Annotated in this window: 173 protein-coding genes, 12 tRNA genes and 5 riboswitches (1 of these 190 running past the window's edge); of the genes, 161 read left to right on the top strand and 24 right to left on the bottom strand. The window is 32.9% G+C overall.

The window, feature by feature from the left end:
* The first annotated feature begins 9 nt into the window (after nucleotides 1-9).
* From BLV68_RS04205 to BLV68_RS04150, 12 genes are all read left to right on the top strand, one after another.
* Nucleotides 10-95 (top strand) — tRNA-Tyr (locus BLV68_RS04205).
* Nucleotides 96-200: 105 nt separating this feature from the next.
* A tRNA-Gly gene (locus tag BLV68_RS04200) sits at nucleotides 201-274 on the top strand.
* Nucleotides 275-334: 60 nt separating this feature from the next.
* A tRNA-Arg gene (locus BLV68_RS04195) sits at nucleotides 335-411 on the top strand.
* A gap of 5 nt (nucleotides 412-416) precedes the next feature.
* Nucleotides 417-492, top strand: a tRNA-Gln gene (locus BLV68_RS04190).
* Between the two features lie 4 nt (nucleotides 493-496).
* Nucleotides 497-572 (top strand) — tRNA-Lys (locus BLV68_RS04185).
* A gap of 28 nt (nucleotides 573-600) precedes the next feature.
* Nucleotides 601-691 (top strand) — tRNA-Ser (locus tag BLV68_RS04180).
* Between the two features lie 10 nt (nucleotides 692-701).
* Nucleotides 702-793 (top strand) — tRNA-Ser (locus BLV68_RS04175).
* 11 nt (nucleotides 794-804) lie between these two features.
* Nucleotides 805-881: transfer RNA gene (locus BLV68_RS04170), tRNA-Ile, on the top strand.
* Nucleotide 882: 1 nt separating this feature from the next.
* Nucleotides 883-958, top strand: a tRNA-Phe gene (locus tag BLV68_RS04165).
* Nucleotides 959-1069: 111 nt separating this feature from the next.
* Nucleotides 1070-1145, top strand: a tRNA-Trp gene (locus BLV68_RS04160).
* A gap of 126 nt (nucleotides 1146-1271) precedes the next feature.
* Nucleotides 1272-1348: transfer RNA gene (locus tag BLV68_RS04155), tRNA-Ile, on the top strand.
* Between the two features lie 12 nt (nucleotides 1349-1360).
* Nucleotides 1361-1437, top strand: a tRNA-Ile gene (locus tag BLV68_RS04150).
* A gap of 59 nt (nucleotides 1438-1496) precedes the next feature.
* Here BLV68_RS04150 and BLV68_RS04145 read toward each other — a convergent pair.
* Nucleotides 1497-2480, bottom strand: a complete 984-nt coding sequence (locus BLV68_RS04145; protein WP_093751189.1) for a ribonuclease H-like domain-containing protein — start codon at nucleotides 2478-2480, stop codon at nucleotides 1497-1499.
* Nucleotides 2481-2573: 93 nt separating this feature from the next.
* On the opposite strand from BLV68_RS04145, the gene BLV68_RS04140 reads away from it, so the two are divergent.
* The 5 genes from BLV68_RS04140 (at nucleotide 2574) to BLV68_RS04120 (ending at nucleotide 9355) form a co-directional block, all read left to right on the top strand.
* Complete coding sequence (locus BLV68_RS04140) at nucleotides 2574-4049, top strand: hypothetical protein (RefSeq protein WP_093751187.1); 1476 nt, start codon at nucleotides 2574-2576, stop codon at nucleotides 4047-4049.
* Between the two features lie 123 nt (nucleotides 4050-4172).
* Complete coding sequence (locus BLV68_RS04135; protein WP_093751185.1) at nucleotides 4173-5174, top strand: acyl-CoA dehydratase activase-related protein; 1002 nt, start codon at nucleotides 4173-4175, stop codon at nucleotides 5172-5174.
* Complete coding sequence (locus tag BLV68_RS04130) at nucleotides 5146-6237, top strand: acyl-CoA dehydratase activase-related protein (protein ID WP_093751183.1); 1092 nt, start codon at nucleotides 5146-5148, stop codon at nucleotides 6235-6237. Before BLV68_RS04135 ends, BLV68_RS04130 begins: the two co-directional genes overlap by 29 nt.
* The gene (locus BLV68_RS04125) at nucleotides 6230-7210 is read left to right on the top strand and encodes an acyl-CoA dehydratase activase (RefSeq protein ID WP_093751181.1); all 981 of its coding nucleotides are present in this window, start codon (nucleotides 6230-6232) and stop codon (nucleotides 7208-7210) included. The genes BLV68_RS04130 and BLV68_RS04125 overlap by 8 nt, the downstream gene beginning before the upstream one ends.
* Nucleotides 7211-7618: 408 nt before the next feature.
* Nucleotides 7619-9355, top strand: a complete 1737-nt coding sequence (locus BLV68_RS04120) for a methyl-accepting chemotaxis protein (RefSeq protein WP_093751179.1) — start codon at nucleotides 7619-7621, stop codon at nucleotides 9353-9355.
* 163 nt (nucleotides 9356-9518) lie between these two features.
* Here BLV68_RS04120 and BLV68_RS04115 read toward each other — a convergent pair whose 3' ends face one another.
* Entirely contained in the window at nucleotides 9519-10526 is a 1008-nt protein-coding gene (locus BLV68_RS04115; RefSeq protein ID WP_093751177.1) for a hypothetical protein, read from the bottom strand.
* Between the two features lie 149 nt (nucleotides 10527-10675).
* On the opposite strand from BLV68_RS04115, the gene BLV68_RS04110 reads away from it, so the two are divergent.
* Nucleotides 10676-11749 carry a hypothetical protein gene (locus tag BLV68_RS04110; RefSeq protein WP_093751175.1) on the top strand — a complete coding sequence of 358 codons (1074 nt, stop codon included), beginning with the start codon at nucleotides 10676-10678 and terminating at the stop codon, nucleotides 11747-11749.
* Nucleotides 11750-11775: 26 nt separating this feature from the next.
* Nucleotides 11776-11943: a hypothetical protein gene (locus BLV68_RS15380; protein WP_159428607.1), complete on the top strand. Its 168-nt coding sequence runs from the start codon at nucleotides 11776-11778 to the stop codon at nucleotides 11941-11943.
* A 16-nt stretch (nucleotides 11944-11959) separates the two neighbouring features.
* On the opposite strand, the gene BLV68_RS04105 is transcribed toward BLV68_RS15380, so the two are convergent.
* The gene (locus BLV68_RS04105; RefSeq protein WP_093751173.1) at nucleotides 11960-12943 is read right to left on the bottom strand and encodes an asparaginase; all 984 of its coding nucleotides are present in this window, start codon (nucleotides 12941-12943) and stop codon (nucleotides 11960-11962) included.
* A 405-nt stretch (nucleotides 12944-13348) separates the two neighbouring features.
* On the opposite strand from BLV68_RS04105, the gene BLV68_RS04100 reads away from it, so the two are divergent.
* From BLV68_RS04100 to BLV68_RS04020, 18 genes are all read left to right on the top strand, one after another.
* The gene (locus BLV68_RS04100; protein ID WP_093751171.1) at nucleotides 13349-13954 is read left to right on the top strand and encodes a lactate utilization protein; all 606 of its coding nucleotides are present in this window, start codon (nucleotides 13349-13351) and stop codon (nucleotides 13952-13954) included.
* A gap of 17 nt (nucleotides 13955-13971) precedes the next feature.
* Nucleotides 13972-15129: a cysteine desulfurase family protein gene (locus BLV68_RS04095; RefSeq protein WP_093751169.1), complete on the top strand. Its 1158-nt coding sequence runs from the start codon at nucleotides 13972-13974 to the stop codon at nucleotides 15127-15129.
* A 4-nt stretch (nucleotides 15130-15133) separates the two neighbouring features.
* On the top strand, nucleotides 15134-16297 hold the full coding sequence (thiI, locus tag BLV68_RS04090) for a tRNA uracil 4-sulfurtransferase ThiI (protein ID WP_093751167.1): 1164 nt from the start codon (nucleotides 15134-15136) through the stop codon (nucleotides 16295-16297).
* 114 nt (nucleotides 16298-16411) lie between these two features.
* Entirely contained in the window at nucleotides 16412-16999 is a 588-nt protein-coding gene (locus BLV68_RS04085; RefSeq protein WP_093751165.1) for a TetR/AcrR family transcriptional regulator, read from the top strand.
* Between the two features lie 15 nt (nucleotides 17000-17014).
* Entirely contained in the window at nucleotides 17015-18385 is a 1371-nt protein-coding gene (locus BLV68_RS04080; protein ID WP_093751163.1) for a radical SAM protein, read from the top strand.
* Between the two features lie 108 nt (nucleotides 18386-18493).
* The gene (locus BLV68_RS04075) at nucleotides 18494-19048 is read left to right on the top strand and encodes a LemA family protein (RefSeq protein WP_093751161.1); all 555 of its coding nucleotides are present in this window, start codon (nucleotides 18494-18496) and stop codon (nucleotides 19046-19048) included.
* 9 nt (nucleotides 19049-19057) lie between these two features.
* The gene (locus BLV68_RS04070; protein WP_093751159.1) at nucleotides 19058-19834 is read left to right on the top strand and encodes a TPM domain-containing protein; all 777 of its coding nucleotides are present in this window, start codon (nucleotides 19058-19060) and stop codon (nucleotides 19832-19834) included.
* A 15-nt stretch (nucleotides 19835-19849) separates the two neighbouring features.
* The gene (locus tag BLV68_RS04065; RefSeq protein WP_234949821.1) at nucleotides 19850-20740 is read left to right on the top strand and encodes a metal ABC transporter substrate-binding protein; all 891 of its coding nucleotides are present in this window, start codon (nucleotides 19850-19852) and stop codon (nucleotides 20738-20740) included.
* Between the two features lies 1 nt (nucleotide 20741).
* Complete coding sequence (locus tag BLV68_RS04060; RefSeq protein ID WP_093751155.1) at nucleotides 20742-21491, top strand: metal ABC transporter ATP-binding protein; 750 nt, start codon at nucleotides 20742-20744, stop codon at nucleotides 21489-21491.
* 10 nt (nucleotides 21492-21501) lie between these two features.
* Nucleotides 21502-22308, top strand: a complete 807-nt coding sequence (locus BLV68_RS04055) for a metal ABC transporter permease (RefSeq protein ID WP_093751153.1) — start codon at nucleotides 21502-21504, stop codon at nucleotides 22306-22308.
* Nucleotides 22309-22576: 268 nt separating this feature from the next.
* Nucleotides 22577-23074, top strand: coding sequence for an alpha/beta fold hydrolase (locus tag BLV68_RS15680; protein ID WP_200773628.1), 498 nt, complete (start codon nucleotides 22577-22579; stop codon nucleotides 23072-23074).
* Between the two features lie 2 nt (nucleotides 23075-23076).
* Complete coding sequence (locus BLV68_RS15675; protein WP_200773627.1) at nucleotides 23077-23394, top strand: hypothetical protein; 318 nt, start codon at nucleotides 23077-23079, stop codon at nucleotides 23392-23394.
* Nucleotides 23395-23755: 361 nt separating this feature from the next.
* Entirely contained in the window at nucleotides 23756-24295 is a 540-nt protein-coding gene (locus tag BLV68_RS04045; protein ID WP_093751151.1) for a helix-turn-helix domain-containing protein, read from the top strand.
* A gap of 23 nt (nucleotides 24296-24318) precedes the next feature.
* The gene (potA, locus tag BLV68_RS04040; RefSeq protein WP_093751149.1) at nucleotides 24319-25368 is read left to right on the top strand and encodes a spermidine/putrescine ABC transporter ATP-binding protein; all 1050 of its coding nucleotides are present in this window, start codon (nucleotides 24319-24321) and stop codon (nucleotides 25366-25368) included.
* Nucleotides 25365-26201, top strand: a complete 837-nt coding sequence (locus BLV68_RS04035) for an ABC transporter permease (RefSeq protein ID WP_093751147.1) — start codon at nucleotides 25365-25367, stop codon at nucleotides 26199-26201. The genes potA and BLV68_RS04035 overlap by 4 nt, the downstream gene beginning before the upstream one ends.
* Nucleotides 26195-26986: an ABC transporter permease gene (locus tag BLV68_RS04030; RefSeq protein ID WP_093751145.1), complete on the top strand. Its 792-nt coding sequence runs from the start codon at nucleotides 26195-26197 to the stop codon at nucleotides 26984-26986. The genes BLV68_RS04035 and BLV68_RS04030 overlap by 7 nt, the downstream gene beginning before the upstream one ends.
* Complete coding sequence (locus BLV68_RS04025; protein ID WP_093751143.1) at nucleotides 26983-28029, top strand: ABC transporter substrate-binding protein; 1047 nt, start codon at nucleotides 26983-26985, stop codon at nucleotides 28027-28029. The genes BLV68_RS04030 and BLV68_RS04025 overlap by 4 nt, the downstream gene beginning before the upstream one ends.
* Nucleotides 28030-28427: 398 nt before the next feature.
* Nucleotides 28428-29600, top strand: a complete 1173-nt coding sequence (locus BLV68_RS04020) for an NAD(P)/FAD-dependent oxidoreductase (protein ID WP_093751141.1) — start codon at nucleotides 28428-28430, stop codon at nucleotides 29598-29600.
* Nucleotides 29601-29705: 105 nt separating this feature from the next.
* Here the strand turns inward: BLV68_RS04020 and BLV68_RS16085 are convergent, their stop codons facing one another.
* Both BLV68_RS16085 and BLV68_RS04015 read right to left on the bottom strand, forming a co-directional pair.
* Entirely contained in the window at nucleotides 29706-29840 is a 135-nt protein-coding gene (locus tag BLV68_RS16085) for a hypothetical protein (protein ID WP_268807605.1), read from the bottom strand.
* Nucleotides 29840-31156, bottom strand: coding sequence for a helix-turn-helix domain-containing protein (locus BLV68_RS04015; protein WP_093751139.1), 1317 nt, complete (start codon nucleotides 31154-31156; stop codon nucleotides 29840-29842). Before BLV68_RS04015 ends, BLV68_RS16085 begins: the two co-directional genes overlap by 1 nt.
* Nucleotides 31157-31544: 388 nt before the next feature.
* Here BLV68_RS04015 and BLV68_RS04010 point away from each other — a divergent pair, with 388 nt between their 5' ends.
* The 5 genes from BLV68_RS04010 to BLV68_RS03990 all read left to right on the top strand — a co-directional run bounded on the left by BLV68_RS04010 (nucleotide 31545) and on the right by BLV68_RS03990 (nucleotide 35966).
* Complete coding sequence (locus tag BLV68_RS04010; protein WP_093751137.1) at nucleotides 31545-32129, top strand: HDIG domain-containing metalloprotein; 585 nt, start codon at nucleotides 31545-31547, stop codon at nucleotides 32127-32129.
* Nucleotides 32130-32447: 318 nt separating this feature from the next.
* Nucleotides 32448-33938, top strand: coding sequence for a carbon starvation CstA family protein (locus BLV68_RS04005; protein WP_093751135.1), 1491 nt, complete (start codon nucleotides 32448-32450; stop codon nucleotides 33936-33938).
* 141 nt (nucleotides 33939-34079) lie between these two features.
* Nucleotides 34080-35057 carry a D-cysteine desulfhydrase family protein gene (locus BLV68_RS04000; RefSeq protein WP_093751133.1) on the top strand — a complete coding sequence of 326 codons (978 nt, stop codon included), beginning with the start codon at nucleotides 34080-34082 and terminating at the stop codon, nucleotides 35055-35057.
* A gap of 42 nt (nucleotides 35058-35099) precedes the next feature.
* Nucleotides 35100-35453, top strand: coding sequence for a DUF3221 domain-containing protein (locus BLV68_RS03995; RefSeq protein ID WP_093751131.1), 354 nt, complete (start codon nucleotides 35100-35102; stop codon nucleotides 35451-35453).
* A gap of 15 nt (nucleotides 35454-35468) precedes the next feature.
* The gene (locus BLV68_RS03990; RefSeq protein WP_093751129.1) at nucleotides 35469-35966 is read left to right on the top strand and encodes a GAF domain-containing protein; all 498 of its coding nucleotides are present in this window, start codon (nucleotides 35469-35471) and stop codon (nucleotides 35964-35966) included.
* Between the two features lie 307 nt (nucleotides 35967-36273).
* On the opposite strand, the gene BLV68_RS03985 is transcribed toward BLV68_RS03990, so the two are convergent.
* A complete protein-coding gene (locus BLV68_RS03985) occupies nucleotides 36274-37623 on the bottom strand; it encodes a transglutaminase-like domain-containing protein (RefSeq protein ID WP_093751127.1) in 1350 nt (449 codons plus the stop codon).
* 209 nt (nucleotides 37624-37832) lie between these two features.
* On the opposite strand from BLV68_RS03985, the gene BLV68_RS03980 reads away from it, so the two are divergent.
* The 3 genes from BLV68_RS03980 (at nucleotide 37833) to BLV68_RS03970 (ending at nucleotide 42214) form a co-directional block, all read left to right on the top strand.
* Nucleotides 37833-39965 (top strand): adenosylcobalamin-dependent ribonucleoside-diphosphate reductase, encoded by a 2133-nt coding sequence (locus BLV68_RS03980; RefSeq protein ID WP_093751125.1) that lies wholly within the window; start codon nucleotides 37833-37835, stop codon nucleotides 39963-39965.
* Nucleotides 39966-40094: 129 nt separating this feature from the next.
* On the top strand, nucleotides 40095-41495 hold the full coding sequence (locus BLV68_RS03975; protein WP_159428606.1) for a DNA methyltransferase: 1401 nt from the start codon (nucleotides 40095-40097) through the stop codon (nucleotides 41493-41495).
* Between the two features lie 38 nt (nucleotides 41496-41533).
* Nucleotides 41534-42214, top strand: a complete 681-nt coding sequence (locus BLV68_RS03970) for a hypothetical protein (protein WP_093751121.1) — start codon at nucleotides 41534-41536, stop codon at nucleotides 42212-42214.
* Between the two features lie 384 nt (nucleotides 42215-42598).
* Here BLV68_RS03970 and BLV68_RS03965 read toward each other — a convergent pair whose 3' ends face one another.
* On the bottom strand, nucleotides 42599-42712 hold the full coding sequence (locus BLV68_RS03965) for a hypothetical protein (RefSeq protein WP_456154805.1): 114 nt from the start codon (nucleotides 42710-42712) through the stop codon (nucleotides 42599-42601).
* Between the two features lie 297 nt (nucleotides 42713-43009).
* On the opposite strand from BLV68_RS03965, the gene BLV68_RS03960 reads away from it, so the two are divergent.
* The 5 genes from BLV68_RS03960 to BLV68_RS03945 all read left to right on the top strand — a co-directional run bounded on the left by BLV68_RS03960 (nucleotide 43010) and on the right by BLV68_RS03945 (nucleotide 47299).
* Complete coding sequence (locus BLV68_RS03960) at nucleotides 43010-44473, top strand: aminoacyl-histidine dipeptidase (protein WP_093751119.1); 1464 nt, start codon at nucleotides 43010-43012, stop codon at nucleotides 44471-44473.
* Between the two features lie 80 nt (nucleotides 44474-44553).
* Nucleotides 44554-44913, top strand: coding sequence for a DUF1292 domain-containing protein (locus BLV68_RS03955; protein WP_093751117.1), 360 nt, complete (start codon nucleotides 44554-44556; stop codon nucleotides 44911-44913).
* Nucleotides 44914-45000: 87 nt separating this feature from the next.
* Nucleotides 45001-45834 (top strand): Cof-type HAD-IIB family hydrolase, encoded by an 834-nt coding sequence (locus tag BLV68_RS15670; protein WP_200773626.1) that lies wholly within the window; start codon nucleotides 45001-45003, stop codon nucleotides 45832-45834.
* A gap of 9 nt (nucleotides 45835-45843) precedes the next feature.
* A complete protein-coding gene (locus BLV68_RS15665; protein WP_200773625.1) occupies nucleotides 45844-46299 on the top strand; it encodes a peroxiredoxin in 456 nt (151 codons plus the stop codon).
* Nucleotides 46300-46339: 40 nt separating this feature from the next.
* Entirely contained in the window at nucleotides 46340-47299 is a 960-nt protein-coding gene (locus tag BLV68_RS03945; protein ID WP_093751115.1) for a TIGR01212 family radical SAM protein, read from the top strand.
* 28 nt (nucleotides 47300-47327) lie between these two features.
* On the opposite strand, the gene BLV68_RS03940 is transcribed toward BLV68_RS03945, so the two are convergent.
* Nucleotides 47328-47522 carry a DUF1540 domain-containing protein gene (locus BLV68_RS03940; RefSeq protein WP_093751113.1) on the bottom strand — a complete coding sequence of 65 codons (195 nt, stop codon included), beginning with the start codon at nucleotides 47520-47522 and terminating at the stop codon, nucleotides 47328-47330.
* 103 nt (nucleotides 47523-47625) lie between these two features.
* Between BLV68_RS03940 and BLV68_RS03935 the strand changes: the two genes are divergently transcribed.
* From BLV68_RS03935 to BLV68_RS03920, 4 genes are all read left to right on the top strand, one after another.
* Nucleotides 47626-48351, top strand: coding sequence for a pseudouridine synthase (locus BLV68_RS03935; RefSeq protein WP_093751111.1), 726 nt, complete (start codon nucleotides 47626-47628; stop codon nucleotides 48349-48351).
* Between the two features lie 49 nt (nucleotides 48352-48400).
* Nucleotides 48401-48952 (top strand): DUF6648 family protein, encoded by a 552-nt coding sequence (locus tag BLV68_RS03930; protein WP_093751109.1) that lies wholly within the window; start codon nucleotides 48401-48403, stop codon nucleotides 48950-48952.
* 96 nt (nucleotides 48953-49048) lie between these two features.
* Nucleotides 49049-49882: a diaminopimelate epimerase gene (gene dapF / locus BLV68_RS03925; protein WP_093751107.1), complete on the top strand. Its 834-nt coding sequence runs from the start codon at nucleotides 49049-49051 to the stop codon at nucleotides 49880-49882.
* Nucleotides 49883-50001: 119 nt separating this feature from the next.
* Entirely contained in the window at nucleotides 50002-51255 is a 1254-nt protein-coding gene (locus BLV68_RS03920) for a dicarboxylate/amino acid:cation symporter (protein ID WP_093751105.1), read from the top strand.
* A 29-nt stretch (nucleotides 51256-51284) separates the two neighbouring features.
* Here BLV68_RS03920 and BLV68_RS03915 read toward each other — a convergent pair whose 3' ends face one another.
* The gene (locus BLV68_RS03915) at nucleotides 51285-51785 is read right to left on the bottom strand and encodes an endolytic transglycosylase MltG (protein ID WP_093751103.1); all 501 of its coding nucleotides are present in this window, start codon (nucleotides 51783-51785) and stop codon (nucleotides 51285-51287) included.
* 103 nt (nucleotides 51786-51888) lie between these two features.
* Here BLV68_RS03915 and BLV68_RS03910 point away from each other — a divergent pair, with 103 nt between their 5' ends.
* The 32 genes from BLV68_RS03910 to BLV68_RS03750 all read left to right on the top strand — a co-directional run bounded on the left by BLV68_RS03910 (nucleotide 51889) and on the right by BLV68_RS03750 (nucleotide 93349).
* Complete coding sequence (locus BLV68_RS03910; protein WP_093751101.1) at nucleotides 51889-52860, top strand: RluA family pseudouridine synthase; 972 nt, start codon at nucleotides 51889-51891, stop codon at nucleotides 52858-52860.
* 21 nt (nucleotides 52861-52881) lie between these two features.
* On the top strand, nucleotides 52882-54546 hold the full coding sequence (locus BLV68_RS03905) for a nucleoside kinase (protein ID WP_093751099.1): 1665 nt from the start codon (nucleotides 52882-52884) through the stop codon (nucleotides 54544-54546).
* 16 nt (nucleotides 54547-54562) lie between these two features.
* Nucleotides 54563-55477: a glutaminase A gene (glsA, locus tag BLV68_RS03900; RefSeq protein WP_093751097.1), complete on the top strand. Its 915-nt coding sequence runs from the start codon at nucleotides 54563-54565 to the stop codon at nucleotides 55475-55477.
* A 31-nt stretch (nucleotides 55478-55508) separates the two neighbouring features.
* The gene (locus BLV68_RS03895; protein WP_093751095.1) at nucleotides 55509-56861 is read left to right on the top strand and encodes an SH3 domain-containing protein; all 1353 of its coding nucleotides are present in this window, start codon (nucleotides 55509-55511) and stop codon (nucleotides 56859-56861) included.
* A 145-nt stretch (nucleotides 56862-57006) separates the two neighbouring features.
* A complete protein-coding gene (locus BLV68_RS03890) occupies nucleotides 57007-58095 on the top strand; it encodes a dipeptide epimerase (RefSeq protein ID WP_093751093.1) in 1089 nt (362 codons plus the stop codon).
* 11 nt (nucleotides 58096-58106) lie between these two features.
* Complete coding sequence (locus tag BLV68_RS03885) at nucleotides 58107-59960, top strand: sigma-54 interaction domain-containing protein (RefSeq protein ID WP_093751091.1); 1854 nt, start codon at nucleotides 58107-58109, stop codon at nucleotides 59958-59960.
* 298 nt (nucleotides 59961-60258) lie between these two features.
* Complete coding sequence (locus tag BLV68_RS03880; protein ID WP_093751089.1) at nucleotides 60259-62106, top strand: peptide ABC transporter substrate-binding protein; 1848 nt, start codon at nucleotides 60259-60261, stop codon at nucleotides 62104-62106.
* 55 nt (nucleotides 62107-62161) lie between these two features.
* Nucleotides 62162-63106, top strand: a complete 945-nt coding sequence (locus tag BLV68_RS03875; protein ID WP_093751087.1) for an ABC transporter permease — start codon at nucleotides 62162-62164, stop codon at nucleotides 63104-63106.
* Nucleotides 63106-64104 (top strand): ABC transporter permease, encoded by a 999-nt coding sequence (locus BLV68_RS03870; RefSeq protein WP_234949820.1) that lies wholly within the window; start codon nucleotides 63106-63108, stop codon nucleotides 64102-64104. The genes BLV68_RS03875 and BLV68_RS03870 overlap by 1 nt, the downstream gene beginning before the upstream one ends.
* Before the next feature lie 12 nt (nucleotides 64105-64116).
* The gene (locus BLV68_RS03865) at nucleotides 64117-65166 is read left to right on the top strand and encodes an ABC transporter ATP-binding protein (RefSeq protein ID WP_093751085.1); all 1050 of its coding nucleotides are present in this window, start codon (nucleotides 64117-64119) and stop codon (nucleotides 65164-65166) included.
* Complete coding sequence (locus BLV68_RS03860) at nucleotides 65159-66118, top strand: ATP-binding cassette domain-containing protein (protein WP_093751083.1); 960 nt, start codon at nucleotides 65159-65161, stop codon at nucleotides 66116-66118. The genes BLV68_RS03865 and BLV68_RS03860 overlap by 8 nt, the downstream gene beginning before the upstream one ends.
* A gap of 1 nt (nucleotide 66119) precedes the next feature.
* On the top strand, nucleotides 66120-66932 hold the full coding sequence (locus tag BLV68_RS03855) for a C40 family peptidase (RefSeq protein ID WP_093751081.1): 813 nt from the start codon (nucleotides 66120-66122) through the stop codon (nucleotides 66930-66932).
* 93 nt (nucleotides 66933-67025) lie between these two features.
* Entirely contained in the window at nucleotides 67026-68279 is a 1254-nt protein-coding gene (gene nagZ, locus BLV68_RS03850; RefSeq protein WP_093751079.1) for a beta-N-acetylhexosaminidase, read from the top strand.
* A gap of 22 nt (nucleotides 68280-68301) precedes the next feature.
* Nucleotides 68302-71388 (top strand): PD-(D/E)XK nuclease family protein, encoded by a 3087-nt coding sequence (locus BLV68_RS03845; protein ID WP_093751077.1) that lies wholly within the window; start codon nucleotides 68302-68304, stop codon nucleotides 71386-71388.
* Between the two features lie 140 nt (nucleotides 71389-71528).
* The gene (locus BLV68_RS03840; protein WP_093751076.1) at nucleotides 71529-72269 is read left to right on the top strand and encodes a MurR/RpiR family transcriptional regulator; all 741 of its coding nucleotides are present in this window, start codon (nucleotides 71529-71531) and stop codon (nucleotides 72267-72269) included.
* 172 nt (nucleotides 72270-72441) lie between these two features.
* The gene (gene pfkB / locus BLV68_RS03835; RefSeq protein WP_093751074.1) at nucleotides 72442-73359 is read left to right on the top strand and encodes a 1-phosphofructokinase; all 918 of its coding nucleotides are present in this window, start codon (nucleotides 72442-72444) and stop codon (nucleotides 73357-73359) included.
* A complete protein-coding gene (locus BLV68_RS03830) occupies nucleotides 73360-74748 on the top strand; it encodes a PTS fructose transporter subunit IIC (RefSeq protein WP_093751072.1) in 1389 nt (462 codons plus the stop codon).
* Entirely contained in the window at nucleotides 74748-75593 is an 846-nt protein-coding gene (gene fba / locus BLV68_RS03825; RefSeq protein ID WP_093751070.1) for a class II fructose-1,6-bisphosphate aldolase, read from the top strand. Before BLV68_RS03830 ends, fba begins: the two co-directional genes overlap by 1 nt.
* A gap of 104 nt (nucleotides 75594-75697) precedes the next feature.
* The gene (locus BLV68_RS03820) at nucleotides 75698-76153 is read left to right on the top strand and encodes a PTS sugar transporter subunit IIA (RefSeq protein WP_093751068.1); all 456 of its coding nucleotides are present in this window, start codon (nucleotides 75698-75700) and stop codon (nucleotides 76151-76153) included.
* A gap of 276 nt (nucleotides 76154-76429) precedes the next feature.
* A complete protein-coding gene (locus BLV68_RS03815; protein ID WP_093751066.1) occupies nucleotides 76430-79699 on the top strand; it encodes a UvrD-helicase domain-containing protein in 3270 nt (1089 codons plus the stop codon).
* Nucleotides 79700-79711: 12 nt separating this feature from the next.
* Nucleotides 79712-80536: an alpha/beta hydrolase gene (locus BLV68_RS03810; RefSeq protein ID WP_093751064.1), complete on the top strand. Its 825-nt coding sequence runs from the start codon at nucleotides 79712-79714 to the stop codon at nucleotides 80534-80536.
* 31 nt (nucleotides 80537-80567) lie between these two features.
* Nucleotides 80568-81302 (top strand): helix-turn-helix transcriptional regulator, encoded by a 735-nt coding sequence (locus BLV68_RS03805; RefSeq protein WP_093751062.1) that lies wholly within the window; start codon nucleotides 80568-80570, stop codon nucleotides 81300-81302.
* 231 nt (nucleotides 81303-81533) lie between these two features.
* Nucleotides 81534-83426, top strand: a complete 1893-nt coding sequence (locus BLV68_RS03795; RefSeq protein WP_093751058.1) for a hypothetical protein — start codon at nucleotides 81534-81536, stop codon at nucleotides 83424-83426.
* A gap of 103 nt (nucleotides 83427-83529) precedes the next feature.
* A complete protein-coding gene (locus tag BLV68_RS03790; protein ID WP_093751056.1) occupies nucleotides 83530-83970 on the top strand; it encodes a MarR family winged helix-turn-helix transcriptional regulator in 441 nt (146 codons plus the stop codon).
* Between the two features lies 1 nt (nucleotide 83971).
* Entirely contained in the window at nucleotides 83972-85699 is a 1728-nt protein-coding gene (locus BLV68_RS03785; RefSeq protein ID WP_093751054.1) for an ABC transporter ATP-binding protein, read from the top strand.
* Between the two features lie 62 nt (nucleotides 85700-85761).
* On the top strand, nucleotides 85762-86085 hold the full coding sequence (locus tag BLV68_RS03780) for a hypothetical protein (protein ID WP_093751052.1): 324 nt from the start codon (nucleotides 85762-85764) through the stop codon (nucleotides 86083-86085).
* A gap of 155 nt (nucleotides 86086-86240) precedes the next feature.
* Entirely contained in the window at nucleotides 86241-87128 is an 888-nt protein-coding gene (locus BLV68_RS03775; RefSeq protein WP_093751050.1) for a polysaccharide deacetylase family protein, read from the top strand.
* A gap of 45 nt (nucleotides 87129-87173) precedes the next feature.
* Nucleotides 87174-87872 (top strand): response regulator transcription factor, encoded by a 699-nt coding sequence (locus BLV68_RS03770; protein ID WP_093751048.1) that lies wholly within the window; start codon nucleotides 87174-87176, stop codon nucleotides 87870-87872.
* Between the two features lie 16 nt (nucleotides 87873-87888).
* Nucleotides 87889-89292, top strand: coding sequence for a sensor histidine kinase (locus BLV68_RS03765; RefSeq protein WP_093751046.1), 1404 nt, complete (start codon nucleotides 87889-87891; stop codon nucleotides 89290-89292).
* Nucleotides 89292-90785: a hypothetical protein gene (locus tag BLV68_RS03760; RefSeq protein ID WP_093751044.1), complete on the top strand. Its 1494-nt coding sequence runs from the start codon at nucleotides 89292-89294 to the stop codon at nucleotides 90783-90785. The genes BLV68_RS03765 and BLV68_RS03760 overlap by 1 nt, the downstream gene beginning before the upstream one ends.
* Nucleotides 90786-90893: 108 nt before the next feature.
* The gene (locus BLV68_RS03755) at nucleotides 90894-92585 is read left to right on the top strand and encodes a sensor histidine kinase (protein WP_093751042.1); all 1692 of its coding nucleotides are present in this window, start codon (nucleotides 90894-90896) and stop codon (nucleotides 92583-92585) included.
* Nucleotides 92582-93349: a LytR/AlgR family response regulator transcription factor gene (locus BLV68_RS03750; RefSeq protein ID WP_093751040.1), complete on the top strand. Its 768-nt coding sequence runs from the start codon at nucleotides 92582-92584 to the stop codon at nucleotides 93347-93349. Before BLV68_RS03755 ends, BLV68_RS03750 begins: the two co-directional genes overlap by 4 nt.
* Before the next feature lie 43 nt (nucleotides 93350-93392).
* On the opposite strand, the gene BLV68_RS03745 is transcribed toward BLV68_RS03750, so the two are convergent.
* Nucleotides 93393-93956 carry a glycerol-3-phosphate responsive antiterminator gene (locus BLV68_RS03745; protein WP_093751038.1) on the bottom strand — a complete coding sequence of 188 codons (564 nt, stop codon included), beginning with the start codon at nucleotides 93954-93956 and terminating at the stop codon, nucleotides 93393-93395.
* 149 nt (nucleotides 93957-94105) lie between these two features.
* Here BLV68_RS03745 and BLV68_RS03740 point away from each other — a divergent pair, with 149 nt between their 5' ends.
* Nucleotides 94106-95029 carry a VanW family protein gene (locus tag BLV68_RS03740; protein ID WP_093751036.1) on the top strand — a complete coding sequence of 308 codons (924 nt, stop codon included), beginning with the start codon at nucleotides 94106-94108 and terminating at the stop codon, nucleotides 95027-95029.
* Nucleotides 95030-95057: 28 nt separating this feature from the next.
* On the opposite strand, the gene BLV68_RS03735 is transcribed toward BLV68_RS03740, so the two are convergent.
* The 4 genes from BLV68_RS03735 to BLV68_RS03720 form a co-directional block, all read right to left on the bottom strand.
* On the bottom strand, nucleotides 95058-96077 hold the full coding sequence (locus BLV68_RS03735) for a D-alanine--D-alanine ligase family protein (RefSeq protein ID WP_093751034.1): 1020 nt from the start codon (nucleotides 96075-96077) through the stop codon (nucleotides 95058-95060).
* A gap of 210 nt (nucleotides 96078-96287) precedes the next feature.
* Complete coding sequence (locus tag BLV68_RS03730; RefSeq protein ID WP_093751032.1) at nucleotides 96288-97271, bottom strand: alpha/beta hydrolase; 984 nt, start codon at nucleotides 97269-97271, stop codon at nucleotides 96288-96290.
* A 13-nt stretch (nucleotides 97272-97284) separates the two neighbouring features.
* Complete coding sequence (locus BLV68_RS03725) at nucleotides 97285-98292, bottom strand: alpha/beta hydrolase (RefSeq protein WP_093751030.1); 1008 nt, start codon at nucleotides 98290-98292, stop codon at nucleotides 97285-97287.
* Between the two features lie 79 nt (nucleotides 98293-98371).
* Nucleotides 98372-99046, bottom strand: a complete 675-nt coding sequence (locus BLV68_RS03720; protein WP_093751028.1) for a TraX family protein — start codon at nucleotides 99044-99046, stop codon at nucleotides 98372-98374.
* A gap of 320 nt (nucleotides 99047-99366) precedes the next feature.
* Between BLV68_RS03720 and BLV68_RS03715 the strand changes: the two genes are divergently transcribed.
* The 4 genes from BLV68_RS03715 to BLV68_RS03700 all read left to right on the top strand — a co-directional run bounded on the left by BLV68_RS03715 (nucleotide 99367) and on the right by BLV68_RS03700 (nucleotide 104823).
* Nucleotides 99367-100119, top strand: a complete 753-nt coding sequence (locus BLV68_RS03715; RefSeq protein ID WP_093751026.1) for a sugar phosphate isomerase/epimerase family protein — start codon at nucleotides 99367-99369, stop codon at nucleotides 100117-100119.
* Between the two features lie 119 nt (nucleotides 100120-100238).
* A complete protein-coding gene (locus BLV68_RS03710; protein ID WP_093751024.1) occupies nucleotides 100239-101711 on the top strand; it encodes an MATE family efflux transporter in 1473 nt (490 codons plus the stop codon).
* Nucleotides 101712-102064: 353 nt separating this feature from the next.
* A complete protein-coding gene (locus BLV68_RS03705; RefSeq protein WP_093751022.1) occupies nucleotides 102065-103630 on the top strand; it encodes an alkaline phosphatase in 1566 nt (521 codons plus the stop codon).
* Between the two features lie 59 nt (nucleotides 103631-103689).
* Complete coding sequence (locus tag BLV68_RS03700; protein WP_234949819.1) at nucleotides 103690-104823, top strand: YibE/F family protein; 1134 nt, start codon at nucleotides 103690-103692, stop codon at nucleotides 104821-104823.
* 117 nt (nucleotides 104824-104940) lie between these two features.
* Here BLV68_RS03700 and BLV68_RS03695 read toward each other — a convergent pair whose 3' ends face one another.
* From BLV68_RS03695 to yedE, 3 genes are read right to left on the bottom strand one after another with little or no spacing between them, the layout of a single operon-like run.
* Nucleotides 104941-105177, bottom strand: coding sequence for a DUF3343 domain-containing protein (locus tag BLV68_RS03695; RefSeq protein ID WP_093751020.1), 237 nt, complete (start codon nucleotides 105175-105177; stop codon nucleotides 104941-104943).
* A 1-nt stretch (nucleotide 105178) separates the two neighbouring features.
* Nucleotides 105179-105394 carry a sulfurtransferase TusA family protein gene (locus BLV68_RS03690; protein WP_234949818.1) on the bottom strand — a complete coding sequence of 72 codons (216 nt, stop codon included), beginning with the start codon at nucleotides 105392-105394 and terminating at the stop codon, nucleotides 105179-105181.
* Nucleotides 105395-105404: 10 nt separating this feature from the next.
* Entirely contained in the window at nucleotides 105405-106487 is a 1083-nt protein-coding gene (gene yedE, locus BLV68_RS03685) for a YedE family putative selenium transporter (RefSeq protein ID WP_093751016.1), read from the bottom strand.
* 191 nt (nucleotides 106488-106678) lie between these two features.
* Here yedE and BLV68_RS03680 point away from each other — a divergent pair, with 191 nt between their 5' ends.
* From BLV68_RS03680 to BLV68_RS15375, 7 genes are all read left to right on the top strand, one after another.
* The gene (locus tag BLV68_RS03680) at nucleotides 106679-107830 is read left to right on the top strand and encodes an aminotransferase class V-fold PLP-dependent enzyme (protein WP_093751014.1); all 1152 of its coding nucleotides are present in this window, start codon (nucleotides 106679-106681) and stop codon (nucleotides 107828-107830) included.
* Between the two features lie 164 nt (nucleotides 107831-107994).
* Nucleotides 107995-108903 carry an ABC transporter ATP-binding protein gene (locus tag BLV68_RS03675; RefSeq protein ID WP_093751012.1) on the top strand — a complete coding sequence of 303 codons (909 nt, stop codon included), beginning with the start codon at nucleotides 107995-107997 and terminating at the stop codon, nucleotides 108901-108903.
* A complete protein-coding gene (locus BLV68_RS03670; protein ID WP_234949826.1) occupies nucleotides 108903-109643 on the top strand; it encodes an ABC transporter permease in 741 nt (246 codons plus the stop codon). The genes BLV68_RS03675 and BLV68_RS03670 overlap by 1 nt, the downstream gene beginning before the upstream one ends.
* An 11-nt stretch (nucleotides 109644-109654) precedes the next feature.
* On the top strand, nucleotides 109655-110389 hold the full coding sequence (locus BLV68_RS03665; RefSeq protein WP_093751008.1) for an ABC transporter permease: 735 nt from the start codon (nucleotides 109655-109657) through the stop codon (nucleotides 110387-110389).
* A 77-nt stretch (nucleotides 110390-110466) separates the two neighbouring features.
* A complete protein-coding gene (locus BLV68_RS03660; protein WP_234949817.1) occupies nucleotides 110467-111201 on the top strand; it encodes a response regulator transcription factor in 735 nt (244 codons plus the stop codon).
* Nucleotide 111202: 1 nt separating this feature from the next.
* On the top strand, nucleotides 111203-112597 hold the full coding sequence (locus BLV68_RS03655) for a sensor histidine kinase (RefSeq protein WP_093751006.1): 1395 nt from the start codon (nucleotides 111203-111205) through the stop codon (nucleotides 112595-112597).
* 89 nt (nucleotides 112598-112686) lie between these two features.
* The gene (locus BLV68_RS15375) at nucleotides 112687-112857 is read left to right on the top strand and encodes a hypothetical protein (RefSeq protein WP_159428605.1); all 171 of its coding nucleotides are present in this window, start codon (nucleotides 112687-112689) and stop codon (nucleotides 112855-112857) included.
* Nucleotides 112858-112878: 21 nt separating this feature from the next.
* Here the strand turns inward: BLV68_RS15375 and BLV68_RS03650 are convergent, their stop codons facing one another.
* Genes BLV68_RS03650 through BLV68_RS03630 form a run of 5 tightly spaced genes read right to left on the bottom strand, consistent with a single transcriptional unit; the run spans nucleotide 112879 to nucleotide 116854 of the window.
* Nucleotides 112879-113610 carry an AIR synthase related protein gene (locus BLV68_RS03650; RefSeq protein WP_093751004.1) on the bottom strand — a complete coding sequence of 244 codons (732 nt, stop codon included), beginning with the start codon at nucleotides 113608-113610 and terminating at the stop codon, nucleotides 112879-112881.
* A gap of 12 nt (nucleotides 113611-113622) precedes the next feature.
* Entirely contained in the window at nucleotides 113623-114096 is a 474-nt protein-coding gene (locus tag BLV68_RS03645; protein WP_093751002.1) for an ECF transporter S component, read from the bottom strand.
* A 20-nt stretch (nucleotides 114097-114116) separates the two neighbouring features.
* On the bottom strand, nucleotides 114117-114917 hold the full coding sequence (locus tag BLV68_RS03640; protein ID WP_093751000.1) for an ABC transporter ATP-binding protein: 801 nt from the start codon (nucleotides 114915-114917) through the stop codon (nucleotides 114117-114119).
* A gap of 4 nt (nucleotides 114918-114921) precedes the next feature.
* Nucleotides 114922-115908, bottom strand: coding sequence for a FecCD family ABC transporter permease (locus BLV68_RS03635; protein ID WP_200773623.1), 987 nt, complete (start codon nucleotides 115906-115908; stop codon nucleotides 114922-114924).
* 1 nt (nucleotide 115909) lies between these two features.
* On the bottom strand, nucleotides 115910-116854 hold the full coding sequence (locus BLV68_RS03630) for an ABC transporter substrate-binding protein (RefSeq protein ID WP_093750999.1): 945 nt from the start codon (nucleotides 116852-116854) through the stop codon (nucleotides 115910-115912).
* Nucleotides 116855-116960: 106 nt separating this feature from the next.
* Nucleotides 116961-117136: riboswitch (cobalamin riboswitch) on the bottom strand.
* Between the two features lie 110 nt (nucleotides 117137-117246).
* Here BLV68_RS03630 and cobU point away from each other — a divergent pair.
* The 8 genes from cobU (at nucleotide 117247) to BLV68_RS03590 (ending at nucleotide 124328) form a co-directional block, all read left to right on the top strand.
* Nucleotides 117247-117783: a bifunctional adenosylcobinamide kinase/adenosylcobinamide-phosphate guanylyltransferase gene (gene cobU / locus BLV68_RS03625; protein ID WP_093750997.1), complete on the top strand. Its 537-nt coding sequence runs from the start codon at nucleotides 117247-117249 to the stop codon at nucleotides 117781-117783.
* Nucleotides 117753-118517: an adenosylcobinamide-GDP ribazoletransferase gene (gene cobS, locus BLV68_RS03620; RefSeq protein WP_093750995.1), complete on the top strand. Its 765-nt coding sequence runs from the start codon at nucleotides 117753-117755 to the stop codon at nucleotides 118515-118517. The genes cobU and cobS overlap by 31 nt, the downstream gene beginning before the upstream one ends.
* The gene (locus BLV68_RS03615) at nucleotides 118508-119083 is read left to right on the top strand and encodes a histidine phosphatase family protein (RefSeq protein WP_159428604.1); all 576 of its coding nucleotides are present in this window, start codon (nucleotides 118508-118510) and stop codon (nucleotides 119081-119083) included. Before cobS ends, BLV68_RS03615 begins: the two co-directional genes overlap by 10 nt.
* Before the next feature lie 219 nt (nucleotides 119084-119302).
* Nucleotides 119303-119419, top strand: a riboswitch (FMN riboswitch).
* A 98-nt stretch (nucleotides 119420-119517) separates the two neighbouring features.
* Nucleotides 119518-120609 carry a bifunctional diaminohydroxyphosphoribosylaminopyrimidine deaminase/5-amino-6-(5-phosphoribosylamino)uracil reductase RibD gene (gene ribD / locus BLV68_RS03610; protein WP_093750991.1) on the top strand — a complete coding sequence of 364 codons (1092 nt, stop codon included), beginning with the start codon at nucleotides 119518-119520 and terminating at the stop codon, nucleotides 120607-120609.
* Nucleotides 120610-120622: 13 nt separating this feature from the next.
* Nucleotides 120623-121276 (top strand): riboflavin synthase, encoded by a 654-nt coding sequence (gene ribE, locus BLV68_RS03605; RefSeq protein ID WP_093750989.1) that lies wholly within the window; start codon nucleotides 120623-120625, stop codon nucleotides 121274-121276.
* A gap of 4 nt (nucleotides 121277-121280) precedes the next feature.
* Nucleotides 121281-122483 carry a bifunctional 3,4-dihydroxy-2-butanone-4-phosphate synthase/GTP cyclohydrolase II gene (locus tag BLV68_RS03600; protein ID WP_093750987.1) on the top strand — a complete coding sequence of 401 codons (1203 nt, stop codon included), beginning with the start codon at nucleotides 121281-121283 and terminating at the stop codon, nucleotides 122481-122483.
* 14 nt (nucleotides 122484-122497) lie between these two features.
* Nucleotides 122498-122962, top strand: a complete 465-nt coding sequence (ribH, locus tag BLV68_RS03595; RefSeq protein ID WP_093750985.1) for a 6,7-dimethyl-8-ribityllumazine synthase — start codon at nucleotides 122498-122500, stop codon at nucleotides 122960-122962.
* A gap of 87 nt (nucleotides 122963-123049) precedes the next feature.
* A riboswitch (cobalamin riboswitch) is annotated at nucleotides 123050-123225 on the top strand.
* A 128-nt stretch (nucleotides 123226-123353) separates the two neighbouring features.
* A complete protein-coding gene (locus BLV68_RS03590) occupies nucleotides 123354-124328 on the top strand; it encodes a FecCD family ABC transporter permease (RefSeq protein ID WP_093750983.1) in 975 nt (324 codons plus the stop codon).
* Nucleotides 124329-124456: 128 nt separating this feature from the next.
* On the opposite strand, the gene pdxS is transcribed toward BLV68_RS03590, so the two are convergent.
* Nucleotides 124457-125317, bottom strand: coding sequence for a pyridoxal 5'-phosphate synthase lyase subunit PdxS (pdxS, locus tag BLV68_RS03585; protein WP_093750981.1), 861 nt, complete (start codon nucleotides 125315-125317; stop codon nucleotides 124457-124459).
* Between the two features lie 286 nt (nucleotides 125318-125603).
* Nucleotides 125604-125779, top strand: a riboswitch (cobalamin riboswitch).
* A gap of 239 nt (nucleotides 125780-126018) precedes the next feature.
* On the opposite strand from pdxS, the gene BLV68_RS03580 reads away from it, so the two are divergent.
* The 24 genes from BLV68_RS03580 to BLV68_RS03465 all read left to right on the top strand — a co-directional run bounded on the left by BLV68_RS03580 (nucleotide 126019) and on the right by BLV68_RS03465 (nucleotide 146422).
* Nucleotides 126019-126750: an energy-coupling factor ABC transporter permease gene (locus tag BLV68_RS03580; protein WP_093750979.1), complete on the top strand. Its 732-nt coding sequence runs from the start codon at nucleotides 126019-126021 to the stop codon at nucleotides 126748-126750.
* A complete protein-coding gene (locus BLV68_RS03575) occupies nucleotides 126734-127027 on the top strand; it encodes an energy-coupling factor ABC transporter substrate-binding protein (RefSeq protein ID WP_200773622.1) in 294 nt (97 codons plus the stop codon). The genes BLV68_RS03580 and BLV68_RS03575 overlap by 17 nt, the downstream gene beginning before the upstream one ends.
* Nucleotides 127011-127694, top strand: a complete 684-nt coding sequence (gene cbiQ / locus BLV68_RS03570; protein ID WP_093750975.1) for a cobalt ECF transporter T component CbiQ — start codon at nucleotides 127011-127013, stop codon at nucleotides 127692-127694. Before BLV68_RS03575 ends, cbiQ begins: the two co-directional genes overlap by 17 nt.
* Nucleotides 127695-128516: an energy-coupling factor ABC transporter ATP-binding protein gene (locus BLV68_RS03565; protein WP_093750973.1), complete on the top strand. Its 822-nt coding sequence runs from the start codon at nucleotides 127695-127697 to the stop codon at nucleotides 128514-128516.
* Entirely contained in the window at nucleotides 128491-129267 is a 777-nt protein-coding gene (locus BLV68_RS03560; protein ID WP_093750971.1) for a sirohydrochlorin cobaltochelatase, read from the top strand. The genes BLV68_RS03565 and BLV68_RS03560 overlap by 26 nt, the downstream gene beginning before the upstream one ends.
* 12 nt (nucleotides 129268-129279) lie before the next feature.
* Nucleotides 129280-130296, top strand: a complete 1017-nt coding sequence (locus BLV68_RS03555) for an ABC transporter substrate-binding protein (protein ID WP_093750969.1) — start codon at nucleotides 129280-129282, stop codon at nucleotides 130294-130296.
* Nucleotides 130297-130324: 28 nt separating this feature from the next.
* On the top strand, nucleotides 130325-131104 hold the full coding sequence (locus BLV68_RS03550) for an ABC transporter ATP-binding protein (protein WP_093750967.1): 780 nt from the start codon (nucleotides 130325-130327) through the stop codon (nucleotides 131102-131104).
* A gap of 102 nt (nucleotides 131105-131206) precedes the next feature.
* A complete protein-coding gene (gene cobI, locus BLV68_RS03545; RefSeq protein WP_093750965.1) occupies nucleotides 131207-131869 on the top strand; it encodes a precorrin-2 C(20)-methyltransferase in 663 nt (220 codons plus the stop codon).
* A gap of 100 nt (nucleotides 131870-131969) precedes the next feature.
* Entirely contained in the window at nucleotides 131970-132692 is a 723-nt protein-coding gene (gene cobJ, locus BLV68_RS03540) for a precorrin-3B C(17)-methyltransferase (protein ID WP_093750963.1), read from the top strand.
* Nucleotides 132693-132914: 222 nt separating this feature from the next.
* A riboswitch (cobalamin riboswitch) is annotated at nucleotides 132915-133091 on the top strand.
* Nucleotides 133092-133210: 119 nt separating this feature from the next.
* Nucleotides 133211-134407, top strand: a complete 1197-nt coding sequence (locus BLV68_RS03535) for an ABC transporter substrate-binding protein (RefSeq protein ID WP_093750961.1) — start codon at nucleotides 133211-133213, stop codon at nucleotides 134405-134407.
* A 32-nt stretch (nucleotides 134408-134439) separates the two neighbouring features.
* Entirely contained in the window at nucleotides 134440-135456 is a 1017-nt protein-coding gene (locus tag BLV68_RS03530; protein ID WP_093750959.1) for a FecCD family ABC transporter permease, read from the top strand.
* Nucleotides 135453-136628 carry an ABC transporter ATP-binding protein gene (locus BLV68_RS03525; RefSeq protein WP_093750957.1) on the top strand — a complete coding sequence of 392 codons (1176 nt, stop codon included), beginning with the start codon at nucleotides 135453-135455 and terminating at the stop codon, nucleotides 136626-136628. The genes BLV68_RS03530 and BLV68_RS03525 overlap by 4 nt, the downstream gene beginning before the upstream one ends.
* Nucleotides 136629-136644: 16 nt before the next feature.
* Nucleotides 136645-137487 carry a cobyric acid synthase gene (locus BLV68_RS03520; protein WP_093750955.1) on the top strand — a complete coding sequence of 281 codons (843 nt, stop codon included), beginning with the start codon at nucleotides 136645-136647 and terminating at the stop codon, nucleotides 137485-137487.
* 8 nt (nucleotides 137488-137495) lie between these two features.
* Complete coding sequence (gene cbiB, locus BLV68_RS03515; RefSeq protein ID WP_234949816.1) at nucleotides 137496-138431, top strand: adenosylcobinamide-phosphate synthase CbiB; 936 nt, start codon at nucleotides 137496-137498, stop codon at nucleotides 138429-138431.
* Between the two features lie 4 nt (nucleotides 138432-138435).
* Nucleotides 138436-139488, top strand: coding sequence for a pyridoxal phosphate-dependent aminotransferase (locus tag BLV68_RS03510; protein WP_093750951.1), 1053 nt, complete (start codon nucleotides 138436-138438; stop codon nucleotides 139486-139488).
* Nucleotides 139485-140792 carry a cobyrinate a,c-diamide synthase gene (locus BLV68_RS03505; RefSeq protein ID WP_093750949.1) on the top strand — a complete coding sequence of 436 codons (1308 nt, stop codon included), beginning with the start codon at nucleotides 139485-139487 and terminating at the stop codon, nucleotides 140790-140792. The genes BLV68_RS03510 and BLV68_RS03505 overlap by 4 nt, the downstream gene beginning before the upstream one ends.
* Nucleotides 140793-140803: 11 nt before the next feature.
* Nucleotides 140804-141424 carry a precorrin-8X methylmutase gene (locus tag BLV68_RS03500; protein ID WP_093750947.1) on the top strand — a complete coding sequence of 207 codons (621 nt, stop codon included), beginning with the start codon at nucleotides 140804-140806 and terminating at the stop codon, nucleotides 141422-141424.
* On the top strand, nucleotides 141421-142497 hold the full coding sequence (gene cbiD / locus BLV68_RS03495; protein WP_093750945.1) for a cobalt-precorrin-5B (C(1))-methyltransferase CbiD: 1077 nt from the start codon (nucleotides 141421-141423) through the stop codon (nucleotides 142495-142497). The genes BLV68_RS03500 and cbiD overlap by 4 nt, the downstream gene beginning before the upstream one ends.
* 11 nt (nucleotides 142498-142508) lie before the next feature.
* The gene (gene cbiE, locus BLV68_RS03490) at nucleotides 142509-143087 is read left to right on the top strand and encodes a precorrin-6y C5,15-methyltransferase (decarboxylating) subunit CbiE (RefSeq protein WP_093750943.1); all 579 of its coding nucleotides are present in this window, start codon (nucleotides 142509-142511) and stop codon (nucleotides 143085-143087) included.
* Nucleotides 143074-143622, top strand: coding sequence for a precorrin-6Y C5,15-methyltransferase (decarboxylating) subunit CbiT (gene cbiT / locus BLV68_RS03485; protein ID WP_093750941.1), 549 nt, complete (start codon nucleotides 143074-143076; stop codon nucleotides 143620-143622). Before cbiE ends, cbiT begins: the two co-directional genes overlap by 14 nt.
* Nucleotides 143623-143660: 38 nt before the next feature.
* Entirely contained in the window at nucleotides 143661-144416 is a 756-nt protein-coding gene (cobM, locus tag BLV68_RS03480; protein WP_093750939.1) for a precorrin-4 C(11)-methyltransferase, read from the top strand.
* The gene (cbiG, locus tag BLV68_RS03475; RefSeq protein ID WP_093750937.1) at nucleotides 144413-145435 is read left to right on the top strand and encodes a cobalt-precorrin 5A hydrolase; all 1023 of its coding nucleotides are present in this window, start codon (nucleotides 144413-144415) and stop codon (nucleotides 145433-145435) included. The genes cobM and cbiG overlap by 4 nt, the downstream gene beginning before the upstream one ends.
* A 5-nt stretch (nucleotides 145436-145440) precedes the next feature.
* Entirely contained in the window at nucleotides 145441-146178 is a 738-nt protein-coding gene (gene cobK, locus BLV68_RS03470) for a precorrin-6A reductase (protein ID WP_327192038.1), read from the top strand.
* Nucleotides 146162-146422: a cysteine-rich small domain-containing protein gene (locus tag BLV68_RS03465; RefSeq protein ID WP_093750935.1), complete on the top strand. Its 261-nt coding sequence runs from the start codon at nucleotides 146162-146164 to the stop codon at nucleotides 146420-146422. Before cobK ends, BLV68_RS03465 begins: the two co-directional genes overlap by 17 nt.
* Before the next feature lie 20 nt (nucleotides 146423-146442).
* Here the strand turns inward: BLV68_RS03465 and BLV68_RS03460 are convergent, their stop codons facing one another.
* Nucleotides 146443-147330, bottom strand: coding sequence for a VIT1/CCC1 transporter family protein (locus BLV68_RS03460; RefSeq protein WP_093750933.1), 888 nt, complete (start codon nucleotides 147328-147330; stop codon nucleotides 146443-146445).
* 254 nt (nucleotides 147331-147584) lie between these two features.
* On the opposite strand from BLV68_RS03460, the gene BLV68_RS03455 reads away from it, so the two are divergent.
* The 31 genes from BLV68_RS03455 to BLV68_RS03320 all read left to right on the top strand — a co-directional run.
* The gene (locus tag BLV68_RS03455) at nucleotides 147585-148778 is read left to right on the top strand and encodes a CD0519/CD1768 family membrane protein (RefSeq protein WP_093751209.1); all 1194 of its coding nucleotides are present in this window, start codon (nucleotides 147585-147587) and stop codon (nucleotides 148776-148778) included.
* Nucleotides 148779-148826: 48 nt separating this feature from the next.
* Nucleotides 148827-149813 (top strand): sodium ion-translocating decarboxylase subunit beta, encoded by a 987-nt coding sequence (locus tag BLV68_RS03450; protein ID WP_093750931.1) that lies wholly within the window; start codon nucleotides 148827-148829, stop codon nucleotides 149811-149813.
* A 27-nt stretch (nucleotides 149814-149840) separates the two neighbouring features.
* The gene (locus tag BLV68_RS16080; protein ID WP_268807604.1) at nucleotides 149841-149963 is read left to right on the top strand and encodes a hypothetical protein; all 123 of its coding nucleotides are present in this window, start codon (nucleotides 149841-149843) and stop codon (nucleotides 149961-149963) included.
* A 204-nt stretch (nucleotides 149964-150167) separates the two neighbouring features.
* Nucleotides 150168-150650 (top strand): DUF6530 family protein, encoded by a 483-nt coding sequence (locus tag BLV68_RS03445; RefSeq protein WP_093750929.1) that lies wholly within the window; start codon nucleotides 150168-150170, stop codon nucleotides 150648-150650.
* Nucleotides 150651-150652: 2 nt separating this feature from the next.
* Nucleotides 150653-150997: a GIY-YIG nuclease family protein gene (locus BLV68_RS03440; RefSeq protein ID WP_093750927.1), complete on the top strand. Its 345-nt coding sequence runs from the start codon at nucleotides 150653-150655 to the stop codon at nucleotides 150995-150997.
* A 169-nt stretch (nucleotides 150998-151166) separates the two neighbouring features.
* Complete coding sequence (locus tag BLV68_RS03435; protein ID WP_093750925.1) at nucleotides 151167-152300, top strand: aldo/keto reductase; 1134 nt, start codon at nucleotides 151167-151169, stop codon at nucleotides 152298-152300.
* A 169-nt stretch (nucleotides 152301-152469) separates the two neighbouring features.
* Nucleotides 152470-153534 carry a helix-turn-helix domain-containing protein gene (locus BLV68_RS03430; RefSeq protein ID WP_093750923.1) on the top strand — a complete coding sequence of 355 codons (1065 nt, stop codon included), beginning with the start codon at nucleotides 152470-152472 and terminating at the stop codon, nucleotides 153532-153534.
* Complete coding sequence (locus BLV68_RS03425) at nucleotides 153527-154780, top strand: FAD-dependent oxidoreductase (protein WP_093750921.1); 1254 nt, start codon at nucleotides 153527-153529, stop codon at nucleotides 154778-154780. Before BLV68_RS03430 ends, BLV68_RS03425 begins: the two co-directional genes overlap by 8 nt.
* Before the next feature lie 412 nt (nucleotides 154781-155192).
* Nucleotides 155193-156200, top strand: a complete 1008-nt coding sequence (locus BLV68_RS03420; RefSeq protein WP_093750919.1) for a DUF5692 family protein — start codon at nucleotides 155193-155195, stop codon at nucleotides 156198-156200.
* Between the two features lie 309 nt (nucleotides 156201-156509).
* Entirely contained in the window at nucleotides 156510-157034 is a 525-nt protein-coding gene (locus BLV68_RS03415; protein WP_093750917.1) for an FmdE family protein, read from the top strand.
* A 3-nt stretch (nucleotides 157035-157037) separates the two neighbouring features.
* The gene (locus BLV68_RS03410; protein ID WP_093750915.1) at nucleotides 157038-158123 is read left to right on the top strand and encodes a FecCD family ABC transporter permease; all 1086 of its coding nucleotides are present in this window, start codon (nucleotides 157038-157040) and stop codon (nucleotides 158121-158123) included.
* Nucleotides 158120-158872: an ABC transporter ATP-binding protein gene (locus BLV68_RS03405; RefSeq protein WP_093750913.1), complete on the top strand. Its 753-nt coding sequence runs from the start codon at nucleotides 158120-158122 to the stop codon at nucleotides 158870-158872. Before BLV68_RS03410 ends, BLV68_RS03405 begins: the two co-directional genes overlap by 4 nt.
* A 22-nt stretch (nucleotides 158873-158894) precedes the next feature.
* Nucleotides 158895-160010 (top strand): iron ABC transporter substrate-binding protein, encoded by a 1116-nt coding sequence (locus tag BLV68_RS03400; RefSeq protein WP_093750911.1) that lies wholly within the window; start codon nucleotides 158895-158897, stop codon nucleotides 160008-160010.
* 31 nt (nucleotides 160011-160041) lie between these two features.
* Complete coding sequence (hypB, locus tag BLV68_RS03395; RefSeq protein WP_093751207.1) at nucleotides 160042-160710, top strand: hydrogenase nickel incorporation protein HypB; 669 nt, start codon at nucleotides 160042-160044, stop codon at nucleotides 160708-160710.
* A gap of 26 nt (nucleotides 160711-160736) precedes the next feature.
* Nucleotides 160737-163433 (top strand): FAD-dependent oxidoreductase, encoded by a 2697-nt coding sequence (locus tag BLV68_RS03390; protein WP_093750909.1) that lies wholly within the window; start codon nucleotides 160737-160739, stop codon nucleotides 163431-163433.
* A gap of 46 nt (nucleotides 163434-163479) precedes the next feature.
* The gene (locus tag BLV68_RS03385; RefSeq protein ID WP_093750907.1) at nucleotides 163480-163821 is read left to right on the top strand and encodes a hydrogenase maturation nickel metallochaperone HypA/HybF; all 342 of its coding nucleotides are present in this window, start codon (nucleotides 163480-163482) and stop codon (nucleotides 163819-163821) included.
* Between the two features lie 299 nt (nucleotides 163822-164120).
* Nucleotides 164121-164921 (top strand): ABC transporter permease, encoded by an 801-nt coding sequence (locus tag BLV68_RS03380; protein WP_093750905.1) that lies wholly within the window; start codon nucleotides 164121-164123, stop codon nucleotides 164919-164921.
* A 29-nt stretch (nucleotides 164922-164950) separates the two neighbouring features.
* Nucleotides 164951-165997, top strand: coding sequence for an ABC transporter substrate-binding protein (locus BLV68_RS03375; RefSeq protein WP_093750903.1), 1047 nt, complete (start codon nucleotides 164951-164953; stop codon nucleotides 165995-165997).
* A 37-nt stretch (nucleotides 165998-166034) separates the two neighbouring features.
* Nucleotides 166035-167048 (top strand): ABC transporter ATP-binding protein, encoded by a 1014-nt coding sequence (locus BLV68_RS03370; RefSeq protein ID WP_093750901.1) that lies wholly within the window; start codon nucleotides 166035-166037, stop codon nucleotides 167046-167048.
* Nucleotides 167049-167074: 26 nt separating this feature from the next.
* On the top strand, nucleotides 167075-167629 hold the full coding sequence (locus BLV68_RS03365) for a CD3072 family TudS-related putative desulfidase (protein ID WP_093750899.1): 555 nt from the start codon (nucleotides 167075-167077) through the stop codon (nucleotides 167627-167629).
* Between the two features lie 120 nt (nucleotides 167630-167749).
* Complete coding sequence (locus tag BLV68_RS03360; RefSeq protein ID WP_093750897.1) at nucleotides 167750-167953, top strand: hypothetical protein; 204 nt, start codon at nucleotides 167750-167752, stop codon at nucleotides 167951-167953.
* Nucleotides 167954-168560: 607 nt separating this feature from the next.
* Nucleotides 168561-168887: a nucleotide pyrophosphohydrolase gene (locus tag BLV68_RS03355; RefSeq protein WP_093750895.1), complete on the top strand. Its 327-nt coding sequence runs from the start codon at nucleotides 168561-168563 to the stop codon at nucleotides 168885-168887.
* A gap of 135 nt (nucleotides 168888-169022) precedes the next feature.
* On the top strand, nucleotides 169023-169565 hold the full coding sequence (locus BLV68_RS03350; RefSeq protein WP_093750893.1) for a DUF6512 family protein: 543 nt from the start codon (nucleotides 169023-169025) through the stop codon (nucleotides 169563-169565).
* A gap of 88 nt (nucleotides 169566-169653) precedes the next feature.
* Nucleotides 169654-170328 carry a class I SAM-dependent methyltransferase gene (locus tag BLV68_RS03345; RefSeq protein ID WP_093750891.1) on the top strand — a complete coding sequence of 225 codons (675 nt, stop codon included), beginning with the start codon at nucleotides 169654-169656 and terminating at the stop codon, nucleotides 170326-170328.
* Nucleotides 170307-170567: a YkoF family thiamine/hydroxymethylpyrimidine-binding protein gene (locus BLV68_RS03340; protein WP_093750889.1), complete on the top strand. Its 261-nt coding sequence runs from the start codon at nucleotides 170307-170309 to the stop codon at nucleotides 170565-170567. Before BLV68_RS03345 ends, BLV68_RS03340 begins: the two co-directional genes overlap by 22 nt.
* 60 nt (nucleotides 170568-170627) lie before the next feature.
* Nucleotides 170628-170804 carry a hypothetical protein gene (locus tag BLV68_RS15370; RefSeq protein ID WP_159428603.1) on the top strand — a complete coding sequence of 59 codons (177 nt, stop codon included), beginning with the start codon at nucleotides 170628-170630 and terminating at the stop codon, nucleotides 170802-170804.
* Nucleotides 170805-170955: 151 nt separating this feature from the next.
* On the top strand, nucleotides 170956-171306 hold the full coding sequence (locus tag BLV68_RS03335) for a hypothetical protein (RefSeq protein WP_093750887.1): 351 nt from the start codon (nucleotides 170956-170958) through the stop codon (nucleotides 171304-171306).
* 7 nt (nucleotides 171307-171313) lie between these two features.
* Nucleotides 171314-171490, top strand: a complete 177-nt coding sequence (locus BLV68_RS15365) for a hypothetical protein (protein WP_159428602.1) — start codon at nucleotides 171314-171316, stop codon at nucleotides 171488-171490.
* Nucleotides 171491-171606: 116 nt separating this feature from the next.
* Complete coding sequence (locus BLV68_RS03330; RefSeq protein ID WP_159428601.1) at nucleotides 171607-172689, top strand: ArsR/SmtB family transcription factor; 1083 nt, start codon at nucleotides 171607-171609, stop codon at nucleotides 172687-172689.
* Between the two features lie 20 nt (nucleotides 172690-172709).
* A complete protein-coding gene (locus BLV68_RS03325; protein WP_093750883.1) occupies nucleotides 172710-174533 on the top strand; it encodes an ABC transporter ATP-binding protein in 1824 nt (607 codons plus the stop codon).
* A protein-coding gene (locus tag BLV68_RS03320; RefSeq protein WP_093750881.1) for an ABC transporter ATP-binding protein crosses the window boundary here: on the top strand, nucleotides 174511-175527 show its 5' portion. It continues 768 nt past the right edge of the window; 1017 of the gene's 1785 nt are visible here — the first part of the coding sequence; it begins with the start codon at nucleotides 174511-174513; its stop codon lies off the right edge, out of view. The genes BLV68_RS03325 and BLV68_RS03320 overlap by 23 nt, the downstream gene beginning before the upstream one ends.

Genomic DNA, 175527 nt, shown 5'->3' with positions numbered 1-175527 from the left:
CTCCATAATGGAGGAGTTCCCGAGTTGGCCAAAGGGGACGGACTGTAAATCCGTTGGCTCAGCCTTCACTGGTTCGAATCCAGTCTCCTCCACCACAATTATCTGATGATAGCTTATGATTAGTAGCGAATTAGCTCTTGACATTATTGTTAAAACAGTTTATAATAAAGTACCGTAAACTATTTAGTCTAATTATCCATGCGGGTGTAGCTCAGTGGTAGAGCCCCAGCCTTCCAAGCTGGTTGCGAGGGTTCGATTCCCTTCACCCGCTCCAGTAAAAGCTATTTAAACTTAATGTAATAACATTCAGGTGCATGGATAGATTATTTAATTGGCACCTATAGCTCAGTTGGATAGAGCAACGGACTTCTAATCCGTGTGCCGGGGGTTCGAATCCTCCTAGGTGCACCAAATATTGGGGCGTAGCCAAGTCGGTAAGGCACTAGACTTTGACTCTAGCATTCACAGGTTCGAGTCCTGTCGCCCCAGCCAACATGACCCATTAGCTCAGGCGGTAGAGCACCTGACTTTTAATCAGGGTGTCCGGCGTTCGAGTCGCCGATGGGTCACCAATTTATTATAAGCAGTTCATGTGGTTCTGGAGAGGTACCGAAGAGGTCATAACGGGGCGGTCTTGAAAACCGTTAGGGTCTTGCGGCCCACGTGGGTTCGAATCCCACCCTCTCCGCCATCTGATTAATGGAGAAGTACTCAAGAGGCTGAAGAGGCTCCCCTGCTAAGGGAGTAGGTCCCTAATTGGGGCGCGAGGGTTCAAATCCCTCCTTCTCCGCCAAATAAAGTTTTGGGCCTTTAGCTCAGTCGGTTAGAGCGCCCGGCTCATAACCGGTAGGTCCGGGGTTCGAGTCCCTGAAGGCCCACCATGCCCAGATAGCTCAGTCGGTAGAGCAGAGGACTGAAAATCCTCGTGTCGGTGGTTCGATTCCGCCTCTGGGCACCAAGTAACCACCTAAAGGTGGTAAATTTTAAAATTGCAAGTAGGACAATGTTTAAAATATCTAACTAAAATAAATAGATTGTAATTGACGTTATATATTTTTATAAGAAGTCAAGGGGTGTAGTTCAGTTGGTAGAACGTCGGTCTCCAAAACCGAATGTCGTGGGTTCGAGTCCTGCCACCCCTGCCAGAAAGCAATGTATAATCGCCAAAGAACAATTAGAGCTCTTACTCTGAGTGAAAACGAAGAATGCTAGCCTAGCATATAGAGGATATGACCTGAATAATTGTCAATCGTAAGCTGTTAATTGAATTGGGGCTTGTAGCTCAGGCGGTTAGAGCGCACGCCTGATAAGCGTGAGGTCGGTGGTTCGAGTCCACCCAGGCCCACCAGCAAGACAATGAGGGCCTTTAGCTCAGTCGGTTAGAGCGCCCGGCTCATAACCGGTAGGTCCGGGGTTCGAGTCCCTGAAGGCCCACCAATAATATGAAAATTTTTAATTATAAAAACAACAGACTTTGAAGCTAAGGTCTGTTGTTTTTATATTACATAAAAAATCAATTCCTTTATTAAATTCTTTATGTTTTCTATGATGTATTTATTCCCTACCTTTATCAATATTATATTATTAGGAACCATATAATCTGATAAGTCTTTTAGTCCATTAATTTTTGAAGGGAAATTCTTCTTATCAATAAACAAAGCTTTTCTTGTGGGAGTTACTAATCCTTCTCTTGCTTCTAAATCAATGACGATGGAATCAGATTTCCAATCTAGATTAAATCCATTATCATAGTATATTATATTGACATTTTTATCTGCATTAGAAATATGACAAAATACCTTAATTATGTCACCATTTATTACTATATCTTTAATACAAACCTTCTTATCTTTACTATTAATTGAAATTGTAAAGCTTTTGATGTTATTTAAATGATCAAAAATTCTAATTATATCTCCTAAATAGTAGAGGTCATCGAAATTGTGTTTTAAGATTCTATCCTTTAGTATTTTATTTCCATTTTTTATATATTGGTAATAAAAACTAATACAATCTTTTCCTGAGTATTCATCTTTCCTATGAATTCCCAAGAATTGTTCAATACTTTTTAATTTATAATTATTTAAATTCAAAAAAGAGCTTTCTTCTTTAATCTTTTTATATAAGTCTAAACTTTCAAGTCTAGCAATATTGTTATTAATGTTATATTTTTTCATCCTATAATTGATGAAAGGAATATCAAAATTATCCCCGTTATAGGTGATTATTAAATTAAATTTTTTAATGAATAAATTAAACCCTTTTAATAATTCTTCTTCTTCTTTAATGTGGTTTGCAAAATATTGCCTAAGACACCAAGTTTTTTTATCTTCGTTAAAGTATAATAATCCTATCAAATATATGCTACTATACTGTCTATTTAATCCAGTTGTTTCTATATCCAAAAAGCAAATTTTTTTACTATTGAAAGCAGTAGGAATAATTTTTTTTGAGTCCAATAAATAGTCGTAAACATTCATAATGGAATCCCCTTTTCCTGTTATGTGGTATAATAAATCTATATTTTGATTTTATCATACTAAAAATAAATAATCTATGGAAGGGGTATTAAGATGGTTAAAATAAGTGAACCTAATGAAGAACTAGATGCATCAAAATTGTCAGATGAAGAACTAAAACTGAGAATATTGAAATTAAACAATGACCAATTAATAAACATAAAATATTTATCCTATTATTATCTTATAAGTAATACTTCAGAGCTCATTAAATTAGTAGAAAATGAGAATATTCTAAAAAAAATAGATCATCCATTAGAAAAAGATACTCTACAAAAAGCCTTTCAAATAATTGTAAATTCTTTTGAGAATATCAATAATAATATGATGGAAGGAGAGAGGGATGGAAAGTTAAACATATTATTTGATATTAGAGAAAGATTATATAGTTTGAAAGCAGCTTTGAATTTATATGAAATTGAAATTTCGTATATAAAAGAACTAGTCGATCATTATATGATGAAAAGTGTAGTTAAAACAGAGTATGGGAATATGGATTTAAATGGATTTGAAGTAGATCTGTTGATAAGTAAAATTAAGACAGCATTAGAAAATACAAGAGATTACAATGTCTTTGTTGCTATAGTTTCTAATCTAATTAGCATAATGCCATTTAGAATGAGTAAACAGAAATTTTTTGAGGTGGTTAAAAATACTTTGCTAAGGAATTTAAGCGGCCTTCCAAAACAAATAGTTGTGCCTCAAATAGAGGAGTACAAAACTCTATTTGATAGCCGATTAGGCGGAGATTATGGGATCCTATACGACAATTATTTTGTTTGTATTGAAAGGCTAAAAAACATTGAGTTAGAATCGAAATCTAAAGATGAATTGGAGATGATTTCTAAGGATGTAATTGAATTAATTGAAGATATCGATAGATGGAATGTATTTATTAATAATTTGGGAATAATATTGAACAGGCTATTTATCGTATATTTAGTTAAAGACGATGATGTGCAAAAAATTAACGTAAAAGAAATATTCCAAAAATGGATTGAATATCGTGACAAAGGCGATGAGAACTTATTAGACCATATTAAGGAAATATGTTTTAAAGAAATGGAAAGACTAGAAAAGGAAATGTTAGGAAGAGCTCAAGAATTAGAACTACTTAATAGAGAGTTAATAAAGAGAGGGAAATTATTAGAAGATCAAGATTTTAATAATAAAATGATCTTCACAACTAAGATACTAAATTATTACAATGATCTGAAATTTACAAAGTTAGACTTATTAATGCCTGATAATTATGAAATAACCAATATTAATTATTTAATGCAACTTATAGATAATTTGATTCAATATATGAATAGAAGCGTTATTACCATGCAAAATTTGGAAAGAAAGATTAGAATGAGGAGGTTTTTATCCCTTCTTCAACTTCCTTTCAACAATATAGAGGAATTTTTACATTATATAAATTACTCTTTAGATAGGAAAGTTACAAACAAGGAAGAAGTTTTATTTTCCATAGACATGGCAAATTTCATATTGGAGAAGTTTTCATTTAAAGCAGATAATAATTAATCGTAAAGTTTATAATTACAAACAATAAATAACAGATTTCCTTAAGATTTAAAAGGAAATCTTTTTTTATTATATTTTCTATGTTTCTGGTAATAATAGATTAATGTGGATTGGAGGGATAATGTGCAATTAAAGATTGGAATACCCAGAGGCATGTTTTATTATGATTATTTCCTATTGTGGAAAGAATTTTTTAATAATTTAGGTGCTGAGGTGATTATATCTCCTAGGACTAATAAGGCCATACTTAATAGAGGGATTCATGCTTGTGTTGATGAAGCTTGTCTGCCAGTGAAAATATTCCATGGCCATGTAGATTATTTAAAAGGGAAGGTAGATTATATTTTTATACCTAAAATAATTAGTCTCTATAAGAGGGAATACTGTTGTCCAAAGCATTTAGGATTACCAGATATGGTAAGGTATAGCCTTGATGGACTTCCTGAAATTATCGATACAGAGGTAAATTTAATAAAATCTAATGGGAGTCTAAAAAAGTCCGTATTAAAGACTGGAAGATATTTTACCAATAATTCTAGAAAGATTTTAAAGGCCTTCGATAAAGCTTATAACCAATTTGAAGAATATAGAAAATTGATGAGGCAAGGTATTATACCGATTAATTCAGTTGGATTCTTAGATACTTTTCATTTTAATATCACAGAAAAAAAGGAGTTTTATAAAAGGAAAATATTAATACTAGGACATTCCTATAATGTATACGATGAATATACCAATATGAATCTAGTAAGAAAATTAAATATGAGAAATATTAAAGTAATTACAACGGAGATGATAGACGATGAAATAGCCAGACATTACGCATCTAAATTACCTAAACGGATGTTTTGGACTCATGGACAAAGGATTGTAGGAGGAGCTTTTCATCTAATTGATACAAAAAGCATAGATGGGATTGTATATGTTTCAGCTTTTGGATGCGGACTAGATTCAGTACTGATGGATTTGGTGGAGAGGAAGGCGAGGGAAAACCATGTACCCTATACGCTTTTAACTATAGATGAACATACAGGAGAAGCAGGTATGAATACAAGAATTGAGGCCTTTATAGACATGCTTGAGTGGAGGGATAAGAATGAAACTAACTTTTCCACACATGGGTAATGTTTATATTGCAGGCAAAGCATTCTTTGAAGAATTAGGTCAGGAAGTGATACCTCCTCCGAGGTGTAGTAGAAAAACTCTAGAAATGGGAACTAAATATTCTCAAGAGACTATATGCTTGCCTCTAAAGATAATGATAGGCAATTTTATAGAGAGCATTGAAAGAGGTGCAGATACCATATTATTAACTGGAAGTTGTGGACCCTGCAGATTCGGTTATTATTCCATACTGGAGGGAAACGTTCTTAAAGATTTAGGATATGATGTAGATTTTATAGTATTAGATCCATTAAGGGAAGGTTGGAAGCCTTTAAAGGAGAACGTCTATAAGATTTTTAAAGCTAAAAATATAAAGGACGTATTGTTAGCGGGGAAAACAGGTTGGGAATTGATTAAAAAAGCAGACTATATAATCCAGTTATCAAACATTCAAAGAGCCTATGCTATTGATAGCTACGAAGTAGATTCAATTATCGATGATTATTATAGAAAGGTTGAAGAAACCTTTGGAGAAAAGTCTATGATGAAGTTAATGGATCAAACTATAGAAAAGTTAAGTAAAATAAAGATCAAAGAAAACTATATCCCTATAAAGATAGGTTTAATTGGGGAAATATATACGGTTATAGAGCCTTTTGTAAATTTGGAAATAGAGAGGAAATTAGGCCATATGGGGGTTTTAGTTGAGAAATCTTTAACTCCTACTATATGGCTGGAACATCATATAAAGAGCTATCCTTTTGGTTCTAAAACTGAAAGGCTAAAATATAAATTAGCAAAACCTTATTTAAAAACTTTAGTTGGAGGTCATGGAAGAGAAACGGTTGGCTCAGCTATATATTATAGAAATTTAGGTTTTGATGGTGCAATACAGCTTTTGCCATTAAACTGCATGCCAGAAATTGTGGCAAAGAGCATATTAAGTACTGTAAGCAGAGATTTAGATTTTCCAATAATGACCCTCATATTGGATGAGATGACTGGAGAAGCTGGATATTTAACAAGACTAGAAGCCTTTGTTGACTTACTTAAAAGAAGAAAGGAGAATTCAAAATATGCATAAATATTATATGGGTATAGACGTAGGAAGTGTTAGTACTAATATAGTATTAATAGATGATAAGGATAATGTGTATTATAAAAGGTATTTACGTACTCAGGGAAAACCCATTGAAATTCTAAAGGAAGGCATAGGGGAAATTGAGAGAGAATTTGGTAATATAGAGATATTAGGGGTAGGAGTAACGGGTAGTGGAAGATATTTAGCTAATATTATAGTAGGAGCAGATATAGTAAAAAATGAAATAACTGCTCATGCAGTAGCAGGATTGACTGTCATTCCCGAAGTAAGGACTATAATTGAAATTGGAGGTCAAGACTCAAAGATAATACTAATAAGGGATAGGATTGTGACGGATTTTGCCATGAACACAGTTTGTGCTGCAGGAACTGGTTCCTTTTTAGATAGGCAGGCAATAAGGTTAGGAATAGACATTAATGATTTTGGGAAATTGGCTTTACAATCTAAGAATTCAGTTAGAATAGCAGGAAGATGTGCAGTATTTGCTGAATCAGACATGATCCATAAGCAACAACTTGGACATAATCAATCAGATATTGCGAAGGGATTGTGTGACGCATTAGTCAGAAACTATTTAAATAATGTAGGTAAAGGAAAGGAAATATTGCCTCCTGTATTGTTCCAAGGGGGAGTAGCAGCTAATATTGGAATAAGAGAAGCCTTCAAAGAAGCTTTAAATATGGAAATACATGTACCAAAACATTACGATGTAATGGGAGCCATTGGTGCTTCAATTCTTGCCAAAGAAGAGGTTAAAAAGAAGGGAAAAACTAATTTTAAAGGAATATCCCTTTACAAAATAGATTATCAAGTTAATGGATTTGAATGTGATGGTTGTTCTAATGTCTGTGAAGTAGTAGAAATAAAAGAAGAGGGAAGGATATTGGCTAGATATGGTGATAAATGTGGGAAGTGGTCAAATATTATTGATAATAGAGATTTTAAATTGGCTTAACATTAAAGTAGAATATTGCAAAAAAGGTTAGAAGTAGCCTCCTATATTAGGATGGAAATGAACCATCAACTACTATACATATAGGAGGCTATTTTTATTGAATACAATTATACACGAAGATTTGGAAAAATAATTATTTTTTTGTCAAGATTAGATAATTTGTAAAATTAAACATTGTAAAACAATAGAAAATGATTTATAATATGAGGGTATGTATAACCAAATATATCCAAAGAGTAAATTAGACGAAGAGTAGGAACGCAAATCCGATGCTCTAATGAAAACTGATTAATAATCTGTTGTTTTAATACTCCATGAGGCTAGTGTATGGAGATTTTTTTGTTAGATAGTTTTAGTTAACAAAAGAAAAGACAAGACTTTAAAAAATTACGATAAGGAGATGAAAATATGGGATTATTTAAAAATCTTAAAACAGGAACTAAACTTTTAATGTCATTTGCTATAATCTTAATCATCACGATCATAGTAGGGGCAGATGGGTTGAAAACTGCAAATGATCTTCAGAGCAATTTTGAGGATTTTTATGTTGATAGTTTTCTTTCCAACATGATAATAGGTAAGATTCAGGTGAATCAAGAAAAGACACGAACTGAAATGCAGCGAATTCTCTATAAAACCGAAGCTATGCAAGACTTAAATTTTCTTGATGAATCAGTCGAGGCTTTAAATGAAATAATCGCTGAAAATGAGCAATTATTACAAGAATATGAGTCAAGCAACCTTTTGCCTGAAGAAAAAGAACTCTTGGAGGCTCTAAAAACTGCTAATTCTAAATATCGTGCTGCAAGAGAGGAGATAATAGATGCAGTAAAAAATAGTAATTTTGATTTAGCTGTCCAGATTAACGAAGAGAAAGCAAGAGGTTTACGTGATGAAACTATTAATATCTTGGCTCAGATGAAAGAATTGAATGACCAGATTGCTAATAATTTGATAAATGATAATACAATAGAATTTAATAAGATGAGAAACACTGCTGTCTTATTGTTAATAATTGCTTTTTTGATAGGTTTAGTCTTTACTGCACTATTAACAAGGATGATTGCTAGACCTATTAGATCGCTGGTAAAGCACGCCCACTCTATGGCTGAAGGCGATTTTACAGATGATATTCCAGAGAATTTGAAGAATCGTAAAGATGAAATAGGAGCATTAGCAAATGCTTTTGCTGAAATGAATAATAATATTCGTTATATGCTTAAGGAAGTTGTCAGCTCGGTAGAGGAAACCTCAGCATCAAGCGAGGAACTTTCTGCTATTGTTGAAGAAGTCAATGCTCAAGGGGAAAGTATTTCTGATTCTGTTCAGCAAATTGCTGCAGGAATGGAAGAAATCAATGCTTCAGTCGAAGAAGTGGCAACATCTAGTTTAGATATTAGCGATAGGGCAAGGAAGATGGAAGAAGGAGCTATCGATAGCCAGATAAAAGTAGATGAAATTAGAAAGAAAGCAGAAGAGATGAAGGATTTAGCTCGTCTATCAAAAGAAACAGCTACTAACATCTACAATCAAAAACATGTGGAAATTAAACTAGCCATTGAGGAAGTACAGGTTGTAGAGGAAATAACCAGAATGGCTGATGTTATTTCTCAAATAGCTGCACAAACCAACCTTTTAGCTTTGAATGCAGCTATCGAAGCAGCTCGAGCTGGAGAACATGGCCTAGGTTTTGCAGTGGTTGCTAACGAAATCCGTAAGTTAGCTGAACATTCAGCTAGTACTGCTGGGGACATTCAGCAGGTAATCCAACAGGTTTACAGTGCTGTTGGGAAGCTTACAGCTCATGCTAAGGAGATACTGCAATTCATAGATGAAAAGGTCACACCGGATTATGACATACTAGAGGAAACTGGAAATAAGTATGCTGAAGATGCCCATTTCGTAAAAAACTTAACTAATGAATTTGCTATTGCTGCTTCCAAGATTGCTACTTCTATAGAAGAAATTACAAAATCAATCGAAGAGGTAGTGGCTACAGTAGAAGAAGCTACTGCATATTCACAGGAAATCAGTAACAGCTCATTGGAATCAACCAAAGCTTTGGAAGAAGTAGCAAGGACAGCTCAATCTCAAGCGGAGCAAGCTGAGAAATTAAATGCTATGGTGGCGAGATTTAGGACATAATAACATTTGCTGATAAATTATAAGAGAATGGATATTATGGCCTTGCTCTAGATTTTCTATGATTTTTAATCTAGTTAGAATTGATTATTTGCCTTTGAAAGGTTTGCTCAATCTTAAATTAAATTTGGATGATAAATAGCAGGTGTTTTAACACCTGCTATTATTATTTTTCTTCATAATCCTGCTCATAACTATGCTCATATTCGTCTTCATAATCAAATACGTCTGTTTCTTCGTCTGCTTCTAAAGAGAATCGAGGTCTTGGTTTTGGTCGTGGGTTATCGTCAATACTATTTTCATCTATTTGCCTTGGGAATAAGCTTGGGAAGGTAGTACAAACTGGGGATATCTCTGGCGATAGTTCTGGGAACCCTGTAGATAGTACACATAATTGTACTGGAACTATTATCTTTTTCTCACAAGCTATGCAAATAGCTATTAATAGGTCGATTCTTACTTCTCCTGTTTCAGGGTCTATGCTTATGTCTCTAGATATACTATTAGTTGCTAATCTAGTTTCGCAAAGGATATTGCAAAATTCTGCAAACCTTGGGAAAAAGGCTGATTCAAATACTGATGGAATACATAATTCGAAGAAATTAGTTAATTCTACTGGTGTAATGGAAACGTTGGCAGTTAGGGTTACATTCCTTCTTCTACTTCCAGAAGTTTGAACAACTGCATCTATTTCTACTATGACATTTCCTCTAATTCTAACTCTTTGAGTTCCAAAAACTGGAGTACCCTTGCCTTCCTCATCACATTCCGTTGTATCAGCAAATATAATCTTTTCCGACATGAATCCATCAGGACCTACTACCTCTACTGGTTTTCCTTTACCATCTTTTACAAATTGACCACCAGAAAGAATTGTATCCGGGTCTACAACAAGATTACGTGGGTCATTTATATTTCCAGGATTAAAGAATCTTCTACATCTAATATCTAATATCCTTACTATTCTCGCATTTCTTCCCAAATCAGGTGTAAATCTGACATTATTAACGGTGCTTAGAGCTTGTAAATTTACTAAAGTAGCATCGTATACTTTTTGTGTAAAGATGGGCTCAGCTTTTACTTTTTTTAAATTTCCATCAAATTCACATCCCGTATTTCCTTTGCAACATCTATCGGTTATACCTAAACTGATGGAATCAGGTTTGAATTTCACATTCGTTTCCCCCTTTCAACTAATATTAAGTCCCTTGTCTCACTCATATTATATTCTTTTGACTGAAGTGTTGTTACATATTATAATGTGAATATTTTTTTCTATAGAATAATATTATTTTAGAAGAAGCATATCTAGGTGGTGTTAATATGGCTTATTATAAGGATAGATTATCGTTGATATTGGATTCTTATGAAAATATCGACTTATTTAGATTATCGAAGGGCAATATAATTAGATATCATTTTGACAGAAAAATTAAAGGTTCCAAAGAAGAGCATATTATAAAGGAAGTTTTTGAAGAATATGATGTCACTATAGATGAACAGGACACACTATATATAGTACACCAAGATAGAGATTTTCACCTTATTTTAACTCTTATTGAAAAAAATAAACGACCAGAAAGCATTAAGCTAACAAAGGATCCAATATTGGGAATACACTATTTAAACCTATTTTTAATAGAAAATATGCCTCATATAATCTATGCAATACCAATACCAAAGGGTGAAAAAAGATATAGAATCTATCACAATTACTTTCATAATGGGGAATGGTTAACCAGTATTATAGACCGTATAGAATCTAAAGAGCTTTTAAAACCAGTAGAGATATTTAATCATTCTAACAAGATCTTCTTAGCTTACTATGATAAAATGGAAGAGGAGGAAATATACATAAGGGAATGGGATAAAAAAGGAAATAAATGGCAGGGAAAAATAAAATTAACGGATAATAAAGAGGATAAGCTATTTCTGGACCTTGTTGTCATAGAATCAAAAATTCATTTAACTTACTGCCAATATCAAGAAGGTAATTTAGTAGTAAAATACGAAAGGTTTAATTACCAATACGGTTTAGCAATAAGAGAAGTTGAAAAGATTTTATCCAATCCAGAAAATCCTCAGGATCCAATATTGATATATTATCATGGTAAACTTTGGGTAATTTGGGTTGAACAAGATAGAGTGCATAGCAGATACAGTGAGGATTTGGGAAATAATTGGAGTCCGATTTATCTTTGGAATGATTCTATAGGAAAGACTATTGTAAGGTATAAGTATTTCAAATTGAATGAAGCTGATAAAATTTTGAACTATTCTTTTGGGAAAATAGAACCTGAAATAGAATTCATAGGTTTTGGAACATTAGAAAACATAACCGAGGTGCCATTAAAAAAAAAGGGTTACCCAGTTTTCAAGATCAATCCCAAAATATAGAATTCTATGAGGAAATAAAACTACAATTGGAAAAAATTTATACGTTAATGGGAAAACTGGAAGATCGATTATATGAATTAGAAAACAATCATAAAACTAACGAGTTAGATACTTTGGTTAAGACAGTAAAATATATTGAGGAATTTTTGGATTATAGTACTAGAGGTTTTTATGGAAGAAGCAAGTCTAGATAGACTAGGTCTATCTAGACTAATTCTCAAATAGGTCTTGTATAGTTTTAAGGTTATTAGTAACTGATAGTGCTAACATCAATTTTATTCTAGCTTTTTGACCAGGTAGGTTGTTACCGAATATAACTCCCAAACTCCTTAAATGTTTTCCTCCACCCTCATAACCATATGTGTCTAGAACTCTACCTGTAGGACACCTAGACACCATTACTATGGGAATCCCTTTACTAATAGCTTTTTTAACCCCAGGTACCATAGCAGGCGGTATGTTTCCCCTTCCTAAAGCCTCTATTACAATACCTTTGTAGCCCTTTTCTATGTAAAAATCGAATATATCAGACTCCATTCCAGGCCCGCACTTTATTAGACCTACTTTAGGTTCAATTTTTTCAGTATCAATATATTTTTTTGATATAATATCTCTATAAAAAATTACTTCATCATTATCAACAATACCAAGTGGTCCAAATTCGGGAGATTTAAATGTATCCAATGAAAGAGTATTAGTTTTAGTGACTTCGCTTGCAGCATTTACCTCATTATTCATTACGACTAATACTCCCTTACCCTTTGCATTTCTGGAAATAGCAGTACAGATTGCGGCGGATAAATTGCTGGAACCATCGTATCCAAGTTCAGAGCTATTTCTCATTGCTCCTACTACAACAATGGGCTTTTCAGATTTTATAGTTAAATCCAACAAGTATGCAGTTTCTTCTAAAGTATCAGTTCCATGGGTAACGACGACACCAGTAATGTCTTCTCTTTGAACCGTTTCTTTTACTAATTTTGCCAAATCCATCATCATCTCCGGAGTAATATGAGGGCTAGGCATGTTAGAGAAATTTATTATTTCTATTTCTGCAAACTTTTCTATATTAGTGACCATAGCTACAATTTCTTCAGAAGATAATGCAGGTATTGCAGCGTGAATTCTAGGATCTATTTTCATGGAAATGGTACCACCAGTGAATATGATTGCAACTTTACTTTCATAAGTCATGAAGATTCCTCCTTACCTTTAATAATTATATTTTATCACAGATTTGAAAAGATATTAGAAGGGATGAACATAGAAACAAAAAAAGAAAATCCCCTCTTAACGAGGGGATTTTCCCATCCGTAACGGATGTAAACAAACCGTTCAAAAGGGGTATTGGGAATAGAGATCTTATTTGAGGTTACCAGGGGGATAACCACTCTTAAATTATAGCAGACAACGACAAAATATGCAATACTTTTTTAAAAAAATGTCTAGCAAAATCAAAAAAATATAGAAAACATCCATATGTTTAACTTACTCTTTATAATAATAACCAAATACTATATAATTATGTTAAAGTTGTTATTAATAAGACATAGGGTTTTTTAGACTTCCAATTTAATTGATTTGAGAGGAGAGATTTCGATGGAAGAGAGAATTTTGTCTGCAGAAAAGAGTTTAAAAGATAATGGATTTGATGTTAGTCTTTTTAAGACTAAGGAAGAAGCAAGAGAAGCCCTATTTGATTCCATTTCGGTAGATGAGTCTATTGGTTTTGGTGGTTCTATGACATTATTTGAAATGGGGTTATTTGAGGATTTTAAAGAAAGAGGATATGAGGTTTACTGGCATTGGAAAGCTGAAGATAAAAAAGAAGCCTTATCAAAAGCCTTTAATTCCAAAATATACATAACTAGTACTAATGCTTTAACCTTAGATGGTAAATTGGTCAATATTGATGGTAGTGGCAATAGAGTTTCTTCCATGTTCTATGGTCATGAAAGGGTATATATTATAGCAGGAAGGAACAAAATATGTAAAGATTACAATGATGCTATAGAAAGGATTAAAAATATAGCTGCTCCTAAAAATGCACAAAGGTTAAAAGTCAATACGCCATGTAGATTTACAGGAAAATGTAATGATTGCAATTCACCTGATAGGATTTGTAATGTTGAGGTTATAATCCATAAAAATCTTCCTGGCTGCAATATAAATATATATATAATCGATGAGGACTTAGGATACTAACTTGAAGAGGTGATACTTTGAATATCTATTTAGATAACTGTTCTACCACTAAACCAAGGGAAGAAGTAATCGAAGAAATGGTACATTTTTTAAGGGATGAATTTGCTAATCCTTCATCCTTACATAGACTTGGTTTTAATGTGGAAAAGAAGATAGAAAAGGCAAGAGAAAACATTGCAAATTTCTTGAATGTAAAAAAAGATGAGATATATTTTACTTCTGGTGGAACTGAAAGCAATAATATGGCCATTCAAAGCGTAATTAATAAGTATAATAGGTTTGGCAAACACATTATTACATCAACAATAGAACATTCTTCAGTATTAAATGTATTAAAACATTATGAAGAAAATGGATATGATATTACCTATTTGGAGGTTGATAATAGAGGTTTTATATCTTTAGAGCAGTTAAAAGATAGCCTTAGAGATGATACCATACTGATTTCAATAATGTTCGTGAATAATGAGATTGGTACCATTCAGCCTATTTGGGAAATAAAAAAGTTGCTTACGGAAAGGAAATTAAAGGCTCTATTACACGTAGATGGAGTTCAAGCTTTTGGAAAAATCCCCATTAAATTAAAAGAATGGAAAGTAGACACTTTTAGTTTTAGTGGGCACAAGATTCATGGGCCAAAGGGCGTTGGAGGCTTATATGTCAGGAATGAGTTGAAATTAAATCCTATTATATATGGAGGAAATCAGGAGAGGGGATTTCGTTCAGGTACGGAAAATGTACCTGGCATAATGGGACTAAATAAAGCTGTGGAGATAATGAGAGATAATTTCTACAAGGAAAGGGAGCATGTGAGAAATGTAAAAGCCTATTTTGTTAAACGCTTAATAGATGAGATAGAAAATATCCATATAAATACCCCATTAGATGACAATTCTTCCCCCTATATACTAAATGTATCTTTTGAATATGTTAGAGGGGAAGTATTATTACATTATTTAGAAGACAAGGGCATATATGTTTCTACTAGTTCTGCTTGTTCTTCAAAGGGCACGGAAAAAAGCCATGTACTCAAAGCTCTAGGACTTCCTGATAGGGCTATTGAGGGAACCATTAGATTTTGCTTTTCCTATGACAATACAATAGAAGATATGGAGTATACAGTTAAAATACTTAAAGATTCAGTAGAAGAAATTAGACAAATAACTATGAGGTGATAAAATGGACAGAGTTCTTAGCATAAGTTTTGGAGAAATAGCATTAAAAGGAAAAAATAGAAAGTACTTTGAAGACAAATTGATTTCAAGAATTAAAATGGCAATTAAGGATATGGAGTATGAGAAGATTTATCGAGAGCAAGGGAAAATATATATAGAAACTTTAGATAACCTTGAAGTCATGATTGATAAACTTAAAAAGGTGTTTGGAATCGTATATATTTGCCCTTGCTTAAGAGTAGAAAAAGATATGGGAAAAATAGAAGAAGCAGTAATAAAAGCAATGGTAGAAAAAAAGGCAAATGTAACTGTAAAGACTTTCAAAGTAATAACCAATAGGGTTGATAAGACTTTCCCAATAAAATCTCCAGAAATCTCTAAGCAAATGGGAGGAGTAGTACTAAAAAATATTGAAGATATGCAGGTGGATTTGCATAATCCAGATACCTATCTATTCATAGATATAAAACAAAAGGCATATATTTATACTGACAGGGTAGAAGGCTATGGCGGACTGCCTGTTGGCGTTAATGGCAAAGGATTATTGCTGCTATCTGGAGGTATTGATAGTCCAGTGGCAGGATTTTTAATGGCAAAAAGGGGATTAGAGATTAGCGGAATTCATTTTCATAGTTATCCTTTTACTAGTGAAAGGGCGGAAGAAAAGGTTAAAAATTTAGCTAAAATTTTGAGCACATATACGGGAAGATTAAAATTGTATAGCGTCAATATATTGGAAATTCAAAAGGAATTAAATGCTAAATGTCCTGAAGATGAGATGACCATACTTTCTAGAAGGTTCATGATGAGAATTGCTGAAAAAGTTGCTATAAAGGAGAATTTAGATGTATTGATAACGGGAGAAAGTTTAGGTCAAGTGGCAAGCCAGACTGTCCAAGGATTAACGGTAACTAATGCAGCGGTTAATATGCCTATATTAAGGCCTTTAATAGGAATGGATAAAGTGGAAATAATAGAATTAGCCAAGGAAATTAAAACTTATGAAACATCCATATTACCTTATGATGATTGCTGTACTTTATTCTTGCCTAAACATCCAGTAACCAAGCCCAAGCTGTCTGATATAGGAAGGTCGGAAGAGAATATCGATATAGATTTATTGGTGAACAATGCCCTTGAAAATATGAAGGTTTATTATATAGATTAATATTTTTTCCTCCATGGAAGGAAATATTTTCTATTTTTTATTGACACTAGTGTCGGAAAATGTTACACTTAAATTAAGCTAAATTGTTGACAAGTAGAGAGGGGAATATGCATATTGCCTAAGATAGTTGATTATGAATTAAAAAAGAAGGAGATAGTTGAAAAGGCTAGAGAAGTATTTACAAAATATGGATACATAAATACAAATCTTTCTCATATTTCTAATCAATGTGGCATGGGTAGAACTACTATTTATCAATACTTTTCAAATAAGGATGAAATATTCTATCATACTATGAGCCATACTCTAGAAAATATGAGAACACAGGTAAGAGCTATAGCTATAGATGAAGGATTGACTTTCATTGACAAATTAAAAAAGATAGTTCATCAGTTAATTGAAGAAAGCAGTAACAACCATACTTTTTTGCTATTATTAGAAACTTGGCTCATATTAAAAAGGGAAAGAAATGAAACTTTGGAGAAATTAAAGGACTATATTCAGGAACTAAAATCCATATTAGAGGAACTAATAAAGGAGGGAATTGAGGCTAAAGAAATTAAAGAAGTAGACAGTAGAAGTTTAGCTGAAACCATCTATACGCTTATTGAGACTTTTACATTACAGAGGACTTCCAATATCTTAGACTTGAATAAAAAATTAGAATCCTTCAATATACTAATAGATGGTTTAAAAGCTTAGTTAGGGGGGTTTTATATGGGAGCTGTAAAACAGCTTATTAGTTCTAAAGTAATAAGCGAAGGACTTAGGTATATTGAAAAGGATCCCATGGAGAATATGCCTAAATTGTTAGATTGGGCAGAAAAGATTATTGTCAGAGATAACCACAAAAGGATGTTAGAAACCTTTAGAAAGGTAGTAGATGACCCTGAAAGCAATTGGTATAAACTGATTGAAAGGTATTTTGACGAGTTGTCTCCTGAAACCAGGAAGAAATTTTTAATAAACTATATGGTGAATGCTGGGATGGTTGGTATTCCGATTCAGTATAAGATGATGGAAAAATACAATTGTAATGTACCCTGGGCCATTTTAATCGACCCTACCAGTGCTTGTAATTTAAATTGTACTGGATGTTGGGCAGCTGAATACGACAGGACTGACTCTTTAAGCTATGAAATATTGGATAGAGTTATTAGGGAAGGTAAAAATTTGGGGATATATATGTATATATTTTCTGGGGGAGAACCTTTAGTTAGAAAAAAGGATTTAATAAAGCTTGCTAAAGAACATAGCGACTGCTCATTCTTATCCTTTACTAATGCTACTTTAGTGGATGAAGAATTGGCTAAAACTTTAGGTGAAATAGGAAACTTTGGGTTAGCCATTAGTGTAGAAGGATTTGAAGAAGAAACGGATATGCGTAGAGGCAAAGGTACTTACAAGAAAGTTATTGAAGCAATGGATCTATTGAAAAAAGCAGGGGTAGTATTTGGCTTTTCCACTTGTTATCATAGGAATAATACTTATTCTATCGCTACAGAGGAATATATAGATTTTCTTATTGAAAAAGGATGTATGTTTGGTTGGTATTTTACTTATATTCCTATAGGTAAAGATGCGGTAGTAGACCTAATGGTTACTCCAGAACAGAGGGAGTATATGTACCATCAGATTAGATATTTAAGGACTAAAAAACCCATATTCCTTTTGGATTTTTGGAACGATGGAGAGTATGTTCATGGGTGCATTGCTGGTGGTAAAAGATATATTCATATAAATGCAAATGGGGATGTGGAACCATGTGCCTTTATACACTATGCCAATGTCAATATTAAAAATGTTAGTTTAATTGAAGCTCTACAATCACCTTTATTCATGGAGTATAAGGAGAATATGCCTTTTAATAAGAACCATCTAAGACCATGTCCTCTATTAGACAATCCTGAAAAATTAAAGAATATGGTAAACAGATCAAAAGCCTATTCAACTCAACCCATCGATAGAGAGGATGTGGAAGATTTAGTATTAAAAACTGAAGAAGCTGCTAGAGCATGGGCAGAAACAGCCGATAGGCTTTGGAGAAAGCATTTAGAAGAAAAAGAGAAAAAACTTGCAAAGGTATAGCTGGGATGAAATTTCCCAGTTATATTTTTTTATAATAAAACTTTTTACAAGTATTATATTATAATATAATAAATGGTATGTAGACTATGATTACAAGGAGGATTTTAAATGGGGAAAAAATTAATAATACCTATCATAATATTGGTTTTGATAGCAGTATTTTTGGGAGGAACTTATAATAGATTGGTTGAGGGAGATGAAAGAGTAAAAAGTGCTTGGGCACAGGTTGAAAACCAATTAAAGCGAAGAGCTGATTTGATACCTAATTTAGTTGAAGTTGTAAAGGGCTATGCAGAACATGAAAAAGAAGTATTAACAGGCATTACTGAGGCGAGAACAAAATTTAACTCAGCTAATACTCCTCAGGAATATGCAGAGGCCAATGCAGAATTTAATAGAGCCATAACCAACTTATATGCAGTAGTAGAAAACTATCCTGAGCTTAAAGCAAATCAAAATTTCACAGAATTACAATATGAACTTGCAGGAACTGAAAATAGGATTGCAACAGAACGAATGAGATATAATGAAGAGGTTGAAAAATTCAATAGGACTATAAGGAGATTTCCAACTAATATAATAGCCAATATATTTGGATTTGAGCAATGGCAATATTTTGAAATAGACCAAGAAGAGACAGAAGTTCCTGAAGTAAACTTCTAGGTGATATATATGAAAAATAAAAAAATTTTAATATTATTCCTATCTATTTTACTCATTTTTATTGGCAGTTGTACATTTGAAGTAAATATCCAATTACCAGAACCTAGCTATTCCTTTTATGTTTATGATGAAGCGAATATTATAGATGGTCAGGTTGAGCAATATATCATAGACACCAATAAGGACTTGTACAAAAAAACTGGAGCTCAAATAGTTGTAGCTACAGTATTGGATTTAAGGGGGATGGATATTAATCGATTTGCTAGTGAATTATTCGAAAAATGGGGTATAGGTAGTAGGGAATACGATAATGGTTTACTTATTTTAGTAGTACCAGAGGATAGGGAAATTTGGATAGAAGTAGGATATGGACTGGAGGGTGCATTACCCGACAGTAAAATTGGGAATATTATAAATGGCTATATAATACCGTATTTTAAGGAAAGTGACTATTCTACAGGTATATTATCAGGTTTTAATGAAATAATTAATGAAGTAGAGGAAGAATATAATATCCAATTGGCAAGAGGAGATATAAATTGGGATATATATTATATCCCAGAGGATTATATTGAAGAAAATCCATTTAATGGTTTGAAAACTATTGTTTTACTTGTAGGGATAATATTATTTCTATTTGTTGATTTTAAGTTCTTCAATGGATTTTTGACTTATTCCTTGTTTAGAGGTAGTAGGTTTGGAGGTTCAAGTTCCACCAGTAGAGGAAGGCGTTCCTCTGGCGGAGGGGGAAGATCTGGAGGAGGAGGAGCAAGAGGCCGATGGTAAGAAAGGATGAGCTATATGAAAAGGATTATTATGATTATAATTGTATTATCAATTTTTGTAACAGGCTGTGAAAGAAAGGAAGAAATTGCACAAGTATTAGATGGGAAGCCAATAGTTTATACTTCTTTTTACCCTCTGTATTTTTTAGCAAATGAGATAGGGAAAGCAAAAATAGATTTAAGAGTGGTGATTCCAAATGGAGTAGATTCACATCACTATGAACCTTCCCTAAATCAGTTAAAGGATATTGAAAAGGCCCATCTATTTATATATAATGGATTGGATTTTGAAAGCTGGACTGAGAAATTAATAGATACCATAATAGATAAAGACAAGACCTTGAATGCCAGCGAATATGTAGAACTAATCCAAATAGATGGGCATATGGACCCTCATATATGGCTTAGCCCTCATAATATGAAAATAATAGGAGAAAAGATAAAGGATAGATTAATCCAAATTGATAAGGAAAACAAGGACTATTATGAAGAAAACTATTCCATCCTGTCTGATAGGTTGGAAGCATTAGATAGAGATTATAAGGAAGTATTAAATGAGAAAAAAAGGGATACTATTTTAGTATCTCATGCGGCTTTTTCATACATGGGGGAAAGGTATGGGTTTAAGCAAATATCTGTTGCAGGTATTAGCCCTGAACAGGAACCAAGCCCCAAAACTATTGCTGAAATTATAGATTTAGTAAAAGAAGATGGATTTGAATACATTTTTTTGGAAACTTTGGCTAGTCCAAAGACGGTAGATATAATTGCTAATGAGGCTGATCTTAAAGTTTTAATTTTAAATCCTATTGAAGGATTAACTGAAGAAGAAGAGGCTAAAGGCGAAGATTATATCTCTATTATGGAGGAAAATCTTAAAAATTTAAAAAAGGCATTGGTGGATTGAAATGACTAAAACTATAGTTAGTGTGAGCAATTTAAGTTTTAGCTATGGAGATAATAAAGTATTGGAAGATGTTAGCTTTAATATAGATGAAGGGGATTTTGCTGGGATTATTGGTGCCAATGGCTCTGCCAAAACTACTCTTTTAAAACTAATGGTAGGTTTACTTAAACCAGACAAAGGTTCAGTAGAGTTAATGGGTAAAGCGGTTAAGAACTTCAAGGAGTATAAAAGCATAGGCTATATTTCACAAAACGTTCGAGATTTTAACCCAATGTTTCCTGCCACTGTTAAAGAAGTAGTGGCAGCTAATCTTTATGATTATGGAGGCTTTTTTAGAAGAATTAAAAAAAAGGATACTGAAAAAATCTATAAAGCTTTGGAAATAGTTGAGATGGAGTCGTTTATTAACAAAAAGATAGGCGATCTTTCGGGAGGACAAAAACAAAGGGTTTTTATTGCTAGAGCTTTAGTTAATGAACCTAAAATACTTTTTATGGATGAACCCTTGGTAGGAGTAGATGTAGCTTCACAGACTAAGTTTTATAGTCTAATAGAGAAAATAAATAGGGATTATAATATTACCTTAGTAATGGTATCCCATGATATAGGAATTATATTTGAAAAGGTAAATAAAATATTATGTCTAGCAAATGGGAAAGTATTTACCCATAACACAAACCAGACCATTTGTTTAGAGATGTTGAAAGATGTTTTTGGTAACGATATGAATATATTGTTGCATAAACACTAGGAGGAATATCATGTTATCATACGAATTCATGCAGAAATCTTTTATAATGGGAATTATGATAGCTTTAATCGCACCAACAATAGGTTACTTCTTAGTTCTTAGAAGGCAATCTATAGTAGGTGACACTCTGTCCCATGTAGCTCTTTCGGGAGTAGCCTTTGGTATGATTACCAATTTTTATCCTGTATATACAGCAATTTTGTTTTCAATAATTGCTGCACTAGGAATAGAAGGATTGAGAAGGAGATTTAAAAATTATGCTGAATTATCCTTAGCCATAATACTTTCCGCTGGAATTGGCTTAGCTTCTGTATTGATCAGTTTAGGTAACACCCAAGGGATACTATCCTATTTATTTGGCAGTCTTGCCCTAGTATCCAATCAGGATATTCTATTAGTAATTTTACTGGGGGCGGTAGTTTTTATTACCATTATTATTCTCTATCAGGATCTGTTCTATATAACCTTTGACGAAGAAAGTGCTTTTTTGGCTGGGGTACCAAATGGATTCATTAACATATATTTTTCGATTTTAGTGGCATTAACTGTGGCTATTTCCATGAGAATTGTAGGGATATTATTAATATCATCATTGATGATACTTCCCGTTGCTGGTGGACTATTGGTGTCTACTAGTTTTAAATCTGGACTCATATATTCCAACTTGTTTGGGCTCTTATCTGTTATACTAGGATTAACCACATCCTTTTATCTGGATTTAGCTCCTGGAGGAGCCATAGTACTATCAGCTTTATTTATACTTATTATTATAATAGGGTTGCAATATTTTAAAAATAAGCTTGGAAAGTTATCATAGAACTGGTTCTTTATGAAAATAATATGAAAAATGTAAGCTTTTAAAGGATTAATATATATTAGAAAATACAAACCTAAAAAAATATAGGTATAGAAAACTATGTAATGAATAAAAGCAATAAAGATGTATAATTATCATTATTAAGCTTTTAAATTGCTAGATAAAGTTGCTTAGACCTCTTTTTTATTTTTTCCATTACGCTATGAATCTATATGAGCAAAAAAGTTATCCCTCAATAGGAGAATTAATAAATGTTAATGGATAGAATATGTATGTTTATGCAAAAGGAGAAGGAGAAAATACGATTGTTCTATTACTTGGCTTGGGTGCAGCAGTACCTGCGTTGGATTTTGAACCATTGCTAAATGAGTTGGCTAAGAATAATAGAGTTGTAGTGGTAGAGCTCTTTGGATATGGCTGGAGTGATGTAACCAATAAGGAACGAACGGTGGAGAACATAGTTGAAGAAATAAGATTGGCATTAAAGGAAGCAGGTATAAAAGGACCATATATATTAATGCCACATTCAATTTCTGGAATTTATAGTGCATATTATGCTAATAAATATCCTTATGAAGTTAAGGCCTTTATAGGGATTGATGCTGCTTTGCCAAAAGTTACAGAATATTTTAATGAATCTGTTCCAACACTACCTAAAATTTTAAAATATATTGCACCAAATGGAATTGCAAGATTGATGATATATATAAATTCAGAAGATTTTCTACCTATAGCTAAAGAAAAACTTATTCCAAAGAAAATTTAAAGATGACCAAAGTTACTTCTGCTTGGAAGATATATAACATGAATATTGGAGATGAAGCAAATCAAATAGAAAATAATATTGCAAGAACAGTGAATATATCATTTCCTTCTGATATGCCAGTTTTATTTTTTACTACAAGAGAAGACAAGGTAAATGAAGATAAGAAGAAATCTAATGTAACTTTTTATCAAACACAATTAACTGATTTTCCTTCAAGTAAAACAATTACATATGAAGGACACCATTATCTCCATTGGACTCATTACAAAGAAATAAGTGAACAAGTTAATGAATTCTTAAAAACATTTGAAGGGAATTAATGGTATCCTATATTGCCCAAATAGTTTAATTAAACAAGGATTATTATCTCAACTTTTGTTTTGTATAGTTTGTAATATCTACTTTATAGCTTATTCATTTATTATAACATTATTCTACGAAACCAGCTACTGAAAGCTGGTTTTTTTTATTAAGTAAAAAGATTTATATATTAAACTTAGCCGAAAAGTAAAATTAAGTGTAATACTGTATTTTGCAGGTGTTTGATGGAACAAAAAATATTTAAAAAAAGTATTGACTTTTTCATATTATTTTGCTTATAATGTAATAGTTAAATTCACAGTTTAGTAACCTTAAACAATAAGTTTAGTATAAATTTGATCATTTTGAGGAGGATTTATTGTGAAAATTGGTGAGAAAATAAGACGCCTTCGAGTTCAAAACTCCCTAACTCAAGAGGAGTTGGCGGATAGATGTGAGTTGACTAAAGGTTTTATATCTCAAGTAGAAAGAGATTTAACTTCTCCATCTATTGCCACACTGGTGGACATATTGGAAGGGTTAGGTACTAATTTAAGGGACTTTTTTAGCGAAATAGAAGACGAAAAAATTGTATTTTCAAAAGAAGATGCCTTTGTTACTGAAAATGAAGATTATAAATATACTTTGAAATGGATAGTGCCAAATGCTCAAAAAAATGTTATGGAACCAATCCTTTTGGAATTGGAACCAGAGGGAAGGACTAAGGAAGACTCACCCCATGAGGGTGAAGAATTTGGATATGTAATAAAGGGAAGTGTTATACTACATCTAGGAAGCGAGAAACATAAAGTGAGGAAAGGAGAAAGCTTCTATTTTAAAGCAAATTCTAATCACTATTTACAAAATCCAGGAAAAACGAAAGCAGTTATACTTTGGGTAAGTTCACCGCCAAGTTTCTAATAAGGATTAAGGGGGTTTAGATTATGGATAAGACACACATTATTGATTTAAAGAACATATCAATGGAATACGATGGGACCAAGGTTCTTGACAATATCAATTTTTATATACGAAAAAATGAATTTTTAACCCTATTAGGTCCCAGTGGATGTGGTAAAACGACTACTTTAAGGATAATAGGAGGTTTTGAGCAACCAACGGAAGGCAAGGTCATATTTGAAGGAAGGGACATAACAACCTTACCCCCATATGAGAGGCAAATTAATACTGTATTTCAAAAATACGCACTGTTTCCTCACATGAATGTATTTGAGAATATAGCTTTTGGATTGAAGATAAAAAAGATACCAGTGGATGAAATAAAGAAAAGAGTTAAGGAAATGCTAAGATTAGTAAACCTATCTGGTTATGAAAATAGATCTATCGATTCCTTAAGTGGTGGACAACAACAGAGGGTTGCCATAGCAAGGGCTTTAGTGAATGAACCAAAGGTTTTGCTTTTAGATGAACCTTTAGGAGCATTAGATTTAAAGCTTAGAAAGGATATGCAGGTTGAGCTGAAAAATATGCAGAAGAGGGTAGGAATTACATTCGTTTATGTAACTCATGATCAAGAGGAAGCTCTTACTATGTCAGATACTATTGTAGTAATGGATAAAGGTGTGATTCAGCAGATAGGGACTCCAGTTGATATATATAATGAACCTAAAAATGTATTCGTAGCTAAATTTATTGGTGAAAGCAATATAGTAGATGGAATCATGCATGATGACTTTGTAGTAGAGTTTGCAAATCAGGTATTTAAATGTGTAGATAAGGGATTTGAAAAAAAGGAAAAAGTAGACGTAGTTATTCGCCCAGAAGATTTGGAAATAGTTCCATTAGAAGAGGGGCAATTAAGAGGAGTAGTAACATCTGTGACATTTAAGGGAGTTCACTATGAAATGATAGTTAAAGATGGAAATATAGATTGGATGATTCACAGTACTATTATGAAGCCAGCTGGAACAGAAATAGGCATGAGGGTATTACCTGAGAATATCCACATAATGAAGAAGGTGATGGAAGGATGAAAATGAGATGGACTTCTTACCCTTATATTTTGTGGATAGCAATATTTATTGTTGTTCCATTGGCATTAATCCTCCTATATTCCTTTACTATTGGTGAAGAGGGGGGCCTTGGCAGTCTACAATTTACATTGGATAATTTTAGAAATTTCTTGGATCCGAAATATTTGGACGTATTGTGGATATCCGTTAATTTAGCTTTTAAATCTACTCTAATTACTTTAGTGTTGGGATATCCTTTGGCTATGATAATTGCTCGGGAAAAACCCAGTAGAAGAAATGTTATGATTTTATTGCTTGTAATACCAATGTGGATGAATTTTTTATTGCGAACATATGCTTGGTTGACCTTGTTAGGTAAAAATGGATTCATAAATTATATTATAACTAAATTGGGTTTCAGCCCTCTAGACTTAATATATAATGATTCAGCAGTATTGCTAGGTATGGTATACAATTTTCTACCCTTTATGGTTTTACCAATTTATTCGGTTTTAATTAAGATAGACAATAGTTTGATTGAAGCAGCAGAAGATTTGGGTGCGAATAAGATGAAGGTTTTTTTGAAAATTACCTTTCCATTAAGTATTCCTGGTATAATCACAGGAATTACTATGGTATTCATGCCTGCTGTCAGTACCTTTGTAATTTCAAGGTTGTTGGGCGGAGGTCAATATATGCTTATAGGGAATTTAATTGAACAGCAATTCCTATGGGTTGGAGATTGGCATTTTGGGTCTGCCATATCTATAATCATGATGGCCTTTATACTTGTGACCATGGCAATTACTGCCAAGTTTGATTCCCAGAAAGAGGAAGGGGGAGGCTTATGGTAAGTAGGGCCTTAAAAAGATTGTATACAATATTAATCTTTCTATTTATATATGCTCCGATTATAGTTTTAATCATTTTTTCTTTCAATAATTCTAGAAGCAGAGGCACTTGGAGTGGATTCACATTTAAATGGTATGTGGAATTGTTTAAGGATGCAGAAGTGTTAAAGGCTTTATATTATACTATACTTATTGCAGTATTATCTGCCATTATTTCTACGATAATTGGTACATTTGCTGCAATAGGTATTTATGGTATGCCAAAAATCAGAAAAAAAGTAATTTTAAACTTAAATTATTTACCCGTATTAAATCCTGATATAGTAACTGCTGTATCTTTAATGACTTTATTTAGATTTCTCAGGATTGAATTTGGGTTTATTACCTTGCTTTTAGCCCATATAACTTTTTGTATACCCTATGTTATATTGTCCATTTTGCCAAAACTCAAGCAGATGAATAAACATTTAGCAGAAGCAGCTATGGATTTAGGAGCCACCCCCTTTTACGCTTTGAGGAAGGTAATAATCCCTGAAATTATGCCTGGAATAGTAACGGGAGCTCTATTAGCCTTTACTCTGTCAATAGACGATTTTGTAGTTAGCTTTTTCAACAAGGGGGCAGGAGTTACCAATTTAAGCATTACCGTCTATTCTATGGCCAGAAGGGGAATAAATCCAGTTATAAATGCATTATCCACCATTATGTTTATAGGATTAATATCTCTGCTTTTAATAATAAATAGCAGGTCAAATAAAAGTATTAGTGAAAGAGGTGACATCATTTGAAAAGAATATTTAAAGCCTTTGTTAGTTTAAGTCTAATATTAATAATAGGAGCTTTATTTACAGGATGTGGTAATAGTAAACCAACAATCAATGTATATAATTGGGGAGATTATATCGACCCAGATGTAATAGCAGAATTTGAAAAGGAATTTAATGTAAAAGTCAATTACGATACTTTTGCAACTAACGAAGATATGTATGTCAGCATAAAAAAAGGTGGAACAAGCTACGATGTGGCTTTTCCTTCAGATTATATGATAGAACGAATGATAAACGAAGGATTATTGGAAAAAATCAACAAAGATAATATTCCCAACCTAAAAAATATAGATGATAGATTTTTAGATTTAGAATTTGACCCTAATAATGAATACTCTGTACCATATATGTGGGGAACGGTAGGAATTATTTATAATAAGACTATGGTTGACGATGTCGTAGATAGCTGGGATATCCTTTGGAATGAAAAGTATAGTGGTCAAATTTTAATGTTAGATAGTCAAAGGGATTCCATTGGAATAGCATTGAAAAAACTAGATTATTCAATGAATACTAGAAATATGGAAGAACTGGAAAAAGCAAAAGAAGAATTAATTAAGCAAAAGCCTTTAGTATATGCTTATGTTGGTGATGAGGTAAAAGATTTAATGATTGCTGAAGAAGCTGCTTTAGCTGTAGTATGGTCTGGAGATGCTGTTGCTATGATGCGGCAAAATGACAATCTAGAATATGTAATACCTAAGGAAGGAAGTAACCTTTGGTTTGATAACATGGTAATACCTAAAACTTCAAAGAATAAAGAATTGGCAGAGGCTTTCATTAACTTTATGAACAGGCCTGAAATAGCTGCAAAAAATACAGATTATATAGGCTATTCAACTGCAAACTACGAAGCCTTGCAATATCTACCAGAAGATATAGCAAGCAGCAAGGTAGCATATCCGGATGATCATGAGCTGGAAAATCTTGAAATATTTAAGGATCCAAAGGATTTCTTGAAGGTATATGATGAAATTTGGTTGGAAATCAAGGCTCAAAGATAACATAGTAAATTAAGAATTGTAAGATTTAAATTGTGGGATGCGGGGGTAGATCTTGCATCCCATGACACTTTACATACTAAGATGGTTGTCTTAGGCATATTTATAAATATGCTTTCCAACTTTTGTAGCATATCAAAATATGTAACTAAATTAAGACATATTTGAGAGGATAAGTCCCGATTTTTTTAGTGATTTGATTGAAGTACCCGTATCGTGAGACTTCAAGAATCTTGAAGCGGAGGGGCATTCTTACCTAAGATGTCGTGGTTACTGCAAAATAAAGTTATAAATATGGGAACTGCCATTATGTTTAGAACTATGCCTTATTTCAATTTGTGAATACTATCAAAAACTTTGGGTAATAATTAATTAACGATTATTACCCAAGGAGGTACGATATGGAGACAACTAAATATTTGATTATAGGGAATGGAATTGCAGGCCTTTCTGCTGCAAAAGAAATAAGGAATAACGATAGTGAAAGCAGCATTATTATGATTTCAAGTGAACCCTACCATACTTATTATAGAATAAAATTAACAGAATATATATCCAAAGATTTCGAAGAGACTGAACTATTAGTAAATAAGGATAGTTGGTATGAAGAAAGGGATATTAAAGTTCAATTAAATAAAATAGTTGAAACAATAGATGTAGAGGACCAAAAAATTAGATTAGATGACGGTACAGAAATCAAATATGAAAAGCTATTAATAGCCACTGGTAGTAGACCATTTATTCCTCCTATAGCTGGGAAATATAAAAAGGGCGTACTAGCACTAAGAACGTTAAAAGACTTAAAATATATAAAGAATTATTTTAACAAATGTAATAATATTACCGTAATAGGTGGTGGGCTTTTAGGATTGGAAGCAGCCTGGTCCTTAACAAAATTAGGTAAAAATGTAAGTATAGTAGAGTTTGCACCTTACTTATTGCCAAAGCAATTAGACGAGGAATTGGCTAATAAATTAAAAGATAAACTGGTGAGGAAAGGTTTTAACATATACCTTTCTTCGGCAGCAGATGAGATACTAGGAAAAGAACAGGTAGATGGCATACTACTAAATAATGGTCAAATATTAAAAAGCGATGGGGTTCTCTTTTCAGTAGGAATTAGGCCAAATATAGATTTAGTTAGGGATACCCCTATAGCTTTTGATAAAGGAGTAATTGTTAATAAATATTTAGAAACAAATATCGAAAATATTTATGCAGCAGGAGATGTTATTGAATTAGATGGCAGGATAATAGGCCTCTGGACTTCCGCCAATGAACAAGGAAAGATTGCAGGAGCTAATATGTCAGGAAAAACATTGGAATATACTGAACCAAAGCTTTTCACATCCCTAATATTAGACGATATTAAATTATTTTCAGTTGGAGATGTGAAGAATTTTGATAGGGTTTATGAATACATGGAAGGAGATATACATCATAAAATATTTGCTAACAATGACAGAATTACTGGCGGAATATTGTTTGGTGATATAAGGGATATGTCAAAGCTTAAAAAAGCAGTTGATGAAAGGATGGATATGAAATCCTACACCAATCTTCTTTATAAATAGATGGATTTGGATATAGCCCATGTGAAAATGAGAGAAAAACTGAGAGAAATGTGACCGTGCGATCACATTTCTCTCAAATTACTGGAGATAAAATACTGTTACCATCTAAAATTTTTCAACTATTGAATCCCTTATTGGAGATGGTGGAGCATGAATTGGACCTGCAAATGCGGCAGTGCTTAGAGATACTATTATTGTAACGATCGATAATAAAAGAGCTATTTTTTTCTTGAAATCCATTATTGCACCTCCTTATTTAATAAATTTTTAATTAGTTGTAGTGCATCTAAATTATTATTTTGTTGAATAAGACTATATAAAATTTTCAAAATAACAATGAAGTCCTTGTTAATTCCAATGCTGTAAATTTTGTCACTGTATGCTTCTAATATCATATGAACTTTACTGTATTGATCTGTTTCTGCATAGAAATCTAGTAATTTTGAAAGGATGTTGGAAAATAAATTTTTGTCCTTATGATTTTCTGATAAACACAAAGCATCTAATAAATAAGTTTCGCACAGATTAGTCTCATTAAGGTAGCTACATATATTTACCATACTAAATAATATTTTTGGCAACTCAAAACACTGCTCGCTTATGTTTTGAAGAGAGTTATTGGCCTTTGTATAGAATTCCATTACTTTAGCCATATCTTCCATTTCAATATATGTTTGTGCTATATTTATGTATGTGAGGCTTAGTTCTTCAGGGTCGCAATTTTCTTCTAAGACTTCTAATAATTTATTATAACTTCTAATTGCGCTATTGTAATTTTTCAACTCACAATTACAAATTCCTTCTAGTAACAATATTTTTTTTATTTCTCTATAATCACTAGTGGTAACATAATACTTTGCATCTATCAATTCATTTAAGCAGTTACCATACTCCTTTTTATAATAATAGGCTAGTCCACAATTATAATGAAATGCTCCCTTATATTTACTTGGTATATCATCCTGGGTAGATAAGGCAAAATTACATAATTTGATGGCTTCATCAAATTTTTCAGTTAAAATATAATTTGAAACAAGTTTTAAGATTATCTTATACCGTTCCTTCAAAAAAGGATGCTCATAGGATATCTCTAAGGCCTTTAGATAATAGTAATGCTCTCTATTTGAATCCTTAGCATTATAGAAAATGTCTCCCAATAATTCATAGATTTTAACTTTTTTATCAATAAAATTCCATTTATTCAGAAAGTTTTCAATTTCATTTAATTCTTCTAATTGGAATTGATAATCTTTTTTTTCTAACCTTTTGGTGAGTTTTTCTATATATTGATTAGCTTGTTTCCTAGCTTCATACCTTTCGGGGTTTAATATATCTTCTGGCTGTATATAGACGTCTAATCCCCTTTCATAAAGAATTCTATTAACGTTTATCGAAATAATATTGGCAACATTATGGTATATGGGAGTTTTATCATTTTCTATAAGGCTAATTAAATTTCTTGTAATATCTTTACCTGCTAGTTCATGCTGTTTTAAATTTAAATCTTTCCTTATCCTTTTAATATTTTCACCTACTGTAATGCTACTATCTCTCATAATTATCAACCTTTTCAGCGATATTTATAATTCTAAATCCAATTTCTATTAAATTACTTATTATGTATCAATTTATTTCTTTGTTAAAAATTATATGATCATGATAATTTTAGATAAATTATAACATATAGAAATATATATGTAAATACATTTACATAATAAAAATATATGATATACGAGTAGTGTTTGATAAATTAAATTAAAGTGCCAAGAGAGGTATAGTGGACTTATCATGCTAATTGAATTAATAAAAAAGCCATTGAGGCTTGATATGAGAAAATTGGAAAAAGGAACATCTTATATTAGAAGGAGATAAGCAGTTGTGATATACTATAGGATATAGAAATATTTAAAACATTATATTACATAGGATAAGGAGATGAGTATAATGAGTAAATATATTCCAACTAGGGAAGAGGCTTTTCAATTGTTAAAAGAATATAATAAGAGCGAAAGCTTAATAAAACATGCCTTAGCTGTAGAAGCAGTTATGGTACATTTTGCAGAGTTATTTGGGGAAGAAGATAAGGAAAAATGGGCTGTAATAGGCCTAGTTCATGATTTGGATTATGAAATGTATCCAGAGGATCATTGTATAAAAACTCAAGAGATTTTAAGGGAGAGGAATTGGCCAGAAGAATATATAAGGACCATAGTTAGCCATGGTTGGGGTATATGTACCGATGTTGAGCCTGTCGAAACTATAGACAAGGTATTATATACCGTAGATGAATTGACAGGGTTAATAGCAGCAACTGCGTTAGTTAGGCCAAGTAAAAGTATTTTAGATATGAAACCAAAATCTGTAAAGAAGAAGTGGAATCAAACTAGTTTTGCAGCAGGAGTGGATAGGTCCATAATCGAAAAAGGAGCTGAGATGTTAGGAATGGATTTAAATACTGTAATAGCTGAAACTATTAAGGGAATGCAAAAAGTTGCAGAAGAAATAGGCTTAAAAGGGAATATCGATTAAATTGTGAGTCGCTAATATGAAAGCGACTCTTTTTTTGATCTAATAAGTTACGAGTATAGATTAAATTTTGTCGGTGTGATGTAAAAAGCGAATCTGTTAATTTTTGAATGTATTTTAGAACATTCAAAAAATCCAGTGGGAATTATGTAATTCATCTTTTAAATATGCATTTTAGATGCTAATTATGACATTTTAGCAAAAAAATCCAATAAAAAAAATATTTTCATATATCATTATTAATGATGGACTATTTAATAAATTGCTTCAATTTGCATTATTATTTATAATTATTTTAAATAATAAGGAGGTTTAAATGGTATGTTAACGTTTATCATCGGTATCATCATACTTGTTGTTGGTGGTTTTATATATGGTGCGTACTGTGAAAAGGCATTTGGACCAGATGACAGACCTACTCCAGCTATTACTAAAACGGACGGAGTAGACTTTGTAGTAATGAGCAAGTGGAAAAACTCATTGGTAAATTTGTTAAATATTGCTGGGACTGGACCTGTTTTAGGGCCTATACAAGGAATTTTGTTTGGGCCTATAGCCTTTCTTACTATCCCCATTGGATGTATTTTGGCAGGTTCAGCCCATGATTATTTTGCAGGAATGATCTCCATGAGAAATGGTGGAGCTCAAATGCCAAGCCTTATTAGAAAGTATTTAGGAGACAAAGTTTTTAACTTCTACAACATTGTAATTTGGATTTTAATGTTATTAGTAGGTGTTGTATTCGTATATACACCTGGAGACTTAATCGTTAATGAAATAATCGGACAAGCACCACTATTTGACAATCCTGTAACTTGGGTTGTATATGTTGGAATATTTGCATACTATCTATTATCTACATTATTCCCAATAGATGCAATCATAGGAAGAATCTATCCTATATTTGGAGCAATACTAGTAATTTCAGCCGTTGGAATCTTTGGCGGAATTATACTAGGAGGACAGGGACAATATTTAACTAATATATCCTTATCATCAGGATTATTTGGGCATCATCCCAATGGATTACCATTTATACCAGTATTTTTCATAACTGTAGCTTGTGGAATTCTTTCAGGGTTCCATGCAACTCAAAATACGATGATATCTAGAACTGTGAAATCTGAAAAAGAAGGTAGGACTACTTTCTTCAATATGATGCTTGTAGAAGGTTTCATAGCTATGTGCTGGGCTGCAGGTGCAATGATCATGTTCAACAAAGGAACAGATATAGCAACTGCACCTACATTAATGGTTGGAATTATTTCAAAAGAATTTTTAGGCAGCATAGGTGGAATGCTTGCAATTCTAGGAGTAATCGTTCTTCCTATAACTTCAGGAGATACAGCTTTTAGAGGATTAAGACTTATGATTGCAGAACAATTTAAAATCGATCAAAAGAATATTAAAAGGAGACTTTCATTAACTCTAGGGATATTTATTCCTGCATTTTTCATATTAATTTGGGCAAAGGCTAGTCCGAGTGGGTTCAATGTATTGTGGAGGTATTTCGCCTTTACAAATCAGTTTGTTGCAATTTTCGCTTTAGCAATGTCAACCATTTATCTAAGAATTCACGGAAGGAATTATTTTATAACCCTTATACCTGGAGTGTTCTATACATTTATTACTGCTAGTTTCATACTCCATGCGCCTATAGGTTTTGGATTGGAGTCAAGGCTTGGACTTGATCCTAATAGTTATGTATTATCCTATGCAGTAGCTGCCATTCTAACTGTAGCTTATGTATATCTTATCAAAAAGCGTAGCGATACAAATAAAGATGAAATACTACAAAATGTATTAGCATAATTATTAATATACTAAAAAACCCGTTTGTTTAAACGGGTTTTTTAGTATTATTATCTTCTCCACTTAGTACAAATGATTTTTTACTATCTTTATGATATAATATGATCAGGCTATATAATAGCAATAATTGGAGGTGGCAATATGGTAAATAGGATTAGATTTGCTAACCTACCTACTAGGATTGAAAGATTAAATAGATTAAGTAAGGAACTGGGAAGAAATATCTATATTAAGAGGGATGATGAAACAGGGATGGAGATATCAGGAAATAAGATTAGGAAACTAGAATTTTCAGTAGGAGAGGCTCTAGAAAATAATTGTGACTATTTAATTACCTGTGGTGGAATTCAATCAAACCATGCAAGAGCTACAGCAGCTGTAGCAGCAAAATTAGGCTTAGGTTCTTATCTAGTATTAAAAGGCGATGAAAATGAGGAAGCAGAGGGGAATTTATTCTTAGATAAATTATTAGGCGCAAAGATAAAATTTGTAACCAAAGGGGAATATAAATATAATAGAAAAGAAATAATGGAGGACATAAGGAAATCTTTAGAAGTGGAAGGTCATAAGGCATATATAATCCCTGAAGGAGCTTCTAATGGGATGGGTTCTTTGGGATATGTAAATGCCATGGAGGAAATTTTAGAACAGGAAAAACAGATAGATATTAAATTTGATGCAATAGTAGTTACAGTAGGCTCTGGTGGCACCTATGCAGGCCTATATTATGGGAATCGCGTAAATAATAACCCTGCAACTATCTATGGGTTTAACATCTGTGATACGAAGGAACATTTCCAACAGATAGTCCTAAAATTACTAGATGAAATAGCTATATATACTGGAAAAGGCATCGATGTAAATGAAGATGAACTACATATAATAGATGGATATCCAGGTTTAGGATATGCTTTAAATAGACCTGAGGAAATAGAATTCATCAATTATATTGCAAAGTTAGAGGGAATAATATTAGATCCAGTATATACTGGAAAGGCCATGTATGGATTGGTGGAGGAGATAAAAAAGGGCTCTTTTGATAAACATGAAAATATTCTATTCATGCACACTGGGGGAATATTTGGTTGGAATAGGGAACAAAGGGGATTGCTTAAGTAGAATGATCTTCATTTGACATATGAGTCAGAAAAGAGGGTAATTATGAAGAGGATAATATTTATATCGTTTTTTTTAATAATTCTTTTAGCAATTGCAGCATGTAGCAAGGAAGTAGCAGAGAAAATTGGCATAAGGGGTCAGATAACGGAAATCTATATAGATGAAGAAAATCTATTTATTCAAGGAATTCTAGTAGAAGGGGAAGTTGAAGAAGATACCATATATGATAGTGCTAATGTAACCATAAATGACGATACTAAGATACTGAAAGATGAGCAAGAGGTAACAGTGGATTATTTAGAAGAGGGGTTAACGGTTGAAGTCGTATTCGATGGGCCGGTAGCAGAATCTTATCCAGTTCAAGGGACTGCTAAAGAAATTATAATAATTGAATAGTAAAGGAGAGTCTCTATGTTTAAATTAGATCCTATTAAAAAGATGAATGAAGAGGAAAGACTAAAATATATGAATATGCTATTAAAATCCCAATTGAGTTCAGAGAAAGATGATATAGCCAATTTATCTAATGCATCAGCTATTATCATGGCCTGTGTAGAAAGGCTAAATTGGGCTGGATTCTACATATTAAGAGATGGAGAGCTAGTTTTAGGACCATTCCAAGGCCTTCCTGCTTGTAATAGGATAGGAATAGGTAAAGGAGTATGTGGAACAGCTGTAAAAACAAAAGAAATCCAATTGGTTCCAGATGTTCATCAATTCCCAGGACATATTGCTTGTGACGAAGCTTCTAATTCTGAATTGGTCATCCCAATTATTAAGGAAGATAGGGTTTATGGAGTACTAGACTTAGATAGTCCAGAAAAAGGTAGATTTACAGAATTAGAGAAGGAATACTTTATAAAATTTGTGAATATTTTAAACGAATACATCGATTGGAACAATGTTTAGTCAATAGAAAAAGGTGGTAGTCCTAGGCATACTTATAAAGAACAGCATTTTCGGCTCCAGATTTGGCCAATATCACGATAAGGGAAAAATAGGTTTGTAAACTTGCTTCGCTCAAACAGTACAAACCTAGACAATTTTTTCCCTTAGTTGGATACTTTTTGAATCTTTAATTGGAGGTGGTGTTCTTCTCAAATATGTTGTGACTACCACCAAGTTTTGATATTTATATATAGATAATTCACAATTTATAAACACAAGTGTCACTGTTGCGATTCGAAATGCATAATTTGTGTAGATGAGCTACACATTACTCTATTTTCCTAACCTCAACAATCTCTTGTATTACATCATATTCGTCATGGAATACGGGTCTATCTAAATATTCCATCTCCCCTTCTTGATTATCATAGGGGTCTTGCCTTAAGAATTTCTTTTTTGGATAGAAATTGTAATGGAATTCAGAATTGGCTACCATCCTAAAGGGATCTACATGTCCAAAATAGAAATTCCATCGCTTTTCATTCTTATTTCTAAGCCCACTTCCACCGAAGGAAGGGTCAGCAAACAGCCAGCCATAAGGTTCAATATAAAACTCTGCCCAGTCATGACAGCCTATATAATTAGGATTTACTACCAACCCAGATTGCCATCTTGCAGGGATTCCAACTATTCTACATAGGGTAATAAATAACATGGCTTGAATGCCACAATCTCCTTTTAGATTATAAGCTGCATATTCAGGAACATTGATAATGGCGGCATATTGTCTAACATAGGAGTATTGAACATTTTTAGTTATATAGTCGTAAATTTTCCTAGCTTTAACCAATGGGTTGCTTTCACTGCCAACAATTTCTTTAGCTAACTCCCTTAGAAAAGGAGAAAATCGAATATGGGGTAGATACTCTTCTGTATAAAAGGTTGGCTGATTTTCAGAAACCTTAGCTTTCTCTAGTTTCCTATATTTGATATAGCTTTCATAGGAATATTCAACGGTAAACTCATCGTCACCTTTGACAATCTCTTCAAAAAAAATGGTTCTTTGAGGGTGTTCTTCGTAGGAGATAGCCTTTGGTTCATGGGATGTGCTAATTATATTAATATTTTTTATCTGTTGAGCTTTTCTTGGTATAGGCAAGTGGACTAATATTTTTTCTCCTTTTCTAGCCAAATTCCTTTTTAGTTTTAAACCAGTTTTAACATGGAAGAAATATTTAACTTCACCTTTATTCATTATTTCATCTATGGTTTCATCAAGTATGCTAGCTGGTTCTTCTATAGGCTCAAGAAGCCTAGACTTTAAAGTAGGATGGACTCTTAAGGAGTTTTGTAAGAATCTCTTATGAAGGGTAATTTTACCATCTATGTAAATCCAATCAGCATATCTATTATCCATTAAATATTCCAATTCTTCCTTGGTAAAATTCTTTATTTTGCTTTCTGCTAAAGATAGGGCTTCATCAAAGGTATATATGTAATCTTGTTTAAGCCTTCTAATTCTATCTTTTTCAAAGTTAAGCCTGTCCTTTAATATTTCGGGGATATTCCTTGTCATATATAGGTTAATCAATTCTAGTGCCTTTGAATAGTGACCATATATGACTAACCGTTCTACATCTTCTGGTAAACCTACCATTAAGGACTCCAATTTATTCATTAATAACCCTCCAAATATTATATTTTTATATATTATATAGAAAATTAGCAGAAAATAAAAGTATATATGCTAGAAAAGGCTTTTATCTTTAATATCGAAGAAATAGTGCTAAAATATCGATTGATTTTTTGTATATTATATGATAAATTGAGCATATATAGTGTACTGACCAAAGATGAAACACAATATATTGAGATTGGAGGGGGATTATGCTTAAGGTTGAAAAAAGAAATGGTATGATAGTTGACTTTGATGGGAAAAAGATTATTAATGCTGTATGCAAAGCTATGGTAGAGACGGAAGAAGGGATAGATGAGGGAATAGCAAATAAGATAGCCCAGGAAGCCTACGAAACCTTTAAGGACTTAGATATAGTACACATCGAAAAGATTCAGGACTTCGTAGAAGTACAGCTGATGAAATTAAGACCCGATGTAGCTAAAAAATATATTCTATATAGGGAAGAAAGGGCAAGGCTTAGAAAACATGGTTGGGATATGACCGATCTCCAAAGGGATATCTATGAGAAGAAGTATAGATTTGAAAACGAGAGTTTTGATGAATTCCTAACCAGGGTAAGTGGAGGAAATAATTATATAAAGAAGGCCATTAAGGATAAGAAGTTCATGCCGGCAGGAAGAATATTGGCTGGAAGAGGAATGGATAAGTACGGCAAAAAGATGACCTTGAGCAATTGTTATGTAATGCCTAAGGTAGAGGACAATATAGAATCTATATTTGATACTGCAAAATATATGGCCCGAACCTATTCCTATGGAGGTGGAGTAGGCTTAACTTTATCCAAACTTAGACCTAAGGGAGCTAAAGTAAATAATGCAGCTAGTACTACTACGGGGGCAGTTTCCTTTATGGAATTATATTCTCTAGTTACTGGGTTAATAGGTATGAGGGGAAGGCGAGGAGCTTTAATGCTTAACCTAGATTGCAATCATCCAGATATTGAGGATTTCATAAATGTTAAAAACGACCTAAGCAAGGTCAGATTTGCAAATATATCTGTAAATGTGACCAATGAATTTATGGAAGCGGTAGTTGATGATAAGGAATATGAACTGTATTTTTATGTGGAGGCTACAGGGGAAGAAATTAGAAGAAGAATAAGAGCTAAAGATCTATTCAGGAAGATTGCAAAAAATAATTGGAATATGGCGGAGCCAGGAATGCTTTTTATAGATAGAATAAATTCATGGCATTTGATGAGTGAAGATGATACCTTTGAATTTGCAGGAGTTAATCCCTGTGCTGAAGAAACTTTACCTCCTTTTGGAAGCTGTAATCTATCCTCAATAAACTTAAGCGAATTCGTCAAAAACCCATTTACCGCTAAAGCCGAATTTGATTATGCAAGGTTTAAAGAAATGGTTAGGGAAGGGGTAATATTCTTAAATGAGGTATTAGACGAAAACATGAATCTTCATCCACTACCTCAGCAAAGAGAGATGGCAAGGGAATTAAGACAAATTGGTCTTGGACTTATGGGAGTTGCTGATATGTTCATTAAAATGGGTATTAGATATGGCAGTCAAGAATCTTTAGATTTAATTCATAAAATTGGGAGGGTATTGGTAAATGAAGCATTAAGACAATCAGCCCTATTAGCTAAGGAACATGGACCATTTCCAAGATATAGAAAAGAAGCAGTATTAAAATCCCCGTTCTTACTTTCTAATGCAGATGAGGATGTATTAGACCTTATTGAGAAATATGGGTTGAGAAATAGCCAACTGTTAACTATTGCACCAACGGGAAGTATTTCCACATTAATAGGCTGTAGCAATGGTTTAGAGCCTATATTTCAAATATCATATACTAGAAAGTCTGAGTCCTTGCATCATGAAGACACCTATTATAAAGTATTTACACCAATAGTGAAAGAATATATGGATAGACATGGCATTTCAAGAGAAGAAGATTTGCCCGATTTCTTTGTAACCACATCTAACTTAAATTATAGGGAAAGGATAGATATACAAGCAGCTTGGCAGCAATATATAGATGCTAGTATTTCTTCTACAGTAAATGTTCCCAATGAATTTACCGTAGAAGAAGTGGAGGATTTATATATATATGCATGGGAAAAAGGATTAAAGGGAATTACAATCTATAGAGATGGTTGTGCAAGAGAAGGGATACTTATAACGGATAAGAGCAAATTATCTAAATTGGAAAGGATCGAGAGGTTAAGAAAGGAATTAGATGAATTATTGGTAGAACAATTAAAGGAAGATCCGGATACCTGTCCTATGTGTGGAGGCAAACTAATTCATAGTGGTGGGTGCTCCGAGTGTCAAGATTGCGGATATAGCCCTTGTTCTATTTAAAGATAATGGCCAGCTATTTGGTAACAAGGTTGTAAAAGCCAAATGGCTGGTTTTTAGTATATAGTAAGTTTTTTTATCCTTTAAAGTGTAGTATAATAAAAATAATAAAACAACTTAAAGGAGATGATTATGGTAACAATCGAAAAATTGGCTGAAATACTTGCTACTAGTAGTAAAGAAGCCGAAAAACTTTTGATAGAACCTTATGTGGATGTTTTTTTTCAAAGGGAAAGAATCTCACCTAAAGGAGATGGAATTATATCTAATAATTCTTGGATAAATCAATTCTATCAAGAAGATAATCTAATAGTAATGAAAAAGCTTTTAGAAGAAGGGTATATGGGGAAAATAGACCTAATCTACATAGACCCACCCTTTTTCACTAAAACCAAGTATAATAGTAAAGTATTTTTATACCATGAGGAAGGAGAAGACATAATAGAGTATTTTGCCTATGATGATACTTGGGAAGATGGGCTCTCTTCTTACCTTAAAATGTTATGTACTAGACTATTTTTAATGAAAGAGCTACTAAGCAATAAGGGAACTATATACGTCCATTTAGACTATAGAACTGTTCATTATGTAAAAATTATAATGGATCAAATATTTGGAGGAGAAAATTTTCTAAATGAAATAATATGGGCATATAAATCTGGAGGCGTGAGTAAACGATATTATTCCAGAAAACATGATAATATATTGGTTTATACAAAGGGTAAGAATTATATATTTAATCCTCAAAAGGAAAAGTCTTATAATAGAGGTTTTAAGCCTTATGGTTTTAAAGGGGTTAAGGAATATAAAGATGAACTAGGCTGGTATACCTTGGTCAACTTAAAAGATGTGTGGCAAATTGATATGGTAGGCAGGACCTCAAAAGAAAGGGTAGGTTATGACACCCAGAAGCCAGAAAAGCTTTTGGAGAGGATAATACTAACATCCTCTAGTGAAGATTCATTAGTAGCAGATTTTTTTGCAGGTAGTGGAACCACCGGAGTGGTCGCAGATAGACTCAATAGAAAGTGGATAATGGCTGATATGGGTGCCCAATCCTCCTTGACCACAGTGAAAAGATTAGTTGAGAATAATTCCACTCCTTTTTACATATATAAACCCAATATAAGAGAAGAGAAAGTAGGAAAATTATGTTTAAAAAGAATAGGAATTGAAAAAAATAAAGGAATTAATGGATTACATATAGAGTTGGATAGATATGAAGTGGATTTAAGCAAAATCAATATAAAAGATAAGGATAGAGAGCGTATAAATGAGATATGGACGAAAAATTCCCTATCATTATTGGACTTTATTGGTATCGATACAGATTATAAAGGCAATTCACCAAATTTAAGATGGCAGTACTATAGAAATAATAAGCGAAATTTAGATTCTATTATTAATATAAAAATCGATGAAATTAAAGAAGGCCAGAAGATATTTATTAGGTATGTGGACGTTTTTGGTAACGACAACTTCATGATATATAAAATTGGCAATGACAAAACCATTTTAAATGTATTGAACTAGAATTAGAATGTAAAAGCTATTTGGAAAGGGTTGATACTTTGTCATACAAGAAGATCATAGAAAGAGCAAACGATAGGCTTATGGCCATGGCTGAGCTAACGGAGGATAGCTATTTTAATAAAATACCTAAAAATAAGATAGGTTATTTCATCAATGAATCCATTAAAATAGGTATTGAAACCGCCCAAAAATTTATGGGAAAATATAACTCTCTAGAGGAGTTCTGTGAAGATAAAAAGGTTAAAATAGAATTGGATACAGATGAATATGGCTTTGAAATGATAAAGCTTAGGGGAAAATATAATGAGGAAAAGGAAACTATCATAATGTATCATAATTCTATAAAGAGGATGGAAATAGCCTATAATGAATTGGGAATTAACTTTTTAAACTACGATACCATCTATAAGATATTACTAGCCCATGAAGTGTTTCATCTTATAGAAGTCAAGGAAATTGGGAAGACCTATGAAAAATTAGAGGATATCAATATATTCAAATTAGGACCTCTCAAAAAATTCTATCCCATAGTAAAAACCAGCGATATAGGAGCAAATATTTTTGCTAAAAAGTTTTTAAACATATCCTATCACCCTAAGGTGCTTAACTACCTCTATATTTGGGGAGCAGGAATTATAGACAAGAATAAGTTAATAGATTATTTTGATGAGCTAGATCAGAAACTGAATAAATCTCATTTAAACAGCAGCTTAAAATAAGCACTAACCCAGTAGACTGAGTAATCTACTGGCTTTATATTTTTTAGAATATTGTTGGAAGGCTAAGATAAATAAAATTGGCATCAATTGGGAATTGAGATTATAAACATGTAATATATAAGCTTATGGGAGTCTGGCACTATTTCTTATAAAGATATTGTGCTCATCGTATTTGGCAAACATTTCTTCCTCATACTTTGAGGCTGTATTTTATTCTATATAAATTTATACTGCTAAGTAGGGTAAATGACCCCCCTATTCCAAGTAAACCGCTTATAGTTATTCTTACATTATTCAAATTTACTATTTTTCCAAAAGTTAATCCAAATATTACGATAATAATACCTGCTATTAGGAAAATAGTATTAGTACTTTTACTTTTTTTTATACTAATTCTTCAATCTCCTCATAAATAAAGATATCTTCAATTTTTTTATAAAAATATCTTGCAATTTTAAAGGCTAAAATAAGCAATGGATTATATCTTTTATTTTCAATTGAGCTGATAGTTTGACGAGATATCTTTAATCCTTTGCTAATTTTTCTTGTTTAATACCTCTTTCTTTTCTTAGTTTCTAGTAAATTGTTTTTCACAATTTATAGTTCCTTTCAAATGATGTAATGCGATCTTTACATTTATAGCATATCAATTGTACCAACAAATATTAAGTTTGTTTTATAAAACAGGAAAGTTTAAAAATATTGATTGCTGGCGATAAAATTTTATCCATCTTTAGGGTTATTTTAGGGTATGATATGTATTAGGAATTAAAACTGGGATGAAAGGATGATTTGATGACAAGAGTACTAGAAGGATTAAAGCCTGAAAGGGTTTTTTACTACTTTGAGGAAATTTCTAAAATTCCTCGCTGCTCCTTTAAGGAGGAGAAAATAAGCAATTTCTTAAAGAAATTTGGAGAAAGCCATAAGCTTGAAACCTATCAGGATGGAGCCTTAAATATAATCATCAAAAAGCCAGGGACAAAAGGATATGAAAACAGCCCTACAGTGGTGCTGCAAGGCCATATGGACATGGTATGTGAAAAGGAAGATGAAGTGAACCATGACTTTTCTAAAGACCCTATCAAGCTAAAGGTTGAAGGCGATTTCGTAAAAGCCCAAGGTACTACCCTAGGAGGAGATAACGGCATAGCTGTGGCCATGGCCCTAGCTATATTAGAATCGGAAGACATACCCCATCCTCCCTTGGAAGTACTTATAACTAGCAATGAAGAATCGGGAATGGATGGAGCTAAAGCTTTAGATCCCAAATTAATCAATGGAAGGATATTAATAAATATTGATTCAGAAGAAGAAGGGGTTATTTTGGCAGGCTGTGCTGGTGGGGAAAGAAATAAAGTAAGACTTCCCATAAGCTGGGAAGTTTTAGATTTAAAAAATAAAGCAATATACTCCATTACCGTTTCCGGACTTTTGGGAGGGCATTCTGGGATGGAGATTGATAAGGGAAGAGGGAATGCCAATAAAATAATGGCAAGGGCTTTGTCCTTTATAAAAGATGAATGCGATTCTTTATGCTTAGCACATATAGAAGGAGGCTCTAAAGCTAATGCAATACCAAGGAATGGAAATGCCATAATAATTTTTGAAAAAGAAAATGAAGACAGAATTTTAAAGGCCATAAAAGCTGTAAATGAGCTAATTCAAATGGAATTAAGAAATACGGACCCAGATTTTAAATTAATAGTGGAAAGGGTAGAAACTAAGATTGATAAAGTGTTATCAGAGGATACTTTTAATAGGCTTATATCTATGCTGACTTTAATTCCAACTGGAGTTGAATCTATGAGTAGGGAAATAGAAGGTTTAGTGGAAAGCTCATGTAATTTGGCTATAGTAAGAATAGAAGAAAACGAAATTATAGTAGAGTCCTCTATAAGGAGTTCAAAAGAAGTATTGAAAAGCAATATTAGCAAGCAAATAAAAACGGTAGCAGATATAATAAGAGCTGAGTGGGAAAGCTATGGTTCCTATCCTGCTTGGGAGTATAAAGAGGATTCTAAGATACGAGAAATATTTGAAAAGGTTTATAAAGACTTATATGGTACCGATATAAAGGTTACAGCCATCCATGCTGGATTAGAATGTGGCATATTTGCTGAAAAAATCCCTGATATGGATATGATATCCTTTGGTCCAAATATGTACGGAGTACATACACCAGATGAAAAATTAAGTATTTCTTCAACTGAAAGGGTTTATGATTTATTATTAAATGTATTAAAAGAGATAAAATAGTTAAAAATTATATATACATTTTAAATAATATAGTATATTATTAGCATATAGCCAAATAATTCCTTGAAAGGAGAATAAATATGACCAAAAATTATGATGAAAACCATTGCTGCAACCATGAAGGCTGTGATCATGATCACCATGAGGATATTATCTATCTCACTTTGGATGATGGTACAGAATTAGAATGTGAAGTTATTGGACTATTTGAAGTAGACGATGTTGAATACATTGCCCTGGCGCCAGTTGGTGATGATCAAGTATTTCTATACCGTTATGAGGAATACGAAGATGGATTTGACCTGATTAATATCGAAGATGATGAAGAATTCGACATAGTATCAGAAGCTTTTTATTCTCTCTTTGTTGATGACTTGGATGATGATTTTGAATATGATGACGAATTATATGAAGACTATGACGAAGAGGATGAAATATAGGTTCTTTTGAGCCTATATTTTTTTCTTTTTAGTTGGGCTAAATCTGGTATAATTAAACTAAGTATTTAGTAGAGGTGAATGTACAAAATGTATAAGCTAATTGCTATGGATTTAGACGGCACTTTACTTGATGATAGTAAAAATATTTCACAGGATAATATAGAATTGGTTGTAGAATTAATAGATAAGGGGTATGAAGTTGTAATTGCAACTGGCAGAAGGTATTGGTCTGCTAAGCAATTGGTAAAAGATATAAATAGGCCTTTGGTGATTTTGGCTAACAATGGGAATATTGTGAGGACTACAAAGAATGATAGTATAATAATCAAGAAATATTTGGATTTAAACGATTTTAGGACCTTAATTCAAGAAGGCAAAAATAGGGGGTTACATCCTATAGTTCATGTAGATGGATTTGAAGAGAACATAGACCTTATTATCGAAATGGATAAAACCAATGAAAACTATAATAATTATGTACCCAAGGGAGAAGAAAGATATAGGAAAGTAGAGAGTTATTTGGAAATGGAAGAGGATAGAATATTAGCAGTAGTCTATGCTGGAAGAAAAAAAGAGCTGGAATCTTTCCATTTGGATATAAATGATAGGTATCCCAACCGATATAACTCTCATATAATGGAAAATATTGCAATAGCAGAAGCACTATTGGAAATAATGAATCCGTTAGGTAATAAATGGTTAAGCCTATCTGAATATGCTAAAGAGCAAGGGATATCTTATGATGAAATTATTGCTATTGGTGATGATAATAATGACATTCAAATGATAAAAAATGCAGGTTGTGGCATAGCCATGAAAAATGCTTCTGAAGGAGTTAAAGAAGTAGCAGATATCATTACGGAAAAGGATAACAATGAATCGGGAGTAGCTTATGAATTGAGGAAAATTTTAGATCTTTAGGAGGGGAGTATGTCAAAATATAATTTTACTTTAAAAGAAACCGATGGGAAGGATATTTCCCTAGAGGATTTTAAAGGTAAAAATGTGGTATTATATTTTTATTCAAGAGATAATACAGCAGGTTGCACCACTGAAGCTGTTGAGTTTCGAGATTTGTATGATGAGTTTCAAAAATTGAATACGGTTATACTGGGTATAAGTAGGGATAGTTTAAAATCTCATGCTAAATTTAGGGAAAAGCAAAATATACCCTTTCTTCTTTTAAGCGATCCAATGGAAGAAGTCCATAATCTATTTGGAGTTATGAAGCTAAAGAAGATGTATGGAAGGGAATATATAGGTGTAGAACGGTCTACTTTCGTATTCGATAAAAGTGGGAAATTGGTAAAGGAATTTAGGAATGTTAAGGCTAAAGGTCATGCTGAAGAGGTATTATATTTTATAAGGAATGAATTGGAATTCTAAGATTGATTAGATAAGACAAATAATTAGAAAGGTGGAATAAGTGGAAATAACTGTATATAACGTTTATTCAAAATATCTAATGAAAAGGTTTGGTGAAAAGGTATATAAACTCCCTATAAGTCTTCCCCTTACCTGTCCTAATAGGGATGGATGTGTAGGAAAAAGAGGATGCATTTTTTGTGGGGAAGAGGGAGGTTCCTTTGAAAATCTTCCTAATATCCTTTCTGTTAGGGAACAGGTGGAAAAGAATAAGGAGTATATTAGCAAAAAGTATAAGGCTCGAAAATTTATTTCCTACTTTCAAAGTTTTACTAATACTTACTTGCCTTTTGAGAAATTCAAAAAGTATATTGAAGAATCCATGATAGAGGGAGTAGTGGGAATATCCATATCCACTAGACCCGATTGTATTAACGATAAGTATCTCGAATATCTAGCCCTTATTAAAGAGGAATGGGATATGGAAATAACCTTGGAATTAGGACTACAAACTGTAAATTACCATACATTAAAGAGGATCAATCGAGGACATTCCTTAGCTGAATTTATAGATGCTGTAATCCGATGTAAAAGATATGGGATTAGGACTTGTGTTCATCTAATATTGAATCTTCCTTGGGATAATATGGAGGATGTAATTGAAAATGCAAAGATTTTATCTGCTTTAGCTGTAGATGAAGTAAAATTACATGCTTTATATATAGTGAAAAATACTGAATTAGGAAAGATATATGAAGAAGGTAAAATAGAATTAATTTCCAAGGAAGAATATAAGGAAAGGGTAATTACATTTTTAGAGTATCTTGATGAAGATATAATAATTCAAAGGATTATTGGAAGAGCTCCTGAAGAAGATACAATATTTGTTAATTGGAATGAAAGCTGGTGGAAGATAAGAGACGAAATAGTAGAGGAGATGAAAAAAAGGAATACAAAACAGGGAACTAAATGCAATTATTTAAATGGGAAAGCCTTAAGAGGAAAAGATTTAAAGTATTAAGGCAGGATGTTTCCTGCCTTAATCTCTATCAGTGGATGGATTGAGTGTTGTTAGTGTTTCCAGGCCTAAAGGTTGCACAATCTGTTTCTTCGGTTGAGCTAGCATTTCTAGGTTGAATTTCTATTTTTGCAGCACTACATTGGTCACCGGAAACATAATAATGGCAGGTATTTACAACACATTTTACTCCTTCTAAAGGTTCATTATTTTTCTCTACACGCATGTTTACATTCTCTCCTTTATTTAAAATATAATTTATTTTGACTATAATTAGTTTGTGATTTTATAAATGATTTATACTTAAAAATCTATTCAAGGAGAATACTATGAGTAAATTTGAAAGATTAGATAAAATTTTATCCCATATGGGATATGGGAGCAGAAAAGATGTAAAGAGGATAATAAAGGAAGGTAGGGTATTAATAAATGGTGAAGCAATAGATAAGAATGATTACAAAATCGACCCATATAATGATAGTATAGTAGTAGATGGAATAGAAATAGAGTATAGAAAATATATTTATATTATGATGAATAAGCCAAAGGGTGTAATCTCATCAACTTTTGATCCAATAAATAGGACTGTAATAGATCTTCTAGAAGATGAATACTTGAGTTTTAATCTCTTTCCTGCAGGAAGGCTGGATAAGGATACAGAAGGATTATTGATTTTAACTAATGATGGGAAATTGGTCCATGAATTATTATCACCTAAAAAGGGAGTGGATAAGACTTATTATGTGGAGGTAGAAGGATTTGTTGATGAAAAACATATAATTCAATTTCAAGAGGGCCTAATATTGGAAGATGGATATAAAACATTACCTTCTAGATTGAAAATATTAGAACCAGGCTTTATTTCTAAGGTAGAATTGACTATCAAAGAAGGAAAATTTCATCAGGTGAAAAGGATGTTCAAAGCATTAAATATGGAGGTGGTTTATCTCAAAAGAATTAAGTTTGGCCCAATAGAACTAGATAAAAGCTTGAAATTAGGTCAGTATAGGGAATTAATAGAAGAAGAAATTAAATTACTGAAGGAAAAAAAATAAAATTGTGATATAATCAATTAAAAGCTTTAATTTAGATAGGGTGTTATAATTGGCACAGTTTAAAAGAAGGGGATTATTTGAAACTTTTTTTCAAAATAGGACTTCCCTGATAATCCAATATACAAATGGGGATATTTCTAAAAAAGAATTTTTGGAGTATAATTTTAACTTTGTGCAATCAATGAATATTAAGCCCTTTTCAAAAATCGATAGCTTTGAAAAAGGTATGTATAACTATCAATACTATAATGTATTAGCTAAGTATTATATTATGCTATCCAAGGATATAAAAAAGTTTAGAAAACATGATAAATACCATATTCATTATAAAAATATTGGTAATGAATACTATCACTTAAAGGATAAAGCAACCTTGGAATTATTGCGATTTTTGGAATTTAAGAATGTGGAAGCCTATTTTATTCAGGTAGAGTCTAAGTATTTACAGGATAAACTATACGAAATCGTATTACTAGATTATAAAGATGCTATATTCCATTCAACCAGTTCTTGGTTATTGGATATATTAAAGGAGGAAGGGGTTTTTATTGATGAGAAAAAAAAGTCACTTATAGATGAATATATCAACGAAAAATATTAAAATAGCAGCAAAAGCTGCTATTTTAAGATTGTAAAGATTCTATATGGGAAGTATTATTTAGTTAATTTTGGATGTACCCTTAGAAAGGAGATAAAAATGGAGTTTACAAAAATGGAAGCTGCGGGCAACGATTTTATTGTATTTAATGGATTTAAGTATAGAATTGAAGACTATGGGAGTTTAGCAAAACGATATTGTCATAGACATTTTTCCGTAGGAGGAGATGGAATACTAGTTTGTGAAAAATCGGATGTGGCTGATATTAAAATGATTTATTATAACTCCGATGGTTCAGAAGGGGAAATGTGTGGAAATGGAATAAGGTGTTTTTCTAAATATGCTTATGAAGAAGGATTGGTAGATAGAGAGGTATTTCAGGTAGAGACTTTAGCTGGGATTAAAACTATATGGCTGGAAACGGATACAAGAGGTTTAGTAAAAAGCATTAGAGTAAACATGGGAAGGCCAAATTTCAATCCAAAAGATATTCCTGTAAACATGGATAGGGATAAAGTGATAGAAGAAGCTATTAATGTAGATGGGAAGGATTTTGTATTTTCTGCAGTTCTTCTAGGGGTTCCCCATTTGGTCATATTCATTGATTACGTAGATAATATAGATATAAATGGGATTGGTAGTAAATTAGAGAATCATCCCCTGTTTCCATCAAAAATCAATGTAAACTTTGTAAAAATAGTAGATAAAAATAACATAGACATATATACTTGGGAAAGGGGGGCTGGAAGAACTTTAGGATGTGGAACTGGTTCCTGTGCCAGTGTGGTTGTAGGAAACTATTTAGGGAAATTGGGGAAAAAAGTCCATGTTAAAACTGAAGGTGGAGAATTACAAGTGGAACTAGGAAATAATGGAGAAATCTATATGAAAGGTGGTGCTAATAGAATATGTGATGGAAGGTTTTTAATTTAAATTGGATAATATGTAAGTTTTGGGCTATATATTGAAGGATTATAGCCTTAAAGCAATTTGGGATTATCAAATCAGTAATTATTTGCAATGTAAAACTACTAGAAATAGGAGGTATCTGTATGACAGAGACTAAAAAGAGTTTTTGGACTTATTATAGGTTTCCCATTATATTGTTATCATCTATAATAATAGGCAGTATAATAGGCCTTATTATGGGTGAAAAAGCCTCTATTTTTAAACCCTTTGGAGATATTTTTTTAAACATCATGTTTACAATAGTAGTACCATTGGTGTTCGTAACCATATCAAGTGCAGTATCCAGTATAGTAGACATGAAAAGGTTAGGTAAAATTATAGGAAATATGCTTTTGGTATTTATGGTTACTGGACTTATAGCTTCAATAATAATGATAGTTGTAGTGAATGTATATCCTCCTGCTAAAGGAGTAAATATCGCTTTAGAGGCAACAGAGGAGATAGCTCCCTTGAAGACGGGAGAACAAATAGTTAAGGCTATAACGGTTAGCGATTTTCCCGAATTAATATCTAGGAGGAATATGCTTCCATTGATAATATTTTCGATCTTCTTTGGGATATGTATTAGCTTATTAGGGGAAAAAGCAAAATCTATTTCAGATTTATTAAATCTATTGTCCGATGTATTCTTAAAAATGGTATCCCTTATTATGTACTATGCACCTATTGGTTTGGGAGCCTATTTTGCAGCGTTAATAGGGGAATTTGGACCTGAACTATTGGGTTCCTATGCAAGGGCCATGGTTGTTTATTATCCAATTTGCATTCTGTACTTTTTTATTGCCTTTTTCTTCTATTCCTACTTTGCTGGTGGAATGGAAGGAGTTAAGGTTTATTTTAAAAACATATTTCCCGTAGCAATTACTTCAATAGCAACCCAAAGTAGTATTGCTACAGTACCCGTAAATTTAAGTGCAGCAAAGAGAATAGGAGTACCAAAGGACATTAGAGATATTGTAATTCCCATTGGGGCTACTGCCCATATGGATGGCTCCTGCTTGAGTGCCATATTAAAGATATCATTTTTATTTGGTATATTTGGCATACCCTATAAAGGATTGGGAACTTTTATAACCTCCATAGTAATTTCTGTATTAAGTGGAGTGGTAATGTCAGGAGTACCCGGTGGTGGATTAATTGGAGAAATGCTAATAGTCAACCTATATGGATTTCCCCCAGAAGCCTTTCCAATTATTGCAACCATTGGCTACCTAGTAGACCCACCAGCCACTATGATAAATGTAACAGGAGACACAGTGGCTTCCATGATGGTAACAAGGATTATCGAAGGAAAGGATTGGCTGCAAAAGAAGCTAACCAAAGGAGAAAAAGCATAATAATAAGGATGAAGGTTTTGCCTTCATCCTTATTTTGTTAGGATTCCTATTATATCTTCTATAGAAAGACCTCTTTCTATTTCGTACTCTCCAGATTTTAACTTTGTTTCCATCTTTAATTCAATAACTTTATTTAAAAATTCATTCTTATTATTGATTAAACCATTAGCTACCAGAATATCACCTATTTCTGGAGGTAAAGTCCCTGAAGGGATAGTTATCTTTACCAACTCCTTAATTTCCTCTGCATCTATATTATTCTGCCCATTGTCACCTGTGTTTTTATTTCTATTATCTATAACATCATTATTTGGATTTTCTTCAATGTCAGTATGTCTATTCTCATCATCCAGATTGTTTTCAATCTCGTTGGTAGGCTTATTTACAATGTCATCAACAGCGTCCTTAGCAAACAACCCATCTAATCGCCAATTTATTATTAGTACAACCGTTACAATTATGAAAACCATTACTATGTAATCAATACCATCGTATAGCAGATCCTTTAATTTTTCAATAAAGTTTTTCACAGAGTCCACCTCTTTTAATCCGTTTTATATGGAGAATATGTTTTCTTATTTTATTGTTTATAATATAATTATAACATAAGAAATAGAAAAAGGTGAGGAAAGTTTGAAAGAGTTAAATATTAGCAAGAATGATAGTGGTCAAAGAATAGATAGATTCTTAAAAAAATACCTATCTAAAGCACCATTAAGTTTTATTTATAAGATGATTCGAAAGAAAAATATTAAATTGAACAACAGCAAAACTACTCCTGACACAATAATCTATGAAGGAGATACCATACAGTTATACTTATCCGATAATACTATAGAAAAATTCATAGAAAAAGATCAAATGGATAAAAGTTCTTTAAGGCTCAACATAATCTATGAAGATGAGAATATAATTTTGATAAATAAGCCAGTGGGGATTTTATCTCACTCTGCTAATAAGGAGTATGGTAACAATATAGTAGATGGTATGGTTCATTACCTTTATAAAAAGGGAGAATACTGTCCTAGGATTGAAAAGACTTTTACCCCAGCTATTTGTAATAGGTTAGATAGAAACACCAGTGGGATAATTATAGGGGCCAAAAATTATGGAGCTTTAAAGCTAATCAACCAAGCAATTAAGGATAGAAATATCGAAAGGTATTATAAAACCATAGTCAAAGGGGAAATAAAAAAAGATGGGATTATGGAAGGGTATTTGGTAAAAGATGCTGAATTAAATAAGGTGGAAGTAACCCTTGGGAAAAAGGAGGATTCAAAGAAAATAACAACGAGTATAAAAGTTATTGCCTTTTCACCCCCCTATACTTTACTTGAAGTGCAGCTTATAACGGGTAGAACCCACCAGATTAGAGCACATTTGGCTTCTATTGGCAATCCAATAATTGGAGATGTGAAGTATGGTAGCAAAAGTATTAATGAATATTTTATGAAAAAATATGGACTGAACTACCAATTACTCCATAGCAATAAAATTAAATTTAATGAAATAGGTGAACCATTAAGCTATTTAAATGGCAGGGAATTTACAGCAGAACCGGGTAAAAAGTTTACTCAGATAGAAAGAGAACTATTTGGTTTATAATGGGAATTGGAGGTAGGTAAAATGAATGAAAGGATTAAAGTAAATGTTGAAGGAAAAGGGGAATTTGTAGTAGAAAGGGGAATTAAACTAGAGGACATATCTAAACAGCTTTTTGGAAAGGATTATAAGAATTATCTAGGCGCAAGAATTAATAATCAAATATACCATCTACAGAAGAAAATTCACGAAAATGTGAATATAAAATTTTTATCCCTGAAAGATGAAGATGGAAATAAGATATATGCTAGGACCATATCTGCCATATTCATAATGGCATGCGAAGAGATATTTCCCCAATGTACAGTTAAAATAGAACATTCTATAGGGGATGGTCTTTATGCTGAATTACAAGGGGGAAAATCCATAGGTTTTAGTGAGATTGAGATGATAAAGGATAAAATGGTGGCTATAATAGAAAAGGATCTACCTATAATTAGAGAAAAGGTACCTGCAGAGGAAGGTATTGCCTTGTTTGAAAAACAAGGCTATTATGATAAGGTTAGGCTTTATAAGACATTAGAAAGGGAAGAGATTCAAATTTATAGGATTGGAGATCACATCGATGGGTTTCATGGCTATTTAGCTCCTTCTACCGGTTATGTAAGATTATTCGATTTAAAATATTATTATCCTGGGGTTATAATTCTATTTCCAAATAAGGACTCCATAGACAATATCCCTAAATTTAAGGAGCATAAAAAATTAGCAAAGGTATTTAAAGAAGCCAATGAATGGGCTAGTATATTAGATTTAGCTTTTTTAGGTTCCTTAAATGAGAAAGTATTAAATGGAGAAATTGGAGAAGTTATTCGAATATCAGAAGCCTTACATGAAAAAAAGATTGGGCATATAGCAGATGAAATTTGTAAAGATGATGATATTAATATAATCTTAATAGCGGGTCCTTCATCTTCAGGGAAAACTACCTTTGCTCAAAGGTTGGCGATACACTTAAAAGTCAATGGGAAAAGACCGATAGCTATCTCTGTAGACGACTATTTTGTGGACAGGGATAAGACTCCATTGAATGAAAAAGGAGAATTCGACTTTGAATCTATTGAGGCCATAGATTTGGAAAGGTTAAATGAAGATTTAGTAAGATTGTTGGAAGGGCAGGAGATTGAACTGCCAAAATACAATTTCATCACCGGGAAAAGCGAAAATTCTGGTGTTAAAATCAGAGTGGATAAAGATCATCCTATTATAGTTGAGGGAATCCATGGATTAAATCCCAGATTGACAGAACATATTCCGGAAAAGAATAAGTTTAAAATTTATATTTCAGCCTTAACACAGCTTAACATAGATGCCCATAATAGGATTACTACCACCGATACTCGGTTTATTAGAAGATTAGTAAGAGATAGTAAATTTAGAGGTAATGATGTATTTAGGACCTTTGAATTATGGGGAGGGGTTATTAAAGGGGAAGAAAAAAACATATTCCCATACCAGGAAGAGGCAGATGTCATGTTCGATTCAGCTTTAGTATACGAACTATCAGTTCTGAAGAAACACGCTATTCCTCTTTTAAGCACTGTGGACAATAGCAGCCTCTACTATTCGGAAGCCAGAAGATTATTACAATTTTTAAAGTATTTTATCGATATTGAAGACGAAAGCTTGATTCCACCTAATTCGATATTGAGGGAGTTTATAGGTGGTGCTGATATTAGTGTTCACTAAATAGGGGGTGATTAAGTTGAAGGAATTATTGGTTAGATTAATTGAAAAGAACCGTCCTACTGCAAATAAAGGGCAGATAGCTGATTATATACCTGCTTTAAAAAAAGCGGATCCGCGGGATTTAGGTATATGTATACTTGATATGAGTGGTAATATATGTACTGGGGGAGATTATAATAAGAAATTTACAATGCAGAGTATATCCAAAGTAGTAGCATTGATATTAGCATTGATGGATAATGGAGAAAGTATATTTAATAAGGTAGACATGAAAGCAACTGATGAACCTTTTAATTCCCTTTATAAATTAGACCTGCCCCATGGGGTTAAACCTGCTAATCCCATGATAAACGCTGGCGCCATAGTTACTACCTCTCTAATAAAGGGGAATGGAGAAGAGAAATTTAACCGATTATTGGAGTTATTGAAGAAAATTACGTCTAATAAATCGCTTAAATATAATGTGGAGGTATTCCAGTCAGAAAAGACTACAGCCGATAAAAATAGAGCTATCGCATATCTATTAAAAAATAAAGGCCTTATTGAAGAAGACGTGGAAGAAATACTTGATGTTTATTTCAAACAGTGCTCCATTGAGGTGGACTGTGTAGATCTAGCAAAAATTGGAATATTTCTTGCCAATAAGGGACGAATCTTAGAGACAAATGAAAAGATAGTGGATGAGAAGACAATAAATTACGCTTTAGCAATTATGACTACTTGTGGCATGTATGATTATAGTGGTGAATATTTATCCCATGTAGGTATTCCATCCAAAAGTGGGGTTTCTGGAGGAATTTTAGCTGTAGTGCCTAATCGATTTGGAATAGGTGTTTATGGTCCTGCTTTAGACGGACATGGAAATTCCGTAGCAGGTATGGAACTTTTGAAGGATTTATCCAATCATCTAAATTTAAGCCTATTTAGCTGAAAAAAGGTTTTATTGAACTGGGGGTATATGGGTGAAGGAAAAATGGAAAGTAATAGTCATCATTACATTGTTTTTAATAGCCTTTGTGCTTTTCAAGGTGGACCAGAAACTTAACGGAAAAGAAACGGGATATAAGTTTAATGCAGAAACTGATGAAGAGGTCAATGTTGATACACTAGAAGTTCATAAGGAAGTTGGGCTATATACTATAGAAGACCCAGAATATTGGATAGAAAGAATAGTTCAGAGTGATTTGCTTTTAATGAATTCATCAGAGATAAAAGATTATAATAAAGATAATTTTCACCAATTAGATTATCTGGTAGACATAGAAAATCACAAAGATACTATAGAAAAGACCCAATTGGAAGAAATTATTAAAATGGTGAGCAAAAAACCCGCAGAACTTAGATTCGATAGCCAAGGGAATGTAATGGATGAAGGCTATTTTAATGGGCTAATGAAGAACCTAAACCTTGAATCCATTCCCCATAAAGTGAGTATGAAGTATGGAGTAACGGTTAATAGGACGGTGTTGAGAACCTTTCCAACCTACGAACCATCCTATAAGAAGGAAGGAAATATTGAATTCGATAGATTTATGGAAACAGCCATCTATCCTTGGGAACCATTAGCAATTTATATAGAATCCGCCGATGGAGAATGGTATTTTGGAAGGATATATAATTATTTAGGCTGGATACCTAAAAAGGATGTGGCAATTGGAGATAAAGAAAATATTTTCTACTATGTAAACTGGGAGCCTTTTTTAGTTGTTATAGATAGGCAAGTAAATTTAGATGGAGTAGTTTTGGATATGGGGGTTAGGATTCCCTTAATAGGCGAAGATGAAGAGGGTTATAAGGTCTTGATGCCTATTAGGAGTGAAGAAGGAAAGTTTGAGGTTTTAGAGAAAAAACTTCCTACTTCGAAATCCTTTTACAAGGGTTATCTTCCCTACACCAAAGCAAATATTATCAAGCAGGGTTTTAAATTTCTAGGAGAGGAATATGGCTGGGGAGGAATGAATAATACAAGGGATTGTTCAGCCTTAATCATGGATATTCATAGAACCTTTGGCATAAAGCTTCCTAGAAACTCTATTGAGCAAGGTATGGACTCTCTAGGAAAGGTTTACGATAAGGGGAATTTTCCTCCTGCTAGCGTATTATATATGCCTGGGCATATTATGCTGTACTTGGGAGAAGATGAAGGAATAGGGTATATTCTACACCAAGTAGCAGGATACTACGAAGAAAGTGGGGAAGGATTAAAATACGTGGAAGCCATGAAAACCATAGTAACACCCATAACCATAAAAACATCTACTGGAAAAACCTATCTAGAAAATATTGTAATCTGTAAGGAATTTGTAAAAAAATGATAATTCCATATAAATTGAGTTATTAACTTGATAAATTAATAAATTAATTGAAAATTCATCAATCATTCAATATAAATTTATACTAGGAGGAAAATTGATATAGTGATATAATCTTAATAATATATGGAAAAGGTGGGATTTGACTGTGAAGATTGCACAAGTTCAAGTAGGGAAAATAAAAATACCTTTAAAGAAACCTTTTAAAACTGCCTTGCGAGAGGTTAGGGTATTAGAAAATGTAGTAGTAAAGATTACAACAGATACTGGTCATATAGGTTACGGAGAAGCTGCAATTACTCAGGTAATTACTGGAGATTTTATGGGTTCCATTAAAGGTGCTATAATCGATGAAATAGGGCCTAAATTGATTGGTAGATCCATAGAGGATTTTGAAAGTATAATAGACTTGCTACACAATTCATTAGTAAATAATACAAGCCCAAAAGCAGCTATAGATATGGCCTTATACGACCTCTTTGGCCAGCAATATAATGCTCCTGTATATAAACTACTAGGTGGATATAGGAATGAAATAATCACAGATATAACTATAAGTGTAAATGAACCAGAAGAAATGGTTGAAGATAGCATTAAAGCTGTAGAAAAGGGCTATAAAACTCTAAAGATAAAGGTAGGCAAGGATTGGAAAAAAGATCTAAAAAGGATAAAAGCCATTAGAGAGGCTATAGGATACAATGTAAAAATTAGGGCTGATGCTAATCAGGGTTGGAATCCTAAAGAAGCTGTAATGGTTATACGAAAGATGGAGGATGCAGGCTTGGATTTGGAGCTTGTAGAACAGCCCGTCAAAGCCTATGACATAGAAGGCCTTAAATATGTAACGGATAATGTTATAACACCAATATTAGCTGATGAAAGCTGTTTCTCGCCTTTAGATGCTTTGAAGATTATACAAAATAGAGCAGCTGATATGATAAATATTAAGCTTATGAAGACTGGAGGAATATATAATGCGCTTAAGATATGCAGTATAGCTGAAAGTTTCGGAGTAGAATGTATGGTTGGCTGTATGATGGAAAGTAAAATTGGTTTAACTGCCGCTTCCCATTTAGCAGCAGCTAAAAAAATTATCTCTAGATACGATTTAGATAGTCCAAATCTACTGGCTGAAGATCCTATTATTGGCGGAGCCCAATATAACGAATACCAAATAAGATTATCTGAAAAACCTGGGTTTGGATTTGAAAGTATAGGAAATATCATTTACGATTAAAGGGTGGTTAAATGCTTGTTAACTCTGATGACTATGTAAAGCTATTTACAGACATAATGTCTGAAGGTTTAATGGTCATTGATAATAATGGGATAATTCAAATTTATAATAATAAAGCAAAAGAAATATTTGGTATAATCAATAATCAACAAATAAGCCACGATGGAGGCAAAATAAATAGAGGAGATATAGTTATAATAGGTGACAATTCCTTAGGTAGGGATGATGGTGATTTAAATTCTAAATCCTTGGAATGTCTGGGAATAAGGGATAAAAATATAAAAAAAGGGGATGGATTAGTAGCTGTTGGATTATATAAAGAGGAAGGCATTCCACCCATATATAGATATGTAAGACCTGAAAATATGGAGGATACGCTGAAATTAAACGCAAAATTCCTAGGCATAGATATAAGGGTTGTTATAGATTTTGCTCATAAGGTCATTACCATAGAAGTAGATGGAGAAAAGTATTCCATGAGTTACATGAACGCCATTGGTCATATGGTGGTGTTGGATGAAAAGACTAAAAAAATGAAGTTTTACCAGTCCCAAGGTTATACTGCTAGAGGGGAAAGCATAAATGAGCTTTTGAAAGGTAACGATTTTAGAGCAAAAGGGAAGGATAATACTATACTCGATGTAATTGGAAAAGATATATTTGAAATACATAAAGGAAGTTCTACTATAGAAGATTTCTATAGGGTGGCAAGGGGAGAAAATATAACTTATGTAGATGAATTTAAGGAAATAAACGGAATACCAACCATGTGTACCCTACTACCTGTGGATAAGGATGGTAAAAGGATTGGTGCAGCTTTAAAGGTAGAAGATATTTCCGAAATAAGGCGTGTTATTAAAGAAAGGGATAAGGCCCTTTCAGAGTTGGACAAGATCGAAAGACAGCTTAATGAAGAGAAGTTATTAAAAAAGGCATTTCCAAGTTTCATAGGGGAAAGTAAGGAGATAAATCAAGTAAAAAGACTTGCTGTGAAAGCATCAAAGACCAATTCTACCGTTCTCATTTTAGGAGAAAGTGGTACTGGTAAAACTCTGCTTGCAAAGGCAATCCACGATAATAGCAAATTTAAAGATAAGCCCTTTGTCCATGTAAATTGTGGCTCTATACCAGCCACCCTATTGGAATCTGAACTATTCGGGTATGAAAAAGGGGCTTTTACAGGTGCTAGAAGTGGAGGAAAGATTGGATTTTTTGAAAGGGCTAATGGGGGTACCATATTTTTAGATGAATTGGGAGATATACCGTTAAATTTGCAGGTGAAATTACTTCAAGTTTTGCAGGATAAAAGTTTTTATAGAGTTGGTGGCACTGATAAAATAAATGTAAATGTAAGAATTATTGCTGCTACAAATAAGAACCTAGAAGAGGAAATGGTGGCAGGAAGGTTCAGGGAAGACCTATATTATAGGATTAATGTATTTCCCATTTGGATACCTCCTCTAAGAGAAAGAATAGAAGATATATATCCTTTGGTGGAAATGTTACTACCTAAAATATGTAAGGAAGTTGGAGTTGAGCAAAAGAGGATTTCTGGAGAAGCCCTTAATCTATTAACTAGATATAATTGGCCAGGAAATGTTAGGGAATTGGAAAATATACTTGAAAGAGCTGTTAACCTTTCTGAAAGCAATACAATTTTGACGAAACATATCATGATATATGTGAAGGAAAAGGATAATCGAAGGGGTAAGATTACCACATTAAAAGAGGCTGTAATGAGTTGTGAAAGGGATGCTATAAAAAAAGCTCTAGATTACTTTAAGGGGGATAAAAAGAAAACTATGAAAGCTTTAGGTATAAGTAAAACCACATTTTATGAAAAATTGAAAAAGTATAGGATTTAAGATACAATCCATATTGTAGGAATTTTCCGGTAATTTGGAAAAATGAAAGAAAATCTTCTTCTGATTGCAAAACAAGAGAAGTAAGCGTTTCCTATTTCTCTATGTTTGGTTCTATTATTCGGAATATTTTTAAAAGGGCAAAAATGAATATTCCGTTTAGAATTGTACAAACAGGTAAAATCATACAGATGAGAACATGGCATGCATTTTGCCATATTAATATAATAATATTTTAAAGGAGAGGATGGACCCTTTAAACTCATCTTCTAACCTATTAATATTATTGAGGAGGGAAATTATGAAGAGGTTAATTGCTTTGGCTTTGACCATGTTTATGATTATTTCTGGCTGTTCTAAAGGTGGAACTCAGACTTCGGGAGGTAATGTGGCAGAAGTACAAGAATATAGAACAGTCTATTCAGGGGAAATCACAACTTTAAACTATTTAGTAACTTCTACTACCAATGAATTTGCATTAGCTGCAAACTTAGTAGATACCTTAATTGATTATGATAAGTATGGTGTACCACAACCATGTCTTGCTACTGAGTGGGAAGTTTCTGAAGATGGATTAGTATGGACCTTTAAACTAAGGGAAGACGTTAAATGGGTAACCCATGAGGGAGAAGAATATGCAGAAGTTACAGCTCAAGACTTTGTAGATGCAATGAAGTATATTTTAAACCCTTCCAATGGGTCGGGGACTGCCAATATTGCATATAGTGTACTTAAAAATGCTGAAGAATACTATAATGGAGAGATAACAGATTTTGACCAAGTGGGTGTAAAAGCTGTAGATAAATATACTCTTCAATATACATTAAAAGAACCAACACCTTATTTCTTATCCATGCTTACTTATGTATGTTTCTTCCCAGCTAATGGACAGTTCTTAGAAGAAGTAGGAGATAAATTTGGAACCGACAATGTTAATTTTCTATATAATGGAGCATATATAATGGAGATTTTCGAACCACAAAATAGAAGGGTATTAATTGCTAATGATAGCTACTGGGATAAGGAAAATGTTCATATTAAGAAACTGGTTCAGACCTATAACAAGGAAGCAGCTACTTTAGCGCCAGAACTATTTTTACGCGGAGAAGTAGATTATGCTACTATTTCATCTGATATATTAGATGAGTGGATGTCAGATCCGGAAAAAGAAGCTATGGTAAGACCAAATAGAACTAGTTTCTATTCCTATTTCTATTGTTTCAACTTCGACCCAAGATTCCCAGAAGAGTATGAACCTGATAATTGGAAAGTAGTAGTAAACAATAAAAATTTCCGCAAATCCTTATTCCATGCCTTAGATAGGAAAGCTGCTATGTTAACAGCTGAACCCTATGATCCTGAAAAGAGACTTAGCAATACCATAACTCCTAAGAACTTTGTTGACCTAAATGGTGTAGATTATACTCAATTGAAAAGTTTAGCTAAATTTGCAAATACGGATTCCTTTAATGAAAAATTAGCTTTAGAATATAAGGAAAAGGCCTTACAGGAATTAGAAGGTAAAGCAAAATTCCCAGTTAAGATACTAATGCCTTATAACACAGGTGTAAGCGATTGGGCAAATAGAGCTCAAGTAATAGAACAGCAAATGGAAAACCTATTGGGCACCGATTATATAGATATTATAATCGATCCAAAACCACCAACAGGATTCCTACAAGAAGTAAGAAGGTCTGGGAACTATGCATTCCTAGAGTGTAACTGGGGACCAGATTATGCAGACCCTGAAACCTATACGGATCCGTTTAGCCCAGATGGAACCTATAATTGGCCTCATTTAGCAGAAGGGTATAAGGAAGCTAATGGAAAGAATACTTATGAGAACATGGTAAATGAAGCTAAAGCTGAGAGACTTGATATCGAAAAACGATATAAACTATTTGCAGAAGCTGAAGCATTTTTTATAGAAGAAGCTTTCGTAATTCCTTATGCAGTTGGTGGAGGAGGTTATTCAGCTTCAAGACTTAATCCATTTGAATCCCTATATTCACCTTTTGGAGTTTCAGGAGAGAGATTCAAGGGGCAAAAGGTACTAGCAAAGCCAATGAATTCACAAGAGTTTACAGAAGCCCTTGAACAATGGGAAAAGGAAAGGGCAGAAGCATTAAAGAAAGCAGCTAATCAATAATGGAAATAAGTTAAGGCGGCCTTTGGCCGCCTATCAACTAATAAGGAGGAGGAGTATGCTAAAGTATACGGTAAAAAGACTACTTCAATCTGTAGTAACACTATTTGTTGTAGTAACCATAGTATTTCTTCTCATGCGATTGATGCCAGAAGAAGGATATTTTGGAGAAGGATATGAGAAATTAGATGAAGCTCAGAGAGAAGCAATACTTACAAGTATGGGGTTAAGGGACCCTATACATATACAATTAATAAACTTCTATATAGACCTATTTTCAGGGGAGTTAGGTGAATCTATTATTTATAGGCCTAAGGTGCCTATTGTGGATATACTCAAAGCTAAAATTCCTTATTCAGTTAAATTCGGACTTGCTGCCATGGCACTTTCACTAATTGTAGGGGTACCTTTGGGAGTAACCATGGCTAGAAGTAAGAATAAATTTTGGGACAAATTAGGAACCGGTTATATAGTATTCATAAATGCAGTTCCAGCTGCTGTTTATTATCTTTTCCTTCAGCTGTACGTAACGGATATTTTCAAGCTTCCAATCCTCTTTAATCCAGATAGGCCAGCAAGTTGGATTTTACCAACCATATCCATGTCCTTAGGAGGAACTGCATCCTATGCCATGTGGATGAGACGCTATATGGTAGACGAGATTAATAAAGATTACGTTAAATTGGCAAGAGCAAAGGGATTGAGAGAAAAGACCATAATGGTAAAACATGTATTAAAAAATGCTATCGTTCCAATGGTACAGTATCTTCCAACCTCACTTTTGTACACCGTATCTGGGTCTATATATATAGAGTCCTTGTACTCCATTCCAGGAATGGGTGGGCTATTAGTAGATGCTATTCAAAGGCAGGATAATACCTTAGTGCAAGCGCTGGTTTTGATTTATTCGTCCATAGGTATAATTGGACTATTCTTAGGTGATATACTAATGGCTACCTTAGATCCAAGAATTAAGCTGGACAGAAAGGAAGGTGCAAGATAATGGCTAATTCAATGGATAATTTAGTAAATGGTTCAGTAGACAATACAAAGGATACAATAGATGATATAGATGAATCATTATTCGAATTTGCAGATTTTGATGAAATTGAAGCTGAAAAAACTGGATATTCCAATTATTCCTATTGGAGATCTACTTTTCAAGTATTCATGCAAAATAAAGTAGCAAAATTTCTTTTATTTCTAATGATTGGCTTGCTTGCTTTTACGATGATTCAACCTTATTTACCTGGGCAAAAGTCTCCTACTAAAATATATATAGATGAAAATACTGGAATGCAACTTAGGAACCATCCGCCTGATAAAGAATTCTGGTTTGGGACTAATTCTATTGGTCAGGACTTATGGGCACGCATCTGGAGCGGTACTAGAACATCCTTATTGATAGGTTTTTTTGTAGGCCTTTGGGAAGCCATAATAGGAATCATAGTAGGAACTGTATGGGGTTATGTTAGAAGGTTGGAGTCAGCTATAACTGGAATATACAATGTTTTGAACAATATTCCTACAACGATACTTCTAATACTCTTAACCTATATAATGAAACCCAGTGTATTTACAATGATATTTGCTATGTGTATGACAGGCTGGTTAAACATGGCCCGTTTTGTAAGGAATTTGATAATAATAATTAGAGATAGGGAGTACAATTTAGCATCTAGATGTTTAGGAACTCCTACAAGGAGAATTATAACCAAAAATTTATTGCCCTATTTAGTATCCGTTATCATGTTAAGAATGGCTTTAGCCATACCTGCTGCTATAGGCTATGAAGTATTTTTAACCTATATAGGCTTAGGTCTTCCTGTAAGCATTCCTTCTTTGGGAAACTTGATCAATGAAGGAAGAAGGGTAATGGGTGTACCATCTCTCAGATATCAATTGATATTCCCAGCAGCTGTTTTATCCATAATAACTATCTCCTTTTATGTAATAGGAAATGTCTTTGCAGATGCTTCTGATCCAAGAAATCACGTATAGGAGGTGGCTTAGATGAATGATTCAAATGTGATATTGTCTGTCAAGGATTTGGTTGTAAAATTCAATTTAAGAGGAAATGTTTTGACAGCTATAAGAGGAGCCTCTTTGGATTTATATGAAGGAGAGAGCTTGGCAATTGTAGGGGAATCTGGCTCTGGAAAATCCGTTTTTACTAAAGCTTTCATGGGATTATTAGATGCCAATGGTTGGATAGAATCAGGTAGTATTCTATATAAAGGAGAAGATTTGGCTAAATATAAAAGAGAAGATGATTGGATAAAAATTCGAGGTAAAGAATTTGCTATGGTATTTCAAGAACCTATGACATCCTTAAATCCTTTGAGAAGTATAGGAAGCCAAGTAGAAGAAGCTGTTACTCTCCACCAAAGACTAAGGGGAGATGAAGCTAAGCAAAAGGTAATCGAAATATTAAATGATGTAGGTATAGTAAATCCAGAGAAAAGGTATTATCAGTATCCCCATGAATTTTCAGGTGGTATGAGGCAAAGAGTGGTTATTGCAATTGCAGTAGCCTGCAATCCTAAGATTTTAATATGCGATGAACCGACTACTGCCCTGGATGTAACCATACAAGCTCAAATATTGAATCTATTAAAGAAATTGCAGAAAAAATATAAATTGACTATCATATATATTACCCACGATTTAGGAGTAGTGGCAAATGTGGCAGATAGAATAGCAGTTATGTATGCAGGGGATATAATAGAAATAGGTACCTGTGAAGAGGTATTCTATAATGCGCAACATCCTTATACTTGGGCCTTGCTCTCCTCTTTACCTCAACTAGGCGTAAAGGGAGAAGATTTGTATTCTATCAAGGGAACGCCGCCAAACCTATTTAATGAAATAAAAGGTGATGCTTTTGCGCCTCGAAATGAGAGGGCATTAAAAATAGATTTTGTAAAAAGGCCTCCCTATTTTCATGTTAGCCCTACCCATAAGGCTAAAACTTGGTTGCTACATCCAAAAGCACCAAAGGTAGAACCGCCAGAATCCATTAAATTTTTACGAAAAAAATGGCAGGTGATGTCCAATGAATAATACTAAAAGGGAAGCAATATTGGAAGTGAAAAATTTGCGAGTTGAATTTGGCAAGAAAAAAAGGGATAGATTTGTTGCAGTAGACGATGTAAGTTTCCATATTTATAAAGGTGAGACCTTTGGGCTGGTAGGTGAATCTGGTTCAGGAAAGACCACCATTGGTAGGGCCATTTGTAGATTAGTGGAAACCGCTGGAGGGGAGGTATTATTTAAAGGAAAGAAGATAAATGGTAAAATTGATAAGGAATTGGATAAAGAACTGACAAGGAAAATCCAAATGATATTCCAAGATCCTATGGCTTCTTTAAATGAAAGGGCTAAGGTGGATTATATTGTTTCTGAAGGATTGTACAATACAAAGAACTATAAGGACGAAGAGGATAGGAAGAGGAAGGTTGAAAGAGCCTTATTAGATGTTGGTTTATTGCCAGAGTTTGCTAGTCGATTCCCTCATGAATTCTCAGGAGGACAAAGGCAGAGGATTGGGGTTGCTCGTGCACTTATAATGGAGCCTGAATTCATCATTGCTGATGAACCCATATCCGCATTAGATGTTTCCATCCGAGCCCAGGTATTAAACCTATTGTCTAAACTTCAAAGGGAAAAGGGATTAACCTATTTATTTATAGCTCACGACTTGTCAGTAGTTAGATTTATTACCGATAGAGTAGCAGTAATTCACAAGGGGAAAATAGTGGAATTGGCCGAAACGGAAAAACTATATAACAATCCATTACACCCCTATACAAGAGCATTGCTTTCAGCTATTCCTTTGCCAGATCCATTATTGGAAAAGCAAAAAGTACTGGAGGTTTATGACCCAAGTTGCCATAATTATGATAACAATCCTCCTAAGTGGATAGAAATAGAACCAGAACATTTTGTTCTAGGTAACGATGAAGAATTAGAAGGATATAAAAAGAGATTAGAAAAAATAAGAGTGGAGGTATAATATGAATAAACTAGCAATTATTATTGATACCATAGGACCTTTAAAACAGGAAATAGGCTTTGATAAGGAGGCTGCTGACGAGTCGGTTTTTGGAAGATTGGTAACCATATTAAGAGAGGAAAGGGACAATTGGTACTATGTGGAAACGGATTATAAGTACAGAGGCTATGTTCATGAGAGTTATCTATTGATAGATAGTGAAAAGGCTAAGAAATGGGATGAGGAAGCTAATTACATTATAAATTGGGGTATTGTAGATGTGATGAAGGAGCCAAAATATCAAAGCTATAATATTAAGCTTTTAACCAGAGGTGCAGTTATTAAATTAACAGGAAATGAAGAGGAAAACTGGGCAGAAGTAGAATTGCCTAATGATGAAAAAGGATGGGTTAGAAAGGAACTAATAGGAAAAAGGATTAAACCAGGAACTGAAATAGATGAAAATTCCTTTAGAAAAAAGGTAGTAGAGACAGCCCTAACCTATCTGGGCACCCAATATCGATGGGGTGGGAAAACGCCTTTGGGCATTGATTGTTCAGGCCTTGCATCCATATCATACTTAATCAATGGAGTTATAATATATAGGGATGCTAAAATAAAAGAGGAGTTTGGTATGAAGAGGATTACAAGAGATCAAATTAAGATAGGAGACCTATTGTATTGGCCCGGTCATGTAGCCATTTATATTGGTAATGATAAATATATCCATTCAACTGGGGCTTCAGGGGGTGTGGTAATAAATAGCCTAAATCCAGAACACGATGATTACAGGGAGGATTTAGCTGATGTAAAAGAATTTGGAACTGTGTTTTAACCTGCTTTAAGAGCAGGTTTTTTCATGGGTCAATGTTGCAAAATGGGGAATACTATTATAGAATTAAATTAACAATAAGAGGATGATGTCACCATGAAGAAAATATGTATTTTTATACTACTAGTAGTTATTCTATCGGGTTGTACAAGGTCTAATAATTCTAATAATATGGGCATAGAAAAACGAAATGAAGATGTGATTATAGATGAAGAAGATAAAACTGAAGAAGACATGTCAGAAGAAAGGAAGGATAATATTAAAAAAATAATAGGTAATATGACCCTTGAGGAAAAGATAGGCCAACTGTTGATAATAGGAATTGAGGATACGGAAGTAGATGACCATGTAATGAAAATGATTGAGGAATATAAAGTAGGAGGTTTCATTTTATTTAAACATAATATATCAAATGTAGACCAAGCTACAGAATTGCTTAATTCTTTAAAAAGCCTCAATAAAAAGAATCCAATCCCCTTATTCTTATCCATCGATGAAGAAGGCGGCCGGGTATCCAGATTACCTAATACTTTTCCAAAGCTGCCTCCAGCTAAAGAGATTGGTAAAGTAAATGATGAATCCATATCCTTACAGTATGGGAAAATAATTGGCAAGAGAATAAAATCCTTAGGATTTAACATAAATTTTGCACCTGTTTTAGATATAGACTCTAATCCAAACAACCCTGTAATTGGGGACAGGGCTTTTGGTTCAGATAAGAATACAGTCATAGGTCATAGTTTGAAGGTAATGGAAGGAATAAACCAGGAAGGAATTATATCAGTGGTTAAACATTTCCCAGGTCATGGGGATGCAAATCTAGATTCCCATGTAGACTTACCAGTTATAGAAAAGGATTTAACTCAGTTGGAGGATTTGGAATTAACCCCTTTCATTGAAGCTATAAGGAAAGGGGTAGATGGTATAATGGTTGCCCATATTCTGTTTCCCAAATTAGATGAAGAATTTCCTTCCACCCTATCTGATAAGATAATAAGCCAATTGCTCAGGGAAAGATTAGGTTATGAAGGGTTAATTTTTTCCGATGATATGACTATGGGAGCAATAATGAGAAATTACTCCATAGAAGATGCAGCGAGTAGGTTCTTAAAGGCTGGTGGCGACATATTATTAATATGTCATGGTTATGAAAACTATATAAAGGTTTTTGAACAGATAAAGGAAGAAGTTAAAAAAGGCAATTTATCGGAAGGAGAAATAGATGAAAAGCTATATAGAATAATTGGAATTAAGAATAGATATAAATTAGAGGATAAGATTCTTGAGGGTATAGACCTAGAGTTGTTAAATAGTGAAACCCAGCAGTTTTTAGATAAGATAAATCAGTGATCTGACAGTTTGGAGGAATAAAATGGCGGATAGGATAGTCTATTTAGGGCCTTATAATAATACAAAATCTAATCAATTATTTAATAAAGCAATCGACTATTTAAAACAGGGCAAAGGAAATAAGTTTTACTACATATTGCCAAATGGTATACTTTTAGAAGATTATAGGCGAAGGATAATTGAAAAGGTGGGAGGAGCCTTCGATATTAATCTATTCACCTTTGACGATATTGTAGATAGGTTATTAGAGGATGAATTCTATATATTTATAGATGCAAATACTAAAGAAATACTCCTCTATCAGATAATAAGTAGGTTAAAGCAATATAATAAACTGAATTTTTATAGAAACATCTCCAATAAAAGAGGCTTTATCTATAGTTTAATTAGGATAATTGGAGAAATAAAAAGATCTTTAGTAACAGTGGATATGTATTTAGAAAGATGCCCCAAGGAGCCTTTTTATACTGAAATAGGGCTTATCTATGATGAATACGAAAAAAATCTTAATTCCCATGGCTTTATAGACCGGGAAGAAAGCTTCTTCAAATCCTTGAAAATGCTTAAGGGAAATAATAGTTTTTTTAACGATTTAGACTTCATCATAATAGATGGATTTTTCGATTTTAGGCCTCAGGAAATGGAACTATTAAGGGAAATGAGCAGAGCAGATTGTTCAATTTTTATCAATATGCCTTTTGGTAGAAACGATAATTTCAAGACCCTTTTGGAAACCATTGAGTTTCTTGAGGATCTAGGTTATAGAGTAGAAAGGGAAGAAGAGGGGAAACTGACTTATTATGAAAAGTTAGCAAATAATCTGTTTAGCAGCGTTAAAGGACAATTGAAACCAAATTCAAATATTCATGTTTTAAAGGCTGCTGATAACTATTTGGAACTAAAAAAGATTGTGGAAATAATAAAAGGCCACATCCTTGAAGGCGCCCAATTAAAGGATATGGCAGTGGTTCTATTAAATCCAAGTGAGTATAAGGATAAGTTGTTTAAAGTGTTTGAAGAAGAGAAAATACCCTGTTCTTTAAATAAGGAGATTAAGTTAATCCAATTGCCCCTGATAAAGGAATTGACATATATTTTTCAGGTCAAAGAGAATACAAAGAAGTCCATTATAAATAGAATTAAGAGTAATTACTTTAGCCTATGTAATACTGAAGAAAGGGATAAATTGGAGTATTATCTAAGGAAGTTGGCTTTTAAATCTTTAGAAGATTTAATGGAGAGGACAGGCTCAAATACTAAGTTCCATATGCCTAATTTAGACTTTATTCTCAAAACTTTAGAAGAGGAATTTAACTTAATTCCTGCTAAAGCTAGTATAAATGACTATACTCTAATCCTTATGGATTTCATAAAAAAATATAATATAGAAGAAAAAATTTTACATATCTATAATGAAATTAAAGATTTTAAGCTGTTTTACCGAGATATTTCTGCTATTAATAGATTAAAGGATATATTAAATAAGATTTCATCCCTTAATAAGATAATTAAAGAGGAAATTACTTTTAGAGATTATATAAACCTATTATCAAATTACCTTGATGAGGAAAGCGTAATAGAGACAATGGGAAACAGAAATGGAATTAATATATTATCTCCTGTAACCGTACGTGGAAAGAAATACAGAGCATTATTCTTAGTAGGTCTTTCACAAGGAAATTATCCAAATCTCATTGAAGAAAACTTTTTTTTCAAAGAGGATAATTACCTTAAATTAAAGGAAATTGGATTGGATATAAAAAATTACCATCAAAGGTTGGATAAAGAATCTATATTATTTACAACTGCTATTGCCGCATGTGGAGAAAACTTATACCTATCCTATTCTGAAAATGCTACTGAGGATGAAAAGGATATACCTTCCATGTTCTTAGATGAGATACTTAATGCTATAGAAGGCGATAAAAGTGAAGAAAAGGTAGATTTAATCACTGTAGACATAGATTATCTAATAAAGAACAATCATAACGAATTGACTACCAAAAGGGAGTTACTTCAATACATTTTAGAGAAATATGCTTTAAGCCAATATGAAGGGGAAGGCTTGTCTATTTCTACAGATTTGGATAAAAATGTTTTCAGTGAAATAGACGATAAGATTACATGTGAAATAGAAAGGAATACGAAGAAATTTAGTAAATACAGTGGTAATATTAATGATGAGCACATAAGTGAAGATATTAAGAATATCCATAAAGGAAAGATTTTCTCCATAAGCTATTTAGAATCCTATGGGAAATGCCCCTATTATTTCCTATTAAACAATCTATTGAATGTAGAGGAGATGGAAAGAGAGTTTGAAGATTTTACTCCTCTAGACCGAGGGAAGATAAACCATGAGGTTTTGAAGGTGTATTACTATAATTATGAAGATCAAATAAGAAAGTATATTTTAGGAATCGAAACATTTGACCCTGAAGAAACTTATGACTTTATTCTTAATAAGATAAAGGAAAATATGAATCAACTCGGCGTAGATTTGAACTCTAAATTATGGCAACTCAGGATAGAAAATAATACAAATAGAATATTGGAGTTCATCAAATCGGATTTAAATAGACTTACTAAGATGAAGAAAAAGCTTATACCTGTTGGATATGAAATAGACTTTGGTAGAAGGGAACCTTTTGAAATAGAAATAGATGGTGTGAAAATCCCCTTTACTGGTGTTATCGATAGGCTGGACAAGTATGTAGGTGAGGACAAATATATAATAATTGATTATAAAAATAGCAGCTATAGTATCAGGAATATAGAAGATATGATTGCTGGAACATCGCTACAATTGCCTATCTATATATTATCTCAAAAAAGCAAAATAGTTGGTGCTTTATATGGGATCATTTCTACGGGAGAATTCCAAGTGAAAATTGGTATTGTAGATGAAAAGAATTTAATAAATAAGAAAAACAAAGGAGCATTGACTGAAGAGGAGTTGGATGAACTATTAAATATTACCAAGGGTTTTATTAGATCTTATATAGAATCCATTCACAAAGGAAATTTTTCAGTAGATCCAAAGGAATGTCTGCCCTATTGTACTTATAAGAACATATGTAGATACAAACCGAAAATTTCTTTACTTTAGGACTAGATTTAAAGATTTTTAATAATAGAACTGCTACTGATCATATATGATACTTCTTAGAATTAACCACTGTTTCTATGTGACAAAAAGTATTCAATTTAAAAGTAGAAAGTATTTTTTAAGAAAGGAAGCTGATTAAATTGATAATTCCCATAAGTAATGATATTTTAGAAAAGTTGACTGAAACAGAAAAATCTGTGGTAAATTACATTAATTCGAATACAGACAAACTTCCAAGTATGTCTATAGTAGATGTAGCAGAAGAAACCTTTACTTCTCCAGCGACTGTTTCGCGAACTATAAAGAAATGTGGCTTGGATGGATTTACTGAATTAAGATATATTCTTTCTAAAAAAGATATTCTAAACAAGGATTCAAAACAGGTTAATGCTATATTAGGAAAGTCTCTTATGGAAGCTACTTATACTCTTGAACAAATATCTGTGAGTAATATATTGCAGGTAGTAGAACTTATAAAAAAATCTAATAGGATATATATACTAGCTAGAGGACTTACAGAATTAGTAGCAGCTGAATTCTCTCTAAAACTTCTGCTTATGGGGTACAATGCATTTGAAATTTCTGATCCTAATATAATGATAGAAATTTCAAAAGGGTTAAAAAAAGATGAATTAATAATTATTTTTTCATTAAATGGTAAAACTCCTGAGCTTATAACATCAGCTAAGAATGCCTTTGAGTTAGGTTGCAATGTAGTAAGTTGTTGTGGCTCAAGTAATACTGAATTAAAAGAGTTTTCCCACATATTTTTAAATGGTTATAAGCATTCTCACATTTCAATAAAAAAGTTTGAGGTTACGTCTAGACTTCCTCTTTATATTATATCTAGGGTAATAATAGATTATTTAGCTATAAGTTAGGGATTTTGAAAATCCCTTTTTTTATTTTCATAAATAGATTAATGGTAACAAGGGGTTTAAACAGTTTAATATAGTGTTTTTACTAAAACCAGGTTTTAAAAATGTGAAAAGATTTTCATTTTAATCTGTCATATAATAAATTTAATAAAATAATTAGGTAGGAGCTGAAGTAATGATATATACATTAACAACAAATCCAGCAATAGATATAAATTTTTTCTCTAAAACTTTTGAACCTTCAGTTGTTAATAGAACTGAAGACGCTAAATATTCACCAAATGGAAAAGGTATTAATGTTTCACTAATATTAAAACATTATGGTATTCCATCAGTAGCACTTGGATTTTTTGGTGGGTTTACTGGGAAATATATTGTTGAAGAGTTAAGCAAAAGGGATGTAAAAACCATACCTATATGGGTAAACGAGCCTACTCGAATAAATATTTTTATAAATGATGAGAAAAATGAGTTCAAGTTTGTTAACGAAGGACCCTTTGTATCAATAGAAGCTCAATCTGAATTGATAAATATTATTAAAGGATTGAGAGATTGTAAATATTTAGTAATAAGTGGTAGTTTGCCCAAGGGTATAGAAGAAGATTATTATTGTGAAATATTTCAAATATGCCAGGAGAAATCAATTGAAGTGATATTAGATATAAGTTCAAAAAAACTAAAAGAATTGTTAAAGTATAATCCATTATTGATAAAACCAAATGATGAGGAAGTGGAGGCGATATTTGGTTATAGGATAAACAATGAAAAAGATGTTAAATTTGTGGTAAAAAAATTATATGAAATGGGAGCGCGAAATATACTTCTTACTATGGGAGAACATGGATTATATTTTTATGATGGTTACAAATTATATTATTGTGATGCTCCTAGAATAAAGCTTTTAAGTTCTGCTTGTGCAGGAGATTCATCATTAGCAGCTTTCTTGAGTGAATGGCTGTTTAAAGGAGATTTAGAATTTGCTTTAAAAAAGGCATCTGCTACAGGAGCAAATGTGGCAGAATCCCAAGGATTAGGTACTTTGGAAAATGTAAAGGATTATGTGAAAATATTAAATGTGAAGGAGGTAAAATAAATGAAAAAAATTATTGCAGTTACAGGTTGTCCTACAGGTATTGCCCATACTTTCATGGCTGAAGAAGCTTTAAAAAATGCAGCAAAAGAATTAGGTATAGAAATAAAAGTTGAAACAAATGGGGCAGCGGGAGTAGAAAATGAACTTACAAAAAAGGATATTGAAGAAGCTATAGGGGTTATAGTTGCATCTGATAAACATGTAGATGTTGAAAGATTCAATGGTAAACCTGTTATAGAAACTTCAGTGCAAGATGGTATTAGAAGACCAAAAGAATTAATTCAAAAAATTTTAGATGGTAATGTACCAATAAGAAAAGACGAAGTTAAATTTACAAGAAAAGAAGAAGAAAAACAATCCGTAGGAAGGCAAATTTATAGACACCTTATGAATGGTGTTTCTAATATGCTTCCATTTGTTGTAGCAGGAGGGGTCCTTATAGCAGTATCATTTTTTTGGGGAATATATTCAGCAGATCCAAATTCAGAGCAGTATAATGAAATAGCAGCTATGTTGAATGCTATTGGAGGACATGCTTTTGGCCTTATGGTTCCTATTTTTACAGCTTTTATTGCAGCTTCAATTTCTAACAGACCAGGTATGATAGCTGGTTTTATAGGAGGAATTATTGCAAATGAAACAGGAGCAGGATTTCTGGGAGGTATTATAGCGGGATTTTTTGCAGGTTATTTTATGTTATGGTTGACAAAAGTATTATCAAGATTACCAAGAGAATTTGAGGGATTAAAATCAATATTTTTATTGCCACTACTTGGAGTATTATTAACTGGAACTTTAATGACTATTTTAGGGAAACCAGTTGCTCAGATAAATGATTCTATGATGAATTGGTTATCATCTTTACAAAATGCAAATCCGATACTATTAGGTATAGTAATAGGTTGTATGTCAGCTTTTGATTTTGGAGGACCAGTAAACAAAGCTGCTTATGTAACAGGTACAATTCTTTTAGGACAAGGTAATTATTATTTTATGGCAGGTGTTTCTGCAGCTTGTATTACTCCACCTTTAATAATTGCTTTAGCAACAACCATATTTAAACAGGAATTTACTCAGGATGAAAGAGCTGCAGGTTTAGTAAATTATATTTTAGGCTTTACTCATATAACAGAAGGAGCTATACCATTTGCAGCAAAAGACCCATTAAGAGTAATACCAATATTAATGATAGGTTCTTCAGTTTCATCTATATTAACATATATGATGCATGTACAGGTTCCAGCGCCACATGGAGGATTTTTAATACTTCCATTAGTCACAAAACCATTTCAATGGGTACTTGCCATATTTGTAGGATCTATAACAGGAGCCATATTATATGGGCTATATAGACGTAATAGACGCCGTAAAATGGGAGAGATGTTGTAATGCTTGTATCAGGAAAGGAAATTTTACGTGATGCACTAGAGAAAAAATATGCTGTTCCTGCTTTTAATTTTACAAATATGGAGAATTTACAAGCGATAATTGATGGGGCAGAAGAAATGAATTCTCCAGTAATCATTCAAACAACCCAAGGCGCTATAGAATATGCGGGTTTTGAATATTTAGCTGATTTAGGAAAAGGGGCAGCCAAAAGGGCTAAAGTACCTGTAGCTCTCCATTTAGATCATGGTACGGATTTGGAGTACCATTTGAAAGCTATAAGATTAGGATGGACTTCTCTCATGATTGATGCTTCTAAATGTGATTTTGAAACAAATGTGAATATAGTTAGACAGGTTGTTAAAATTGCTCATGTTCTAGACATATCTGTTGAAGCAGAACTTGGCGTGATAGCAGGCAAAGAAGACGATATTGAATCAGATATTTCAATATATACAGAAGTTCATGATGCAGTAAAATTTTATAATGAGACCAATTGTGATTCATTAGCCATAGCGGTGGGAACAGCTCATGGAATTTACAAAGGAGAGGTAAAAATTGATTTTGATAGAATTAGAGAAATAAAACAGGAGATAAATATACCTTTAGTGCTTCACGGCTCTTCTGGGGTGCCAGAAGATATGCTTGGCAAAGCAGTAGAGTCTGGTATTAATAAAATAAACTTCGATACAGAACTTAAACTTGCAAATTTAAAGGCTATGAGGAAGTTTATAGAGGAAAATCCAAATATATACGACATAAGAAAGGTATTTAAACCTTGTAGAATTGCTATGAAAGAAGTAGTGATAAAAAAGATAAAAGCTTGTAAATCATATAATAAAGCATAGCTATTGTTTTTAATAATATTTTGTTTATGTTATCATGTCAAAATTAGTGATAAATGTATGTTGTAATGTATGTTGTGTTGTAATGATTAAGAGGTGGAAAGCATATGAATATGAACGAATTAATTGATGAAAAGTTGATAAAGCTAAAGCTAGAATCAAAAACTAAGGATGATGTAATTGATGAAATGATAGAACTTTTGGAACAAAATAATGTAATAAGGGATAAAGCACAATTTAAAAAAGAGATATACATGAGAGAAAACCTAAGTACTACAGGTATTGGTTTTGGTATTGCAATACCTCATGCTAAATCAAAAACTGTAAATACGTCCAAAATAGCTATAGGTATAAGTAAGGAAGGGATAGATTATGATTCTATAGATGGAGAAAAAGTGTTCATGGTGTTTATGATAGCTGTAAAGGAAGGAGAAAATAATCTTCATTTAAAAGCGTTGGCAAACTTATCAGGAAAACTTATGCATGAAGATTTTAGAAAAAAATTATTAAAAGCAGAAGAGCCTTCAGCTATCTATAAGTTAGTTTGTGGAATAGGAGATTAAAGACTTTTTGTTAATGGGCAACTCAAAGATTATAATTTTGTCATTGAACTTATTAGGTTTCATTATGGGTTTCAATTGGGGTTAATTAATATAAATAATATAGAAATATATAAGTATAGAGCTTCTCCTTTGTTTTGTTACATTTTGATAACTACTTTTTAACAAAGTTGAAGCTCTTTTCTTATTGTCCCATAAAATTCTTTCAGGACTAACCAATTTAAGTAGATTTCTGATATAATTAAATATATACTTCAGGGAGGCCTAGGAGGTAGAGTGATGGGCAATACTAAAGAACAGGATTTAGCCATTACTACCATAGATAGAAATCTAGCAGTGAATGCAGGGGCAGGTACAGGGAAAACAAAAGTGCTTACGGAAAGGTATATCTATATATTGGAGAATGGGGATTTGGAAGAGAATAAGGAAATTGAGTCTATTGTAGCTATAACCTTTACTAAAAAAGCTACTCAGGAGATGAAAGAAAGAATAAGGGAAGAATTAAAGAAAAGATTTCCCCTAGGGGGAAAATGGGTTAGATTCTATAGGGACATGGAAAAAGCTAACATTTCTACCATTCATAGCTTTTGTGCTAATATTTTAAGGGAAAATCCTTTAAATATAGGAATTGATCCAATGTTCTACGTACTAGAACAGGAAGAAGCAGATTTTCTACTTGAGGAAACCACATTGGAAGTTTTATTGGAATTTATTGAAAAAGATGAGGATATATATAACCTTATTAAAATGTTTAATAGTGATGATTTGGATAGAATAGCTATGGATTTTAAGACCATCTATTATAAGATTAGGACTGTAGGTTATTCCATTGAAGAAGTAAAAAATAGGACCTTAACTTATATTTCAGGCTTAGAGGTTGATTCTGCAGATTTACAATATATTAAGGACAGTTTAATATATTTAATGGAGAATTCCAGAAAGAATTCTAAGATCTATAAATTAAAGGATGATCCTACCTGGGGTGATTTTTATAAAGGAAATTATGAAGAGAGTAATTTAGTTTCTATACTCGAAAGCTTAAGTAAAAACATTGGAACCAATGCTAAGGAGGGAGAAAGGATAGAGAATTTACAGGAAAGAATACATAATGTACTCTTAATTAAAGAAAAGGAGTATCTATGGGCTTATAAGGGAATTTTTAAATTGTTGTTGGAAATTGACGAAAGGTATACAGATAAAAAATATAAGCTGGGTAGTCTTGACTATGACGACCTGCAAATATTGGTACTACATTTATTGGAAGATGAATCCATTAGAGAAAAACTTCAAAACAAGTTTAAGTATATTATGGTGGACGAGTTTCAGGATACCAACGAATTGCAAAAAAAGATATTTTATAGACTCTGCTCCAATGAAAATCCATTAGATAGAAATAATCTGTTTGTAGTAGGAGACCCTAAACAATCCATATATGGGTTTAGAGGTGCAGATTTGGAAGTCTTCTATGATGTTATTGAAGATATAAAAAAATCATTAAGAGGGAAGCTCATTACTCTGAATAGAAATTTTAGGACTGTAGATTCCATACTGGATTTTGTAAACTCACTATTTGATAAGCTGATGGGTAGTAGATATGTAGATTTAATATTTAATCGCAAATCACCTAACCAGATAGATGTAGAGATACTAGAGAAGGAGGGTTTAACACCTTCTCCCAATCTTGAAAAAAAAGAGTATTATGCTTACTATGAAAGCAGGTTAATAGCCAGCAGAATCAAGGAACTGGTAGATAAGGGTGAGTTTAAATATGGAGATTTTACTCTATTATTTAGAGCTACTACCTTAGATTACATCTATGAAGATGGACTGATGGAGTATGGTATTCCCTATTACAATACTGGAGGCAAAGGATTTTACCGCAGACAGGAGATTTTGGATTTAATCAATGGGCTTAAAACTATAAGTAATAGATTTGATACTATATCTACCATAGGTTTCTTAAGAAGTCCTATGGTAGGGGTTTCAGACGCAACTATCTATTGGCTTTTGCGGGGTAAGGAAAGTTCTTTATTGGAAACTATGGATAAGGAAATAGAACAAATAGACCCTGCTGAAAAAGAAAAACTCAAAAAAGCAAGCAAATTAATCCATAACTTTATGATAAAAAAAGGCTTTTATGGGATAGGAGAACTATTAAGCGAGTTAATAGATACAACCTATTATCTTGAAAGTCTTATGCTGTATGCATCGGGTAGGCAGATGGTATCTAATGTTTATAAGTTTTTGGAGATAGCTCAAGACTTTGATAAGCATAATACTAGTTCTTTGGAGGATTTTATAGATTATATTGAAGCGATTAAGGATAGTAACGAGTCTCAAGCAAAGATTTATTCTGAGAAAGCAAATGTAGTGAAGTTGATGACTATTCATAAGTCAAAGGGACTACAATTTCCAGTAGTTATAATTCCCCAAATGGCCAGCGGTTTTAACTATAATAGACCTAATATATTATTTGATAAAGAAAAAGGAATAGGATTTAAATACGATAGAATATCTCCTTCTTATGACAAAATAAAAGCAGATTTAAAATATCTGGAAGAAGAGGAACATAAGCGATTGCTCTATGTGGCTATGACAAGGGCAAAAGACAGGTTAATAATAGGTAACCAAGGGGATGATATCGGTTTTAAAAGGTTGGTAAAAGGCCTGCTAGATTATGATAAGATAAAGGTGGTAGATAGGATAGATAATATAATTAATTCTAGACAGATTGTAAAAGGGCTTCCAAAAAAACTGTCAATAGAAGGGGAAGCTCAACAGGAGGAGTTTTTACTTTTAAAAACGCTAAAGGGATATGACCAGAAGGTTTTTACTAGGGTTAGTCCATCTCAGTTTGTAGAATTCAACCAGTGTAGAAGGAAATTCTTTTTAAATTATTATACAAGACTTTCTATAGAGATAGATTCTGATGAGATAGAGACAGAATCACCTATTATAGATTCCATTACTAAAGGCGAGATAATACATAAATTTTGTCAGTATTATAAAAAGGGTATAAACCCTGCTAGACTTATGGAAAGAATTGTAAATTCCTTTGGGCTGGAGTATAAGAGGGATATAGAACAAGAATTGAAAGTATATATGGAAAATTATATTAAACACTGTAGCGAAGATTACGATATTTTTTATACAGAGAAGGAGTTCTATTTAAAAGTAGATGATGTCTATATTAGAGGTAAAATAGACAGGATTAACATTAGAGATGGCAAAGCTGAAATATTAGATTTTAAAACTAATAGAGTCTGTAATAAAGAGAATTTAGTGAAGATGTACGAACCCCAAATACAGCTTTATGCTAATGCCTTTAAAAGGATTGCCAATATGGAAATTGAAAGGGCAGCTATAGTTTTTCTAGAAACAGGAGAAATGGTGGAAATTAGAACCGATAAGGAAAGCTTAGAAAAAAACTATGAGGATTTAAGGGAATTTATTAGATTTATAAACTCAAACAATTCCATAAGACAGTATGAAAAAACAGATGCATGTGAAACCTATTGTCGATATAATATATTATGTACTATGAATTAGGGGGATATTGGAATGGAAAATTACATCGATAGTAAAGACAAAACAAAACTCTATATGAGAAAAGATGTGCCAAAAGATGTAAAAGCTAATATAATCATAAATCACGGGTTTGCAGAACATTTAAATAGGTATGATTATGTTACGAAAAAATTGAACGAAGCCAAAATTGGAGTTTATAGATATGACCTAAGAGGTCATGGAAGGAGTAAAGGACCTAAAGGACATATTGATGATTTTATGGATTTTGCTGAAGATGTAGACGTAATGGTGGATTTAGTAAAAAGTGAATACTCTAATTTACCTATATTTATGCTAGGGCATAGCATGGGAGGATTTATCACCTGCTTATATGGAATAAAATATCCGAATAAGCTTAAGGGGCAAATTTTTTCTGGAGCGGCTATTACGAAAATTCCACAGGTGGAAGGAATCAAGGGGGATATTTTTAGTCTTGTAAATTTAATTCTACCTAAATTGAAGATTAAAAATCCGGTAAGCAAAGATATTTGTAGTGTAAAAGAAGTGGTAGAGGACTATGAAATGGATCCACTAGTATTAAAAGAAGCTACATTAAATTTTTATGTGCAGTTTTTAGTAAAGGGCATTAGATGGATAGGTAGTAATATTTCTAAATACGACTATCCCTGTTTAATACTACACGGTGAAATGGATAGAATAGTTCCTAGAGAGGCATCTATATTTCTATATAATAATATTAAATCCAAAGATAAGGAGATTAAAATTTATGATAATATATATCATGAAATATTGAACGAAAATGAAAAAGATAGAATTTTATTAGATATAATCAATTGGGTGTATAACAGAATAGATTAATGAGAATAGTTCATTTGTATAGGAGGTAAACATGGAAGATTTTATTATATTAAGCCCAGGGCAACGGTTAAGAAAACTGAGAAAGAAATTAGGGATGACCCAGGCTGAATTGGCAAGTGACAATATATCTAAAAATTACATTTCCATGTTTGAAAATGGAAAAAGGCCTATTAACGTGATAAATGCAACTTACCTAGCTGAAGCAATAAATCAAAAAGCTAAGGAGAAAAATATAGATATATTTATAAAACCATCCTATTTTATAAAAAATGAAAGAGATATTGCAAGGGAAATGTGTTTAGAGATCATTGAGGAAGTCTCTCAGAATCAAATGAACAAGTACAGTAAATATAAGAACTTATATAAAGCAATATATATATCTAGTCAATACGGTTTTATAGACTTATTAGCGCAGGCCTTAGAATTTAAAGGTAAAACTCTCTTTAGAGAAGGGCTGTATTTTTGTGCTATGACTCATTTATCAAAGAGTCTATTGTACTATTTCCAAGAAGGCAATAAGGAGGGTATATATAATTGTTATTTGGCTATAGGTCAAATCCATTTTATGGATGAAAACTATGAAGCTGCAATAGCATACTTTAATCTGGCTAGTGCCTATGGAAATGAAGATAATATACTCTACTATAGAGCTTTGTGTCATTACAAGCTGGGGCATTATAAAATAGCTAGAAACATAATAGATAAGATTATATTTAAGGATGAAAGAGTTTTGAAACTGGAGAAAAATATATCTAATATTGTATAAATGAGGCGATGAATTTGCTACTGATAGGAATCTTATTTTTGACTTTAGGTTTATATTTAATATTGAGCGAAAGATATAGAATTGCTAAAGTAGGGAATCAAAGGCATATAGTGCAAAGAACATTGAATAAAAACAGCAATTTTTTCAAATATAAAATGCTTTTGGGTGTTTTTTCCATCGTGCTAGGGATGTTTAGCATTTTAAACTATATTATTTATTAAAGGTGAACCTATGAAAAAATTAAATGTAATAATAATTACTATTATTATCCTGTTCTTATTTAGTAATATTTCTGTTGCCCAAGGGGAAAAAACTATTTTGATAATGTTAGATGAATTAAAATTTAATACCATTGAAAAAATAACCCAAGGGATTGATTTTGGAGCTGGTTTTATAAATATTAAAACAAGAAACCCTCAAGGAAATGAAAGCCTTTATTTTTCGATTGCTACGGGCAGGAAAGTAGGAGTAAAAAAGGAATACTATAAAGGCCTCTATAGAGCTCCTGAAGGATACATAATAATATCTGGCTTTGATGACATGTTAAAAAATCTAAATACTTTAACAGCTAATGTAGAAAACTGTTTGTTGGGGGAAAAATTAAAGGATGTCGGCATATCTTATATTGGTGATAATTCTGCTGCTATTATAGCGGCAGATAAGAATGGCATCATAGAAAGAGGAGAAGTCGAAGTAGTTTATGAAAAGAAGTGGTTAATTGATAAAGCCAATTATCATCTATCTAGCTCTAATATATTAGTACTGTCGCTACAATTAGAAAATAGAGATGAAAGGATACAGTTGTTAAAAGAGTTTGTTAATGAGTATAGAAATTATAATATATTAATAGTTCCCAAGGACGTATCTAAAAGTGTAAATTATATGATGAATAAAACTATAGTACCTATTGTTTATATCAATGAAAAGACTAATGGCATAATAAATAGCTTGTCTACTAAGAGGGATGGGTTTATAGCATTAGAAGATATATATGGAGAACTGTTATCCATTTATGGGAGGCAGCATGTTTCTATTATAGGCAATAATATAAATATAACTGAAGAAAAGGATAATATTGAATACATTAAAAATCTATTTAATAAATCCATAAATTTAATGTTATTGACTTATTTATTCCATGGTATAGTATATTCTGTGCAGGTTTATACTGCTTATCATATATATAAAAATAGAAGTGATAAACTTGAAACTATAAAGTTTATTACTAATTTTACTATTATTAATATATTTATAGGGCTATTAATGGGTTTATCAAATTTACATGTAAACTTTGTTCTATACTTTATAGTAAACCTATTAACGACCTATGCTATAACCCTATTTGTGACTGAAAAGGGCGTTAATATCATAGGATTATTTGCTGCATTGACCTATGGAATAATTCTATATGGAATTTTTTTTTCACCAGAACTTATTTATAATTCCTATATAGGTTTTAACAATCTATTCTATGGTGCCAGATATTACGGATTTAACAATGGAATAATGGGGGTTCTATTGGTTTGTTCCATAATAAGTTGTCACTTTATAATGGAGCTTATTAATAAAAAGCCTATTAATGATTTAATTTGCTTTTTGTTCCAGCTTACTAATATGGTTGCACTATCTGCAAGGTATGGCGCTAACACAGGAGGTTTTTTAACAGCCCTAATACTGTTTTTAATGACTTCATATTTCAGATTTTTCAAAGGTCAATGGCATATCAAAAAATTAATTACCCTTGTAGTAATTGCTATTATAATATTTAGCATTAATATGTATCTAGACTATTATAGCAACGAGAAGAGCCATGCAATAAACTTTTTCATTAGAATAAGGAACAATGGGGTAAGGGAATTCGTTGATATGTTGATTATCAAAGCTAAGGAATTGGCAAAGTTAACAATTCTGCCTCCCTTTAGCATTACCATAATATCGCAGATAATAACTCTTAAGAGCTTGTTTACAAATGCTAAAAACTTAGAAAAGGAAACCTATACCATTCTAATAACTAGTATTGTAGGATTCATGCTTAATGATACAGGAAATATTACTTTTATTTATATGATTCACTATCTAGTTTCATTCATAATCCAGCATGAAGAAATCCCTTCTGGTTCCTAGAAGGGATTTTGAATTTTTATATATAAGGATTGAAAAGAGGGAGCAAAGGTGATATAATATCGTTATACGATATATTAGCAAGTCTAAATGTGGGGTTGATATTATGGAATTAAAAGAAACGTCGGAAATGATTGCAGATTATATCAAAGGCTGTAACGATATTATTCATAAAAAAGGACATAAAATAGCTCAAGAATACGGTTTAACTTATGATCAATTTCACATATTGATTTTTTTGTGCAAAAAAGGTACTCCCACCATCAATGAAATATCTAGTAAATTTAGCAGAGCACAAAACACTATATCAGAAAAAATTTCCCGCCTTGAAGAAAAGGAGCTTGTTAAAAGGGTTGGAGATCCAGAGGATAGAAGGATTACTAGAGTCATATTGACAGAAAAGGGATTAGACCTAATTCAGACCATTAAAAGAGAGAGGAGTACTAGGGTTATTTATCAAGCCTTAGAAAAAATGGAGGGACAAGAAATAGAAAATTTATTAATCAATCTTAGCAAGCTGTATAAATATTTAAGGGAGGAGGTTTAATATGTTAAGGCGATTTATTTCTTATTACAAACCCCATAAAAAGCTGTTTTTCATAGATATGTTTTTTGCTTTTTTAATCTCTGCTTTTGATTTGATATTTCCTATGGTATCAAGAACTATTGTCAATGAGATAATACCTGCTGGAAGGATGGACTTGTTGCTTAAATGGACTATTATAATGGTTATATTGTTTGGTTTTAGATATATCAGTTATTATATAGTTTCTTATTGGGGGCATGTACTAGGAGTTTATATTGAGCATGATATGAGAAGAGACCTTTTTACCCATTTACAAACATTACCTTTCAGCTATTACGACAATACTAAAACTGGTCATATAATGTCGAGAATAGTAAATGATTTAAGGGATATTACTGAATTGTCTCATCATGGACCGGAAGATTTGTTTATTTCATCAGTAATGTTAATGGGTTCTTTCATCCTGTTGGTAAGGATTGAATGGAGATTAACCTTGATCATATTTGCCTTTATTCCACTAATAGTGTTATTTGCAATGAGAAAAAGACTTAAAATGGAGGATTCTTTCAGAGAAGTTAGAAGGAAAATTGCCAATGTAAATGCCCAATTAGAAAACAGCATATCGGGAATAAGAGTAGCCAAGTCTTTTACCAACGAGGACTATGAAATAGAAAAATTCCAGGATGGCAATAGTCAATATAAAGAAGCTAGAAAAGAGTCCTACAAAGCTATGGCAGAATTTGTAGCAGGTATGGGACTTATGACTAATGTTTTAAACCTTATAGTTATAAGTGCAGGTGGCTACTTTGTATATAGGGGGTATCTTACCATTGGAGACTTACTTGCATATACCCTATATATTAACTTTTTTATGCAGCCTATAAGGAGGCTTGCAGATTTCATGCAACAGTATCAAGACGGTATGACTGGATTTGAACGGTTTATAGAAGTAATGAATATAGAACCAGATATAAAGGATAAGGAAGATGCTATTGAATTGACCCATGTTAAAGGGGATATCGAATTTAAGAATGTTTCTTTTAGTTATACTAATGGAGAAAACAGGATATTATCCAATTTGAATCTAAAGATTGAAGCAGGCAAAACCGTAGCAATAGTTGGACCATCGGGAGCAGGTAAAACTACACTATGCCATCTAATACCTCGTTTTTATGATATAAATGAAGGAGAGATTTTGGTTGATGGCAAGAATATACAGGATATTACCCTTAAATCATTAAGAAAGAATATTGGAATAGTTCAACAAGATGTATTCTTGTTTACTGGTACAATAATGGACAATATTTCCTATGGAGACCCTTCAAAATCTGAAGCAGAAATAATAGAAGCAGCGAAAAAAGCAAGAATCCATGATTTTATCATGACCCTTCCTAATGGTTATGATACCTATATAGGGGAAAAGGGAGTTAAGCTATCAGGTGGACAGAAACAGAGGATTTCCATAGCAAGACTATTCTTAAAAGACCCTCCAATACTGATTCTGGATGAAGCAACTTCTTCTTTGGACAATGAAACTGAAATGTTGATTCAAGAATCCTTAGAGGAGTTAGCAAAGGGTAGGACTACTTTAATAATAGCTCATAGATTGTCTACCATAAAGAATGCAGATGAAATAGTGGTACTGACCAATGAAGGAATTGAAGAAAGGGGAACTCATGAAGAATTACTGCGTAGAGGCTACATATACGCCAAACTATATAGATCCCAATTTAGAGGATTAGTATCATAAAAAAGTATCAATCAAACCTCCCAATGCATATTATATATTGAATATGTAAGGGAGGTTTTATTATGGATTACAACTATCCAGAACTATATTATAGGATTTATCCTAAGGTCATGGACTCGGTGAATAAATATATGAATAAGAATAAAGAGATAAGAAATATTCCAAAAGAGGACATGGAATCTATGATTGATGAAATTTATGAGAAGATGGCCTATGAATGTCCCGAGATAGATGAGGATCCAATAGAAAGAAGGAGTAGATATAGAATAACCCAAAGGCCCTTTTATGGTAGAAGAAGATTGGTTAGAGATATCATATCGATAATCCTAATATCGGAACTAATTAGACGAGTAAATCCTTATGGCTTCTATGGAATAGATTATTAGGTTATAAGTATATAAATAGGCTTCTATTAGCCTATTTAGTACTTTATTTGTAACTATTTTGTAATTATTTATTTCCATCTTTGTAATGAAAATAAACGAAATTTGTAGTATCCTATTTATAAGGGAAGAGATTATGTAGAGAAAGAGGTAGTTAAATGAAGGGAAATCAGCAAAACAATAAAAAATTAGCTATAATCAGATTTGTAATAATTTTCGCCATTATTTTTATTATGATATTCCTAGGGACTTCCTATATATTTTATAAGGAGTTGGCTACTGATGTAGTTGAGGCAGATAATTTTGAAGAGAGCATTTCTTTAATGTCAGATAAGTCAGCTATTAATTTAGCTCTTCAGTATGAAAGACAGATTCAGGAAGCTGAAAGAGAAAGGATTAGAGAATTAGAGGAATTAGAAAAAAAACGCCAGGAAGAGCTAGAGACTGAAGATAAGAAAAATGTGAAAAGAGCTTACCTAACCTTTGATGATGGTCCATCTGCTAAGGTTACTCCCCAAATACTAGATATCCTAGAGGAATATGATGTAAAAGCTACCTTTTTTGTAGTAGGAACTGCTGTGGAAAAATATCCTGAGATATTAAAAAGGACCTATCAGGATGGACATGCTATTGGAAATCATACCTATAGTCATAGGTATGGCTATATATATAGGAAGCCTTCTAATCTGTTAAAGGAGGTTGAAATCACAGATAGGCTCTTAAAAAGGGTTTTAGGGGAGGAGTTTGATTCCAAATTATTTAGGTTTCCTGGGGGTTCTTTTGGAGATAAAAGAGCTCCTTTTAGAAAAGCAATAGAGGAAAAGGGATATATCTATTATGATTGGAATTCCTTAAACGGAGATGCAGAAGGTTATCTGTTTTCTAAAGAAAGATTGATACAGAGATTCAAAAATACCTTTAGAGGACAAAAGGAACTGATAATTTTGATGCATGATACAGATGCTAAATATACAACACCTGAAGCATTACCCTATATAATCGAATATTTGCAGGAACAAGGCTATGAATTTCATACTTTAAAGTAATTGCTATATGCAATTACTTTGTATTTTTCATTTGGAGGTAATAAAATGATAACTGATAAGAGAATTCTTGTGGTAGAAGATGAAGAGCATATTAGAAAATTCGTAAGAATCAATTTAGAAAGGGAAGGATTCATTGTAGAGGAAGCAACCACCGGGGAAGAAGGCTTGGATATAGTTGGGTCTACAGATATAGATGTTGTAGTGTTGGACATTATGCTACCTGGAATAGATGGATTTCAGGTCTGTAAAATACTTAGGGAAAAGTATCCTGCTATTGGAATAATAATGCTTACTGCTAAATCCCAGGACATAGATAAGATAATGGGATTAGAGTATGGCTCAGATGACTATATGGTAAAACCATTCAATCCCATCGAATTGGTTCTAAGGGTAAAGTCCCTCTTAAGGCGAATGGATTATAAGAAGGATGAGAATCAGGATGCGATAGTTGAAGGTCCTTTTAGGATAGATAAGTATTCCAGAAAGTTTTATAAGGGAGATAGGGAAATTGAATTAACCCCAACAGAATATTCTATAATACAGCTCTTTATTGAGAATCCTGGTAGAGCCTTTACAAGAGATGAAATACTCAATATTGTATGGGGATACGATTTTATGGGCGACTCTAAGATAGTAGATGTAAACGTGAGAAGATTAAGGTCGAAGATTGAAGAGGATGCTAGCAATCCTCAGTATATAGAAACCGTTTGGGGCGTAGGATATAGGTGGAGAAAGAAAATGTAATCCTAGGAGGAACAGAATGAGAACTAGCATCAAAAAAAGGTTAGTTGGTAATTTTATGTTGGTAATAATTATGACAGTATTAATATTAGAGGTTTTTCTAGCAAATGCAGTAAAGCAATATTATTATAAAGGTTTAGAGGAAATACTCTCCAATCAAATAACCCTTTCTGCAGATTTTTATTCTCGATACTTTTCATCTAATTCATTGAAAGAGATTATTATGGATGATATAGATGTTTTTTGGCGACAGACTAAAGCTCAAGTTCAAATATTAGACAGTGAAGGGAAAGTGTTAATGGATTCCATTGGTGTGTCACATTTCTCTGATCCAATCAACACCTTAGATGTAGCAAAAGCTTTAGAAGGCAATAAGGGAACCTGGATTGGGAATGTAGAATATGACAATTCTCCAGTAATGGCAGTAGCCTATCCTATAATAGTCGAAGATGAAATAATAGGGGTTTTAAGGTTTATTTCAACTCTTAGAAATATAAATATCATTATAGGAAATATTACCAAAGTTTTTACAATAGTAGGATTAATAGCAGTTTTAATATCTGGAGTAATAAGTATATTCCTTGCTAATACCATAATTCATCCATTAAGAGAGGTTACTGAAGTGGCTGAAAAAATGGCAGGTGGTAATTTGAAGATTAGAACCAAAAAAAGATCTGATGATGAGATAGGTAAACTATCTGATACTTTAAATTATATGGCTGAAGAATTGATTAGAAAAGAACAGCTTAAAAATGATTTCATATCTTCCATATCTCATGAATTGAGAACTCCCTTAACCTCCATCAAAGGCTGGGCTATAACTTTAAAATCTGATAACACGAGGGATGAAGAGCTTCTAGTGGATGGATTAGATATAATAGAAAAAGAAAGCGACCGGTTATCTAATATGGTAGAGGAATTGCTTGATTTTTCTAGATTTGTATCCGGTAGAATTACTTTAGAGAAGAAAAAGATAAATATAGCAGAATCCATAAGGCAGGTTGGCAAGCAATTTCAATTTAATGCGGAAAGCAAAGACATTGAATTCAATGTCAATTGTGATTTTAAATTACCTCCTATTTATGCCGATGGGAATAGAATAAAACAGGTATTGATCAATTTATTGGATAATGCCTTTAAGTTTACTCCTGAAGGGGGAAAGGTCACATTAAATGCTAGAGATAATGGACAGGACCTATTAATAGAGGTAATAGATAATGGCTGTGGTATAGGTGAAGATGACTTACCTTATATAAAAGAGAAGTTCTATAAAGGGAAAAGTAGCAAAGCCAGTAGTGGTTTAGGTCTATCTATATGTGATGAAATAATTAAATTGCATAATGGTACCATGCAAATTGAGAGCAGATTAAATGAAGGCACTAAAGTGATGGTAACCATCCCCATAGAAGGAGTGGAGAACTAATGAGAAAGAAGTTAACATTAATGTTCTTTTTTATCATGATGCTTCTAACGACTTCATGTAGTATGAAAAGTATTGAGCTACATGACAGTATAGAATCGCCTAGGAACAACAATATACCTATTTGTGGCAGATGGGTATTTACCGACTATAAATTAAATGCCATAAGTAATATGGACGAGGAGAAAGCTCAGTCTTATATTGGGTTGGAGGCTATATTTCACGAAGAATTCGTGACAATAGGCGATGAAAATTGCATCCAGCCATCTTTTAGGTTGAAAAAGGTAGATGTAGAGGAGTATTTAAAATATCATTATAAAATTGTTCCAGAGATATTAAATTTAGAATCAGGTGAAATTGAAGTAATATCCGTTAGCGGATTAGAACAGTTTTTCTACGAATTTTTAAAGGTCTCCGATGATACTATATTGGTTAATATTAATGGAGTATTTTTTACATTGAAAAAAACATCAGATGATGTGGAGCTTATACAGATGGATACTCTAGCTCATGAGGGAAATGTTTCAATTGAAACTGCTGAATTAACTAGCGAGGAAAGTATAATGACTGGAGTTTTACTAGGTTTAAAATCTTTAGATTTGGAAAATAGCCAAAAAGGTGCAGAAAAATGGAATTACAGAACCCTATTTATAAGAAGCGTTAATAGGGAGATTGTTAGCATATATGAAATGGAAAATATATTGTTACCTAGAAGAACGGGATTTTGGAAGGTTAAAGTAGATAGGCAGGTAGTAGATGGAAAGATAAATGATAATATAATTGTATATCCACTAAATAAGTCTATGGCAGTGGAAGAGGAGGATAAATTAATAATAGAAGCAAAGTTGGATAGTACTATTAAGAACATATTATATGTGGGAAATGATTATATTTCCATTGAAAATATCCATTATAGAAGCAGAGGGGAGAGGTTATTGGAGTTTTATCCAGTTGACAGCATTGGAAAATCAAAACCCCTTCAAATCCTAGACGTGATGGGTGAAATGGGAAGAGAAGCTTTCATGGAAGGATTTAATAGGGAAGTGTTGCCTGATAAGGAAGAATATAAAAACAGTCTTATAGATATTAAACCAGACGAAGAGAGTTTTGGCTTATTCAGGAAGAATGGCCATTGGATTTTCAATGGTAGGGTTAATTTTATAGAAAATGGCATTTATAGCTATAAGAATTTCAATATTAAAGCCATACCTCCAAAAGAGGTAGTCTATTATGATGAATTAGCCATTCCTTGGAATAAGATAAAAGCAAAAATTCCAGAAGCCTTAGATGCATTTACTTCTCCAAATGAAGATATTTTAATCGTATTAACTCAAAATGATATTTTCATATATACTCTGGAGGGAGACAATATTAGCGAAAAGCCAATGGAAAATATTAAATTAAAACCAGCCGAGAAAGTAATAATGGCTGAGTGGGCTGTAGGAAGATATCCTAAAATATGGGAAGATGAATTTTTGAAGAATATCAGCAACTGACTTACTTGTTGCTGATTTTTTTCAATAATATAGAATATTGTAAATAATTAAATAGTGGACTATAATAAAATTGATATGAACCTTAATGTGGGGGTGTTTCCTCTGTTAATGATTATGTTTCAAAACCTACTCAGTCGGGTAGGACTAATTATGTTACTGTCCTTCATAATGACTCGAATGAAGCCTTTTAGAAGATTAGTTGCTAAACAGAATATAGATTTTAGGGATAAAATGCTCTTAGCCTTCATTTTTGGCCTTTATGGAATTATCGGGACCTATACCGGAATACCAATAAGAGGAGCTATTGCTAATGCGAGAGTAATAGGAGTTTTTGTAGGTGGATTATTAGGAGGACCTATAGTTGGGACCTTATCAGGGCTCATAGCAGGAGGTCATAGATATTTAATAGATATTGGTGGTTTTACCGCTTTTTCTTGTTCACTTTCCACCTTTACAGAAGGGATCATGGCTGGATTCTTGAAAAAGGGAATAGACAAGACGGATAATAAAATGCTCTTTGCCTTAGTAACGGGAATGGTGGCTGAAGTATGGCAGATGCTCATAATAATAACATTCTCAAAACCCTTCTCTGATGCATTAGAGCTTGTGAAGATAATTGGTTTGCCAATGATTGTTGCTAATGGACTAGGAATAGCAGTCTGTATATCCATAATCCATAGTGTAATTAAAGACTTGGAAAGAGCAGAAGCATCCCAAGCTCAACTAGCATTAAAAATAGCAAATAAGACATTAAAGTATTTTAGGAAGGGATTAAACGAAAAGACAGCCTTGGAAGTAGTCAAAATCATCAAGAATATGACAGGGGTAAAAGCCGTTGCCATTACAGATAAAGAAAAGATATTGGCCCATGTTGGCTTAGGAGAAGAACATCATCTAGCTGGTAGCCCTATTAGGACTAATTTGACAAAAGAAGTAATACAAAATGGTCGCTGTATTATTGCCAACAGCAAGGAGGAAATTGATTGTGATAATTCAAAATGCGAGCTTAAATCTGCGATAATAATCCCTTTAATGGAAGGGGATAAAGTAGTAGGTACTTTGAAAATGTATAAAGATCAAGAAAATTCTATTACACAAGTGGAATCTGCACTAGCTTTAGGGTTAGGCCAGCTATTTTCTACCCAATTAGAACTTAGCAAAATTGATTATCAGTCGGAATTGCTAGCAAAATCTGAACTAAAAGCTTTACAAGCCCAGATTAATCCCCATTTTCTATTTAATGCTATTAACACAATAGTCTCTCTAATAAGAACTCAGCCTGATAATGCTAGGAGATTATTAATCCATTTAAGCAATTATTTTAGAAACAATCTTCAAGAGAGCAACAATGAAGTAGATTTATATAAAGAATTGGAGAATATAAAATCATATTTAGAGATCGAAAAGGCTAGATTTGGGGATAAGTTAAACATAGTCTTTGATATTCCAGATAAGATTGATTGCATCTTACCTCCATTATTATTGCAGCCATTGGTGGAAAATGCCGTTAAGCATGGTATTTTTGAAAAGGTTGACGGAGGAACAGTACAGATCAAAGCTATAGATAATGGTCGAGAAACGGAGTTGATAGTGGAGGATGACGGAATAGGAATGAGCGAGGAGCTATTGTCTTCTTTACTCAATGACCAAGTTTCTACTGGAATAGGACTTAATAATGTAAACAACAGATTAAAAGCCATGTATGGCAAAGAGTATGGATTAATAATAGAAAGTAAGATAGGTCAGGGTACAAGAGTGAAGATGAGGATTCCTAAAAAGGAGAGGAGGTTAGCAGTATGATACGAACATTAATTGTAGATGATGAAGCTCCTGCCCGGGAAGAACTCAAATATATTTTAGGTAAATTTCAAGGAATAGAAATAATAGCGGAGGCATTTCATGGAGAGCAGGCTTTAGAATTAAATGAAAAGTTGAAACCAGATTTACTCTTCTTAGACATTCAAATGCCAAAACTTAATGGAATAGATGTAGCTAGAAGAATATTGGATAGTCTCCATAGACCCTATATAGTCTTTGTAACAGCTTACGAACAATATGCTATAGAAGCTTTTGAAGTTAATGCAGTAGATTATATATTGAAGCCTGTCTCTGAAGAACGGATGGAAAAAGGGATGGGAAAGATTATGATGAATTTAGCCAATGAAAGAAAAGAGTATTATTATAAATTGAGAAATTTAATCGACAATATGAACTATAAGGATGAAAACAACCTTACTAGGATATGTGTTTATGAAAAAGGAAGGCTTATTCCATTAGATACAAAAGAAATTATATATGCCACGGTAGAAGATAAAAATACGGTAATAGTTAGTTCAAAGGGGAAATTCATAGTAAACTATACATTAAGCCAACTCAGCGATAAATTAGACAAATATACTTTTTTCAGGTCTCATAAATCTTTTTTGATAAATTTAAACATGATAGAGGTTATAGAGCCTTGGTTTAATTCTACTTTTAATGTTACCTTAAAGGGTGCAAATGTTAAAATACCAGTAAGCAGAAGTCAATCGAAGGAATTTAAGGAATTGATGAATATAAGTTGAGAAATGATAAAAACTCCCGCCTATTTAGGTAGGAGTTTTTACTTTAAATATACCATATATCTTTATTGCTACTGGATACGGCTATAGCTCCTGAATTTAGACTATTAACAACATCTTCTTCATCCATAATGAGCCCACTAGCAATAATAGGAATATTTGTACTTCTATATACTCTTTCTATGACTTTTGGCATAATTCCAGGTAGAATTTCTACTGCATGAGGTCGTGTCGATTTAATAGACATTATTCCAGACTCTAAAGTTTTAGAATCTGTTATATATAATCTTAAGATGGTAAAAGCGCCTAAATCTTTGCTAAGCTTCACTAAATTCTCCTTTGCAGTTATTATTCCATCTGGATGTATGTTTTTAATGATATATTCTAATCCCCAGGTATCTTTGGAAAATCCGTCTATTAAATCTATGGCAATATAAAGGCTTTTGCCTTTTTGTTTTATTCTATTAGCTATCTCCTTTAAATTGAAAATATTCCCAGTCAATAAAAATATTAATTCACAAGGAGAGTTTAGAACGTCTTCTAATTGGTCTAAGTCTTTTATTGCAGCTATAATTGGATTAGACATTATTCGATCATACAAATTTCTCAAAAAACCACCTCGGTATTTGAAGATTAAAAAAAGCAAAACTATTTTGTAAATATTCTATCATATTAATTTGGCTAGGTAAATATAGATGCATATTTTCTAATTTCTAATAGAAACTATTATATATAGCAAGAAGAAATGGAGGATAATAAATGTCTAAGGATAAAATATCAACCTTTCTAGCTAATTTAGCCATGCTACTTGCCTTAGAATCCTATACACCTGAAAAAACGGATGTGGAAGCTATAAAAGAGGAGGGTATCGAAATAAAAATCGACGAAGCTAAACCAGAAGAAATTCAGATAGATGTGCCCAATACATCTGGCAGGGTTAACAACCTCCCTTGGATTAATGATGAAAAATTCTTACAGGCTCAGAGACAAAACAATGCTAATGTATTGATGGCAGCTTTCTGTTCAGTCTTAGTAGATCCATTACCTGGAGAAGAATACAATGTAAAATTAGCATCAGAATCGGTGAAGGGGATAGTGATTCCTCCACAAGAGATATTTTCTCAGAATGAACAAATCGGACCCTATACCAAAGATAGAGGATATAAAATGGGAGCCTCCTTTGCAGGACCAAATATCGTTCAGTCGGAAGGTGGAGGGGTATGTAAAATTGCATCCACATTATATAACGTAGCAATACTAAGCGATTTAGAAATCATTGAAAGACATAATCATTCTATGCCTGTTAATTATGTCCCCTATGGTCAGGATGCTACGGTAGCATATGGAAGTAAGGATTTTAAATTTAAGAATAATAAGGATTTCCCTATATTAATATGGTCTGAGCTAGTAGGGCATAGACTATATATCGGGTTTTATGGTCAGAAAAAGCCCCCTAAGGTAGAATGGCATCACAATATTATAGATAAGGTTAAAGCTCCTGTTCATTATGAAGTCAACAAGTATTTGTCAGAAGGAGAGGAAAAGGTAATTCTTAAAGGAATAGACGGAGCTACTGTAGAATCCACGGTAATCATAAAATACGAAGATGGCACTACAGTAACTAAGAATCTGGGAATTAGTAGGTACCTCCCTTTACCCTATGTAATAGAAGTTAATAGATAGGGATAAGGGAGTGTCCTTCTAAGCTTTATTAAATATTGACTATCCTTGGGCCATCAAAGGTGTTGTTTTCAAACTGATATCTTTTAATGGCAGTTTCTACTATCTTTAATACTAAACCCTCATATCCCAAGTCGGTAGCTTCAGCCATCCTATATAAAGAGCTTTTGCCTTTCATAAGTCCAGGAAGTGAGTTTACTTCCAATACATGAGGAATGCCATCCTTTAGTATAATATCCACTCTAGCATAATCTCTTAAGCCTAAAGCTTTAAAAGCTTTTATCGCGGTGTTTTCCAAAAGTTTTTTTTCTTCATCGGTTAGTCTAGCTGGAATATGGTATATAGTCCTATCTTTTAAATAAGCCTTAACTTCGAAACTGTAGAATTTATTGAAATTCTCAGGAAGATTAGAAAGGTCTAATTCTTGAATGGGCAATACCATTAAATCTTCTCCATTCCCAATAATGCCTACAGAAAATTCTCTTCCTTCAATATACTTAGTCAACATAATAGGTGGGTTATATATTTCCAACTCTTCAGAAACCTTTTTAATTAGGCTATCCATGTCGAATACCAAGCTATCTTGATGAATCCCCCTACTGGAGCCTTCATCGTTAGGCTTTATCAGAATTGGAAACTTCATACTTAAGTTCTCAAGTTGATCAATATTGTAGATTGGAACGAAGTCGGGTATAGGTATATCATTTGCCTTGAAAATCTTTGATGAGTAAACTTTATTTATGGCAAGAGTATGACCTAGTATAGAAGAACCGGTGTAAGGTATACAGGCATATTCTAGAAGAGCGGGTAATTGGGCAAGTTTACTATCTCCTTTTATTCCATTACACAGATTAAAGACTAGGTCTACATTCTCAGCTTTCAGCTGGTTAATTATATTGTCATCGGCAATTAAGGAGATGCAATCATATTTACGAGAAAGGATTGAACTTAGTTCTTCTAAGGTTTTTCTCTTCTGTTCATCTTCCTTAAAACCTTCTTCCGATGGTATAAAATCCATTCTGGATTTATCTGTTACAATTGCAATTTTCAATAAACATTCCCCCTTTATCCCTATTTATAAGCAAATAAGCTAATTACGATCATATTGAGGATACATCAAAAACAAATGTAGTCAAGCTAAATTCTTTACAGAATAACCTAAAGTCTCTATACCCATTTCTAAAATATTCATATAACCTAATTTTACCAATGTTTAATTAACTTTCTTAGTATATTGGAAATATGATCATAGGATCAGCCTCTACATATTCACAGCCTTTCTAATAAAGCCTACAGTTCTTTCCAATATTGTAACTGTCCCAATATCCTTAAATCTAGTGTCGAAGGAATGTCCACCTTTTTTATGAACTAGAAAAATATGCTTAACTTTATTGTCTTTTAAAGCCTTAACAAACATTGAAGAGGAATTGAATGGTACCACATTATCCAACTTCCCATGGACTATTAAGCAGGGGACCATACTCGGACTTACCCAAGTAATGGGAGAATAGTAATCATAAATCGCTTTATTGTCAACAGGCCTTCCCTTTAAAGTTTGCATTGCTGCAAATTTTGCAAATATAGACTTGTTTTCAGAGGTGAATATGTGGTTTAAATTTGTAGGAGGGTAGTAGGCCACTACTCCCTTAATTCCTTCCATCTCTTTTTCATTCATTTTATTGGTATGATAAGTAGAATATAGTAAAGAAAGGTGACCTCCTGCAGACAATCCCATTAAAACTATTCTATCCTTATCAATAGAAAGCTGATTGTGATTTGCTTTCACATAGTTCAGTGCATCAGTATAATCGGACAATATATCCTCCATGGTATTTTTATATCCATATCTATAGTCGATACTTACAACAGCTAACCCTTTAGAAGCAAGAAATTTACACCAAGATACGTTATTAGGTTGGTTCCTAAAGCCTGAAATCCAACCGCCTCCATGACAGAAGAAGACTAACGGATTTTTATTGCCAGCCTTATAAGGGAGGTAAAGGTCTAATTTGAGTTCTTTATTAACAGTCTTTTTATAGACGAAAGTTTTAACTTCAAATTCCCTATCAACCTCTATGGGAACCTTAGACCTAAAAACTTTCAACAGGTATATAAATGAAGAGATTAAAAAATAATAAAAACCTAAGCTTATATCTTCTATAGAAAGAAGAAGAAAAATTAAGAACAAATATATCTTATTGACTACAAAATAAGATTTTCTTAAACTCTTTCTAATTTTGTCCATATTCAGCCACCAATTATTTTTCTAATGGATTTTCTATAACTTCCCTAGTAAGCAGTGCCCTTTTAATTTCTTTATCATTGACATTAAGCTTATGAAGCATGTATTTTGCTAAAAAATATGCAAAGGGTAGCCAGTTAACATGGCTTATAGGCAGCACCTTCCTATTAGAGCCATACATTTCATTATATAAAATTTTCCTAGACGGAATAGGTAAAGTGTGATCAAAATATGCATCTATAAAAGTAACTTTCTTCATATCCAACAAATGGGCATAGGATATGGGGTCGATTTTAAATAGAGGATGAATTTGTTTATTGGTTATAATTTCCTCAAAGGACATATTTTTAACCAATGAAAACTCTTTATCATATATATCATAGAGCTTTTCTCTATTATCTAAATAATAATCTGCTTTAAAGCCCTTTTGAAACATCTTTCTTACAAAATTAGTGGCAGGAGATTCGTGAAGTATCCTGGGTAAATGGCCGCCAGTGGTCATAAACAATAGGTGATTTATTCTAGAATCTATAGTACCTACAATTGTGGAAAGCATCCCACCTAAACAGTATCCAAGGAGTATATTATTGGCCTTCCAGACATTAGACTGTTCTAGTAAATCGATAGTAGTCAATGTGTCAACAACTCCATGTTCCCAAAACTGATACATTTTATCCATGTCGGGATATAAATAGCTTTTCCCGCTAACAGAATTATTTTCTACTCTAGTATAATTACCAGGAAGTATCAATATGGAGGTATTGACTCCTGCATTGGCCAAGTGGGGACCAAGCCACAACAAGAATTTAATATTTCTACTACCCAGTCCATGAAGGACTAAAGTAGAAGCTATAGCCTCTTTTTTTGGTTGGAAAAAATATAGCTCAACATTTTCCGTACCAGATGCATAGTTCTCATATAAAGTTTTATATCTAATATAACTACATCTGTAGTTTTTTCCCTTAAATATATATCCAGATACATAATTGATTTGCTTCTTTTGATAATTAAAGTTAATCTTCATACCTATCCCTTTCCTAAAAATGATAGTAGATTTATTATATCATATTAACTAAATCTTACTCATTGGATTATTCGAAACTTTATCTTTCCATTAAATACCCAATAATGTATAGAATCCATATGTGAACTGGATAAAATATATAGAAGAAATATTTTATTTTAGGTCCCCTTTTGCCATTATACATTAATATAAAAGGTAAAGCAAAGACCATCATCCACTGGGGATTTTCTGCGAATAAATAATCATAAGACAGTCCTTCTAATAGAAATAGGCTAGAAAGTAGTATATAGGAAAGGGACAATTTTACCTTATCTTCTTTAAAATAGTAGAATATTAAGACCATTGCTGTAACTATCAAAGATCCTTCAGCAAGGGCAGAAACAAGTATTATAAAGAAAATAGTAAGTTTACTTCTATTTTCCATTTCTAAATTCCTCAAAAGGGCTACTCCCAGTGCTAGGGATAGGAATATATTATTGGAAATAATTGTATCCCTTCGAAAAACAAGCCAAATAATTGAATTTCCAACGAACATAATTGCTGCTCCTATAAAAAGCCTCTTCATATAGGCCTTGGAATCCCTAGTATGTATATAGCCCTCAGTCAATAAAAATACGAATATAGGTGCTACAATCCTACCCAACCAGTGAAACCAATAAGGGGAGTCGGGTATAAAATAGGCAACATGGTCTAAAACCATGAAAATAGTCATTAGGCATTTCAGTGTAAAAGCATTAAATATTTTCAAACTCATTACATCCACCCCCAACGATAGTTCTAAAATACTCAAATTTATATCAAAATTATAGCATTAAATGTAACACTTTTTGGAGTGTTTTTATAAGTAATTTGTACAATCCTCATTTGACAAAAAAAGAAAAGCATTGTAATATCAACTTAGATAGTTGCTATTAAATTACTTATAAAGGGTTGTATTGTTCATTAGTAGCCTACCTATAAGGATTTGATCCAATGTATATAATATTATAATGCTAACTTTTGAAGCTAGATGGTTAGCTTTTTTTATTTTGCTGGTTTCATAAAGTCTAACATTTTAGAAATGGGGTTATAACAATGAGTAATATTATAAACTGTATCTCACATATAAAGGATTTTAATAGGGAGAAATATATTCAATTAAATTTAGGATTAGAAATACAGGATTTTGTTAATCCTAACCTATTAGAAATGGGTTGGGATGAAAGGGTAGATGAATATAAAAAAGCATTAGAAGGATTTCCTAATACTCTTTCATTACATGGTCCTTTTTTAGATTTAAAACCAGTTAGTCTAGACCCTAAAATAAAGGAAGCAAGTTATAATAGATATCTACAAGCTTTAAACATTGGAAAAAAATTAAATGTAGACTATATAATATTTCACAGTCAGATTAATCCCTGGATAAAGGAGCCTAAAATAGTGGAGATGACTAATAATTTGAATAGAGAATTTTGGAATAAAATTCTTGAAGAAGTAGAAGATTTTAATGGAACGGTACTCATAGAAAATGTATTTGAATTCGATCCTTTAATGATCAAAGAACTGGTGGACATCATTAACCTACCAAATGTGAAAATTTGCTTTGATATAGGTCATGCTTTACTTGAAAGTAAAGTTGAACTGGAAGATTGGATTAAGATATTGAACGATATGATTGAATACATTCATTTACATTGGAATAATGGGATTTATGATGAACACAATAGACCTACTAGGGAGAACATATTGTTGATAAAAGAGCTATTAAATAAATACAATTTAAATCCAAAAATAGCCTTAGAATACGGTATTTCTGATGTTGAAGATGAAATAAAAAGGTTAATTTAGAGGTGTTGAGAAAAAATTCAAATTATGATAGAATAATTTTGTCAAATTTATTTAGACTCTCTAATTAAAATAATTGATATAATGGTCTGGATTAGATGGAAAGGAATGAGATAGTATAAATGATTAAGAAAGTGCAGGCTTTGTTTAAAAAAACAGATAATCAAGGGCAATTAGCTTTAGACTTAGTAGAAGCAGGAGATGATTCCGATAGATATGGAAAAGGAGAACGGGTTACCAAGGCACTTCCACCTGGCATTAGCTCAAAAATGTTGTATAACGATATAGTAAAAATTGCATGGCCTTCCTTTGTGGAATTAACATTGACCCAGTTGGCATCTATGGTGGACTTAATGATGGTAGGAAGCTTAGGGCCTTGGGCTATTTCTGCTGTAGGATTAACTATGCAGCCTAAATTTTTAATGATGACAGCCTTTATGGCTATGAATGTAGGAGCAACAGCGTTAATAGCAAGGGCAAAAGGTCAGGATAATCCTGAGAGAGCCAATACCGTTTTGAATCAATCCATGTTTTTAACCTTTGTTCTATCCTTAGCAGCATCTATAGTAGGTTATGCTTTTTCAGAAGCTATGATTAAATTTATGGGAGCAGCTGATGCGCAAACTTTAGTGGGTGGAACTGCATATTTAAAAATACAGATGATTGGATTTGTCCCATTAGCACTGACAAGCACTGTAACTGCAGCATTACGCGGAATTGGGGATTCTAAAACAGCCATGGAATATAATCTTATTGCCAACTTAGTAAATGTAGTATTCAATTATCTATTGATATTTGGTAATTTTGGCTTTCCAAGACTTGAAGTGGCAGGAGCTTCCATAGCTACAATATTAGGGCAATTCGTTGCATTTATACTAGCTATAAGAAGGATTACCAGAAAAGGAGAGTACTTACATCTAAGTTATAAAGGGGGTTTTAAACCACAGAAAAAATATATGGTCAGTATTTTTAATATTGGTATTCCAGCTATGGTAGAACAGTTGGTCATGAGGGTAGGAATAATAATTTATTCAAAAACTGTTGCATCTCTTGGAACAATAGCTTTTGCAACTCATCAAGTATGTATGAATATTACTGCTCTATCCTTCATGAACGGACAAGCCTTCTCGGTATCTGCCACGTCTTTAATGGGTCAAAGTTTAGGTAAAAAAAGGCCAGATATGGCCCAGGCCTATAGTAGAAGAACTAAACGACTGGGAATGTATGTGTCCATATTTTTAGGAGTTGTATTTTTCTTATTCGGAGAACCTATTATATCTTTATATACAGACGATATTCAAGTAATTACCCAAGGTACTCAGATATTAAAAATAATAGCACTAATACAACCTTTCCAATCGTCCCAATTTATATTAGCAGGGGCTTTAAGGGGAGCTGGAGATACAAGAGCAACAGCAATAATTACATTTATAACGATATTATTGCTAAGACCAGGTCTTGCTATCTTTAGTATTAGAGCTCTAGGCTGGGGATTAATGGGAGCTTGGATAGCATTAGCTATTGATCAATTATTCCGTACCTTATTAATAGAAATGAGATTTAATTCAGGTAAATGGAAGGACATAAGGGTATAAAAAAGATTAGAAGGGTTTGTTTCAATATGGCAAACCCTCTCTTGTTACATCTGATAAATGCTCTTCAATTTTCTTTTCACTATAATCAACAATAGAAATATCCTTCTATATATGTTCGCTGTAATTAGACTTCCTCGTTTTCAACAAAATCTAATTTCTAACTACCTTAGTCTATAGATTCCCACTACTTATCCTGCCACTTGAATAGTTGCAGGATTTTTTGATCCTTAAATTAGTTCTAATCCAGCATATTTTACACAAGATTAACATAGATATAACTTACACCTTATTTAGATTTAACAAACACAATTTATAGTGTAATTGTAGGAAAAAAATAAGTATGGAGGGATATTATGTTTAAAAGATTCCTATCATCATTACTACTTATAGTTACAATAGTTGCTATTGTAATGGGAGGATCATTAATTTATTCAACTAATCCAAGTCCTGAATTAGTTGAAGCAGTATCCAATACATCTTCAGTAAATGAGGCGAGAAAAGTTGCAAAATACATATTTATGTTTATTGGAGATGGTATGGCAGCTGCCCAAGTAAACTCAGCTCAAATCTATGGCGGAAGTAATAAACCCAATAATATGAAGTTAGATGTGCTTAATTTTCAGAATTTCGAAGCAGTAGGATATCAAACTACCCATGATTCAACTTCCTTTGCACCAGATTCAGCTTCCACAGCGACAGCACTATCTTCGGGATATAAAACTTGGAGTGGTACTATAGGCTTAAAGCCAACAGGGGATATTTCAGGGAATGAAGTTGAAAATGTAGATTTAAAAGATATACCTAAAACAATAGCCGAGAAGCTTAAGGAAGAAAAAGGGATGAAGATAGGGATAATATCAACAGTTACCATGAACCATGCAACTCCTGCTGCCTATTATGCACATGTACCATCAAGGAATGATTACTATGAAATTGCAATGCAGATGGCTGATTCTAACTTTGATTTTTTTGGTGGTGGAACAATAAATAAACCAAAAGGTAATAACAATGATCAAAAAGATGCATATGAAGTTTTGAAAGAAAAGGGATATAAAATAGTAAATACAAAAGAAGATATATTGGCTTTAGATAATAAGCAAGGTAAAGTATATGCAGTTACACCAGTAGTCCAAGATTCTGGTTCTATGCCATATGCAATAGATAATAAAGAAGGAGACTTAACTCTTGCTGATTTTGTTAAAAAGGGTATAGATGTTCTTGATAATGAAAAAGGATTCTTCATGATGGTTGAATCAGGCAAAATCGACTGGGCAGGACATGCTAACGATGCCAAAACGAACATAATGGAAGTTTTAGCCTTTGAAGATGCAGTCCAAGTAGCCATTGATTTTGCTAAGAAGCATCCAGAAGAAACTTTAATAATTGTAACAGGAGACCATGAAACAGGTGGTATGAGCATAGGTCAAGCTACAACAGGATATGATGTAGCATTTGAGATACTGGAAAATCAAAAAATGTCCTATGTAGCATTTGATGAATTGCTTGATGAAATGATAAAGAAAAATCCTAAATTAAAATTTGAAGATGTAATGCCAATTATTACTGAAAATTTTGGTTTGAAGAATGAATACGAAGATGGGGAAGGCGATAATCCATACATGACATTGGAACTTTCAAACAGCGAAGTAGAAAGATTAAAGAGAGCATTTGATGATACCATGAAGGAAGAACTGCCAAAAGATGAAGAATCATATAGACTCTATGGAGGTTATAATCCATTATCAGTTACATTGACTCATATATTAAATAATAAAGCTGGCATAGGTTGGACTTCCTATGCTCACACGGGGATACCAGTTCCGGTATATGCAACAGGCGTAGGAGCTGAATTATTCAATGGTGCATATGATAATACAGAAATTTATCATAAGCTAGTTACTGCAACAGGACTAAAATAGCTTAATGAATAACAAGGCTGGAAATATTCCAGCCTTGTTTAATGAAAGGGTGTTATTTCTTGAAAGATATTTTGGGTAAAGTTAATAGGAAGGAAATAGGTTTTATTCTTTCCCTGTTAATTATTCTAACTATACTTGCGTTATTGCCAACTGGCTTTGATAAACAATTATACATAAATACGGAAGGGGTAAAGGCGAAAGTATTATCTGTTGATAACTCAAATGTAATTAATACAGGGCTATTTAAACATGGTGATCAAAGGGCTACAATCCAAATTGAAACGGGTTCCTATAGAGGGCAAGTAATAGATGCAAGCAATATGCTAAAAGGAAGCCTTGCGGAAGACAAGATTTTTGTAGAAGGCGATAAGGCATGGGTTCTTATTGGTTTTGATGAAGATGGGAATATTAATTTTGCAAATATGGTGGAACATTATAGATTAAATAAGGAAATTGTTCTTATAGGGTGCTTTGCTGTAATTATTGTACTTTTTTCAGGTTTTACAGGTACTAGAATATTATTATCGTTTGCATTTGCATTACTTAGTATATGGAAGATATTAATTCCATCAATGTTAAAAGGATTCAATCCCATTATTATATCATTGATAGTAGGAAATTCTTTAACTATTATAACCATTTTATTGGTTACAGGTTTTACAAGAAGGGCCTATGCAGCTATTATAAGTTCAATTTCCTGTTCTTTTGTCACTTGTATTTTAGCAATTATATTTGGTAACTACTTTAATATTCATGGTGCAGTTATGGATTGGTCAGAATCACTACTTTATTCAGGCTTTTTAAAGCTGAATTTAACAGCTATTTTTCAAGCAGGGATTTATCTCGCATGTTCTGGGGCAATATTAGACCTTGCTGTAGACATTTCATCGGCATTAGATGAAATTGTGAAGAACAACCCTAAAATAACTTTTAGAAATTTGATAGCATCAGGGATGAACATTGGAAAATCAGTAGTTGGGAGCCAGACTACAACTCTTTTATTTGCATACATGGGAAGCTATCTATCGATCATGATGGTTTACATGGCTCAAGGAACACCAATACTTAATATATTAAATTCTAAGACAATAGCAGCGGAGATACTTCACACTTTTGTTGGCTGTATAGGACTTGTACTGGTTTCCCCTTTGACATCAATAACTTGTGGATTATTATTTAAGATAGAGCAGTAAAAAACAGAAGCTCAGTGTTCTTTATGCAAATACCACTGAGCTTCTGTTTTAAATCTTAAAGAATTTAGCTCCTTTCAATAGAGCCTACTGCATTAGAGAAGGTCTTACAATTTCACCTTACTCACTATATACCAGCTTATATTCTCCTTCTTCTATAATGAATATCTTTTCGATTTCATCATCTACTATATCCATTATATTCTGATCGAATTTAAACTTAGCGCCAATGCCACAATTGGAACTCAACTGTCTGGGTACGGGCATAAGTTCACATTCGATATTATTAGCCTTACATTTTTTATTAAATTTAATTGCACCTGAATGGGTGAAAAAAACTGCTACGTATGAATTCATATTATTTCCTCGCTATTATTAAAATATCTTCATCTTCCTCTTTGTAGTTTATATTATAACCTAAGTTTTTTAAAAATCTAGTCACATTATTTTTTGCAGTATTGTTATCCACTAAAATTTCTAATCCTTCAGGGTGTTTTTCTATGGCATTTTTAGTCATCAATACTGGTTGAGGACAAGACATGCCTCTTGTATCAATTCTTTCCACTATATTCATCTCCTTTCAACTAATTACTGCTAGATTTACCTAATGCCTTCTTACCAGCTAATGTCTCTGAATTTAATATGGAGATTACTAAAATTATGGCTAACAATATAAAGACTGATATTTTTCCATAGTCTGAAGCACCAGCAGTGCTAGAAGCTAATCCAAAATTATGAGCAACTGCTGCACCTACTAGATATCCCATTACCGTTACGGCGGAATCTCCATTTCCTTCTCCAGCAAGAATTAGCTGTCTTAGAGGACAACCCCCTAAGAGTACAGAACCCCATCCAGCTAGAACCATTCCTAAGAAATTCCATACCCCATCGGTATGAGCTACTGGCTGTTCGGCAAAACCCAAGTTAAAATAACCAAATATTAGGTTTCCAATTAAAGCAAAGACAAATATAGCTAAGAAACCAGAGATTAGGTAGCCATCCCTAAACAATATCATGTCTCTAATGCCACCTACCATGCAAAGCCTTGTCCTTTGAGCTAATACTCCTACTATCAATCCAGCAATTAAAGAAATCCAAACTGGGGCGTGCATAGACCCTGGACCTTCTTCACTAAAAAATAACATGCTAAAACCTGATATAAGTAAAACAAATAGGCCTAGGTTTACAATTGGGAAAAGATATCCTTCAAAATCAGGTAAAGTATAATTCCTTTTTAAACTGAATCCTTTGTTTAAGAAGAAAACTCCAATATAAATACCCACTGCAAAGCCTACAATACCTAAAATGGCATTTAAATCGCCACCTGCTAACCTTAATACCATTCTCAAAGGACAACCTAAAAAGACTAGAGCTCCTATCATTACTACAATTCCCAGAATAAATCTAGTAAAAGGTGAGGAGCCTCCTTTAGCTTGGAATTCCCTATTCTTCATGGAAATAATAAATGCACCTAATGCTAGTCCAATGACTTCTGGGCGAATATATTGAACTATTGGTGCTCTATGTAACCCGATACCTCCTGCAATATCTCTTATGAAACAGGCTATACAGAATCCCATGTTTTTAGGGTTTCCAAACTTGACTAGTAGCACTGATATAATTCCTACAATTGCTCCAGTAATTATAATTCCTCTTTTTTCCTTCAACGAAAAACCCTCCTTTATATATTTTTCTTCTTATCTAAAGTTTAACAATTACCTGCAAAAAAGTATAATAAAGATTATGAATACCCAATCACATCTTATAGATATTCCAAATAGCAGTTGTTAATTTTCATAAATAGATATATCCTTTAATTAGCAGATCGTTAAATTTTAGCGAAATAGGAGGTGGAATTTTGAGAGAACTGTATTTAGACAATGGCGCAACAGCTTTTCCTAAAGCCCCAGGAGTTGCTGAAAGTATGTATAATTATTTAACTAAGATAGGATGCAACGTCAATAGGGGAGCCTACAAGAGTTCCTTTGAGGCGGAGAACATAGTTTATGAAACTAGGGAGCTAATTTGTGAATTATTTAATTTTAATAAAACAGAAAACGTAATATTTACTAAGAATGTAACTGAAAGTCTTAACATATTGGTAAAGGGATTATTAAAACCTGGGGATCATGTAATAATTTCATCTATGGAACATAACGCAGTTGTTAGACCTATAAATAGCCTGGTAGAAAGAGGGGTTGAATACTCAAAGGTTATGTGCAATAGGGAAGGAGAATTGGATCCTAATGATATATATGGGCTTATTAAGCCAAATACTAAAGCAATCGTGATGACTCATGCATCCAATGTTTGTGGAACTATATTGGACTTGAAAAGGGTGGGTTACATGTGTAAGGAAAGGGGACTCTATTTCATAATGGATACTGCCCAGACAGCAGGCTTTTTAGATATAGATTATAAAGAATTAAATGCTGACGCTATAGCTTTTACAGGCCATAAAGGTCTTTTAGGACCTCAAGGTATTGGTGGTTTTATAGTAAATGATGAACTAGCAACAGTATTGGATACCCTTGTAGAAGGAGGGACAGGCAGCCTATCAGATAAGGAAGTTCAACCGGAATATATGCCCGATAAATTTGAAGCTGGAACCTTGAATATTCCTGGAATTTATGGATTAAATGCAGCTTTAAAGTATATTTTAAAGGAAAAGGTTAATACCATAAAAGAAAAAGAGCTATTCCTACTAGAAAATTTTTTAGAAGGTATCTTAAATATTCCCGAATTAAATATTGTTGGTAAGAAGAATTTGATAAATAGAACTGCTGTAGTTTCCATAGATATTCCTACAAAAGATAATGCAATAATTGCATATAATCTATATAATGATTTTGGAATTATGACCAGATGTGGATTACATTGTGCTCCTTCAGCTCATCAGACCTTAGGCACATTCCCTCAAGGTACTATTAGATTTAGCTTTAGTTATTTTAACACTATTGAAGATGTGAAATATGCAATTGATGCTATATATAAGGTTATAAGAAGTTAATAGATTTAAATTTATGTTTTGAAAAGGCCATAGCCTATTTTGGTTTGGTCTTTTTTTATTAATTTTAAATTTAAAGTAAAATTAAGGTTACTTTAATTGATAATTAAGTTAGTCCCTCTAAGATTAAAAATGACCAAAGTAAATTAATATTAGGAGGGGTTTGGGTGAGTGAATTAGTAATTGAGACTAAAGGATTAACCAAAGAATTTGGAAGCCTTATAGCTGTTAGGGATTTAAATCTAAAAGTTAAGAAAGGAGCTTTGTACGGCTTTTTAGGTCCAAATGGTGCGGGAAAATCTACTACCATTCGTATGCTTTTAGACCTAGTGAAACCTACAAAAGGAGAAGCCTATTTATTTAACAAAGAAATTAGAAGCCATCGAAAGGAAATATTAAGAAGGGTAGGAGCCTTGGTAGAATCTCCTTCCTATTATGAAAATTTAACAGCCTATGAAAATTTAGAAATAATAAGAAGGATATTAGAATTGGATAAAAAGGAAATTGATAAAGCCTTAGATATAGTAAAATTATCCAAATGGAAAAATAAAAGGGTTAAAGGATTTTCTTTGGGCATGAAACAAAGATTGGGAATTGCTCAAGCTCTAATGGGGAATAGAGAACTTTTAATATTAGATGAGCCAACTAATGGTCTGGACCCAGCAGGGGTAAGGGAAATTAGAAATTTGATTATTAGTCTTCCTGAAATTATAGGTGCTACAGTTTTAATCAGTGGCCATATTCTAAGCGAAATTGAGTTGGTAGCTGATCATGTGGGAATTATTCACAGAGGTAATTTGCTATTTCAGGGAACTTTAGAGGAATTAAAAGATATGGGAAATAGGGAAATTGCTATTAAAGTTCAACCCCTTTTAGAAGCAGAAAAATTTTTAAAGAGAAAGGGTTATAATGTGGAGAATAGAGAAGGTAAGCTTTATATACTGGGAGATAAAATCAATATAGAGGAATTAAACAAAGAATTGGTATTAGAAGGCTATGGTGTCTCCCATCTAAGCGAAAACAAGCAAAACTTAGAAGAGGTCTTTTTACAGTTGACAGGGGGGATAGAACAGTGATGGAGTTTTATCAGATATTAAAGGGAGAATTTCTTAAGCAGAGGAAAAGTTTTACATGGCCCATCGCCTTGTTAATCCCTATTTTAGCAGGAGGGCTTAGCTTTATCAATTTACTACTACGATACGATTATTTAATAGGATTAGAGGCTAATAAAGGTTTAAGTTCATGGAATATATTACTGTTACAGCATCATTTTTTATGGTTTTTTTTCCTTTCTTTAGTGGTTACCATATTTGCTTCTATGGTGCATTATATAGAATATAGATCAAATGGCTGGAAAAGTACTTTGGCTCTTCCAGTTTCAAAAATGAAAGTATATTTTGCTAAGTGGTTTTTAGCATTTATACTTAGTACTATCATGATACTAATCAACGGAGTTGTTTTATTGATTGCAGGTATAGCCCTAAGGTTTCCTGAAACAGTAGACTTAATATTAATTTTAAAATATACCTTATATCAAATAGTTAGCATTACTAGTTTAATTAGCATTCAATGTTTTATTAGCTCTGAAATCAATAATACTAACATTGCATTGACCATTGGGTTTGTAGGGGTTGCATCATCATTGTTTTTCGCCCAATCTGAAAAATTGTCTAAAATTATTCCTTATGCTCATATCATGTATACTTTACCTGACTCGACCATAAATAACGGTATTCCACTGCAATATGGTTCCGTCATTAGTATATTATTTTTACTAATAGGGTTTATTTTCTTTAATAGAAAAGAAATTTGTTAGGAGTGAAATAGATGAGGGATATATTTAGAATTGAAATTTTAAAGTTAAAACACTCTAAAGTATTGTGGATAGTAATACTAGCACCTATATTTATTGTAATACAGGGAGCATTGAATTTACTACGTTATTATGATTTATTTACAGGAAAAGGACAGAATGCATGGCACCAACTTTATATTCAGAGCATGATATTTTATGTTAATATTCTTTTTCCCATCTTAATAAGCATTGTCATGACTTTAATAGCAAGAATAGAAAATACAAATGACAATTGGAAGCACTATCTCAGCTTGCCAAAAGATAGACAGAAGGTATACGGAATAAAATTTATCATTGGATGTATGCTCATTTTTATAAATATTCTGGTTTTGATTGCAAGTATTTATTTGGCTGGTAAAATTACTAGAATTGGTGGAGATATTCCATATAATACTCTGTTTATGAAACCTATTGTAATGTATGTAGCAGCTTTACCTATTATGGCCATTCTTTATGTATTAAGCATCAGGTTTTCTCATATGACCATACCTTTAGGCATTGGAATTGGATTAACTCTGCCGTCAATGATAGTAGCTAATTCTAAGTATTGGATAGTATATCCTTGGACATATCCCATTATGGCAGCTTTAGGAGGAGATATGACTACATTTAATAAAGGTAATATTGTGTATATTATTAGCCTTATGCTATTGGTCATTATATTTGTTTTAGGGTATAATGGATTTATGAAGAAGGATATTGTTTAAAATAAAAAGCTTATTTTCAAGTTAAGGAAAATTATTTAAATTTGTTGTATAATGGGCTTTGATAGGGGGTGTGAGTCTTGTTGGATATAGATATGACAAGTATTAGAAATAAAAAAATATTATTAGTAGATGATGAAGTAGATATTTTAAACTTGTTAGAAACTGTCCTTTTAAAAGAGGATTTCACTAATATATACAAAGCTACTTCTGGATCTGAAGCAATTAGGATTACTGAAGAGGTAAATCCAGATCTAATTATATTAGATATTATGATGCCAGACATTGATGGCTTTGAAGTTTGTAGAAAACTTAGAGAATTTACCCTTGTACCAATACTTTTCCTATCAGCTATGGATGAAGATGTGGACAAGCTTTTAGGACTAGGGATTGGTGGAGACGATTATATTACCAAGCCCTTTAGCCCTAAAGAAGTAGCATATCGTATTAAAGCCCATTTTAGAAGAAATCAATATATGGCTTTAAATCAGCAAACTTATGTAAAGGACATATTTGAATTTGGGAATGTTGAAATTGACCGAAGGAAAGGAGAAGTTAAAAAAGGAGGTATTTCGGTAACCTTAACTGCTAAGGAGTATAATCTTCTTCTATATTTAATAGATAATCCAAATCAGATATTGAGCAAAAACAAAATATTAGCAAAGGTATGGGGCTATGATTATGAAGGATATGATAATACATTGATGGTTCATATTAGGCATCTTCGACAAAAATTAGAAGATGACCCTGCTAATCCAAAACATATAATTACTGTAAAGGGTTTAGGTTATAAACTGGTAGTAGAGGATAGATAAAATGAAGTGGAAGATTCTTATAAGATTTTTATTAATCATCATATTATCTGTAATAATTGCTTTTCACATCAATATGCTCATTGTATATCAATATTTTTTTTCAGATAACAAAGAGAATAGTGGTTGGAGCAAGTTAGGTGAATTTTCCTTAAATTTTTATCAGTACATTATCGAAAAAGAGGGTAAGCCTATAGTCACAGAAGAAGGAATTAAAGAACTTAAACTTAGAAATGCCTGGATTCAGATTTTGGATGAAGAAGGATATGAGGTTTTTAGCTGGAATAAGCCTGGGGATGCTTTAGAACGCTATGCTCCCAGTGAAATGGTTTATTATAATATCTATACTGGTGCCATAGATAACTATACCACTTTTGCTGGTACAGCCGAAATGAATAATTATAAATGGAGTTATATTATAGGTTTTCCTATGGATAAAATAGCTAAATATAGTATTATCTATTCTCCAGCAAATATGAAAATCAAAATCCTAAAAGTACTTGTTTACCTATTTGTAGTTCCAATTATAGTACTAATAGTAATGGGATATGTCTTTGGAAGGAATCTTGCTAAACCAATAATAGAAATTGTTGAGGGTATAAGTTTATTGTCAAAGGGAGAATATAATAGAAAATATACTGAAAAAGGCCTATATAAAGAAGTGTATAGTAGCCTTAATAATCTAACCAATATATTACAGAGAAATGAGATTGAACGGAAAAATATTGAGAAGATGAGAGAAGAATGGATTCAGAATCTGTCTCACGATTTGAAAACTCCTTTAGCGTCAATCAAAGGTTATGGGGAGCTGATGGCAGATGAAGAATATATTTTAAGCCAAGATGAAATAAAGGAATACTCCCGCATTATTAAAGGAAAGGCTGAATATATGGAGAAATTACTAGGGGATTTGAAGCTAACCGAGGTTTTAAAAAAAGGGCGATTTCCCCTTAATCGCCAGGAAGGCGATCTTATAGAGCTTATAAGGGAAATTGCTATAGATGTATTAAATAATCCTCGATATCAGAATAGGAGAATAAACTTTAATGCGAAGAAGGAAAGGATTATTTTTGAATTTGATAAATCATTGCTACAAAGAGCATTTGCAAATCTTATCTATAACTCTATAGTCCATAATGATGCTGATACAGAGATAACCATTACTTTAGATGAAACTGATAAGATCTATATTGCTATAGTAGATGATGGTAAAGGGATTTCTAAGGAAGATTTAGACAATCTATTCAAAAAATATTATAGAGGAACAAATACGGGAGAAAGCCACAAAGGCTCAGGCTTAGGTATGGCCATAGCTAAACAGATAATTGAAGTCCATGAAGGAGAAATAAAGGTAGAGAGTACCTTAGGAGTAGGAACCAAGATAACTATAACATTTTAAACTATAGTTGAAATCACCTTATAAAAATCCCTTAAATTACCTGGTATGTAGCAAAGAGTTTGGTACAAAATACATACGAGGTGATTTAAATGAAGGAGGAGAAATATAAAAGAAGGAACGATGAGAACTTCTTCAATCAGATGAATTATGAAATAGCTGCAGAACATGGAATAATAGATAACGAAGATATGAAAAGGAACGAGAAGTTAATAAATTGGAATAAGAAAAAGAAAGTGAATAACGAAAACCCTAGTTCTTAAATCAAAGACTAGGGTTTTATTTCAAACCAACCTTCCCATATGGGTTAGTGGTTTATTTATAGTATTCATAATAGATGGTTTTTTTTCTTTGTGTACTATGATACAGCAAGTAGAAGGACCTCCAGATTTCATTATATCCACATGGGGAGGAATCTTATCTTCTACTTTTAGCCCAGATACCTCTTCTAACACCCTTAACTCATATCCAATTCCTTTAGATCCAACTGGAATTGCTTCTATTATTTCTTTAGAGTTGGAGATTTCCATATAATCTTTCAACTGAAGTACGTCCTTAGGATTTTTCAAAACTTCTTCGCCTACCAATGGATATCCTAAAAGAGAAATATGCATCCCTTTTTCTACTTTCTTAATTTTTAAATCGGATATTTTTGCTCTAGAAATTATGGTAATCCCAATACCCGTCATAGAAGTTGGAAAGTTTTCCTCAGTACTTCCTGTTAGAACTATATCATCAAGTCCATTCTCCTTAAGCTCCTTCTTTATGGACTTTAAAATCCTATTTCCAGTAGGATTCATTTCAACAGCTAAAGTATCGCATATGACAATAGGGTTTGCTCCTACACATAGGGCTTCGGATAGGGCCACCTTAATAGTCGCTTTACCCACCGTATCTTCATCAGTTTTAAGTACATCATTTTTTTTATTTCCTATGGCTCCTAAGCTATCACAAGAAATTACATAAGCCATATCCTTTTCGTAGATTATAATTAAATCCCTGTACCTTTCTATCAATTTACCTTTCACCTACTTATCTATTCCTTTATAGATTAAAACCGCTAAAAATACGTTTACAAAAGAGCCTAAAGTTAAAGGAATGTTCCATGCCATAAAGAACCCCCAACCAAATATGGGGACCAATGAAAGAGCAGCAATAGGCCCATTTAGTAAAGTACCTACTAATATGGCAATGAAGCTGTTAAATCTTTCATAGAAATACTTAAATAAATATGCATATATTGCCATTTGAATTGCAATATAAAAGTGGATAAAAATCCCTAAAGGGAATCCAGAAGTAAATGCAGTAAGTAAATGACCTAGGCTTATTACAATAGCTCCATACCGATTTCCTAAAGACAAAGCTGCAAAATATCCTGGAGTTGAATCTAAGGCAACAGTATTAAATATTTTAACAAGGGCACCTACAGCACTTAAAGCTATAAGCATGGAAACTGTAGTAATAGTTTTAACGCCTTTTAAAGTATTTGTGTTATATTTCACTGGATATTACCTCCTTAACGCTAAATTACTTTAAATTGTTTTCTTTTTCTTAAGATAGGAACCACATAAGGACTGTTGGTAATTGGATTATCAATCAATTCTACATCAACGGAAAATGCAGATTTTATATTGTAAGGTTTTAATACTTTTTTAGGGGGACCATAGTCCATAATCTTTCCATTCTTCATTATGAGCAATTCATCACAAAAGAGAGAAGCAAGGTTTATATCATGAAGGACGGTAATTACCAATATTCCTTTTGACGATAACTCCCTTGCTAGGGATAATATTTCAATTTGATACTTCATATCCAAATGAGAAATGGGCTCATCCATTAACAGTATGCTAGGTTTTTGTGCTAATGCTCTTGCTATATAAACCCTTTGTCTTTCTCCCCCACTTAGTTCATTTATATTCTTATCTTTAAATATCCAGGTATTTGTAATTTTCATCGATTTTTTTACAATAGTTTCATCTTCCTTCCCTTCCTGTTGAAATCTTTTAAGATAAGGAATCCTTCCCATCATAACAATATCATAACAGCTAAATTCGAAATCATAGGGCATCTCTTGGGGTACATAGGCTATAAATTTGGCTCTTTCTTTTGTGGGGAAATGTCTAATATCTTTATTGCCAATTAGGATTTTTCCTGACTCTGGTTTCAAATATCCAGATATATTCTTTAAAAGGGTAGACTTTCCACTGCCATTTCCTCCTACTATGCCAACTATCATATTTTTGTTTATTGTAAAGCTAATGTCCTTTAAAACTTCAGTTTTTCCATAGGAAAAATGTAATTTTTCTACTTGTAAAATTGTCACATTATCACATTCTTTCGCTTTTTCTTTTGCTTTTAATTAGTAAGTATAAAAAGAAGGGCCCACCAAAGGCTGCAGTTATTATTCCTATAGGTATTTCTGTTGGTCTTAAGATAAATCTAGCTAATGTATCAGCCATTGTTAAAAATATGGCTCCTGATAGAGCACTAAAAGGTACAAGGATTCTATTATCAGGCCCTACTATAATTCTTGATATATGTGGGACAATAAGTCCAACAAAACTAATGACTCCTCCTACAGAAACTGTTGTAGCAGTAACCAATGAACCTAAAACTAAAATAATTTTTTTTACCATCTCCGTATTAACCCCTAAATGTTCAGCAATTTCCTCTCCTGTTAAAATTGCATTTAAATCCCTTGAAAACACATACATTATCAAGCAGCAAATGACAATTATAGGAGCAGAAAATGCAATATTATTCCAGTTAGTTAGGCTAAATCCTCCCATAGTCCAAAAGATAATTTTATTAAACTCCTCGTGATTTAAAAGCATTAATAGAGATATAATTGCAGAAATAAAAGCACTAATAGCTATTCCTGCCAGCAACATTGTGTGCATAGATATTTTTGGACCAGTTTTAGATACAATATAGACAAATATTACAACTGCTAATGATGAAATAAAGGCCAAAAAACTAATGCCAAAGAGGCCAAGGCCTAAGATTATGGCAATTGTAGCTCCAAAAGCTGCACCAGATGAGATTCCTAACACATAAGGATCAGCCATAGTATTTCTGAGTAGTCCTTGGAAAAAAACGCCTACAACAGAAAGTCCCATTCCTACTACTGCAGAGCCAATTACCCTTGGAAGCCTTAAATTGAGGATTATGGTTCTATTGGTTTGATTTCCACTTTTCGCAAATACATTAACAATTTCCTGTAGGGGGATTTTAACTGCTCCTACAGAAATGGATATTATAACTGTAAAAAAAAGTGCTAGAATAGCTATGATAAAATAAATATTCTTTTTCACTTTAATTAAAAACCTCCGGATGTAAGAATTCAGCAATTTCTTTCAATCCTAATACAAGCCTACTGGAAGCCCTCGATATTATGTTATCATCGCTTACTACAAATATATTTCCATTTTTGACAGCATCAGTATCCTTGTAACCTTCAGCTTTTATTATATCTTCCACATTACCAGCATGTGGTGCTGTAATTATAACATCAGGATTTTTCTTAACCAGCTCTTCTATACTGTATTGAGGCCAACCTTCTAGATCAACAATATTTCTCCCACCAGCAATAGTTATAAGCTCATCAATAAATGTGCCTTTTCCAGCAGTCCAGTTACCATCCAAGAAGACGAGGTAAAATACATCAATTGTTGGAAGACCTTCTACCTTCTCCTTTATTTTATTAATTTCAGTTTTCATTCCATTTATAATTTCTTCTCCTTTTTCTTCAGCTTCAGTTATTTCTGCTAATAATTTTATGGACTTATATATCCCTTCTATGTTTTTAGCTTCCATTACTAAAACTGGTATTCCCATGTTTTCTAATGTTTCTATTTCCTCTTTACCGGATTGGTTTGAAGCTAAGATTAAATCAGGATTTTGTGCAATAATAGCTTCAATATTAGCTCCCTTATAACCTCCTACTTTTGGAACTTTTTCAACTTCAGGAGGATAATCATCGTATTCAGTGACACCTACAACTTTATCTCCTACTCCTAATGCATATAAAAGTTCAGTAGTAGAAGGAGCAAGGGATACGATTCTTTTAGGTTCTTTTATTAAGGTTACTTTCCTGTCTAAAAAGTCTGTAATAGTTAATGGGAATTTTACTTCTATTTCTTGATTTGATTTAAGAACTTCATTTTCAGATTCCAATTTAACTTCATTTGTACAAGCTACCAATGAAAATACTAGAATCAATATTAATGGTAGAATAAATATGTTTTTGATTTTTTTCATGAAGACCCTCCTATCCCTATGTATATATCAAAAAACCTACCTTAGGAGGTAGGTTTTCTTAATAAATGGGCACAAAAAATAGATTATACCTTCCCTCCGAAGGTTAATTCACTAAAATCTTATGGCAGGTATCCTGGCTTGTGATTCATCCTCCACCCTGCCTTCCCATCTTTAAAGATAGTGGCATATTAGGGCTTCATCCTCACTTACAGTAGCGGGGGCTGCGCGGGCTTCTCACCCGTCTTCCCTTTATCCTTACGGACCATAAGATTTGATTATTTAATTGTATAATATATTGTAATATTAATAATTTATTTAGTCAATAGTTTCAACTAGAATTAGTTTATGGTATACTAGTAACTAATTGGATATTGAGAAGTGTAGGTGATAAAATGGTCATTTTAGTTACAGGTGGAGCCCGAAGTGGTAAAAGCAGTTTTGCAGAAAATTTATATAGGGATAAGAAGGATGTAGTCTACATAGCCACATCTAAAATATGGGATAAGGAAATGGAAGAAAGAATCAAATTACATAGGGAAAGTCGACCTTTCCATTGGAGAACTTACGAAGGTTATTATTCATTAACTGATGCCTTAGGAGAAGAGAAGAATTACTTATTGGATTGCATAACCCTTCTTAGCTCCAATATAATGTTTGATGTGACAGATGGCAAAGACTATATAGACTATAATTTACAGAAGGAAGTGGAAAATAGAATATTTGATGAATTATATTCTTTAATCCAAGCTATTGAAGAGAGAAGATATAATCTAGTATTGGTAACAAATGAAGTAGGATATTCTCTAGTACCAGATAATCACATAGGCAGAGTTTTCAGGGATATTCAAGGAAGGATAAACCAAAGGATAGCTGCCCTATCCCATGAGGTTTATTTGGTATGTTGTGGAATACCGGTGAAGATAAAATGATAGATGGACTAATATTGTCCATACAATTTTTAACCCGAATACCCGTAAAAAAGGCTGTTGACTTTAACGATAAAAATCTATCCAAAAGCATTTTTTTCTTTCCATTAGTAGGCATTATAATTGGGGGACTAGGGGGAGTTTCGTACAGTATATTTAGTCACTTAAATGAAAATACAGCTAGTTTTTTTGCCTTACTATCAATGGTAGCAATAACGGGAGGGCTTCATCTAGATGGATTAGCAGATACTTGTGATGGATTTTTATCCTATAGAAAAAAAGAACAAGTGCTTGAAATTATGAAAGATAGCCGAATAGGAACTTTTGGTGTTATTTCCATAGTTATGGATATTTTACTAAAATATATTTTAATATTAAGTCTAGACAAAAATATTCCAATTATATTGGCATTATCCTATGGAAATAGCCGCTTAGTAATAGCATATTTGATGTCAAGTAAAAAAGTTGCTAGAAAAGATGGAATAGGGTATATGTTCCATAGAAGCAATCCCAAAACATATGCCCTTTTTGGAGGAATTGGATATTTGCTAATAGTTTTGTTAGTAAAACCAATTTATATAATACCATTATTTTTTTCCTTCCTTATAGGACAGGTGATGACTAAAATTACCTATAGAAAAATAGATGGTTTTACTGGAGATGTATATGGAGCCACTATAGAATTAAGTGAAATAGTATCTTTAATAATATTTTTGGAGGTGTTAAGGTGGACATAATATTAGTTCGTCATGGACAAACTCAAGATAATGTGAAAGGCATATTTAGTACAAAGGAAACCATATTAACAGATGAAGGGAAGGAACAAATTCGTAGGACTAAAACCTTTGTGGATACCTTGTCTTTTGATAAAGTATATGTGAGTCCTTTATATAGGGCTATTCAGACTATGGAGATATTAGGGTTAGATGGGAAAAGGGAGGAAAGGATTAAAGAAGTGGATTTTGGACTATTCGAAGGGAATACCTATGAACAAATAAAGGACAAGTTTCCAGAGGAAGCAAAAATTTGGGACGAAGACTATATAAATTTTGTAACTCCAAGAGGGGAAAGCATTAAGATGGCATATGAAAGGGTTACTTCCTTCTTGGAGGAGATTTTGAATAAAGGGGAAGATGCCCTTTTAGTATGCCATGCTGGAGTCATTAGAATTGCTCTATCCTGGGTATTTGATAATTTAGATTATTATTTTAAGTTTAGAGTAGAGAATGGAAGTGTTAATGTAATTTCCATAGATGAAAGTGGATTTAAATATATTGAAAAAGCAAATTATACTGTAAAATAATGTAATATGCCAAAATAGGTATTTCAAAATAAAAAATCAGGGATCAAGGTGGTAATGAGAAGGCTTGATGGATTTTAAAGTTAAAAGATGTCTTGACACATATATTTACATCAGATATACTTTTATTAAAAATTGTTAAAATATGTGATGTTAAAGAACAGGAAAGGAGTAGGCTAATTTATATTTGAAGTGAAAATAGACAAATGAATTAAGCCAATTATGATTCTTCAGGGCGGGGTGAAAGTCCCCACCGGTGGTATAGCCCACGAGCCTATTTAGGCATGATTCGGTGGAATTCCGAAGCCGACAGTATAGTCTGGATGGAAGAAGATATCATATGCATTATAATAATTATCACGATTATTATATTATAAATGAAATTGTTTAATCAGCCCTGAAATTTATTTCAGGGCTTTAATATTTGGGGGGATTTTATGAATGATGAATTTTTTATGAAAATAGCATTGGGGCTTGCTGAAGAAGCTATGGGATTTACAAATCCAAATCCTTTGGTAGGGGCAGTGATAGTCAAAGATGGAAGGATAATAGGCAAAGGCTATCATGAGAAATATGGGGAAAATCATGCTGAAATAAATGCGTTAAATTATGCAGTGGAAAATGTTGAAGATGCTACTATGTATGTTACTTTAGAACCTTGTTCTCATTTTGGGAAGACTCCACCTTGTGTAGATCGGATAATTAAAAGTGGAATTAAAAGAGTAATTATAGCTATGGAAGATCCTAATCCAATAGTTTCTGGAAATGGTATAAGAATACTAAGAGAAAATGGGTTGGAAGTGAAGGTTGGGGTTTTAAAAGAAGAAGCTGAGAGGTTAAATGAGATATATATTAAATACATAGTTACTAAAATTCCTTTCACTATAATGAAAGCTGGCATGAGTTTAGATGGGAAAATAGCTACATATACAGGAGATTCCAGGTGGGTAACTGGAGAAAAAGCAAGAAAATATGGACATTTATTAAGGCAAAAAGTTTCAGCTATTTTGGTGGGAGTAAATACGGTAATAATGGACGACCCTATGTTAAATACAAGATTAGATAATATGCAATGTGTAGATCCTATAAGAATTATTTTGGATAGTAGTGGTAGGATTCCAATAACATCAAAAGTACTAAATATAAACCCTTCTAGCACTATTGTTGTAGTAACCAAATTTACATTGGAAGATAAGGTAAAAGCAATTAGAGAAAAAGGGGCGGAAGTACTAGTAAGCTCAGCAAAAAACGGAAGAGTGGATTTACAGTTCTTAATGGAAGAACTGGGAAAGAGAGAGATTGATAGCTTGTTAATAGAAGGAGGTGGAGAAGTAAGTTTTAGCTTTTTTAAGGAGGATTTAGTAGATAAAGTTGTATTTTTTATAGCTCCTAAAATTATTGGAGGAAGAGATGCAAAAACTCCGGTTGAAGGGGAAGGAATAGCACATATAAAGGATGTAGTAGACTTGAAAGATATGGAGATTACTAAATTAGGTAAAGATATAATGATTGAAGGTTATGTAAGATAAAGGAAGTGATGTTATGTTTACGGGACTCGTAGAAGAAGTAGGAAAAGTGCTTGATATAAAAAAGAGCAATAAAATATGGACTATGACTTTTGAATGTAAAAAGATAGTCGAGGATATTACCATAGGGGATAGTATAGCCATTAATGGTGTGTGTTTAACTGTGAAAGAATTTGATAAGAATTTGTTCAAAGTGGATGTAATGGCTGAAACGATAAGAAAGACAAATCTTGGATTTATACAGAGTGGAGATTATGTTAATTTTGAAAGAGCTTTGAGAGTAGGAGATAGGCTTGGAGGACATGTAGTAACTGGGCATATAGACGGTACAGGTGTTATAGAAGAAATTGAAGAAGAAGGGGATTCAATGTGGATAACCATATCTAGTTCAAAAGATATATTAAAATATATAGTTCACAAAGGTTCAATTGCTATAGATGGAGTAAGTTTGACTATAAGCTTTGTGGATGAGGAGAAGTTTAAGGTAGCTATAATTCCTCATACTAAAGTGGTTACAACATTGGCTACTAAAAAAATAAACGATTTAGTCAATATTGAGTGTGATCTGGTGGGGAAGTACATTGAAAGATTTTTGTCTTACAAGAAAGTTCAAAATGAAAGTAAAATAGATATAAATTTTTTGAAAAATAATGGCTTTATACAGGGGTGATAAGATGTTTAAGTTTAATACTATAGAAGAAGGATTAGAAGATATTAGAAATGGTAATTTTGTAATAGTCGTAGATGATAAAAATAGAGAAAATGAAGGAGATTTAATAGTGGCAGCAGAAAAAATTACAGATTCAAAGATTAATTTCATGATTAAATATGCTAGGGGACTAGTTTGCATGCCTATAATAGAAGAAAGGCTAAAGGAGTTAAACATAGAGCAAATGGTAAAGGAAAATACAGATAATCATGAAACGGCTTTTACTGTTTCTATAGACTATAAAGATACTATTACTGGAATTTCGGCAGGGGAAAGAGCAACTACCATAAAAAAAGTGCTTGATCCAAATGTTACAGGAGAAGATTTTAGGCGTCCAGGTCATGTATTTCCTTTAAAAGGACAAGAGGGTGGAGTACTAAAAAGAGCGGGTCATACAGAAGCAGCCATAGATTTGGCAAGATTAGCAGGACTATATCCAGCAGGAGTAATATGTGAAATAATCAATGAAGATGGCACTATGGCAAGAATACCGCAGCTTATGGATTTTGCAAAAAAGCATAATATAAAAATAATTACTATTGCAGATTTGATAGCATATAGAATAAAAAATGAAATTTTAGTTTCCAAAGTTGCTGAAACCAGATTACCCACTATATATGGAGATTTTAGCATCATGGGTTATGTAAATAAAATAAATGGCGAACATCACCTAGCATTAGTTAAAGGAGATATAAATTGTGATGAGCCAATCCTTGTAAGGGTTCATTCTGAGTGTCTGACGGGGGATGTATTTGCTTCATTGAGATGTGACTGTGGAGGGCAGTTACATGAATCTATGAAAAGGATAAATGAAGAAGGAAAAGGAATACTTTTATACATGAGGCAAGAAGGTAGAGGTATAGGTTTAATAAATAAACTCAAGGCTTATGAACTTCAAGAGAAAGGGATGGACACAGTTGAAGCTAATTTGGCTTTAGGCTATCCTGAAGATTTAAGGGACTATGGAATAGGTGCTCAAATATTATCAGATATTGGAGCAAAAAAGATAAAGCTTATGACGAATAATCCTAAAAAAATCTATGGTTTGTCTAACTATGGCTTGGAAGTAGTGGAAAGAGTACCTATAGAAATAGAATCAAATGATGAGGATTATTTTTATTTAAAAACAAAAAAAGAAAAAATGGGGCATATTTTAAATATAAAGTAAAGGAGATGTAAGCAATGAAAACTTATGTAGGGAAATTAATATCTCAAGATTTGAAATTTGCTATTGTAATAGGAAGATTTAATGAATTTATTGGAAGTCAATTACTATCAGGTGCCATAGATGGGTTAAAAAGACATGGAACCGAAGAAGAAAATATTGAAATATTCTGGGTTCCTGGTGCTTTTGAAATCCCATTAGTTGCAAAAAAACTTGCTGAAACCAATAAATATGATGCAGTGATTTGTCTTGGGGCAGTAATAAGAGGCTCAACACCACATTTTGAGTATGTATCAAGCGAAGTATCAAAAGGAATAGCAAATGTTTCCCTAAGTACTGGAATACCTGTTATATTTGGAGTAATTACAACAGACAATATAGAACAAGCTATTGAAAGAGCAGGTACAAAAAGTGGAAACAAAGGTTATGATGCGGCAATTACTGCAATAGAAATGGCAAATTTATTAAAAGAAATAAACTGATTTACATACTATGTTAGAAGCTTGTTGAGGATTGTTGCATAAAAATTCGGCCTATGATAGAATCAAGATTGGAAAATTTAATAAAATTTAATATTGTAAATATTAGGTTCCTTATGGATAAAAAGTGAAACTGGTGAAAATCCAGTACAGCCCCGCTACTGTAATTGGGATGAAATCAACTCATACCACTGAGATTTTCTTAGGGAGGTGTTGATAGTAGGATGACCAAAAGTTAGGAGACCTGCCTAATATTTTTCGCTGGATAACCTTCGGAGGGAAGGCTAGGCTTATTTTTATTAGGTATTTTTATATGCACGTTATTTATTTAAAAAAGTCCTACCTTTAGAAGGTAGGACTTTTATTAGGAATAGGACATAGGAAGAGGTGGGCAATGCAAAAGAAATACGTAATTACAGTATTTATTTTTCTATTTATGTTAAGTTTTTTTATCAGCCTTTGTAATGGGGTAGTAAAAATATCCATAAAAGGAATAGTTAAAGCAATTTTATCTCATGAGGATAGTATCAATCGACAAGTTATATGGAATGTCAGGCTTCCAAGGACTATAGTGGCAGGCCTTGTAGGCATATGTCTTTCATTATCTGGAGCTATACTTCAAGGAGTTATGAGGAATCCTTTAGCAGGTCCAAATATTATAGGAGTGTCTGCGGGGGGAGGTTTGGCAGTATTAATTTTGCTTATCTTATTTCCTGATTTCTATTATCTAGTGCCTATGGGAGCATTTGTTGGTTCATTGTTGGCTACCCTATTCATATACATATTAGCTTGGAAAGATGGAGTATTACCAACCAGATTAATTTTAGCAGGGGTAGCTGTATCGTCTTTGTTAAATGCTGGTATAAATGCATTAATGACATTTTATCCTGACAGAGTAGCAGGTGTAATATCTTTTATGGTAGGCGGTTTATCATCTACCACTTGGGTTCAGGTAAAGATGATACTTCCTTATACATTAGTAGGAGTTTTATTAGTATTACTATTGCCAACAAAATTAAACATATTAATGTTAGGAGATGAAATAGCTACAGGTCTTGGATTGAATGTTGAAAGAACCAGATTTATATTCATAATACTATCATCGTTATTAGCAGGAGCAGCTATTTCTGCTGTTGGTTTATTGGGTTTTGTTGGACTTATAGTTCCTCATATTGCTAGATTGTTCATAGGTTCGGATTATAGAATATTATTTCCAGGATCTATTTTTTTAGGAGGAACAATAGTTATGTTATGTGATACTGTGGCTAGAGTATTGTTAGCACCAATGGAAATTCCAGTAGGAATAATAATGTCAGCTTTAGGGGCACCTTTCTTTTTATTTCTATTAAGAAGGAAAGAGAGGGTATAAGTGGATTAGTAAGTAAAAATTAATGGTACAATATTAACGGTACAATATAGTGGAGTTTATAGCATTATGTTTTTCCTATGGGTAGGAGAACTTGTTTAAAACAAGTTCTCCTTCATCTATATTTTAATTTATCTTTTTGCAAACAGGTATTCTTTAGGGATATCGTTAATTTCCAATCCTATCATAGCTTCCCCTAGGTTTTTTGAAACTTCAGCTAATATTTTTGGATTATTATAATTTTGGACAGCTTTAACAATGGCTTTTGCTCTTTTTTCTGGATTTTGAGATTTAAAAATACCTGAACCGACGAAAATACCATCACAACCTAATTGCATCATTAAGGCAGCATCTGCTGGAGTAGCGATTCCACCTGCTGCAAAATTTAACACTGGTAATTTACCATTTTCAGCAACATATACCACCAGGTCATAAGGAGCACCTATTTTTTTAGCAAAGCTCATAAGCTCTTCTCTAGGCATATTTTCTAACTGTCTTATTTGTGACATCATTGTTCTCATATGTTTTACTGCTTCAACTATATTTCCAGTACCAGCTTCTCCTTTTGTTCTTATCATTGATGCACCTTCACCTATGCGTCTTAGTGCTTCTCCTAAATTTCTTGCCCCACAAACAAAAGGTGTATTGAAAGCTTTTTTATTTATGTGGTAATTATTGTCTGCTGGTGTTAAGACTTCACTTTCGTCTATGTAATCCACACCTAAAGATTCGAGAATTTGTGCTTCAACAAAATGACCAATTCTGACTTTTGCCATTACTGGAATGGATACAGCTTCTAATATATCTTCTATTAACTTAGGGTCTGACATTCTAGCAACTCCGCCATCTTTTCTAATATCTGAAGGAACTCTTTCTAATGCCATAACAGCAACTGCACCGCTACTTTCAGCAATTTTAGCTTGCTCGACATTCACAACATCCATTATAACACCACCTGCAAGCTTTTCATTTATTGATTTTAGTTTAACCATAAAGCATCCCCCTTTTCATAAATACAGTTTTTGGTGTATCTATATAATATCAAAAGTGTATATATAATGTCAACGTATCAATATAGTGTATGCATACAATATATTGAAGCATAAACATGAAAATAATTTATTGACAATACAACTAAATTATTATATTATTTGTGTTGAAGCGAGAATGGGCAAAAATCTCCATAATAAACTTAAAAAGCATTAAAGAAATTTACCCGAAAAACGACAAAGAAAAATACCTTAATATGGGTGAAGTAATAAAATAAAAAACGAAAACTAAATATTACAAACGCTAGGTTCTATTAGATTAAAAGGGAAACTGGTGAAAATCCAGTACAGCCCCCGCTACTGTAATTGGGACGAAATCAACATATGCCACTGAGATTATCTCGGGAAGGCGTTGATAGTAGGATGACCAAAAGTCAGGAGACCTGCCTAGTCGTTTTTAAGTAACCTTCGGTGGGAAGGGAAAACTTATACTTTTAAATATGGTTATGTTTTATGTTTTGTATTTTATGTTTTTGATTATGATCATATTTAAATTATACTATCAAATAGTCCCTAACCAAGAAGGTTAGGGACTATTTATTTTTAGCCTATCAAAATTATAAGTTTTCTTATTTTTTAACATTACTTTTTTAATAAATTTGGGAGGTAATTTGACCTAAAAACAAAAAAGAGAGGTGAGTTTTATGAAAAACAGTACAAAGTTGTTCCTATCTATTCTACTACTTATGTTTTTAAGTCCAGGTATTGGGCAAGCTATGCATATTATGGAAGGTTTTCTCCCTGTTAAATGGTCAGTTATTTGGATGATTGCATCTTTGCCGTTTATTGTTATAGGTTTTAAAAAGATACACCGAATATTTAAGGGGGATGCAAATCAAAAAGTACTTATAGGATTAGCAGGAGGTTTTGTATTTGTACTATCTGCATTAAAGATACCTTCCGTAACAGGGAGTTGTTCTCATCCAACAGGAGTAGGTTTAGGGGCCATATTGTTTGGACCTACCACAATGACGGTAGTAGGATTGATAGTTTTATTGTTTCAATCATTATTATTGGCTCATGGAGGGCTAACGACTTTAGGTGCTAATACTTTTTCCATGGCAATAGTTGGTCCTATAATATCTTATAGTGTTTTTAAACTATTAAAAAACAAAAATGGGAATACGACTTTTCCCGTATTTCTAGCAGCATTTTTAGGAGACTTAATGACTTATGTGGTAACTGCAATCCAACTATCTTTAGCATTTCCTGATTCCATAACAGGCTTTGTTGGATCTTTAGGAAAGTTTTTATCTGTATTTGCTGTTACTCAAATTCCTCTAGCAATAGTAGAAGGAATAATAACTGCTATAGTCTATAATTTATTAGCTGAATATGGTAAGGAAGGGGAGATTCATATTGAAACTATTGAATAAAACAAATCTTTTACTTATACTATTAGCTATTGTTATGGTTATAACTCCTTTGTTTATAAAAAAAGATGCAGAATTTGAAGGAGCCGATGGTCAAGCAGAAGGAGTTATAACAGAGATAAATCCAGATTATGAACCTTGGTTTGATGCCATATGGGAACCACCAAGCAGTGAAATAGAGAGTTTGTTGTTTTCCTTACAGGTGGCCATTGGTGCGGGAGCTATTGGATATATATTTGGAATGATGAAGGAGAAACGAAAAATTGCTGTTAATAGATAAGTATGCATATACTAATAGATTGGCAAACTTTAACCCTATGACAAAGTTTATCTTTGTCATAGGGACCTTGTTGATTGCCACAATTTTAGACAATTTATATATTAATTTATTTTTATTTATGCTTATGGTCTTTTTAACCATATTTGCTGCTAAAATTCCATGGAATAAATATTGCAAGTTAATGGTCATACCTACTATTTTTTTAATAATTAGCATTGTAACTTTATTATTGAGCTTTTCTGAGGAAAATAGGTTTATTTGGAGTATTAAAATATGGGGCAAATACCTAGGGACCAATTACGAATCTTTAAAGGGATCTATAAAAGTTGGAATAAGGGTTTTAGCTGCAATTAGTTCCACACTTTTTTTAGGACTTACAACTCCATTAAACGACATAATAAGGGTGCTTAAAAAGCTTAAAATCCCAAATACCTTAATAGAACTAGTGCTGCTGATTTATAGGTTTATATTTACTCTTTTAGAAGAATCCAAAGATATAATAATGGCTCAAGAGATGAAGTTTGGCTATATCAATATGAAAAATAGCTATAAATCTATAGCTTTACTCATAAAATGTTTATTTATTAGACTATTAATTCGATATAAGGATATGGTAATTTCTTTAGATACCAAATTATACACTGGAGAATTTAAAATAGGTGATTAGATGATAAAGATAGAATCATTGGAATATCAATATGAGGATGGAACAGAGGCTTTAAAAAATATTAATTTGGATTTAGAAAAAGGAAATACTATTGGGGTTGTTGGAGCCAATGGTTCTGGCAAATCTACTCTTTTTTTAAGTATTATAGGTATATTAAAACCCACTAAAGGACAGATAAAATACAAGGATAAAACTATAAAATACAATAAGAAATTTTTGAGACAGTATAGAAAAAAGGTAAATATGGTTTTTCAAGATCCAGATAAGCAGTTATTTTTCTCCAAGGTATATGATGATGTGGCTTTTCCCTTGAGGAATTTAGGTTTGAGTGAAGAAAAAGTTGTAAAAAAAGTTGAGAAGGCTTTAAAGATGGTAAATGCCTATGATTTAAAAGATAAGCCTACACATTTTTTAAGTTATGGCGAGAAAAAGAGAATTTCTATAGCTGGGATCTTAGCAATGGATTTGGATTTAATATTGTTAGATGAGCCTACAAATGGATTAGATCCTTACATGACTAAAGAGGTAAAAAGGATAATAGAAGAACTTAGTCAAGAAAAGAAAATAGTATTATCTAGCCATGATATGGATTTAATCTATGAAGTTTGTGATTATGTTTATATTTTGGGAAAGGGAGAAATATTGGGTGAAGGATCACCAGAAGATGTATTTCTAAGGGATGATTTATTGAAAAAAGCATGTTTGGAAAGACCTTGGCTAGTGAAAGCCCATCAAGAATTAGGCCTACCATTATGTAAAAATGAAAAACAATTATTTCAATGGAAAGGAAAGGATTATGAAAAAGGGGATTATAGTAGCTAGTTTTGGTACAACTTACGAGGAGACTAGAAAACTATGTATTGAAAGCATAGAAAATAGAGTTAGGGAAAAATATAAGGATTTTTTAGTATTGAGAGCTTTTACATCTCAGATGGTAATTAACAAACTTAAAAAAAGGGATAATTATAATGTGAACAACATAAGAGAAGCCTTAGAAGAGATGAAAAACGATGGAATAGAGGAAATATACATTCAGTCTCTTCATATATTATCAGGTTATGAATATGAAAAAATACTAAGACAGACAGAAGAGTTTATAAAGGATAATAGAGATTGTTCAGTCAAAATAGGTAAACCTCTTCTTTATGATGATGAAGATTATGAAAAGATAGTTAAAATATTAAATTTACCAGATGTAAAGGCTGATGAATGGATTATACTTATGGGGCATGGTACAAGCCATGAAACAGATATATCATATGATAAATTAGAAAAGATTTTTAGAGAAAAGGGTTATGAAAAAGTATCTATAGCTACTGTAGAAGGTAGGATTACTATTGAAGATTTAATACCTAAGCTGAAAAACGAAGGAGTTAAAAAGGTGTTTTTAAGACCCTTTATGTTAGTAGCAGGAGATCATGTAATTAACGATATGGTATCAGAAGAAGAGGATTCGTGGAAAAGCATATTAGAAAAGGAAGGGTTTAATGTAGAAGGAATACTTGAAGGATTAGGTCAATTGAGAGAAATACAAGATATTTACTTGCAGCATATAGAAAAGATAATGGATTGACAGGAGGGGAAAATGAGGAGGAAGGTATTGGTTTCATTGTTATTGATTTTAGTTTTATTTTTATTTACTGCTTGTTTTAATAAACAAGATTTGGAAACTAACGTAGGATCAAAGGAAGTAAATGGTGGACAGGCAGAAGAGGAAGAAATAAAATATGGCATAGAAATTAATGAGGATTCCGTCACATTTGAAGATGGAAGAGGAGAAGTGGTGACTATCTCTAAATATCCGAAAAGGGTAGTAGTATTGTTTAATTCTTATCTTGAAGTTTGGTGCAAATCTGGAGGTGCTGTTGTTGGGAGACTGGAGGAAGCGGCAGAAAAAGTAGTAGAAGAAGCCAGAGATGTTGAAACAGTAGGTAGGCAGGGAGCGATAAGTGTGGAGAAAGTATTATCTTTAGAACCGGATTTGGTAATTTTAAATTCCAATCAAAAACACCAAATGGACTTAGTACCTATTTTTGAACAAAATGGTATTGATATTATAGCATTAAATTATTTCACAAAGGATGATTATTTTAAAATGGCAAGGATATTTACAGCCATAAATGGAAGGGATGACTTATATGAAGAATACGCAGTTAAAGTTAGGAAGGATATAGAAGAAATAATAGAAAGGGCACCAAAGGACAGGAATTATAAAATTTTATTGATGATGGCTACTGCAAAGCGTATTACCGCAAGGAGTTCTGATACTACAGTAGGAGAGATGTTAAAAGATTTACATACTACTAATATATCCGATTCAGTAGCTACAGGACCTGAAGCAATAGCCTTTAGTATGGAAAAAGTGTTAGAAGAAGATCCAGATTTTATATTTGTACAAACTAGTGGTTTTGATAAAGAAAAGATATTAGAAAGACTTAAAAAAGATGTGGAAGATAACCCAGCCTGGAGTTCATTAAAAGCAGTAAAGGAGGATAGATATATATTCTTGCCAAAAGATTTATATATGTATAAACCAAATCATAGATATGCAGAAGCTTATAAAGGATTAGCAGAAATACTTTATCCTGATATTTTTAAGTAGAGAGGTTTTATGGGAAGAAGGTGAATACATGGTCATAAGGGCAGAAAATCTTTATGTAAACTATGGAGAAAAAGAAATATTAAAGGATATATGCTTAAAGGTAGAAAAAGGCCAAGTAGTAAGCATAATAGGACCTAATGGTTCAGGAAAATCTACTTTAATAAAGGTTTTGTCTAGGTGTATAAAACCTGCAAAGGGTAATGTTTATCTTGAAGATGAAAATATATTAAGATTGCCAACTAAGTTAGTAGCAAAAAGGATGGCTATCCTTCCCCAATTTAAAAACACTCCTAACGATATTACTGTAAGGGAACTAGTTTCTTATGGTAGATACCCCCGCTTAAAATTTGGACAAAGGTTGGGAAAAAAAGATTATGAAATAATAGATTGGGCTATTGAAAAAACTGGAATAGTAAAATTGAAAGATAGACATTTAGCCACTTTATCTGGTGGAGAGCAACAAAGGGCATGGTTAGCCATGTCCCTAGCTCAGCAACCAGAAATATTGTTATTAGATGAACCTACTACGTTTTTGGATATATCCTATCAACTAGAAATATTACAATTGGTTAAGGAACTGAATGAAACTTTGGGTTTAACGGTTTTAATGGTGTTGCATGATTTAAATCAAGCATTTAGGTTTTCAGACAGTATATTGGTATTAAAGGATGGACAAATATGGGAGTATAATAATCCCAATTTAGTTTTAAATGAAAGATTGCTAAAAGAGGTGTTTAACGTGAAAGGTCACATATATCGAGATGAAATAAACCGTTGTCCCTATTTTATACCCTATAAGGCAAATTAAAAGATGTATGTATTGAATGGTTGTGTGGAAGTATTGCTTCTTATATGGATGATAAAGTATTAATGGGGATTGGTCCATAGTTTAAGTTAAAGGGGTGTAATAATGAAAATATTATATGCTATAGGTACAGGTCCAGGTGATAAGGAATTACTGACCATAAAAGCAGTAAAAAGGATTAGAGAAGCTGATATAATCTTTGCTCCGCATAATAAGGGAAAAAATATGGCTTTAGATACTGTTAAGGAATATGTGCAAGATAAAAAGGTCATATTACTGAATTTTCCAATGGGGAAGGTTACAAAGCAAGATTATACTGATGTAGCTGACACAATCCATGATTTAATTCCAGAAGGCAAATGTGGAGTCTATTTAACCATAGGAGATCCTATGATATATAGCACCTTTATATATCTCATGAACGAATTAGAGAAAAGGGAAATTCAAATAGATATTATCTCGGGAATACCATCATTTATTGCAGCAGCTGCTCAAACGAAAATTCCTTTGGTAATTAAAGGGGATAAATTTTTATTGATGGATGAATTTTGTGAGGAATTATTGGATGATACAGATACATTATGTATATTAAAGACATTAAGGGATAAAGAAGCAATATTAGAGTCATTGGATGGAAAGGGCTTTAATTATACGTATGTAAAAAGGGTAAGCCTAGAAGATGAACATGTACTTACTGACAAAGAAGAAATAATAAATGATAAAGATTATATGTCCCTTATCCTAGGAAGGAAGAAAGACAATGATTAGATTTATTGAGATCAGCCAAATGTGTATCCATTTTCGGTAATTACTAAAAAGGCCAATATACTCAAATATACTGAAAGCCTAGCATCAAAGGAGGTAAGATATGTCTAAGTTGTATGTAATTGGTATAGGGCCAGGAGGCAGAGAGCATATGACCTTAAAGGCCATAGAAACTATAAAAAAATGTGATATTATTATTGGATATACCCCTTACATAGGGTATCTAGGGGATTTAATTGAAGGAAAGCAAATTTATTCTACAGGAATGAAGGGAGAGATAGATAGATGTAAATTGGCAATAAGAAAAGCAAAAGAAGGACATAATACTGCCATAATTTCAACTGGAGATGCTGGGCTTTATGGTATGGCTGGACCCATATTGGAATTAAAAGAAGAAATAGAGGTAGAGATAGTTCCAGGGGTTACAGCAGCTTTTTCTGCAGCCAGCGAACTGGGTTCACCTATTATGCATGATTTTGCTTCTATTAGCCTTAGTGATTTACTGACTCCTTGGGAGGCTATTGAAAAAAGGATTGAGAAAGCTTCAGAAGGGGATTTTGTAATAACAATATATAATCCTAGAAGCAATAGCAGGAGAAATCATTTAGAAAAAGCAGTGAGAATAATGTTAAAATATAAAGAAAAAGATACTCCTGTTGGAATAGTTAGAAATTCTGGTCGTGCTAATACAGAAATAATATTAACTACTTTACAGAGCATTCCTTATGAAAAAGTGGATATGTTAAGTATATTAATAATAGGAAATAGCAATACATATGTGAAAGGTAATAAAATGATAACTCCAAGAGGGTATCATATAGGATAATTTGGATAATAGGGGCATTGGTGAATTTATTAAATTTATAGATTGAGCAAAAATTAAATTGTTATTATTCCAATTGTTACTGGAAAGATGTTTTCTTAAGTTAAAAGCCCTATGTAAAATATAGTAATGATATAAATCAAAAAGCAAATTCCCTTATGCTGGAAGTCTGTTGAGAATTGTTGCATCAAAATTTGGACTATGATAGAATCAAGATTGGAAAGTTCAATATTGTAAATATTAGGTTCCTTATGGATTAAAAGGGAAACTGGTGAAAATCCAGTACAGCCCCCGCTACTGTAATTGGGACGAAATCAACTTATGCCACTGAGACTGTCTCGGGAAGGCGTTGAAAGTAGGATGACCAAAAGTCAGGAGACCTGCCTAATGTTTATAGCTAACCAACCTTCGGAGGGAAGGCTAGGCTTATTTTTGTGCTTAAAATTCCCCTACCTTTCGAAGGTAGGGCTTATATATTGGTGAGTTAATGTATATTTACAAAAGGTAAAGGAGAGGTGGATATGGTTAGAAGAAACATTTTTATCAGGGTAATTTTAGTAACATTGGTATTGCTATTAATGCTAACAGGCTGTAAAAGCCAGGAGAAAGATGAGGTTATAAGTTCTCAAGAAGATGTTGAAGAAGCTATAAAGAGGAATGTAGATGAGGATACTGGATTAGTCCATATTGGTGAAATGGAACTAAAATATGCAAAATCCTTTTCGGTGGATTATTACGAAGGTGGTTACAAAATAATAACCGAATGGAATGGTAGAAAGACTTTATTGATTCCTGAAGGCAAGGAAGTTCCTGATTTGAAAGCCGATATAAATGTTATTCAATTGCCTATAGAATCGGTAGGTGTATTTGCAACGACTGCTGCTGCCGAATTAAGACCCTTAGGTTTATTAGATAAGATAACTCTAGTTACTACTGAGATGGACGATTGGCATATTCAAGAGGTAAAGGAAGGAATGGAAGAAGGAAGGATTACATATGTAGGAAGAAATAGTGCTCCAGACTACGAACTTATACAATCTATAAAACCCGACATAGTATTGATTACAACTGGGACAGGCCATGGCACCGATGAGGTTGCAGCAAAGTTTGATGAATTGGGAATTAAGTGGATATCTCGGGGTAGCCAAAGGGAATCAGACCCTAGAGGCAGACTGGAATGGATAAAATTAATGGGAGCCTTATTTGACAAAGAGGAAGAAGCAGCAGAATTTTTTGATGTCCAGCTTAAAAAGATTGAAGAAATAGAACAAAAGATAGCAAATTTAGAAGGACAAAGGGAAAAATTCGCATCCTTTTTCCTAGCTAATGACATATACTATGTAAGAAATAAAGGAGATTATGAGGTGAAGATGCTTGAATTGGCTGGTGGAGAATATATTTTAAGTGATTTAAACCCAGACCAAGATGGGAATAGCAAGATGAATGCTGAAGAACTGTATAAGAGCATTGAAGATGCAGATATATTATTCTATAACAATAGGCTTGGTCGTGGCATTCAATGTATAGATGATTTAAAATCTAGTGCTGAATACTTTGCGGATATTAAAGCGGTGAGAGAAGGACGGGTATGGGGATATAAGCCTCATTATTTCCAACATGCTGACCGAGTAGCAGATATGATTGAAGATCTTTATACCATATTTACCACTCCCCATGGACAAATTACCGAAACAGAATACTTTTTCTTAATGGAATAGGAAATATAAAAAGAACAGATTGAGGAGATACTATGGACAAAAACAAAAGAGCTATATTGATACTAGTTACTCTAACAATGTTTCTAATATTTTCCATTATAATAAATATGATATCTGGTTCCATCCATTTTACATTAAAGGATTTAAAAGATATCTTGTTAAAAAATAGGAATTTATCTACTTTAGAGTATAATATCCTATATAAAATTAGAATTCCAAGGATAGTTTGTGGTCTATTATTTGGAGGCGCATTGGGTATATCCGGATTTTTACTACAAACCTTCTTTAGAAACCCTATAGTAGGCCCTTACGTCCTTGGTGTATCATCAGGAGCGAGGTTTTTCGTTGGAATTTTTATTCTTACAAATTTTAGATTAAAAATATTTGATGCAGGGATATTTGGAATTTTTATAGCTTCTTTTGTAGGCAGTATATTATCTATGGTTTTAGTATTAGTATTTGCAAGAAAGATAGAAGATGTTTCCACATTAGTTGTAGTTGGAATAATGCTTGGATATATAGCATCGGCTGGGACAAACCTCATGATTACTTTTGCAGAACAAGAAAAGATTGCAAACCTTACGCTATGGTCTATGGGAAGTTTTTCTGGAGCAACCTGGAGTATGATAAAATTCTCCCTTATCATCATAATTCCCACAGTTATATTGACTTTTTTATTATCAAAACCCTTAGAAGGATACTTATTAGGGGAAAGCTATGCTAAGAGTATGGGGATAAATATTAAGGTATTTAGAATAATCTTAATAACTTTATCCAGTATTCTTTCTGCATGTGTTACAGCTTTTGCAGGTCCCATTTCTTTCGTAGGCATTGCTGTTCCCCATTTAACCAGATTGATGATGAATACTTCACGGCCTAAGGCTCTTATTCCGGGGATATTTTTGCTAGGCTCTAGCTTTTGTCTATTGTCAGATTATTTTGCTAGAAGGATATTTTCTCCTATAGAGTTAAATATCAGTACTGTAACCTCTTTTATAGGAGCACCTATAGTCATTTACATGATGATAAATAGGAGGAAGGCCATATGATATTTTTTTCAACTAGGGATTTAAACGTAGGATATGGGCAAAGAACTGTAGTTAAGGATATAAATATGGATTTAAAGCGAGGAGAAATACTATGCTTATTAGGACCCAATGGTTGTGGGAAATCTACAATATTAAAAACAATAATAGACCATATAAAGCGACTTCATGGTTCAATTACCGTATTGGGAAGGGATTTAGAGGGTTCATCTCTAAAGGATAGGGCTAAGGAAATGTCCATAGTGTTAACGGAAAAGATTGCGCCCAATATGATGATAGCTGAAGAAGTAGTGGCAACAGGCAGGTATCCTTACACCAATTATTTTGGCAAATTGACTAAAAGGGATTGGCAGGTTATCGATGAAGCCATAGACATTGTTGATGGCCAGTGTTTAAGATATAAGGAATTTAAAGCACTAAGCGATGGAGAAAAACAAAGGATTATGATTGCGAGGGCTATTTGTCAAGAAGCAGATATTATGGTATTAGACGAACCTACTTCCTATTTGGATATTAGATTCAAAGTGGATCTATTGAATGTACTAGCTAGACTTTCTCTGGAAAAGAGTAAAACCATAATCATGTCCTTACATGAAATTGACCTAGTGCCCAAAATAGCCGATAAGGTAATGCTTATTAAAGATGGCGAAATATATAGATATGGAACACCAGAAGATGTAATAACCGATGAATCCATAAAAAGAGTTTACGGACTAAATGGTTATTCTTATAATACGACTATAGGAAACATTGAACTGTCAAGGAATGAAAACTCTCCAAAAGTTTTTGTAATTGGTGGAGGTGGAAAGGCTACTAAAATATATAGGGCTTTGAATAAAAAGGGAATTGGCTTTTATAGCGGCATATTATTCAAAAATGACATAGATTATAATATTTCAAAGATCCTCGCTTACGAGACTATAGAAGAAGAAGGTTTTATTGATATTGGATATGATAAGGTAGATAAAGCCAAAAGGTATATAGAGAATTGTCAAGCTGTTGTAGATTCTGGAGTTAGTTTGAAAGGAATTAATAGAGGAAATTATGAACTACTTCGCTTTGCATCCCAAGAAGGGGTAAAGATTCTTTCATTAAGGGAAGAAGAAATGGATTTAGATGTGATAAAGCATTTTTCTATTTCATCCCTATTAAACCAACTGGTAGATATGATTTGAAATATGGAGGTAAAAAATGGCGAACATTATGATTCAAGGTACTACATCCTCAGCAGGAAAATCCTTTATATGTACTGCGCTATGTAGGATATTCAAAGAAGATGGATATAGGGTAGCACCCTTTAAATCCCAGAATATGTCTTCTAAATATTATGAAACGGAAGAAGGATATAAAATAAGCACTGCTCAAGCCCTACAAGCTATGGCTGCGGGCATCAAGCCAAATCCCAATATGAATCCTATATTACTTGTACCTTCTTCAGATAAAGGAAGCCATGTATTTATAAAAGGACAATTATACAAAAATATGGATGCTATAGAATATTTTTCTTATAAAAACGGATTGAGGTCTATGGTTAAAAAAATCTACAAACAACTTGAAGAAGAATACGATATTGTAGTTTTAGAAGGAGCAGGCAGTCCGGCAGAGATAAACTTAAAAGAAAATGACATTGTAAACATGGGAATGGCACAAATGGCAGATGCACCAGTACTATTGGTAGCAGATATAGATAGGGGAGGGGTATTTGCATCCCTTTATGGTACAGTCATGCTTTTGGAAGAAGAGGAAAGAAAGAGAATTAGAGGTCTTATTATTAATAAATTCAGAGGGGATAAAAGACTTTTAGACCCAGGAATTGAAATGATAGAAAATCTATTAAATATACCCGTAATAGGAACTGTTCCTTTTACTCCATTGGAATTAGTAGACGAAGATTCTTTAATGGATTATGACAAAGTTTGTAATCACACTTTTCAGGAAGAGGAAGAGTTGGAAGAAGAATTTAAGAAGCTTTCTAAAGTAGTAAGGGAAAACTTAAATATGGATTATGTATATTCTTTGCTTAAATTGGATTAGGTGAGATTATGGAAATATTAACAGCAGTAATATTGGATTGGATAATAGGGGATCCTCAAACTTTCCCTCATCCTGTTAGGCTAATGGGAAGGCTGATATCTTTTGAAGAAAAGATAGTGAGAAAAGTTTTTAAAGTGAAGAGTAAAAATCTAAAATTTGGAGGTTTCTTAATAGTAGTTTTAAATATTTCCCTTGCTTTTATTGTGCCTCATTTAATATTAAAAGATATAGAGAAATATAAAACACTATATAAGATTATAAACATATACCTTATATACACCTGCATTGCAGCCAGATGTTTAGACAAAGAAGCAATGAAGGTATATTATGCCCTGGGGAAAAGCCTTGAATCCGCTAGATATAAACTTTCCTTTATAGTGGGAAGGGACACCAATGACCTTTCAGAAGAAGAAATAATAAGGGCTGCTATAGAAACTGTGGGGGAAAATACTTCCGATGGAGTAATTGCACCCTTATTCTATATTATGCTATTGGGAGCTCCAGGTGGTTTGATGTATAAGATGGTGAATACTATGGATTCTATGCTTGGATATAAAAGTGAAAAATATATGGACCTAGGCTTTTTTCCAGCAAAGGTTGATGATTTATTTAACTATATTCCTGCTAGGCTTACAGGTTCTTTAATGTGTATATCCTCAATATTTAGGTTTGATGTAAAAAATGGATTAAAGATAATGATAAGGGATAGAAAGAACCATAAAAGCCCTAATGCACCTTATCCAGAAGGAGCAGTGGCAGGACTTCTAAATATACAGTTAGGAGGCGAAAGTTCTTATTTTGGTCAGGTGGTAAAAAAGCCAACTATAGGGGATAGGATTAGAAAGGCTAATAGGGAAGATATTAAACGGACCATTGAGATTATGTATAGCAGTGAAATATTACTTTTATTGCTTTATGTAGCAATATACATTTTAGGCAGGTGAAAAAATGAGACATGGCGGAGATTTGATAAGCTATAAAAAATATTATGAGGGAGAATTAATAGACTTTAGCAGTAACATAAACCCCTTGGGATTTCCAGAAGGCTTGGAAAAGGAATTAATAAATAGTTTATCCCATATGACAAGTTATCCAGATATAAAGTATAGGTGTCTTAAATCCAGCATATCTAAGTATTTAAACTGTGATATGGAAAATGTGGTAGTAGGTAATGGTGCGGTGGACATAATAGACAATTTCACTCAAATCTATCCTAGAATAATAGTTATTCTACCTTCCTTTTCTGAATATGAAGAAAGGGCATTAATCCATAATAAGGAAGTAATTAGATTAAAATATAAGGAAGACTTTACAATAGATTTAGATTCCATAGAAAAGGTAGTAAACCATAAAGCTCTACTGGTTCTGGGGAATCCCAATAATCCAACAGGCTTAAGGATAGAAAGAGAAACTTTAATTAAACTATATGAAATAGTAAAGCAAAAGGAAGGATACCTGCTTTTAGACGAAGCTTTTTATGAGTTTTGTCCAGTGGATTACGATAGTATTGAAATATTTAAGAAGGATAGTTATAAAAATATAGGAATAATCAGGGCTGCTACAAAGTTCTTTGGCCTTCCAGGTATCCGCTTAGGTTATGCTTGTGTATCTAAAGATATTAAAGAAAAATATGAAAAAGTAGAACTGCCCTGGAGCGTTAATGCTTTAGCGGATAGGGTTGGTAGGTATATTTTCAAATGTAAGGATTATATAAAGAAGAGCCAAGATTATATGGAAAGAGAAAGGAATTTTTTGTTAGGTAGGCTGGCTAAAATCCAAGGGATTAGGCCTTATCCAACCCACAGCAATTATATACTTATAAAATTGTTGAAATGGAAGGAAGATTATGTATTTGAGTTTTTCTTAAAAAGGGGCTTGATAATTAGAAAATGTTCAAGTTTTAATGGATTGGACAATACTTATATAAGAGTAGCCATAAAAGATAGAAACAGCAACATAAAGTTAATTGAAACCTTTAAAGAATTGGAGGAAATAATATGAAGACCATAATGATTACAGCTCCTCAAAGCAATGAAGGTAAGACTTTAATTACCCTTGGTCTAATTAGAGCTTTTAAAAATAGGGGATTAGATGTGTCAGCTTTTAAAGCTGGACCAGATTTTGTTGATACTAGCTATTTAGCCTTGGCTTCAAGGAAAAGGGCAGGAAATTTGGACATGCATATGATGGGAGAGGAAGGAATAGAAAAAGCTATATCGATGAACAAAGGGGAATATGGCGTGGTAGAAGGGGCAATGGGCTATTTTGATGGAATATACAATACCTTTGAAAATTCTAGTTACCATATATCTAATATGTTAAATATAAATGCCATTCTTGTTTATACACCTAAGGGAGAGATGTTTTCAGTCGTTCCCAAAATTAAAGGTATGGTTGATTTTCCAAAATCAAAAATAAAGGGTATCATCTTTAATAAGGTAAATAAGTCAACCTATGTGCTGTTAAAAGAAATAGTAGAAGAACATATTGGCATAAAGGTATTAGGCTATATAGAAAGTCACGAAGAACTTAATTTAGGAGAGGGATACCGTGGATTAGTCCAAAGCATGGAAAATAAAGATGCTGAGGGAATAATCGAAAGAACTGCAGAAATCCTGGTTAAAACTGTAGATCTAGATGGCATAATCAAGTTAATGAAGGACTTGAAAGTAAGTGACTATCAATATCCAAAGAAAAGGGATATTAAGGTTGCCATAGCCTATGATGAAGCTTTTTTATTCTACTATAGTGAGAATTTAAAACTTCTGGAAAACATCTGTGACGTAGAATACTTTTCTCCCATAAAGGATAAGGAAGTGCCAAAATTCGATTTACTCTATATTGGTGGAGGATATCCAGAACTATATAAAGAAGAACTTTCTCAAAATAAAACTATGATTAACTCCATTAGAAAAATGGCAGAAGAAGGAGGACATATATATGCCGAATCTGGCGGATTCATGTATTTAGTTGAGGACATAGAAGGATATCCTATGGTAGGTATATTAAAAGGGAAGGCCCATATGACGGATAGGCTCCAAAGATTTGGATATTCAAATATTAGGCTGAGGGAGGATACTATATTAGGCAAAAAAGGAGAGAGGTTAAAAGCTAATGAATTCCACCGTTCTGCTATAGAGATAGAAGACAGGCCCTTATTTGATATAAAAAAGGCTAAAAGTGAAAGAAGTTGGCAATGTGGATATGGATATAAAAATGTATTAGCTGCTTATTCGCATATTAATTTCTTAGGTAATATGAAGGCCCTTAACTATTTACTTGATAGGATAGAAAAGGAAAGATGAGGAGGAGAACTATGTATATAAAAAATCCAATGGAAATAGAAAATAAAAGCATGAATATTATAGAGGAAGTAATGAAGGATACAGCCTTTACTTCGGAAGAGAAGATAATAGTAAAGAGGATGATTCACACTACAGGCGATTTTGAGTACAGAAAGATAATTGATTTTAGGGGGAATTTCGTCAGGAAGGCTCTGGACAGCATAAAAGAAGGGGGAGTTATATTTACTGATAGTAAAATGGCCTATATGGGAATAAATAAGAGAGCCTTGTCTAAGACCAAATGTAGTCTAAAATGCTTTATTGATGGTGAAAAAGCCTATGCTCTATCTAAAGAATTAAATACTACTCGCTCCCAAGCAGCTGTAGATCTAGCTGTAGAGGAAGGAATAGATATGTTTGTAATAGGAAATGCACCTACAGCCTTATTTAGATTATTGGAATTAGTAAAGGAAGGAAAAGTTAGTCCTAAATTTGTAGTAGGAGTTCCAGTAGGTTTTGTAGGAGCAGCCGAGTCAAAAGAGTATTTAAGGGAGTTTAATATTCCTTCCCTTTCTACAATAGGCACAAAAGGGGGGAGTAATGTAGCTGCATCTGTTATCAATGCTCTATTATACATGGTGGAAATAAGATGAAATTAGATATGTATGTAATAAAGGATGGAAAAAGACTAAGATGTGGTTATACCACTGGTTCCTGTGCTGCCGCAGCTAGTAAGGCAGCAGTGTTTATGCTTGAAACTGGTAAAATTCCCAAATATGTTGAAATAGATACTCCAGCAGGAGTAAAGTTAAAACTTGAAATAAGCGATCCTAGGATTGAAAAGGGTAAAGCTTCCTGTTCAGTAATAAAAGATAGTGGCGATGACCCGGACGTAACAGATGGGATTAAAATATATGCCCAGGTGGAAAAAAGGGAAGATGCAGAGATATTCATAGATGGAGGAACAGGCATAGGAAGGATTACCAGGAAGGGATTGTTTGGAAAAGTCGGAGAAGCTGCAATAAACCCCGTTCCTAAAAGAATGATAAAAGAAGAAATAAGAAAGATTTCCCCTAAAGGTTATAATGTGTTGATCTATGCTCCACAAGGAGAAGATATTGGTAAAAGGACTTATAATGAAAATATTGGAATTAAAGGTGGCATATCCATTATAGGTACTAAAGGCATAGTATATCCCATGTCTCAAGAAGCGTTGATAAAGACCATATACATGGAAGTAGATGCTGTAGAAGATAAATATGGCAAGGAGAAAATAGTTTTAGTGCCTGGGAATTATGGAGAAAAACTGGCAAAATCCTTAGGGCTAAAGGGTGGTATAGTAAAGGTTTCCAACTTTATTGGAGATAGTATTCTCTATATATACAGTAAAGGGTTCAAATCTATGACCTTAGTAGGGCATATAGGAAAGTTCGCCAAACTATCAATAGGAATATTTAATACACATAGCAGTGTTTCTGATGCACGGATGGAAGCTTTTATCTATTATCTATCTTTAAAAGGAGCACCTAAGTCCTTACTAGAAAGTGTAAACAATTGTTTGACAGCTGAGGAAGGATTAAATCTTTGTATTGAAGCAGGGTATGGGAGTATTGTAGAGGACATGGAAAAAGGAGCGGAAGAAAGGATTAAACGATATCTTAAAGATGAAGATTATCCGATAAAGGTAATTATCTATTCTATGGAAAGGGGGTTTAATATGGGGTAGTAGTAGCTGGCATAGGTCCCGGAAATCCTAAGTATTTAACTGTGGAAGTAAAGGAGGCAATAAAAAAGTTTGATAAGGTGGTAGCCTTTGGAAGGGTTTCTAGTTCATTAAAGCATATTAGAGAGGATATAAAAACCATAAATAAGGTTACTCATATAGATTATTTTCTTAAAGAATATGATGATATTTTGATACTAGCCTCAGGAGACCCTTGTTTTTATGGAATTGTTGAATATCTTAAGGGAAGGAATATAAAGATTGAGAAGATAATGCCTGGGATATCATCTTTCCAATATATGATGGCAAGACTTTATAAAAGCTGGCATGAGGCAAATTTTATATCTTTGCATGGAAGGGATGGAAACTTAGAAACTGTGAAAGATCATAAATTATCTATAGTTCTTACCGATGAAGAAAATACTCCTTCTAAAATTTCTAATAGATTATATGAAGTAGGAATAAAAGGTAGGATATATACAGGATTCAATCTTTCTTATGAGGATGAAAAAATAATAAAGAAGGAAGTAGGAGAAAAAATAGATGATATTTCTCCTTTAGCTGTGGTGGTGATAGAGAATGAGATGGATTAGAGATGAAGAATTTATACGTGGGAAAGTTCCCCTGACTAAGTTCAATATTCGAGTGCTTACTATGGCTTATTTATCCATCGAAAAAGGAGACAGGCTACTAGACATTGGTGCAGGTACAGGAAGCATATCCATAGAAGCAAGCTTACAAGGAGCAAGGGTTTGGGCCATAGAAAAGAATAAAGAAGCTATAGATATTATAAAAGAAAACAAAAGCAAATTTAATGTAAATTTAGATTTAATCCACGGGGAAGCGCCCGATGCCTTACCCAATATAAAGTTTAATAAGTGTTTCCTAGGAGGTAGTGATGGCAGGTTAGAAAACATATTTGAATACTTAAAGGATCATTTGGAACTAGAAGGCATACTATGTGCCAATTTTGTAACTCTAAAAAATTTAAACCATTTTCTCCAGTTATTAAAGGATTATGGATATATTGATGTTGAAGTTCAGCTTATCCAATCTTCCTATATGGATCATATAGGACTTATGAGAGGAAATAACCCCATATTCATAGTAAAAGGAGTTAAAAGATAAATATAGCAAATTCCTTTACTTAGGAAGGAGGACAATAAATGATTAGTTTTGTAGGTGCAGGACCTGGAAATACAGATTTAATAACTGTTAAAGGAAGAAAGCTACTTCAAGAAGCAGATATGGTCATTTATACAGGGAGTTTGGTATCGAAGGATCATTTGAAATGTTGTAAAGATTCTTGTGAAATATACAATAGTGCTTCCATGACTTTGGAGGAAATAGTAGACAAAATGGAGAAGGCAGCAAGAAAAGAATTAAAAGTAGTAAGGCTACATACAGGAGATCCTACTATCTATGGAGCTATAAGGGAACAGATGGATTTATTAGATGAAAAAGGTATAGATTATGAAGTTATTCCTGGCGTTAGTTCCTTTACTGCTGCTTGTTCTGCCATAAAAAGGGAGTTTACACTGCCTAATGTAAGCCAAACTATTATTCTAACAAGAATAGAAGGAAAAACCAAAGTACCAGAAGAAGAGAGTTTAGAACTACTTGCCAAACATAAGGCTTCAATGGCCTTATTTCTATCGGTAAGATATATGGATAGGCTAGTAGAAAAGTTAAAAAAGGGTTATGGAAGAGAAGATGTGCCAGTGGCAGTAGTGTACAAGGTTACTTGGGAAGATGAGAAAATAATTATTGGAACTCTAAAGGATATAAAAGAAAAGGTAGAAAGGGCAGGAATTACTAAAACAGCCTTAATACTAGTAGGGGATTTTATAAAAGGAGAATATGAAAGATCTAAACTGTATGACCCATCTTTTTCACATGAATATAGGGAGGCCTCTAAATGAAAATTGCCTGTGTATCCTTTACTCAAAGGGGAAAAGAAATAGGGAATAAATTAGTAAAATTAAGTTCTAGGGCAAATAGATACACTATTTATCACTTTATTAATAACGAAATCAATGGAGGTGTAAAATCCATAATGCCTTATTTAGTAAAGGAATATGAAGGCTTAATTTTCATATCTGCTACAGGCATTGCTGTTAGATTTATGAAGCCCTACATTAGAGATAAAACTCAAGATCCCGCTGTAGTTGTAGTAGATGATGGGGGCAAATTTGCTATTAGCCTTTTATCAGGGCATATAGGGGGCGCTAATGAATTAGCCCAATGGGTAGGAAGCACTTTAAAAGCTATTCCCGTTATTACTACTGCTTCAGATAACAGGGATATAGAATCCATAGACCTTTTTGCCATAAAAAACAATTATCATATGGAAAATAAGGATAGTATAAAGGAAATTACTGCCATGATGGTAAATGGAAGTAAAGTAGGTTTTTATTCAGAAATGGAAGAAATTATTGACTACGACAATTTAACAATATTAAGCAATCCTAAAGATATAGACCCTTCCATTGAAGGAATTATTATAGTAAGTTCTAAAACAGGGATAAAAATTCCTTCTAATAAATACTGTCTTCTTATACCTAAAAATATAAATATAGGCATTGGCTGTAGAAAGAATGTAGAAGGGAAAAGAATAATAGAGTTAATTGAAAATACATTGGGCCGATTGAGTTTATCACCTAAAGGAATTAAGACAATAGGAACTGTAGAAGTAAAAAGGGGAGAAACCGGTATAATAGAAGCTTGTAATTACTTTAATTGTCCTTTAAAAATTTTTTCCTTGGAGGAAATAAAAGAGATTGAGGATAAATTTCCAAAATCCCATTTTGTAAAGGAAACCATAGGAGTATACTCGGTATCAGAACCCTCTGCTTACCTATTAGGTGGAAAGATGTTAGCTGCAAAAATCAAAAAAGATGGGATAACCTTATCCATAGCAAAGGAGGCTTACAAAGAATGATTTGAATAATAGGTGGAACCAGTGAATCTAGAAAGCTTATAGATAGAATAAAGGATTTAGAAAATTTTGTTATTACCGTTGCGACGGTTAGTGGGAAGGAGTTTATCCAAGGTTCAAACCTTCATATTGGAAGAATGGGCTATAAGGATATGGTAAAATTTATTGCTAAAAACAACATATCTTTAATAGTCGACTTAACCCATCCTTATGCAGAGGAAGTTACAGAAAATGCAAAGAAAGTAGCTGCAGAAAAGGATATAAGGTATATAAGATATATTAGAAGGAAAGTAGGTCCTAAAACTAAGGCCATATATTTAAAAAATTATGAAGAAGCCTATGACTATATTTCTAAATTGCAAGGAACGATATTTTTTACTACAGGGTCAAAGAATATAGGGGATTTTGAAAATATACGAGGTGAAAATAGATTCATCTATAGAGTACTTCCAGCATTGGAAAGTATCGAAATATGTAGGAAATATGATATTAAACTAAGGGATATAGTTGCAGTTTTAGGGCCATTTACTAAAGATTTTAATAAAGCCATGTTTAAAGAGTATCAGGTAGATTATGTAGTTATGAAGGATAGCGGAGACGAAGGAGGCACCTTAGAAAAAATAAAGGCCTGTGAAGAGTTAGGAATAATTCCGATTGTAGTAGGGAGGGAAATGGAAGAAGGATATGACAACTTGGATGCCATAGAAGAAATAATAAGGAGGCATAAGGATGAAAAATTCCTATAGATTCTATAGAAACATCGATTGTGAATATTTTCCTTGTCATAATGTAAAAGATGAAGAAAATTTTAATTGCTTGTTCTGTTATTGTCCCCTATATTTTTTGGAAGAATGTGGGGGAAACTACTTTGACAATAATGGAATAAAGGACTGCACTGACTGCTTAATACCTCACAGTCCAAGGGGTTATGACTATATAAATGAAAAAATAATGGAAATAAACAAGCAAAAAAGGAGAACGAATACATAATGGGATGGCTAGCCATCCCATTAAATATCTATACCTAAGAATTTCTTAACTAGTATACCAACTATAAAGGATAATCCAGCTACAGAAAGGCTTATTGTAGCCATTTCTAAAAATCTCTTCTTAAAGGGCAAGTCTTTTGCTACTGATATATAATAGGTAAAAGATAATATTATTAGTACTACTATTATTAACATGGTAACTAAAGCGTGTATGTATTTGCTGTTTGGGAATATTAGATATGGTAATACTAACAATATTACTGCAACGATATACATTACTCCAGTATATAGGGCGGATTTTTTAGCATCGGCATTGCCTTCGGATCTAGCAGATAAGTATTCAGATGATGCCATTGACAATGTTGCCGATATTCCTGTAATTAGTCCGGATAAAGCTACTAATTTATTGTTTTGCAGAGCAAAACTCAATCCTGCCAGAGTTCCAGTTAACTCTACCAATGCGTCATTTAATCCTAAAACCATGGAACCAACGTATTGCAAGCGGTCTTCATCTAGCATATTTATGAGAGCTTCTTCGTGTTTCTGTTCATCGAGATATATCTTATGAGCTTCAGGAACCTCTTTAGTCAGCAGTGCATAGCTATTTTGAGATACTACTTCTCCTTTTTCCATTAATTTAATGACGAAAGTATATCCTAGTATTATGCTTAATAATGAATATATAGTAACTTTTAACTTTTGTGGTTTAAGTTCTCTTTTGGTATATTTGCTCCATAGCTTACTATGCATTCCTTCTTCCCTTCCAATACGCTGAAGTATTTCTCTATCCCCTTGTTTTTTAACTCTCTTGGCTAAATTCATGTAGATAGCATGTTCGGTAATCTCGTTTTGCTGGAGTTTAAGAATGGTTTGTGATGTTTTTTTTGATATTTTAGAATCAGTTTCCATGTTTACACCTCCTATAACAGTATCAGAAATCCTCTAAATAAGCAGACTCAAGGCAAATATACAACAATGATATAATATTGTCAAGTTTAACTAAAGAGGGCTTTCAATTATTTAAATATTGAAAAAATAAATATTTGTAAAAAAATAATATATAATAATAGTTGCATAGTAAGCATAAGTTTGCTTTCTTTTATCAATTATTAAAAGAGGAGTGTGAATGGATGCAGAATCATTCTATGGGAAACATTGAGAATATGGGCTCTAATTATGATGCAAAATCTAATTCCAATAGGAATTTGAAAAGAGCTGTTAGTATAGAAGGGTTTGTATGTTTAATAGCACTTATTTTATTCTTTGGAGTTTTAGGGTACAAAATGGGTCTTATAAATGCAATAAACACCCTTTTAAACACTGCTTATGACCTTTTAATGAGCACTGTATTTCGGATAATGGCCATAGCTGTAGTAGCAGGGGCTATAGGGAGTATACTAACGGAATTTGGAGTTATTTCCCTGGCAAACAAATTGTTATCATCCTTAATGAAACCTCTTTATGGTCTACCTGGGGCAAGCGTTATCAGTGTGTTCACTACATATTTATCTGACAATCCCGCTATATTAACTTTAGCAGAAGACAGAAGATTTCGTAGGTATTTTAAGAAATATCAGATGCCTGCACTAACTAATCTGGGGACATCGTTTGGAATGGGGTTGATAGTTTCTATTTTCATGATGGGAATACCAAGTTATAGTGGAGAAAGCTTTATTCTGCCAGTACTAATTGGTAATATTGGAGCCATAATTGGAAGTATTGTATCTGTTCGACTAATGCTTTTACATACCAAAAAAATATATGGAATTGATGAAGAGGCAGAAGAATTTGATGGAGATGATTATGATATAGTGGAGTTCAGGGAGGTAAGAGAAGGTAATATTGCAGAGCGTTTAATGGACGCAGTATTGGAAGGAGGAGCTTCTGGCGTTAAGGTGGGTTTTGCAATCATTCCGGGAGTACTAATTATATGCAGCATTGTTATGATGTTATCTAACGGGCCTTTGGAAACTGGCATCTATACTGGAGGAGCCTATGAAGGAATAGGCCTATTTCCTTGGATTGGTGAAAAGTTAAGCTTTATAATTAAACCCCTATTTGGATTTACATCTTCAGCTGCTATTTCCGTACCTATTACAGCTTTAGGAGCAGCTGGAGCTGCCATTGGAATAGCTGCTAATATGGTTAAAGCAGGACTAGCTTATGCCCATGATGTTGCAGTATTTACAGCTATGTGCATGTGTTGGAGTGGCTATTTAAGCACTCACGTGGCTATGATGGATGGATTAAATTTTAGAAACTTAACAGGAAGGGCAATACTTAGTCATACCATAGGTGGAATAATTGCAGGAATTGCAGCAAATTGGATATTCAAGTTAGTAACTATATTTATGTAAGAAGTTGAAAAATACTTATTTATATTCGGTTTATTAGTTTATCTAGTTATGTGGATTATAGGCGGGATATTGATTTATCTTGCAATCAAAAAAGATATGGAACCAACTTTACTGCTACCTATAGGGTTTGGAACCATATTAGTTAATCTACCCTCATCTGGTGCAGTAACTCAAGTAATTGATGGAGTAAAGGAGATAGAGATTATAGATGTATTATTTGATGCTGGTATATCTAATGAACTGTTTCCTTTATTGCTATTCATAGGAATTGGTGCAATGATTGATTTTACGCCTTTGTTAACCAACCCAAAGATGTTATTCTTTGGAGCAGCAGATGGTCCTACTTCAATATTTGTGGCCAACTATTTTAATTCAAACTATATAGGAGCTATTGTAGTTGCAGCCTATTCTTACATGGCCTTAGTTCCAATAATTCAGCCTTTTGTAATTAAAAAGCTGACTACCAGAAAAGAACGCTTTATAAGGATGGAAGCTAGGAGGGAAGATGTTTCTAAAACGGCTAAAATACTATTTCCAATTTTGGTAACCATCATAGCAGGTATAATGGCATCAAAATCTGTGGCTTTAATCGGATTTCTGATGTTTGGTAATTTAATTAGGGAATGTGGAGTTTTAAACTCCCTGTCCGAGACCGCACAAAATGTCCTTGCAAACTTTATAACCATATTCTTAGGAATTACTATTTCAACTAAAATGCAAGCAGAACTTTTCTTAACGAAAGAAACCCTCATGGTATTATGCCTTGGATTGATTGCCTTTGTATTTGATACGGTAGGCGGAGTTCTTTTTGCTAAGATTATCAACTTGTTCAGCAAGAAGAATATTAATCCAATGGTGGGGGCTGCAGGAATTTCAGCTTTTCCTATGTCAGCTAGAGTTGTGCATAAGATGGGCATTCAAGAGAACCCCCATAATTTTCTTTTAATATATGCAGTAGGTGCAAACGTAACGGGTCAAATAGACTCGGTAATAGCTGGTGGATTTATAATTAATCTGGTAAGCAAAATATTATAGGTTAAAGTTAAGCATAGGAGGAATAGTATGAATATAGATGCTTTTTTACAGAAATTGCCTATTGGAGCATATGGACTTGGCAGTACTTTTTTTGCCATGGTAATAATATATTTTGGTATAGGGGTTTTGAGAAAGGTATTCACAAATTAATAAGATATGAGAAGTAAGCTGCAATAGATTATTGTAAACGAAAACATCTTTAGTTAATTTATATAACTAAATTGGCTAAAGGTGTTTTTTGTTTTAAGGATTTATTTCACATGCATTGACAAGAATATTAAAATAGGGTATTATTTTTTAGTAAATTAGTAGATTACTAATTTACTAAAACTTAAATTTGAGGAGGGGAGAATATTGAAAATACCAACTACGTTAAAACATAAACCAGTGATTGTATCCGAAAACTATGAGAATGTTGATGGAAGATATGCTTATAATTCTGATGCCAAGGGTCTTTCGTTAGGATTAGCCCAGTGGAATGATAGGGGAAAAGTGGATATTTCTGCTAAAGTTTGGAGGCATACGGGAGGCAAATGGTCTAGACAATCTGAAGAACTACCACTTCATAGAGTACTTGATTTGGCAATTTTTATTTGCAAAACTAAGCAGTATTTTCAGGAGGATGCTTATAAAATGGGAAAATTATATGATGCAAATAGCCCCATAATAGATAGAATAGGGTTACAAGGAGATGCTATGACATTAGCCGTGTGTACAGATAATGAAAAAATTGATGAGGATATTAAGCTATTTAGGCAAGCTCTTAGCGATGATGATGAGCTTATAGGGGAGCGCTTACGTACATTATCCAGAATATTAAAGGAGATGGGCTATTAAGTATGGATAGAAAAAAGGAATTAAAAGAACAATATAAGATGATGAAACCACATATGGGAGTATTTATCATAAAATCCAACTATAGTAATAAATGTTTTGTAGAATCTTCTAATAATCTAAAAGCTACTGTTAATAGTATCCAATTTAAATTAAATTTTGGCAATCATCCCAATAAAGAATTACAAATGGACTGGAAGGAATACGGAGAAAGTAGCTTTATAATTAAAATATTGGAAAAGCTCGAGTATGATGAAGATGAGTCCAAAACTGATTACAGTGAGGAATTAGAAATACTTAAAATGGTTTGCAAGGAGAAACTGTTAAATGAGGGCATTGAGTTTTATTAGTTTGTTCTAAGTATTAATGACTTTGAAGCTTAGTTAGGAAAGTTTTCTTTATTTATAAAAATAAAGGGAATTTTTTTTCGTTATGCTAAATATTTATTGTATAATAATAGTACAAAATAATGTTTTTGTGATTTATAAAACAATTATATTTTAACTAAAGGGGGATATTATGCAATATAGAAGTTTTACCAAGGACAACATTAAAGTATCAGCTCTAGGGTTTGGGTGTATGCGATTTCCAACACTTGATAATGATTCGAGCAAAATAGATGAAGTAAAAACCATAGAAATGCTAAGATATGCGATAGACCATGGAGTTAATTATATTGATACAGCCTACAATTATCACCAAGGAAATAGCGAATATATGGTTGGTAAGGCTTTAAAAGATGGATATAGGGATAAGGTTTATCTGGCTACAAAACTTCCTAGCTGGTTAATAAAAAACTATGAAGATTTTGATAAATACTTAAATGAACAGCTTAAAAAGCTTGATACGGAGTATATTGATTTCTATCTTTTACATACTTTGAATAAGGAATTTTGGGACAATCTAAAAAGTCTAGATGTTTTTAAATTTTTAGAGAATGCCAAAAGAAGTGGCAGGGTTAAATATGTAGGGTTTTCCTTCCACGATGAGTTAGATGTATTCAAAGAAATCATCGTCTCCTATGAATGGGATTTTTGCCAGATACAGTTAAATTACTTGGATAGGAGTTATCAAGCTGGAGAAGAAGGGCTTAAATTTGCCTATAATAAAGGTATATCCGTAGTTATAATGGAGCCTATTAAAGGAGGGAAACTAACAAACCCATCAGGTGAAATAAAATCGGTATGGGATTTAAGTGAGACCAGGAGAACTCCTGCTGAATGGGCCCTTAGATGGGTGTTAAACCATGAGGAGGTATCCGTTTTGTTGAGTGGAATGAGTACATTGGATCAAGTTAAAGAGAATATAGCAACTGTATCAAATGCAACTCCTAATTCTTTAACTGAAGAAGAGATTCAATTAATAGATAAGGTAACGGAAATTTATGGACAAAAGGTAAAAGTGGGATGTACCGGATGTGAATACTGTCTTCCTTGTGAGGTAAATGTTAATATTCCATATATATTTCAATTGTATAACGATATATACGTATTTGGAACAGAAGTAAACTCCAAAAGGCTATATAAATCCTATATCGAAAATGGTAAGGATGCATCTAAGTGTATGGAATGTGGAAAGTGCGAAGCTCTCTGCCCTCAAGGCCTTGAAATAAGAGAACACCTTAGACAGGCTCACTTGGTATTGGCTGATTAATGCATCTTAAAATTTCAACCTCTCGTGTAATATTCATTACAGGGAGGTTTTTTATAAAATTAGAAATAAAGAAGGTAAAATAGTGTTTTTGTAGAATAAAAAATAAAGGTATATTTTGTAGAAGCAAATAGAGACCAGTTGTATGGAATTAATTGTTGGGGGTTATTGAATGAAAACTCAAGGATTTAATGCTCATACAAAGTATAGGATATTACAACATGCTTTAAAAGGCAATAATATCTCAAAAACGTGTGAATTATTTGGAATTTCAAGGACTACTTTTTATAATTGGAAAGCTGCTTATCAGAAGTTTGGCATTGCTGGATTAGAAAATAAGGAACCAAAAAAACCAAAAATGCCAAATAAGGTTTCAAAAACTATTGAACGAGATATATTAGCTTATGTGGAAAAATATCCTGAAGATGGTCCTAGGCGTATTTACTATGAGTTAAAAAGTGAAGGAATCAATGTTGGGGAGACAGGAATATATAATGTGTTGAAACGCAATAATCTAAGTAAAAAAGAGCAGAGAATAGAATATTCTAAGAATAGAACATTGTCCAATAGAACTAATAGGAGTTTATATAAAAAAATACCTAAATTTATTGATGTAGAAAAAAGATATCCAGGATATTTGGTGATTCAAAGAATAGATTTTATGGGTACTTTTGATGGTATCGGTAGGATTTATCAATATTGTTTTTATGATACTACTTCAAAATGGGCGGAAGTGAAGCTATACAATAGAAAACAAGATATAGATATCTGGCACTATTTTGAGGTTAAATTGGTATATCTATTGGATACATTCAATTTGACTATTGAAAATCTAGTTACTGAAAGAGAAAGAGAGTTTTTGCCCTATTTTGTAAAAGGAGATAAGCATAATTCGATTATAGAAGAATACAACATAAACCATTTATTTATATCTTCAGATGAAACCGATATATTTAACGGTATAAGGGAATTCAATGAATTTTTAGTTAAAGAGTTTTACAATAAGATTCTAATAAATGAAAAACTGGATTCCTTTATAAAAGTAGAAAATAGGATCAATAGTTTTATGAGAGAGTATAACTTTACAAATGTAATTTCCGAAGGCCCAAACGAAGGGAAAACACCTGCAGAAGCAGTTCTTGACAGAGCCATAGAAAACGGTACGGATTTGGATACGCTGCCTCTTTGGCTTTTAGCATTGATAAATTCTCCACGACGAGGTGTAAAGGATGAGTAAAAATGATTGTAAGATAGCTGTTATAGGTGGAGGCCTTTCTGGACTTGTACTAGCAGAAGGTCTGCAGCACAAAGGATATAAATATGTAACCCTTTTTGAAAAGAATGTACGTCTTGGAGGTAAGTTATATACTATATGGTATAAGGGAAGGTCATATGAATTAGGTGCTATTTTTGGGCTCCCCTCTTATTCAAATCTTAGAGCTCTGATGAATAGACTAAATATTAAAGCTGATGGGCCTAAACTATCACGAACCAATTATAATGCTGATGGAGAAAAAATAATACCAATACCGAAGAAGGATTTACATGGATTTATTGAAGAAATCCAAAGATTACCTAATATATTAGATGCCTATAAATCTTTAAAAAATCCTAATATAAAAAATATAGAACCTGCTCTTATGCTACCTTTTTCAAAATGGTGTGATCTACACGATTTTAAAGTGTTAAAAACTGTTTATGTACATTATTTCACCATATTTGGATTAGGAAATATTAATGAAGTACCTGCCCTTTATGTATTGAGAATCATGAACTATAGCCATTTGATGTGTTTTATGGATATTCCTCAATTTTACACATGGGAAAGAGGGGTTTCCATATTAGCAGAAAGTTTGGCAAATAGAATAAAGGATATTAGACTTGGACAAGAAGTAATAGATATAAAGCTATCTGATAGAGATACTTTGTGGATTGAGACCCCCTTTGAAAGATTGGAATTCAACAAGGTAATTATTACTTCACCTTTAGACCAATTTTCTGATTTAGATTTTTGGGATGAGGAAATGAAAAAATTCCTTAAGAGCATAAAATACCAGTATTTCAATGTATATGCATTTATTGTAGACAATGTTCCTAAAGGTTGTGGTTGTATATTGGATAACTTATCACCTGATAGACGAGGCCATATTACCATATGGGATGCTAGATGGAACATCACTGGAAATGAAGGGATGGTAATACTATATGCATATAATCCGCCTGAAAATTCTGACAAATCTGCATTAGACTACATAAAGGAAGACTTATCAAGATTGGGTATAAAAAATCCAAGATTATATCAGGCTAAGCAGTGGAAACATTGTCCCTATGTAGATACTCAAGTTTTAGAACAAGGATTTTATGATAAGATGGATGCTATGCAAGGGAAAAACAATGTTTTCTTGGCCGGTGAAATTATGAGTATACTCTCAATAGAAAACAGTATACAATACTCAGAATATATATTAGAAAGATTTTTTTAAAACCTCCTATAGTCGGGAGGTTTTACTTTATCATACCTAAAGTAAGATAATTCAGAAATGATCAAATATATTTTACATTCAAGTAAACTTTATATAATTATTAAATTATATCTCTATAAACATAGATAAAACCAAATATATATAGAATCATATATGTTAATAAAACTTGAAATAAAATTTATATAACTTTGATATTATCAAGGATTTACAATTTTGACACTTCACGGATCATTAGCTACAATTAAACTTGATAAAATAATAACGAACTCTACTATCCAATATTGTTTCATTTTAACCCATGGTTTATGAAAGAATATATTATAAGTTTATAATAAAAAGGTGGTGATAAAATTCAACAGGTAATGTAAAGTATTAGTTATTGATGTATATCGTTTATTGAGGAGGATTGTCTATGTTTACATTCAATTATGCTGAAGGTGCAACTCTATTTTCAGCTTGGGGAATGTGGTTTTTAGTCCTTATTGGGTTATTCTTATTTAATGAGTTTTCAAGAAGGTCTAAAATAGGTGCATTTATTAGCTTTATAGTCCTACCAGTATTTTTGTCCATACTTTGGTTTACTGTGTTGAAAGATACAACCTATACTGATTGGTTTCACTTGGCAAAAGTTTATTCTGCTACTGCAGGTTGTATAGGCTTTTGGTTTATTAGACATTATGAGAAAAAAGATAAAGTTACTGGGGAAGTGAAATGGCGCCTTTGCGAAAAAAAGTCAGCATTAATCTTCCCTCCACTAATTCTTGCTATTAATATTCTAGAAGCTGTAATTCGAGATATTCAAATAGGTAATCTTGGACTTAATAAGGAGTTATTTGAAGGTCAAATTATGATGAGTGGCTCATGGAATTATATGAATGCTATTGCAGGTATACTAAATATTATAACCATTACTGGATGGTTTGGGATTATTATTAGAAAAGAAACTGAAAAGGATAAGAGCAAGGATATGCTTTGGCCTGATATGATGTGGTTTTGGATAATTGCTTATGATTTATGGAATTTTGCTTATACATATAATTGTTTACCTGGCCATTCATGGTATTGCGGTTTAGCATTATTGTTGGCACCAACTCTATGTGCTTTTACATTAGGAAAAGGAGCATGGCTACAACATAGGGCCCATACATTGGCTATTTGGTGTATGTTTGCTCAAACTTTTCCAAATTTCCAAGATCAAGGGAAATACATGGTAATATCCACATATAATCCTAACATATATCTTACTGTAAGTTTTCTTGCATTAATTGCTAATGTAGCTGTATTCATTTATATGATCTATAAAGTAAAAGTTACTAAAAGAAATCCATATCTGGGAGAATTATATACAGATTTGTCTGGATATAAAAAGATCAAAGCCCTTGGTGAACCTTCAATCCTTGATTCTCAATTTATATCTTAACAAATTCTACCCCTTACTAAATCGATCATTTAGTAAGGGGTATTTTACTTCTTTTAAATTTCACTTTATTTTACATTCGAGTAAAGTTAACAATAATATATCTATATCCTTCAAAATACAAGTTGACCTAAGGCATACATTTTTTTTTTAGTGTAAACTAAACATGAAACAAAATGAGTGCAAAGCAAGAAAAAACAAGGTTTACAAAGTTTGACACTATTTTTAATATTAGCTACAATTTAATTGATAAAATGATAACAATTCCTAATAAATTCCTTTATTTAGATTAAATCATTGAGGGGGAGTAAAATGAATCAGAAATTATGGTATGAATGTGTAAGGTTTCATGGGCATGAATGTCCAGGATTAGCTATTGGATTTAGGGCATCTCAAATAGCAATGGAGAAGATGGAATTAAATTTTTCACAAGATGAAGAAATTGTATGTATAACAGAAAATGATGCCTGTGGTGTGGATGCGGTTCAATATGTAACGGGCTGTACTCTAGGAAAAGGCAATTTGATCTTAAAAGGTACTGGAAAGATGGCTTTTACCTTCATAAGCAGAAAAAATGATAAGGCATTAAGATTACTACTAAAACATGATGATCTCCAAATGGAAAGACATGAAAGACAAGAATATATATTAAAGGGACCAGCAGAAGATTTATTTAAGATAGAGTGGATTAGTATAGAATTGCCAGACAAAGCAAGAAAATTTAATACTGTTATATGTGAAGTATGTAATGAGGGAGCCTCTGAAAATAAAATACGTCTTCAAGATGGAAAGAAAGTTTGTCTAGATTGCTATAAAGAATATTCAAGAGGTTGGTAAATTATGAATATTACAAAAAGCAATAAAGCATCATATCAAAACGCCTTATATAATGAATATTTGATTAGAAATAAAGCAATAATTATTCTCTTGATTATTTTACAAGTAATCGCATTTTTTTTAGCTATAAATGCTGGGGCATCTAACATTAGCCCTAAGGAAGCGATCTTGGCCATATTAGGATTAAGTGATTCCAAATCTATTTCTATTGTACGAAATATTCGTATGCCTAGGATAGTATCAGGTATAATTTCTGGTATTGGATTGTCGCTGGCAGGGTGTATCATGCAAAATAATTTAAGAAATCCATTAGCATCCCCTTCTATCCTTGGAGTATCAAATGCTGCTGCTTTTGGAGCAAATGTAGCAATCCTTCTATTAGGAGCTGGTACCATTGTTAACATAGGCTTGGGAGAGATTCAAATTAACAACCCTTATATGGTAACGATTTGTGCAATCATTTTTTCAATATTATCTACTTTATTAATTATTTTCTTATCTACAATTGGTCATTTCACAATCTACAGTATTATTCTGGCAGGAACGGCATTAAACTCACTTTTTTCAGCAGGTATAATAATTCTTCAATATTTTTCTAGCGATACAACTAAAGTTGCTGCTGCAATCTTTTGGACTTTTGGAGATCTGAGTAGAGCATCTTGGAGAGAAATTGCAATCATGGGGATTGTGGTTTTCATAGCTGTTGTCTATTTTATGAGCCATAGATGGGATTATAATGTGTTGGCTACTGGAGATGAAACTGCCAAAAGTTTAGGAGTAGATGTGGAAAGAATTCGATTTGGTGGAATGGTCATGGCGTCAATTCTAACTGCTGTTACTGTATCTTTTTTAGGCACAATAGGTTTTATAGGTTTAGTATGCCCTCAGATAACGAGAAAGATAGTTGGCAGTGATAATAGATATCTTATACCCGCATCGGCAATTATGGGATCTTTAATATTGCTTATATCTGATACATTGGCTCGGGTGGTATTATCTCCACAAGTGTTACCAGTAGGAGCTGTTACATCCTTTATTGGAGCACCATTATTCCTTTATTTTCTTATAAAGGGGGACATCACTAGATGAGCTTATTAGCTGACAATATAAGTTTTTCCTATTGGAAGGAGGATATTATACGGAATGTAGCCTTTTCAATAGAGGAAGGAGATTGTCTAGCAGTTCTGGGGACTAATGGAGCTGGAAAGTCTACCCTTTTAAAGTGCTTAAATAGGATATTGGAACCTCAAGGAGGTACTGTATATATAAATGGAAAAGATAGTTTTAAGCTAAAAAGGTCAGATATAGCAAAAAACATTGGATATGTACCTCAAAACCATAATTTTACTAAAGAAAGGGTATTCGATACGGTTTTGCTAGGAAGAAAACCATATATAAAATGGTATCTTGGCCAAAGAGATATTAAAATTGTGGAAGAGGTACTGGAGCTGTTGGATTTAAAAGATTATTCTATGCGATATATCCATGAGTTAAGTGGGGGTGAATTACAAAAAGTTATAATAGCTAGAGCTTTGGTTCAAGAACCAAAGATTTTACTAATGGACGAACCAACTAGCAATCTGGATTTGAGAAACCAAGTAGAAGTACTTAATATGATTAAGAAAATTATTAAAAAGAAAAGAATTTCAGCAATAATTACTATTCATGACTTGAATTTAGCTTTACGTTTTGCAAATAAATTTCTTCTATTAAAAGAAGGTGAATGTTTTAATTTTGGAGATGCATCTATTATTAATCCTGAATCCATTAAGCAAGTGTATGATGTTGAAGTGGTGATAAAAGATTATAAAGGAATTCCCGTAATTATTCCTATATAAAATATAGAAAGGAGATTAAAAGGTGGGAAAAAAGTTAAGCCTCCTATTAGTTTTAATAATAAGCAGCATGTGGATTTTAACTAGCTGTAATCAATCAGATGGAATGGTAAATAATGACAGAAGCCTAACTAGTAAAAAAGCTGGTACTGTTGAAATAATAGATATGTCAGGGAGAAGCATTGTTTTAGAAAAACCAGTAGAAAGAGTAGTAGCCATAGGTTCTGCACTAAGAATCTATACTTATATAAATGGTACTGAAAAACTTGTTGGAGCTGAAAGGAATCAACAATCTGCAGAAACCGGCCGTCCTTACATACTGGCTAATCCTGAATTAGAACAACTTCCATTAGTAGGCGAAGGATTTCCTGCTAATCCAGATCCAGAATTGCTGATAAAGGTAAATCCAGACCTTATTATTGCAGGAGATATTTTAGATATAGCAGAGATTGAAGAACTTGAAAAAAAGACTGGAATACCCATAGCAGTTGTTACAACTGGTGTTTCAACAGTTTTTGATGGGGATATGTATAAATCCTTAAGGATAATTGGAGAAATAGTTGATAGAACAGATAGAGCAGAGGAACTAATCGGCTTTATGGAGGGATGTAAAAAGGAGCTTTTAGAACTTACTAAGAATATTCCAGAAGATAAAAAACCGAGTATATACATAGGTGGAGTAAGCTATAAGGGAATGCATGGAATAGAAAGCACTTTAGGCAATTCTCCAATATTAAATGCTATTAGGGCTAAAAATGTTGTCGATGAGCTTGGGAAAACTGGGTCTGTTATGATCGATAAGGAACAGTTATTAGAATGGGATCCTGATGTAATTGTAATTGATGAAAACGGTTTAAATTTAGTAAAGGAAGATTATTCGAAATATCCTGATTATTATAATTCTCTTTCAGCTGTAAAAAACGGAAGGGTTTATGGGCAACTGCCACATACCTCCTACTATAGCAATATTGAAACTGCTATAGCAGATGCATACTTTTTAGGAAAGATACTATATCCTGATGAATTTAAAGATATCGATGTAATAGAAAAAGCGGATGAGATATACACCTTTATGTTAGGTAAACCTTTATACAGCATAATGGCAGATAGATTTGGTGGATATGAAAAAATTGACTTATAAAATAAATATTAAAAGAAAGGTGGTTATAAATGTGAGAGAGTTCAAAGTTATCGAAATCAAGGAGAGTGTTTTTGAAGACAATAATAGACAAGCTGACCTATTAAGGGAAGAACTTAAAAAAAATAAAACCTTCCTATTGAACTTAATGTCTTCACCAGGTTCTGGCAAAACCTCTACTGTACTAAGAACAATTGAAGCCCTTGGGAAAGAGATGAAGATAGGAGTTTTAGAAGCAGATATCGATTCAGATGTAGATGCACGAGCAGTTTTTGATACTGGGACGAAGGTAATTCAACTACATACAGGAGGCATGTGCCATCTTGATGCAGAAATGACAAGGCAGGGCTTAGAAGGCTTAGGTATTGAAGATATTGATTTTGTTATTTTAGAAAATGTAGGCAATTTAGTATGTCCAGCAGAATTTGATACTGGTGCATCCAAAAATGCCATGATTTTAAGCGTACCAGAAGGAGATGATAAGCCTTTAAAATATCCTCTAATGTTTTCAAAGGTAGATGTGTTATTAATCAATAAGATTGATACTCTAGACTATTTTGATTTCAATTTAGAAGCAGTTAAAGAACGAGTCAAGAAGCTAAACCCAGATATAACGATCATTCATATTTCTGCAAAAACAGGAGAGGGAATTGATGAATGGGCAGATTGGCTTCGTAATGAGATTAAAAAGTGGAAAGAGTAGAAAATTTAAGTTAAGGGGGCGATCGTATGGTTAAGCAAAAAGTATTGGATCTTGCTAATCATATTGGTATGAAAAAACCTGGTTCTAAATCAGCATATAAACCCACCGATCCAGAATATATGATTTTAGAGCCAGTTGTTACAGATGAAATGGCAGAAGTGGGGCTTTGCTTGGAGTTTAGAAAACCAAAGAGTGCAGAAGAAGTAGCCCCTTTGTGCGGGAAATCTATAGAAGAAACGGAAAAGCTACTATGGGAATTGGCAATGGCTGGAGTTTGCTTTGTCAATAAAATAGATGGCGTAGATAAATACTGGCTTGATACCTGGGTACCAGGGGTCATGGAAATGATGGTTAATAATAAGGAGAATGTCAGAAAGTACCCGCAAATAGCAGAAGCTTTTGAAGCCTATGGAAGAATAAGAGGTCCAATGACTGCTGGAAATTTTCCAGTGGGCAAAGGGCTCATGAGGGTTATACCTATTGAAACTGCTATTGACGGTGAAACTAGAAGGGCATCCTATGAAGAAATATCCAAATATTTAAATGAGCATGAAATATTTTCAGTATCCGACTGTTCTTGTCGTACATCAAGGGAAATAATGGGAGAAGGCTGTGGACACTTAAAGGAGGATATGTGTATTCAGTTAGGGCATGCTGCTGAATATTACATTAGAACTGGTAGAGGAAGGCAAATTACCCGAGAAGAAGCATTTGAAATTATACGCAAAGCTGAGGAAAATGGCTTAATGCATCAGATACCCAATGTAGATGGGCCAGGTAAAACCCATGCAATATGTAATTGCTGTTCATGTAGCTGTTTTTCTCTTAGAACTGCTACCATGTTTTTGAACAACGATATGATACGTTCAAATTATGTTTCTCGAGTAAATCCTGAAAAATGTGTGGCTTGTGGTCAGTGTGTCCAGGTATGTCCAACTAATGCACTAAAATTAGGGCAAAAGCTTTGTGGGGAAATACAGGTTATTGAAGAAAGAATAGACCTTCCGTCCAATTCAGAATGGGGGCCAGACAAATGGAATCCAGATTATCGTACTAATAGAAAGCATGTGTTAGATTCTGGAACCAGTCCCTGTATCACTAAGTGCCCTGCCCATATACCTGTGCAAGGATACATTAAATTAGCTTCTCAAGGCAGATATACAGAGGCATTAGAATTGATAAAGAAGGAAAATCCATTTCCAGCTGTTTGCGGACGTATTTGTCCTAGACCTTGTGAATCTGCATGTACTAGAGGGAATGTAGATGAACCAATAGCCATTGATGATATCAAAAAGTTTATAGCAGAGCAGGATTTAAATGCGGATATTCGCTATATACCTAAGAAAAGACACGATTATGGAAAGAAAATTGCCATAATAGGGTCAGGTCCATCAGGATTATCCTGTGCCTATTATTTAGCCATAGATGGCTATAAAGTAACTGTATTTGAAAAGCAAGAAGTACTTGGAGGTATGTTAACATTAGGAATTCCTTCATATAGATTAGAAAAGGATGTAATAAATGCGGAAATAGATATATTAAGAGAGTTAGGCGTGGAATTTAAGACTGGAGTGGAAGTAGGAAAGGATATTACTTTAGATGAATTGAGGAAGGAAGGATACGAAGCATTCTATCTTGCAATAGGTGCTCAAGCTGGTAGAAAACTAGGCGTTGAGGGAGAAGATATAGAGGGTGTTATTTCTGGTGTGGATTTTTTAAGAAATGTAAATTTAGGCAAGGATCCGGATATAGAAGGCGATGTTGTTGTAATAGGAGGAGGTAATGTTGCAATAGACGTAGCAAGAACAGCTACAAGAGCTGGTGCTGCTAGCGTTCAAATGTATTGTTTGGAAAGCAGAGAAGAAATGCCTGCACTTGAAGAAGAGATTGAAGAGGCTATCTCAGAAGATATTGTTATTAACAATGGCTGGGGACCTAAACGCATCCTAACTGAAAATAACAAGGTAGTAGGAATAGAGCTAAAAAGGTGTATTTCCGTTTTTGATGGAAACGGAAGATTCAATCCAAAGTATGACGAAAATGATACCATAGTGGTTAAGGCAGATAGGATCTTATTATCCATAGGTCAAAGGATAGATTGGGGGAAATTGTTAGAAGGTTCAAAAGCAGAATTAAATCCAAATAATACTATTAAAGTAGATCCAATTACCTTACAAACTGGAGAACCAGATATATTTGCAGGTGGGGATGCAGCAACAGGACCAAAGTTTGCAATAGATGCCATAGCATTAGGTAAGGAAGCTGCTATTTCAATACATCGTTTTGTACATCCAGGACAGGATTTGATAATTGGTAGGGATAGAAGGGAATTTAAGGCCTTTGATAAAGAATATTTAGATTTAGAAGGTTATGATCGCATTCCAAGACAGAGAACAAAGCCAGTAGATGGATCTAAGGCTAAGCAATCCTTTAGGGATTTAAGACCTACCTTGACCGAAGAACAAGTAAGGAAGGAAACAGAGCGATGCTTAAGCTGTGGTGTTACAGTTGTAGATGAATATATGTGTATTGGATGTGGCCAGTGCACTACTAAATGTAAATTTGATGCAATTAGTTTGGTAAGGAAATATGATGAAGCGAATGTATCCTTTGAAGAACTAAAACCAATAATTGTTAAGAACGTAGTTAAACGCAAGGGTAGAATTGTGGCCCATAAGGTTAAGAAGGTTATTAGAGGTAAGAAAAAGGCTAGTGTTAAATGATACAGGTCCTCTTAGGAGCTCGACGCGAAAGGTAGGTGGAATTCCTTTGCATGAGTTGGGAATAATGATTCAGGTTGTAAAGACGGTAGAAAAATTTGCTATGGAAAATGGAATTACCAAAATTGATACATTGGTTCTACAAATTGGTGAATTATCTTCAGTAATACCAAGATATATTCAGGCATGCTATCCTGCTGCGGTGGATGGAACCTTATTAGAGGATACAAAATTGGAAATTAAAATAATACCTGGCAATTGCAGATGCTTTAAATGCAACAAGATATTCAATTACATTAAGAATCAAGGTGAATGTCCAGAATGTGGCAGTAGAGATTTTGAATTGCTAAGTGGTAGAGAATTTATGATAAAAGAGATTGTAGCTTGTTAGGAGTGAAAAGGGGAATTCGGGATTAAATATATATAATAGGTTATTCTTTTTATTCAGCCTAAGCTTGTTGCTTAGGCTTTATTTTTTATATAAAACAGAAATGGAATATGAGGAGAAATAGTTTTTAAAAAAACTATAAAAATTACTAATATTAAATTTTGTATTATAAAAATTATCAATTGGAATATTGTAAAAAAATGTGTTAATCTTTTCATGGTGTTAACGTATACATTGTCGAAAATTATGTTTAAATTACAGTAATTCATGCATTCATGGTGATTTCAGATTGGAGGTATACCATGGAAGATAAGAGCAAATATATTATAATTATTATTAGAATACTTCTTATTGGAGCCTTTATTTTGGCTTGGGAATTGTCAGCCCGAGCAAGATTATACAATCCACTCTTTACAAGTTATCCAAGTGAAATATTAAAAGATTTAATTGAATTTTATACAAGTGGGGATCTAGTAAAACATACATCTGTAACCTTAAGGGAAGCCTTTACTGGACTATTTTATGGAACAGTATTTGGAGTTGTAATAGGTTTAATACTAGGCCAGTTTGAAACCTTAGGAAAGATTCTTCTACCTATCATCACAGCCATTCATGGAATACCTCAATTGACCTTGGCACCAGTTTACATTTTATGGTTTGGCCTAGGACTTACGTCCAAGATATTTCTTGCAGCCCTTATGGTATTTTTTAATGTCTTTTTTTCCACTTATGCTGGGGTTCATAATGTAGAACCTAAGCTTATTGAATCAGCTATTTTACTTGGAGCTGGCAAAGTGCAAACCCTTATTCATGTGGTTTTACCATCCAGCTTGCCGTTTATACTGTCAGGCATTCGTGTAGGAGTAGGCTCTAGCTTGGTAGGAGCAATTATTGGTGAATATATTGGAGCTTCTGCAGGTTTCGGGTGGATGATAGCCTATGCAAGTTCATTTTTTAATATAGCCCGGGTTATGTCCTGTATTTTGATACTGCTATTAGTGGGTATATTTTTAAACTTTTCACTAGATAAGATTGAGAACTATCTACTCCGTTGGAGGGCACCTACAAATTTATCAATGAAACATGGTAAAACAGTACAATAGAAAATCTATAAAAGAGAGGGGAGTTATGTATGAGAAAATGTCTAAAGTTAATTTTGCTGTTTGGCTTAATAGCAACCTTGATAGTAGGATGTACTACACAAAACAATCAAAATGATACTGCAGGACAAAGTCAAAATGAAGGAAATGTGGAAGAAGAGAAGGAACTTGAAAAAATCGTAATCTCCGAAATGCGTGGAGAGTCTTGGCTTCCAGTTTATGTAGCTGAAATGCTTGGATACTTTGAAGATGAAGGATTAGATCCAGAATTTGTAGTATATAAAGATGGGCCTATTGCATTCCAAGGGATGCATGCAGGTGATTCTCAGTTCTGTATGCTTTCAACCGAACCAGTATTAAGAGCTTATGATGAAGGACTGGAGTCTACAATTATACTTCCAACCGTTAGGAGCAAGCAATATATGTTTGCAACTAACTCTGAAATTACCAGCATTGAAGAATTGAAAGGTAAAGCAATATTTGGAGGTATGCCTGGTTCTGCACCATATTCCTTTGTTGCTGCTGCCTTAGAAGAAGCAGGCTTAACTGTAAACGATGTAGAGTGGATTAATATGGAATATGGAGCTGCATTAGCTGCTCTAGAACAAGGAACTGTTGCTGGTGCTTATTTTGATGGTATTTATATAAATAAATTGAAGGATATTAATGCTAATATTCTAATCAATACTATGGATTCAGAAACACATAAAGCTATTTATGGTACTGAATTTTATGAATCTCAGATGGTTGTTGTAACTAAAAAATTTGCTGAAGAAAATCCTGAAACAGTACAAAAATTCGTAAATGCTGTTATGAGAGCTATTAAATGGCAAAATGAACATACAGATGAAGAAATTGCTGAAGTAGTAGCCCCAATGTTTGAAGGGAAGGATATGGTAGAAATTATAAGCATATTGAGAGATTCACTGTCAACAGATGGCAATTACAGTAGAGAAGGATTCGAAGCAATAGAAAGGTTCTGCTTAGAACAAGGCATAATAAGTGAGCCAGTAGGTTATGATAACATAATTGATATGACCTTTGTAAACAATGCAAAAAAAGCTTTAAACATGGATTAAGGTAAAGATTCTTAAAACATAGATTAGAGGGATTCTTATGGCATATATAATTCTACAAGATATAGAAAAATATTATGGAGAAAATCAGGTTCTGAAAAAAATCAACCTATCAATTGAAGAAGGGGAATTTGTAACCTTATTAGGACCTTCTGGTTGTGGGAAGAGTACCTTATTAAGATGTATTGCTGGTCTTGAACAGGTAAGCAGTGGAAAAATCTTTCTGGACGGAAAGGAAATTACCCATGTGGACCCCAGGGAAAGAAATGTGGGCATGATCTTTCAGCAGTACAGCCTCTTTCCCAACTTGAATGTTTATAAGAATATTGCCTTTGGCTTAAAGATGAAAAAGGTTGATAGGGATGAAATTCATGAAAGGGTACAAAATGCAATAAATATGGTTGACCTTAAGGGGAAAGAAAGGAAATATCCTTACCAGCTTTCTGGTGGGGAACAGCAGAGAGTTGCTTTGGCCAGATGTATTGTGACAAGGCCAAAAGTACTCCTATTGGATGAACCGTTAAGTGCAATTGATGCCAAACTTCGCAAATCCCTCCAATCGAGGATAAAAGAGATTCATAAGGAGCTGGGAATGACTTCTATCTTCGTTACACATGATCAAGACGAAGCAATGACCATGTCTGACACAATATATTTGATGAAAGATGGAGTTATAGAACAATCGGGAAATCCTTTTGAACTCTACAGCAGTCCTAAAAGCAATTTTGCAGCCAGCTTCATAGGTAATTATAATATATTATCTGCAAAGATATTTTCTGATCTAATTGGTGAAGAATGTCCACAAGTTAGTAATATCGTTATTCGGCCAGAATTAATTGAAATATCAAGTGTTGACTATGAAATGGACCATGAATACTATTATTTCTCTGGGGAGCTTGTGGGAATACTTCCTCAAGGGAACATTATCCGATATACGGTCGATTTAAAGGAAGTTAAATTAGATGTGGATATACTTAATAATGGCAGTGATTTATACCAATTAGGACAGCAGGTCTTCCTCAGGGTGAAAAGGAATTCCTGTATAAGTTTATAGATGGCATTGATAAAGGAAGTGGTAAATTGAAAAGAACTAGAAAAATCATACTGGTTTCCCATTGCATATTAAACTCTAACTCTAAAGTAGAAGGTCTAAGCCAGTATGAAGGCATATTTAAAGAAATAGTAGATATGCTTCATGATAAAGGCATAGGTATTATTCAACTTCCCTGTCCAGAGATGATCATATATGGAATTAAACGCTGGGGGCATGTAAAGGAACAATTCGACACATTGTTCTATAGGGAAAACTGCAGGAAGATGCTAAAACCAATAATTTGTCAAGTAAAAAGCTATATAGATGCAGGATATGAAATTGTAGGAGTTATAGGAATAGATGGAAGCCCTAGCTGTGGAGTTAATTTTACTTGCTCCGGTGACTGGGAAGGAACTCCTTCAAAGGATGATATAGACCACAAAATCAAGGATTTAAAAGAAGTAGAAGGTTTTGGAGTGTTTATGGAAGAACTTAAAAAATACCTTGAGGAATATGATATAGAAATTCCGTTTACAGGTATTAATGAAAATGATGTATACAGTTCCTTAAAGGATATAAGTGAGTTTTTAAATGATAAGTAATAAAAAGTATTTTTTTGCTTAAGGCACCCTAAAGGGTGTCTTTTTCTGTCAAACATTGAAGGAGTGCTTTTTATGTAATATCATATAAGTAAGAATAGATGATTGAAGGAGGGTAATATTATGAAAATTGGAATGAGAAAGTCAAGCCTTAAAAAACGAATAAGTGCAAGAACAAGCCTAAAGAGACAGATAGTCCACAGAGGTGGTTTCAAAATGCCCAGAGGATACGGATGGATTAGGAATCCTAAGAAATACGTTTATAACAAAGTTTACAACAGGACTACTTTTGATGTGTTTAAGGTTTTGAAGAAGTTATTTAAATAAGCAAAAATAGAGGAAAAATCAAACATTTGTAGAATATTACATTTTAATTAGGGATTTTGTATGGGGTGAGGGTATGATAAAGAGAGTTTTGTTTTGCAATGTAGGAGATGAAACATTTTGAAACTTTCCACAAATTATTATAAGATGAATGTTTGTCAAGTTACGAAATTGAAAATGTTGCTGAAATATATGAAACAGTATCAGGATATATTAAATTCTACAATATAATTGGAATCCATATTTAAAAAGAATGAATGAATTTAATAAATATAAATGTTATTTTCAAGTTACAATAACCCCTTCGGATTTAGAATTCTGGAATTTAGATACGTTGTTAATCAAGGTATTTTAATGTTTCATTTTTTCTAATATTATAGTTAATATGCTTATGTTTGAAAAATTACTTAATCAATTAAAGGGTTATATATGGGTAACATAAAAATTGTATTTTTAAGAAGGAAATTTAATTTAATCATACATAAGAAAAAGAATTACATTTAAGGCATCAACTAGAAATGACTATATTGAATGCATATAATGAACAAATTATTAAAAATTGTATTCTAAGATTGCACATATATTTTAGTACATTTTAAGGAGGGACAATATGTCAGACCAAAGCACAAATATCCAACAACTAAAAGACAAAATTTCTAACTTTGTCAAAGAAAGAAACTGGGAAGAATTCCATAATCCTAAAAATCTATCCATGAGCATTTCCATAGAGGCTAGTGAATTGATGGAAATTTTTCAATGGTTAGATATTAAAGAATCTTGGGATATTATGACTTCTTCAGAAGCTGAGCATCTAATGGAAGAATTAGCAGATGTAATTATATACTGTTTATCTTTAGCAAACCAATTAAATATTGATATTTCTACTGCTATAGAAGATAAGGTAAGGAAGAATTCAGTAAAATATCCTGCACCTTAAATTAAGACAGGCATTAGCTATTGGTAACCCCAACAGCTTTTTGCATATAAGCTCTGATTATCAGCGGGATTTTATTATTCAAAGATTTAAATATTTTTCCATAAAAAAGGCACCATATTATTGGAGGTGCTTAAGATGAATTTATATTATAACAGATTAAAAAAGTGGGAAATTGGAGGAGTATTTTGGATAACAATTGTGGGTTCTTTATTACATTTCATATATGAATGGTCCAACAAATCTACAATAGGTGCAGTGTTTGGACCTGTGAATGAAAGCCTTTGGGAACATTTGAAATTAGGCTATTGGTCATTGGCCTTTTACATGATAATCGAATATTGGTTTATTAGAAGATATACTAACAATTTTTTAATTGCTAAAACTACAGGAATACTTGCTATGAATTTACTGATTGTTATTGGTGTTTCTGCCTATACAGCTATAAGTAAAAAACATATATTCATTTTGGATATAGGATTGTTTATTTTGGGCGCCATATTGTGCCAATATATTAGCTTTAAGATAATGGAAAAGGAGACTAACAACATATTAAATAAAGCTGGATTGGTTTTATTTATATTAATTGGGTTTGTCTTAGTATTCTTTACATTCAAGCCCCTTCATTATTCAATATTTAGGGATCCTACTAAAGGCATATATGGTATAGATGATAAGTAGAATTTACTAATTTTTTTGTAGCACTTGACTTCCTTAATCAAAATGGAATAATTATAAGTAGCGAATATTAAAGAAAGTGGTGTTAATTATGGCTGTATTCGATAAAGAGGCTCCTTTATATGATGGATGGTATGAAACTAAATTAGGGGCTTTTGTAGATCAGGTAGAAACCAAATGCGTTTTTGACTTGTTCAAGATTGAAAAAGGCATGAGGGTACTGGATGTTGGATGCGGTACAGGTAATTTCAGCATTAAATTGGCTAAAATGGGATGCAAGGTCATAGGAATAGATGTATCTAAGGAGATGCTCAAAATTGCAGAAATCAAATCAAAGGCGGAAAGCCTGGACATTGAATTTTGCGATATGGATGTATATGATATGAAATTTGATGATGATTACTTCGATGGGATAATATCAGTTACAGCTTTTGAATTTTTCAAAAACCCTAAAAAAGCAGTAGATGAGATGTTTAGAGTATTAAAACCCCGAGGCTATTTGACCATAGGAACTATAAACAGGGATAGCGATTGGGGAAAATTATATCTTTCAGAAGAATTTCAGAAGAACACAGTGTTTAAATATGCAGATCTTAAAACTATAGAAGAGTTAAAGGATTATAGAAATGATAATTTAATAGATATAAAAGAATGTTTATTCATTCCACCTACTGCAGAGGAAGATGATATTTCATTGGAAAAGGAAAAAGAATTAGCCAAAACAGGCAAAAGAGGTGGTTTTATATGTGCTCTATGGCAAAAATAACTTCCTGCGAAATAGCTTTTGTTCCCATTGTGAGTGAGGATTATATTTCAAGTGTAGATAAGGTTTTAGATATTATCAGATCTTATGATTTAGAACACAATATCGGAATAATGTCTACAACGGTACGAGGGGATATAAATAAGATTCACAAACTGATATTTGAAATTTATGACAAAATGGATCAAGAATGCAAATTCACCATGGACATCAAGCTATCAAATCTTTGTGGTTGTGATTAATAGTAAAATCCCTTTCTATTTTCCATATAAGCAATAAGAGGAAAATAGAAGGGTTTTTTTATGATTAAACTGTTTGATAATCATCCAATCGTATTAGATAAGGTTTTGGCATCTATAATAGGCTTAAATGAAACCATAGCATTTCAACAGGTATACTATTGGCTGGAAATCAACATGAAGAATAAGAGAAACTTCCATGAGGGCAGATATTGGATCTATAATACCATAAAGAAATGACAGGAAGAATTTTCATTTTGGAGTATTGAATCGGTTAAGAGGACGTTCAAAAAGTTGAGGGAATCCAATTTAATCATTACTGGTTAATTTCAATGTCTATCAAATGGATAGAACTCTTTGGTATACCATCAACTATCAGGAACTGAAAAGGTTGTGTAAGAATAAGTCCATTAGGTCATATGGCAATAATGATGATTGCCAAAATGACCATAAGGATGATAGCAAAAAGGATTCACCAATACCAGAGAATACTACAGGGATTACTTCAGAGATTTGCAATAAGTCCGTTAGTCCGTTGGAAGCAAGGGAAGAAGGACAGACGGAAAACAAGCAAACCTTTAAGGAATATTATGAAAACATAATAAAGAAATGCAAACTCCATGCCATAGATAGTAAATATAGGGAAGGGGTAAGGTATGCTATTAAGCTAATTTTAGTGAATATAGAGGATTCCAAGTATATTCGAATTAAAGATCATAATATTCCTGTGGAAATCGTTTAAGAGGATTATGAAGAAATTAAACTATTTTGTTGTAGATCATGTAATAAGAAAGTTTAAAAAGGCTTGTGAAGGATTTGAAATCAAGAATACTATGGCTTACTTAAAAGCCTACATATATAATTCCATCCATGAGGTTGAGGTGGATATTGACTCTAAATTAAGATTTGAAAGGCTAATTGATTGATAAATCAAAGGTGAACCGGTGCTAGAATTATCTTAACAAACAATTAGATGATCATAAAAATTATTTGACAAACATCTAAATATATCATATAATTTTAAAAAAGGAAGGGAATGGTTATGAAATATAATATATGTGATAGTCCTAATTGGTATTTTGAAGCTGCTGCATGTATCTCAGAATATTATACCAATATAGAAGATAAGGTTATTAAAAATCACAAGAATTTTGGCATGACAATTGAAGAGATGGAAGATTTTTTTTCAAAATTCAAATCCTATAAGAAGGCAGTAATAGGGGAAATTTTGCCTATATATAATAGATATCCATCATTGGAATGGCTTTTTAAGCCAGTAAAATATAATGTGAATATGGATGAGTGTATGGGAGTTTCCTTAATATCTTATTTGATAGGATATTCAACAGAATATATGAACGATGATTTAATTGATAAGGTTACTTTAGAGTTTGTTTTTGACGTCTTATCAGATATTTTTGGTACAGAGGATGCAGAAAATTTAAAGATAGAAGGGATTTCAGATCTGGTGAATGTACTTGAAAATAATAATATTAATGATGATATCTTTAAAATGCATCTAATAAGGCTTTACCATGCAAGGTACAAAACCATTAGGGACCTATGGGAGATGCTTAATCTCTGTGTGCCAATACTAAAAAAACATTATGACATGATAGAAGACCACGTTCAAATGGCCTTGCAAGCCCTGCCCAGTGGGGAAGGATTGGAAAGAATATTGAAAGTTTCAGCAGGTTTATATATCAGAAGCAATTTAGATTGTACCCTATATCCAACTATATACTTTTTTAATAGGATTAAATATGAGTTAAACCCTATAAGCAGACAGGCCTATGTTGGGATTTATGTTCTGCAACTAATAAACTTGAAAGAAAAGAATGAGTATATGGAAGATGAATTGGTTAAGGATCTAAAGGCTCTGGGGGACCCAACCAGATTTAAAATAATTCGAATTCTATTGGAAAGAGAGATGTATTTAAAGGAGTTGGCGGAAGAGATAAACTTGACTTCAGCAACGGTTTCACACCATATAGATATTTTACAGAAATCCAATTTAATATCTGTTACCATTGGTGATGATGACGGGAGAAAGGTTTTGTTTGATGTAAACAGGGAAAAATTAAAATCCATAGGTGATTCTATAAATAGGTTATCATATATCTAGGGGAAATAAGGAGGAATTTTATGAAGAATGTGCTCAGCTATCCACTAGGGAAAACCATTAAGAAATTACTTTTAAATGTAAACAGGCAGAATAAAAAATTATATTTATACTTTGTTATATATACCATAACAGCAGCTATATATCCTTTTTTTTCAGTCCTTCTTCCCAAACTATTAATTCAAGAGCTATCCCTTGGAGGGGCTGCAAAAGTTGAAAATATAATTAAGATCATTCTAGTTTATTTTATACTAACATCTCTTTTCATGTTTGTTAAGACTATTGCGAAGGATTATACTTATCCAAAGATTACAAAATTAAGGCTCGATTATATCAGGGATATGTTTGATAAAATTGTAAGGGTAGATTACAAATACATGGAAGATGCTACATTTTTTGAAGTTAATGGAAGAGCCATGGATGCTGCAAACAGTAATAATAATGGGATAGAAGGGGTCTACCATAAGCTATTTGAAACACCAGCCGTTGTATTAACTACCCTAGCATTGGTTTTTTTTATTGGGAAATTAAGTATCCTTATACTACTTGGTTTAATATTAAATGTAATTGTGACCATGTGGATTAGCAGAAAAGTCCACAATTTTCAATATAATATGCGCAAAGATATTTCTCATGCTGAGCGAAGAAAGGACTACTATCATAAAACTACTTATGATTTCGGCTATGGGAAGGACATAAGGATATACGGACTTAAGGATAGAATCCTCAACAATTATGCTGATGAGATATTAAGTTATGTTAATCTGCATAAAAAGGTTAAGGATAAGGAATACAAGTTGGGATTCATAGGCCTTGTAACCTTGCTTATAAGCGATTCTTTGGTATATGGTATACTTATATATTTGACGGTAAATGGTATGCCAATTGCAGACTTTTCCATGTATTTGACTGCCATATTGAGTCTGTCTACCTTTTTAAAGACCTTGATAGAAGATCTTTCCTTTATTATAAACGAAGGCCAGTATGTTCACGATTTTTATGAATTTATGAAAAAGGACTATGGGGGAAAAGGAGGTAATAGAAAAGCCATTGAAGGCGATACTCTTGAAATTGAGCTAAAGAATATTAGCTTTAAATACCCAAATACTGATAGGTACATTTTCAAAGATCTAGACCTAAAGATAAGTAAAGGTGAAAAGTTGGCCATAGTAGGGGTAAATGGGGCAGGTAAAAGCACTCTAATTAAGTTGATAACAGGTCTTTTTGATGTTAGCGAAGGGGAGGTTTTGATAAATGGAGTCCCTATTAGGGAATTCGATAAAAGGGAACTTTATTCCATGTTTTCAGTAGTTTTTCAGGATATCAATATACTTGCTTACACCATCGGTGAAAATGTGGCTTGCACTACTGAAAACATTAATGAAGGAAGGGCAATGGCAGCTTTGGATAAGGTTGGGCTAGGGGATAAGGTAAGGAGTTTTGAAAAGGGTCTTAATCAGATGATGTTGAAGATAATTGATGAAAAGGGTACTGAATTTTCTGGTGGTGAAAATCAAAAACTTGCCATAGCAAGGGCCCTTTACAAGGATGCCAACATGGTAATTTTAGATGAGCCTACAGCAGCCTTAGATGCACTGGCAGAGGCTGAAATATATGAAAATTTCAACCAGCTTGTAAAGGGAAAAACAGCTATATTTGTATCTCACAGGCTAGCTAGTACTAAATTCTGTGATAAGATTGCCTTCTTTGATCAGGAAGGACTTAAAGAGTATGGAAGCCATGACGAGCTAATGAAGAAAAAAGGAAGTTATTACAATATGTTCTTAATTCAGGGTAAGTACTACAACGAGGGAGGGAAGATTTATGAAGAACTTAAACAAGCTTAGGATGTTTTTCTCCCTTTCCTGGGAAATATCCCCTTCCTATATCATCTTTCTTATACTTAGCACCCTTATTAGTAGTGGACAGATTTTTATCAATGTAATTCTACCCAAGTATTTGATAGATGAGTTGATGGGAAGTAAGGATTTTGAAAGATTAATAATCTTAGGTTCTTTGATTATTCTATCGAACCTATTATTTGCATTATTGAATAATACAATGAAGAGAATTATGGAAGTAAAGAACATATACATGAATGAGATGATGAATAAGGCCATGGCTGATAAGATTATGAATGTTGAGTTTTCATACCTTGAAAATCCTTATTACCTAGACTTAAAGGAAAGGGCGGCCTTTGCAGCTAATAATCAAGCAGCTATGGAGAGGTTAATCCGAGATGTGGCTTCAATGCTAAAAAATATTGTAACCATCTTGGGGCTTGTAACTATTATGTTCACCTTGAGTTGGATTTTAATAATACTTTTATCGGTAGTAATAATCGTTTCAATCTTAGCATATAGATTATTTATGAATTACCAAATGAATTTTTTTCAGGAAATCATACCTGTTAATCGGAGATATGGCTATTATGTAAATTTATGTTATGATGATAAACTACAAAAGGATATAAGACTTTATGATATGAGCGATATGATGACGGATAAGGTAACTCATTATAATTTGGAGATAAACGAGTGGTTTAGTAGATATTATAAAAAACAAGGGAAATTCCTTGGACTATATGGTGTTCTTAACGATTTGCAGGGAGCCTTGGCTTATGGCTATGTAGGTTTAAGGGTCATAACGGATAAATTAGGTCCTAGAATTGGCTTAGGTTCTTTTACCATGTATGTAAATGCAGCAATTAATTTTACTAAAGCTACAACGGAACTTGGTAACAATATAGTTAATGTGATCCAGCTTCTTGGGTATTTAGATCCCTTTATGGAGTTTATGTCCCTTCCAGATGAGGGTCAAATTGGAGGAAATGTAGTATTT

Origin of the sequence: Tepidimicrobium xylanilyticum, assembly GCF_900106765.1 — a bacterium.
In the GTDB taxonomy this organism is placed as follows: domain Bacteria; phylum Bacillota; class Clostridia; order Tissierellales; family Tepidimicrobiaceae; genus Tepidimicrobium; species Tepidimicrobium xylanilyticum.
The sequence above is the reverse complement of the archived record's forward strand: the minus strand, read 5'-3'. Positions and strand labels throughout refer to the sequence as shown.

Bases quoted from the DNA above. Each gene is read 5' to 3' on its own strand.
- BLV68_RS04145 (WP_093751189.1), bottom strand. From the start codon at position 2,480: ATGAATGTTTACGACTATTTATTGGACTCAAAAAAAATTATTCCTACT.
- BLV68_RS04140 (WP_093751187.1), top strand. From the start codon at position 2,574: ATGGTTAAAATAAGTGAACCTAATGAAGAACTAGATGCATCAAAATTG.
- BLV68_RS04130 (WP_093751183.1), top strand. From the start codon at position 5,146: ATGAAACTAACTTTTCCACACATGGGTAATGTTTATATTGCAGGCAAA.
- BLV68_RS04125 (WP_093751181.1), top strand. From the start codon at position 6,230: ATGCATAAATATTATATGGGTATAGACGTAGGAAGTGTTAGTACTAAT.
- BLV68_RS04120 (WP_093751179.1), top strand. From the start codon at position 7,619: ATGGGATTATTTAAAAATCTTAAAACAGGAACTAAACTTTTAATGTCA.
- BLV68_RS04110 (WP_093751175.1), top strand. From the start codon at position 10,676: ATGGCTTATTATAAGGATAGATTATCGTTGATATTGGATTCTTATGAA.
- BLV68_RS04105 (WP_093751173.1), bottom strand. From the start codon at position 12,943: ATGACTTATGAAAGTAAAGTTGCAATCATATTCACTGGTGGTACCATT.
- BLV68_RS04100 (WP_093751171.1), top strand. From the start codon at position 13,349: ATGGAAGAGAGAATTTTGTCTGCAGAAAAGAGTTTAAAAGATAATGGA.
- thiI (WP_093751167.1), top strand. From the start codon at position 15,134: ATGGACAGAGTTCTTAGCATAAGTTTTGGAGAAATAGCATTAAAAGGA.
- BLV68_RS04080 (WP_093751163.1), top strand. From the start codon at position 17,015: ATGGGAGCTGTAAAACAGCTTATTAGTTCTAAAGTAATAAGCGAAGGA.
- BLV68_RS04075 (WP_093751161.1), top strand. From the start codon at position 18,494: ATGGGGAAAAAATTAATAATACCTATCATAATATTGGTTTTGATAGCA.
- BLV68_RS04070 (WP_093751159.1), top strand. From the start codon at position 19,058: ATGAAAAATAAAAAAATTTTAATATTATTCCTATCTATTTTACTCATT.
- BLV68_RS04065 (WP_234949821.1), top strand. From the start codon at position 19,850: ATGAAAAGGATTATTATGATTATAATTGTATTATCAATTTTTGTAACA.
- BLV68_RS04060 (WP_093751155.1), top strand. From the start codon at position 20,742: ATGACTAAAACTATAGTTAGTGTGAGCAATTTAAGTTTTAGCTATGGA.
- BLV68_RS04055 (WP_093751153.1), top strand. From the start codon at position 21,502: ATGTTATCATACGAATTCATGCAGAAATCTTTTATAATGGGAATTATG.
- BLV68_RS15680 (WP_200773628.1), top strand. From the start codon at position 22,577: ATGTATGTTTATGCAAAAGGAGAAGGAGAAAATACGATTGTTCTATTA.
- BLV68_RS15675 (WP_200773627.1), top strand. From the start codon at position 23,077: ATGACCAAAGTTACTTCTGCTTGGAAGATATATAACATGAATATTGGA.
- potA (WP_093751149.1), top strand. From the start codon at position 24,319: ATGGATAAGACACACATTATTGATTTAAAGAACATATCAATGGAATAC.
- BLV68_RS04035 (WP_093751147.1), top strand. From the start codon at position 25,365: ATGAAAATGAGATGGACTTCTTACCCTTATATTTTGTGGATAGCAATA.
- BLV68_RS04030 (WP_093751145.1), top strand. From the start codon at position 26,195: ATGGTAAGTAGGGCCTTAAAAAGATTGTATACAATATTAATCTTTCTA.
- BLV68_RS04020 (WP_093751141.1), top strand. From the start codon at position 28,428: ATGGAGACAACTAAATATTTGATTATAGGGAATGGAATTGCAGGCCTT.
- BLV68_RS16085 (WP_268807605.1), bottom strand. From the start codon at position 29,840: ATGGATTTCAAGAAAAAAATAGCTCTTTTATTATCGATCGTTACAATA.
- BLV68_RS04015 (WP_093751139.1), bottom strand. From the start codon at position 31,156: ATGAGAGATAGTAGCATTACAGTAGGTGAAAATATTAAAAGGATAAGG.
- BLV68_RS04010 (WP_093751137.1), top strand. From the start codon at position 31,545: ATGAGTAAATATATTCCAACTAGGGAAGAGGCTTTTCAATTGTTAAAA.
- BLV68_RS04005 (WP_093751135.1), top strand. From the start codon at position 32,448: ATGTTAACGTTTATCATCGGTATCATCATACTTGTTGTTGGTGGTTTT.
- BLV68_RS04000 (WP_093751133.1), top strand. From the start codon at position 34,080: ATGGTAAATAGGATTAGATTTGCTAACCTACCTACTAGGATTGAAAGA.
- BLV68_RS03995 (WP_093751131.1), top strand. From the start codon at position 35,100: ATGAAGAGGATAATATTTATATCGTTTTTTTTAATAATTCTTTTAGCA.
- BLV68_RS03990 (WP_093751129.1), top strand. From the start codon at position 35,469: ATGTTTAAATTAGATCCTATTAAAAAGATGAATGAAGAGGAAAGACTA.
- BLV68_RS03985 (WP_093751127.1), bottom strand. From the start codon at position 37,623: ATGAATAAATTGGAGTCCTTAATGGTAGGTTTACCAGAAGATGTAGAA.
- BLV68_RS03980 (WP_093751125.1), top strand. From the start codon at position 37,833: ATGCTTAAGGTTGAAAAAAGAAATGGTATGATAGTTGACTTTGATGGG.
- BLV68_RS03975 (WP_159428606.1), top strand. From the start codon at position 40,095: ATGGTAACAATCGAAAAATTGGCTGAAATACTTGCTACTAGTAGTAAA.
- BLV68_RS03960 (WP_093751119.1), top strand. From the start codon at position 43,010: ATGACAAGAGTACTAGAAGGATTAAAGCCTGAAAGGGTTTTTTACTAC.
- BLV68_RS03955 (WP_093751117.1), top strand. From the start codon at position 44,554: ATGACCAAAAATTATGATGAAAACCATTGCTGCAACCATGAAGGCTGT.
- BLV68_RS15670 (WP_200773626.1), top strand. From the start codon at position 45,001: ATGTATAAGCTAATTGCTATGGATTTAGACGGCACTTTACTTGATGAT.
- BLV68_RS15665 (WP_200773625.1), top strand. From the start codon at position 45,844: ATGTCAAAATATAATTTTACTTTAAAAGAAACCGATGGGAAGGATATT.
- BLV68_RS03940 (WP_093751113.1), bottom strand. From the start codon at position 47,522: ATGCGTGTAGAGAAAAATAATGAACCTTTAGAAGGAGTAAAATGTGTT.
- BLV68_RS03935 (WP_093751111.1), top strand. From the start codon at position 47,626: ATGAGTAAATTTGAAAGATTAGATAAAATTTTATCCCATATGGGATAT.
- dapF (WP_093751107.1), top strand. From the start codon at position 49,049: ATGGAGTTTACAAAAATGGAAGCTGCGGGCAACGATTTTATTGTATTT.
- BLV68_RS03920 (WP_093751105.1), top strand. From the start codon at position 50,002: ATGACAGAGACTAAAAAGAGTTTTTGGACTTATTATAGGTTTCCCATT.
- BLV68_RS03905 (WP_093751099.1), top strand. From the start codon at position 52,882: ATGAATGAAAGGATTAAAGTAAATGTTGAAGGAAAAGGGGAATTTGTA.
- BLV68_RS03885 (WP_093751091.1), top strand. From the start codon at position 58,107: ATGCTTGTTAACTCTGATGACTATGTAAAGCTATTTACAGACATAATG.
- BLV68_RS03880 (WP_093751089.1), top strand. From the start codon at position 60,259: ATGAAGAGGTTAATTGCTTTGGCTTTGACCATGTTTATGATTATTTCT.
- BLV68_RS03875 (WP_093751087.1), top strand. From the start codon at position 62,162: ATGCTAAAGTATACGGTAAAAAGACTACTTCAATCTGTAGTAACACTA.
- BLV68_RS03870 (WP_234949820.1), top strand. From the start codon at position 63,106: ATGGCTAATTCAATGGATAATTTAGTAAATGGTTCAGTAGACAATACA.
- BLV68_RS03865 (WP_093751085.1), top strand. From the start codon at position 64,117: ATGAATGATTCAAATGTGATATTGTCTGTCAAGGATTTGGTTGTAAAA.
- BLV68_RS03860 (WP_093751083.1), top strand. From the start codon at position 65,159: ATGAATAATACTAAAAGGGAAGCAATATTGGAAGTGAAAAATTTGCGA.
- BLV68_RS03855 (WP_093751081.1), top strand. From the start codon at position 66,120: ATGAATAAACTAGCAATTATTATTGATACCATAGGACCTTTAAAACAG.
- nagZ (WP_093751079.1), top strand. From the start codon at position 67,026: ATGAAGAAAATATGTATTTTTATACTACTAGTAGTTATTCTATCGGGT.
- BLV68_RS03845 (WP_093751077.1), top strand. From the start codon at position 68,302: ATGGCGGATAGGATAGTCTATTTAGGGCCTTATAATAATACAAAATCT.
- pfkB (WP_093751074.1), top strand. From the start codon at position 72,442: ATGATATATACATTAACAACAAATCCAGCAATAGATATAAATTTTTTC.
- BLV68_RS03830 (WP_093751072.1), top strand. From the start codon at position 73,360: ATGAAAAAAATTATTGCAGTTACAGGTTGTCCTACAGGTATTGCCCAT.
- fba (WP_093751070.1), top strand. From the start codon at position 74,748: ATGCTTGTATCAGGAAAGGAAATTTTACGTGATGCACTAGAGAAAAAA.
- BLV68_RS03820 (WP_093751068.1), top strand. From the start codon at position 75,698: ATGAATATGAACGAATTAATTGATGAAAAGTTGATAAAGCTAAAGCTA.
- BLV68_RS03815 (WP_093751066.1), top strand. From the start codon at position 76,430: ATGGGCAATACTAAAGAACAGGATTTAGCCATTACTACCATAGATAGA.
- BLV68_RS03810 (WP_093751064.1), top strand. From the start codon at position 79,712: ATGGAAAATTACATCGATAGTAAAGACAAAACAAAACTCTATATGAGA.
- BLV68_RS03805 (WP_093751062.1), top strand. From the start codon at position 80,568: ATGGAAGATTTTATTATATTAAGCCCAGGGCAACGGTTAAGAAAACTG.
- BLV68_RS03795 (WP_093751058.1), top strand. From the start codon at position 81,534: ATGAAAAAATTAAATGTAATAATAATTACTATTATTATCCTGTTCTTA.
- BLV68_RS03790 (WP_093751056.1), top strand. From the start codon at position 83,530: ATGGAATTAAAAGAAACGTCGGAAATGATTGCAGATTATATCAAAGGC.
- BLV68_RS03785 (WP_093751054.1), top strand. From the start codon at position 83,972: ATGTTAAGGCGATTTATTTCTTATTACAAACCCCATAAAAAGCTGTTT.
- BLV68_RS03780 (WP_093751052.1), top strand. From the start codon at position 85,762: ATGGATTACAACTATCCAGAACTATATTATAGGATTTATCCTAAGGTC.
- BLV68_RS03775 (WP_093751050.1), top strand. From the start codon at position 86,241: ATGAAGGGAAATCAGCAAAACAATAAAAAATTAGCTATAATCAGATTT.
- BLV68_RS03770 (WP_093751048.1), top strand. From the start codon at position 87,174: ATGATAACTGATAAGAGAATTCTTGTGGTAGAAGATGAAGAGCATATT.
- BLV68_RS03765 (WP_093751046.1), top strand. From the start codon at position 87,889: ATGAGAACTAGCATCAAAAAAAGGTTAGTTGGTAATTTTATGTTGGTA.
- BLV68_RS03760 (WP_093751044.1), top strand. From the start codon at position 89,292: ATGAGAAAGAAGTTAACATTAATGTTCTTTTTTATCATGATGCTTCTA.
- BLV68_RS03755 (WP_093751042.1), top strand. From the start codon at position 90,894: ATGATTATGTTTCAAAACCTACTCAGTCGGGTAGGACTAATTATGTTA.
- BLV68_RS03750 (WP_093751040.1), top strand. From the start codon at position 92,582: ATGATACGAACATTAATTGTAGATGATGAAGCTCCTGCCCGGGAAGAA.
- BLV68_RS03740 (WP_093751036.1), top strand. From the start codon at position 94,106: ATGTCTAAGGATAAAATATCAACCTTTCTAGCTAATTTAGCCATGCTA.
- BLV68_RS03730 (WP_093751032.1), bottom strand. From the start codon at position 97,271: ATGGACAAAATTAGAAAGAGTTTAAGAAAATCTTATTTTGTAGTCAAT.
- BLV68_RS03725 (WP_093751030.1), bottom strand. From the start codon at position 98,292: ATGAAGATTAACTTTAATTATCAAAAGAAGCAAATCAATTATGTATCT.
- BLV68_RS03720 (WP_093751028.1), bottom strand. From the start codon at position 99,046: ATGAGTTTGAAAATATTTAATGCTTTTACACTGAAATGCCTAATGACT.
- BLV68_RS03715 (WP_093751026.1), top strand. From the start codon at position 99,367: ATGAGTAATATTATAAACTGTATCTCACATATAAAGGATTTTAATAGG.
- BLV68_RS03710 (WP_093751024.1), top strand. From the start codon at position 100,239: ATGATTAAGAAAGTGCAGGCTTTGTTTAAAAAAACAGATAATCAAGGG.
- BLV68_RS03705 (WP_093751022.1), top strand. From the start codon at position 102,065: ATGTTTAAAAGATTCCTATCATCATTACTACTTATAGTTACAATAGTT.
- BLV68_RS03695 (WP_093751020.1), bottom strand. From the start codon at position 105,177: ATGAATTCATACGTAGCAGTTTTTTTCACCCATTCAGGTGCAATTAAA.
- BLV68_RS03690 (WP_234949818.1), bottom strand. From the start codon at position 105,394: ATGAATATAGTGGAAAGAATTGATACAAGAGGCATGTCTTGTCCTCAA.
- BLV68_RS03670 (WP_234949826.1), top strand. From the start codon at position 108,903: ATGGAGTTTTATCAGATATTAAAGGGAGAATTTCTTAAGCAGAGGAAA.
- BLV68_RS03665 (WP_093751008.1), top strand. From the start codon at position 109,655: ATGAGGGATATATTTAGAATTGAAATTTTAAAGTTAAAACACTCTAAA.
- BLV68_RS03655 (WP_093751006.1), top strand. From the start codon at position 111,203: ATGAAGTGGAAGATTCTTATAAGATTTTTATTAATCATCATATTATCT.
- BLV68_RS15375 (WP_159428605.1), top strand. From the start codon at position 112,687: ATGAAGGAGGAGAAATATAAAAGAAGGAACGATGAGAACTTCTTCAAT.
- BLV68_RS03630 (WP_093750999.1), bottom strand. From the start codon at position 116,854: ATGAAAAAAATCAAAAACATATTTATTCTACCATTAATATTGATTCTA.
- cobU (WP_093750997.1), top strand. From the start codon at position 117,247: ATGGTCATTTTAGTTACAGGTGGAGCCCGAAGTGGTAAAAGCAGTTTT.
- cobS (WP_093750995.1), top strand. From the start codon at position 117,753: ATGTTGTGGAATACCGGTGAAGATAAAATGATAGATGGACTAATATTG.
- ribD (WP_093750991.1), top strand. From the start codon at position 119,518: ATGAATGATGAATTTTTTATGAAAATAGCATTGGGGCTTGCTGAAGAA.
- ribE (WP_093750989.1), top strand. From the start codon at position 120,623: ATGTTTACGGGACTCGTAGAAGAAGTAGGAAAAGTGCTTGATATAAAA.
- BLV68_RS03600 (WP_093750987.1), top strand. From the start codon at position 121,281: ATGTTTAAGTTTAATACTATAGAAGAAGGATTAGAAGATATTAGAAAT.
- ribH (WP_093750985.1), top strand. From the start codon at position 122,498: ATGAAAACTTATGTAGGGAAATTAATATCTCAAGATTTGAAATTTGCT.
- BLV68_RS03590 (WP_093750983.1), top strand. From the start codon at position 123,354: ATGCAAAAGAAATACGTAATTACAGTATTTATTTTTCTATTTATGTTA.
- pdxS (WP_093750981.1), bottom strand. From the start codon at position 125,317: ATGGTTAAACTAAAATCAATAAATGAAAAGCTTGCAGGTGGTGTTATA.
- BLV68_RS03580 (WP_093750979.1), top strand. From the start codon at position 126,019: ATGAAAAACAGTACAAAGTTGTTCCTATCTATTCTACTACTTATGTTT.
- BLV68_RS03565 (WP_093750973.1), top strand. From the start codon at position 127,695: ATGATAAAGATAGAATCATTGGAATATCAATATGAGGATGGAACAGAG.
- BLV68_RS03560 (WP_093750971.1), top strand. From the start codon at position 128,491: ATGAAAAAGGGGATTATAGTAGCTAGTTTTGGTACAACTTACGAGGAG.
- BLV68_RS03555 (WP_093750969.1), top strand. From the start codon at position 129,280: ATGAGGAGGAAGGTATTGGTTTCATTGTTATTGATTTTAGTTTTATTT.
- BLV68_RS03550 (WP_093750967.1), top strand. From the start codon at position 130,325: ATGGTCATAAGGGCAGAAAATCTTTATGTAAACTATGGAGAAAAAGAA.
- cobI (WP_093750965.1), top strand. From the start codon at position 131,207: ATGAAAATATTATATGCTATAGGTACAGGTCCAGGTGATAAGGAATTA.
- cobJ (WP_093750963.1), top strand. From the start codon at position 131,970: ATGTCTAAGTTGTATGTAATTGGTATAGGGCCAGGAGGCAGAGAGCAT.
- BLV68_RS03535 (WP_093750961.1), top strand. From the start codon at position 133,211: ATGGTTAGAAGAAACATTTTTATCAGGGTAATTTTAGTAACATTGGTA.
- BLV68_RS03530 (WP_093750959.1), top strand. From the start codon at position 134,440: ATGGACAAAAACAAAAGAGCTATATTGATACTAGTTACTCTAACAATG.
- BLV68_RS03525 (WP_093750957.1), top strand. From the start codon at position 135,453: ATGATATTTTTTTCAACTAGGGATTTAAACGTAGGATATGGGCAAAGA.
- BLV68_RS03520 (WP_093750955.1), top strand. From the start codon at position 136,645: ATGGCGAACATTATGATTCAAGGTACTACATCCTCAGCAGGAAAATCC.
- cbiB (WP_234949816.1), top strand. From the start codon at position 137,496: ATGGAAATATTAACAGCAGTAATATTGGATTGGATAATAGGGGATCCT.
- BLV68_RS03510 (WP_093750951.1), top strand. From the start codon at position 138,436: ATGAGACATGGCGGAGATTTGATAAGCTATAAAAAATATTATGAGGGA.
- BLV68_RS03505 (WP_093750949.1), top strand. From the start codon at position 139,485: ATGAAGACCATAATGATTACAGCTCCTCAAAGCAATGAAGGTAAGACT.
- BLV68_RS03500 (WP_093750947.1), top strand. From the start codon at position 140,804: ATGTATATAAAAAATCCAATGGAAATAGAAAATAAAAGCATGAATATT.
- cbiD (WP_093750945.1), top strand. From the start codon at position 141,421: ATGAAATTAGATATGTATGTAATAAAGGATGGAAAAAGACTAAGATGT.
- cbiT (WP_093750941.1), top strand. From the start codon at position 143,074: ATGAGATGGATTAGAGATGAAGAATTTATACGTGGGAAAGTTCCCCTG.
- cobM (WP_093750939.1), top strand. From the start codon at position 143,661: ATGATTAGTTTTGTAGGTGCAGGACCTGGAAATACAGATTTAATAACT.
- cbiG (WP_093750937.1), top strand. From the start codon at position 144,413: ATGAAAATTGCCTGTGTATCCTTTACTCAAAGGGGAAAAGAAATAGGG.
- BLV68_RS03465 (WP_093750935.1), top strand. From the start codon at position 146,162: ATGAAAAATTCCTATAGATTCTATAGAAACATCGATTGTGAATATTTT.
- BLV68_RS03460 (WP_093750933.1), bottom strand. From the start codon at position 147,330: ATGGAAACTGATTCTAAAATATCAAAAAAAACATCACAAACCATTCTT.
- BLV68_RS03455 (WP_093751209.1), top strand. From the start codon at position 147,585: ATGGGCTCTAATTATGATGCAAAATCTAATTCCAATAGGAATTTGAAA.
- BLV68_RS03450 (WP_093750931.1), top strand. From the start codon at position 148,827: ATGTGGATTATAGGCGGGATATTGATTTATCTTGCAATCAAAAAAGAT.
- BLV68_RS16080 (WP_268807604.1), top strand. From the start codon at position 149,841: ATGAATATAGATGCTTTTTTACAGAAATTGCCTATTGGAGCATATGGA.
- BLV68_RS03440 (WP_093750927.1), top strand. From the start codon at position 150,653: ATGGATAGAAAAAAGGAATTAAAAGAACAATATAAGATGATGAAACCA.
- BLV68_RS03435 (WP_093750925.1), top strand. From the start codon at position 151,167: ATGCAATATAGAAGTTTTACCAAGGACAACATTAAAGTATCAGCTCTA.
- BLV68_RS03430 (WP_093750923.1), top strand. From the start codon at position 152,470: ATGAAAACTCAAGGATTTAATGCTCATACAAAGTATAGGATATTACAA.
- BLV68_RS03425 (WP_093750921.1), top strand. From the start codon at position 153,527: ATGAGTAAAAATGATTGTAAGATAGCTGTTATAGGTGGAGGCCTTTCT.
- BLV68_RS03420 (WP_093750919.1), top strand. From the start codon at position 155,193: ATGTTTACATTCAATTATGCTGAAGGTGCAACTCTATTTTCAGCTTGG.
- BLV68_RS03415 (WP_093750917.1), top strand. From the start codon at position 156,510: ATGAATCAGAAATTATGGTATGAATGTGTAAGGTTTCATGGGCATGAA.
- BLV68_RS03410 (WP_093750915.1), top strand. From the start codon at position 157,038: ATGAATATTACAAAAAGCAATAAAGCATCATATCAAAACGCCTTATAT.
- BLV68_RS03405 (WP_093750913.1), top strand. From the start codon at position 158,120: ATGAGCTTATTAGCTGACAATATAAGTTTTTCCTATTGGAAGGAGGAT.
- BLV68_RS03390 (WP_093750909.1), top strand. From the start codon at position 160,737: ATGGTTAAGCAAAAAGTATTGGATCTTGCTAATCATATTGGTATGAAA.
- BLV68_RS03380 (WP_093750905.1), top strand. From the start codon at position 164,121: ATGGAAGATAAGAGCAAATATATTATAATTATTATTAGAATACTTCTT.
- BLV68_RS03375 (WP_093750903.1), top strand. From the start codon at position 164,951: ATGAGAAAATGTCTAAAGTTAATTTTGCTGTTTGGCTTAATAGCAACC.
- BLV68_RS03370 (WP_093750901.1), top strand. From the start codon at position 166,035: ATGGCATATATAATTCTACAAGATATAGAAAAATATTATGGAGAAAAT.
- BLV68_RS03360 (WP_093750897.1), top strand. From the start codon at position 167,750: ATGAAAATTGGAATGAGAAAGTCAAGCCTTAAAAAACGAATAAGTGCA.
- BLV68_RS03355 (WP_093750895.1), top strand. From the start codon at position 168,561: ATGTCAGACCAAAGCACAAATATCCAACAACTAAAAGACAAAATTTCT.
- BLV68_RS03350 (WP_093750893.1), top strand. From the start codon at position 169,023: ATGAATTTATATTATAACAGATTAAAAAAGTGGGAAATTGGAGGAGTA.
- BLV68_RS03345 (WP_093750891.1), top strand. From the start codon at position 169,654: ATGGCTGTATTCGATAAAGAGGCTCCTTTATATGATGGATGGTATGAA.
- BLV68_RS03340 (WP_093750889.1), top strand. From the start codon at position 170,307: ATGTGCTCTATGGCAAAAATAACTTCCTGCGAAATAGCTTTTGTTCCC.
- BLV68_RS15370 (WP_159428603.1), top strand. From the start codon at position 170,628: ATGATTAAACTGTTTGATAATCATCCAATCGTATTAGATAAGGTTTTG.
- BLV68_RS15365 (WP_159428602.1), top strand. From the start codon at position 171,314: ATGAAGAAATTAAACTATTTTGTTGTAGATCATGTAATAAGAAAGTTT.
- BLV68_RS03330 (WP_159428601.1), top strand. From the start codon at position 171,607: ATGAAATATAATATATGTGATAGTCCTAATTGGTATTTTGAAGCTGCT.
- BLV68_RS03325 (WP_093750883.1), top strand. From the start codon at position 172,710: ATGAAGAATGTGCTCAGCTATCCACTAGGGAAAACCATTAAGAAATTA.